211 protein-coding genes, 3 tRNA genes, 3 rRNA genes, 3 pseudogenes and 2 riboswitches (2 of these 222 cut by a window edge) are annotated in these 230,686 nt (G+C 46.9%); of the genes and pseudogenes, 145 read left to right on the plus strand and 75 right to left on the minus strand.

The window, feature by feature from the left end:
• From BLV33_RS17300 to BLV33_RS17350, 10 genes are all read right to left on the minus strand, one after another.
• Positions 1-503, minus strand: partial view of a carbohydrate ABC transporter permease gene (locus tag BLV33_RS17300; protein WP_366414822.1) — the 5' portion only. The gene continues 196 nt to the left of window position 1, outside the view; 503 of the gene's 699 nt are visible here — the first part of the coding sequence; its start codon is at positions 501-503; its stop codon lies off the left edge, out of view.
• Positions 504-619: 116 nt separating this feature from the next.
• Complete coding sequence (locus BLV33_RS17305; protein WP_090794395.1) at positions 620-1,537, minus strand: carbohydrate ABC transporter permease; 918 nt, start codon at positions 1,535-1,537, stop codon at positions 620-622.
• Positions 1,530-2,681, minus strand: coding sequence for an ABC transporter ATP-binding protein (locus BLV33_RS17310; protein ID WP_090794397.1), 1,152 nt, complete (start codon positions 2,679-2,681; stop codon positions 1,530-1,532). The genes BLV33_RS17305 and BLV33_RS17310 overlap by 8 nt, the downstream gene beginning before the upstream one ends.
• A gap of 796 nt (positions 2,682-3,477) precedes the next feature.
• Entirely contained in the window at positions 3,478-3,834 is a 357-nt protein-coding gene (locus BLV33_RS17320) for a hypothetical protein (RefSeq protein WP_090794403.1), read from the minus strand.
• Entirely contained in the window at positions 3,831-4,763 is a 933-nt protein-coding gene (locus tag BLV33_RS17325) for an ATP-binding domain-containing protein (protein ID WP_366414823.1), read from the minus strand. The genes BLV33_RS17320 and BLV33_RS17325 overlap by 4 nt, the downstream gene beginning before the upstream one ends.
• A 286-nt stretch (positions 4,764-5,049) precedes the next feature.
• Positions 5,050-6,021 carry an alpha-L-fucosidase gene (locus BLV33_RS17330; protein WP_090794406.1) on the minus strand — a complete coding sequence of 324 codons (972 nt, stop codon included), beginning with the start codon at positions 6,019-6,021 and terminating at the stop codon, positions 5,050-5,052.
• Positions 6,022-6,183: 162 nt separating this feature from the next.
• Positions 6,184-7,839: an ABC transporter substrate-binding protein gene (locus tag BLV33_RS17335; protein WP_090799013.1), complete on the minus strand. Its 1,656-nt coding sequence runs from the start codon at positions 7,837-7,839 to the stop codon at positions 6,184-6,186.
• Between the two features lie 45 nt (positions 7,840-7,884).
• Complete coding sequence (locus BLV33_RS17340) at positions 7,885-8,781, minus strand: carbohydrate ABC transporter permease (RefSeq protein ID WP_090794409.1); 897 nt, start codon at positions 8,779-8,781, stop codon at positions 7,885-7,887.
• A gap of 19 nt (positions 8,782-8,800) precedes the next feature.
• Complete coding sequence (locus tag BLV33_RS17345) at positions 8,801-9,763, minus strand: ABC transporter permease (protein WP_090794412.1); 963 nt, start codon at positions 9,761-9,763, stop codon at positions 8,801-8,803.
• Positions 9,764-9,915: 152 nt separating this feature from the next.
• Positions 9,916-12,231, minus strand: a complete 2,316-nt coding sequence (locus tag BLV33_RS17350) for a helix-turn-helix domain-containing protein (protein WP_090794414.1) — start codon at positions 12,229-12,231, stop codon at positions 9,916-9,918.
• Positions 12,232-12,398: 167 nt separating this feature from the next.
• Here BLV33_RS17350 and BLV33_RS17355 point away from each other — a divergent pair.
• A pseudogene (locus tag BLV33_RS17355) lies at positions 12,399-12,764 on the plus strand (transposase).
• Positions 12,765-12,806: 42 nt separating this feature from the next.
• Here BLV33_RS17355 and rlmH read toward each other — a convergent pair.
• The 3 genes from rlmH to BLV33_RS17370 all read right to left on the minus strand — a co-directional run bounded on the left by rlmH (position 12,807) and on the right by BLV33_RS17370 (position 15,189).
• Positions 12,807-13,286 (minus strand): 23S rRNA (pseudouridine(1915)-N(3))-methyltransferase RlmH, encoded by a 480-nt coding sequence (rlmH, locus tag BLV33_RS17360; RefSeq protein WP_090794416.1) that lies wholly within the window; start codon positions 13,284-13,286, stop codon positions 12,807-12,809.
• A gap of 434 nt (positions 13,287-13,720) precedes the next feature.
• Positions 13,721-13,888 (minus strand): CxxH/CxxC protein, encoded by a 168-nt coding sequence (locus BLV33_RS17365; protein WP_090794420.1) that lies wholly within the window; start codon positions 13,886-13,888, stop codon positions 13,721-13,723.
• Positions 13,889-13,992: 104 nt separating this feature from the next.
• Positions 13,993-15,189: a S1C family serine protease gene (locus tag BLV33_RS17370; RefSeq protein ID WP_090794422.1), complete on the minus strand. Its 1,197-nt coding sequence runs from the start codon at positions 15,187-15,189 to the stop codon at positions 13,993-13,995.
• Positions 15,190-15,327: 138 nt separating this feature from the next.
• On the opposite strand from BLV33_RS17370, the gene BLV33_RS17375 reads away from it, so the two are divergent.
• Positions 15,328-15,537, plus strand: coding sequence for a hypothetical protein (locus tag BLV33_RS17375; protein WP_090794425.1), 210 nt, complete (start codon positions 15,328-15,330; stop codon positions 15,535-15,537).
• On the opposite strand, the gene BLV33_RS17380 is transcribed toward BLV33_RS17375, so the two are convergent.
• The 23 genes from BLV33_RS17380 to rpsF form a co-directional block, all read right to left on the minus strand.
• Positions 15,506-16,312, minus strand: a complete 807-nt coding sequence (locus tag BLV33_RS17380) for an MBL fold metallo-hydrolase (RefSeq protein WP_090794428.1) — start codon at positions 16,310-16,312, stop codon at positions 15,506-15,508. The genes BLV33_RS17375 and BLV33_RS17380 overlap by 32 nt on opposite strands.
• Before the next feature lie 23 nt (positions 16,313-16,335).
• Complete coding sequence (gene yycI, locus BLV33_RS17385; protein ID WP_090794431.1) at positions 16,336-17,121, minus strand: two-component system regulatory protein YycI; 786 nt, start codon at positions 17,119-17,121, stop codon at positions 16,336-16,338.
• 13 nt (positions 17,122-17,134) lie between these two features.
• Positions 17,135-18,412, minus strand: coding sequence for a YycH family regulatory protein (yycH, locus tag BLV33_RS17390; protein WP_090794433.1), 1,278 nt, complete (start codon positions 18,410-18,412; stop codon positions 17,135-17,137).
• Entirely contained in the window at positions 18,409-20,253 is a 1,845-nt protein-coding gene (gene walK, locus BLV33_RS17395) for a cell wall metabolism sensor histidine kinase WalK (protein ID WP_090794436.1), read from the minus strand. Before walK ends, yycH begins: the two co-directional genes overlap by 4 nt.
• Positions 20,254-20,973: a response regulator YycF gene (gene yycF / locus BLV33_RS17400; protein WP_090794438.1), complete on the minus strand. Its 720-nt coding sequence runs from the start codon at positions 20,971-20,973 to the stop codon at positions 20,254-20,256.
• Between the two features lie 120 nt (positions 20,974-21,093).
• Positions 21,094-22,587: a peptidoglycan DD-metalloendopeptidase family protein gene (locus BLV33_RS17405; protein WP_171909191.1), complete on the minus strand. Its 1,494-nt coding sequence runs from the start codon at positions 22,585-22,587 to the stop codon at positions 21,094-21,096.
• Between the two features lie 150 nt (positions 22,588-22,737).
• The gene (locus BLV33_RS17410; RefSeq protein WP_090794444.1) at positions 22,738-23,391 is read right to left on the minus strand and encodes a hypothetical protein; all 654 of its coding nucleotides are present in this window, start codon (positions 23,389-23,391) and stop codon (positions 22,738-22,740) included.
• A gap of 231 nt (positions 23,392-23,622) precedes the next feature.
• Positions 23,623-24,909: an adenylosuccinate synthase gene (locus tag BLV33_RS17415; protein WP_090794447.1), complete on the minus strand. Its 1,287-nt coding sequence runs from the start codon at positions 24,907-24,909 to the stop codon at positions 23,623-23,625.
• A gap of 142 nt (positions 24,910-25,051) precedes the next feature.
• Entirely contained in the window at positions 25,052-26,413 is a 1,362-nt protein-coding gene (dnaB, locus tag BLV33_RS17420; protein WP_090794451.1) for a replicative DNA helicase, read from the minus strand.
• 420 nt (positions 26,414-26,833) lie between these two features.
• Positions 26,834-27,280, minus strand: coding sequence for a 50S ribosomal protein L9 (gene rplI / locus BLV33_RS17430; protein ID WP_090794456.1), 447 nt, complete (start codon positions 27,278-27,280; stop codon positions 26,834-26,836).
• On the minus strand, positions 27,277-29,238 hold the full coding sequence (locus BLV33_RS17435) for a DHH family phosphoesterase (protein WP_090794458.1): 1,962 nt from the start codon (positions 29,236-29,238) through the stop codon (positions 27,277-27,279). The genes rplI and BLV33_RS17435 overlap by 4 nt, the downstream gene beginning before the upstream one ends.
• An 18-nt stretch (positions 29,239-29,256) precedes the next feature.
• A complete protein-coding gene (locus tag BLV33_RS17440; protein ID WP_253187096.1) occupies positions 29,257-30,171 on the minus strand; it encodes a DUF2232 domain-containing protein in 915 nt (304 codons plus the stop codon).
• Positions 30,172-30,279: 108 nt separating this feature from the next.
• Positions 30,280-30,630: a cupin domain-containing protein gene (locus BLV33_RS17445; protein WP_090794461.1), complete on the minus strand. Its 351-nt coding sequence runs from the start codon at positions 30,628-30,630 to the stop codon at positions 30,280-30,282.
• A 103-nt stretch (positions 30,631-30,733) separates the two neighbouring features.
• Positions 30,734-30,997, minus strand: a complete 264-nt coding sequence (locus BLV33_RS17450) for an HPr family phosphocarrier protein (RefSeq protein WP_090794464.1) — start codon at positions 30,995-30,997, stop codon at positions 30,734-30,736.
• Positions 30,998-31,003: 6 nt separating this feature from the next.
• The gene (gene ptsP, locus BLV33_RS17455; RefSeq protein ID WP_090794467.1) at positions 31,004-32,722 is read right to left on the minus strand and encodes a phosphoenolpyruvate--protein phosphotransferase; all 1,719 of its coding nucleotides are present in this window, start codon (positions 32,720-32,722) and stop codon (positions 31,004-31,006) included.
• A gap of 17 nt (positions 32,723-32,739) precedes the next feature.
• On the minus strand, positions 32,740-33,897 hold the full coding sequence (locus tag BLV33_RS17460) for a mannitol-1-phosphate 5-dehydrogenase (RefSeq protein WP_090794469.1): 1,158 nt from the start codon (positions 33,895-33,897) through the stop codon (positions 32,740-32,742).
• Entirely contained in the window at positions 33,894-34,331 is a 438-nt protein-coding gene (locus BLV33_RS17465; RefSeq protein ID WP_090794472.1) for a PTS mannitol transporter subunit IIA, read from the minus strand. The genes BLV33_RS17460 and BLV33_RS17465 overlap by 4 nt, the downstream gene beginning before the upstream one ends.
• A complete protein-coding gene (locus BLV33_RS17470) occupies positions 34,328-36,418 on the minus strand; it encodes a BglG family transcription antiterminator (protein ID WP_090794475.1) in 2,091 nt (696 codons plus the stop codon). Before BLV33_RS17470 ends, BLV33_RS17465 begins: the two co-directional genes overlap by 4 nt.
• A 90-nt stretch (positions 36,419-36,508) precedes the next feature.
• Positions 36,509-37,936 (minus strand): PTS mannitol transporter subunit IIBC, encoded by a 1,428-nt coding sequence (locus tag BLV33_RS17475; RefSeq protein ID WP_090794477.1) that lies wholly within the window; start codon positions 37,934-37,936, stop codon positions 36,509-36,511.
• Positions 37,937-38,131: 195 nt separating this feature from the next.
• Complete coding sequence (locus BLV33_RS17480) at positions 38,132-41,422, minus strand: S8 family serine peptidase (RefSeq protein ID WP_090794480.1); 3,291 nt, start codon at positions 41,420-41,422, stop codon at positions 38,132-38,134.
• A gap of 145 nt (positions 41,423-41,567) precedes the next feature.
• On the minus strand, positions 41,568-41,849 hold the full coding sequence (rpsR, locus tag BLV33_RS17485; RefSeq protein WP_090794485.1) for a 30S ribosomal protein S18: 282 nt from the start codon (positions 41,847-41,849) through the stop codon (positions 41,568-41,570).
• Between the two features lie 21 nt (positions 41,850-41,870).
• Complete coding sequence (gene ssb, locus BLV33_RS17490; RefSeq protein WP_090794488.1) at positions 41,871-42,338, minus strand: single-stranded DNA-binding protein; 468 nt, start codon at positions 42,336-42,338, stop codon at positions 41,871-41,873.
• Between the two features lie 36 nt (positions 42,339-42,374).
• On the minus strand, positions 42,375-42,662 hold the full coding sequence (rpsF, locus tag BLV33_RS17495) for a 30S ribosomal protein S6 (protein WP_090794491.1): 288 nt from the start codon (positions 42,660-42,662) through the stop codon (positions 42,375-42,377).
• A 251-nt stretch (positions 42,663-42,913) separates the two neighbouring features.
• On the opposite strand from rpsF, the gene BLV33_RS17500 reads away from it, so the two are divergent.
• Together BLV33_RS17500 and BLV33_RS17505 are read left to right on the plus strand one after the other, a co-directional pair.
• A complete protein-coding gene (locus tag BLV33_RS17500; RefSeq protein WP_090794493.1) occupies positions 42,914-43,102 on the plus strand; it encodes a YjzC family protein in 189 nt (62 codons plus the stop codon).
• Between the two features lie 45 nt (positions 43,103-43,147).
• Positions 43,148-43,414 (plus strand): hypothetical protein, encoded by a 267-nt coding sequence (locus BLV33_RS17505; protein WP_090794496.1) that lies wholly within the window; start codon positions 43,148-43,150, stop codon positions 43,412-43,414.
• Between the two features lie 58 nt (positions 43,415-43,472).
• Here BLV33_RS17505 and BLV33_RS17510 read toward each other — a convergent pair whose 3' ends face one another.
• The 5 genes from BLV33_RS17510 to BLV33_RS17530 all read right to left on the minus strand — a co-directional run bounded on the left by BLV33_RS17510 (position 43,473) and on the right by BLV33_RS17530 (position 45,612).
• Positions 43,473-43,916 carry a hypothetical protein gene (locus BLV33_RS17510; protein ID WP_090794498.1) on the minus strand — a complete coding sequence of 148 codons (444 nt, stop codon included), beginning with the start codon at positions 43,914-43,916 and terminating at the stop codon, positions 43,473-43,475.
• Between the two features lie 150 nt (positions 43,917-44,066).
• Positions 44,067-44,157 (minus strand) — tRNA-Ser (locus BLV33_RS17515).
• A gap of 106 nt (positions 44,158-44,263) precedes the next feature.
• Positions 44,264-44,497, minus strand: coding sequence for a DUF951 domain-containing protein (locus tag BLV33_RS17520; RefSeq protein WP_090794501.1), 234 nt, complete (start codon positions 44,495-44,497; stop codon positions 44,264-44,266).
• Between the two features lies 1 nt (position 44,498).
• Positions 44,499-45,359, minus strand: coding sequence for a mechanosensitive ion channel family protein (locus BLV33_RS17525; RefSeq protein WP_253187097.1), 861 nt, complete (start codon positions 45,357-45,359; stop codon positions 44,499-44,501).
• A gap of 16 nt (positions 45,360-45,375) precedes the next feature.
• Positions 45,376-45,612 (minus strand): putative Se/S carrier protein, encoded by a 237-nt coding sequence (locus BLV33_RS17530; protein ID WP_090799019.1) that lies wholly within the window; start codon positions 45,610-45,612, stop codon positions 45,376-45,378.
• A 103-nt stretch (positions 45,613-45,715) separates the two neighbouring features.
• Here BLV33_RS17530 and yyaC point away from each other — a divergent pair, with 103 nt between their 5' ends.
• The gene (gene yyaC / locus BLV33_RS17535; RefSeq protein ID WP_090794503.1) at positions 45,716-46,345 is read left to right on the plus strand and encodes a spore protease YyaC; all 630 of its coding nucleotides are present in this window, start codon (positions 45,716-45,718) and stop codon (positions 46,343-46,345) included.
• Here the strand turns inward: yyaC and BLV33_RS17540 are convergent.
• The 12 genes from BLV33_RS17540 to rpmH form a co-directional block, all read right to left on the minus strand.
• Positions 46,320-46,808 (minus strand): DUF4446 family protein, encoded by a 489-nt coding sequence (locus BLV33_RS17540; protein WP_090794506.1) that lies wholly within the window; start codon positions 46,806-46,808, stop codon positions 46,320-46,322. The genes yyaC and BLV33_RS17540 overlap by 26 nt on opposite strands.
• 17 nt (positions 46,809-46,825) lie before the next feature.
• The gene (locus tag BLV33_RS17545; RefSeq protein WP_090794509.1) at positions 46,826-47,980 is read right to left on the minus strand and encodes an aminotransferase class V-fold PLP-dependent enzyme; all 1,155 of its coding nucleotides are present in this window, start codon (positions 47,978-47,980) and stop codon (positions 46,826-46,828) included.
• Positions 47,981-48,066: 86 nt separating this feature from the next.
• Positions 48,067-48,927: a ParB/RepB/Spo0J family partition protein gene (locus BLV33_RS17550; RefSeq protein WP_090794511.1), complete on the minus strand. Its 861-nt coding sequence runs from the start codon at positions 48,925-48,927 to the stop codon at positions 48,067-48,069.
• On the minus strand, positions 48,924-49,682 hold the full coding sequence (locus BLV33_RS17555) for a ParA family protein (RefSeq protein ID WP_090794514.1): 759 nt from the start codon (positions 49,680-49,682) through the stop codon (positions 48,924-48,926). The genes BLV33_RS17550 and BLV33_RS17555 overlap by 4 nt, the downstream gene beginning before the upstream one ends.
• 145 nt (positions 49,683-49,827) lie before the next feature.
• Positions 49,828-50,643 (minus strand): nucleoid occlusion protein, encoded by an 816-nt coding sequence (noc, locus tag BLV33_RS17560; protein WP_090794516.1) that lies wholly within the window; start codon positions 50,641-50,643, stop codon positions 49,828-49,830.
• Positions 50,644-50,795: 152 nt separating this feature from the next.
• On the minus strand, positions 50,796-51,527 hold the full coding sequence (rsmG, locus tag BLV33_RS17565; protein ID WP_090794519.1) for a 16S rRNA (guanine(527)-N(7))-methyltransferase RsmG: 732 nt from the start codon (positions 51,525-51,527) through the stop codon (positions 50,796-50,798).
• A 3-nt stretch (positions 51,528-51,530) separates the two neighbouring features.
• Positions 51,531-53,420: a tRNA uridine-5-carboxymethylaminomethyl(34) synthesis enzyme MnmG gene (gene mnmG / locus BLV33_RS17570; protein WP_090794522.1), complete on the minus strand. Its 1,890-nt coding sequence runs from the start codon at positions 53,418-53,420 to the stop codon at positions 51,531-51,533.
• A gap of 33 nt (positions 53,421-53,453) precedes the next feature.
• Positions 53,454-54,830: a tRNA uridine-5-carboxymethylaminomethyl(34) synthesis GTPase MnmE gene (gene mnmE, locus BLV33_RS17575; RefSeq protein ID WP_090794526.1), complete on the minus strand. Its 1,377-nt coding sequence runs from the start codon at positions 54,828-54,830 to the stop codon at positions 53,454-53,456.
• 62 nt (positions 54,831-54,892) lie between these two features.
• Positions 54,893-55,510 (minus strand): RNA-binding cell elongation regulator Jag/EloR, encoded by a 618-nt coding sequence (jag, locus tag BLV33_RS17580; RefSeq protein ID WP_090794529.1) that lies wholly within the window; start codon positions 55,508-55,510, stop codon positions 54,893-54,895.
• Entirely contained in the window at positions 55,507-56,247 is a 741-nt protein-coding gene (yidC, locus tag BLV33_RS17585; RefSeq protein WP_090794531.1) for a membrane protein insertase YidC, read from the minus strand. Before yidC ends, jag begins: the two co-directional genes overlap by 4 nt.
• A gap of 71 nt (positions 56,248-56,318) precedes the next feature.
• Positions 56,319-56,678 (minus strand): ribonuclease P protein component, encoded by a 360-nt coding sequence (rnpA, locus tag BLV33_RS17590; protein ID WP_090794534.1) that lies wholly within the window; start codon positions 56,676-56,678, stop codon positions 56,319-56,321.
• 92 nt (positions 56,679-56,770) lie between these two features.
• Positions 56,771-56,905 carry a 50S ribosomal protein L34 gene (rpmH, locus tag BLV33_RS17595; protein ID WP_090794538.1) on the minus strand — a complete coding sequence of 45 codons (135 nt, stop codon included), beginning with the start codon at positions 56,903-56,905 and terminating at the stop codon, positions 56,771-56,773.
• A gap of 477 nt (positions 56,906-57,382) precedes the next feature.
• Between rpmH and dnaA the strand changes: the two genes are divergently transcribed.
• The 23 genes from dnaA (at position 57,383) to BLV33_RS17705 (ending at position 82,461) form a co-directional block, all read left to right on the plus strand.
• Positions 57,383-58,747, plus strand: a complete 1,365-nt coding sequence (dnaA, locus tag BLV33_RS17600; protein ID WP_090794539.1) for a chromosomal replication initiator protein DnaA — start codon at positions 57,383-57,385, stop codon at positions 58,745-58,747.
• A 169-nt stretch (positions 58,748-58,916) separates the two neighbouring features.
• Positions 58,917-60,059, plus strand: a complete 1,143-nt coding sequence (dnaN, locus tag BLV33_RS17605) for a DNA polymerase III subunit beta (RefSeq protein WP_090794542.1) — start codon at positions 58,917-58,919, stop codon at positions 60,057-60,059.
• A gap of 12 nt (positions 60,060-60,071) precedes the next feature.
• The gene (yaaA, locus tag BLV33_RS17610) at positions 60,072-60,287 is read left to right on the plus strand and encodes a S4 domain-containing protein YaaA (protein WP_090794545.1); all 216 of its coding nucleotides are present in this window, start codon (positions 60,072-60,074) and stop codon (positions 60,285-60,287) included.
• Between the two features lie 28 nt (positions 60,288-60,315).
• Positions 60,316-61,434, plus strand: coding sequence for a DNA replication/repair protein RecF (gene recF, locus BLV33_RS17615; RefSeq protein WP_090794548.1), 1,119 nt, complete (start codon positions 60,316-60,318; stop codon positions 61,432-61,434).
• Positions 61,435-61,439: 5 nt separating this feature from the next.
• On the plus strand, positions 61,440-61,688 hold the full coding sequence (remB, locus tag BLV33_RS17620) for an extracellular matrix regulator RemB (protein ID WP_090794551.1): 249 nt from the start codon (positions 61,440-61,442) through the stop codon (positions 61,686-61,688).
• 36 nt (positions 61,689-61,724) lie between these two features.
• Positions 61,725-63,635, plus strand: coding sequence for a DNA topoisomerase (ATP-hydrolyzing) subunit B (gene gyrB / locus BLV33_RS17625; RefSeq protein WP_090794553.1), 1,911 nt, complete (start codon positions 61,725-61,727; stop codon positions 63,633-63,635).
• A 43-nt stretch (positions 63,636-63,678) separates the two neighbouring features.
• Positions 63,679-66,153, plus strand: a complete 2,475-nt coding sequence (gyrA, locus tag BLV33_RS17630; protein WP_090794555.1) for a DNA gyrase subunit A — start codon at positions 63,679-63,681, stop codon at positions 66,151-66,153.
• An 86-nt stretch (positions 66,154-66,239) separates the two neighbouring features.
• Positions 66,240-67,310 carry an HD-GYP domain-containing protein gene (locus BLV33_RS17635; protein WP_090794558.1) on the plus strand — a complete coding sequence of 357 codons (1,071 nt, stop codon included), beginning with the start codon at positions 66,240-66,242 and terminating at the stop codon, positions 67,308-67,310.
• A 425-nt stretch (positions 67,311-67,735) separates the two neighbouring features.
• Positions 67,736-69,282: ribosomal RNA gene (locus BLV33_RS17640) — 16S ribosomal RNA — on the plus strand.
• A 248-nt stretch (positions 69,283-69,530) separates the two neighbouring features.
• A 23S ribosomal RNA gene (locus BLV33_RS17645) occupies positions 69,531-72,456 on the plus strand.
• 136 nt (positions 72,457-72,592) lie between these two features.
• Positions 72,593-72,709 (plus strand): 5S ribosomal RNA (gene rrf, locus BLV33_RS17650).
• The 16S, 23S and 5S rRNA genes sit together here, the layout of an rRNA operon.
• A gap of 99 nt (positions 72,710-72,808) precedes the next feature.
• Positions 72,809-74,005, plus strand: coding sequence for a putative glycoside hydrolase (locus BLV33_RS17655; protein ID WP_253187098.1), 1,197 nt, complete (start codon positions 72,809-72,811; stop codon positions 74,003-74,005).
• A 121-nt stretch (positions 74,006-74,126) separates the two neighbouring features.
• The gene (guaB, locus tag BLV33_RS17660; protein ID WP_090794560.1) at positions 74,127-75,584 is read left to right on the plus strand and encodes an IMP dehydrogenase; all 1,458 of its coding nucleotides are present in this window, start codon (positions 74,127-74,129) and stop codon (positions 75,582-75,584) included.
• A 117-nt stretch (positions 75,585-75,701) separates the two neighbouring features.
• Entirely contained in the window at positions 75,702-77,084 is a 1,383-nt protein-coding gene (locus BLV33_RS17665; protein WP_090794563.1) for a D-alanyl-D-alanine carboxypeptidase family protein, read from the plus strand.
• Positions 77,085-77,183: 99 nt separating this feature from the next.
• Entirely contained in the window at positions 77,184-78,065 is an 882-nt protein-coding gene (pdxS, locus tag BLV33_RS17670; protein WP_090794565.1) for a pyridoxal 5'-phosphate synthase lyase subunit PdxS, read from the plus strand.
• Positions 78,065-78,643, plus strand: coding sequence for a pyridoxal 5'-phosphate synthase glutaminase subunit PdxT (pdxT, locus tag BLV33_RS17675; RefSeq protein ID WP_090794568.1), 579 nt, complete (start codon positions 78,065-78,067; stop codon positions 78,641-78,643). The genes pdxS and pdxT overlap by 1 nt, the downstream gene beginning before the upstream one ends.
• Positions 78,644-78,738: 95 nt before the next feature.
• Positions 78,739-80,025, plus strand: a complete 1,287-nt coding sequence (serS, locus tag BLV33_RS17680) for a serine--tRNA ligase (RefSeq protein WP_090794570.1) — start codon at positions 78,739-78,741, stop codon at positions 80,023-80,025.
• Between the two features lie 81 nt (positions 80,026-80,106).
• Positions 80,107-80,191 (plus strand) — tRNA-Ser (locus BLV33_RS17685).
• 287 nt (positions 80,192-80,478) lie between these two features.
• Positions 80,479-81,081, plus strand: a complete 603-nt coding sequence (locus BLV33_RS17690) for an S-layer homology domain-containing protein (RefSeq protein ID WP_090794573.1) — start codon at positions 80,479-80,481, stop codon at positions 81,079-81,081.
• 194 nt (positions 81,082-81,275) lie between these two features.
• Entirely contained in the window at positions 81,276-81,644 is a 369-nt protein-coding gene (locus BLV33_RS17695) for an S-layer homology domain-containing protein (protein ID WP_090794576.1), read from the plus strand.
• A 112-nt stretch (positions 81,645-81,756) separates the two neighbouring features.
• Positions 81,757-82,104, plus strand: coding sequence for a hypothetical protein (locus BLV33_RS17700; protein ID WP_253187099.1), 348 nt, complete (start codon positions 81,757-81,759; stop codon positions 82,102-82,104).
• A 17-nt stretch (positions 82,105-82,121) separates the two neighbouring features.
• Complete coding sequence (locus tag BLV33_RS29390) at positions 82,122-82,271, plus strand: hypothetical protein (RefSeq protein WP_171909192.1); 150 nt, start codon at positions 82,122-82,124, stop codon at positions 82,269-82,271.
• Positions 82,272-82,308: 37 nt separating this feature from the next.
• Entirely contained in the window at positions 82,309-82,461 is a 153-nt protein-coding gene (locus BLV33_RS17705; protein ID WP_090794581.1) for a small acid-soluble spore protein P, read from the plus strand.
• Positions 82,462-82,682: 221 nt separating this feature from the next.
• On the opposite strand, the gene BLV33_RS17710 is transcribed toward BLV33_RS17705, so the two are convergent.
• Together BLV33_RS17710 and BLV33_RS17715 are read right to left on the minus strand one after the other, a co-directional pair.
• The gene (locus tag BLV33_RS17710) at positions 82,683-83,900 is read right to left on the minus strand and encodes an MFS transporter (protein ID WP_171909193.1); all 1,218 of its coding nucleotides are present in this window, start codon (positions 83,898-83,900) and stop codon (positions 82,683-82,685) included.
• Positions 83,901-84,024: 124 nt separating this feature from the next.
• The gene (locus tag BLV33_RS17715; RefSeq protein WP_090794585.1) at positions 84,025-84,600 is read right to left on the minus strand and encodes a biotin transporter BioY; all 576 of its coding nucleotides are present in this window, start codon (positions 84,598-84,600) and stop codon (positions 84,025-84,027) included.
• A gap of 106 nt (positions 84,601-84,706) precedes the next feature.
• Here BLV33_RS17715 and BLV33_RS17720 point away from each other — a divergent pair, with 106 nt between their 5' ends.
• The 3 genes from BLV33_RS17720 (at position 84,707) to BLV33_RS17730 (ending at position 87,476) form a co-directional block, all read left to right on the plus strand.
• Positions 84,707-85,513 carry an ATP-binding cassette domain-containing protein gene (locus BLV33_RS17720; protein ID WP_090794586.1) on the plus strand — a complete coding sequence of 269 codons (807 nt, stop codon included), beginning with the start codon at positions 84,707-84,709 and terminating at the stop codon, positions 85,511-85,513.
• The gene (locus BLV33_RS17725) at positions 85,503-87,200 is read left to right on the plus strand and encodes an ATP-binding cassette domain-containing protein (protein ID WP_171909194.1); all 1,698 of its coding nucleotides are present in this window, start codon (positions 85,503-85,505) and stop codon (positions 87,198-87,200) included. The genes BLV33_RS17720 and BLV33_RS17725 overlap by 11 nt, the downstream gene beginning before the upstream one ends.
• Positions 87,201-87,284: 84 nt before the next feature.
• Complete coding sequence (locus BLV33_RS17730; protein WP_090794588.1) at positions 87,285-87,476, plus strand: hypothetical protein; 192 nt, start codon at positions 87,285-87,287, stop codon at positions 87,474-87,476.
• A 74-nt stretch (positions 87,477-87,550) separates the two neighbouring features.
• Here the strand turns inward: BLV33_RS17730 and BLV33_RS17735 are convergent.
• Positions 87,551-87,626, minus strand: a tRNA-Arg gene (locus BLV33_RS17735).
• A 244-nt stretch (positions 87,627-87,870) separates the two neighbouring features.
• Here BLV33_RS17735 and BLV33_RS29395 point away from each other — a divergent pair.
• Entirely contained in the window at positions 87,871-88,014 is a 144-nt protein-coding gene (locus BLV33_RS29395; RefSeq protein WP_171909195.1) for a hypothetical protein, read from the plus strand.
• A 1-nt stretch (position 88,015) separates the two neighbouring features.
• On the opposite strand, the gene tadA is transcribed toward BLV33_RS29395, so the two are convergent.
• Positions 88,016-88,477 carry a tRNA adenosine(34) deaminase TadA gene (gene tadA, locus BLV33_RS17740; protein ID WP_090794589.1) on the minus strand — a complete coding sequence of 154 codons (462 nt, stop codon included), beginning with the start codon at positions 88,475-88,477 and terminating at the stop codon, positions 88,016-88,018.
• Between the two features lie 409 nt (positions 88,478-88,886).
• Here tadA and tnpA point away from each other — a divergent pair.
• The 3 genes and pseudogenes from tnpA (at position 88,887) to BLV33_RS17755 (ending at position 91,414) form a co-directional block, all read left to right on the plus strand.
• Positions 88,887-89,290: pseudogene (gene tnpA, locus BLV33_RS17745) on the plus strand (IS200/IS605 family transposase).
• 2 nt (positions 89,291-89,292) lie between these two features.
• Positions 89,293-90,378, plus strand: a complete 1,086-nt coding sequence (locus BLV33_RS17750) for an RNA-guided endonuclease InsQ/TnpB family protein (RefSeq protein WP_090794590.1) — start codon at positions 89,293-89,295, stop codon at positions 90,376-90,378.
• A gap of 118 nt (positions 90,379-90,496) precedes the next feature.
• Positions 90,497-90,585: riboswitch (cyclic di-GMP riboswitch) on the plus strand.
• A gap of 91 nt (positions 90,586-90,676) precedes the next feature.
• Positions 90,677-91,414 carry a PilZ domain-containing protein gene (locus BLV33_RS17755; protein ID WP_090794591.1) on the plus strand — a complete coding sequence of 246 codons (738 nt, stop codon included), beginning with the start codon at positions 90,677-90,679 and terminating at the stop codon, positions 91,412-91,414.
• A gap of 7 nt (positions 91,415-91,421) precedes the next feature.
• On the opposite strand, the gene BLV33_RS17760 is transcribed toward BLV33_RS17755, so the two are convergent.
• On the minus strand, positions 91,422-91,814 hold the full coding sequence (locus tag BLV33_RS17760) for a type II toxin-antitoxin system death-on-curing family toxin (RefSeq protein WP_090794592.1): 393 nt from the start codon (positions 91,812-91,814) through the stop codon (positions 91,422-91,424).
• Positions 91,814-92,059: an AbrB/MazE/SpoVT family DNA-binding domain-containing protein gene (locus BLV33_RS17765; RefSeq protein WP_090794593.1), complete on the minus strand. Its 246-nt coding sequence runs from the start codon at positions 92,057-92,059 to the stop codon at positions 91,814-91,816. The genes BLV33_RS17760 and BLV33_RS17765 overlap by 1 nt, the downstream gene beginning before the upstream one ends.
• A 261-nt stretch (positions 92,060-92,320) precedes the next feature.
• On the opposite strand from BLV33_RS17765, the gene ychF reads away from it, so the two are divergent.
• From ychF to csaB, 48 genes are all read left to right on the plus strand, one after another.
• Positions 92,321-93,421 carry a redox-regulated ATPase YchF gene (ychF, locus tag BLV33_RS17770; protein ID WP_090794594.1) on the plus strand — a complete coding sequence of 367 codons (1,101 nt, stop codon included), beginning with the start codon at positions 92,321-92,323 and terminating at the stop codon, positions 93,419-93,421.
• Positions 93,422-93,466: 45 nt separating this feature from the next.
• The gene (prfA, locus tag BLV33_RS17775; RefSeq protein ID WP_090794595.1) at positions 93,467-94,543 is read left to right on the plus strand and encodes a peptide chain release factor 1; all 1,077 of its coding nucleotides are present in this window, start codon (positions 93,467-93,469) and stop codon (positions 94,541-94,543) included.
• Entirely contained in the window at positions 94,540-95,421 is an 882-nt protein-coding gene (prmC, locus tag BLV33_RS17780) for a peptide chain release factor N(5)-glutamine methyltransferase (protein ID WP_090794596.1), read from the plus strand. Before prfA ends, prmC begins: the two co-directional genes overlap by 4 nt.
• Positions 95,422-95,489: 68 nt before the next feature.
• Positions 95,490-96,245 (plus strand): stage II sporulation protein R, encoded by a 756-nt coding sequence (gene spoIIR, locus BLV33_RS17785; RefSeq protein WP_090794597.1) that lies wholly within the window; start codon positions 95,490-95,492, stop codon positions 96,243-96,245.
• Between the two features lie 27 nt (positions 96,246-96,272).
• Positions 96,273-97,370: an L-threonylcarbamoyladenylate synthase gene (locus BLV33_RS17790; protein WP_366414824.1), complete on the plus strand. Its 1,098-nt coding sequence runs from the start codon at positions 96,273-96,275 to the stop codon at positions 97,368-97,370.
• Positions 97,371-97,435: 65 nt separating this feature from the next.
• Complete coding sequence (locus tag BLV33_RS17795; RefSeq protein ID WP_090799025.1) at positions 97,436-97,996, plus strand: manganese efflux pump MntP; 561 nt, start codon at positions 97,436-97,438, stop codon at positions 97,994-97,996.
• A 53-nt stretch (positions 97,997-98,049) separates the two neighbouring features.
• Positions 98,050-98,649 (plus strand): low molecular weight protein arginine phosphatase, encoded by a 600-nt coding sequence (locus BLV33_RS17800; RefSeq protein WP_090794598.1) that lies wholly within the window; start codon positions 98,050-98,052, stop codon positions 98,647-98,649.
• Between the two features lie 58 nt (positions 98,650-98,707).
• A riboswitch (ZMP/ZTP riboswitch) is annotated at positions 98,708-98,788 on the plus strand.
• Positions 98,789-98,885: 97 nt separating this feature from the next.
• The gene (gene rpiB / locus BLV33_RS17805) at positions 98,886-99,344 is read left to right on the plus strand and encodes a ribose 5-phosphate isomerase B (protein ID WP_090794599.1); all 459 of its coding nucleotides are present in this window, start codon (positions 98,886-98,888) and stop codon (positions 99,342-99,344) included.
• A 15-nt stretch (positions 99,345-99,359) separates the two neighbouring features.
• Positions 99,360-99,974, plus strand: coding sequence for a TIGR01440 family protein (locus BLV33_RS17810; RefSeq protein WP_090794600.1), 615 nt, complete (start codon positions 99,360-99,362; stop codon positions 99,972-99,974).
• Positions 99,975-100,018: 44 nt separating this feature from the next.
• Positions 100,019-101,269, plus strand: coding sequence for a serine hydroxymethyltransferase (gene glyA, locus BLV33_RS17815; protein ID WP_090794601.1), 1,251 nt, complete (start codon positions 100,019-100,021; stop codon positions 101,267-101,269).
• Between the two features lie 205 nt (positions 101,270-101,474).
• Entirely contained in the window at positions 101,475-102,104 is a 630-nt protein-coding gene (upp, locus tag BLV33_RS17820) for a uracil phosphoribosyltransferase (RefSeq protein WP_090794602.1), read from the plus strand.
• 20 nt (positions 102,105-102,124) lie between these two features.
• Positions 102,125-103,267, plus strand: coding sequence for a non-hydrolyzing UDP-N-acetylglucosamine 2-epimerase (gene wecB / locus BLV33_RS17825; protein ID WP_090794603.1), 1,143 nt, complete (start codon positions 102,125-102,127; stop codon positions 103,265-103,267).
• 173 nt (positions 103,268-103,440) lie between these two features.
• Complete coding sequence (locus tag BLV33_RS17830) at positions 103,441-103,662, plus strand: AtpZ/AtpI family protein (protein WP_139305767.1); 222 nt, start codon at positions 103,441-103,443, stop codon at positions 103,660-103,662.
• Positions 103,662-104,042, plus strand: coding sequence for an ATP synthase subunit I (locus tag BLV33_RS17835; protein WP_090794605.1), 381 nt, complete (start codon positions 103,662-103,664; stop codon positions 104,040-104,042). The genes BLV33_RS17830 and BLV33_RS17835 overlap by 1 nt, the downstream gene beginning before the upstream one ends.
• A 33-nt stretch (positions 104,043-104,075) precedes the next feature.
• On the plus strand, positions 104,076-104,864 hold the full coding sequence (atpB, locus tag BLV33_RS17840; protein ID WP_090799027.1) for a F0F1 ATP synthase subunit A: 789 nt from the start codon (positions 104,076-104,078) through the stop codon (positions 104,862-104,864).
• 75 nt (positions 104,865-104,939) lie between these two features.
• A complete protein-coding gene (atpE, locus tag BLV33_RS17845) occupies positions 104,940-105,164 on the plus strand; it encodes a F0F1 ATP synthase subunit C (RefSeq protein ID WP_090794606.1) in 225 nt (74 codons plus the stop codon).
• Positions 105,165-105,242: 78 nt separating this feature from the next.
• Entirely contained in the window at positions 105,243-105,728 is a 486-nt protein-coding gene (gene atpF / locus BLV33_RS17850) for a F0F1 ATP synthase subunit B (RefSeq protein WP_090794607.1), read from the plus strand.
• Entirely contained in the window at positions 105,725-106,273 is a 549-nt protein-coding gene (locus tag BLV33_RS17855; protein WP_090794608.1) for a F0F1 ATP synthase subunit delta, read from the plus strand. Before atpF ends, BLV33_RS17855 begins: the two co-directional genes overlap by 4 nt.
• An 18-nt stretch (positions 106,274-106,291) precedes the next feature.
• Entirely contained in the window at positions 106,292-107,806 is a 1,515-nt protein-coding gene (gene atpA / locus BLV33_RS17860; protein WP_090794609.1) for a F0F1 ATP synthase subunit alpha, read from the plus strand.
• A gap of 40 nt (positions 107,807-107,846) precedes the next feature.
• On the plus strand, positions 107,847-108,704 hold the full coding sequence (atpG, locus tag BLV33_RS17865) for an ATP synthase F1 subunit gamma (RefSeq protein WP_090794610.1): 858 nt from the start codon (positions 107,847-107,849) through the stop codon (positions 108,702-108,704).
• Between the two features lie 33 nt (positions 108,705-108,737).
• Entirely contained in the window at positions 108,738-110,144 is a 1,407-nt protein-coding gene (gene atpD / locus BLV33_RS17870) for a F0F1 ATP synthase subunit beta (RefSeq protein ID WP_090794611.1), read from the plus strand.
• A gap of 144 nt (positions 110,145-110,288) precedes the next feature.
• Positions 110,289-110,702 (plus strand): F0F1 ATP synthase subunit epsilon, encoded by a 414-nt coding sequence (locus BLV33_RS17875; RefSeq protein ID WP_090794612.1) that lies wholly within the window; start codon positions 110,289-110,291, stop codon positions 110,700-110,702.
• Between the two features lie 244 nt (positions 110,703-110,946).
• A complete protein-coding gene (locus BLV33_RS17880) occupies positions 110,947-111,312 on the plus strand; it encodes an NADH-quinone oxidoreductase subunit A (protein ID WP_090799029.1) in 366 nt (121 codons plus the stop codon).
• Positions 111,297-111,815, plus strand: a complete 519-nt coding sequence (locus BLV33_RS17885) for a NuoB/complex I 20 kDa subunit family protein (protein WP_090794613.1) — start codon at positions 111,297-111,299, stop codon at positions 111,813-111,815. The genes BLV33_RS17880 and BLV33_RS17885 overlap by 16 nt, the downstream gene beginning before the upstream one ends.
• Entirely contained in the window at positions 111,812-112,603 is a 792-nt protein-coding gene (locus BLV33_RS30480; protein ID WP_090794614.1) for an NADH-quinone oxidoreductase subunit C, read from the plus strand. The genes BLV33_RS17885 and BLV33_RS30480 overlap by 4 nt, the downstream gene beginning before the upstream one ends.
• 3 nt (positions 112,604-112,606) lie before the next feature.
• Positions 112,607-113,707 carry an NADH-quinone oxidoreductase subunit D gene (locus BLV33_RS17895; RefSeq protein WP_090794615.1) on the plus strand — a complete coding sequence of 367 codons (1,101 nt, stop codon included), beginning with the start codon at positions 112,607-112,609 and terminating at the stop codon, positions 113,705-113,707.
• Entirely contained in the window at positions 113,707-114,714 is a 1,008-nt protein-coding gene (nuoH, locus tag BLV33_RS17900) for an NADH-quinone oxidoreductase subunit NuoH (RefSeq protein WP_090794616.1), read from the plus strand. The genes BLV33_RS17895 and nuoH overlap by 1 nt, the downstream gene beginning before the upstream one ends.
• Before the next feature lie 19 nt (positions 114,715-114,733).
• Entirely contained in the window at positions 114,734-115,186 is a 453-nt protein-coding gene (nuoI, locus tag BLV33_RS17905) for an NADH-quinone oxidoreductase subunit NuoI (protein ID WP_090794617.1), read from the plus strand.
• A complete protein-coding gene (locus BLV33_RS17910; RefSeq protein WP_090794618.1) occupies positions 115,179-115,706 on the plus strand; it encodes an NADH-quinone oxidoreductase subunit J in 528 nt (175 codons plus the stop codon). The genes nuoI and BLV33_RS17910 overlap by 8 nt, the downstream gene beginning before the upstream one ends.
• A 2-nt stretch (positions 115,707-115,708) precedes the next feature.
• Positions 115,709-116,017 (plus strand): NADH-quinone oxidoreductase subunit NuoK, encoded by a 309-nt coding sequence (gene nuoK / locus BLV33_RS17915; RefSeq protein WP_090794619.1) that lies wholly within the window; start codon positions 115,709-115,711, stop codon positions 116,015-116,017.
• A 16-nt stretch (positions 116,018-116,033) separates the two neighbouring features.
• Positions 116,034-117,911 (plus strand): NADH-quinone oxidoreductase subunit L, encoded by a 1,878-nt coding sequence (gene nuoL / locus BLV33_RS17920; protein ID WP_090794620.1) that lies wholly within the window; start codon positions 116,034-116,036, stop codon positions 117,909-117,911.
• Positions 117,901-119,526 (plus strand): complex I subunit 4 family protein, encoded by a 1,626-nt coding sequence (locus BLV33_RS17925; RefSeq protein WP_090794621.1) that lies wholly within the window; start codon positions 117,901-117,903, stop codon positions 119,524-119,526. The genes nuoL and BLV33_RS17925 overlap by 11 nt, the downstream gene beginning before the upstream one ends.
• Positions 119,527-119,532: 6 nt before the next feature.
• Entirely contained in the window at positions 119,533-121,044 is a 1,512-nt protein-coding gene (locus BLV33_RS17930) for an NADH-quinone oxidoreductase subunit N (RefSeq protein WP_090794622.1), read from the plus strand.
• 486 nt (positions 121,045-121,530) lie between these two features.
• Complete coding sequence (locus tag BLV33_RS17935; RefSeq protein WP_090794623.1) at positions 121,531-124,059, plus strand: S8 family peptidase; 2,529 nt, start codon at positions 121,531-121,533, stop codon at positions 124,057-124,059.
• Between the two features lie 18 nt (positions 124,060-124,077).
• Entirely contained in the window at positions 124,078-124,329 is a 252-nt protein-coding gene (locus BLV33_RS17940) for a DUF1146 family protein (RefSeq protein WP_090794624.1), read from the plus strand.
• 197 nt (positions 124,330-124,526) lie between these two features.
• Positions 124,527-125,846, plus strand: coding sequence for a UDP-N-acetylglucosamine 1-carboxyvinyltransferase (gene murA / locus BLV33_RS17945; RefSeq protein ID WP_090794625.1), 1,320 nt, complete (start codon positions 124,527-124,529; stop codon positions 125,844-125,846).
• 115 nt (positions 125,847-125,961) lie between these two features.
• The gene (gene spoIID / locus BLV33_RS17950; RefSeq protein ID WP_090794626.1) at positions 125,962-127,008 is read left to right on the plus strand and encodes a stage II sporulation protein D; all 1,047 of its coding nucleotides are present in this window, start codon (positions 125,962-125,964) and stop codon (positions 127,006-127,008) included.
• Between the two features lie 63 nt (positions 127,009-127,071).
• A complete protein-coding gene (locus BLV33_RS17955; protein ID WP_090794627.1) occupies positions 127,072-127,800 on the plus strand; it encodes a M23 family metallopeptidase in 729 nt (242 codons plus the stop codon).
• A 164-nt stretch (positions 127,801-127,964) separates the two neighbouring features.
• Positions 127,965-128,255, plus strand: coding sequence for a sporulation transcriptional regulator SpoIIID (gene spoIIID / locus BLV33_RS17960; protein ID WP_090794628.1), 291 nt, complete (start codon positions 127,965-127,967; stop codon positions 128,253-128,255).
• Positions 128,256-128,391: 136 nt separating this feature from the next.
• Complete coding sequence (locus BLV33_RS17965) at positions 128,392-129,393, plus strand: rod shape-determining protein (RefSeq protein ID WP_090794629.1); 1,002 nt, start codon at positions 128,392-128,394, stop codon at positions 129,391-129,393.
• Between the two features lie 10 nt (positions 129,394-129,403).
• Positions 129,404-130,303, plus strand: coding sequence for a flagellar hook-basal body protein (locus BLV33_RS17970; RefSeq protein WP_090794630.1), 900 nt, complete (start codon positions 129,404-129,406; stop codon positions 130,301-130,303).
• A 13-nt stretch (positions 130,304-130,316) separates the two neighbouring features.
• Complete coding sequence (locus tag BLV33_RS17975) at positions 130,317-131,180, plus strand: flagellar hook-basal body protein (protein ID WP_090794631.1); 864 nt, start codon at positions 130,317-130,319, stop codon at positions 131,178-131,180.
• Between the two features lie 25 nt (positions 131,181-131,205).
• Positions 131,206-131,448: a DNA-directed RNA polymerase subunit beta gene (locus tag BLV33_RS17980; RefSeq protein ID WP_090794632.1), complete on the plus strand. Its 243-nt coding sequence runs from the start codon at positions 131,206-131,208 to the stop codon at positions 131,446-131,448.
• A 162-nt stretch (positions 131,449-131,610) separates the two neighbouring features.
• The gene (locus BLV33_RS17985) at positions 131,611-132,135 is read left to right on the plus strand and encodes a CDP-alcohol phosphatidyltransferase family protein (RefSeq protein WP_090794633.1); all 525 of its coding nucleotides are present in this window, start codon (positions 131,611-131,613) and stop codon (positions 132,133-132,135) included.
• 143 nt (positions 132,136-132,278) lie between these two features.
• The gene (gene fabZ, locus BLV33_RS17990) at positions 132,279-132,710 is read left to right on the plus strand and encodes a 3-hydroxyacyl-ACP dehydratase FabZ (RefSeq protein ID WP_090794634.1); all 432 of its coding nucleotides are present in this window, start codon (positions 132,279-132,281) and stop codon (positions 132,708-132,710) included.
• Between the two features lie 16 nt (positions 132,711-132,726).
• The gene (locus tag BLV33_RS17995) at positions 132,727-134,427 is read left to right on the plus strand and encodes a phospho-sugar mutase (protein WP_090794635.1); all 1,701 of its coding nucleotides are present in this window, start codon (positions 132,727-132,729) and stop codon (positions 134,425-134,427) included.
• Between the two features lie 85 nt (positions 134,428-134,512).
• Positions 134,513-136,564 carry a DUF5693 family protein gene (locus BLV33_RS18000; RefSeq protein ID WP_090794637.1) on the plus strand — a complete coding sequence of 684 codons (2,052 nt, stop codon included), beginning with the start codon at positions 134,513-134,515 and terminating at the stop codon, positions 136,562-136,564.
• Complete coding sequence (gene csaB, locus BLV33_RS18005) at positions 136,540-137,655, plus strand: polysaccharide pyruvyl transferase CsaB (RefSeq protein WP_090794640.1); 1,116 nt, start codon at positions 136,540-136,542, stop codon at positions 137,653-137,655. The genes BLV33_RS18000 and csaB overlap by 25 nt, the downstream gene beginning before the upstream one ends.
• Here the strand turns inward: csaB and BLV33_RS18010 are convergent.
• Positions 137,641-137,904 carry a hypothetical protein gene (locus BLV33_RS18010; RefSeq protein WP_090794644.1) on the minus strand — a complete coding sequence of 88 codons (264 nt, stop codon included), beginning with the start codon at positions 137,902-137,904 and terminating at the stop codon, positions 137,641-137,643. The two genes, csaB and BLV33_RS18010, sit on opposite strands and share 15 nt — an antisense overlap.
• A gap of 431 nt (positions 137,905-138,335) precedes the next feature.
• Between BLV33_RS18010 and BLV33_RS18015 the strand changes: the two genes are divergently transcribed.
• The 4 genes from BLV33_RS18015 to BLV33_RS18030 all read left to right on the plus strand — a co-directional run bounded on the left by BLV33_RS18015 (position 138,336) and on the right by BLV33_RS18030 (position 147,976).
• Entirely contained in the window at positions 138,336-139,124 is a 789-nt protein-coding gene (locus BLV33_RS18015) for a WecB/TagA/CpsF family glycosyltransferase (RefSeq protein ID WP_253187100.1), read from the plus strand.
• A 133-nt stretch (positions 139,125-139,257) separates the two neighbouring features.
• Positions 139,258-140,364, plus strand: a complete 1,107-nt coding sequence (locus BLV33_RS18020) for an MraY family glycosyltransferase (protein WP_090799032.1) — start codon at positions 139,258-139,260, stop codon at positions 140,362-140,364.
• 160 nt (positions 140,365-140,524) lie between these two features.
• Positions 140,525-144,469, plus strand: a complete 3,945-nt coding sequence (locus BLV33_RS18025) for an S-layer homology domain-containing protein (RefSeq protein WP_090794655.1) — start codon at positions 140,525-140,527, stop codon at positions 144,467-144,469.
• A gap of 423 nt (positions 144,470-144,892) precedes the next feature.
• Complete coding sequence (locus BLV33_RS18030) at positions 144,893-147,976, plus strand: S-layer homology domain-containing protein (protein WP_090794656.1); 3,084 nt, start codon at positions 144,893-144,895, stop codon at positions 147,974-147,976.
• A 385-nt stretch (positions 147,977-148,361) separates the two neighbouring features.
• Here BLV33_RS18030 and BLV33_RS18035 read toward each other — a convergent pair whose 3' ends face one another.
• Complete coding sequence (locus BLV33_RS18035; RefSeq protein WP_090794658.1) at positions 148,362-149,090, minus strand: stalk domain-containing protein; 729 nt, start codon at positions 149,088-149,090, stop codon at positions 148,362-148,364.
• Positions 149,091-149,223: 133 nt separating this feature from the next.
• Here BLV33_RS18035 and BLV33_RS18040 point away from each other — a divergent pair, with 133 nt between their 5' ends.
• The 38 genes and pseudogenes from BLV33_RS18040 to argH all read left to right on the plus strand — a co-directional run bounded on the left by BLV33_RS18040 (position 149,224) and on the right by argH (position 187,461).
• Positions 149,224-149,721 carry a hypothetical protein gene (locus BLV33_RS18040; RefSeq protein ID WP_090794659.1) on the plus strand — a complete coding sequence of 166 codons (498 nt, stop codon included), beginning with the start codon at positions 149,224-149,226 and terminating at the stop codon, positions 149,719-149,721.
• An 87-nt stretch (positions 149,722-149,808) separates the two neighbouring features.
• Entirely contained in the window at positions 149,809-150,084 is a 276-nt protein-coding gene (locus BLV33_RS18045; RefSeq protein ID WP_090794660.1) for an alpha/beta-type small acid-soluble spore protein, read from the plus strand.
• Between the two features lie 171 nt (positions 150,085-150,255).
• On the plus strand, positions 150,256-151,461 hold the full coding sequence (gene metK, locus BLV33_RS18050) for a methionine adenosyltransferase (protein WP_090794661.1): 1,206 nt from the start codon (positions 150,256-150,258) through the stop codon (positions 151,459-151,461).
• Positions 151,462-151,650: 189 nt separating this feature from the next.
• A complete protein-coding gene (locus tag BLV33_RS18055) occupies positions 151,651-154,275 on the plus strand; it encodes a stalk domain-containing protein (RefSeq protein ID WP_090794662.1) in 2,625 nt (874 codons plus the stop codon).
• A gap of 64 nt (positions 154,276-154,339) precedes the next feature.
• Complete coding sequence (locus BLV33_RS18060) at positions 154,340-155,497, plus strand: sensor histidine kinase (protein ID WP_090794663.1); 1,158 nt, start codon at positions 154,340-154,342, stop codon at positions 155,495-155,497.
• 5 nt (positions 155,498-155,502) lie between these two features.
• On the plus strand, positions 155,503-156,228 hold the full coding sequence (locus BLV33_RS18065; protein ID WP_090794664.1) for a response regulator: 726 nt from the start codon (positions 155,503-155,505) through the stop codon (positions 156,226-156,228).
• 51 nt (positions 156,229-156,279) lie between these two features.
• Positions 156,280-156,681 (plus strand): hypothetical protein, encoded by a 402-nt coding sequence (locus BLV33_RS18070; RefSeq protein ID WP_090794665.1) that lies wholly within the window; start codon positions 156,280-156,282, stop codon positions 156,679-156,681.
• 33 nt (positions 156,682-156,714) lie between these two features.
• The gene (locus BLV33_RS28870) at positions 156,715-157,224 is read left to right on the plus strand and encodes a hypothetical protein (protein WP_139305768.1); all 510 of its coding nucleotides are present in this window, start codon (positions 156,715-156,717) and stop codon (positions 157,222-157,224) included.
• Between the two features lie 100 nt (positions 157,225-157,324).
• Positions 157,325-157,938, plus strand: a pseudogene (locus tag BLV33_RS18075) (helicase-related protein); the annotation flags it as partial.
• Positions 157,865-158,164 carry a ComF family protein gene (locus tag BLV33_RS18080; protein WP_171908950.1) on the plus strand — a complete coding sequence of 100 codons (300 nt, stop codon included), beginning with the start codon at positions 157,865-157,867 and terminating at the stop codon, positions 158,162-158,164. The pseudogene BLV33_RS18075 and the gene BLV33_RS18080, both read left to right, overlap by 74 nt.
• A gap of 108 nt (positions 158,165-158,272) precedes the next feature.
• Positions 158,273-158,695 carry a TIGR03826 family flagellar region protein gene (locus BLV33_RS18085; protein ID WP_090794673.1) on the plus strand — a complete coding sequence of 141 codons (423 nt, stop codon included), beginning with the start codon at positions 158,273-158,275 and terminating at the stop codon, positions 158,693-158,695.
• Positions 158,696-158,795: 100 nt separating this feature from the next.
• Complete coding sequence (gene flgM / locus BLV33_RS18090; RefSeq protein ID WP_090794679.1) at positions 158,796-159,068, plus strand: flagellar biosynthesis anti-sigma factor FlgM; 273 nt, start codon at positions 158,796-158,798, stop codon at positions 159,066-159,068.
• Between the two features lie 38 nt (positions 159,069-159,106).
• Positions 159,107-159,607, plus strand: coding sequence for a flagellar protein FlgN (locus BLV33_RS18095; RefSeq protein WP_253187101.1), 501 nt, complete (start codon positions 159,107-159,109; stop codon positions 159,605-159,607).
• A 38-nt stretch (positions 159,608-159,645) separates the two neighbouring features.
• Entirely contained in the window at positions 159,646-161,082 is a 1,437-nt protein-coding gene (gene flgK / locus BLV33_RS18100) for a flagellar hook-associated protein FlgK (protein WP_090794680.1), read from the plus strand.
• A 28-nt stretch (positions 161,083-161,110) separates the two neighbouring features.
• Positions 161,111-162,010, plus strand: coding sequence for a flagellar hook-associated protein FlgL (gene flgL / locus BLV33_RS18105; protein ID WP_090794699.1), 900 nt, complete (start codon positions 161,111-161,113; stop codon positions 162,008-162,010).
• 23 nt (positions 162,011-162,033) lie between these two features.
• A complete protein-coding gene (locus BLV33_RS18110; RefSeq protein ID WP_290439057.1) occupies positions 162,034-162,609 on the plus strand; it encodes a DUF6470 family protein in 576 nt (191 codons plus the stop codon).
• A 77-nt stretch (positions 162,610-162,686) separates the two neighbouring features.
• Entirely contained in the window at positions 162,687-163,136 is a 450-nt protein-coding gene (gene fliW / locus BLV33_RS18115; RefSeq protein ID WP_171909196.1) for a flagellar assembly protein FliW, read from the plus strand.
• Between the two features lie 5 nt (positions 163,137-163,141).
• Positions 163,142-163,372 (plus strand): carbon storage regulator CsrA, encoded by a 231-nt coding sequence (gene csrA, locus BLV33_RS18120; RefSeq protein WP_090794701.1) that lies wholly within the window; start codon positions 163,142-163,144, stop codon positions 163,370-163,372.
• A 139-nt stretch (positions 163,373-163,511) separates the two neighbouring features.
• A complete protein-coding gene (locus BLV33_RS18125; RefSeq protein ID WP_090794702.1) occupies positions 163,512-164,876 on the plus strand; it encodes an IS1182 family transposase in 1,365 nt (454 codons plus the stop codon).
• Between the two features lie 263 nt (positions 164,877-165,139).
• A complete protein-coding gene (locus tag BLV33_RS30485) occupies positions 165,140-167,551 on the plus strand; it encodes a flagellin N-terminal helical domain-containing protein (RefSeq protein ID WP_090794705.1) in 2,412 nt (803 codons plus the stop codon).
• A gap of 70 nt (positions 167,552-167,621) precedes the next feature.
• The gene (locus BLV33_RS18135) at positions 167,622-167,993 is read left to right on the plus strand and encodes a DUF8042 domain-containing protein (RefSeq protein WP_090794708.1); all 372 of its coding nucleotides are present in this window, start codon (positions 167,622-167,624) and stop codon (positions 167,991-167,993) included.
• Between the two features lie 50 nt (positions 167,994-168,043).
• Complete coding sequence (fliB, locus tag BLV33_RS18140; RefSeq protein ID WP_090794710.1) at positions 168,044-169,285, plus strand: flagellin lysine-N-methylase; 1,242 nt, start codon at positions 168,044-168,046, stop codon at positions 169,283-169,285.
• Between the two features lie 278 nt (positions 169,286-169,563).
• Entirely contained in the window at positions 169,564-169,935 is a 372-nt protein-coding gene (locus BLV33_RS18145; protein WP_090794711.1) for a hypothetical protein, read from the plus strand.
• A 672-nt stretch (positions 169,936-170,607) separates the two neighbouring features.
• On the plus strand, positions 170,608-172,110 hold the full coding sequence (gene fliD, locus BLV33_RS18160; protein WP_171909197.1) for a flagellar filament capping protein FliD: 1,503 nt from the start codon (positions 170,608-170,610) through the stop codon (positions 172,108-172,110).
• A 249-nt stretch (positions 172,111-172,359) separates the two neighbouring features.
• The gene (locus BLV33_RS18165) at positions 172,360-172,767 is read left to right on the plus strand and encodes a flagellar protein FlaG (protein WP_090794723.1); all 408 of its coding nucleotides are present in this window, start codon (positions 172,360-172,362) and stop codon (positions 172,765-172,767) included.
• Positions 172,768-172,809: 42 nt separating this feature from the next.
• A complete protein-coding gene (fliS, locus tag BLV33_RS18170) occupies positions 172,810-173,214 on the plus strand; it encodes a flagellar export chaperone FliS (RefSeq protein WP_090794724.1) in 405 nt (134 codons plus the stop codon).
• Positions 173,207-173,542: a hypothetical protein gene (locus tag BLV33_RS18175; protein ID WP_090794725.1), complete on the plus strand. Its 336-nt coding sequence runs from the start codon at positions 173,207-173,209 to the stop codon at positions 173,540-173,542. The genes fliS and BLV33_RS18175 overlap by 8 nt, the downstream gene beginning before the upstream one ends.
• A 347-nt stretch (positions 173,543-173,889) precedes the next feature.
• Positions 173,890-174,087, plus strand: coding sequence for a cold shock domain-containing protein (locus BLV33_RS18180; RefSeq protein WP_089201641.1), 198 nt, complete (start codon positions 173,890-173,892; stop codon positions 174,085-174,087).
• A 160-nt stretch (positions 174,088-174,247) separates the two neighbouring features.
• A complete protein-coding gene (gene raiA, locus BLV33_RS18185) occupies positions 174,248-174,799 on the plus strand; it encodes a ribosome hibernation-promoting factor, HPF/YfiA family (protein WP_090794726.1) in 552 nt (183 codons plus the stop codon).
• A gap of 230 nt (positions 174,800-175,029) precedes the next feature.
• On the plus strand, positions 175,030-177,537 hold the full coding sequence (gene secA / locus BLV33_RS18190; protein ID WP_090794727.1) for a preprotein translocase subunit SecA: 2,508 nt from the start codon (positions 175,030-175,032) through the stop codon (positions 177,535-177,537).
• A 66-nt stretch (positions 177,538-177,603) separates the two neighbouring features.
• Positions 177,604-178,732 (plus strand): peptide chain release factor 2 gene (gene prfB / locus BLV33_RS18195; protein ID WP_139305770.1). Its coding sequence is split into 2 segments (ribosomal slippage): positions 177,604-177,675 and positions 177,677-178,732, totalling 1,128 coding nucleotides; the frame shifts between segments, so codons are not numbered across the junction.
• 216 nt (positions 178,733-178,948) lie between these two features.
• Positions 178,949-179,998, plus strand: a complete 1,050-nt coding sequence (argC, locus tag BLV33_RS18200) for an N-acetyl-gamma-glutamyl-phosphate reductase (RefSeq protein ID WP_090794732.1) — start codon at positions 178,949-178,951, stop codon at positions 179,996-179,998.
• An 84-nt stretch (positions 179,999-180,082) separates the two neighbouring features.
• The gene (gene argJ, locus BLV33_RS18205; protein WP_090794733.1) at positions 180,083-181,309 is read left to right on the plus strand and encodes a bifunctional glutamate N-acetyltransferase/amino-acid acetyltransferase ArgJ; all 1,227 of its coding nucleotides are present in this window, start codon (positions 180,083-180,085) and stop codon (positions 181,307-181,309) included.
• A gap of 109 nt (positions 181,310-181,418) precedes the next feature.
• Positions 181,419-182,210, plus strand: a complete 792-nt coding sequence (gene argB, locus BLV33_RS18210; protein ID WP_090794734.1) for an acetylglutamate kinase — start codon at positions 181,419-181,421, stop codon at positions 182,208-182,210.
• A 79-nt stretch (positions 182,211-182,289) separates the two neighbouring features.
• A complete protein-coding gene (locus BLV33_RS18215) occupies positions 182,290-183,480 on the plus strand; it encodes an acetylornithine transaminase (RefSeq protein ID WP_090794735.1) in 1,191 nt (396 codons plus the stop codon).
• Between the two features lie 57 nt (positions 183,481-183,537).
• Positions 183,538-184,494 (plus strand): ornithine carbamoyltransferase, encoded by a 957-nt coding sequence (argF, locus tag BLV33_RS18220; protein ID WP_090794736.1) that lies wholly within the window; start codon positions 183,538-183,540, stop codon positions 184,492-184,494.
• 23 nt (positions 184,495-184,517) lie between these two features.
• Entirely contained in the window at positions 184,518-185,786 is a 1,269-nt protein-coding gene (locus tag BLV33_RS18225) for an argininosuccinate synthase (protein ID WP_090794738.1), read from the plus strand.
• Positions 185,787-186,045: 259 nt separating this feature from the next.
• Positions 186,046-187,461: an argininosuccinate lyase gene (gene argH, locus BLV33_RS18230; protein ID WP_090794740.1), complete on the plus strand. Its 1,416-nt coding sequence runs from the start codon at positions 186,046-186,048 to the stop codon at positions 187,459-187,461.
• A 72-nt stretch (positions 187,462-187,533) separates the two neighbouring features.
• On the opposite strand, the gene BLV33_RS18235 is transcribed toward argH, so the two are convergent.
• The 3 genes from BLV33_RS18235 to BLV33_RS18245 form a co-directional block, all read right to left on the minus strand.
• The gene (locus BLV33_RS18235) at positions 187,534-188,415 is read right to left on the minus strand and encodes a DUF4097 family beta strand repeat-containing protein (protein ID WP_090794742.1); all 882 of its coding nucleotides are present in this window, start codon (positions 188,413-188,415) and stop codon (positions 187,534-187,536) included.
• 2 nt (positions 188,416-188,417) lie between these two features.
• A complete protein-coding gene (locus BLV33_RS18240; protein ID WP_090794744.1) occupies positions 188,418-189,020 on the minus strand; it encodes an HAAS signaling domain-containing protein in 603 nt (200 codons plus the stop codon).
• Between the two features lie 119 nt (positions 189,021-189,139).
• Positions 189,140-190,582, minus strand: a complete 1,443-nt coding sequence (locus tag BLV33_RS18245; RefSeq protein WP_171909198.1) for a VanW family protein — start codon at positions 190,580-190,582, stop codon at positions 189,140-189,142.
• 276 nt (positions 190,583-190,858) lie between these two features.
• Between BLV33_RS18245 and ftsE the strand changes: the two genes are divergently transcribed.
• The 5 genes from ftsE (at position 190,859) to BLV33_RS18270 (ending at position 196,664) form a co-directional block, all read left to right on the plus strand.
• Positions 190,859-191,545, plus strand: coding sequence for a cell division ATP-binding protein FtsE (gene ftsE, locus BLV33_RS18250; RefSeq protein ID WP_090794746.1), 687 nt, complete (start codon positions 190,859-190,861; stop codon positions 191,543-191,545).
• Positions 191,535-192,452: a permease-like cell division protein FtsX gene (gene ftsX / locus BLV33_RS18255; protein WP_090794753.1), complete on the plus strand. Its 918-nt coding sequence runs from the start codon at positions 191,535-191,537 to the stop codon at positions 192,450-192,452. Before ftsE ends, ftsX begins: the two co-directional genes overlap by 11 nt.
• Positions 192,453-192,516: 64 nt before the next feature.
• Positions 192,517-193,716, plus strand: a complete 1,200-nt coding sequence (locus BLV33_RS18260; RefSeq protein ID WP_090794754.1) for a murein hydrolase activator EnvC family protein — start codon at positions 192,517-192,519, stop codon at positions 193,714-193,716.
• An 88-nt stretch (positions 193,717-193,804) separates the two neighbouring features.
• The gene (locus tag BLV33_RS18265) at positions 193,805-195,265 is read left to right on the plus strand and encodes a S41 family peptidase (RefSeq protein WP_090794755.1); all 1,461 of its coding nucleotides are present in this window, start codon (positions 193,805-193,807) and stop codon (positions 195,263-195,265) included.
• 115 nt (positions 195,266-195,380) lie between these two features.
• Complete coding sequence (locus BLV33_RS18270; protein ID WP_090794756.1) at positions 195,381-196,664, plus strand: PDZ domain-containing protein; 1,284 nt, start codon at positions 195,381-195,383, stop codon at positions 196,662-196,664.
• A gap of 27 nt (positions 196,665-196,691) precedes the next feature.
• Here BLV33_RS18270 and BLV33_RS18275 read toward each other — a convergent pair whose 3' ends face one another.
• Together BLV33_RS18275 and BLV33_RS18280 are read right to left on the minus strand one after the other, a co-directional pair.
• A complete protein-coding gene (locus BLV33_RS18275) occupies positions 196,692-197,519 on the minus strand; it encodes an OmpA/MotB family protein (protein WP_090794757.1) in 828 nt (275 codons plus the stop codon).
• Positions 197,497-198,291, minus strand: a complete 795-nt coding sequence (locus BLV33_RS18280; protein WP_090794758.1) for a flagellar motor protein — start codon at positions 198,289-198,291, stop codon at positions 197,497-197,499. The genes BLV33_RS18275 and BLV33_RS18280 overlap by 23 nt, the downstream gene beginning before the upstream one ends.
• Before the next feature lie 253 nt (positions 198,292-198,544).
• Here BLV33_RS18280 and uvrB point away from each other — a divergent pair, with 253 nt between their 5' ends.
• The 3 genes from uvrB (at position 198,545) to BLV33_RS18295 (ending at position 205,648) form a co-directional block, all read left to right on the plus strand.
• The gene (uvrB, locus tag BLV33_RS18285) at positions 198,545-200,542 is read left to right on the plus strand and encodes an excinuclease ABC subunit UvrB (RefSeq protein WP_090794759.1); all 1,998 of its coding nucleotides are present in this window, start codon (positions 198,545-198,547) and stop codon (positions 200,540-200,542) included.
• A 48-nt stretch (positions 200,543-200,590) separates the two neighbouring features.
• Positions 200,591-203,473: an excinuclease ABC subunit UvrA gene (gene uvrA / locus BLV33_RS18290; protein ID WP_090794760.1), complete on the plus strand. Its 2,883-nt coding sequence runs from the start codon at positions 200,591-200,593 to the stop codon at positions 203,471-203,473.
• 273 nt (positions 203,474-203,746) lie between these two features.
• Complete coding sequence (locus tag BLV33_RS18295; RefSeq protein WP_090794761.1) at positions 203,747-205,648, plus strand: alpha/beta hydrolase family protein; 1,902 nt, start codon at positions 203,747-203,749, stop codon at positions 205,646-205,648.
• 94 nt (positions 205,649-205,742) lie between these two features.
• On the opposite strand, the gene BLV33_RS18300 is transcribed toward BLV33_RS18295, so the two are convergent.
• Positions 205,743-206,111, minus strand: coding sequence for a VOC family protein (locus BLV33_RS18300; protein WP_090794762.1), 369 nt, complete (start codon positions 206,109-206,111; stop codon positions 205,743-205,745).
• Between the two features lie 199 nt (positions 206,112-206,310).
• On the opposite strand from BLV33_RS18300, the gene BLV33_RS18305 reads away from it, so the two are divergent.
• Positions 206,311-206,514 carry a DUF2759 family protein gene (locus BLV33_RS18305; protein WP_090794763.1) on the plus strand — a complete coding sequence of 68 codons (204 nt, stop codon included), beginning with the start codon at positions 206,311-206,313 and terminating at the stop codon, positions 206,512-206,514.
• A 155-nt stretch (positions 206,515-206,669) separates the two neighbouring features.
• Here BLV33_RS18305 and BLV33_RS18310 read toward each other — a convergent pair whose 3' ends face one another.
• From BLV33_RS18310 to BLV33_RS18340, 7 genes are all read right to left on the minus strand, one after another.
• Positions 206,670-207,638 carry a sugar phosphate isomerase/epimerase family protein gene (locus BLV33_RS18310; RefSeq protein ID WP_090794764.1) on the minus strand — a complete coding sequence of 323 codons (969 nt, stop codon included), beginning with the start codon at positions 207,636-207,638 and terminating at the stop codon, positions 206,670-206,672.
• 90 nt (positions 207,639-207,728) lie between these two features.
• Positions 207,729-208,886, minus strand: a complete 1,158-nt coding sequence (locus tag BLV33_RS18315; RefSeq protein WP_090794765.1) for an MBOAT family O-acyltransferase — start codon at positions 208,884-208,886, stop codon at positions 207,729-207,731.
• A gap of 94 nt (positions 208,887-208,980) precedes the next feature.
• Positions 208,981-209,877: a hypothetical protein gene (locus tag BLV33_RS18320; protein WP_090794766.1), complete on the minus strand. Its 897-nt coding sequence runs from the start codon at positions 209,875-209,877 to the stop codon at positions 208,981-208,983.
• A 23-nt stretch (positions 209,878-209,900) separates the two neighbouring features.
• Positions 209,901-211,097, minus strand: coding sequence for an aminoacyl--tRNA ligase-related protein (locus BLV33_RS18325; RefSeq protein ID WP_090794767.1), 1,197 nt, complete (start codon positions 211,095-211,097; stop codon positions 209,901-209,903).
• A gap of 6 nt (positions 211,098-211,103) precedes the next feature.
• A complete protein-coding gene (locus tag BLV33_RS18330) occupies positions 211,104-211,361 on the minus strand; it encodes an acyl carrier protein (RefSeq protein WP_090794768.1) in 258 nt (85 codons plus the stop codon).
• 33 nt (positions 211,362-211,394) lie between these two features.
• A complete protein-coding gene (locus BLV33_RS18335; RefSeq protein ID WP_090799037.1) occupies positions 211,395-214,583 on the minus strand; it encodes an FG-GAP repeat domain-containing protein in 3,189 nt (1,062 codons plus the stop codon).
• A gap of 98 nt (positions 214,584-214,681) precedes the next feature.
• Complete coding sequence (locus BLV33_RS18340) at positions 214,682-217,906, minus strand: DEAD/DEAH box helicase (protein WP_090799039.1); 3,225 nt, start codon at positions 217,904-217,906, stop codon at positions 214,682-214,684.
• 185 nt (positions 217,907-218,091) lie between these two features.
• Here BLV33_RS18340 and BLV33_RS18345 point away from each other — a divergent pair, with 185 nt between their 5' ends.
• Positions 218,092-220,629 (plus strand): U32 family peptidase, encoded by a 2,538-nt coding sequence (locus tag BLV33_RS18345; protein WP_090794777.1) that lies wholly within the window; start codon positions 218,092-218,094, stop codon positions 220,627-220,629.
• Positions 220,630-220,954: 325 nt separating this feature from the next.
• On the opposite strand, the gene BLV33_RS18350 is transcribed toward BLV33_RS18345, so the two are convergent.
• Entirely contained in the window at positions 220,955-221,347 is a 393-nt protein-coding gene (locus BLV33_RS18350; protein WP_253187103.1) for an SRPBCC family protein, read from the minus strand.
• Positions 221,348-222,152: 805 nt separating this feature from the next.
• Here BLV33_RS18350 and BLV33_RS18355 point away from each other — a divergent pair.
• The 10 genes from BLV33_RS18355 to BLV33_RS18390 all read left to right on the plus strand — a co-directional run.
• Positions 222,153-222,935 (plus strand): COG4705 family protein, encoded by a 783-nt coding sequence (locus BLV33_RS18355; RefSeq protein ID WP_253187104.1) that lies wholly within the window; start codon positions 222,153-222,155, stop codon positions 222,933-222,935.
• 193 nt (positions 222,936-223,128) lie between these two features.
• Positions 223,129-224,457: an ABC transporter substrate-binding protein gene (locus tag BLV33_RS18360; protein WP_090794779.1), complete on the plus strand. Its 1,329-nt coding sequence runs from the start codon at positions 223,129-223,131 to the stop codon at positions 224,455-224,457.
• An 11-nt stretch (positions 224,458-224,468) separates the two neighbouring features.
• Positions 224,469-225,356, plus strand: coding sequence for a carbohydrate ABC transporter permease (locus BLV33_RS18365; RefSeq protein WP_216234793.1), 888 nt, complete (start codon positions 224,469-224,471; stop codon positions 225,354-225,356).
• A gap of 6 nt (positions 225,357-225,362) precedes the next feature.
• Positions 225,363-225,845, plus strand: coding sequence for an ABC transporter permease family protein (locus tag BLV33_RS29695; RefSeq protein WP_216234794.1), 483 nt, complete (start codon positions 225,363-225,365; stop codon positions 225,843-225,845).
• A complete protein-coding gene (locus BLV33_RS30835) occupies positions 225,839-226,048 on the plus strand; it encodes an ABC transporter permease subunit (protein WP_216234795.1) in 210 nt (69 codons plus the stop codon). The genes BLV33_RS29695 and BLV33_RS30835 overlap by 7 nt, the downstream gene beginning before the upstream one ends.
• On the plus strand, positions 225,991-226,200 hold the full coding sequence (locus BLV33_RS29705; protein WP_216234870.1) for an ABC transporter permease family protein: 210 nt from the start codon (positions 225,991-225,993) through the stop codon (positions 226,198-226,200). Before BLV33_RS30835 ends, BLV33_RS29705 begins: the two co-directional genes overlap by 58 nt.
• 63 nt (positions 226,201-226,263) lie before the next feature.
• Positions 226,264-227,493: an aminopeptidase gene (locus tag BLV33_RS18375; protein ID WP_090794781.1), complete on the plus strand. Its 1,230-nt coding sequence runs from the start codon at positions 226,264-226,266 to the stop codon at positions 227,491-227,493.
• Between the two features lie 513 nt (positions 227,494-228,006).
• Positions 228,007-229,065 carry an ABC transporter ATP-binding protein gene (locus tag BLV33_RS18380; protein ID WP_090794782.1) on the plus strand — a complete coding sequence of 353 codons (1,059 nt, stop codon included), beginning with the start codon at positions 228,007-228,009 and terminating at the stop codon, positions 229,063-229,065.
• Entirely contained in the window at positions 229,058-229,774 is a 717-nt protein-coding gene (locus tag BLV33_RS18385) for an ABC transporter permease subunit (RefSeq protein ID WP_090794783.1), read from the plus strand. The genes BLV33_RS18380 and BLV33_RS18385 overlap by 8 nt, the downstream gene beginning before the upstream one ends.
• 4 nt (positions 229,775-229,778) lie before the next feature.
• Positions 229,779-230,686, plus strand: partial view of a GldG family protein gene (locus tag BLV33_RS18390; RefSeq protein WP_090794793.1) — the 5' portion only. It continues 484 nt past the right edge of the window; only the first 908 of its 1,392 coding nucleotides appear in the window; it begins with the start codon at positions 229,779-229,781; its stop codon lies beyond the right edge, outside the window.

Consider the following 230,686-nt stretch of genomic DNA (forward strand, 5'->3'; position numbering starts at 1 on the left):
CACATATAAGCATTCCAACTGACCAGAAAGTTATAAATTGCCAAAGTTACGATACTGTTTTTGGACATGGGAACAGCTACTTTTCGAAAAAAACGAAAATCTCCTATTCCTGCGAGATGACTGGCTTCCTTTAACTCATAAGGGATCTGCTTGAAGTTTTGCCTCAGCAAAAAGATACCAAAGGTAGAGGCGAGACCTGGAAGAATCAGGCCTGAATAAGTATTAAGCATGTTCCATAATCGCAGAGTCTGAAAGTTTGAAATGACCAAAGCCTCTGATGGTATCATCATGGTTGCCATAAAAAAGAGAAAGATTATATTTTTTCCTTTGAAGTTAATGAAGACAAAGGCATAAGCTGCTAGTAGAGCCAAGACAATCTGCAACACGGTCATTATGATAGAAACAACTACCGAGTTGATTATATAGTGCATCAACGGCTGGGCTTTAAATGCGTTCTCGTAATTTCCAAAGGACAACCGGCCAGGAATATATAATCCGTTCATAATATCCGTATTGTTCGAAAAGCTCAATAATATGGCAAAAATGACAGGAAAGAAAACCGTAAACGCACAAATCGACAAGATGGCATACAAAATAATTTTTTTTGATAGCGGCATTGTCATTGATAGGTTACCCATCTTTCTGTCAGTTTGATCTGTAAACGGGAAACAATGAATATCATTATAAACAAAACGACGCCCTGTGCCGTTGCACTTCCATACTGGAAGTTGACAAATGCTTCGGTATATATGCTATAAACAAGCAAATTGGTACTATTGACAGGTCCTCCCCTGGTTAACATATCAATGACTCCAAAAGATTGGAAGGCATAGATGATCGATATAGTCAACACAAAAAACAAAGTTGGTGATAACAGGGGAATGGTGATTTTTCTTAACTTGAACCAGAAACCTCCGCCGACAATATCGGCGCTCTGATAGTAGGAACTGTCTATGTTTTTTAATCCCCCTATTAACACTAAGTAAGAGAACCCTATGTTCATCCAGACGGAAACAAGCGACACGGAGAGCATGGCATATGAAGGGCTTGTCAACCATCCAATTGGAGCTCCGCCAAAAAAGGCTATCAACTTATTGAGGATGCCAACCGTCGGATGGAACAAAAAACTCCAAAACACGGATCCAGCCGCAACCGATACCCCCATCGTAGAAGAGAATATCGTTTGAAAAATTCCCATCCCTTTTAATTTTTCAATGGAAATAACCGCCAGAAACAATGAAATTACGATAGTCAAGGGAACTGTGATCAGGGTATACAAGAAAGTAGCTTTGATGCTCGTAAGGTACACCGGATCATTAAATAGTTCTGTGTAATTTTGAAATGCAACAAATTTTGTCAAGAATCCGCGGTTGTCGGACAAAAATAAGCTTTGGATTATCGTTTGTATGAATGGATAAATAACGAAAATAAGGAACAGGATTAGAGAGGGGAGTATATACAGCATCCCTTTCCAGAAATTCGTTCTTTCCTGCTTCCTTTTTTTGAGCAAGAGTTCCTGCTCGAATCCTTCACCCATAATATTCCCCCCTCAGTGCGGCGCTGCGAACTTTATCCGCATGAGCATCCATATCCTTTTGAAGGGAGGCACGGATTAACTTCTCGCTATTTACGTCAAAAAAATGATAAAAATCAGGATGAAAATCTACATGTATTGTTGACCCAATCTCGATATTCCATTGGCCCGGCCATTTTGCGATAAAGATTTCCCGACCGACCTCAAATACAATTTGCGTTTCATTTCCCAGAAGTTCCACATTCATAATCGTTACAGGATAAGAGGTTTTTGTTTTACCAGAAGCATATGAAATGTTTTCTGGACGAATCCCAACGATAAATTCCTCGCCTGCCGGAAGATGATGCCTGTTGCTGGATTCAATATTTACTTGGATAGAATCATTTAATACGATGCTATCCCCCATTAGCACGGTATGTGCCATATTCATTTGCGGAGTGCCGATAAAGCCTGCAACGAATTTATTGGCCGGATTATTATATAAAGTAAGCGGAGCACCTACTTGCTGAATATGCCCTCCATTCAAGACCATGATTCGATCTCCCATTGTCATTGCTTCAACTTGATCATGGGTTACGTAGATCATGGTCAAGCCCAATTGTTTTTGAATGCGCCGAATTTCCGTACGCATTTGCGCCCTTAATTGTGCATCAAGATTAGACAACGGTTCATCCATTAAACAAATCGGAGAGTGGCTGCAAATGCTTCTGGCAAGTGCAACCCTTTGCCGTTGCCCACCTGATAACTGACCCGGCTTGCGATTGAGCAATTCAGTTAGACCCATCATTTCTGCGGTCTCCTTCAATCGCTTATGCTGATCTTCTTTCGAGACTTTTTTCACGTCCAGTCCAAAAAGGATATTTTCTCTTACAGACATATGTGGAAACAACGCATAGTTTTGGAATACCATCGAGATATTCCGATCTTTTGGCAATGCATGGTTAGATACTTTTCCATTAATTTTTAACAGGCCGTCTGTAATATCTTCTAAGCCTGCAATCATGCGTAAAAGCGTACTTTTTCCACAGCCGGAAGGACCAACCAATACGAAAAACTCACCTTGTTTAATTTCTACGTTTATGTTTTCAATAACATTTGTATTACCATCGTATGATTTGGATAAATCAATTAACTCGATTTGATTCATTGAAAGTTTGTCTCCTTCATTATTCAAACTTGCTTTTTGGGATATAGACCATAAAAATGCATGACATTTAAATCCTCGGGCAAATCAGAACCATGTGTTCCGTGACCTTCGTCATTTGTATGAATGCCATGGTCGTCATATGGTGAAATATAGTAATCTATCTGTCTTTCACCAAATATAATAGACATGCTTGAATTTGCTACGGCTCAATGGCAACTTTTTTGTTTCCTCGCACTAGCGCATCAAATAATGAACCAGTTTGGATCACATGTTTTTGGTATTGTTGTATGCCGTGTACCACTGGCAAAGTGCCGGTATACATGGAGCCAAAGCAAATCGGTGTAACGGAATCTTGGAATCTCATATTTTTGAATGAAGGTTTTTACTGATGAAATGGATACTTCTTCCAATTTGGACGATTCTACTCCAATACTCTCTGCTATTGTGGCTGCGAATTGCGTCATTAAAAATGAATTGTACTTAGCTTCCATCTCCTCTTGCCTCTATTAAGCAGACGAAGCCAATCTCCCCGTCATGATTCAGCCTACACGTATCAAGCCCGTAGGTATTTCGTTCTCTATCTAAACATATTTATGTAAAGCCTATATTATCTCTATGATAAGATTTTGTATATTTTTGTCGAAATTTGTTTAGTTTAATTTACGCTTTAGTGCTTTAATAAAGTCAAACTTTCTTTACTCATCAAAAAGGCCCGCATTAACTCTAAAATAAGCTTATCGGGTCTATTCTTTTCCATCCCTCAAATTTCACCTCACTTGTGATACGGTTCTGCATATCATCTTGGAGGCGAAACAAATGGGGTCAGCTTCATGTTTCTCAACAGGCTAACCCCATTTGTTTCATTTATTTTATATTCTGCTGCTCTTCGTCGGAAATAAAATACGCGTGAATATCGCGGAACTTCAAACCCCGAATGTCCATGAGGCTGGAACTCCACATCCAATTGGACTACAGCGGGGGACGGGACTCCCTTCATACCACCCAGGTTGACATGGTTAACTCCTTTTACAAAATCATCCTGGGCAATCATATATTCGAGGAACACGAGCTTCCCTATCATATATTCAATAGATCGGCCCGACCGGGAGGTCGGAACCGGGCAAACGGTTAGCAGCTCGGCATCCCGGGTCAACACCCGAACCCCTCATACAAAGACATATCCATTGCCTGAATGAAGAGCGTCCATTCTCCTGTCGTATAAAGCAGAAGCCGATGCATCGCACGCGTACATGCTGTATAAAAGAGCTTGCGTTCGCTTTCCCGGTTGTATGCTTGAGAAGAAGCATCGTAGATCAGAACCGCGTCGAACTCAACACCCTTAGCGAGATATGCGGGAATAACCAACGTTCCCTTTTCAAAGGTGAGCGTCTCCTTCGTAATGAGCCGCAGAGACTCGCAACCCTGCGTCGTCAATGCTTCATAGGCCTCACGGCTTTCGGCTGCGGTCTTCGTAATGACGGCGATGGAGTCGAAGCCTTCAGCCTTAAGCGCCGCGAGGTCCTCTATTATTTGCGCCGTCCGCTTTTCCCCGCTGCCAGCCTTCGAGAGGTACGGCTTCCTGCCGCTCCTCTCGAAAGGCACGATCTCTCCACTTGGTAGCAGCGACTTCGTAAACTCCACAATCTCACGGGTTGAACGATAACTTCGGACAAGGCGGATCAGGCTCGTTTCGCCTTCACCGTAAAGCCGGATCAATGGCGAATCCGCCTCGTGCAGATTCGTTGCTTGAGGGAAGATCGCTTGGCCGAAATCGCCGAGCACCGACATTTTGGCGCGAGGAAACAGCTGTTTGAGAAACACGAATTGGAATGGCGAATAATCCTGACCTTCGTCGACAAATATATGCCGTACCTCCGTGTTCGTCCGAGCGCTCTCGACAAGTTCTTTTAAACACAGGAACGGGGCCGCATCCTCATAAAACAGCTCGAGCCGACTCAGCTTCTCCTTCGTTTGCTTGCAGATTTCCGGCCAATGTTCGGGCATTTCGGTCTCGTTCGTCTTTTCCCGAAAAGCGTCATCATCACTGAACAACTGATCATACAGCCCGATCGCATCGCTCATGCTTTAGCCGTTGCTCCACTTCATACAATTGTTCTTCTACCGGTTTCATCTTGCATCACCCGTCCAATAGTTGATCTTAACCTATTCGACGAGTATTACTTGAAATTCCTTCCAAGTCACTTTAGTTCATCTTATATAGCAAAGAAATGAAGTACAAAAGTGCCTCAAATCAGATTAATAAGAAAGAAAAGTAGGCAGGACTCGCTCCCTGCCTACTTTGTCAACAAGCCCAAGACTTTGTCGACAGTCTGAGGCCGCGAATACATAGCGGCCATGTTGCAGTTGGTTATTTTCGAAACAGCCAGTTTGGTGGGACTGCCTTGAGATCTGCCGGCTGCCGGTATCGTTCCCCGATTTCTTTAAAGCGCTCCACAACGTTTGCGTCCAACAAACCTTGCTGATTCGGTGCTCCGTTTAATAAGAATGAGACGTTATGTTTATACATTTCATGGAGTTTATCCAGTACCCAGTCGGCCGTCTTAAGCTCCATCGTCGTATCCGGTTTTCTCCAGAACCAGGTTTTCGTCAATATATTGCAGCTCGCGCCCGGACCCTCGAACGTGTCGTCCACTTCTTGCCCGGCAGCATTTTCATAAAAAACGACATCCGTATGGTCCAAATTCGATTCACAGCTGATATTCATCAGTAAACAGTCAGGCTGAAAACGTTTTACCCAGTCATCGATTTCCTCAAAGGGGAGATCTTCATAATTAGGCCCGCCCCAATGTGCATTCCAACCGTCAATGATGAGGAAAGGGATATCGCCGTAGCTCGTAAGCAGCTCTCTTAGCTGGTTTTTGATAAATTCTTTGTCCTCCAGTGTACATTTTTTTCGGCCGATCTGATGATGCAGGTCCAGCATGGAAAAATAGAGCCCCGCTTCAATTCCTTCCGCCCGGAAAGCATCAAGATATTCGCGTACGACATCTTTCTGATTCGAAGCATTTCTGATGCAATGCTCCGTGTACTGGCTTGGCCATAAACCGAATCCTTCATGATGCTTCGCCGTTAAAGCGGAAAACCTCATTCCGGCGGATTTTGCGGCTTGAGCCCATTGTGTACAATCGAGATGTGCAGGGTTCCAGTCATGCGGGTCAAATGGGTATTGACGAGGCTCATTATGATTCTCGTGTCCGTATTCCCAATCTTCCATTTTGGTATCCGCAAACTGAAAGGTGGCGCTGTTGAAGTGAATGAACATTCCAAACCTTTGATTGACAAACCACAGTTGTTTCTCTGCCAGATCTTGTTTATTCATAGTGTAACTCCCTATTTTTTATATTTACTATCGTATAATTGTTGATATATGGATAAGCAGTGATCCAATTTCATCCCGGTAACATTCTCCGACGTAAGAAAATCCAAAACAGGCCGGGCGAAGACGGATCGGTTGGAATGATTTCATTTGTCGGTCACCTGCCTATTTCTTATACTTTTTGTCATAAGCTTCTTGATAAATTTGGAGGTAGCGCTCCAGATTCATTTTTTTCAGGTTGCTCAAGTAGGAGCTCCATTCTTTGTCCAAATCCGCATCGCCCGTAACGAAACGCGCCATCATTTCGTTGACGTAATCGTTGATCGTTTTTGCTAGATCGGATAGTTCGCCCGCCTGTTCGTTGCTGAAGAATAATGGAGGAAGTACTTGGCTGATATCGGGTTTGTATGGATCGTATTTTTGCTTGGCCTCGTTGTACATAACCACCTCAAGCGGTTTCTCCGGATTGGCAACTTCGCCCAACCGCAGATCGTTGGAGCGGTAGGATATTCCGGTTTGGCCCCAGTTGAAGTTTTGCACCTGTCCCCAGTTGGCGATCTGTTTCCATTTGGCCGGTTTACCGTTGATTCCGATTTCGCCCGGCTGCGCTTTTACCCATTCTTGATCGGGACGCCCGACCGTAGAACGGAGCGTGCTCTCTTCATTATAGATAAAATCGGCCAGACGGAACGCCGCTTCCGGATTTTTGGCTGCCTTTGTGATCAGGAATTCCCCGCCGCCCACCGAGTGATAACCTTCCAGCGTCGCGACCTGCAGCCCCTTCGGACCTTTTAAGGGAGGAACCGTCTTGTATTCCAGCCATCGATTGCTTTTTCCGTAAAATTCCGTGAAAACGCCCATGTGCATAGCCGATACGGCGCCCAAAACCGCCGTATTTGGATTTTCGCCAAGCTGCTTTAATTGGTTGCCGTCCTGCGTCAAAGACTGGTGGTCCAGCAATCCTTCGCTGTAGAGCTTATGCAGATACAATAATCCATCCTTCCATTCCGGCTTATCGAAGGGGACGACGACTTTCTTTTTATCAAGATAAATCCGGTCGCCGCCGGGGTTGTATATGAATGCGTCCATCAAGAAGGAATCAATGCTGGTATAGAAGCCGGTCGGCGAGCCGGATAGCGGAATCTCATCGGCTTTCCCGTTGCCGTTTGGATCTTTCGTTTTAAACGCTTTCAGCACTTCATAAAATTCATCGGTGGTAGTCGGCATTTTCAGTCCGAGTTTATCCAGCCAAGGCTGATAAATCCACATTCTTCGGGGAAGATCACAGTGGAAGCACTCATTCGTCTGGGGCAGTGCGTAAATATTTCCATCCGGCGCGGTGATGCTCTCTTTGACGACGGGCAGTTCCTGGAACATTTTCTTCGTCTCAACGCCGTACTTGTCGATCATTTTATTCATGGGCAAAAAGATTCCCTGGCTTCCGTAGATCATTTGCTGGGTGTTGGACACGCCGAAGCCCATGATCACATCAGGGTAGTCCCCTCCGGAAAGAACGAGGTTCAGCTTTTCCGAGGCTGATTTCGAAGGGATGATTTCCCAATCGATGTGTATGTTAGTTTTTTCCTCCAAATATTTGGTAAACTCGTTGGTCGAGAAATCTTTGACAACCGAGTTTTCCGGCACCATGACTTTGAGAGTCGTTTTATCGTTGGTGATCGGGAATTGGCCAGCAGGATTCACGGAGGACGTACTATTGCCGGGAGCGTTGCTGTTTTGCGAGCTATCTGCCGATTTATTGTCCTGACAGCCTGACAGAAACACGGCTCCGAAGAGAATGATCAAGCAGGCGATAATCGTCATCTTTTTCAAGTTGGATTCCTCCTAATGTAACATGTAATGAAACGGTCAACCTTTTAATGATCCAATCATAACGCCTTTGACAAAATGCCTCTGCACAAAAGGATAAACGATCAGCAATGGGAAAGTGGAGACCACGATCAACGAATATTTCAACAAGGTTCGGAGCGCTTCTTTTTGGGCTTCTTCTTTAACATCCGACAACATAAGCGCATTGGCATCGTTTTGAATAAGAATTTCCCTTAATATTAACTGTAGCGGATACAAGCTTTGTTTCTTCAAATAGATGAGCGAGCTGAAAAACTGGTTCCAGTGTCCTACCGCATAAAATAAAGTAATGACTGCAATAATGGGTCCGGACAGGGGAATAACGATTTTCCAAACGAACTTAAAATCGTTACAGCCGTCCAATTGCGCCGCTTCCAGCATCTCTTCGGGAATGGTGGTCTGGAAATAAGTCCTCGTAATAATTACATTCCAAATGGACATAGCCCCGGGAATCAGCATAGCCCAGACCGTATTCAACATGCCAAGGTCTTTCACCAGTAGGTAGCTTGGAATCAACCCACCGGAAAATAACGTTGTAAAGACAAACAGCATCATCACGGCATTGCGGCCGTAGCAGTCTTTCCTGGACAGAGGATAAGCGGCCAGAAGAGTCATGATCACGTTGATGATGGTGCCAAATACGGTGTAAAATATCGTATTCCGGAAGCTGGACCAGATCAACTTATGTTTAAATACGGCCTCGTATCCCGCCAGGGTCGGATGGATAGGCCACAATCTGACCTTGCCGGCGATAACAGCAGATGGATCACTGAATGAAGCGCTTACAATGTAAATGAGCGGGTACAAAATCGTCAGTAGAAACAGCAGCAAAATCGCGTAATTGACAATCGAAAAGATTCGGTCACTGCTTGATTCTTTGATGTGGGAATATTCCATCGTCTTGCCCGCCTTTCCTCTACCACAAACTGGCTTGATTTGTTTTCTGGGCGATTTTGTTGACCAAATACAGAAGAAGCAGTCCGATCACGGATTTGAACAGGCCGATGGCGGCAGAATACGAATAATTCATGGCCTGGGAAACAAGGCCCACTTTGTACACATACGTATCGATGATTTCCGAAGTGCGCAAGTTCAGCGGATTTTGCATCAGGATCACTTTTTCAAAACCGATATCGAGGATATAACCGGTATTGAGTATCAGCAAAATCATGGTAACCGGCATGATTCCGGGGAGATCGATATGCCATATTCTCCGCATTTTACTGGCGCCGTCCATGACAGCCGCTTCGTGAAGAGACGGATCGATGCTTGAAAGCGCCGCCAAAAAGATGATACAGTTGAACCCGACGCTTTGCCAAATTCCGGACCATACAAAAATAGACTTGAAAAATTCGGGTCTCCCCATGAAATTAATTGGAGTCATTCCTATCGATTTCATCAAGATGTTGACGATTCCGTGCCGGGTATCGAGCATCTCCAGAATGATACCGACCATGACGACCACCGATATGAAATGGGGGGCATACGTGATCATCTGCACCGATTTTTTGAACCATTGCTTTTGCACGGAATTCAAGCTCAAAGCCAGTAGAATCGGAAACGGGAATCCTGCGACGATACTGTAAAAACTCAAAAGCAAGGTGTTTCCCATCAATCTTCCGAATTCGTAAGAATGAAAGAAACGGTTGAAATGTTTGAAGCCTACCCATTGGCTGCCCCAGATTCCTTTGGTCACGATGTAGTCCCTGAAGGCGATTTGCCCCCCATACATCGGTACATATTTGAACACGATGATATAAATCACCGGCAGGGCAAGCAGGACGTACAACTGCCAGGCTTTGCGCATTTTGAACCACGAGGTGGCCAGGTTCGCTTTGAGGGGGGCCGGTTGCCGGGTCTGTTGTGTAGCCGCTTCCATATTCGCACCTCCTTTCGGTTTTATTGGTTGCCTATACCGAAAGTAGCATCAGCGCTTGGGGAAGTAAAGAGGATAAGAAAACCGGAAGGTGCAATCGTTAAGATGCCGGATGTGCATTTGTTTAGTGGGAGTGCATTTGTTAAGAATACGGATTATTCAAGCTGAAAGGAACTCCGGTACTCGGTTGCACTGATCCCATGGATACGTCGGAAGGCCCTTCCGAACGTATTGGAGGAGTAATAACCGGTAAGGTCGACAATTTCTTTGATGGGCAGATCCGTCGTGCGAAGAAGCTCCTTCGCACGATCCATCCTCAGTCCTTCCAAATAATCGGAGAAATTCACACCGGATTGTTCCTTGAAAAATTGGGACAGATACACTTTGGAAACGTTAAGCTTTTCCGCCAGCAGCTCCAAGCTCAAATCCGCCAGCATATAAGACGAATGGACACAATGGAGGGCTTCCTCGATCAAATGTACGTTTTGACTTTTTTTACGTTCGTTTACATAATCGCAAATTTTGCCGTACTCGTCGGTGAAGGATTGAAGCAGTTGATGGGAGTCCTCTTCGGAATGGATACGGAGGGTCCACTTTTTTACATCGGCTTCGTCTTCCAATCCCAGTTGTTCTTTCACTTTCACCAAGGTGCCCAGCATTTCGAACAGGAACAGATTCAGCATGGAAGGGGACAAGTTCCGGTCTTTCAAATTTTCGAGCTGCAGCTCCTGAAGCAATTTGTTCGTTCCGGTCCGGTCGCCCGCCTTGGAATAATTCATCAGCCGGCTTTCCACCTCCCCGGGGTAATAGTAACCTTGTCTTAGCTTGGGCAGATCAGTGAACCAGACGATCCCAGGAGCGTATCCCCAAATGCTTAGGTTCATGGCTTGTCTGGCTTCTTCATAAGATCGGGATACGTTGAGCAGAGAATAATAGATGCCGCCCACGGAGACGGATAAAGGATTTTCCAATTGGGTGCGGAAATTAATCAAAACCTCGTGGAGGATTTGCTCCACATGGGGGCGAAATTTCAGCTGGTCGTTTGTCCGATTGAGGAAAAGCAGAGCGAGTGAATCCTCGGACACATCATGGGAATAAGCATCGTTTCCTGCGGTATTTCGCAATATTTCTTTCACGAGGACCCGGTTGACATCCAATTCATAAAGAACGTCCGAACTAAGGTCATTTTTCTTGTACCGAAAATGCAGTATCGCGACCATGTACGAGCTGCCCGCCAAATCCATCTTTTGATACTTCAGGAGCGCCTCAATGTCTTTGACGCCTTTGCCGATCATAAAGTCGCCTTTCAGCAGACCGTCAAAAATTGTAGCTTTCAGGAAAGGGGCCTGCCTCTCGATTTTTTCTCCCAGTTCGTAATTATTATCAATCAACCTGGTTAAAGTACTCTGTACGAAGCCGTATGGATCTTCGCTCCCCGTACTGTCCCCGCTGAATCTTTCCTTGATCGTGTTTAGGATGCGCGTCCAGGGCTTACTGTTTCGATAAGCGAACAAATAGGCCAACAGGACGCCCAGTCCCAAGAAGAGGAATACCACCGTGAATGTAATTTTTTTGATGTAAATGACTTTCTGGAGCACGATATGGGGAGGCTGCGCCACGATATAAGTCCAACCGTTATAGGATGATTTGGTGTAAGTAATCAGCATTTGCTTTGTATCGCGGGAAGGCCCGATGATGCCCTTGCTTTGATTCATAAGCGTCGCGTCGGGGACAAGCTCCTTGTTTCCGAAAGAGCTTAGTACTTGACCCTTCTCGTCAAGAATGCAAGCCCAACCGCCATCGGAGGTATCAATGCTATCCCACGGCTTCAACATGTCCTTGTTATCAATGAGAATGACGAGCGCTCCGGTGGGATACCAAGGGTATCCCAAAGTCTTAACATAAGTCAACATGGAAGACGATTTGCCTCTCAGAGTTACATTATGGACCGGGAAAAATTGCCTGTTATGGAAAATGCCCACGAAATACTCATACCATGTCCGGTAATCCATATTGTCATACATCAAAACTCGCTGGTAAAAACTGGGAATTTCATGGGTGGAATTCGAGGATACGGCCAAATTGCTTTTTTTGAACAACAGAAAGTAATCGATTACAAAATTATTCGAGGCACTATAATTATGCAGTCCCTTTTGCATATCTATCACTCGGTAGGTGTTGGGCCCGTCGAACGGATTCTCGACTTGTTGGAAGCTCATAACACGGGGCTCGTTCGTGATTTGCCTTGCGATGGTATCGATTTCAGAAAGCCTGCGATCCAGCATATCCTTCACTTGCTCCAGCAGCAGCAAATTGCTCCGGGTTGCTTCATTTTCCAGCAGGTTGAAGGTTCTGTAATACAGCAGCCAGCCTAACAGCAAGGCAAGGATCATAAAAAAGATGTAGGGCATCAACAGGCGAACAAATAAATGGTGTTTCCCCATGACGGCATAAAGCGGCCTTACCCTCATCTTCAACAGCCCCTTCTCTGACTTTCCGGCAGATTCCTACGTTTTGATTAATGGTATAATATAATAAATTTGCAGTCAATTGCTTTCAATGCCACCCTTCACATTCTGTAGGTGCCTCAAAGAACTATCTGGGTGCCATGTAGCACGAAAAGGTAGGAAAAGAGCATCTGGAAGACGTTGAGCGATTAGATTCTATACCTGGAATTGCCACTCGAATGACTGAACAAATCCTAGCTGAAGTAGGGACAAATATTAAAAACCAATTTCCAAGTGCGGCTCACTTTTGTTCCTGGGCAGTACTCGTACCTTGACATAATGAGAGCGCAGGTAAAAGGAAGTCTTCTAAAGGAAAAAAAGGAAACAAATATTTGAAATCTGCATTAACAGAAGCCGCACATTCTGTAGGTGCCTCAAAGAACTATCTGGGTGCCATGTATACATTTAAGTATGGTTTTGTTGGACACGGGTTCAAAAAATTGAATCGTGGCTGTGCAAAACCACAATTCGCCAACCGAGAGGTAATGAGGTTCTAAGTAAGATTGCTGCAAGGTAGCCGTATCACACGTAAGGCGAAATCACTTGTGGTAGTTTTCCCCCCGATTGATCTTGCACGCTCGATAAATCTGCTCCACCAGCACCAGCCGCATCAGCTGGTGCGGCAGCGTCATGCGGCCAAAGGACAGCCGCATGTCCGCCCGGGCCAACACCTCGCTCGAGAGCCCGAGCGAGCCGCCAATGACAAAGGCCACCTGGCTCCGCCCATAGATGGCCAGCTGGTCGAGCTGCTGCGCAAGCTGCTCGCTGCTGAGCGCCTGTCCGTCGAGGGCTAACGCCACGACGAAGGTATCGCTCCGCAGCTGCGCGAGCAGACGCTCGCCCTCTTTCCCCTTGACCTGCTGTTCCTCAGCAGGGCTCATCGTTTCCGGTGCCCGCTCATCAGGCACCTCCACCATCTGCAGCTTGGCATAGGGCCCAAGGCGCTTTATGTATTCCGCGATCCCATCCGTCAGATAGCGTTCCTTCAACTTTCCCACCGCCAAAAGCTGAATATGCAATCAGCTCACCCCGCTTCACATTATCACAGGCTCATCCCGAATAAGGATACCCCTTGCCATACTAGCACTATAACCAGATGTAAAACCTACATCTTAATTCGTAATCGGCCTGATTTTGTAGGTACAAGATGCAAAACCTACATCTAAATCAGCCAAAATCTCTCAATTCCCTCATAAACCTGAAATCCAAATGCAGGTTTTACATCTCAGCACCGAAGTATTCCCAACTTATAAGATTTAGATGTGCTTTTTGCATCTCGATCCCCAATTTGAACGGATCAATGTCACTTTTGTCTTATCTACTCACTTATCCCTTTTATCTACTCTCATGTCCCTCTTAACTCGACCTAACTTGTAACATTAGTCCCTTTTCCAACGCCTTTCCACATCCTCCCCGCCCCAAAACCAACAAAAAAGAAGGGCATTCGCCCCTCTCACACAACCAGAAACTGAGCCGCCTCCTTACAATGTTCACAGTGCTTGGGAGGCTCCCACTGGGCAAAATGGACCTTTTGCAGATCAACAATGTCCGGCGCTTCCTCATATTCATCAACAAATTGATCAATAGCTATCTCAAGATGTTCCTTGCATACCACGTACATGTAAGCTACCTCTTTCGTCCACTTTATCTCTAATCTCTTATCTTCACATTATCTCTAATTTCAGTGAGCCATACACTCGTATTCCAGTAACTCTCTCGCTACAATCACTTATCCCCCGCCTCAGTCAACGTGAGGGTTGTATTCATTTTCTTCCCGCCGCGATAAAAGGTCACGTTCACTTGATCGCCGATCTTCTTCTCGTAGTATAAATACTTGCGCAGCGCTATGGTCGTGGCTATTTTACGGCTGTCAAGCTGAACGATTACGTCCTGCGACTGAATGCCCGCATCCTTCGCCGGTCCCGAGACTTCGAACACGATTACTCCCGTTTTCACTTCGGCTGGGAGTTTTAAAACTTCCGTACCTTTAAAGGACTGCAGCTCCTGAGTAGACACGCCCATCAACGGCCGTTTGACCTTATGATTCGAGATCAGGCTGTCAATTATCGGCTTGGCCGAATTGATCGGGATGGCAAATCCAAGTCCCTCTACACCGGTATCGGATATTTTCAAACTGTTGATGCCAATCACTTGGCCTTCGATATTGACCAGCGGACCCCCGCTGTTGCCCTGATTGATGGCTGCATCCGTCTGAATCACATCCATCTCCCAATCGTATTCCCCTCCTTGCGTGAGGGAAACAGGAATCGTCCGTTTGGGAATAGAGATGATGCCGAGTGTAACGGTTGGCGAGTAACCAAGTCCCAGTGGATTGCCGACCGCAATGGCAAATTCTCCGGCCTTGAGATTGTCCGAATTCCCGAATTCCGCAATCGCCTTCACCCCGTCAGCCGAAGCCTCTAGGACAGCCAAATCCGAGATGCGATCCTTCCCAACCAAAGACGCTTTCTTATGCTCGCCAAGAGCGGTCACGATCTCAAACTGAGTCGCGCCCTCAACGACATGATTGTTCGTCAGGATATAGACACTGCCCCCATTCTTTTGGAAAATCACACCCGAACCGACCCCAACACCGCTTCCCTGATCATCCTTCTTGGTACTGATCACGCTGACCACAACCGGCTTGACTTTATCAGCCACCACCACGAATGGATCGCCGCTAAGTGAGCGGGTATCAACTGAAGCCAAAGCCGGGGCCGCCGTTGGAACCACTCTTGAACCGCCGAATATCCAAAACAGCAGGATCATTATAAAAGCTCCGCCCAATGCGGCCAAGAGAATGGTTTTCCATGGGCTGTTCATCAAGCTTCTTCCAGAGAAGCCTCGCCGTGGACTCCACCCATAATGACGCTGCTTTTTTGAAGATTTCGTCGAATAAAAATCGTCATCGAACAAACTCATCCTGATCCCTCCCTTCGCTGTCCGGTGATCCAGCACCGTTATTAAATCAATAGGAATGTTTTTCCTCTGTCCTGCCTACACTAGTAATATAGCAACTCTTGTATTTAAAATATGTATCTCAAAAAAGGAGAATCGTTCATGAACCCCTTTCCCTCTTCCCTCGATGAAGTGAATCTGGTCGGCAAGCTAGCTGATCTCAAAGAAAGCCACTACCTGCAATCTCTCTTAATCTCGGCGCTCATCGACACCTTAATGGATAAAGGCATTATCACAGCCGAGGAATTGGCCCTTAGAGCCCATCAGTTAGATCTAGCCGCTACTCCTCACCCGTTGAATCCCATCTCGTAGAGCGATCATGGTAAGTATCCTTGAGCTTAAGCTTACTTGACTCCAGAGATATTCCCCGGTCCTCTAATAAGTTATTCAAAGTCAGCCTGGCCAAATCCAACATATTATGATCTCGGCTAAGATGAGCCATGTAGACGGATTTGGTTTTGCCGGTCAGAACATCGCCAAGGGCCTCTCCGGCGGCATCATTGGATAAATGCCCTGAATCCCCAAGGATGCGGCGTTTGATGTTCCAAGGATAATTACCCATTCTGAGCATTTCGATATCATGATTCGTTTCCAGAATGAGGGCGTCGGAATCGGTGATTTTCTCCTTCACCTTGGAGCTCATATAGCCCAAATCCGTAGCCAGACTCAGCTTCTGCTCCCCTTCATAAAAGCAATACCCCACGGGCTCGGCCGCATCATGGGAAATGCCGAAGGATTCCACCTTGAGCGTGCCAAAATCCTGCATCGTGCCGGTCTCCATCACACGCTTATTGGATTCCGCGATCTCCCCGATCTGTCGGTCCAGCTCCTCCCAGGTCTTCTCATTGGCATAGACGGGAAGATCATATTTACGGGCTAGAGCGCCCAACCCTTTAATATGATCCGAATGCTCATGGGTCACAAGAATCGCATCCAGCTCGCTGGCTGCAACATCCCTTTCCTGCATGAGCGCCTCCATCTTCTTGGCGCTAAAGCCCACGTCGATGAGGAGCTTCACCTCACCGTTTTGCACGACCAGACCGTTGCCTGTGGATCCGCTGGATAAAACCGTAAACCTGACTGCCATATGCTTGCTCCTTCGCTGCTGCTTTACTTTTTGACCGCTGCTCCTGGTGTTGCGGTTCCGTCTGAGATGCCTTCAACGCCTTTTTGCGGAATTTCTACCGCACCGTTAAAAGCTTGAACATAGTAAATATCGCCATTCCCCACGGCAACGCGCCATGAGGGAACCATATACTGTGTTTGCGAGTTGTACAGCTGACCGTGAAAGCCCAACCGAATGTCCGTAATTACGGATCCATCCAATATATAATTTTCCACCAAACTGCGAACCGCAAGCTGAGCAGGAATCACCTTTTGCTCTTTTTGGTCCCCGCCTGATAATACTTCAACATAAGCTTGCCGATAACTGGTTATTTTACCCTCAGTCTCATACAGTTCCAATTTAACCTCGAACATAGGGAGCATGTCAAACATTTGATTCAGCATGTATACCCCACCCTGACTTGTGATCGCATCAAACTGATACATCTCCACAAACGGAATCTCCAGCCTGCCCTGATTGTCCTTACCCGCTCCTTTTGCAAGAATGCTGGCCATTGTCGTCGAATTTTTCAAAGGAATTTTCTCGGCAGCCTTGACGTTCTCATCAAATTTGACCGTAATCTCTTTAAGCTTCGGTACATCCTTGGGAACATCATGGGCAATACGGATATTTTTGCTCCGCAGCACCTGGTTCAGCTCCTCCATGAGAACGGACGTATCCGAAGTCAATTCGGTTGACTTCGATTTTCCGTTCCACAGCTGATAGCCGAGAATCATATTCAGAAACAAAAAGGAAAGAATCAGAATCGTTTTGGCCCGGCCCCAGTCCATGGTTTCACCTTCTCTATTGTATAAAATCTACAGTTCCATCGCGGAACTCGAGTGCCCAAACAGGAGCAAGAACAACCGTATCCTCTTTAATAAAAGGTCGATAGGCAGGAAATATCGAAATGATGCTTGAGGCTTTCTGGTAATTTTTAAGTCGGTCCGCAAGCTCTGATGCGCTCGGAAGCGTTACATCTATATGGGTAACCGATTTAGGATCCGGAATAATCATCGATCTTTCATATGCGGAAACAATCCCTTTTTGCACAATCAGCTTGATCGTACCAAATCCTTCATCTATAATCGGGTAATTCTCATAATACTGCCTGAAAATAAACGTTTGATTGGAAAAGGTCTGTCTAAGCGGTGTGCGCGAAAGGGAATAAATACCGTCCCAGCCCCCATGCTGATTGACAAACTGGACACCGGACTGAAGATTTTCCCTGACATCAATATTGCTCTCCACCGACGCCACAGGATCTGAATAATTAAACCACAATTGATCTTTACTGATCTGCAGCCCGCGTTTGGCATCCGTATAGATTTCCGAGCCGTCGCGTTCCTTCAGGTTTCTCGTAATGCCCGGATCGACAAACAGGCTGCGTTTGAGCTGCTCGGCGGTAAACCGTTTATACTTGAATGTATATACCATCGTGCGAATAGGCTTGACCGGCAAGTAATAGTCTCCATTCCCGGGCAGGTACAAATCATACACATTGCCGTAATTGGAAACGAATTTTTCCACATCTTTGCTGGTAAAATCCGCTTTAACCACCTCATAGATGGTGCTGGGCGAATCTGTAAAAAGAAAGGTGCGGATATCCTCGGTTTCGCCGTTCTTGAAGATCCAGATACGTGTAATGATATCATTTTCAACGGGTAAATCGCCTTTAACCTGCAACAGCTTTTGCAGCACATTGATCGGAACTCCGTCCCGGAAGCGAAACTCCACGCCTTGATATTTGTTCTTCACATCTTCCCAGTTAATCGTGCCGAGGAATTGAGATGTTTTACGAAAGCCTTCGATGCTCCGCTGTTTAATATTATCGACCAGGGATCTGTAGCTATAGTTGCCAGGGTATAAAACGGTATGCTGATTATTTCCCATATGCACAATAATATGATCCGGGAAAAGCATGTCCTCCAGCTTCTTCTGTGCTCCCAGGGTTTCGGTTTGCACATAATCACTCTGTAAGACGGGATCCAGATTTGGAGAGCTGTAAGCAAGCATATAGCTTTGAAACAGGCTGCCCCCAATGAGAAGCACCAGCGCAAAAGTCTTAAGTTTTTCAATCATATGGCTTCACTCTCCTCCGATTGGATAGGCAGGGTAAAGGATACTCGAGTTCCCTGTCCATACTCAGAATCGAGTGTGATGGTCCCGCCATGGGCTTTTATTATTTCCCGGGCAATAGAAAGCCCGAGACCAGTGCCTCCCATATTGCGCGAACGAGCCTTATCCACCCGATAGAATCTTTCGAAAATTCGATCCAAATCCTTCTTTGGAATGCCAACACCCGTATCCTGCACCGATATTTCCAGAAAATCTCGATTCAAGGGCCGCGCCACAATCTGAATAGAGCCTTCATCGGCCGTATATTTGATCGCGTTCGATACCAGATTATCCAGCACCTGATCAATCTTGTCACGATCGAGCATAATCCGGCTGAGCCCAGGTTCAATGCGGATCACAATCCGAATCCCCCGCTGCTGCAGCTGAAATGAAAAGCGGTCCGCCACTTCCTCCAGCATGTCCGCGATTCTCGTGGATTCCTTGGTGATCATGGCTTGATTGGAATCGAGCCGGGACAAATGCAGCAGATCCGTAACCAGCCGGATCATGCGCTCCGTCTCGCTTCTCGTCACACCGAGAAAGCGGCCCGCCAGCTGCGGGTCCTCGATCGCACCGTCATCGAGTGCTTCCAGATAGCTCTTGATCGTCGTCAGCGGAGTTCGGAGCTCATGGGATACGTTTGCTACAAATTCGCGCCTTGCTTGTTCAAGCTTCTCTTGCTCCGTCACGTCCTGAAGCACGGCAATCGTGCCGCTGACGCCCTCGCCTCTGCGATGAATGGGAGTAAACGTCACCCTGACCGAAAGCTGCTCCTCCGCATCAGGAAGCTGAATCTCCAGCAGCGTCATATGCTTCACGCTGCTCACATATTCACCGCTCATTTCCCGGGGAATACCAAGGATTTGCGAAATGTCCTTGCCGAGGGTCGACTCCTCCTCGATTTGCAGAATTTGCTTGGCTCGGCGGTTCAGGACAATCACCCGACCCAGCTCATCAGTCGCAATCACACCATCGTTCATATTCGTCAAGATCGAAGCCAACTTTTCCTTTTCCTCTTCATTCAAGGACAGGGCTTCCTTCAATCGATTCATCATAAAATTGAACGTATGCCCCAGCTGTCCGATCTCATCCTTGCCCTGCACCTTGACCTGCTGGTCATAGTTTCCTTCCGCTACAGCGGTAACCTGCTTGGTTATTTCCTTAATCGGCCTTGTTATCGTATTGGACAACATAACGCCCAGAACAGCAGTTAGACCGAGTGCAATCAGCGTACCGGTTATGAGGATTCGAAAAATACTGCCGAGCGTATTGTAGAGATCCTCCATATTCGCGATCAAATAGACCGCTCCGACCACTTTAACACCGCTGCCCACCGGTCTGGCAATGACCACCTTGCGATAGCCGTCCGTATCCTTAAAGATACGCTGGTTATCCTTGATCCCCTGCAGCGCACGGGTGACCTCGGTCTGCGTATTCTTCTGCCCGACGATTGATTGATGGGCAGGCACCGAGGTGCTGATGACCAACCCGTTGGCGTTGATGATTTGAATTTCTGCGTTGCCGATGGCAAACAAGCTGTTCGTAATCTCGCTGAGATCAGTGCCTGTTTTTTTGTCGGCTGTCAAGTTATCCTGATTTCCCTGACTGGTCGATAGGGACGTCTCAATGAATTTAGCAAGCAGCGTCACCTGCTTATTGCGCGAATCCAGGAAGTCATTCTTGAAATAGCTCTCCAGTGTCCGGTAAAAATAAACCCCGATCAGCTGCATCGCAATGAGAATAAGCAGGATATAAATAATAATCAGCTTCGCCTGAATCGATTGAAAAAAGCGAATTACTTTCATTTAAAATCCTCCGGCTTTCGGGCTGCGCATCATATAGCCCAGACCTCTCCGAGTCACAATATAATCAGGACGGCTCGGATCGGCCTCCAGCTTCTCGCGCAGCCGTCTGATGGTTACATCCACGGTCCGCACATCGCCAAAATATTCAAAACCCCATACGGCTTGAAGCAAATGCTCTCGGGTCATCACTTTCCCGGAGTGCTTGGCCATATACTGGATCAGTTCAAACTCCCGATGCGTCAGATCGAGCGGCTCGCCGTCACGATACACCATATACATATCCGTATCGATAAAAAGTCCATGAATCCTGAAGCCCTGACGCTGCTGCTCGTCAAGCTCCTGCGGAGTCTGCACCTTGGTCTGTCTTCGCAAGTGCGCCTTCACCCGAGCCAGCAGCTCCCGTGTGCCAAAAGGCTTGGTCACATAATCGTCCGCGCCCATTTCCAGCCCAAGCACCTTATCGATCTCGGTATCCTTGGCGGTAAGCATAATAATCGGGGTATTCAGCTTCGATCGAACCTCACGGCATACATCCATGCCATCCTTCACCGGAAGCATGAGGTCAAGCAGGATCAAATCCGGCTGCTCGGAGAACGCAAGCTCCACAGCTCGGCCGCCGTCATAAGCGCAAATGACATGATAGCCTTCTTTTTCCAGGTTAAATTTCAAAATATCTGCAATTGGTTGTTCGTCATCCACGACAAGAATTTTGCCAAACAAACTGACCACCGCCTAGTTGATTATCCATATCCGGACCTTCCATCTATTTTAACATAACTTCATGCAAAAAGAGACATTGTCCCCCTTTCCGGATAGGACCATGCCTCAACTCTCTTAAATCTATCTGTTCAAATATTTCAGCGGATTGTCCACCGTGCCGTTTTTCTGAATTTCAAAATGCAGATGGACGCCGGTTGAATCGCCGGTACTGCCCATAATTCCGATTTTTTCGCCTTTTTCGACGATCGCGCCATTTTGTATGGTGATTTTGCTTAAGTGCCCATATAAGGTTCGGTACCCGTTCATATGATTAATAATAATATAATTGCCGTAATCATCTTTATAGCCGGTTTCTACCACTTTACCGTTATCCGCTGACAAAATGCTCTTGTTTCCCGTGATGTCGACGCCCTTGTGGAGCTTGCCCCACCGGTAGCCGAATGTACTGGTTATGCTTGGGGATACGACCGGCCAGGCAAATTTGCCTGATCCTTCGCCCAATACGACCTTCGTACCCTTCTTCACCTTGGCGGCTACAGCCTTATCAATCACTTCCTCATTAAGCAGCTGTTCACTTACGAGAACTCCATTTACTTTGGTTAATTGAATGGTAACCTTCTTGAGTCCATTCTTACCTGGGGAAATCGGTTGATTTTCACCGGCTCGCATCGATTCGTCCATCACATACTCGGTGTCGTACTGAATCTCCTGATTTTGGGTAACTCGCTCAACGGTCTTCACAGACACGGCCGGCTGCAGAACCGTAAGATCCAGCACTTGTCCAATTTTCAAATGATCGCCCAGGGTTGAAGGGTTCTTATCATATATCAATTGCTTGGTGATATTTAATTTCTTCGCGATGCAGGAGACGCAATCGCCTTCCACAACGGTATACTTGGTTGGCTGTACATTGCCTGTTTGGAGCAGCTTCACGACATCATCCGGATTATCCGGCATCTGGGTCTGAAGCGGAATTTCTGCCGTCTGCACATCCTGCACAAAATCAATCTGATCAAGCTCCGAAGGGGCTGTGCTGATATCCATGGCAATCGGATCTGCAGTAAGAGCTGTTACTTGGCCGGATTCCTTCGCTACACCTCTAAATGGTGCTTTAAGCTTATCCAGAACTTCGTTTGCCGTGGTTTTATCTCTCAAGACAGCCACGACCTTGCCATCCACTTTCAATTGAACGCCGACCGCTTGAGGCACCAGCAGTTTGTTTAGAGCCGCAATGACTTCTTGATCATTCGTTGGGGTATGAAAAGCTGTTTCTGCTTCCGTTGTGATGCTCTCTGAATGTATAACCATTTGTACTTTGGGATTTTGCTGTTGTACTTCTATCGGTCTAGCTGCTTTATAGTCATCTATAATTCGTTTATTGCTTACGATCCCTATCTCCTTTTGATCTACCTTCACATGATAAACCTCTACCATATTCGCTGCCACATATTGGTTGCCGGCGATTACGATCGATCCTGCCAAGGTAAGTGCGCTTGCCCCTATCAAAAGGGTCCATCTATGTTTCTTCCAACCTTGTGTTTCATGTACTTCTCGCTTGGCCTGGAAACTCTTCAATAGATTCTGGACCCAGCGTTTTATACGAAAAGCTGTCATGAATCTTCTCCCTTTATCCGGTTTTGCATCGAAAGATACATAAAAAACCATTTAATTACCCCAAAAACAACGGATTGAAACAAAATGCTTTTGTTAAATTTACCACACTTTGAGACTTCATTTCAACCTTGTGCCATTTTCAGTCGGATATTAGTATTTTCCCAGTATTTTCTGCAGCTGCTGGTACTCCTCTTTCGTCAATTTATTTTGTAAAATATTATCGATCTCCTTCAGATCATCCGCAGTAATCCCATTCTCTAAAAGGGTGGAAAACCGCTGAATTTCCTCTTGGGAAAGCTTCGTCACCACCAGCGAAAAAATACTCATCTTGTCTTCACTGGAGAGCAAATCTTTCTTTTTCGCAAACTCCTCTTTCGACATGACAAGGTCCTTATGTATGCCCGTTTTACTGCTGTCACTCTGTTGCTTAACCTGACCCGATACCGCAATCGAATCCGGCTTGGCTGAGTCGGGAGTGGCTTCCGCAGGATTTGCAGGATTCACCTTCGGTGTTTGAGAGGGAGACGGGCCGGGAGAAGCGCTTGATTCCTGAATGGCATCAAGACCCTTGACTGTGGCAGACGAAGCAGTATGATTATTTTTGGACTTATTATTATTCAGCTCATCCGACAATCTTGCCGCAATATCCGATAATTGAATCTTTTTGCTTAGTCCGGGAAGCTGGTATTGTCGAATAACCTCCTCCACGTACAAATTCACCACATACCAGGCGGTTAGCACCGATAAAGTCGAAATAAGGACTGTGCTGATGAGCAGCTTGCTGAGCCAACCGAATAATTTCATGATCTTTCTTCACCTCGGGAACTGGATTTCTTGCTTATCTTTTCCAGTATGGACGAAAATCTCGCCATTAAATCCCTATCGGCCAAAAACGCAAGGATAAACGGCTGCGCCGTCCTAAATAACGAGCGCGTTTGTCAAGGTTGATGCGAAGCAAGATAAGTTCAGAATAACTTATTTCTAATCAACACAAAAAGAATCCTCCGCACGGCTTCTCGGAGGATTCTTGGTCTGTTAAGCGTAGATGGGTCTAACCAAATTCGTTTGCTCTCGGTTACGTCCGACCGAGAAGATCGCAATCGGAATCCCGGTTAGCTGTGAAACACGTTCAATGTAATGTCTGGCATTCTCGGGAAGATCGCTGAGCGTCTTGGCTCCAGTTACGTCTTCAGACCAGCCGGGAAGCTCTTCATAGACAGCCTCACACTCGGAGAGGGTCTTCAGGCTTGCCGGGTAGTGCTCCATCAACTCACCGCGATAGTTGTAGCTGGTACAGATCTTGACCGTTTCCAGACCGGACAGCACGTCAATCGAGTTCAAGGAAAGCCCGGTGATACCGCTGACTCTTCTGGCATGGCGCACTACCACGCTGTCAAACCAGCCTACACGGCGAGGACGACCGGTCACCGTGCCGTATTCAAAGCCTCTCTCCCTAATCCAGTCGCCGATTTCGTTCTTCAGTTCGGTAGGGAAGGGACCATCTCCGACACGAGTCGTATAAGACTTCGCTACTCCGATGATCGTACTGATTTTCGATGGTCCTACTCCGGAACCGATACAAACACCACCAGCGGACGGATTCGATGAGGTCACGAATGGATAAGTGCCTTGATCGATATCCAGCATTACGCCTTGGGCACCTTCGAATAACACTCTGCGCCCTTCATCGATATTCTCATTCAGAACAACGGAAGTATCTGTCACATAGGGCCGAAGGATCGCCGCATAGCCCAGGTATTCTTGCAGAATCGATTCCACTTCTACTCCTTGTGAACCATAAACCTTCTCGATCACTACATTTTTCTCGGCAATCACCGCTCTGAGTCTAAGCTCAAATTCTTCCGCATCCATCAGGTCGGAGATACGAATGCCATTCCGGGCGGCTTTGTCCATATAGCAAGGACCGATCCCTTTGCGGGTGGTTCCAATCTTGTTATCTCCCTTGCGGTCTTCTTCCAGACCATCCAGCAGCAGATGGTACGGCATGATCACATGCGCGCGATCACTGATTTTCAAGTTTGTTGTGGTGAATCCATGATCATGAATGTAGTTAATTTCCTCGATGAGCGCAGCAGGGTTAATGACCATGCCGTTGCCGATGATGTTGATTTTGTCCTTATAAAAAATTCCGGATGGAATCATGGTGAGCTTGTATTTCTTGCCTTCAATCAGAATCGTATGGCCGGCATTGTTGCCTCCTTGATAGCGGGCTACAACCTCTGCCGTCTCCGCCAAATAATCCGTGATCTTGCCTTTCCCCTCATCTCCCCATTGCGTTCCGACAACAACAACCGTTGACATTGGCATTACCTCCGCGGGGTGACTATGCACCCTGATTTTTTACCGTCTTTAGTGTAGCAGTCCGTCAAAGTAAAGTCAATAAAAAACGAACAATTATACAGCAGCCTGTATAATTGTTCGGAAATTGAACAAGTTTATGCAGTTAGTACTGTCCCGCTGCCACCTCTTGGTGCGAACGATCCATATTGACGAATTTGTTGTAGTTTTTCAGAAAAGCCAGCTCCACCGTTCCCACCGGGCCATTCCGCTGTTTGGCGACGATGATCTCGATGATATTTTTCTTCTCGGATTCCTTATCATAGTAATCGTCCCGATACAGGAAGGCCACAATGTCGGCATCCTGCTCAATCGAGCCCGATTCCCTTAGATCCGACATCATCGGACGCTTATCCTGCCGCTGCTCGACACCCCGGCTCAGCTGGGAGAGCGCGATCACGGGCACATTGAGCTCCCGCGCGATTTGCTTCAGGGTTCGCGAAATCTCGGAAACCTCCTGCTGCCGGTTGTCGCCCTTGCCGCGGCCGTGAATCAGCTGGAGGTAGTCGATGAGGATCATGCCGAGCCCCTTCTCCTGCTTGAGCCTGCGGCATTTGGCACGGATGTCGGCTACCGTTAAGGAAGGCGAGTCATCGATGTAGATACTCGCCTCGGACAAAGCCCCAATCGCCATCGTCAGCTTCTCCCAGTCATCTCCTTCGAGATAACCGGTCCGCATCCGCGTGGCGTCCACATTCGCTTCAGCGCAGATCATCCGCTGAACCAGCTGCGAGGCGCCCATCTCCAGCGAGAAGATGGCGACCGTTTCCTTCGCCCGCACCCCCACGTTCTGCGCGATGTTCAGCGCGAACGCGGTTTTCCCTACCGAAGGGCGGGCGGCGACAATGATCAGGTCCGAGCGCTGGAAGCCGGACGTCATTTTATCCAGGTCCACGAAGCCCGAAGGGATTCCCGTGGCCCCGCCTTTGTGCGAGTAGAGGAACTCGACTCGCTCGAATACCTCCATGAGCACATCGCGAATGGAGATGAAGCCGCTCGAAGAGCGACGCTGCGAGATCTCGAAGATGCGCTGCTCGGCTTCGCTGAGCAGGTCCCCGACATCGTCCGAGCTGGCGTAGCCGTTCGAGACGATCTGCGTGGCGGCGCGAATCAGGCGGCGCAACATCGATTTTTCTTCGACGATGGCTGCGTAGTAGTCGACGTTCGCAGCTGTCGGCACGACATTCGCCAGCTCCGAGAGGTACATGACGCCGCCGATGTCATCGAGCTGCTGCTTATCCTGCAGCTTCGCGGTCAGCGTGATGAGGTCGACCGGCTCATTCTCTTCCGTCAGCTCGATCATCATCTCAAAGATGCGTTGATGGGTCGAGCGGTAGAAGTCATCGCTGGTCAGCCGCTCCATCGCGGTGATCAGCGCATCGCTGTGCAGCAATATCGCGCCGAGCACCGCTTGCTCGGCCTCGATATTTTGTGGGGGTACGCGATCCAGGAACAATTCCCCGCTCATGAGCAGCACTTCTCCTTTTATCGTAAATCTATCACCGTTAAGCTTCATCGAAACGAATTATAGTCATCTTTTAGCAGCTTCAATCGGGGTCATTTCATCTTTTGCCGTTTCGGCTGTCACCAGTTCTGAACAACGAGATGCATTTCATACATTTCAAAACATCAAATACCCTAATTTCAAGAAAACCAAATGTAAAACCTACATCTCATAGAGCCAGTTTTCGTGAATTTCAGCATAATTCGAGTAACGAGATGTAAGTTTTACATCTCACCAAGTTTAAATCAGCCTATCAAACTCAATTACATGTACTTTTTACATTTGGACTGTCTCGCTATCCCAACTATTCAGCTCTTACTAAGCAATCTAGCTGATTCCTACTGTACTGCTCTTACCAACATTCTCGCTAAATCCTATCCCAACCTACTTCTCTTCCAACACTTGAACATTCAAGCTGGCTGTCACTTGCGGGTGAAGCTTCACCGGGATTTGGGTGACGCCCAGGGTGCGAATCGGATCTTCGAGGACGAGCTTGCGCTTGTCGATTTTGATGCTTATCTTTTCGAGCGCCTCGGCGATTTGCTTGTTCGTGATCGCTCCGAAGAGGCGGCCGCCTTCGCCGGCTTTGGCTTTGATTTGAATCGTCAGTTCGCCCAGCTTGGCACCGAGCGCCTCAGCGTCCGCTTTTTCCTGGTCTTTCTTTCGCTGCTCTGCTTTTTTCTGGTTATCGAGCTGAGTGACCGTGCCTTTGGTGGCCGGTGAGGCCAAGCCCTTGGCAATCAAAAAATTGTGCGCATATCCTTCAGAGACCTCTTTGATCTCACCTTTTTTACCTTGGCCCTTCACGTCTTGCAAGAATACGACTTTCATTCGAAAAGTCCCTCCTCCTGATTAATTTGCTCCAACACCTGCGTCAGCCTATGAGTCGCTTCCTCGATCGAGCCTTCCAGCTGAGTCGCCGCATTGGTTAAATGCCCGCCGCCTCCGAGGCGTTCCATCACGACCTGCACATTGATTTGACCCAGCGACCTCGCGCTGATCCCAATCACTCCATCGCTCCGTTCACTAATGACGAAGGATGCCATAATATCGGTCATATTCAACAATGTATCAGCAACCTGGGCAATCATCAACTGTGGATATTTATGACCCGGTTCCGCAACGGCAAGCGCGATATGGTCATACAAGATTTCCGTGAGTTTGATGATCTCGGCCTTCTCGATGAAGGAATCGAGATCTTCCTTCATCAGCTGCTGAATCAGCGTAGAGTCCGCGCCATTTCGCCGCAGGAAGGAGGCCGCCTCAAAGGTCCGAGCGCCTGTCCGCAGGCTGAAGCTTTTGGTATCGACGACGATTCCAGCGAGGAGCACCGTCGCCTCAAGCACTTCCATCGTCAGCTTGTCGTTGATATACTGCAGCAGCTCCGTTACGAGCTCGCACGTGGATGAAGCATAGGGCTCCATGTAGACCAGGGTTGCATCCTGAATGAAATCCTCACTCCGGCGATGATGGTCCACGATGACGATCCGGTGGGTTTGCTGCAGCAACTTCGGCTCAGTCACCATCGATGCTTTATGCGTATCTACCACAACCGCCAAGGTGCGCGGAGTCACAATCTGCATGCCCTGCTCCGGTGTCAGGAACCAGCGATGCAGCTTTTCATCCATGGCGATCGTTTCCATCAGTTTTTCGATCGAGGGATTGATTCCCTCCAGGACGATATATCCTTCTTTGCCCACCACCTGCACAGCCTTCAGCACACCAATCGCCGCTCCGATGGAATCCATATCCGGAAAACGGTGGCCCATGATAATCACTTTATCGCTTTCTCTCATTAAATCCCTTAGAGCATGAGAGATCACTCGAGCTCTTACACGCGTGCGCTTCTCTACAGCATTCGTACGGCCTCCATAAAAGGAAAGCCGCTGTCCAACCTTCACCGTGACCTGATCCCCGCCGCGGCCCAGCGACATATCCAAACTCATTTGCGCCATTTGGCCCAGCTCGATAAGCTTCTCGGTACCCGATGCAATTCCCACGCTCAGGGTCATCGGAAGCTTGTTCTCGATCGTCATATCGCGAATATCATCCAGAATCTCAAATCGCGTCTGTTCCAGCTCCTTCAAGGCTTTTTGGTCCATAATGATCAAAAAGCGGTCCGCCGCGGTCCGCCGCAAATAAAGCTGATGCTTTTGTGCCCATTCCGTTATCTCCCCGGTCACTTTGGCCAGCATAATGCTTCGTGTCTGGTCATCCATGCCTTGGGTGGCTTCATCCAGGTTATCCATCATGACAATACCGATCGTAATCTTCTCTTCTTCATAGCGTTTAGCCAGGTTGGCATATTCCGTGATATCGCGAATATACATCAGCCGCTCTTCTTGCCGCAGCGAGATCATGTAGGTCATCTTGCCGATGACGACCTCGAACCTCTCGTCCTTTTCCTTCTTGCCCTTTAGCTCCGGAATCAGCTCCAAAATCGAATCCCCAATCACGGAATCCTGCCCCAGCATCTTGGCAACGAAGGGATTGTGCCATTCCACCTTTTTATCCTCATTATATAAAATGATGCCGATCGGAATGCTGCTGGTCACCTCGCCCCCCGCTTTTTTAACACGGTAAGAGATTGTACCGACATAAGCATTCAAATCACGGCGGAAAGCCGTCTCGGCCTTAATCGTGTAATAGGCCAGCACTCCGCTCAGCAGCAGAGCCACTATACCCAGGATCCATTGATAAGCAAAGAGTGCAATCGTAAGTCCCAGCAGCAGAATAAAGGTCCAGACCATATGTAGTCCATGCCATCGCTTCAAAAGGAATTTCGGCATTGGTTGTAGCTCCTAATCCTATAATTTTTTCTTGAATCGTTCACGGATTGGAAAGGCGACATCGAATACCCCTAGTAAGCTGAACGCGAAGAAAAACGGCGACAATATAATTAGCAAAATGATAGCTATAATCGGCAGAACCCGATTCCATTTGTTTGTATGAGTGATGAAAAATAAAAAGCCTATGGCTTGAATCGCGAAAAGGGGAACAAGCAGCGACAGCAGGTTTAACAGCAGCATGGCTGTCAGCGTATTCGAATTCGGATTAATCAAAAGATCTGCGGCAAATGCAATCAAGTAAAACCAAACAAAGGACTTGGGCAGCATCCATTCTCGCACGGGTCTCAGCCCAGGGATGGATTCCCCGCTTTTATTCAGCAGCCAGCGGCTGAGCCCATGTGTCACGATCACATAAAACAAAGCGAATGCGATCAGCACCACAGGGATAATTTGAGTCATCATATTAATGTACAATTCTTGATCTTTGGGCAGCAAGGCACGCAGCTCCGGAGCTGCAGAACTTAAGTTATTGATCATAAATTGCTTAAACTTGGCAATGGGATTCATCCCCACCAAATAACCGATCACGAGACTGAGCAAGGATTCTGCCAACAGGGTTAGACTTGCCGTGGTGACTACCGCTCGAGCAGGGGCTTTGCGTTTATACAGATATCCCATGACGAGAACCGGCGGCAGGAAAAAAAACGAAACCGCGAGCAATACCGAACCTACCCAGGCGGACAGCAAATAGACAAACAACAGGCTTCCGACATAGTAGATGACAAACTGCCTGGTGCTTGACCTCACATAAAGAATAACGAGCGGAATCATCAGAAAACTAATCGTAAAAATAATAAAAGGAGTCATGAACGATAAAAGGATCATCGCGGAAACGAAGCTCCATAATAGCCTTTGCCAACTTGCTCTCCCCAAAAGGGCTCACCTCTTACATTTCGTTTTGCTCTAGATGTTTGCCAGCGCAGACTCTGTACTCGATTATACCACAAAACAGCTCCAGGGAATAAAGTCCTATCTTTACCCCTAGAGAGCAGCATCCGATGCAAAACGATCCCCGTGGGTGGACGGAGAGGAAATGACCAGAAATTCAATGGCCTCATTGGACTCATTCCTGATATGGTGGTGAAAACCGGCTTCAATCGTGACTCCTTCTTGCGGGTGAAGTGTAACCAGCTTACCCTCAATCTCCATAGTCGCAATTCCGCCAAGAATAAAGAAGAACTGTTTGGCCAATCGATGGAAGTGTCTGGCTTCAGCCGTTCCCGGCGGCATCCTTTCATGAATGACTGTACGTTTCGGGGAATTTTCCAGAAACCAGCCGTCACACATGGCTCCCCAATGATAATGAGGTGCTGTAGCTTTGCTTATTTTCACCGTTGAACTCTCCTTTGATTACTATCTTAGGACTGATAAGCAAAAAGCACTCAATGTTTGCTCGAGAGTGCTTCGTCGTCATTCCTATTATACAAGGTAAGGACTATTCTTCAAAGATATGTACCAGCAATTGTCCCAATTGTTCCATAGCTTCCTTCTCTTGCTCGCCATCGATTTCCAAAGTAATCGAGTCGCCATTCTCGATACCCAGAGTCAGCATGCTTAGCGAGCTTTTCCCATTTACGGTTTTATCGTTTTTGCTGACATTGATTTTGCAAGGAAATGTGCTGGCCTTTTGTACGAATGTTTTCGTAGGGCGGGCATGGAATCCGGAAGGATTCAGCACGGTAAAGGTTTCAGTAATCATGTTCAATCACTCCTTCATTAACTTCTCTACAAAGGTTTTTATTTCGTTCTGGCTTCCGAGTGTCAAAGCTTTATTCGCATGAACAGTCCATTCGGTTCGAGAAAGCCGCCCAATCAAGGCTCTGGCAGGCAAAATGGAGCTGGCACTCATACTGTACTCATGCAGTCCAAGCCCAAGCAAAAGCGGAATCGCCGTCTCATCGCCGGCCATTTCTCCGCACATTCCTACCCACTTACCCTCTTTCCCCGCTGCGTATATAACCATCCGGATAAGTTTAAGTATAGAAGGATGGCAGGGTTGATACAAGTAAGACACCGTTTCATTCATCCGGTCTGCCGCCATGGTATATTGGATCAAGTCATTGGTCCCGATGCTGAAGAAATCAACTTCCTTGGCTAATACATCCGCGGCTAACGCTGCTGCCGGAATCTCGATCATGATCCCTATCTCGAAGGTAGCTGAAACGGGCAAGCCCTCCTGGATTAACTTATCTTTTTCTTCCTGGAGCAAACGCTTGGCTTCCAGAAGCTCATCCATGACCGCGATCATCGGGAACATGATTTTCAGTTGGCCGTATGAGCTGGCGCGAAGCAGCGCACGAAGCTGCGTGCGGAACAAGTCCTGCCGCTCAAGGCACAGGCGAATGGCGCGGAGACCGAGGAACGGGTTGCTCTCTGCTGGCAGCTTCAAATACGGCAGCTCCTTGTCGCCGCCGATATCCAGCGTGCGGATGACGACCGGCTTATCTGCCATTTTCTCCAGCACATGCTTATAGACGCTGAACTGTTCTTCCTCCGTGGGGAAGTTATTGCGTCCCATGTAAAGAAACTCCGTGCGGAACAAGCCGATGCCTTCCGCTCCATTGTCGAGCACCTTCTGCAGGTCCTCCACACTGCCGATATTGGCCGCAAGCTCTACACGATGTCCATCGCTGGATACAGTGGCCTGATCCTTCAGTGTGGCGAGCTCAAGCCTGTGCCTGTCATACTGCTCTTTCTTCTGCTTGTAAGCCAGCAGCTCTTCGGTACCAGGATTCACGATGATACGGCCTTCGACAGCGTCCAAAATAACGGTATCGTCTGCACGAATTCCGCCGGCTGCAGCACCTGCACCGACAATCGCAGGAATGCCGAGCGAACGCGCCATAATGGCGGAATGGGATGTGCGGCTGCCGATTTCAGTGATGAAGCCCCTGACATAATCCAGATTCAGCTGAGCGGTATCGGATGGTGAAAGGTCCTCGGCGACGAGAATTATTTCCTCGGAAATATTCGATACCGTCGTATAGGGAATTCCTCGCAGATGGCTCATCACCCTGCCGGATACGTCGCGCACATCGGCGGCACGTTCCCTCAGCAGCTCGTTATCCATGCCCATGAGCATCTCAATAAACGATTGGGCGACCTCATGGAGCGCATATTCCGCATTAATATTTTTCTGAGCGATGCGCTCAACAATGACGTCAATGAAATCAGGGTCTTCAAGCAAAAGCGCATGAGCTTCGAAAATCTCGGCCTTTTGGGCACCCAAGCGAGCCTCTGTAAGCTGGCGAAGAGCTTCTAGCTCCTCCGCGGCCCGTTCAACTGCGTGACGAAAACGCAGCACCTCCTTCTTCGGATCCGGAACGATGGTGCGAACCGGCTCATAGGCGGAGACTTCAAGCCGATATACCTTGGCAATCGCGATGCCAGGGGAAGCAGCTATACCTGTTAAAGTTTGTGACATGGTTACCACCCCTTTGATTACAATTGAATCCGCTGATGCATGTGATCGTATTGCTCTATGATTAACGCATGTATCGGATGCCCCGCGGCAATGCCCGTATACTTGGTTACGGTCTCGCTTACCCCACGGGTGCGTATGGACTCTTGCAGCTCCAATGCTTCCGGGTCCTCCTGAGCATCGAAACGCAGCGCGGCTGCCATGGCCATCGCCAGATTCTGCGGCTCGATCCCCCGCTCAAAGGCTTGAAGCGCTGGGCGAACAAGCCGATCGTTCGGGGACAGCTTTCGTACAGGTGAGCGGCCGACCCGTACGACTTCGTCCGTCAAATAAGGATTGCGGAACCGATCGAGGATTGTATCCCTATAATGCTTATGTTCCACTGGATCAAATCCATACTTGTTCACAAGCAGAGCGCCTGTCTCTTCCAGCACCTTCTCCACCTTAGAGGTTATGAGTGAATCTTTCATAGTCTGTTGAATCGTCGAATACCCCTTTAAATAGCCAAGATACGCCGCACAGCAATGGCCGGTATTCACAGTAAACAGCTTGCGCTCGATGTAAGGCTCTAATTCATCCACATAATGAACGCCTTCGATTTCCTTAAAACCCTTAATCATCGCCGAACGATCGACGACCCACTCGTAAAAGGGCTCTACAGTAACGTGTAAGGGGTCCTCATGATGCTGAATCGGCACGATTCGATCCACCGCTGCATCCGGAAAAGCCACTTGCTCATCCGCCTTCCGGCGATTTATTTCACTTAAATGCGCATACACATGCTCTTTCAATTGCGTGCTGCCTCCTATGGCATTCTCACAAGCAATCACATGCAAGGGTGCATGGTTTTGCATGATACGCATTTCAATGCCTTGGGCTATACCTTCAGCAATATGCTTAAGGACGTTAACTCCTACAGCCGTTGTGACCAAGTCAGCTCTGACTATCGCTTCTGCTACTTGCGCCATATTCTTTCCGCTGATTGCCGTAACACCGGTAACGCGGGTGGTTGCTTGCGATTCGTTCGCCAAGGAAACCGAGTACTCTCCTCTTTGCTGCAAAAGCGATACTACCGTTTCATTCACATCTACGAAGATAACCTCATATCCAGATCGGGACAGAAGCAGTCCTATAAATCCTCTGCCGATATTGCCTGCTCCAAAATGGACCGCTCTCATGACTCCATCCCGCTTTCGAAGATTTCGATCATTTCGGCTTCGCTGGACGCCTTGCGAATGCGTTCCAGATTCTCATCATCGGAGCAAACCATCGCTACATTGGTCAAAATTTCAAGGTGCTCATCTCCCGCAGCCGCAATGCCCACTATCAAAAAAGCGGATTCGCCCTCTCCGAAATCGACGCCATCCGGAATTTGCACAATCGACATCCCCGTGGATTTGATCAGTTCCTTGGAATCCTTCGTGCCGTGCGGAATCGCCAGCCCGCCGCCCATGTACGTCGATAATGTGTCCTCTCTTTCCAGCATTTTATCAATATATCCTGAATCCACATGGCCAGCATCGACAAGCAATTGGCCCGCTATGCGTATCGCTTCATATTTGTTCCCAACCTTGACGCCCAGCTTTACTTTATCTGCAGATAGAATACTCATTTGCGGTTCCTCCCCGTCTCCATTTTATTTGCGAAAAATCCTGCCAGCTCACTTGAAATAAATTGTTTAATTTCCGCCTTTGTGCCTTGCTCAAACAGCCGTATCATTTCCGGAATCAGGAGCAGGGCGCTAATCTCGCTCAAAACCTCCAGGCTTTCTTTGGAAAGCTCACGCGGCCCCAGCATAATGAGCAGCTGCCTGACTTCTGCAGGATACCCTTCATCCAGAATCAAAGGCTGATCTAACTTAAATAAGGCGATCATTGGCATTGGGATCTGTTCACTTCTTGTATGAAAGAGAGCCAGGTGTGTATCCGGGATTACCTGACTCCCGTGCTGTTCCCGCTCAAGTAACTGTTCAACAACCGGTGAGATTTGCTTTATGAATCCGGCCTTGCCTAAGATCTCACAAACTTGCTGCAGCGTCTTCTGTAAATCGAATCCACCCGATGTTGATTCTATATAATTGACTTCGAAACGGTCCAATAAGAACAGAGTGATGTCCAAAAAACCTTTAAGGCTGCGCAGCCGCTCCAAGGAATGGTCCCCATACGATGCTTCCGGACGGGCGGTTGATGAACGCTTCAAGGTGATGTCCTGAACAAAATGGCGAAGCTTTTCCGTCTCTTCCTTGGTCATCAGTGGGCTCATCTTAATATATTGACCTGCGTCCAAGGGGAGATCCACGGTCGAAATAATGAGATCATACTCATCCTCGGGAATTCTTGCCGCTTCATACCATGATGCAAAATCGATGATCTTGATTTGCGGCAGCTCTTTGCCCAGCCGAATCGCCAACAGCTTGGAAGAGCCTATTCCGCTCGTACATACGACGATAGCTCGGACGACGCGAGGGAACTGTTTCATCCTTTCCAGGGAAGCGCCGAAATGCATGACCAGATAACCGATTTCCTCATCGGGAACGGACAAATGGCTTATGATCACATCTACCCCTTGACGGACCAAATCAAACAGCAACTCGTAATCCTTCCTGATCTGATGGAGCAGCGGGTTGCGGATTTGGGCACCTTCGGCCAGCCGCTGCAAGGCAGGCTTGATATGATGGAACAGCCCTTCCCTCAAAGAGCGATCCTCGCTGATCGTGATGCCAATGCGAGCCTCCACATAGTGGATGATCTGCCCCACGATCTCCATAAGGCCCAAATCATCATGAGGAAGCAGATCATTAACATCCGATTCATTATTCCCTTCAAGCAGCTCAGCGATATAAGCCGCTTCAGTTGGAGGAAGCTCAAGCCCAAGAGATTTTGATATTTGCTGAACCATGGTGTTCATTCTGATGGCTTGCTCTGAACTGGTAGCCGCTTCTCCAAAGAAATCGATATGACGATGATCCTCAATCCATTTACCTTGACGAATACGCGTAATCGCTACGGATAAACGAATTAAAAGATCATTATAATCGCTCTCGGACAATTCAATCAGCCACTGCTCCCCCAACTGCCACAACACCTGCTCCACTTGCATCCAATTGACTTTGCCCACCATGGCCAGGAGATGGACGGTTACCTGTTGATACGGCTGATCGCCGACATTTCCAAATAAATCGGATTCATCCACATGCATCTGGACTAATTGGAAGATCATTTTTCGCTTATTCGCTTCGCTGCCACTTAGCCGCACACCGAAGCCTCTGCGGCGAATAAGCTGAAGGCTGCTCTTCGCGATCCATGCCTCCAGCTCATCCAAATCATGGCTGACTGTAGGCACTGTGATGTGCAGATCATGAGCCAGCGTAAAAAGTTTCAACGGCTCATCCGCTTCCAGCAGAAAGCAAAGCAGCAGGATTTTGCGTTCATCGGAAGTATAAACCATCGTTTGATTGTGAAGAAGATTTAGCTTAAGGTCTTCCAACTGCTGCGGACTGGCCTGCATTTGCATACCCGTTCCTGACTTTTTCCGCAGTATGACACCATACGTCGCCAGAATGTTTTCCAACTCCGACAGCTCTCTATGGACCGTTCTCGTGCTGACTTTGATCTCGGCTGCCATCTCTCCAGCCGTGATTTCATCCTTGCGGTTGATCAGCAGCTCCAACAGTTGACGCTGTCTATTGGAAATGTTCATGACGGACATCTTCCTTATTAACAAAATGGAGATAACGCCGGCACAAGGCCAGCGTTACGTTCAGTTTTACCTGTTTGCATCTATTTAATTTTAGCTGAGACGTTCGACCAAGTCATCATATTCCGGACTTTTCATGAAGTTATCGATGGAGATGTGCTCCGCCTTTGGCGCCTGTCTTCGGGCTCGATCCGTCAGAGCTTTATGGGTCACCACGATATCTGCATCCTGGGGTATCTCGCTGATCGCGGTGTTGACAACCGTTACATCAACGCCTGCATCTTTCATTTTCTTCCTAAGAATGGAGGCTCCCATAGCGCTCGAGCCCATGCCGGCATCACAGGAAAAGACGATTTTATGCACATCCGTCTTAGTTTTCAATCCTGCCGCTGCAGCGGATACCGGGATGTCGGTTCGGCCCGCATTTTTCATTTCCCTCATTTTAGCCGAAGCCTGCTCCAAATCCTCTTCTTGATCCTCTTTCCGGCTCGTTCTGAGCAATAAGGAAGAGATCAGGAAGGAGACGACTGTGGCTGTGATGACACCGCTAAAGACCCCAAGTAAGCCGCCTTTAGGCGCCATCGCAATGTAAGCAAATATACTGCCCGGTGAAGGAACCGCCACCAGACCCGCGTTGAACAATGAAAAGGTGAATGTTCCTGTGACACCGCCTGCGATTGCAGCAATGATCAAACGTGGATTCATGAGAATATAAGGAAAATAGATTTCATGAATTCCACCGAAGAAATGAATAATAGCGGCACCCGGCGCCGATTGTTTAGCCATCCCCCGCCCTGCCAGCCAGTAGGCCAGCAGGATACCCAGGCCTGGGCCCGGATTGGACTCCAGCATGAAAATAATCGATTTCCCTGTTTTGGCTGCTTGATCCAAAGCAATTGGACTAAGTACGCCATGATTAATCGCATTGTTCAAGAAAAGCACTTTCCCCGGCTCGATCAAGATATTCGCCAGAGGCAGCAAGCCTGCATGGACCAGTACTTCCACTCCGGCTGCCAATGCTTTACTGATCAATTCAACCACGGGGCCAATCCCTGTATACGCTGCCAGGGCAAGCGCGGCTCCAATGATCCCCGAGGAGAAATTGTTCACCAGCATTTCAAAGCCGGATTTAATCTTGCCTTCGATCGATCTATCGAAGCTTCTGAGCACCCAAGCTGCCAATGGACCTACGATCATTGCTCCCAGGAACATGGGGATCGTGGACCCAATAACAACCCCCATCGTCGTTACCGCAGCGATTACACCGCCTCGAGTTCCGTGTATCATTTGTCCCCCCGTGTAACCGATAAGGAGGGGAAGCAGATAAGTAATCATCGGACCTACGAGCTTAGCCAAATATTCATTTGGAATCCAGCCAGTTGGAATGAATAACGCAGTGATTAAGCCCCATGCAATAAAAGCTCCGATGTTCGGCATGACCATACCGCTGAGAAAACGCCCGAAACGCTGCACGGCTACTCGAGCTCCACCCGTCTGCTTTTGTGCTGCCATGGTATTCATAAGAATGCCCCCTTAATTGTTGGATAACGCTTCCAATAAGTCTTTCATGTTGATATGCCTTCATCATAAGGGATGCCGCGGGCTTCTTCAACAAAAGGAAAAGCATGTATCGTCATCAACATTGTTGACAACATTTTAATTTACTCTTGGATATATTGTACTTATCAATTTCAGGTTATTCATATAAACCGTTCATCATGCGTTCAACCACAACGATAGCTTCAGCTCGGACCGCTCGCTCCAATGGGGAAATGTTCCATCCGGAAAGCCTTCCAGAAGACCCAATTTGCTGGCCAATTTCACATTGTCCTGTGCCCATGGACTTACAGACGCATGATCCTTGAATGTATATAACTCGCTGCTTAGGGAGTTTGATTGTTGGCTTTTATTAGCAACTGCTTTAGTCAGCATAATGGCCATCTGCTCTCGCGTAATAGGGTCATTGGGCCGAAAGCTCGTATCTGTCATGCCGCTGACAATGTTGGCAGCAAAAACTTGATACACGGCCTCATAATACCAGGCATTGGAAGGAACATCCGTGAACGGCCGGTTAGCTCCCGCTTCTTTTAACTGAAGCGTGCGAGCCAGTAGTGCTGCAAACTGTGCTCGTGTGAGCGTCCCTTGCGGGTCGAATTGGACGTCCGTTACACCGTTTGTAATCCCGCGTCCGGCCATCCTTTCGATGCTCGCTTTAGCCCAATGTCCGGCCAGATCGGCAAAAGCCGATGAGCGTTCCATCACGGCATACTGTGAGAAATGACGCGCATGAAAGGCAACCGTCCCATCCGGTTGAACCTGCCCGCCGGCATATTCCCAGCTCCGAGCGGAAGGATTCCACCCATAGACGCCTACATTGGTCGAGTCATGAATTTGACTCGGTTCTACAGCGAATGTAACTCGAATCGGGTCTGGGAAACTCGCTACCGCTTTGTTTGTATCCGAAATCTCAAACTGGTAGCTTCCCAGCACGGTATTTATTCCTTGGCTGGAACTCAGGGGGAATGCAGGCGCTGCTGCAACTGCAATGGAAAGCTTCCAATCGCCTGCACCACTAGTGCCTTTCAATGCAGCACGCGGAACCTCCAGGCGCACCCGGTCCGAACGGATGATGAGTGTCCTATCGGCCTTATTCAGTGCCTCTCGTGTGGACGCACCTAAGATCACATCGACATTCTCGTTTCCGTTGGCTGTCGATGCGTCAATCGTGATCGGGCCACTCGTAACTGCCAATTCATGGTCAATCCGCTCTTTTGAGACTTCCACAATGGTCTTGATTTCACCCGAGGGTGCCGTCTCGACCATTTTCTGATCAGTTAAAGGAATTACTGTTGGCAGCGGCGGTGCCAGTATAGGTCCGCCTCCAAATCCTCCACCAGGTGCAACGGGTGTCGGACTAACCGAAGGCGCAGGGGACGTCAATGGCGATGCTGAAGACGTTACCATGTATTGAACCTCGCGCAGTTGGCTCTCCGTGTCATTAGATACAGCAACAGCTTTTAATTGAACTGCTCCAGGATGATCCAAAACAATGGCTCCCCCATAAAGACGTGAAGACGGGGTCGGAGCTGTGCCATCTAAAGTGTAATAAATGGATGCTCCCGAAACAGCGGAACTCAATTTGATTTCCGTACCTACAGGGAGACTGCTCGAGGCATGATCTGCTTCCGGCGCATCTGGCAGTTTTTCATAAGTGATCGTATTGGAGCGAATAAATTCCTGCTCCAAACCGTCATCCGCCACAATCTTATAGCGTCCGTAGGCGGACGGCAGCGTAAGAATACCCTTTCCATGGTACATAGGTACGGATTGAACAGCATCCTGAGTCCATAAGCCACTTGTAAAATGAAGCTTGCTTATACTGAGCCCAGCCGAGAGTCCATAAGTCATTTCTGTCACTGTTCCATGCTTATCTGTAGCGGTAAGGACTACTCCAGCATTTTGAGCTTCCGCGCTAGCTGCAGAGTTAGAGATGTTTGCGCTTGGCGCTACAGGAGCAAATTGCACCTGCAGACGAGGAAGATTTAACGCTCTTCTTCCATTGATCAATCCGCTGCCGTAATCGTCCTTCACACTCGGACGATAGCCGTTATTGTAGGTACCGACACCTGGATCGGGAAGATGAACGGCGCTATCCGTCAATATCGTCTGCAGCTCATCCTTGCTCAGCGCCGGATTGGCCGCTTTGATTAAGGCTGCAAGTCCGGTTACGAAAGGTGCGGCCATAGAGGTACCCGAATTATATTTATAACCTCCCGGAACCGTGCTCCAAATGTCCACGCCCGGAGCTGCGACCGAAACAAAGCCAATATTCGAAAAATCAGCCAATTTTATATCATTTTCCAATTTGCCTGTTCGTGCAATATAATCAACGGCTCCCACACTGACAACACCATCTATAGCTGCCGGAAAACCGGTAAAAGCGTAGTAACGCTCTGTATCGCCAGTTGGATTATCCAAATTGAACATATCTTTCCCTATCCAATGATTGCTGTCATTGCCTGAAGCCGCTACAACCAAAACCTGATGGTCTATTGCATATTGAATGGCCTCAGACTCTATCTTATCCGATGCGATCACAGGCTTACCGCGAGCAACAATCACAATGTGTCCTGCCGCATCCTTTTGAAATCGTTCTCGGGTCATGCTCAGGTTTATCACGGAAGCGCCATGATCGACAGCCCATTTGATACCGCTGGCTATGGTCAAGGTGTCGCCGGCTCCGTTCTGATTCGCTACCTTGACCGGAATGATTTTGGCGCCTCCAGCCATGCCTGCGATGCCTTGCCCATTGTCTGCAATGGCTGCAGCGATCCCTGAAACGTGGGTGCCGTGCCCATTATCATCATTCGGATCGGCATCGTTGTTAATAAAATCATATCCATTGACTTGACCGTTCACACGGTCTATGGAGTCTGCCAGATCGAGATGATTTATATTGACGCCTGTATCCACGATGGCAATTTTAACGCGGCTCCGTTCCTCTACGGTTACCTCTTTCCATGCATAGGTCGCTTCGGTCACCGAAAGACCCCACTGCAAAGAGCTCGCTGGATCATTGGACATTGCCACGGCAGAAGTCGATAGTGTACTGGCCCCAGGTTGAACTGGAGCAGGAACAGGAGTTTGAGCAGCCAAGGGAGCCTCATTGAGACGATACACATATACCGGCTGTGCGAACTCTACGTTTGGATCCTTATTTAATTCCTCCACCTTGCTCCATACATTTTGTTCTACGGGCAGATCAATCGTCTTCACGTTTCGATCCTCGGAAACTAGCGGAGAAACCGAACGAATACGAGAGTTATAGCGAATAGGCTGTTTATATTTAACGATGACCTTCCCCGGTACAAGCTCCGGGTTCGTCACGGTTTGCGCCTTGGTTGCTATTTCGGAAAAGGCAGGATAACCGCCTATCCAAAGCTGTGATGCCAGTATTGAAAATAACGCGACAGTTCCCGCAAATCGCATCATTCGTTTCCCTATCATATTTAACCATGTCCCTTCCGTTCAACAAAGCTGTAAAATCATGTAAGTCTCTTTAAACATATTAGATTTATTTTGAATCTCTTCTGAAAATTATGACGCAAAAAAGCACTCCAAGGTTGCCCAAGGAGTGCTTAAATTACATTTTTTATTCCGTTGTGTATGGCAATAATGCGATTTGGCGGGAACGCTTGATCGCGATCGTCAGGGCACGTTGATATTTCGCGGAAGTACCGGTTACACGTCTAGGAAGGATCTTCCCGCGCTCACTGATGAACTTCTTCAGCGTTTCAATATCTTTATAATCAATGTGTTTGATTTTATTTACAGTGAAGTAACAAACCTTACGGCGCTTGCCGCCTTTGCCGCCTTTACGGGGAGCAAACTTGCGATCGCCACGGTCGTCACCGTCGTTTCTTTTGAAACCCATTTGTCTTCAGTCCTCTCTACTTTAGAATGGCAAATCATCATCTGATATATCGATTGGTTTTCCGTCATCGATGAAAGGATCCTGCTGCTCGCGCGATCCGCGGTTGCCGCCGCCATTTCCTGAGCCTGTGCTGATTGCACCTGTTCCCTCTTCACGATTGCCGGCTCCGCTGGATTCCAGAAAGCGCACATTATCGGCAACAACCTCAGTAACATAGACCTTGCGGCCCTCGTTGTTGTCATAATTACGAATCTGAAGGCGGCCTTCAACAGCTGTTAATCTGCCTTTACGCAAATAGTTCGCGCACGTCTCGGCCAATTGCCTCCACGTAACAATATTGATAAAGTCGGCTTCCCGCTCTCTTGTTTGCGAACTTGTGAAAGGACGATCTACAGCAAGTGTAAATTGAGTAACAGCTACTCCTGCCGGAGTATACCGAAGCTCTGGATCTTTGGTCAACCTGCCGATAAGAATGACACGATTCAACATGGCTAATCCCTCCTGACGATAAGTACTAGCATGAAATTAAGCTACGTCTTTAACGATTAGATGACGAATAATTTCGTCAGTAATCTTCAGTACGCGATCAAGCTCCGTTACAACTGCAGGTTCTGCGTTGAAGTGTACAAGCACATAATGCCCGTCACGGAACTTATTGATCTCATACGCAAGACGGCGTTTACCCATTAGATCATGCTTGGTAATTTCGCCATTACCGTTCGTGATGATGTTTTGAAACTTTTCTACAGTAGCTTGAACTTGTTCTTGTTCAATATCTGTACGAATTACGTACATCACTTCGTATTTGCGCATGTGTTTCACCTCCTTTTGGTCTAAGCGGCCCCTGTTTTCAAGCTGTATAAGCTTGGAGGAGCAAGGAGCGAGGATTTCTTTCAAAACTCGCACCTGAATACTATATCAAATCCGGTACCATTTTACAAGTAAAATCCCAATCACCATGGGGCTTGTTCGATGGAACAGAAAACTTGTAATGGTAACCCGTTATTTGCATGCCCTCCCCACTTTTGGGCAAGTCTAAGAACAACAAGGCGGAGGTGAGACGAATGGGCGAACGCACACAGTTTAATCCGGGTGATCATGCACCTAATGATGGACAATATATGGAAATCGGTGAAGCGGCCTTTCACATGGGCGTCAACAATCCCAAAATTGTGAACCTGAAAAAGGGAGATCCGTTTCCTGAAACCAGCAACCATAATCGCAAATGGAAGCGCAAGGATATGAAGCTTTAACTGTACCGTCATGTTTCCCAAAACTTTGAAAGGGGGTAGTTTCATATGGGAAGACCCTTTACTTTTTTCTTTACATTAATAGGGCTGCTTTTGTGTCTGGCACATTATTTTTATCATGGCTATGAACCCGTATATTTGCTTTTTTACGCCTTGAGTGTGCCTGCATGGTTTGTGTCGCTGACCCCAAGTGTTTATTATACCAGTTTAGGGACCATTATCGTAGTTTACCTTCTTACCATCGTTACCTGGGCACTGGTCGGCTATGTCATTGATCGCTTCTCCGAAACTTATCGCCGTCGAAGACGAGCCTAGTTACAAAAGAAAAAAACCTTCTGTGCGTAATAAGCACGGAAGGTTTTTATTTGGGTATTTACTTCAGAAATACTTGACTCTCCGCGAATTTTCCATCGCTAAAAAAGGTAATGTCCATATATCTATTCGTTTCATTGGCAATTTTTACTTCATAAGTCTTTTTACCGCCCGCTTCTTTAAACGGCTTCGGATTTTTGCCCACTATCTTCTCAAAGTCCGCATAGGTGCTGTTCATGTCCAGCTTTTTAAGCTGCTCATTCGTTATGGTTGCAATTGGTTCCGGTGCCTTCGTAGCCGTTCCCGTATTCCCTGCTCCACCCCCTGGACCAGCACTTGGAGAACCAGAAGCACCCGGCGAACTCATGGCTGTACCTGCAGGTGTTGAACTTGCCGATTGGCTTGCACTTGGACTTGCACCAGTGCCATTTTTCTTGGAACAACCTGCCAACAATACAGCCGCGGCCATGGCCACCGCAATCATAATCACCCAAAATTTTCGCATCCTCTTGACCTCCAATTCTATATTCCTTATCTGTGGAAGCTTTCTCCATCCATGTTATTTTTACCCCATTTTCGCATCTGCTAATCTAAAAGCATAATGAAGCAGCAAAAAAGCAGTTCCTCAAAGGAACTGCTTGATGTGTTAGGTTGGTGGCGGAAAGAGTGGGATTCGAACCCACGCACGCCTCGCGACGCCTAGCTGATTTCGAGTCAGCCCCCTTGGGCCTCTTGGGTACCTTTCCACAAAAACGAGAACAAATCTGATTGTATCAAAAAAGCCAAGCTCCCGCAAGTTAAAATTACTCTTGCAACCTCCAAGAACCCTAATGAGATATATGGTTATGCCGCTTAGACTTCTGGTACATCCTTTTCGCTTAACGAATTCCCGCTCGATGTGGAACGCAGCACCTTCTTTAGCTTACTTTCAAACTTCAATCGAGGCACCATCACACTGTGCTTGCAGCCTAGACACTTAATACGGATATCCATTCCCATACGAATGATTTCCATTTCATTGGTACCGCAAGGATGTGGTTTTTTCATCTGCACGATGTCCCCAAGCTGGAATTGTTTCTTTTCCATGTTATTCCGCCGCCCTCTCCGCTCTTAAATAAGTCACCGTTTTCGGATATGGGATTTCTATGCCTTGAGCATCGAATCGTTTCTTGATCTCCGCATTCATGACACGCGCTACATCGCCTTGCATATTGGGCTTGCATTCCGCTATGATTCTTAGCTTGATTTCCGAATTGCCGATCATCTGTACGCCAAGAACCTCTGGCGCCTTAACGATTAGCTCCGAATTGGCATGTATGTTCGCTGCGGTTTCCTTTAACAGCTCGATCGCTTTATCTAAATCTGCTTCATAGGCTATCGAGACATCCAGCACCGCTAGCGAATTATATACTGAAAAATTCGTCACCTGCCTTATGTTGCCGTTTGGAATAATATGAACCTCTCCTGTCCAGCTCTTCACACGGGTCACTCGAATCCCGATTTCCTCGACGGTTCCTTTGAACAGATCGATCTGTATCACATCACCGACACCGAACTGATCTTCAAAAATAATGAAGAACCCTGTTATTACGTCTTTAACCAGGCTCTGCGCCCCAAAGCCGATGGCTAGCCCCAACACCCCGGCTCCAGCGAGAAGCGGCCCCAGATTGACACCCAGCTCTCCCAAAATCAACAACATACTAATGAAGTTCACTGTGTAGGAAATCAGGTTGTGAACGAGCTTTCCAATCGTATTCGCACGGCGCGGATCAAACTTGATAGGTCCCCTGTATTTGGCGGTGAGCATGTGATCTATCATTTTATCGGTAATTCGTATAATCAAGCGTGCTGCTATAAAAATGATAATAATTTTAATAGTGTTCCCGAACACAACTTTCATGTTTATGTTCATATTGATCCAATTGGTGACATTAGTCCAGTATGACACGACGCTTCCCCCTAAATCACTTCATGGTTACATACTTACCTTCTTTTTTGATAAAAATTCCTCTGATCTCCACCTGTTGGGTATCGATGATCGACTGCACCTGTTCAAGTTCTTCTGCAGGAAACTCAATCGAAAGTGCACAGCCAGCCGTTATTTCCTTGGGAGTCGGACAAATATCAATCTCGATATCCGCATATTCCAGGAGCATTTCTGCTCTAAGCGCTTGCTGGGTAGAATCAAAAGCAATCAGCATAGGCACAACGTCCAACGGAATCTCTCCTTCTACGTATAAAATATGCTTTCCCTCCGTATACTAGTAAACATATCAATAAACACACTCTTTTGGGAGGGTTATTATGAAAATCCATCTAAGCCATGATGCCAATAAGGACAAGGAGCTTGCCCCGCTGAAGGTTCCTCATACTGATGCAGAAACGCCTGGGATTCTCTCTAGGTATTTATCCACTATTTTTAATAGGCTGCCATCCTATCAACGTATCGTAATCGTCTGTGTGGGCACTGATAGATCAACAGGCGATTCATTAGGCCCCTTAGTGGGAACTCATTTGGATAAAATCGGGCCAGCCGGCTATCATCTCTTCGGAACCCTGCATGACCCGGTACATGCTATGAACTTATCGGATACCGTACATAACATTCATCAACAATTCCATGATCCCTTCATCCTCGCTATTGATGCTTGCTTAGGCCAAGCTTCCAGTGTCGGCTCGATCCAGATCGCAAACGGTCCATTGAAGCCTGGTGCAGGCGTTAACAAGGAGCTGCCTCCTGTCGGCCATATGCACATGACTGGTATCGTGAATGTAGGCGGCTTTATGGAATATTTTGTACTGCAAAATACACGGCTTAGCCTCGTTATGAAAATGTCGGAGGTTATCGCCGATGCGATTCACTCATCGCTTGCACAGAGGTTTTCATTGTCATCCAAAACAACTGCGGCTACCGCTGCTTCAAGGTCAGATTGATGGCCTCTTTTTCTTCCGGGCTTAATGTATACTGCGATTGTCCGTTTTGGACCGGTTTAGCATAGATATAGGATTGTTCCCGGTTATGAATACCTGTTAGTATAACACCGTCTTGAAGCTCATCCAGAATAGCTACGGAAAAGCTTAAATCGCTTCCGGTCTCACTAAAAGCATTGTAACGATGTATCCCCACTTTGGATTTCATTCTTTTGAGAGCTTCTTTGAACGTTTCGACCTTGCTCGTCAATGCTGACGTTTGTTCGATTTGCTGGGTTTGCTTTTGTTGGATTTTCAAGAGCAATTCTTCCACATTTACTGGATTTGTGCCGTTTAGCAGCCTCTTGTAGTTTTTTCTCATGGCAGAAAGCTTGAACAATAAAATGATGCTGATAACAAATAAAATAATGATTAATGCAAGTATAACAGATATGATTAGCTCAAGACTTAATCCAAATGGTTCCATGAAAATCCTTCTTTCTGTCAGGCATACTGGCTGTTTATTTCTTTAATTGCTTCAATGAAAGCTGTTATTTCTTCATCCTTTGTAAAATAACCCACACTCGCTCGCACAGCCCCCGTGCTCAGTGTTCCTGCCGAGCCATGTGCAAGCGGGGTGCAATGATGTCCTGCGCGAACGGCAATTTGGAAGGATTGATCGAGTATAAATGCGACTTCGGAAGAATCAGCGCCTCTCAGATTAAATGCTACAATCCCCGTCCTGTTTTGGCCCAATTGCGGACCCAGCAGGCTGATTCCTTCTATCTCATGCAGGCCAACCATAAGTCTTTGCGTTAAACGCCATTCCTTTTCGTGAATTTTTTCAACCGTCTCTTGCATCACGAATTTGATGCCTTCATTAAGACCGGCTATCCCGACCGCGTTTTGCGTTCCTGCTTCATAACGATCCGGCCGCACTTTGGGTTGATCCGCTTCCTCGGACTGACTGCCCGTCCCTCCATACAGGATAGGATCCAGCTCCAAGTCGGGATGCAAGTATAGCCCTCCCGTTCCTTGCGGTCCCATAAGCCCCTTGTGCCCTGGAAAGGCAAGCATATCTATGAACATGCTCTCAACTTGAATGGGGAGCACACCGGCTGTCTGGGCCGCGTCTACAAGCAGCTTTACTCCCTTCCTCCTGCACATCTCACCTATCTCAGCTACAGGCATAATTGTACCGAGTAAATTAGAGCTATGATTCACTATAACTAATGTAGTTTTATCCTCAATAGCCTGCTCAATGTCATTCAATTTGATTTCGCCGGGCTCATTATTGGCTACATAAGACACTTGAACATTTCGGGTACGCTTCAAATACTCAAGCGGCCTTCTCACCGAATTATGTTCAATACTTGTACTAACAACATGGTCTCCTTCTTTTAAAAACCCCATTATGGCTTGATTTAAGGCATGGGTAGTGTTCAGAGCAAACGAAATGTCATTTGGATTATGTATTCCAAACAATCGAGCGGCATTTTTTCTCGTTTCAAACATTACACGACTCGCTTTGACCGCCATTTGGTGTGCGCCTCTTCCTGGGTTGGCCAATTCCAGCATACTTCTCTGCATGGCCTCCATTACAGCTGGCGGCTTTGGCCAAGTCGTAGCAGCATTATCTAAATAAATCACTCCACTCATGAATCGCCGCCTCCCTTTCATAAATAAAGCATACCTTAGTTTGTTCCTTCTCACGAAAGAAAACCAACGGTATGCTATCAAATTGGTTAGGAAATTTTTCCTTGCAGAAGCTCTAGCAATCGATTCAAATCATCCTTGGAATAATAAACGAGCTCTATTTTACCGCGGTTATTTTGCTGCTTGATTTTTACCGTGGTACGATATAACTCTCTTAATTGTTCCTCCGCCTGATTGATATGGGGATCACGGTTTTTTTCTTTCTTTTTACCTTGCTCCTTCTCTTTCCCTGGAAGCTCTTCCAGCTTCTTAATTTCTTCCTCCAGGTCTCGCACACTCCACTGCTTGCTGATCGCTGTTTCAGCCAATTCCTTTTTCAGCTTATCATCCTTAACTCCAACAATCGCTCTTGCATGGCCCATCGACAATGTTCCACGTGAAACATATTGTTTGATCGCTTCAGGAAGCATCAAAAGTCTTAAGAAATTGGCTATATGCGAACGGCTTTTACCGACCTTCGCTGAGAGCTCTTCTTGTGTCAAAGAGAATTGATCAATGATTGCTTGATAGGATACGGCAATCTCCATCGCATTCAAATCTTCACGCTGTACATTTTCAATCAGTGCTATTTCCATAACCTGTTGATCCGAAAAGCTTCTTTCCACCGCAGGGATGGTTGCCATCCCACTAACTTGAGAAGCGCGGTATCTTCTTTCACCCGCAATGATTTCAAATCCCTTTAGTACTTTTCTCACGATAATCGGCTGAATCACACCATGCTCTTTAATCGATTCAGCTAATTCCTTGATGCTGTCTTCATTAAAATGCTTTCTTGGTTGATAAGGATTAGCACGAAGCTGAGACAGCGGTATTTGAATGATCTTATCACTTTCATCTATATGAAGAGAGGTTATCAATGCATCTAAGCCTTTCCCCAGCCTCTTGCTCATGCAGAAATCACTTCCTTCGCTAATTCCAGATACACTTCTGCGCCCTTTGAACGAGGATCATAAGTAACAATGGATTGTCCATGACTTGGTGCTTCACTCAACCGAACATTACGCGGAATGATGGTTTGATATACTTTTTGTTGAAAGTACTTCTTAACTTCTTCAATCACCTGAATTCCTAAATTCGTCCTCGCATCAAACATCGTAAGTAAAACACCTTCAATTTGAAGTGTTGTATTTAAATGCTTTTGCACTAAACGAACCGTATTAAGCAATTGGCTTAAACCTTCCAAGGCGTAATATTCGCATTGGATCGGAATGATGACTGAGTCTGAAGCTGTCAATGAATTCACTGTCAAGATACCTAAAGAAGGCGGGCAATCTATTAATATGTAATCATATAGATGTTTGACCTGATGCAAAGATTTCTTCAATCTAACTTCTCTTGAAATGGTTGGAACTAGTTCAATCTCAGCTCCAGCCAATTGTATGGTAGCGGGGATAATTTTAAGATTAGGAATATTCGTATCCATCGTAGCATCGTTAGGATGTACATCATTAATAATGACATCGTAAATGCAGTTGGTCACATCCGCTTTATTGATCCCAATTCCACTAGTGGTATTTCCCTGAGGGTCTATATCAACCAGCAAAACTTTCTTTCCTAAAGAAGCTAATGAAGCACCAAGGTTAACAGAAGTCGTTGTCTTACCGACCCCACCCTTCTGATTCGTAATTGCTATAATTTTTGACAAACCCTTCACCTCTATCGCAAAGCATTAGAAAGAATACTTCTATAGTACCATATCTGGAATCCTCTTACCTTATCAATATTTAGGAAGAGTGCATTAGATTAAAAAAACGGCTTGCGCCGTTAAAATAGCAGCATTACTTACCTCGTTATCTTTTGGGAATCTGAATAATGATTTCGTAATGATCGCCAAGATCCTTTTCCACGGTGTGAATATTAAGCCCTGAACTGTTTACCATCTCTACCGATTGGCGAATTGTGTTTAAAGCAAGTCTAACATCCTTGGAAAATGAAACACGCTTTGTTTTTTTAATCTGAGCATTTTCTTTAATAAATGTGATTCTCGCTTCGGTCTGCTTTACATTCAGTTCCTTTTGAATAATTTCATCAAGAATTTTTACTTGATCTTCTTCTTGATCCAAAGCTAGTAAAGCACGAGCATGTCGTTCCGTAATCTTGCGCTCCATTAATGCTGTTTTTACAGCCTCACCAACATGAAGCAAACGAATTTTATTGGCAATTGTAGATTGACTTTTTCCTAACCGCTGTGCAAGACTCTCTTGTGTAAGGTCATGGAGCTCTATTAACTGCTGATAGGCCGCTGCCTCTTCAATCGCAGTTAATCCTTCGCGCTGTAAATTCTCAATCAAAGCAATCGAGGCTGCCTGAGAATCATTAAAATCTCGGATGATGGCAGGGATCGTATCTATACCAAGCTTCTTTACCGCTCTTAGTCGACGCTCCCCTGCGATCAGCTCAAAAGAATTGTTTCTCACTCGAACAACGATAGGCTGAATGATACCATGTGTGCGAATGGTTTGGCTAAGCTCGTCTATACGCTCATCATCAAAAACCGTTCTGGGCTGATACGGGCTTGGCATGATATTTTGAACAGGTATATTTTTTACCTCATCAATCGTAGAGCGCTCTGTTAATCCAAATAGTTTCGAGATTTGTTCTTTCATATGAGATCGTACCACCAACACTTTCCCGAATTTCTATCCGAGTACAACTAGATTCTAACTATATATTATTCTCCAAAAATTAGCTATTTCCTGCACCAAGAATTGTGAACGTTTCATTAATAATGTTTCACGTGGAACAAATATTAAGAGCGTTAATGAATTTTAGCCAAGGGATTCTTTAATGGAAGACCTGCTTTTCGCGGATACTTACCAGGTGTCGGTCCTATTTTTTCAATCCGAATCAAATGGCGAACCGATTGTTCAATTGGAAGTTCCATTCGATGACTATCAATAATTCGACCATTGAGTTCCTTCAAGCTGTAAGCAGCCTCTTTAGATTCATCGCTCACATCAGAGCCTTTCATCGCAACAAAGAAACCTCCCTTTTTGACAAAAGGCAAGCAAAATTCATTGAGTACACTTAGCTTGGCGACAGCCCTAGCTGTTACAAGATCAAATTGATCACGAAAGGACGGCATTCTTGAGACATCCTCCGCTCGACCGTGAACACATGTAAGTTGATTTAAATTTAGCTTCTCAGTTAACTGATTGAGAAATAGTATTCTTTTATTCAACGAATCGACAATTGTGACTTGAAGGTGAGGAAACATGATTTTAAGTGGAATGCTTGGAAAACCCGCCCCAGAGCCAATATCAGCTAATGTACGAACCTGAGTGAGATCTACAAAAAAAGCTAGAGAAAGAGAGTCATAAAAATGCTTAATATAGACTTGTTCTTTCTCTGTAATTGCTGTTAGATTAATCTTTTCGTTCCACACTATGAGCTCTTGATAATAAATATCAAACAGACCAGCTTGTTCGTCGGAAAGCTCAAGCCCCTGCTCTTTTAATAAATTCTTAAAATTTAGCTGTATGGCATCCATCTTTTATCCTCTGGCCGCGACAACTCTATTGTAGTGCTCTAAATAGACAAGAAGAATAGAAATATCAGCCGGGGATACTCCAGAAATCCTGGATGCCTGGCCAATTGAAATCGGGCGAATCTTTGTTAGTTTTTGTCTCGCTTCCGTTGCGATCCCATGGACCTGGTCATAAACAATATCATCCGGAATTTTCTTTTTCTCCATTTTACGCAAACGCTCTACCTGAATTAACTGCTTTTCAATATAACCCGCATATTTAATTTGAATCTCCACTTGCTCCTTCATTTCATCGGTAAGCTCAAAAGGAGAAGGCGACATTCTTTCAATGTGGCTGTACTGCAGCTCGGGCCTGCGTAAAAGTGTTAATAAATCAAAGGCATTGGTTAAAACAACACTATCCGCTTCCGCCAGGATCGCTTGAACTTCAGCATCCGGACGAGCCTTAGTATGACTTAAGCGATCGATCTCTTGCTCAACCAAAGATTTCTTGGCCAGGAAATTTTGATAACGTTCATCAGAAATAAGGCCAATTTCATGGCCAATGGGTGTCAGACGTAAATCCGCATTATCATGACGAAGCAGCAGACGGTATTCTGCACGTGATGTTAAGAGACGATAAGGCTCTGATGTACCCTTGGTCACCAAGTCATCGATGAGGACACCGATATAACCTTCCGAACGGTCAAGCACGACTGGCTCTTTCCCCTGTACCTTACGAGCAGCATTAATGCCGGCCATAATTCCTTGACCTGCAGCTTCTTCATACCCGGAGGTACCATTAATTTGACCAGCTGTAAACAAACCATCTACCAGCTTCGTCTCCAATGACGGTTTGAGTTGGGTTGGCACCACTGCGTCATATTCAATGGCATAACCAGTTCGCATCATTTCAACTTTTTCCAGACCTGGAATGGATCTAAGAATACTTAGCTGTACATCCTCCGGCATGCTGGTGGAAAGGCCCTGGACATAGTACTCCGCAGTATTACGACCTTCCGGTTCCAGAAATATTTGATGCTTCGGCTTATCGGCAAAGCGAACAATCTTATCCTCAATGGATGGACAGTATCTCGGTCCTGTTCCCTCAATGGCTCCCGAAAACATCGGCGCTCTGTGGAGATTCGAACTGATGATCTCATGTGTATCTTCGGACGTGTAAGTCAGCCAACATGGAATTTGTTCACGGTCGTCACTTTTAGTTTCAAAAGAGAAAAACTTCGGATCCTCATCCCCTGGCTGAATAACCGTTTTGTCAAAATCAATCGAATCCTTGTGCACGCGCGGGGGTGTTCCTGTCTTAAAGCGAACCAATTCAAAACCAAGCTTACGAAGCGATTCCGATAGCTTCACCGAAGGCTGTTGATTATTCGGTCCACTCTCGTACATCAGCTCCCCCATGATCACTTTGCCGCGCAAATAAGTTCCTGTTGTCACAACAACCGCTTTACCGTAATATTCCGCCCCGGTCTTTGTGACTACACCTTTACAGACGCCATCTTCAACGATTAGATCCTCCACCATTCCCTGACGCAGCGACATATTAGGTGTTTTTTCAATCGTTTCTTTCATCGTATGCTGGTACAAGAACTTGTCAGCCTGCGCGCGAAGCGCATGTACGGCAGGCCCCTTGCCCGTATTTAACATTCTCATTTGAATATAAGTTCTATCGATATTGCGGCCCATTTCTCCGCCAAGCGCATCAATCTCACGCACAACATGGCCTTTCGCCGGTCCGCCAATGGACGGATTGCAGGGCATAAAAGCGACCATATCCAAATTAATGGTCAGCAGCAGGGTATTGCAGCCCATCCGAGCGGCTGCCAAAGCAGATTCACATCCGGCATGACCAGCACCTATAACAATAACGTCATACTCTCCAGCTTTATAACCCATTGTTTTCTCCTCCTTTGATCATAATCATTTAATTTACTTCCCTAAACAAAATTGTGTAAATATTTGGTCAATCAGGGATTCTCCGGCAGAATCACCAATAATTTCACCTAATTGCTCCCATGCTGTGCGTATGTCAATCTGAATGATATCGATAGGTATTAAATGTTCATTACCGGCAAGACCGTCAAGCAGTGAGGCCTTAGCTTGTTTAAGCAGATGAATATGTCGAATGTTGCTGACATAAGTAAGGTCACCAGCTTCAAGCTTACCTTCAAAGAAAATAAATGAAATAGCTTTCTCGAGATCCTCGATCCCTCTGTTTTCAAGCAAAGATAACTCCACTAGTCGCTCTTTTGGGAAAAAAGCTTCTATTTGTGCCAGATCAAGCTTCCGGGGCAAATCCATCTTATTAATGATTACAATAGTAGGTTTATCAGCCAGTTGTTCGATCATAGCTGCTTCATCCTGCTGCAGTTCAATGCTGCCATCCAAAACCCAAAGAATTAGGTCCGCTTCCGCTAATGCGGTTCTGGAACGCTCCACTCCCATCTGTTCAACAATGTCCATGGTCTCACGGAGCCCTGCGGTATCCAGAAGCTTAAGGGGTATCCCATTTACATTGACGAACTGCTCGATAACATCTCTTGTTGTGCCTGGAATATCCGTTACGATCGCTCTATTTTCCTGTGCCAGCTCATTTAGCAAGGATGATTTCCCTACGTTGGGCCGGCCAATGATTGCCGTTTCAATGCCTTCTCTAAGAATTTTTCCCTGCTCGGCTGTATGCAGCAGTTGATCTATATGGGCAAGCGCAGTCTCACACTTGTCCTTGATATAAGCATTCGTCATTTCTTCGACATCATGCTCTGGATAGTCAATGTTAACTTCTATATGAGCCATCAGCTCGACCAATTGATGCCTAAGCTGCTTAATTTGCTTGGAGAGATTGCCTTCCACCTGCTTTAAAGCAATCTTATAGGCTCTATCTGATTTAGCCCTGATGAGATCAATAACAGCCTCGGCCTGTGTTAAGTCTATACGCCCATTGAGGAATGCTCGCTTCGTGAACTCTCCAGGCTCTGCCAGACGGATGCCTTGAAGCAGCAACAGATCCAGCACCTTTTTAACCGAAACGATTCCGCCATGGCAGTTAACCTCCACCACATCTTCCATCGTAAACGATCGGGGCGCTTTCAACAGGGTCACCAGCACTTCTTCAATTCTCTCTTTCGTCTCAGTCTCCACGATATGGCCATAATGGACTGTATGGGTGTCAGCTGCTGACAGCTTTACCTTAGATCGAAAAACACGTTCTACAAGAGGTACAGCTTCTCCCCCGCTTACCCGAATGACCGATATCCCCCCTTCCCCCAACGGAGTTGAAATCGCGGCAATCGTATCCATATTCATGACATCACACCTTTGCTAAAGAAAAAACAATGACTGCATGCATCCAGTCATTGCGTGAACGTTTATTTTAAAGCGATAACAACCCTTCGATTCGGTTCTTCGCCTTTACTGTAAGTTTTGACTACCGGATGATCCTGAAGCTCTGTATGAATAATTTTCCGTTCCAACGCATTCATCGGTTCAAGAATAACTTCCTTCTTCGTCTTAATGACCCGACTGGCTAATCTGGAAGCAAGCTCTTCCAATGTATTCTTGCGCCTCTCGCGAAAATTCTCTGCATCAAGAATAATTCGCAGATGTGAGGATGAGAACCGATTAGCTACAATATTAACCAAATATTGCAATGCGTCTAAAGTCTGTCCTCTTTTGCCGATTAGTATACCCAGCTCAGGCCCGGTCATATTAAGAATGGCGCCTTCTTTATCCTTCTGCAGGTCTGTGGTGATGGTAAGGTTCATTGTCTTGAAAATATCCTGTAAAAAGTGAACGGCTTCTTCGAGTGCATCCGGTATCCATTCGAGCTCAACCTTGGCCTCTTTGATACCGAACAGTCCGAGAAACCCTTTGGAAGGTTGCTCCAAAACTTTAATTTTTACACGGTCTTCCGAGACTTCCCATTGATGCAATCCGGCTTTCACCGCATCTTCAATGGTTTTACCCGTCACCACAATTTTTTTCATTTGGTCAGGCCACCCTTAAGTTTTTGAGGATTTCCGTAAATGAAGTAAGACTGTACAATGGTGAAGATATTGCTATATACCCAATAAAGCGGCAAAGCGGATGCAAAATTCATGGACATAACAAAGATTAATACAGGAAAGATGAACATCAAGCTTTGCATTTGAGCATTCATTTGAGTCGACATAAATTTCTGTTGAATAAATGTAGTGAGCGCCGCGATCGCAGGTAAAATATAGAAGTGATCGGGTTGTCCAAGGTTCAGCCAAAGAAAGGTATGCTGATGAATCTGCTGATTCCGCATAATCGATTGGTATAAAGCAATCAGGATTGGCATCTGCACCAGAATCGGAAAGCAGCCTGCCAGAGGATTAACGCCATTCGATTGAAAGAGCTTCATCGTTTCTTCCTGCTGCTTCTTGGCATCATCTTTATATTTTTCCTTCAGCTTCTTCATCTCAGGCTGCAGATCCTGCATACGCTTGGAACTGCGATACTGTTTTAATGTCAGCGGAAGAATGATAAAACGAATGATGATGGTTACAGCCAAAATGGATAAACCATATTGTCCCCAGAGATGAGATGCAAACCAGTCCAGCGTTTCCGATAACGGATATACAAAATATTTACTAAAAAAATCGGCTTTTGCCGGATCTATAGGCCCTGTGGGTGTGCTGCAGCCTGACAAAACCAAGATCATGGTGAAAAACAAAGCAGGCAAGTAAATTCGACGAGTCAAAATGTAATCCTCCTAATAAATCTTTTCCACAATAAACTATACCACAAATTTTATCCACAAGAAAGAAAACTCTAGTTTTTGAGTCCATCGTCTTTTTTAGTTAAGGAAGCCTTGCGAAGCACATGCAGAATACTTTTCTCCATGGACTGATAATCCATCTCGGCGCATGGCTTGCGCGCGATGAGAATATAATCAAACTGCGACACCAGCAGTTCTTTTTTTAAACGAATAATTTCCTTCATCATTCGTCTTAACCGATTGCGGACAACGGCATTCCCGATTTTTTTGCTCACTGAAACTCCCAGGCGAAAGTGCTCAAGCCTGGGCTGCGGCAAATAATACAGCACGAATTGGTGATTGGCTGCGGATTTGCCGTACCGATAAACTTTATTGAAATCTTCCCTCTTGGCCAAACGGTACTTTTTCTCCATGAACCCTGACACTCCAAACAAGCTTGCTGAGATAACTTTAATAAAACTTATACTTTCACATCAACAAAAAAAGCCCCTTTCGGAGCCTCTCTTTACGCGCTGATGACTTTTCTTCCCTTTTGACGACGAGCGCTCAGCACTTTACGGCCGTTCTTTGTGCTCATTCTTTTACGGAAACCATGATTTTTCTTGCGCTTTCTGTTATTCGGGTTAAACGTCGGACCCATCTATAGCACCTCCCTGAGGATATCCATCCCACTAAAATTCTCTAATAATTAAAGCATTTTAAGAAACAAAAGTCAACATTCCCGTGTGTTTAGTTTTCCGTTCCTAACCAACTGTGAATAAACTTATTTATGGCTAACGGGAATTGTGTCGAAAGCTAACAGTTTATCCACAATATCTTGTGTTGTTGACAAAACTCATACACAAGTTATTGAAAATGTGGATAATTGTAAACATTTCATTGATAAACTCGTTCGCATTTGATACTATAATAATGTTTCTGTTGTGGATATTCTCCAACAAACCTCCGTTTTATCAACAATCTGTGGATAACTTTGTTAACAAACTACCCTCTACAAGAATAAATCACTTCTAATATCCTTAATTATGTGGATAAGTGACATATGAATCTGCTTTTCTTAATGCCCTCTTAACAATGGCCCTCATGCACATGTTTTTATTTCAAAGGAGTGACTGCTGTGGAAGGCCTTACTAACGATCTTTGGCAACAGATATTATCTGTCATACAAACCAAGCTCAGCAAACCGAGCTTTGATACATGGCTTAAATCTACCAAAGCTAGTGTATTTACGGATTCATCCATCGTCATATGCGCACCGAATAATTTTGCAAGAGAATGGTTGGAGAGCCGTTATACCAAGCTTATTTCGAGCACCATCTTCGATTTTATAGGTAAACAGGTGGAAGTCAAATTCATTATTGAAGCAGAAGAGCTTAAGAATCATGCCGCTTCGACGCCTGCAGCGCTTCCTCCCAGGGGTCCGGCCATCCTGTCACAAGAAGAAACCTTCACCAATATGATGAATGCCAGATATACCTTCGACACGTTCGTTATCGGATCAGGGAATCGCTTCGCTCATGCTGCCTCGCTGGCAGTTGCAGAAGCACCCGCCAAAGCATACAATCCGCTGTTTTTATATGGCGGTGTCGGCTTAGGCAAAACTCATTTAATGCATGCGATTGGCCATTATGTCCTGGAGCATAATCCCGAAGCCAGGGTTCTGTACATTTCATCCGAGAAATTTACCAATGAATTCATCAATGCCGTGCGAGACAATCGCGGTGAAGGCTTCCGCAACAAATATAGAACCATCGATGTGCTGCTGATAGATGATATCCAGTTTCTAGCCGGTAAAGAAGGAACACAGGAAGAATTCTTCCATACCTTCAATTCCCTACATGAAGAAGGCAAGCAAATCATTATTTCCAGTGACCGGCCGCCCAAAGAGATTCCAACTCTGGAAGACCGGCTTCGCTCGAGATTCGAATGGGGACTCATTACCGATATACAGCCTCCGGATCTCGAAACAAGAATTGCGATTCTGCGCAAAAAAGCCAAGGCTGAGAATTTGGAAATTCCCAACGAAGCCATGATCTACATAGCCAATCAAATAGACACGAATATTCGCGAGCTCGAAGGCGCATTGATCCGAGTAGTAGCCTATTCTTCCCTGATCAATCAAGATATAACGGTCCATCTCGCTGCCGAGGCCTTGAAGGATATCATTCCTTCCAGCAGGCCGAAGGTGATCACGATCAACGACATTCAGCAGAGAGTCGGAGAATTTTACGGCATGAAGCTGGACGATTTTAAAGCCAGAAAACGTACGAAAGCCGTAGCATTCCCTCGTCAAGTAGCCATGTACTTAGCCAGGGAGCTTACAGATTTCTCTCTTCCGAAAATCGGCGAGAACTTTGGCGGCCGTGATCATACCACCGTCATCCATGCCCATGATAAAATCAGTGAGGCGATCAAAACGGATTCCGAGCTTCACAAAGTTATTAATAATTTAACTGATAAAATCAAAAATCCATCCACCTAATTATTAGAGAGCCTATACACAATCTATTCACATGTGGATAGGCTTTTAAATTGCAGTATTCACCCACATATCCACATATTCACGCCCTCTACTACTATTACTAATAAAAAAAAGGTATTATAAAAGTATATGATTTCGGAAATGAAAATAGAACTGCAGGAGTGAAACCATGAAATTCATCATTCTTAAAGACCACTTAAATGAATCTATCAATCATGTCTCCAAAGCAATTTCAACCCGCACCACCATTCCCATATTAACCGGGATCAAAATAGATGCACATGCTAACGGAGTTACTTTAACAGCAAGCGATACCGACATATCGGTTCAAAGCTTCACACCATTGGAAACCGGCGATGTGGATATCATTCAAATCATCCAACCGGGAAGCGTTGTGCTGCCTGCTAGATTTTTTATAGAGATAGTTCGCAAGCTCCCATCCCAGTCCATTGAGATTGAAGTTAAGGATCGTTTTCAAACTACGATTCGTTCGGGATCTTCCGAAGTTCAAATCATGGGTTTGGATCCGGAAGAATATCCGCTCTTGCCGCAAATAGAAGAGAGCAAAATGATCCAAATTCCCAGCGATATCTTGAAAACGATGATTAAACAAACATCTTTTGCTGTATCCACTAACGAATCCACACCTATACTAACTGGTGTTTTGTGGAGCATTAACGGGAGTGAGCTGAAATTTATTGCTTGTGACCGCCACCGTCTCGCAACCAGAGAAATCACAAATGATAATTCTACATTACAGAATTTTCATAATATAGTTATTTCAGGGAGAACCTTAAACGAATTAAATAAAATATTACCGGATCAAAGTTCCCTTATAGATATTGTTATTTCGGACAATCAGGTTTTATTCAAAATTCATTCGATATTATTTTATACCCGAATTTTGGATGGAACATATCCTGATACATCGAAGCTCATTCCCCAATCTTTTCAAACCCAGATGGTTGTACCGACCAAGGAGCTTGCGGATGCGATAGATCGCGCCTACCTGCTTTCCAGAGAGGACAAAACGAATATCGTCAAAATGGTGATGAATGAGGATCAAACAATTGAAATTTCCTCGAGTTCTTCCGAGCTGGGCAAAGTTACAGAGCAAATCAACCTGCGGCAAATATCCGGAGATCTGCTGCGAATCTCGTTCAACTCAAAGTATATGCTGGACGCACTCAAGATCATGGACAGCGAATACATCCATATGGGTTTCACGGGGGCTATGCAGCCGATCATTATCAAGCCTGAAGACGAGACCAGCATATTGCAGCTGATCCTCCCCTATCGAACTACGAATTAAGGAGCAGCCTGTATGAAGCAAATCCAGATTCACACGGACTATATAACATTGGGACAGTTTCTAAAGCTCTCGGACTGCATTTCAACAGGCGGTCAAGCCAAGATGTTCCTCCAGGAAACTCAAATTCATGTTAATGGAGAGCCTGAAAATCGCCGAGGGAAGAAGCTTGTTCCCCATGATGTAGTGAAAGTCGAGGGCTTCGGCCAATTTGAAGTTATAGGCTCCTGATTGAAAGACCGGCCGGGAGGAAACGAAAGTGTTCTTAACCAAGCTTAGAATGAGTCATTACCGCAACTATGATGAAATTGAAATAAAGACGAACAGCAATGTAAATATTTTCGTAGGACCTAATGCACAGGGTAAAACCAACCTGCTTGAAGCTATCTATGTTTTGGCTTTAACCAAATCGCACCGCACTCATCAGGACAAAGAACTCATAAGCTGGAATGCTGAGCAAACTTACCTGCACGCGGAGCTGAATAAAAAGTACGGGGATTGCAAGCTGGATCTGATGATTACGCCTAAAGGGAAAAAAGCAAAAATTAACGGTCTCGAACAAAGGAAGCTAAGTAATTTTATCGGTGCCATGAATGTCGTCATGTTCGCCCCGGAAGACCTTGAAATCGTCAAAGGCGCTCCCGGGGTCAGGCGGCGTTTTCTCGATATGGAGATCGGCCAGGTACAGCCCTATTATTTGTACGATCTGTCCCAGTATCAAAAAATTTTGCTGCAGCGAAACAATTTTCTCAAGCAGCCCTCATCGTCCGGTCCTTCCGCAGAGGCCATGCTTTCCGTCTGGAATGAACAATTAGCGCAGTACGGTGTTAAAATTATGAAAAAACGTCAAAGCTTTATAAAGAAACTTCAACACTGGGCCGAGACTATTCATCAGGGCATCACTAATGCCATGGAAACCTTATTGATTCGTTATGCGCCATCTTTTGAAATTCAAGATATTGAAGATGAATCTGTTTTATTCAACCAATTTATGATAAAGTTATCACAGGTTAAAGAACAGGAAATGAGAAGAGGCATCACGCTCATAGGTCCGCACAGGGATGATCTTCTTTTTTTTATCAACGAGAAGGAAGCTCAGACATTCGGCTCTCAAGGACAACAGCGAACAACGGCACTCTCGCTCAAATTAGCGGAAATCGAGTTAATTCATGAAGAAGTCGGCGAATATCCGCTGCTGCTCCTCGATGATGTACTCTCCGAGCTCGATGAATACAGGCAGACTCAGTTGATTCGGACCTTTCAGCAAAAGGTGCAAACATTCATTACGACGACCGGACTGGAAAGCGTGCATTTGGACCAGCTTGATCAAGCATCGGTATTCCAAGTGCAGCAAGGAAAAGTAAGTCATGGGGGCTGAGAAGGATGTTTATACATTTAGGCAGCGATAAAATTATCAGGGCTTCAGAGCTGATTGCTATCTTTGATCTTTCGATTGAGAAATCCTCGAAGATTTCCAAGCAATTTATTCAACAGGCCAATAAGGATAAACGGATTGAGGTCATTGGGGAGGAAGAATGCAAATCCCTGGTTGTGACGCTTAATAAAGTATATTATTCTCCTATTTCTTCCACGACGCTCAAAAAAAGAGCGCATCAATTATTAACGTACTAACCGGTTACAACTATAAAGAAGCAGGTGAAGGATATCATGTCTTTGAATCAAAATACGTATGATGAGAGTCAGATTCAAGTTCTGGAAGGATTAGAGGCTGTGCGTAAGCGGCCGGGTATGTATATCGGTTCAACCAGCAGCCGGGGACTTCATCATCTCGTTTGGGAGGTTGTCGATAATAGTATCGACGAAGCTTTAGCCGGACATTGCACCAAAATTGATGTCATTATTCACAAGAACAACAGTGTAACTGTGATCGATAATGGCCGCGGAATTCCGGTTGGAGAGAATGTCAAATTGAAAAAGTCCACGCTGGAGGTTGTTTTAACCGTCCTTCATGCCGGCGGAAAGTTTGGCGGCGAGGGCTATAAGGTATCCGGCGGTTTACACGGAGTAGGTGTTTCAGTTGTGAACGCTTTATCCGAGAAACTGGTCGCCCAGGTAAAGAGAGAAGGCAAAATTTATCAACAGGAATATCACCGCGGGGCTCCGCAGTATGATATCAAGGTGATTGGAGAAACCGAGGAAACCGGCACTCAGATTACGTTTACGCCGGATCACGAGATTTTTACGGAAACTACGGAATTTGATTATGATGTGTTGCAGGCACGTATCCGAGAGCTCGCTTTTTTAAATAAAGGACTGGAAATCAATCTTCTTGACGAGCGAACCGACGCTGCCCATACCTTCATGTACGAAGGCGGGATTGTATCCTTTGTCGAGTTTTTGAATCGGAATCGGGAACCTGTCAATCAGGATCCGATCTATGTAGAGGGCACCAAGGACAATATCAATATCGAAATCGCGCTTCAGTACAATGACAGCTATACGGAAAATATTTATTCATTTGCCAACAACATCAACACGCACGAAGGCGGAACGCATGAATCTGGCTTCAAAAGCGCCTTGACGCGGATTTTAAATGATTATGCCCGTAAATCGAACACGATCAAGGATAATGATTCCAACCTCTCCGGAGAAGACGTCCGTGAAGGGCTTGCTGCGATTATTTCGGTTAAAATTCCAGAACCGCAATTCGAAGGCCAGACGAAGACGAAGCTTGGCAACAGTGAAGTCCGCGGTATCGTTGAATCGCTATTTGCTGAAAAATTGCAGGAATTTTTAAATGAAAATCCAGCTGTAGCCAAGAAGATCATGGAAAAAGGCGTTCAAGCTGCCAGAGCGAGAGAAGCTGCGCGTAAAGCGCGGGAATTAACACGGCGCAAGAGCGCATTGGAAGTAAGCTCTCTTCCTGGTAAGCTGGCCGACTGTTCTTCCAAAGATGCTTCAATCAGCGAAGTTTACATCGTGGAAGGAGACTCAGCAGGCGGCTCAGCCAAGCAAGGGCGCGATCGTCATTTTCAAGCGATTCTTCCGCTGCGCGGTAAGATTCTGAACGTTGAGAAAGCGCGTTTGGATAAAATTTTATCCAATACGGAAATTCGTGCGATCATTACAGCTCTGGGCACCGGCATCAGCGATGATTTCGATATTGCCAAGGCAAGATATCACAAAATCGTCATTATGACCGATGCCGATGTCGATGGCGCTCATATCAGGACCCTGTTGCTTACATTCTTTTACAGATACATGAGGAAGCTGATTGAAGTCGGCTATGTATATATTGCACAGCCTCCGCTCTATAAACTCGAAAGAAATAAAATCGTTCGTTACGCCTATAATGATAAGCAAAAAGATGCCATCATGCAGGAATTTGGCGAGGGCAGCAAAGTGAGTACTCAACGTTATAAAGGTTTGGGAGAAATGAATCCGACACAGCTATGGGAAACGACCATGGATCCGGACAGCCGTACATTCCTGCAGGTAACGATTGAAGATGCTATTGATGCCGATACGATCTTCGATGCCCTGATGGGAGACAATGTGGAGCCTCGCAGAGATTTTATTCAAGAGCATGCGAAGTATGTAAAAAATCTAGATATTTAACTTTTGACTATGCTTACGAAGTCAGTTTCAGGAGGATCAAAGAATGTCCGAAGAAATACGTTCACAAGTGAAAGAAATCGACATCGGATCGGAAATGCGCACCTCTTTTATGGACTATGCGATGAGCATTATTGTAAGTCGTGCCCTTCCTGATGTCAGAGATGGCCTAAAGCCGGTTCACCGCCGAATTTTATTCGCAATGTCAGAGCTTGGCATGTCTCCGGACAAACCTTATAAAAAATCGGCGAGAATCGTCGGAGAGGTCATCGGTAAATATCATCCGCACGGTGACAGCGCTGTATACGAAACCATGGTTCGTATGGCCCAGGATTTCTCACTGCGCTATATGCTGGTCGACGGCCACGGTAACTTTGGTTCCATTGATGGCGACATGGCTGCAGCTATGCGTTATACGGAAGCCCGCCTTTCCAAGATTGCTATGGAATTGATTCGTGATATCAATAAGGAAACGATAGATTATAAACCCAACTATGACGGCGAAGAGAATGAGCCTGTAGTATTTCCTTCGCGGTTTCCCAATTTATTAGTAAACGGTAGCTCAGGTATTGCAGTTGGGATGGCGACCAATATTCCTCCGCACAATCTGGGGGAAGTCATTGAAGCATTGCAGCTGTTAATTAAGAATCCACAGATTGGACCCATGGATCTCATGCAATCCATTAAAGGCCCTGACTTCCCTACCGGTGGATTTATTCTCGGCCGCGAAGGCATTAAACAAGCTTATGCAACAGGTAGAGGCTCAGTGACCATGCGGGCCAAAGCAGTTATTGAAGAAGTGAATAACAAAGCAAAAATTCTTGTGCACGAGCTTCCTTATCAAGTGAATAAAGCTAGATTAATTGAGAAAATAGCCGAGCTTGTTCGTGAGAAGAAAATAGACGGCATCACCGATCTTCGTGATGAATCCGACCGTAATGGAATGCGGATTGTGATTGAACTTCGCAGAGATGTGACGCCAAGTGTTGTGCTCAATAACTTGTACAAACAAACGGCCATGCAGTCCAATTTTGGTATTAATATGCTGGCTCTGGTGAACGGGGAACCCAAGGTTCTCAATTTGCGCGATATGTTATTCCATTATTTGAAGCATCAGCAGGAAGTTATCCGCCGCCGGACCGAATATGATCTGAAGAAAGCGGAAGCCCGCGCTCATATTCTGGAAGGCTTGCGTATTGCTTTGGATCATCTGGATCAAGTCATTGCGCTCATTCGTGCTTCACAGACAACCGATGAAGCCAGAGAAGGGCTCATCAGCACATTCAGCCTAAGTGTAGATCAAGCCCAAGCGATTCTCGACATGCGTCTGCAGCGCTTAACCGGCTTGGAGCGGGAGAAGATTGAAAGCGAATATGCCGAGCTGCAGAAAAAAATTGCCGAATACAAGGCGATACTCTCCGATGAGCAGCTGATTCTCCAGATCATCAGTGAAGAGCTGAATGAAATTAAAGAAAAGTTCGGCGATGATCGACGTTCCGAAATTACGATCGGCCTGGAAAGCATCGAAGACGAAGACCTGATCCCTCGTGAGGATGTCGTCATCACGATTACGCATACCGGTTATATCAAACGCCTGCCGGTTACGACCTACCGCAACCAGAAGCGCGGCGGCCGCGGAGTTGTAGGGATGGATACGAAGGATAATGACTTTGTTGAGCATCTTTTTGTAACCAATACCCATCATTATTTGATGTTCTTTACGAACAAAGGTAAGGTCTATCGGTTAAAGGCTTATGAGATTCCGGATTTAAGCCGCACAGCCAGAGGGACACCGATCATCAACCTGATCCAAATTGAACAGGGTGAAATCGTCAATGCCGTAATTCCTGTGGAGAGCTTTGAATCCGAACAATATCTCTTCTTCGCGACTACGCAAGGAATTGTGAAGAAAACGCCGATAAACGATTATTCGAATATCCGTAAGGGCGGGTTAATTGCCATTCACTTGCGAGAAGACGATGATCTAATCGGAGTCAAGCTCACAGACGGAAATAAAGCCATCATCATGGGCACCAAGCTTGGCATGTCGATTCACTTCCCTGAACAGGATGTACGGTCGATGGGAAGATCAGCCACCGGCGTAAAAGGCATTTCCTTGGTGGAAGATGATGCGGTAATCGATATGGACGTCGTGGCAGAACACAACAGTGTGTTGATCGTCACCTCGAAGGGCTTCGGTAAACGTACGCTTGTTTCGGAATACCGGATTCAATCCCGCGGGGGTAAAGGGATTAAGACGCTAAATGTAACTGCCAAGAACGGTCCCGTAGTCGGCCTTAAGATTGTTGATGATGAAGAAGATTTGATGATTATTACTGCTCTGGGTACCGTCATTCGTACAAGTATGTCCGGCATATCCATGATGGGCCGAAACACGCAAGGAGTTCGATTGATCAACATCAGAGACGATGATGAAGTAGCAACCTTGGCTCGTGTTCAAAAAAGTGACGATCCCAATGACCTTTTGGATGAAACAGACGAAATGGATGATCAAGAATAGTAAAAAATTTCAAGGATGGGACTTACAAACCCATCCTTTTTGTTTTACAATAATAGTACAAGAAGAAGTAAGGTGTGTGAGTATTTGTGCCTATGATGGCTGTAGCTCAATTGAAGTATGGTGAAAGACTTAGTGAAAATGTGCTTACGAAGCTCGGAAACATCCTTTTTTATAAAGGTAAGGTGGTTTCGGAAAGAGATATCGAAATTCTCAAGGCATTTCTCATTCAATCGGTCCCTATCGAATCCAAAAATGGTGCAGATAATGAAGAGCTTGTAGAGGAGTCAAAAACAAAAGAAGATGCGATCGTGATCCATCCTTTTTATTTGGAATACCACAACATGCTGAACTTGTTAAGGCATGTATATAATCTTGCCAATGGCGGTCAAAGTCTTCCTATCTTAGATATCCGAACAAGATTGGAAGCTCTACTTCTACATATTGAACAATATAAGGTACTTACCTTTTCACCGAGAAATGCCAATATAGGCGATTATATTTATCATAAAAGCATCATGGTGAGCCTCTCCTCTTATACGTTAGCCAAATGGATTGGAGTCCCGCAAAAGGATTTGCTGCAAGTTGCGCTTGGCGGTTTGCTTCATGATATAGGTAATGTGAAAGTAGATCAACTCATTTTGGCCAAAAAGAAAGCTTTGACCCATTCTGAAATGGATGAAGTGAAGAAGCATACAATTGCCGGTTATGCCATTCTGAAGAATGTCCCCGCTCTCACGGAAGGTGCCAAATTGTGCGCCCTGCAGCATCATGAACGGGAAGACGGCTCCGGGTATCCGCTGGGTGTAAAAAGTGATAAGATCCATTCCTTCGCTAAAATAGTTGCTATTTCGGATATTTATCATGCTATGACCAATGATCGGGTTTATAAGTCAAGTATGTCGCCTTACTTGGTCTTGGAGCAATTGTTTACCGAATCTTTCGGGAAATTGGATCCTTCCATGGTTCAAGTATTTATTAATAGAACCACTCAGTTCGGCCATGGCACGCTTGTTAAGCTAAGCGACAATCGTGTTGGAGAGATTGTTTTCTCCGATCGATCGAATCCTACCCGCCCTTGGGTCAATGTGAATGGATCCATTGTCAACTTAGCTACGGAAAGAACCTTGTTTATCAAAGATGTCATAGGTCTTATTTAATAGCGATATATTTGCTTGTCCATCGTTCACGTACATAAAAAGTCCCTCTGCGCGGGGGGATTTTTTTGTTATTGCAATGACATAGGCATCCGTGCTAATATATAAAAGTTGCCGCTAAAAAAGAAACATGAACAATTGCAGCGTTGGAACAGAATACGATCTGGAAAAACATACAAGTTGCTATTGAGCTGGCGCCATGATATATTAGTCATCCGGCTTTCGAAAGAGAGTCGCTGAAGAGAGAGTTATTGTTCTTTGAAAACTGAACAACGAGTGAAGAAGCGATCGGCCTTAGGCCGATCAAAAACGAGGGAAATCTCAGCTATGAGATCAACTCAAAACGAGAGAAATCTCGCCAGTTTTTAAATTTTGAGCTGTTTAAGCTTGAGAATAAAAGCCGTTGTTACTTCGGTAATGATGCAACTTTATTGGAGAGTTTGATCCTGGCTCAGGACGAACGCTGGCGGCGTGCCTAATACATGCAAGTCGAGCGGATTTATTCCTTCGGGGATGAGTCAGCGGCGGACGGGTGAGTAACACGTAGGCAACCTGCCTGAAGGATCGGGATAACTATCGGAAACGATAGCTAAGACCGAATAATTGGCGCTTTCGCATGAAGGTGCCATGAAACACGGAGCAATCTGTGGCCTTTGGATGGGCCTGCGGCGCATTAGCTAGTAGGTGAGGTAACGGCTCACCTAGGCGACGATGCGTAGCCGACCTGAGAGGGTGAACGGCCACACTGGGACTGAGACACGGCCCAGACTCCTACGGGAGGCAGCAGTAGGGAATCTTCCGCAATGGACGCAAGTCTGACGGAGCAACGCCGCGTGAGTGATGAAGGTTTTCGGATCGTAAAGCTCTGTTGCCCTAGACGAACGAGTCAGAGAGTAACTGCTCTGGCTGTGACGGTATAGGAGAAGAAAGCCCCGGCTAACTACGTGCCAGCAGCCGCGGTAATACGTAGGGGGCAAGCGTTGTCCGGAATTATTGGGCGTAAAGCGCGCGCAGGCGGTTCAGTAAGTTGGATGTTTAAAGCCGGGGCTCAACCCCGGTGCGCATCCAAAACTGGTGGACTTGAGTGTAGGAGAGGAAAGTGGAATTCCACGTGTAGCGGTGAAATGCGTAGAGATGTGGAGGAACACCAGTGGCGAAGGCGACTTTCTGGCCTATAACTGACGCTGAGGCGCGAAAGCGTGGGGAGCAAACAGGATTAGATACCCTGGTAGTCCACGCCGTAAACGATGAGTGCTAGGTGTTAGGGGCTTCGATGCCCTTGGTGCCGAAGTTAACACAGTAAGCACTCCGCCTGGGGAGTACGCTCGCAAGAGTGAAACTCAAAGGAATTGACGGGGACCCGCACAAGCAGTGGAGTATGTGGTTTAATTCGAAGCAACGCGAAGAACCTTACCAGGTCTTGACATCCCCCTGAATAGTTTAGAGATAAGCTAGGCCTTCGGGACAGGGGAGACAGGTGGTGCATGGTTGTCGTCAGCTCGTGTCGTGAGATGTTGGGTTAAGTCCCGCAACGAGCGCAACCCTTGATGTTAGTTGCCAGCGAGTAAGGTCGGGCACTCTAACGTGACTGCCGGTGACAAACCGGAGGAAGGTGGGGATGACGTCAAATCATCATGCCCCTTATGACCTGGGCTACACACGTACTACAATGGCCGGTACAACGGGAAGCGAAGGAGCGATCTGGAGCGAATCCTTAGAAGCCGGTCTCAGTTCGGATTGCAGGCTGCAACTCGCCTGCATGAAGTCGGAATTGCTAGTAATCGCGGATCAGCATGCCGCGGTGAATACGTTCCCGGGTCTTGTACACACCGCCCGTCACACCACGAGAGTTTACAACACCCGAAGTCGGTGGGGTAACCCGCAAGGGAGCCAGCCGCCGAAGGTGGGGTAGATGATTGGGGTGAAGTCGTAACAAGGTAGCCGTATCGGAAGGTGCGGCTGGATCACCTCCTTTCTATGGAGACTTGAGCGCTGCGATGCGCTCAGTCAAGAAGGCTTAGCCTTCACAAACTTCTTCTTCACTCGTTGTCAGTTTTGAGAGGGTAATGCCTTTCAACCTTTGTTCCTTGAAAACTAGATAGCGAAACGAACAAAAAGCGTGAAACTTAGAGCGTGACAACCTAACGGTTGCACGTAAATCCTTTAAGCATCATTTGTGTCACAACAAATGAATGTTTCTAGAAACCGCTGAGCAATCAGCATGGTTAAGCTAGAAAGAGCACACGGAGGATGCCTAGGCACTAGGAGCCGAAGAAGGACGTGGCGAACGACGAAATGCCTCGGGGAGCCGTAAGCAGGCTTTGATCCGGGGATGTCCGAATGGGGGAACCCGGCTGCGGTAATGCGCAGTCACCACTATCTGAATTTATAGGATAGTTGGAGGCATACCCAGGGAACTGAAACATCTAAGTACCTGGAGGAAAAGAAAACAAAAGTGATTCCGTCAGTAGCGGCGAGCGAACGCGGAGAAGCCCAAACCAGGGAGCTTGCTCCCTGGGGTTGTAGGACGTCAACATGGGGTTAGCTTGGTAGGTGAAGAGGTCTGGAAAGGCCCGGCAAAGAAGGTAAAAGCCCTGTAGCCCAAACCAAGCGAAACCCCTAGACGGATCCTGAGTACGGCGGGACACGTGAAACCCCGTCGGAATCCGGCAGGACCATCTGCCAAGGCTAAATACTCCCTAGTGACCGATAGTGAAGCAGTACCGTGAGGGAAAGGTGAAAAGCACCGCGGAAGCGGAGTGAAAAAGAACCTGAAACCGTGTGCTTACAAAAAGTCAGAGCACTTTCTATGTGTGATGGCGTGCCTTTTGTAGAATGAACCGGCGAGTTACGTTTGCATGCGAGGTTAAGTTGAAAAGACGGAGCCGCAGCGAAAGCGAGTCTGAATAGGGCGCATGAGTATGCAGGCGTAGACCCGAAACCGTGTGATCTACCCCTGTCCAGGGTGAAGGTGAGGTAACACTCACTGGAGGCCCGAACCCACGAATGTTGAAAAATTCGGGGATGAGGTGGGGGTAGCGGAGAAATTCCAATCGAACTCGGAGATAGCTGGTTCTCCCCGAAATAGCTTTAGGGCTAGCCTCGGATAATGAGTTGTGGAGGTAAAGCACTGATTGGGTGCGGGGCCCGCCAAGGGTTACCAAGTCCAGTCAAACTCTGAATGCCACAAACTTAGATCCGGGAGTCAGACAGTGAGTGCTAAGATCCATTGTCAAGAGGGAAACAGCCCAGACCATCAGCTAAGGTCCCCAAGTGCGTGTTAAGTGGGAAAGGATGTGGAGTTGCCCAGACAACCAGGATGTTGGCTTAGAAGCAGCCACCATTGAAAGAGTGCGTAATAGCTCACTGGTCGAGTGACTCTGCGCCGAAAATGTAACGGGGCTAAACACGCCACCGAAGCTATGGCTCGTGCAAACAAGATTTGCACTTGGGTAGGGGAGCGTTGTATGTACGTTGAATTCTGACCGTGAGGACAGGTGGAGCGCATACAAGTGAGAATGCCGGTATAAGTAACGAAAAGATCAGTGAGAATCTGATCCGCCGAAAGCCTAAGGTTTCCTGAGGAAGGCTCGTCCACTCAGGGTAAGTCGGGACCTAAGGCGAGGCCGAAAGGCGTAGTCGATGGACAACAGGTGGAAATTCCTGTACCACCGCAGCCGTTATGAGTGATGGAGTGACGCAGAAGGGGAAAGACGCGAGCGGATGGAAGAGCTCGTCCAAGCAGTGAGGCTGGTGTGCAGGTAAATCCGCACATCGATAAGGCTGGGCTGTGATGGGGAGGGAAAATTACAGTACCGAAGGTCATGTACTCAAGCTGCCAAGAAAAGCTTCTAGCCAGGCGAAGGTGCCCGTACCGCAAACCGACACAGGTGGGCGAGAAGAGAATTCTAAGGCGCGCGGAAGAACTCTCGTTAAGGAACTCGGCAAAATGACCCCGTAACTTCGGGAGAAGGGGTGCCTCGGTAGGGTGAATAGCCCGAGGGGGCCGCAGTGAAAAGGCCCAAGCGACTGTTTAGCAAAAACACAGGTCTGTGCGAAGCCGCAAGGCGAAGTATACGGGCTGACGCCTGCCCGGTGCTGGAAGGTTAAGAGGAGTGGTCAGCCGCAAGGTGAAGCTATGAATTGAAGCCCCAGTAAACGGCGGCCGTAACTATAACGGTCCTAAGGTAGCGAAATTCCTTGTCAGGTAAATTCTGACCCGCACGAATGGCGTAACGACTTGGGCGCTGTCTCAACGAGAGATCCGGTGAAATTTTAATACCTGTGAAGATGCAGGTTACCCGCGACAAGACGGAAAGACCCCATGGAGCTTTACTGCAGCTTGATATTGGACTTGGGTACGATCTGTACAGGATAGGTGGGAGCCGTAGAAGCCTGAGCGCCAGCTTAGGTGGAGGCGCCGTTGGGATACCACCCTGATCGTACCTAGGTTCTAACCTGGTACCGTGATCCGGTATGGGGACAGTGTCAGGTGGGCAGTTTGACTGGGGCGGTCGCCTCCTAAAATGTAACGGAGGCGTTTAAAGGTTCCCTCAGAATGGTTGGAAATCATTCGCAGAGTGCAAAGGCATAAGGGAGCTTGACTGCGAGACAAACAGGTCGAGCAGGGACGAAAGTCGGACTTAGTGATCCGGTGGTACCGAATGGAAGGGCCATCGCTCAACGGATAAAAGCTACCCTGGGGATAACAGGCTTATCTCCCCCAAGAGTCCACATCGACGGGGAGGTTTGGCACCTCGATGTCGGCTCATCGCATCCTGGGGCTGAAGTAGGTCCCAAGGGTTGGGCTGTTCGCCCATTAAAGCGGTACGCGAGCTGGGTTCAGAACGTCGTGAGACAGTTCGGTCCCTATCTGTCGCGGGCGCAGGAAATTTGAGAGGAGCTGTCCTTAGTACGAGAGGACCGGGATGGACGTACCGCTGGTGTACCAGTTGTCTCGCCAGAGGCATAGCTGGGTAGCTATGTACGGAGGGGATAAGCGCTGAAAGCATCTAAGCGCGAAGCCCCCCTCAAGATGAGATTTCCCAATCAGTAAGACCCCTTGTAGACGACGAGGTAGATAGGTTCGAGGTGGAAGTGGGGCAACCCATGCAGCTGACGAATACTAATCGGTCGAGGGCTTAACCTAAGAGCTTTCCGGAGGAAAGCTGGCTTCGGAAGCAAAATCTAAGTCAACACACACGCTAATGTTCGTTTCGCTGCTAGTTTTCAGGGAGCAAGCCTGCCTGAAAAAGTTATTGATGTTTCTTGGCAGAAACATTCCGTTTGGTGACGATGGCGGAGGGGAACCACACGTTCCCATCTCGAACACGACCGTTAAGCCCTCCAGCGTCGATGGTACTTGAACCGCAGGGTTCTGGAAGAGTAGAACGTTGCCAAGCAAAAAAGAGTTTTTCTGGTAATTTTTCCAGAAAGACTCTTTTTTTGTTATGCTACGTTGCGCCTATTTAACTCATACTACCCTATAAAGGAGGGGTTTTATGAGACTCAAGCCAAACAATACCGCCAAGCACTGGGTTCGGTCATCGACGAATAGGGAAGCTGCTTTTTTAACCATGCTGGTTTTTGCAATATTAAGCCTGGTCTTGTCGGGTTGTACTGCGCAAAATAAGGCTGATTACAAGCCGCCATTGCCATCTTCGATGGACCTTCCCAATCGCCCAGCTTCAACCTTAACGAAAGCTACGCCTGCTCAAATACTTGTCAAGGGCATTTACGTATCGGCACATTCCTTACATAGCGAGAAATTTAATCAACTGCTTCACTTAGTGGATACAACCGATTTAAACGCCATGGTGATTGATCTCAAAACGGATTCGGGTCAAGTGACTTATCCCTCAATTGTTCCTTTGGTGAAGGAGATCGGAGCGAACAGCAACCTCCTGATTCCAGATCTCAAGGAGAAGTTAAAGCTGCTTAAGAGCAAGCAGATCTATACAATAGCGCGGGTTGTTGTTTTTAAGGACCCCTATTTAAGTAACCGTAAAAACAATTTTGCGATCAGAAGCAAGTCCGGTGCTGTTTGGAGAGACAACAAAGGCGTCTCCTGGGTGGATCCCTATAAAGAAAAGGTTTGGGATTATAATATTGACATTGCCCAAGAGGCGGCTGAGATGGGTTTTGATGAAATCCAATTCGATTATGTGCGTTTCCCGGAAAATGGCCGTAAGATGGATGAAGAAGTTCATTTTGAACAGACTCATGGCTGGTCCAAGGCTCAAGTGATTGAAGCTTTTCTCAAGAGGGCGAAATCCCAAATAGGTACCAAAGCGATAGTGTCCGTTGATGTTTTCGGCTTAACGACATCGTCGCAGCAGGATATGGGTATTGGACAGGAGTGGTCGCTGATCAGTAAAGAGGTGGATGTGATCTCCCCGATGCTGTATCCCTCGCATTACTCCAAAGGAATATATGGCATTGCAAATCCGGATTTGCAACCTTATTTGGTGATTAACAGGGCGGTTGCGGATGCCAGGAAGAAAAATGAGCAATTGCTTCAATCCAAACAAAGCGCTGCGAGGATCAGGCCCTGGTTTCAGGATTTTACAGCAACCTGGGTGTACCCTCATAAAAACTATGGTCTTCTGGATGTCAAAGAACAAATTAAAGCGGCCCACGAACAAGGGATTGATGAGTTTCTTTTATGGAATTCCCATTGCACCTACTCCTATCGCTAATCGCAAAGCAACCACCGAAGTAGAAGGAAAAAATCGACATAGAGCTTTCCCTTGACATTAAAAATAAGCTTTTGTTACTATTGCATATAATATATAGGCGAAAGAGGAGGTATTTATCGTAGTGAGGGAGGACAAGTTTGGCAAGGAAGGGTTAACGTTTGACGATGTGTTGCTGGTGCCAAGGAAATCGGACGTGTTCGGTAAGGAAATCGATGTAACGACGGTGTTGTCCCCTAATGTGAAATTAAACATACCTTTTATCAGCTCTGCCATGGACACAGTGACGGAAGCTGCTCTTGCCATCGCCATAGCTCGTGAAGGCGGTATTGGTATTATTCATAAGAACATGTCTATTGAACAGCAAGCGGAAGAAGTGGATCGTGTGAAGAGATCGGAGAGCGGAGTTATCACGAACCCATTTTCTTTAACACCGGACCATCATGTTTACGATGCTGAAGCTTTAATGGCCAAATACCGGATCTCGGGTGTACCGATTGTGAATGAGGAACATAAACTCGTGGGTATTTTGACGAATCGGGATTTGCGCTTTGTTCATGACTATTCGATCAAAATTAAAGAAGTGATGACTCATGATGAATTAGTCACGGCTCCAGTTGGGACAACGCTTCAACAAGCAGAGGGCATTTTGCAAAAGCATAAAATTGAAAAACTGCCTCTAGTCGATGAGAATAACGAGTTAAAAGGGCTAATAACGATTAAAGATATTGAAAAAGCGATCCAGTTCCCTAACGCGGCGAAAGACCCTCAGGGGCGTTTATTAGTGGGTGCAGCGGTTGGGGTATCCAAAGATGTCATGGAGCGCTCAGCCGCTCTGGTGAAGGCAGGAATCGATGTTATTGTCGTAGATTCCGCTCATGGCCATCATATTAACATTGCTGACACTGTAAGAAAACTCAGAAATCAATATCCGGAGCTGCCTATCATAGCAGGAAACGTAGCAACAGGAGACGGTACCCGTGATCTGATTGAAGCAGGCGCGTCCATGGTTAAAGTCGGTATTGGACCGGGTTCAATATGTACGACTAGGGTCATTGCCGGTATCGGTGTACCTCAAATTACGGCGATTTATGACTGTGCGGAAGTAGGAAGAGCCTATAATGTACCCATTATTGCGGACGGCGGGATCAAATATTCGGGTGATGTCGTAAAAGCTATTGCTGCTGGAGCGAGCGCTGTGATGATCGGCAGCCTTTTTGCAGGAACGGAAGAGAGCCCGGGTGAACAAGAGATTTTCCAAGGCCGCAGATTCAAGGTATATCGGGGCATGGGTTCGCTAGGTGCGATGAAAGACGGCAGTAAAGATCGTTATTTTCAAGAGAATGAAAGCAAGCTTGTTCCGGAAGGCATTGAAGGACGAGTCCCGTATAAAGGAGCTTTAGCTGATACGATCTACCAGCTGGTTGGTGGGTTGAGATCAGGCATGGGCTATTGCGGAGCTAGAACCGTTCAGGAACTTATACATGATACACAGTTTGTGCGCATCACGGGTGCCGGCCTTAGAGAGAGCCATCCGCATGACGTGCAAATCACCAAAGAATCCCCTAACTATTCATTATAAAATAAAGCAGTTCGAAATGAAGGCAGAGGAATGAACCTTTGTCTTCTTTTTTTTGTCTACTAGGGTGTGTTACAATGTTACGTGAAATAAAACAATTGGGAGAGTGAAGAAGTGAGAATGTCCGGTTTTTGCAAGAATAAAGTCGCTTTGGTGCTAGGAGTCAGTTTGTTGGTGCAAACTTCTCTTTTTCATATACAACCCTCTACGGTTCAGGCAGCAACGGGTGGAACAAAGGCTAATACGACGAGCGGGGCCAAGGCTACCCCGGTGCCATCACCGGCTGCAACCGCACCGGCTCCAACGACGGCTACGGATTTAAAGCTTGATGTAAAATCAGCTATTTTGATGGAAGCTACCACCGGACAAATACTCTATGAATATCAAGCGGATGTTCCTCTGCCCCCTGCCAGTATGACCAAAATGATGACAGAATATCTAGTATTGGAAAATATAGCTAATGGAAAAATAAAATGGGATGATATCGTAACGGCCAGTAAAAATGCAGCTGATGTTATCGGCTCTGGCCAGCTCATAGCAGAAGGTGAGAAACTAACGGTCAAGCAAATGTTCTCAGCCATGTCCATCTACTCGGCGAATGATGCTTCTGTTGCATTAGCTGAGCGAATTGGGGGCACTGAGGAAGGTTTTGCGAATATGATGAATGATAAGGCCAAGCAGTTGGGTATGTCCGACAAAGCTCATTTTATAAGTTCTACAGGGTTGTCGCGAGCGGATCTTGGTAAGAACGTCCCTGCGAATATTCAGGGCGAGACCTTGATGAGCGCCAAAGATTCGGCCATTCTGGCCTATAATCTGTTGAAAGACCACAAGGAAGTGCTAGATTTTACCAAGATTCCTGCGCAAAAATTAAGAGAGTCGGATAAAACCCCGATGATCAACTGGAACTGGATGCTGGATGGCAATCAGAGCAATATCAACTATAAAAAATATGCGTATCAGGGACTGGATGGACTTAAGACTGGAAGCACGGATGATGCCGGATATTGCTTCACTGGAACCGTGGAGCGTAACGGGATGCGGTTGATCAGTGTCGTCATGGGTACGACCAAGGAATCGAAGCGTTTTGATGAAACGAGAAAGCTGCTGGATTTCGGGTTCACTAATTTTGAAATAAAACCTTTTCTCAATGCCAAGCAGGAAATAGACGCATTAAAAATGGTCAGCATCAAAAAAGGCGTAAAAACGGAAGTTCCGGTTGTAACGAAAACAGGGATGACGTTTGTAGCAAAAAAAGGCGCGAAGCCTGAAGATTTTAAAATAACGGCCGCTCCAATAGAAGATGCCAAATTGGTTGCACCTATCGCCAAAGGCGACAAGCTGGGGACAGCGACGGTAACGTATGAGGGAAAACAGCTGACCGTGGATTTGATCGCGAATGAGGATGTGGGTAAAGGCAGCTTTTTCCGCTTGCTGTTCAGGTCGATCAATACCTTCTTCGCGGATATGTTCAAAGGTGTCAAAGGGATGTTTAAAGCGTAACTTCATGGGTTGTATAATGTATCTTCATCATGTAATATATTTCATTAGAAGCTGAAGAAGCCTATTTTTTCGTTTGAATATCAGGGAGGTATAAATAAGATGGAAACTGGAACATCAGTTGTAAAAAGAGGCATGGCTGAAATGCAAAAAGGCGGAGTCATCATGGACGTGATGAATGCCGAGCAAGCCAAGATTGCAGAGGCTGCCGGCGCATCGGCTATTATGGCTTTGGAACGAGTACCTGCTGATATTCGCGCTGCTGGCGGGGTAGCCCGTATGGCGGATCCTTCCATGGTCGAGGAAATCATGAAGGTTGTTACCGTTCCGGTTATGGCCAAAGCGAGAATCGGACACTTCGTTGAAGCCAAAATGCTCGAGTCCATGGGCGTTGATTATATTGACGAGAGTGAAGTTTTGACGCCTGCAGATGAAGTATTTCATATTAACAAAAGAGAGTTCACCGTCCCCTTCGTTTGTGGAGCCAGAGATTTAGGTGAAGCCCTTCGCAGAATCGGGGAAGGCGCCTCTATGCTTCGTACCAAGGGTGAGCCGGGAACCGGCAATATTGTAGAAGCGGTTCGTCACATGCGTATGATCGTAGGGCAAATTCGCAAGGTTCAAGCATTATCGCTGGATGAATTATTTGCGGAAGCCAAAAACCTGGGAGCTCCTTATGAGCTGCTGCTGCATGTTCATGAAACAGGCAAGCTGCCTGTTGTAAACTTTGCAGCCGGCGGTGTCTCCACTCCGGCCGATGCTGCTCTGATGATGCATTTAGGCGCTGACGGCGTGTTTGTGGGATCTGGTATCTTCAAATCAGACAATCCTGAGAAATTTGCAAAAGCTATCGTTGAAGCTGTTACACATTACACGGATTACAAATTGATCACTGAAGTTTCCAAGAATCTTGGCACCCCCATGAAGGGAATTGAGATTTCCAAGCTGGATGCTTCTCAGCGGATGCAGGAGCGCGGCTGGTAATGGTCAAGATTGGTGTTCTTGCTCTTCAAGGCGCGGTAGCTGAGCACATTCGGGGAATTGAACAAGCCGGCGGCGAAGGTGTAGTGGTTAAGCGAACCGAGCAGCTGGATGATGTTCAAGGTATGATTATACCTGGCGGAGAGAGCACCACTATCGGCAAGCTGATGCGCACATACGGTTTTATAGAGGCGATGAAGCAATTTTCCGATAAAGGAAAACCGATTTTTGGGACCTGCGCGGGCTTGATCATCATTGCAAAAGAGATTTCAGGGCAGGATGATGCTCATCTGAAGCTGATGGACATGACGGTGGCTCGCAACGCATTTGGACGTCAGCGAGAGAGCTTTGAGACGGATCTGCCGGTCAAAGGGATCGATGAACGTGTTCGGGCCGTATTCATTCGGGCTCCGCTCATAGAGAAGGTCGGAGATAGCGTTGAAGTGCTGTCCACGTATCAAGGACAGATAGTAGCCGCGAGGCAGGACCATCTGCTGGCTGCTTCCTTCCATCCAGAGCTTACGGATGATTATCGGATGCATGCTTATTTTTTGGATATGGTCAAAGAAAGACAGGCATAAGGAAAACTTTAAGCACCTCAGACTTACCGTTCCTACGCGGTCTGGGTGCTTTCTTCCTTATAAACCACTATATTAGGCTATCGGAGGAACATTCCTTGTTTGATATTAAACTGCTACGTACGGATATGGCGGCCGTAGAGACCGCGATGAATAACCGCGGCAAGCGGATCGAAGAGCTAAAAGGATTTACTGAACTGGATATCAAGCGCAGAGAGCTGCTGCAGGAAACGGAGCAGTTGAAAAACAGCCGCAATACCGTTTCGCAGGAAGTTGCAGTACGTAAACGTTCAGGCGAAAATGCCGATAATCTCATAGAGGAAATGAAGCATGTCGGTGACCGAATCAAGGCGCTGGATGATGAGATACGTTTATTGGACGAGCAGCTGCAGCAGGTTGTGCTGTCCATCTACAACATGCCGCATGCCAGCGTGCCGGTTGGTCATTCTGAGGATGATAACGTGGAAATCAGGCGTGTTGGCGAGGCGCCGAAACTTGGCTTTGAAGCAAAACCGCATTGGGAGCTGGCTCAGGAGCTGGGCATTCTTGATTTTGAGGCTGCCGCGAAGGTGACCGGCTCGAGGTTTGTTTTTTATAAAGGGCTTGGTGCACGTTTGGAGCGGGCATTACTGAACTTTATGATGGATCTGCACAGTGATGAGCATGGCTATGTAGAGATGCTTCCTCCCTACATTGTAAACCGCGACAGCTTAACGGGGACCGGACAGCTGCCGAAGTTCGAAGAAGATGTGTTCAAACTGGAGAATTCGGAATATTTTCTCATTCCTACGGCTGAGGTTCCTGTAACCAACTATCATCGGGATGATATCTTGTCCAGCGAACAGCTTCCTGCCAATTATGTCGCCTTTAGTGCTTGTTTTCGCTCTGAAGCTGGGTCTGCCGGGCGGGATACGCGCGGATTGATCCGTCAGCATCAATTCAACAAAATTGAGCTGGTTAAGCTCGTTAAGCCGGAGGATTCATACGAAGAGCTGGAGAAGCTCACTCAACATGCGGAAAAGGTGCTTCAATTGTTGAAGCTGCCTTACCGTGTTTTAACCTTATGCACAGGGGACCTTGGCTTCTCCTCAGCGAAAACCTACGATCTGGAGGTCTGGCTGCCCAGCAGCGGCACGTACAGGGAAATTTCGTCCTGCAGCAACTTCGAGGACTTTCAAGCCCGTAGAGCGAATATCCGCTTCCGTAGAGATCCTAAGGCAAAGCCGGAATTCGTCCATACGCTGAATGGTTCGGGTCTCGCAATAGGCAGAACGGTGGCAGCCATCCTGGAGAACTATCAGCAAGCAGATGGATCCATCAAGATTCCGGATGTCCTCGTTCCCTACATGAATAAGGTTCAGGTCATTAGCCATCCTAGAAATTAGAACTTGATTAGGCTTCCTGATCTGTGCTACAATGCTTTTTGTCACTGTGTGTGGATGTTCTCACCCCGAGAACACCTTCATGGAGAGGTGGTCGAGTGGTTTAAGGCAGCGGTCTTGAAAACCGCCGAGGTGCAAGCCTCCGTGGGTTCGAATCCCACCCTCTCCGTACCTACATACCTGCACATCAAAAACGTTGATATAACGGCGTATATGTGACTTAAGACTTTAAACGCAGTTACCGTTCATTAGGCGGTCTAGCTGCGTTTTTTCGTTTTACCGCTTAAAAAACGCCTGTGCGGTGTTTATAAACCCCTGGCATGTTAACCCAAGCCGGCTAAAACTGGATTATTGACCCACATATACCATCATTCATCTAATGATCAAATGCTAGTAAAGTAGTAATCTTATATATCGTAGATTAGAAAAATTTAGAGAGTGGAGGAAGAATTTTAAATGAACAAAACTATAAAGGGGTTTCTAATAGGTGTTGTAACCACTGCAGTTTTTACTACTTCGGGACTTGCAATGGCTTCTAACGGTTATTTCCAAGATAATGGTTGGTGGACACCCGCGGCTGAGTGGGCAAAAGATCAAGGGTTAATGACCGGTCTGGGGAATGGATATTTTGGTGGTGAGCAAACAGTAACACGAGGACAATTAGCACAGGTTCTTAAAAACCTTGCAGATACTGGTGTAATCACAGTAAATAAGTCGCAACAGCCAGTGACCACAACACCAACACCAACACCAACACCAACACCAACACCAACACCAACATCAACATCAGCACCAACACCAGCACCAACAGCCAATGAAATAACGCTTGGAACTGGCACATTCTACGTTGGTAAAGACATTAACGCAGGAAGATATGTCGTATCAACAACTAATAATGGCGGTAACTTCTTTGTAACTGATCCAAGCGGAATTTCAAGCGTAAATGAAATTCTTGGTACAGATCCAAGTTATGTCAATAACATCACAATAGATTTGGTTAACGGTCAAAATATTAAAATTAGTGGTTTGCAATCTGTGAAATTTACACCGAAAGCATAGTTTATGTAAAAACGCCCTTGGGATAAACCCTTGGGCGTTTTTATTTTGACTAACGTTCCCTTTAGCTGAAGATGGTGTAGACCGCCTCGATTTGAAAAGTTTGACTTCCTTTCCATACATTCGTTCGATCTGGTTTGTTTGTTTCCACTCACTCCTGTAAATCATAAGTATAAACAAATAAAGGAGTGAAAGAGATGAACAAAATAAGCCTTGCTTTAACTTCGGTTTTGCTTTCTTCAACTTTATTGGCAGGATGTACTGCAAATGGCATCAAAACCAAGTCGCTGAATGATAATCGCGGGTATAGGCCTTTCGCAACCACTGCACCAGGGATGCCAACTCAATTTACTGATGTTCCATATGATTGGTACACGGATAAAGTTCAATGGGGAGCAAATTTAGGCATTATTGATGGGTATCCAGACCTTACTTTTCACCCTAATTCACCTATAACCAGGGCTGAAGTCATTAAAATTATTAAATCATTATCTGATAAAGGATACATCACTGTGCCTGCTACACCGACACCCACAACCAGTCCTGCACCTTCACCATCACTATAAATATTCATGAGAGGACATGGTGGAATTTCCGTGTCCTTTCTTTTAGGTGTTTTTTGTGCAGTCGTATAAAAAGCCCAGGGCTTTCGCACTTTATACATGTGGAGGTGGTATGATGAGCAAGCTGGATAGGCCTGTTATTGACCAAGCCCGATTGGTGGAGGAGTGGAAATCGGCGTTGCCGAATACATTGGAACAAGAGGATCAGGCCCGCATTTGGGCAGATGAAAGTAACCCGCAAGCGCTGCGTGTCCATATTACAACAGCCGGGCATAGCGGGTATACATTTGATTTTAAAGTTACTTATGTAGATTCGCGGGAAGTGAAGGTGGAGCTGGTCGATGTCGAGCAAGGTCAGACTCATATGGATGAACGGACGGAAATCGTGCAATCGCTGATCAATGATTATGTCAGGCATATTCATGAGTGCACTCAAGCTCTTAAGGAAGTTACCCATGCCTAAAAGAGGAGAAGAAAGCGATGACGGAGCAAAAAAGCAGAGACAAGAATTTGCAAAATGTGGTCAAAGATTTCAATAAAACGGTTGTGACGGATCAACAAGCTCAGCAAGTACAGCAGCAAACAAATGATCACAGGCACCAAGATGCTCTAAACCATGATGAGGAATAAGGATGATGTACCATTTTGATTGAAAGGAGATTTATCCATGTCCAAGCCCAAAGCACAACCTGTGAGTTTAGGTAAGCCGAATAATAATGGGCAGGGAGAGCACAACGACAAACCCGTGGAACCTCTCTCCGGATCCAAGAAAGTTAAAAACCGTCAGCATTCTCGTCAAAATCACGGTGAAGGCTTTTAATAATAAATCTATAATCAGGTTATACTATGTTTTGTCGATGAACGAAAGAGGTGTGGTTCCGTTGGAAAAGCTCCGCGAAACAACCGCTAAGATGAATTCTTTCTAACTTGTTAATCAGGCTGGAGGAGATGTGCCAAAGACACTTTATGTGTATTAGAAGCAGATTTACCGAAAGTAAGAACGTACACTTAAAACATGTACACTAACAAGATAAGTAAGTATCATACGTCATCGGCAAAAAAGAATCCTTCGGGGTTCTTTTTTATTTTATTTTCCGATTTTATAAGCCACTGGGAAAGGACAGCAGTCAGGCAGCCTAGTATACCGAGGACCAAAAAGCCCTGACTCAGTTGAAACCAATCACCGACGACCCCCATCAGCACAGGACCAATGAACATTCCCAGACCATAGATAGCTTGAAAAAAGCCCATCGCTGTCGCTCGCTTTTCCGCAGTCATATATTTGATGCTCAGACCCATAAGGACGGGGAAAGATAATCCTCTTCCGAATCCGGCGATGGCTTGAGTCAGCATAAGCACCCATAAAGTATGGGTAAAAGGTATGGTGATCGTAAACACGCCCATCAGCACAAAGCCAAACACAGCGACACGTTTCTCACCGAACCTGGCTGACCATAGACCGCTGCCAAACAGTGAAGCCAGAGCTACCGGCAGGCTTGAGATGAAGGTGAGGAGGGCCATGTCGAGCTTACTTGCACCGAGCTGCTCGGCATAAACAGGGGTGAAACCAAAAACGGTGGCAAACACAATCACCTGCGAAAGGATCGCCAGCAAGGATACCATGAGCAGCATCCGATTCCCCGCTACCTCCACGACGCCGCGCAAGGTGATTTTGGGAGCATTCATCTCCACTTTTTCAACAAGAAACAAAGAGCCTAACAGCCCTACAACGCCTATCCCCGCTCCCAGCAAAAAGGAGGCTTCCCAGCCCCTCGAATCGGCTATCCAACCCGCCATCATGATGCCGAACATCTGTCCAATCGAATTATAAAAGCTGATCATGCCGATGGCTTTGGTTGATTCCTCATGCTTAAAGTAGCTCGTGAATAAAACGGTAAAATCCACCCACGTAGCCGCAGCCGCACCAGCGAGTGCACGCAAAATTAATATCCACGTGAAATCATTCGTGTACCAAAGTCCTAAGCCGCATAGACCTGTAAAAAATAAGCCGAATGTAATGAAAAGCTTTCTTTTATGAAAACGATCTGACATGATACCGACCGGAATTCTTAAAAGCATTTGTGAAATGCCGTACATCCCTACGATCCAACCGGCAAGCTGATGAGAACCTCCCAAAGACTCGACATAGGGAGCCATAATGGGAACGCTGGTGTACATAGACATCCAGAAAAGCAGGGTAACCGCACAAAACAGCGGAATTCGAAAGTTGACAGGTTTGGCCAAACTATCTACATGCATGATGGGAATACCTCCAGGCCTGACATAACAATTAAACTTCGACAAGAATATGTGAAAAACCTTCCTCTTCCGAATATGAAAAAACTCCCACGCATTGAAGTGAGAGTTTATCATGTAAGTTGGTTTATCGGGCAAGCCGTGAATGTGCTAACTTCGGGACAAATTGACGCAAACTGAGGACGACACCGGCCGCAGCTATAGCTTTAACCATGTCTGGCAGCAAAAATGGATATCCACCCAGCATCCAAGCTTTGGAAATAGAGAAGCCAGCTGCATGGGCTAGCCAAGGAACGCCAGTGACATATAACAGCAGAGATCCGAATAGCTCCATAGTTACGAAGAGCAGTATGTAGGAGACAGGCCCTTTACCCTTGATCCGATCCGACATCCAGCCGATAGCGAATGCCGCAACGGGGAACATCCAGATGAAGCCGCCAGATTTGCCCAAGATGAGAGACAGCCCACCTTGCCCATGCAATAGCGGTAACCCGAGAGCAGTTAGTGCAACCACGACGAAAATGCTGTAAAATCCATAACGGGCGCCAAGCAGGCCCCCTGTAAGCATCAAAGCGAAGCTTTGGAGAGTAAATGGAACAGGGAATAAGCCGGGTGTAATTGTGATCAAGCTGAATAAAATAAAGAGTGCGGCGAATAAAGCGCTAAATACGAGACCTCGAACATTCCAGGATGATGTTTGCATTGATTCTGCCCCTTTCATTTGTTAACCTTAAATTATGATTATTGGTTAACAATATGAATATTAGCATAGATGGTCTATCTTTTGGAAGAGGTATGGGTGAAATAGTATGATCAACCAGCAAGATCTTATATGTAAAGATGTTTATGTATATGCTTCTAACAGCGATGAACATGTGGCTCTGCTGAAAGGAATTAACCTGCGCATTACTCAAGGTGAATGGGTGAGCATCATCGGCCGAAATGGCAGTGGGAAGTCCACATTGGCTCAAGTGCTGACTGGCATTTTACCTGTAAACGAAGGGGAAGTGGAGCACGGTTTTGCAGGGTTGGATCCAATTCCCTACGTTATGCAGCAGGAAGGCCAACTGTTTGGAGAGACGCCTTGGGAAGACATCGTGTTTCTGCTGGAGGTTCGCGGCTTCGATCCAGACCAGATAGCTGCCACTTCTGTTCATGCCTTGGCACGGGTTGGGTTATCGGCAGAAAGGCATAGGCCCATTTCCGAATTATCGGGGGGACAAAAGCAGCTTGCTGCAATGGCAGGATGTTTGGCGGCTAATGCTCCATTGCTGCTGTTCGATGAAGCAGCCTCGATGCTTGATTCCACATCTCGTCATCTCGTGCTGGAAGCGGCCAAAAATTTACACAACAAGGGCGCGACGGTGATTTGGATGACGCATCATATGGAAGAGCTGTCGGCAGGTGAGCGGGTTGTTGCTCTTGATCAGGGACAGATTGTTTTTGATGGCTCCCTGACTTCGTTTTTCTATGGCTCACTTTGTGAAAAATTGGGATTCGAGCTGCCTTTCCCGGTCCTGATCGCCAAGGAGCTAATCCAATCGGGCATCACGCTTTCCTCCCTGCCGATTACAGCCATTGAATTGGCAGAGGCGGTACGCGGTCGTGCAGGATAATTTGAACGTAATCGGGTTGACTGTAGCCGTGGAGGGGATACCGATTTTGATCGACCTCAACCACAAGTTCCAAGCAGGTACCGTAACACTTGTAGTAGGCCGCAGCGGAACAGGCAAGACGTTGCTGCTGGAGACCTTGTCGGGGGTTCGTGAGCCTGCCGCCGGCACTATCGAGGTGGGGAGCGAACCGCTTTGGTTGAAGTCCAGTTCGAGGAAGAGAACCTTGAACCGGCGCGCTTTGCTGCTTCTGGGGACCGCTTTCCAGCATCCCGAGCATCAATTGTTCGCGCGTACTGTTAGAGAAGAATTGTTATATACGCTGGAGCCGTATAAGCTGACCTCAGGAGAACGCGCAGCCAGGATGGAGAGCTTGCAGCCAATGTCCAGTGAAGATATGAAATCCTGGCAGGCACGTGATCCTTACACCTTGAGCGGAGGCGAGAAACGCCGCCTTCTTCTCTCTCTCCTGCAAGCAGCGCAGCCGGCATGGCTGCTGCTTGATGAGCCGACGGCTGGAGTGGATCACGAAGGGATCTCACTGTTGTGCAGCCGGCTTAAGGAGTGGAAGCAAAGCGGCAAGGGAGCCATCGTGGTGACCCACGATTTTGAGAGCTTGCTGCCCGCCGCCGATCGCGTGCTCATCTTGCACGAGGGCCGCATCGCCTGGAACGGCACGCCAGCGGAAATGGCTATGTATCCTCGTGTGCTTGAGGATGCAGGCCTAGCCCTTTCGGAGCGGCTCGAGACGCTCCGTATGCTCCGGCAGTCGGGCTTTCCGGTGCCCGATGGTTGGGTAGATGCCCGCGAAGCAGCAGCAGCAATAGCTCGCGGGCTGAGTACGGGTCCGATCGGGATTGTTAATAGAGAGGAGACATTACTAGAAGCAGTAGATTCATCGGCAGCGGAACCATCGGAGGAAATCGCGTTAACCAAGTGTGTTCCCCGCTTTATAAAGAGGGATCCGCTAGCTGTTTGGCTTTCCTATATAGGGGTTTCTACAGGTATCCTGCTTCAATCCCATTGGATCGGCTGGTTAGCCGGAGTTATTGTTACCCTGGGAGTGATTGGTTACAGCCATGTACCATACCGCATTTGGTCCAAGCCGGCTTCAGCATTTTTTGTATTTACTATGATTGCTGCTATCATTTCAGGGATTACTTACGATAGCTCGGTTGGACTTGGTTTTTCCTTTGATCCGGCTTTGGCAACCTTCTTCCGATTCGGCCTATTGATCATGGTGATGTTGATCGGATTTGTCCTTCTGTCCGGAATCGGCCACCTTCGGCTAAAACGGGCGCTGGAGCAGCGCCTGCATGGGCTGCAGCGTCTACGATTTCCGGTCCATCAATTCGCTCTCGTAGCCTCGCTGATGGTCCGCTTTTTGCCGACGGTGGTGGATGAGTGGCACCGATTCGCCCGGATCTCCGCAGCCCGCGGCAAATACCCGGTGCGCCCGGGACGAGTCCCCATTCGCCGAATATATCGGACGGCTATGCCCTTCCTTATATCGCTGCTTCGCCTGGGTGAGTTGTGGTCCATCATATTAATGTCCAGGGGAGTCGGTCGCGAGGGTTGGAATCCGACTCAAGCTCTCAAAATGAAATTAAATCGACAGGATGGTTACATGATTGCAACAGCTTCGGGAGTCCTGCTGATGCTGTTATTTATCCGTCTTTATTGGAGTTAAACCGCGCTTAAATTTAGGAGCACAATTTGTATACTCCAAGAGATGTGCTATAATACCAGAGCACCTTCAAAGGAGGATGGCCATATGGAAAATGAAACTCTGTTAAAAGAAGACTTTGAGATTGAATATGCCAAGAACAAAGGCACAATCGTTGAGGCCAGGCAGCGCGGATTAAAAATCTTTGCGGGTAAAATCACGGGATTCTCCAATGATCACGTTGCGATTGAAGGTAAAAAATTGTTAAGAGATGCAAATGAGTTTTATGGAATCGAATAAAGAATCATGAAAAAAGCCAGAGCGGATGTAAATCCAGCACTGGCTTTATTACTTTTATGGAGTAAGATGGAAAATGGCGGCCTCGAGATGACTCGAACATCCGACCTAACGTTTAGGAAACGTTTGCTCTATCCACTGAGCTACGAGGCCAGCAATAAATATTATAACACAGTAAAAAAAATATTACACCCAAGTGCAGGGGTTTCTGTGATCAGCAGCGTCTAATAGGTGGGAAAGGGGGAGAGAAGCATACAAGACGAAGCGGTAATAAAACAAATTTTGGCCGGACACACCGATGATTTCCGCGTCATCATTGATCGCTACTATTCCCATCTGTACCGGATAGTCTACGCTGTGCTGCACCATCTTATTTGACCGGATGCTGCTGAGGCTTTTGGAAGAAGCTTACCCGGACCTGCGTATATCTTACTGGCTTAACAGCTATCTGCAAATCTTTATCGTTACCACGCTGTTCATTGGCGGCGGACTTCGATTATTATGGGGCCGCAGCCACCCAGTAAAGGAGAATCCTGAATAGCTTATGATTTATTGCGCAGATTGCGGAAAAAATCGGTTAATAAAGCGGCACATTCCTCCTGGAGGACATTGGCAATAACGGCAGCACGATGATTGAAGCGCTCTTCCTGCAATAGATTCATTAAAGTTCCAGCGCAGCCAGCCTTCGGATCCGAAGTGCCATAGATCACTTGGGCAATTCGGGCTTGAACAATAGCACCAGCGCACATGGGGCATGGCTCCAAGGTTACATACAGCTGGCAATCCAACAACCGCCATGCCTGTAAATGTTCGCTGGCTTGCCGAATCGCAATCATTTCCGCGTGTGCGGTGGGATCAAGAGAAGTTTCACGCAAATTATAGCCGCGGCCAATGATTTGTCCATACTGAACCACGACGGCCCCGATAGGCACCTCTGTCAAAGCCTCTGCTTTATGGGCTTCTTCAATAGCGGCCTTCATCCAGCGGGTATGTTCATCCACAATCGATCACCGTGCTCCTTTTTCATAGTTATCAACAAGGCTCCACTCGAACATGTATTCGTTGTTAACAAGTTGTTGACAACCCTGTGGATAACTAATTATTATGGGGATATATGTTAACCATTGTAGGGTATCTATATGTGGGAAAGCAAGAATTCTCGCCTAACTCTCCCGAATCCAATGATAAATTCGTTGATATTCACAGGATAAGTAAGTATACTAAGAATACTGTGGAGAATTTGCCTCATTTATCAAATTCGCCGTAAAACCCCTTGCTTTAGCCATGGGGATATAAGGCACTTTGCTCTGTATACCTTTAGGGATGTTAAGAGCAAAATTCTTAAATTCTCTTTAAAACATGTTAGATAAACTACATTAAACTAACTATTTGTGGTACAATTTACTGTAGGTGATGACATTGAATAGAAAAGCAGAAAGTAATCATAATATCGTTTTTGAATGTAAATATCATGTTGTTTTTTGTCCTAAGTATCGAAAAAAGGTACTCAAATGATACAAGGCTAAAAAGGTTTGTTTTTAGAGAAGTCTAAAGCGTTAAACACAGAAATCGTTGAAATGGAAATTATGCCCGATCATGTTCATTTGGTCATCAAATGCGATCCACAGTTTGGAATCCACAAAGTAGTGAAACATTTGAAAGGGTACACGTCAAGAGTGCTAAGACTAGAGTTTAGCCATCTAAAAAGTAGACTCCCTTCCCTATGGACAAACTCGTATTTTGTTGCAACCGTAGGTACAGTTCAACTGGATGTAATCAAAAAATATATTGAAAGCCAAAAAGTACGAGGTGAATAGTATTGCTTGTTGCCTACAAATACCGAATATACCCAACAAAAGAGCAAAAACAGAAGATACAATTTACTCTTGAACGCTGCCGTTTGTTGTATAACCGGTTACTAGAGGAACGTATTCTTGGCTACAAACAAGAAGGGAAAACACCGAACTACTACGATCAAGCAAACACGTTCAACGAGCGTAAACAACACATTCCGGCATTAAAGCAAGTGCATTCGCAAGTGTTACAGGATGTTGCGAAACGATTGGATAAGGCGTATCAAGCATTTTTTAGACGAGTGAAGCAAGCCAAGACTCCAGGGTTCCCACGTTTCAAACCACAATCGAGGTACGATTCGTTTACCTATCCGCAAGGCGGGTACACAATCCATGGCAATAAAATAAAGCTATCCAAGATCGGTGAAGTGAAAATAAAACTACATCGAGAACTGCAAGGCAAGATGAAAACCTGTTCCATCCTTGTCAAAAACGGAAAATACTATGCTTGTTTTTCGTGTGAAGTTGAAGCCAAACCTTTGCCTATAAGAAACATGAAGGTTGGTATAGACTTAGGACTCAAACACCTTGCAATACCATCTGAAGGAGAACTAATAGAATCACCCAAATATCTTCGTCTAAGTGAACAACGATTGAAACATCTACAACGTGCCGTATCCAAAAAGAAAAAAGGTTCGAAACGTAGAAGCAAAGCTGTACATCAATTGGCGAAATTGCATGAGCATGTAGCCAATCAGCGAAAAGATCATGCGCACAAGGTTTCTCGTAAACTCGTAAACCAGTACCAATTGATTGCTTTTGAAGATTTAAACATATTAGGGTTGGTTAAGAACCATCATCTTGCAAAAAGCATTGTCGATGCAGGATGGCAGCAACTCGTACAATTCGTGATGTACAAGGCTGAAAGTGCCGGTCGTCAAGTAGTGCAAGTGAATCCATACAACACATCTCAACAATGCTCCAACTGTGGTGAAATCGTCAAAAAAACACTATCCGAACGAACGCATCAATGTTCTTGCGGATACGTTGCAGATCGGGACGTAAATGCGGCGACTAACATACTAAACCTAGCTTTGAAAAACGTATCGTAACCTAAAAAAGACTAGGCTTGGATAGAGCCTCCAAGGAGGGGAAAGGTTACGATCCCCGATGATCTGAGAAGCCCCTGCCTTTAGGCATGGGAGCATGTCACCCACATTTAATTTCATATTTCGACAAAGGCAAACTTATCGAAAGATAAGGACGCAAAACTGAGGGTCTACAGTTCCATACGGAGCTACGGCAGCCTGGTTACCGAAAATCTGATTTTCTTGATCAAGGTACAAGGCTGCTCCCATTGGAGTGGTCTTTTTTGATTTATCGATAAGTGATTGAGAGGAAGTGGATATAATGTCTGGAGGAAAAGAGTACACGAAAGAAGCATCTACATTTTACGGCAGCAAGGAAGGAAATGATACTGGAATTCTTATTAACTGTGAGACCGTTGTCGAAAAAGAAGATTTTGTTTCTACCGGTGTGCTGACTTACGTGTTCGGCGACATTATTGAAATTGAAATTCCTCAATTCGATGTGTTCAAGCTTGGAGATAAAGCCAAAGTTACCGTGTATTCAAAATCCGGCCTTTTTGTATTTGAAACGACCGTGGTAGCCAAAGAGTTTGGTTCGCTGATTGTCATCAATCCTCCGGAGAATCGCAAAAGATTTAGCGAAAAGCGGGAATTTCCTCGGATATCCGTGAAAAGCAAAGGTGTGCTTCGTGCTTTGTCCGACCCTAAACGGAACCAAAAGCAAAGCTTTGACGAACCGATTGATTTCGCACTCGAAAACATCAGCATGAATGGCTTGGGCTTTTCTCTTACTCTGGATGTAGACATTCATTCGGAATCTCATTTAGAAGTGGAGTTGGATCTGGGCTTTCCCCTGTCGGTCGTTACACAAATTGTGCGTAAAGAAAAACTGGATTCAATTACTTATTACGGAGCCGAATATATAGAAGTGCCGAAAGAAAAAACAAACGCACTCCGAGCCTTTATTTTAAAAAACCAGGTGGAAATGTATTTCGTGAAAAAGCGCGAGGATAAGCATAAAAAGGCAGTTCAGGAAAAAAAGTTTGTGGCTAACGAATAGCCTGGACTTATTTTTTTTCATTCAATTGATGAGAGTGTGAATTAATTATTTCTGCTATCTCGGCCAAATTGAATTTATGCTCAACCATGTCAACCGCAAGATCCTCGGCTCGTTTTTGCTCCATTTTAAAACTAAACCCATTATACTTTAGAAAAATAACAAGCGCAGTAAACGCAGTACGCTTATTGGCATTATGGAATGCATGATTTTGCCCTAAGGATACAAATAGAGCCGCAGCTTTTTCGAATAGGGATGGATAAGCGTCTTGCGGACGAAACACCGCTGACTCTAACAGGCTTTGAGACTTGACCCCAATTTGTTCTCCTGGACTGTATCTTTGAATTACGGCTACGTTGATGGCTATGACCTCAGATATAGAGAGAAAGCGGATTAAATTCATTATCTATCCTTTAATCCCTTCAATGTTTCATCGTACTCACTCATAACTTCCGCGAGAGTATCCAAAAAATCAGCACTGATTCCCGCAGGCAAAGCTACTTTTTGAATCTTTTTTATGACAATTTCCCCTTCACTTTCACGCACATCAATTCGAACGGTATCACCTAAGTCTAGACCGACTTGTTTTAAGGCCTCGGTCATAGTTAGCCCAAGGCTGTTTCCGAATTTTGATACTTTACGTTCCATCTATATCCCCATCCTCGTTTTATTCTCACTCCATGTAATAATGTTCAACTATTATAACAATTATACATTATTACCGAAAAGAATAAAATACCTGATTTTCAGAGCTCAGGCTGGTCCCCGTGGAAAAATGTTGATATCATGTAATCCTCCATTTTATTGTATAATATAGTTTCAAGGGCCAACTCAAGTGACAACAACTAGAGTCTAATATATAATGTTATAAGTATTTGATAAATGCATATTAAGGGGATGTAACAATAAATGGCTTTAAAAGCAGGAATAGTCGGATTGCCTAATGTTGGGAAATCGACTTTATTTAATGCAATCACACAGGCAGGCGCGGAATCCGCGAATTATCCGTTCTGTACGATCGATCCGAATGTAGGGGTAGTGGAAGTGCCGGACGAAAGAATGCATAAGCTCGTAGAAATGATTGTGCCCAAAAGTGTTGTGCCTACTGCTTTCGAATTCGTCGATATTGCCGGTCTGGTGAAGGGTGCGAGCCAGGGAGAAGGGCTGGGCAATAAATTTTTGGCTCATATTCGCGAGGTGGATGCCATTGTTCATGTCGTGCGCTGCTTTGTAGATGATAATATTACTCACGTATCCGGCAAGGTCGATCCGATTGGGGATATCGAGACGATCAACCTGGAGTTGATTTTGGCCGATCTCGATTCCGTCGAGAAAAAGATAGACCGTTCCCGCAAAAACCTCAAAGGCGGCGACAAGAAATTTGTCGCGGAAGTCGAATGCCTGGAGCGCGTCAAAGAGGCGCTTTATGCCGACAAACCGGCTCGCAGTCTGGAGCTTAGTGAGGATGAGAAGCTGATTCTTCGCGATTTGCATCTGCTCACCATGAAGCCTGTGCTTTATGCAGCTAATGTAAGTGAAGATGAAGTGGCCTCGGCCGACGACAATTCCTATGTGCAGAAGGTCAAAGAATTCGCAGCTCTCGAAGGAGCCGAAGTCGTGCCGATCAGCGCCAAGGTGGAATCGGAAATTGCCGAGTTGGAAGATGAAGAAAAAGAGATGTTCCTGCAAGAACTGGGGCTTCAAGAGTCCGGTTTGAATAGATTAATTAAGGCCGCATACAAGCTGCTTGGACTTTACACCTATTTCACCGCCGGCGTGCAAGAAGTGAGAGCCTGGACAGTCCGCAGAGGGACAAAGGCGCCGCAAGCGGCCGGAGTCATTCACACCGATTTTGAACGCGGATTTATTCGTGCGGAGGTTGTTTCTTATCAGGATCTGGTGACATCAGGCTCGATGAATGCCGCCAAGGAAAAAGGCCAGGTTCGTCTGGAAGGCAAGGATTATGTAGTCAAAGACGGCGACGTAATGCATTTCCGTTTTAATGTGTAAATAATAAGTGTAGACCCAAAGAAAACTCTAAAGGGGTGAAATACCATGTTAGATCGACTTCAATCCGTAGCAGACCGCTACGATAAACTTAGCGAGCTGCTTTGTGATCCGGGAATAACCAGTGATCCCAAGAAGCTCCGGGAATATTCGAAAGAGCAATCCGACTTACAGGATGCTTATGACGCTTATATGCAGTTCAAAAGCATCAGTGAGCAGCTGAATTCCGCAAAAGCCATGCAAAATGAAAAGCTGGACGACGACATGCGCGAGCTCGTCAAGATGGAAATCGAGGAGCTGTCCCAGCAATACGCCGCTTTGGAAGAAAAGCTGAAGGTCCTGATGATGCCGAAGGATCCCAACGATGACAAGAACGTCATTGTGGAAATTCGCGGCGCAGCCGGGGGAGATGAGGCGGCTTTATTCGCCTCTGATCTGTATCGGATGTATACGCGATATGCGGATGCGCAAGGGTGGAAAACGGAAATTCTCGATGCCAGCCTGAATGATTTGGGCGGGTTCAAGGAAATCATCTTCATGATTACCGGCAAAGGCGCCTACAGCAAGCTGAAATACGAGAGTGGAGCCCATCGTGTGCAGCGGATTCCGGTTACTGAATCAGGCGGTCGTATTCATACCTCGACTTCGACCGTTGTGGTCATGCCGGAAGCCGAAGAAGTGGAAATCGAAATTCATGATGCTGATATTCGCGTGGATACGTTTTGCTCCAGTGGAGCGGGCGGCCAATCGGTCAATACGACCAAGTCGGCCGTACGCGTCACCCACGTACCTACAGGGATTGTAGCCACTTGCCAAGACGGCAAATCACAAAACTCCAACAAGGAGCAGGCGCTGAGGGTGCTTCGGGCTCGAATCTCCGACAAGATGCGCGAGGAAGAGGAAGCCAAGTACTCTGGAGAACGCAAAAGCAAGGTGGGAACGGGCGACCGCAGCGAGCGGATTCGCACGTACAATTTCCCGCAAAGCCGGATTACGGACCATCGCATCGGACTTACCTTGCACCGTCTCGAGACCGTGCTGAATGGAGACATGGAAGAGGTTGTGTCGGCCCTTACGATTGCGTCGCAATCCGACCTTCTCGACAAAGGAGAGGCAGTAATGTGAAGCCGCCATTAACGATTCGAGAAGCCTATACAGAGGCTTCTTCTTTTTTAGCAGCGCAGGGCGTGGCAGACAGCGCTGCCTGCACCGATCTGCTGCTCCAGCACCTGCTCGGCTGGAGCCGGACCGAATTGCTCCTGCGCTGGCAGGAGCCGTGGCCGCTCGAGCTGGCGGACCGCTGGCGCCAGCTGATCGAAAGGAAGGCCGCGGGCGAGCCGGTGCAGTACATCACCGGCGAGCAGGAGTTCTTCGGCCTTCCTTTCGCCGTGAATAGCGCGGTCCTCATCCCGCGCCCGGAAACCGAGCTTCTCGTGGAGGCCATTCTCCACGAGGGCTCGCGGCTCTTCCCGCAAGGCGCGCCGCTGCTTGCGGACGTCGGCACCGGGAGCGGCGCCATCCCGGTCACGATCGCCCGCGCGCGCCCGCAGTGGCGCGTGTACAGCAGCGACATCTCCGCGGCCGCGCTGGAGATGGCCCGCTCGAACGCGCAGCGCAACGCGGTTGCCGCGCGGGTGACCTGGCTCGAGGGCGACCTCCTCGAGCCGTATATCGAGCGCCGGCTGCCGGTCGACATCCTCGTGTCGAACCCGCCGTACATTCCGGCGGGCGACGTGCCGGCGCTGCAGCCCGAAGTGCGGCTGTATGAGCCGCACACGGCCCTGATCGGCGGTCCGGACGGGCTGGACCTGTACCGCCGTATGATCGCGCAACTGCCGCTGCTGCCGGAAATGCCCGCCCTGGTGGGCTTCGAGGTCGGCATCCGGCAGGCGGAGGACGTGGCGGCGATGCTTCGCGGCATCGCTGAGTGGACGGAGATCCGCTTCGTGCCGGATCTAGCAGGAATTGATAGACACGTGCTGGCGATACTGAAAAAAAGATAGATTCATAGGTTTAGCCCTCTCGACTTCCGACCATACTGGGTAGTACAAAAGTCGAGAGGGGCTCTACCATGAAGGCACATCATTCTTTTAAACCTTATATATACATAGCATTTGCCATTATGATTCTTATAACCGTTTGGGAGTCCAATCGCATGGAAGCGGCCGTAATCACACCCGCCATTCCGCAGGAATCGATTCGAATCCGGATATTGGCCAATTCCGATTCTGTGCAAGATCAAGCGCTGAAGGGCGTCATCAGGGATGCCGTCGTAGCGAGCATGCAGGGCTGGGTGAACGGTCCCCAGACGATTGAACAAGCAAGATCGGTTGTGACCGAGCACTTGCCTGAACTGGATCTTCTGGTAGGTGACATAATTCGCGACAGAGGATACAGCTACAGCCACGAAGTGAAGCTGGGTGTAGTTCCGTTTCCGGCCAAAATGTTCGGTAATGAAATGTATCCTGCAGGCGAATATGAAGCACTTCGCATTACCATCGGTTCGGGTGAAGGGCAAAACTGGTGGTGTGTGCTGTTCCCGCCGCTATGCTTCGTCGACACCTTCACAGGTGAGTCCGCAGCAGCCAAAAGTACAAGTGCACCATCAAAACCAGGAGATAAAAGCGCACTTGGCGCAACAGCACCAGGAACGCAAAAGAAGGTCATCGTGAGCCTTGCCCAACCCGTCAAACCATCGGGTGCAGCGAATCTATCAACTACTGGTCAGCTCGCTGCGGATGCCTCTGCTGCAGAGAAGCCAGCCGATATTGAAGTGAGGTTCTTTCTCTGGGATCTTTTCGCCAAGGTCGTCTCCTGGTTTAAATAAAAGCTGGAAAGTTAGGATGGAGCGAACGTGACAAACTACTGGAAACTACATGCCCCATCCGTTGATGGGCGGGCAGCCTCCAATCAGATGAAGTCCGACAATGAAGAGATGATCGCAGCTGCGGCATCTCTTCTTCGCCATGGACAAACCGTAGCGTTTCCTACAGAAACGGTGTATGGGTTAGGAGCGGATGCAACGAATTCAGCCGCGGTCAACCTGATTTTCACAGCCAAAGGCCGTCCCTCGGATAATCCGCTAATTGTCCATATCGCTGAGCCGTCCCAATTGGAGGGACTCGTCTCGACAGCGGCCGTAACCCCAATGGTTCAGCGGTTGATGGATACTTTTTGGCCAGGCCCGCTAACCATCGTATTGCCTGCTGTCGCAGAACGCCTTTCACCGCTTGTGACCGCTGGTCTGTCTACCGTGGGCATCCGGATTCCAGACCATCCCGTAGCCTTACAGCTCTTGAGGGCAGCGAAATGCCCGGTGGCCGCGCCTAGCGCCAACAGCTCGGGAAAACCGAGTCCGACTCTGGCTTCCCATGTTCGTGAAGATCTGGATGGCCGTATTGGCGGTCTGTTGGATGGCGGACAGACAGGTGTCGGCTTGGAATCCACAGTCATAGAATGTAAAAATGGTGATATCTATATCCTTCGGCCGGGCGGCGTCACTGGAGAACAACTGGAGGAGGCATTGCCTCAAGCTCGAATTCACGCACCTCAGCATGAGATGATCTCGCAAGCGGATAGGCCAAGATCGCCTGGAATCAAATATACCCATTATGCACCGCAAGGCCGAATGCAGCTCATAGAAGGAAACTCTCATGAACAAATAGCTTTGTGGATTCAGCAGGACTTGAATGCAGCCAAAGCCAGAGGAGAAACGACAGGTATCCTCACTTTTGATGAATATGAGCCGTTGTATCAGGCCGATTTGGTCATTTCCTGCGGGAAGCTGGCTTATCCGCAAAGCATCGCTCACGGCTTGTATGCCGCATTGCGCCGGTTTGATGAAGCTTCCATCAGCTATATTTTGGCCGAGACCTGTCCCGAGGAAGGAATAGGCCATGCGATTATGAATAGACTGCGCAAGGCGGCAGGTAACCAGCTCGTTCGTATCTAATCATGTTTCTGAAGCTGTCCGCATATCTTGAGAGAGAAACCGTGGACAAGGGGGGCATGTACGACATGCACGCGTCATCGTGGGTAATGGGTCAATTTCTAACGATCTTAATTATGGCCATCGCTTTGGGGATGGATGCTTTTTCCCTTGGGATCGGGATCGGGATGAAAGGGATTCGTCTGCTCGACATCCTGAAAATCAGCTTCGTCATTGGAATATTTCATGTCATCATGCCTTTGATGGGCATGTTCACGGGTCAATACGTCGGATCTCTGCTGGGCGATGTAGCTACAGCCATGGGCGGCCTGCTTCTGGTTCTTCTGGGTGCTCATATGGTATACAGCTCTCTGCGCGGAGGCTCTTTCCCCTCCATTGACCACCGAACGCTTTGGGGTTTGTTTGTGTTTTCGCTCAGTGTGAGCATTGATTCCTTCTCCGTGGGTGTTTCGCTGGGGATGTTTTCCACGGATATTGTCGCCACTGTCCTTCTTTTTGGCGCTTTTGGAGCCATGCTTTCCATTGCAGGGCTCTTACTCGGCAGGCATATGGGCGGGTTTGCAGGAGAATATGGAGAAGCGCTGGGCGGGGTTATTTTGCTGGCATTTGGGTTAAAATTTCTCCTGTGATAAAATAGAGATGTACGCAAAACACGCTATTATGCGGGCAGGAGGAGTCTGGAATGGTACGCATTCTTTTTGTATGTACAGGAAACACATGCCGCAGTCCGCTGGCGGAAGGTATGCTGCGACACATGCTGCAAGGAGAGAAGCTCGAAGCGGAAGTTCGTTCCGCCGGTGTTTCGGCCGCAAACGGCTCGTCGATATCCCGTAATAGCGAAGCTGTATTACAGGAAAAGGGGATCGGAGACAAGCTGACCTCCAGTGCATTAAACGAACCCGATGTGGAATGGGCGGACGTTATTTTGACCATGACCATGGCGCATAAAGGAATTGTTATTCAAAGACATCCGCAGGCGCTCGAGAAAACTTTTACACTCAAGGAATTTGTCGAAGACGATCCAGCGATTCTGGAGGCAATAGACACACGGACAACGCTGACGGCTGAGCTGCAATTGAAGCAAGCCTTGTCACAGCCCATTTCCAATGATGAAAGAAGCCAGCTCTCCAAACTGAATAAGCACATTTCCAGCTTTGATATTTCAGATCCGTTCGGGGGCTCTTTGGATGCATATCGGTTAACGGCTCAGGAGATTGAACTCCATTTAAAAAAGCTGGTCATCAAGCTTCAGGGCTTCAGCAGTGACTTGCGCGACCGATAACCAGGCCTTTTCATCTTTACAGACGGCGCAGATTGCGCTAAAATAAAGCTATTCAAGCAGGACTCGATGTAACTGGCGACAAGTGGGAGAAACCACAATGGAGCATCGAGCTATACGGCCGGTCGCCTGGGCAAAAGAGCAACGCGTACTTGTACGTGTCCTGCTCTTTTTTCGTTTTTCCATGCAGTTTGCGTTATAATAAGGATGCAAAAGTGGGTAAAAGGAGCGGATGGACTATGAAGGTTGCGATTGGAGCGGATCACGGCGGTTACCGGTTAAAAGAAGCTGTTATCCCCTCGATTGAAGCGCTTGGCCATGAAGTTGTGGATCTGGGCTGTGATTGTGAAGACTCCGTTGACTATCCGGATTATGCGCTTCCGGTTTGCGAGAAGGTGGCTTCCGGCGAAGCTGATCGTGGGATCTTGATCTGCGGTACCGGGATTGGCATGACGATTGCTGCGAACAAAATCCCGGGAATCCGCTGCGCCTTGGTTCATGACCTTTTCTCTGCCAAAGTTACACGGGAACATAACGATTCCAATGTGCTTGCCATGGGTGAACGCGTGGTTGGACCCGGAATTGCGCTGGAAATTGTGAAAACCTGGCTCGAAACAGATTTCTCCGAAGGCGCTCGCCATCAAAACCGCATCAGGAAAATGAAAGAGCTGGAAGATCGTTACACGCTGCATCCATAAGGAGAAGTGAGATCGATGACAGATTCAGGCATGCAAACGGTTGGACAGGACGTAGGGACCAACCTGCGGGAATTGGTTCGGGTCGGCGGGCTTAAGGCTGGACAGGTACTGGTCATCGGCACAAGCACCAGTGAAGTGCTTGGGCATCGGATCGGAACTTCCGGTACGCTCCAGGCAGCTGAACCGATTTATCAAGCTGCCCTCAAGATCGCCGACGAGTTCGGATTATTTCTTGCTTTTCAATGCTGCGAGCACTTGAACCGGGCTCTGGTCGTGGAGGAGAACATCCTCTCGCGCTATCCATTAGAGACGGTTTCTGCCATACCGATACCCAAGGCTGGAGGCTCAATGGCCTCGTATGCGTTTCGCCATTTCAAGCGGCCTGTGCTAGTGGAAGCTATTCAGGCGCATGCAGGGATCGATATTGGAGACACGCTGATTGGCATGCATCTTCGCCGAGTCGCTGTTCCAGTCAGGCCGCCGATTCGTACCATAGGCCATGCTCATGTGACCATGGCTATCACTCGGTCGAAGCTGATCGGGGGAGCAAGGGCTGTTTATACGGAGGAAGACGCGGGTTTGCAAGTTAAAGATTCATCTCAAACCGACGATTGCAGCAACTTAGGATGACCTTTTTTAAAATATAGAGGATACGCCACTAGGAGGAAATAAAAATGACAGCACATTTAAGCAAGCAAGACCCAGAAATTGTGAAAGCTATGAATTTGGAAATTGGCCGCCAACGCGACAAAATTGAGTTGATTGCTTCTGAGAACTTTGTAAGCCAAGCGGTGCTTGAAGCTATGGGTACGGTTTTAACTAACAAATATGCGGAAGGCTATCCGGGCAAAAGATATTATGGCGGCTGTGAATACGTCGATATTGTGGAAAACATCGCACGTGACCGTGCAACGGAGCTGTTCGGTGCCGAGCATGCGAATGTTCAGCCTCATTCCGGTGCGCAGGCCAATATGGCTGTTTACCTTGCGGCACTCAGTCATGGCGATACTGTTCTTGGTATGAATCTGGCACATGGCGGTCATCTAACGCATGGCAGTCCTGTCAATGCTTCCGGTATTTTCTATAACTTCGTTCCTTACGGCGTAAGCGAAAAAGATTTCCGCATTGATTACGATGAAGTTCGTAAATTGGCGTTCAAGCATAAGCCGCGCATGCTTGTAGCCGGTGCCAGCGCTTATCCGCGAACGATCGATTTCGAAGCGCTTGCTCGAATTGCTAATGATGTAGGCGCCTTTTTCTTCGTTGACATGGCACATATCGCGGGTCTTGTGGCTGCCGGCCTGCATCCGAATCCGGTCCCGCACGCTCACTTCGTTACGACGACTACACATAAAACGCTTCGCGGTCCTCGCGGCGGGATGATCCTTACCCGCAAATCGTGGGCAGCAGCGATTGATAAAGCCGTCTTTCCTGGCTCGCAAGGCGGACCTCTGATGCACACCATTGCTGCTAAAGCTGTTTCATTTGGTGAAGCCTTGAAGCCGGAATTTAAAACTTACTCGCAAAATGTGATCAAAAACGCACAGACCCTTGCCGATGCTTTACAGGCAGAAGGCCTCCATATTGTTTCTGGCGGTACGGATAATCACTTGCTGCTCGTTGACCTGCGCAGCCAAAATATCAGCGGTAAGGATGCCGAGCATATTCTGGACGAGGTGGGTGTGACCGTGAACAAGAATGCAATTCCTTTCGATCCAACCAGCCCGTTCATCACCAGCGGTATCCGCATCGGAACACCGGCCGCCACCTCCAGAGGCATGGATCAGGCCGCTATGAAAACAATCGCGCAAATCATCGCGCTGACTATTAAAAATCCTTCTGATGAAGCAGCATTAAACAAAGCGAGAGGCATGGTCAAGGACCTTACAGCCCAGTTCCCGCTTTATCCGGGATTGTCTTACTAACTCATTTCTTTATGATCCAAGGTCGGCTTCATAGCCGGCCTGTTTCATTGTATAAGGATATTTCCCGGGAAATATACAGGCAATTTCCGAGGTCAACTGTCCGATTGGATACTCAGAATTGCCACTTGTTGTATGTAGAAGATAAGTCGGATAACATATGATATAATAAACAAGGTTTGCCGACGAAAACTCTAGGAGGACGGGTATGGGGAAAGTATTTATTTGTGATCATCCGCTCATACAGCATAAGCTGACGTACATAAGAGACGAGAACACAAAAACGAAAGATTTTCGCGAGCTGGTAGACGAAGTTGCCACTTTAATGGCTTACGAAATAACCAGAGACATCTCGCTTGAAGATGTGCAGGTAAAAACACCTATAACCACGGCCAATTGTCGTATTATATCCGGTAGAATGCTTGGGCTGATTCCGATTTTGCGAGCCGGTCTCGGCATGGTGGACGGCATTTTGAAGCTGCTTCCTGCAGCAAAGGTGGGACATATCGGTCTTTATCGCGATCCGGATACACTTCAACCGGTAGAATATTATGTGAAATTGCCTACTGACGTTCAAGAACGTGAAATCATTGTGATAGATCCCATGCTGGCAACGGGAGGATCGGCCAATGCGGCGATTGAAGTTCTCGCCAGCAGAGGCTGTACCCAGATTAAATTGATGTGCTTGATCGCTGCGCCTGAGGGCATCAAAGCTGTCCAAAACGCACACCCGAATGTAGATATTTACGTAGCCGCGGTGGACGATTACTTGAATGACCACGGCTATATTGTTCCGGGTCTCGGCGATGCGGGAGACCGTTTATTCGGCACAAAGTAGACAAAGAAAAGGTGAACACGATGAAACGATTGAAAATCATTACCATTTTTGGGACAAGGCCTGAAGCCGTTAAAATGGCGCCACTTATCCTGGAATTGCAAAAGCATCCGGAGCATATAGAGCCTCTGGTCTGTGTAACCGCGCAGCATCGTCAAATGCTGGACCAGGTGCTGGACATTTTCCGGATACAGCCGGATTTCGATTTGAATGTGATGAAGGACAGGCAGACGCTCAATGAAATTACGATTCGTGTGCTGCAGGGATTGGAGCCTGTGTTCCAGGAGGCCAGACCGGATCTCATTCTGGTTCACGGCGATACCTTGACTACGTTCCTGGCAAGCTATGCGGCATTCATGCAGCAGATTCAGGTAGGTCACGTGGAAGCGGGGCTTCGTACCTGGAATAAGCAAGCGCCATTTCCTGAAGAAATGAACCGTCAATTGACAGGGGTGCTGGCTGATTTGCATTTTGCCCCGACTCAGTGGTCGGCTAATAATCTGCGCAAGGAGAATAAACCGGATTCGAGTATTTATGTGACGGGCAATACAGTAACCGATGTATTCCAATACACGGTGCAAAAGGAGTTTGATCATCCTGTGCTTGAATGGGCAAGTGGCCGCAGGTTGATCCTGATGACCGCTCATCGCCGTGAAGCTCAAGGAGAGCCGCATCGTCAGATTTTCCGGGCGGTCCGCCGTATTGCCGATGAATTCGAGGATATTGCCATTGTGTATCCGGTACATCCCAGCCCCGCTGTTAGGGAAACGGCTTATGAGATTCTTGGAGATCACCCTAGAATCAGGCTAATCGATCCGCTGGACGTATTCGAATTTCATAACTTCTACCCGCACGCTTACATGATCCTCACGGATTCCGGCGGTTTGCAGGAAGAAGCGCCATCCTTCGGGGTTCCGGTTCTTGTGTTGCGAGAGACTACGGAGCGTCCGGAAGGAATAGAAGCAGGTACTCTGGAGCTTGTTGGAACCGATGAAGAAAAGGTTTACACTAGAGCTCGAGCTCTTCTGACGGACTCCGAGCTTTACACGCAGATGAGCCAAGCTGCCAATCCTTATGGTGACGGAAAAGCGTCGCAAAGAATCGTTCAGGGGATTCTTCATCACTTCGGCCATGCCCAGCAGTGCCCCGAGTCTTTTCATCCGTGACAAAATCATGACAAACTCCATAGCGTACAGTTATACTGTTTGGTTTGAGGAACCGCTAAGCCTTGATTTGCAAGGGTTTTGTTGCGTGCACGCCGCTCTCGCTGATAGGTGAGCTTAATTGACAAAACTCGCTTAGCTTCGTTACAATGAATAAGGATTCTCAGGAGGGTGCTATGAAACCATCAGATCCGAAGGATAATCCGTGGCGAGCTGCTGCATTGACAAGTGCCATCGGGATCGATTTTGCCGTTTGCCTTTTGGCCGGTTATTGGTTAGGCGATTGGTTAAGCCGCGTCTTCGGCGGGCAGCTCTGGGTACTCGGCGGTTTCCTGCTCGGACTTGCATCTGCGGTGTTCAGCATCTACTTCTTGATTAAACGTTACGGAGGGCTATAATGGATGATTTTTCGGCCCATCTGAAAACGGTTCAAAATGTGTTTCTTTTCTTTCTATCCTTTTGTTTAGCCGCTTGGGCATTGCTTGTAGAATACAGGCCCTATTCAGCCGGCTTGATGCTCGGATCCGTTGCCAGCATGATCAATGCGAGGTACCTGGCCTGGAAAATTCATAAGTTCACGGAGGCCGCGTTAGAAAAAAAGGGTCGCAAGGTGAACCTGGGGTTTCTGACAAGGGCTGCAATTGCGGCTCTGGCGGGACTGGTTGCCGTTCGGTATCCGCAGCATGTGGCACTCACCACAACCATTGCCGGATACTTTTTCGCTCAATTGGCAACACTCGTGGTGGGTATTCTTTCTATTGGAAGGTCCAGGAAGTAATTCCATTCGATGAAAGGGGTGAAAATGGAAAAAATGGAACATCACGTACCGATAATTGAACTTTTTGGATTCAAGTTCGATCTATCAGCCATTCTTATGATCCTCGTTACAAGTCTTGCTGTTTTGATCCTTGCGGTATCAGCATCAAGAAAAGCCTCAATGACGAATCCATCCAAGCTGCAAAACTTTATGGAATGGGCTGTCGAGTTTGTTGAAAACATTATTGGAAGCACGATTGGCTCTAAGTATGGTAAACCTTTTATCACGTTAGGCCTTACGCTCATTATGTTTATCTTCATCGGAAACATGCTTGGGCTTCCTTTCTCGTTTATTACCGAGCATAAAGATGTCGCGTCGGCAACGATTGCAGGGCATCCCTTCCTCACCAGCGCAGATTTTGCAGATGCGGCTGCAAAAGGCCAGCATGAAATTGGCGTTTCCTGGTGGAAATCTCCAACTGCCGACATTGCGGTTACGGGCGCATTAACGGCTATCGTTATTTTGCTCAGTCACTTCCTGGGCTTAACCCGGAATACGAAGCATTATATCGCTCATTACTTTGAGTATAAAGGCACGATGCTTATTCTTCATCTGATTGAAGTCGTATCTAAGCCGCTCACGCTTGCTTTTCGTTTATACGGCAACATTTATGCCGGTGAAATTATGATTAGTGTCATCGTCGGGGCAGGCTATTTTGGAATATTGCCTTTGATTGCATGGCAGGGCTTCAGTGTGTTTGTCGGCGCGATTCAGGCATTCGTTTTCACGATGCTGACGATGGTCTACATTTCACAAACGTTGGTGCACGAAGAACAACATTAACAGTAAGACTTACCTCGGGAAGTCTCGAGTCAACAATTACAACTATACTTTTTAATTTAAGGGAGGATTTTCTCAATGGGAGCTTTAGCATTAGTAGCAGCAGGAATCGTATTTGGTTTAGGGGCATTGGGTGCAGGTATTGGTAACGGTTTAATCGTAGGTCGCGCGTTGGAAGGTATTTCTCGTCAACCGGAACTTCGCGGTACACTTCAAACAACCATGTTCATCGGGGTTGGTCTGGTAGAGGCAATGCCGGTCGTAGCTTTGGTTCTTGCGTTCCTCTTTATGGGTCGCGCCTAAGAATTCGTTTGGCGGGGAAGGTCGCAAAAGCCTCCGCGCCTTCGTTTTGCCCATGTTATCAGAAGGGAGTGACGTTACTTGACTATTAATTGGTCCACATTTTTCATACAAATCGCAGCATTCCTTATTTTGTATCTCCTGCTTTCCAAGTATGCTTTTGGCCCTTTATTTGGGATGATGGAAAAGCGCAGACAAATGATCAAGGATCAAATTCAAACGGCCGAGAACAGCCGTAAACAATCCGAGCAGCTGCTTGAGGAGCAAAAGCAAGCTCTGCAGCAAGCAAGGAAAGAAGCCTATGATATTATTGAACAAGCCAAACAAACCAGCACGAAACAAGCTGATGAAATCATTCATGCAGCTCGTGCCGAAACGAACCGTCTGAAAGACGAAGCTTTACAAGATATTGAGAGTGAAAAGAACAAAGCGGTTGCAGCTTTGCGCAGTCAAGTGAGCGCGATGTCCGTTATGATCGCCTCGAAAATTATTGAAAAGCAAATCGACGAGAAGTCCCAGGAACAATTGGTTGAGCATTACCTCAAAGAGGTAGGAGGCGACCTATGAGTGACATCGTCGTAGCAAAACGCTATGCCAAGGCTCTATTCGAAGTGGCGAAGCAGCAAAGCATAATCTCCCAAGTGGAGGAAGAGCTGAAATCTGTAGCGGATGCAATTATCGGCAATGTGGATCTGCAGAAGTTTTTGAATCATCCCGGCGTCGATAACAAGGTCAAGAAAGACCTGCTGAAGCAGATCTTTGATGGTAAGATATCAGAGCCGGTATGGAATATGCTGCAGGTTTTGATTGATAAAGGCAGAGAAGACATTGTGCCTGCGTTGGTTCATGATTATGTGAAGATTGCTAATGAAGCTCAAGGCTTAGCCAATGCCACTGTGTATTCGGCCTTTGCCTTAAGCAAGAATCAAATTGCGGACATAGCGGCACATTTTAAGAAAATAACCGGCAAGACCCTTCGAGTTGAAACGGCCATCGATCCGAAGCTGCTCGGAGGCATTCAAGTCCGAATTGGCGACCGTTTGTATGACGGAAGTATTTCAGGCAAGCTCAGCCGCCTGGCCAAGTCGTTACAACAAACTCAAGTATTGTAGGAATAGGGGTGAATTTCGTTGAGTATCAGACCTGAAGAAATCAGCACATTGATTAAACAACAGATTGAAAACTATAAATCCGATTTGCAAGTTGTTGATGTAGGTACGGTCATTCAAGTTGGTGACGGTATTGCCCGTGCGCATGGTTTGGAAAGCGTAATGGCAGGTGAGCTGCTTGAGTTTTCAAACGGAGTCTTGGGTTATGCGATGAACCTGGAAGAGAGCAACGTAGGTATCGTTATTCTCGGACCTTACACAGAAATTCGTGAAGGTGACCAAGTGAAACGCACCGGCCGCATCATGGAGGTTCCAGTAGGTGAAGAGCTGCTTGGCCGTGTTGTGAATCCTCTAGGACAACCTGTTGATGGCAAAGGTCCTGTCAATACAACTTCTTCCCGTCCTATTGAATCCCCGGCTCCTGGCGTTATGGCTCGTAAATCGGTTCATGAGCCTATGCAAACGGGAATTAAAGCGATCGACGCGATGATTCCAATCGGACGCGGACAGCGTGAGCTGATCATCGGTGACCGTCAAATCGGTAAAACCGCCATTGCAATCGATGCTATCATCAACCAAAAAGGTAACGGTGTTAAATGTATTTACGTTGCCATAGGACAAAAACAATCAACAGTTGTAGGTGTTGTTGAAACACTTCGTCGCGCAGGCGCGCTGGAATATACAATTGTCGTAACGGCTTCCGCTTCCGAGCCATCACCTATGCTGTGGCTGGCTCCTTATGCCGGTTGCGCTATGGGTGAGTACTTCATGTACAAAGGCGAGCACGTGCTGATTGTTTATGATGACTTGTCCAAGCAAGCGGCTGCTTATCGTGAGCTCTCCTTGCTGCTTCGCCGTCCACCAGGTCGGGAAGCTTATCCAGGTGACGTATTCTACTTGCACTCCCGTTTGCTGGAGCGTGCAGCCAAGTTGAATGACGAGCTGGGCGGGGGATCATTAACAGCGCTTCCTTTCATTGAAACCCAAGCGGGTGACATCTCAGCCTATATTCCTACGAACGTAATTTCGATTACAGACGGACAAATCTTCCTGGAATCCGATTTGTTCTACTCAGGTCAACGTCCAGCGGTTAACATTGGTAACTCTGTTTCCCGGGTAGGAGGTTCCGCTCAAACTAAAGCCATGAAAAAGGTTGCCGGTACCCTTCGCGTTGACTTGGCTCAATACCGTGAGCTCGCAGCGTTCGCAGCGTTCGGATCCGATTTGGATAAAGCCACTCAATCTCGACTAAACCGCGGTGTACGTACACTTGAAATTTTGAAGCAGGGCGTTCACCAACCGCTTTCCCTCGAGAAACAGGTAACATCCCTGTATACCGTTGTAAAAGGACACCTGGATGATCTTCCTGTGCAGGATGTTCGCCGTTTTGAGGCTGAATTCCTGGGCTTCCTGGAATCCAACCGTCCGGAAATTCTTCAAAGCATTCGCGATACGAAGGACATCACTTCAGATAATGATAAAGCATTGACAGATGCGATTGGCCAGTTCAAAAAAGGCTTCGCTGCTTCTGAATAACAGAGGGTTCCAGAAAGTCTCGAAAGAGAGGTGAGCAGATATGGCAAAAGGGATGCGTGAAATTAAGCGCCAGATCAAGTCCACACAAAATACCAAACAAATCACCAAAGCGATGGAAATGGTCTATGCTGCGAAATTGAAAAAAGCTCAGCGAGCAGCGGAAGCCGCACGGCCTTACTCCGACAAGCTGAAAGAAGTGGTTGGAAGTATAGCAGCAGGTACCAAGGGTGTGAAACACCCCATGCTGCAAACTCGTGAAGTCAAGAAAACGGGATACTTGGTCATTACTTCCGACAAAGGGTTAGCGGGAGGCTATAACGCTAACGTATTAAGGAAGGTTATGGCGGAGATTAGCGAAAGACATAAGTCAGCCGCTGAGTATTCCGTATTAGTCATCGGCCGCAAAGGAAGTAACTTCTTCCGCAAGCGGAACATTCCGGTTTTGCAAGATGTAATAGGAGTTCCTGATAACGTGGCATTTGCGGATGTTAAATCGGTTGCTGCTGCAGCTGTAGCTAATTTTGAGAACGGGACTTATGACCAGTTATTCCTGGTATATAACCAGTTTAAGAATGCAATCACCCAAATCCCGACAGTGAAAAGGCTTCTGCCAATGGATGACGTACCGGCAGCTGCAACTGCGAGCTACGAATACGAGCCTTCTCCTGAAGGAGTTTTGGAAGTGCTGCTGCCAAAATATGCGGAAACGCTCATTTTCAGCGCTGTTTTGGAAGGCAAAGCGAGTGAATTCGGAGCGAGGATGACTGCAATGAACAGCGCAACGAAGAATGCAACCGAGATGATCAGCAGCTATACGCTCGCATACAACCGGGCACGTCAGGCTTCGATTACGCAAGAAATTTCGGAGATTGTTGCAGGAGCCAATGCGCAAGCTTAAGGATACAATGACGAAAGTTTAGGAGGGAAAACATTGAACAAAGGGCGCGTAGTGAATATTACAGGGCCGGTCGTGGACATTGAGTTTGAACGCGGCCAGCTCCCTGAGATTCTTAATGCAATCAAGATTGTAAGGAAAGCGGCTACCGCTGGCGCACAAGATACCAGCACGACCGTTGAAGCGGCTGTTCACCTTGGTGATAATCTTGTTCGCTGTGTAGCCATGTCCACGACAGACGGGCTGGTTCGTGGAGCTGAAGCTATTGATACAGGAGCTGCCATTTCCGTGCCTGTCGGACCAGCAACACTTGGACGCGTATTTAACGTATTGGGTGATGCCATTGACGGTGCCGGTCCGGAAGATCGCACATTAACGAGCCCTATCCATAAACCGGCTCCCCCATTCGACGAATTATCGACCAAAGCTGAGGTTTTGGAGACAGGGATTAAAGTAATTGACTTGATGGCCCCTTATGCAAAAGGTGGTAAAGTTGGTTTATTCGGCGGAGCGGGTGTGGGTAAAACCGTAACGATGCAAGAGCTGATTCACAACATCGCCCAAGAGCACGGTGGTATTTCCGTATTCGCAGGTGTTGGTGAAAGAACGCGTGAAGGAAATGACCTCTATCATGAAATGAGCGATTCAGGCGTAATTTCCAAAACAGCGATGGTATTCGGTCAAATGAACGAGCCTCCGGGTGCACGTCTTCGTGTGGCGCTCTCCGGTCTTACCATGGCTGAGTATTTCCGTGATGAAGAAGGAAGAGATGTGCTGCTCTTTATCGACAACATTTTCCGCTTCACCCAAGCTGGCTCCGAGGTTTCCGCTTTGCTGGGCCGTATGCCTTCCGCGGTTGGTTACCAACCTACATTGGCAACTGAAATGGGTCAATTGCAAGAGCGTATTACATCGACGAAAAAAGGTTCTGTAACTTCGATTCAAGCGATTTACGTTCCTGCCGATGACTATACGGATCCAGCTCCAGCCACAGCATTTGCTCACTTGGATTCCACAACAAACCTGGAGCGCAGTATCGCAGCAGCGGGTATTTTCCCTGCGGTTGATCCGCTTGCTTCTTCCTCTCGAATTCTGACTCCAGAAGTTCTGGGTGAAGAGCATTACCAGGTAGCACAAGGTGTAAAACAAATTCTTCAACGTTATAAAGAGCTTTTGGATATTATCGCGATCTTGGGTATGGACGAACTTTCGGATGAAGACAAGCTGATCGTGCAACGGGCACGCCGCCTTCGTTTGTTCCTGTCCCAGCCGCTGCACGTAGCCGAGCCGTTTAACGGTTTCCCTGGTCTATACGTGCCGCTTAAAGAAACCGTTCGCAGCTTCAAAGAAATTCTTGAAGGCAAGCACGATGACCTTCCGGAAACAGCGTTCCACAATGTGGGCACGATCGAAGATGCTATCGCGAAAGCCAAAACTTTGTAATAAAGTTTAGTCACGCTTACGAAGAAAGTTTTCCTGACGGAAAACTCAGCTCATGCTTACGAAGAAAGTTTTCCTGACGGAAAACTCAGCTCATGCTTACGAAGAAAGTTTTCCTGACGGAAAACTCTAAGGAGGGGAATCCAAGTGAGTACATTCCTGTTGGAAATAGTAACCCCCGAGCGCAAAGCTTATGCCGAACAGGCAAGCATGATTGTGGTTAAGGGCGTTGCCGGGGAGCTTGGAATTCTGCCGAATCACATTCCACTTGTGACTCCTTTGAAAATTGCTCCGATTACCGTGAAACGGCAGGGTCAAAGCGACCAGGTCATCGCAGTGAACGGCGGCTTCATGGAAGTGCGCAAGGACAAGGTGGTTATATTGGCGGAAAGCGCCGAGCTGCCGGAACAAATCGATCTGGATCGGGCAAGATCCGCGAAGGAACGTGCGGAGAAACGTCTAGCTGAGGCAAAGGCCAAAGATCATGACATGAATGTCAAACGTGCCGAGCTTGCCTTGATGAGAGCGGTCAACCGGATCGATGTTGCGGAGAGAAAATAGAACGATCGAACAAAGGCGAGGGAGTCCATCTCTTCGCCTTTCTTCTTTGTTTGTGAAGCAAACGGAGCAATCCTTGGGACGGTATATTTTGAGAAAATATTGGAAAAGGTAGTCAGCAAATGCAGATACAATTAAGCATCGACGCGAATAATCCTATTTGATATAATTGTTAAGGTGCTTATTACCCAATTGAATGAATTTAATCAAGAAGTCAATTAACCTTGGAGGCGGTTACATACTGATGATGTACACAAATAACTATGTCATCGTGGCAATCTTTGTTGCATTGGGGATTCTGCTTCCCGTTGTTGCGCTGACGGCAGGAAAACTGTTAAGGCCGCACAAGCCGGTGGATGAGAAGTACACCACCTACGAGAGCGGGAATGAGCCGGTAGGGGAAGGTCAAATTCGTTTTAACATTCGCTATTATTTGTTTGCTTTGATGTTTGTGATTTTTGATGTGGAAACGGTGTTTTTATACCCGTGGGCAGTTGCCTATAAGCAATTAGGCTTGTTTGCCTTTGTGGAAATGTGTATTTTTGTTGCCTTGCTAGCCATAGGTTTACTATACGCTTGGAAAAAGAAGGTGCTGCAATGGACTTCGATTTAAATTCCATTTCTCCGGAAGAAAGAGAAGAATTGAACCGCAATGTGTTTATGGGTACGTTAGAGCAGATCAAAGCATGGGCAAGAAGCAACTCGCTCTGGCCTTTAACATTTGGTTTGGCCTGCTGCGCTATTGAGATGATGGGCACAGGCGCTTCCCATTATGATTTGGACCGATTTGGAGTCATTTTTCGTACGTCCCCGCGGCAATCGGATGTCATGATTGTTTCCGGAACGGTCACGAAGAAAATGGCTCCTTTGCTGCGCCGTCTTTATGACCAAATGCCTGAACCCAAATGGGTAATCGCGATGGGCTCTTGCGCAACTGCAGGCGGTCCCTATGTGAGGTCTTATTCCGTGGTCAAAGGCGTTGATCAAATAGTGCCTGTGGATGTATATATTCCAGGCTGTCCGCCGAACCCGGCAGCGCTGATCTACGGGATCAACAAGCTTCAGGAAAAGATTCGCTATGAGGCGAAAACCGGGAAGCGGGTGACCAATCAATGAGCGAGGACAAGAAGCCGGACGCCGAAGAAAGCGTGACTCCTTCCAAGGAAGAGAGTCAAGAGCTTGCAACGAAGGCGGCCTCCGAGGCCGACCCCACCGTAGCGGCGGCGCCTAACACGGCTGACGCGGCAGCTGCAGCGAAGCCTGCAGACGAGCCCGCGGTAGCTCAGGCTGCAGAGGCGCAGGAGCCGAGCGACGCCGAGAAGGAAGCCAAGGCGAAGGCTGCCGCGGAAGCGAGAGCGGCTAGGGCAAGTGCGCGCGCCGGCAAGCCGGCGGAAGAGGCCGCAGATGCTGCACCGAAGGAGCCGTCGCCGAACCAGCCGATGCTGGACAGGTTGGTGCAGATCATCAAAGAGAACGTTGGCGAAGAAGCCGTAGAGCAAGCTTTTATCAATGAAAAAGACAATCATTTGCCCTTGGTCGTCATCAAAAACGATCTGTGGGGAGAAACCGCTCTGCTTTTTAAAATACATGATGAACTGCAATGCAATTATTTGCGAAATGTATCCGGGGTTGATCAGGAAACGCACCTGGAAGTGGTGTATCATCTGCTTTCGCTTTCAAGCAAGAAGGATTACTGCGTGAAGGTCAAAGCCGACCGGGAACAGCCATCCATTCCTTCCGTTACCGCCATTTGGCCAACCGCGAACTGGAATGAAAGAGAAGTATACGATTTGTTCGGGATTCATTTTTCCGATCATCCGGATTTAAGAAGAATTATGATGCCTGACGATTGGGTCGGACACCCATTGCGCAAAGATTATGAACCGCTGGACCCGGAGGTGTAGCTTTTGTTACGGACTGAAGAACTGCTTCTAAATGTCGGACCCCAGCATCCCAGTACACACGGGGTATTCCGCATTATCGTCAAAATCGATGGAGAAATCATACGCGAAGCCATACCGGTCATGGGCTACCTGCACAGAGGCACGGAAAAGCTGGCGGAAGACCTCTCCTATACTCAAATCATTCCTTATACCGATCGCATGGATTATGTCTCGGCCATGACCAACAATTACGTGCTGGTTCACGCCGTGGAAACGATGATGCAGCTGGAGATTCCGGAACGCGCCGAGTTTTTGCGACTTATCGTTATGGAGCTGCAGCGCATTGCAAGCCATATGGTGTGGTGGGGAACCTATTTGCTGGACATTGGGGCAATGAGTCCTTTCTTGTATGCCTTTCGGGATCGTGAAATTATTATCAATCTGTTTAATGAATTGTGCGGTGCGCGCTTAACTTACAATTACATGCGTGTAGGCGGCGTAAAATGGGATGCTCCCGAAGGCTGGATCCAGAAGGTTAGAGAATTTATCCCCTATATGCGCGGCAAGCTTGTAGAATATAACAATCTGGTAAGCGGCAATGAGATCTTCCTCGGCCGTATCAAAGGGATCGGGAAATACGATGCAAAGACTGCAATCGCTTATGGACTTAGCGGTGCGAATCTTCGCAGTACCGGAGTTAAATGGGACTTACGCAAGGATCAGCCATACAGCTTGTATAACCGCTTCGAGTTTGACGTACCTGTACGCGACAGCGGTGATTGCTATGCTCGCTATTTGATTCGTCTGGAAGAAATCACGCAGTCTTTACGCATCCTGGAGCAAGCCGTGGAACAAATTCCGGCTGAAGGGGAAATCATGGGGAAGGTCCCCAGGGTGATCCGCCCTGCCGAGGGTGAAGTCTATTCGCGGATTGAATCGCCACGCGGAGAAATCGGCTGCTACATCATTTCCCGCGGCAAGCAGGAGCCTTTCCGGATCAAGTTCCGCAGGCCTTCCTTTGTGAACCTGCAGATTCTGCCGAAGCTTCTTGTCGGTGAAACGATGACCAACCTCATTACGATCCTGGGTGGAATTGATATTGTTGTCGGGGAGGTTGATGCCTAATGATGACCCTGCTGGAGCAAAACCTGAGCTGGACGAACTTTGCGATTTTTCTCTTCTGGGGCATTGTGATGCTGCTGCTTATTCTGGGCTTCGTGACCTACGCGATTTATTTTGAGCGTAAAGTCATTGGCTGGATGCAGCTTCGGGTCGGACCTAACCGAACAGGGCCGTTTGGCCTTTTGCAGAGCGTTGCGGATGTGTTTAAGCTGCTGATCAAAGAGGACACCATTCCTCGAAAAGCTGAGCGCACCTTATTCATTCTCGCTCCGGTCATCACATTTATCCCAGCTTTTGCGGTGATTGCCACCATTCCTTTTACGGATAAATTGTTTAATGCGGACCTGAACGTGGGGCTGCTCTATTATGTGGCCTTATCCGGTATTTCTACCATTGGTATTATTCTGGGCGGCTGGGCGTCGAATAACAAGTACGCGCTTCTAGGCGGAATGCGTTCCGCGGCACAAATGATCAGCTATGAGATTCCACTTGTCATTTCCGTGATCGGTGTCATCATGATGAGCAGCAGCTTGAATCTTAGAGTGATCGTGGAAAATCAAGCCGGAGGCTTCTGGCATTGGCATTTCCTGCCGCAAATCATCGGGTTTATCGTTTTCTTCATCGCCGGCATTTCCGAGCTGAACCGTACGCCGTTCGACCTTCCGGAAGCGGAATCCGAGCTGGTGGCGGGCTATCATGTGGAATACAGCGGCTTCCGCTTTGCTTTTTTCATGCTTGCCGAGTATGTTTATGTTTTTGCCGTAGCTTCCCTGATTACTGTGCTTTTCCTGGGCGGCTGGCATGCACCGTTTGTTTTCCTGGACTTCGTGCCGGGCATCATTTGGTTTCTGCTCAAATTCTGCTTTATCGTATTCACGATGTTTTGGCTGCGGGCTACCATGCCGCGTGTGCGCATCGATCAATTGATGGGGCTGGGCTGGAAGGTACTGCTGCCTCTCGCCCTGCTGAATATTTTCGTAACTGCGATTTACATGCAACTCATATCTTAAAGACCATGGGGTGATAAAAGTGAAGGGCATAATGAAAGGCTTAGGCGTAACCCTCAAAGGCATGACTCAAAAAAAGGTGACCTATGCATATCCTGACGTCCCGATCGAAATGCCGGATCGCTTCCGTGGGATTCAATATTTTGATCCGGAAAAATGTATCGTTTGCAATTTGTGCGCCAAGGTTTGCCCGACGGAGTGCATTACTCTCGTAGGCAAGCCTAATCCCGACCCTGAGAAGAAGGGGAAGGTCATCGACACGTATGACATCAACTTCGAAATTTGCATTCTGTGCGATCTCTGCACCGAAGTATGTCCAACAGAAGCGGTGGTCATGACGAACAACTTCGAGCTAGCCTCCTACAGCCGGGATGATTTATTCAAGAATATGGAGTGGCTGAGCGAAAACACGCAAAATATTCGCAAAGAGAACAATTCAGCCATGCCGAAAGGGGGAGCCAAAAAGGATGTTTAGCGGGTTCAGCGAGTTTGTTACGCACGGTTCGAACTGGGCTTTCTTCGTTTTTGCTCTAATGGCCATCGGTGGAGCGATATTCACGATCAGCTTCACCAAAGTGGTACACATGGTGACCGCCATGGCTCTGACATTTATCAGTTTAGCAGGCTTGTACGTGATTTTGGAGGCTGAATTTGTAGCTTTTGTGCAGGTTTTGATTTATGCAGGGGCCATGTCGATCCTCATGATATTTGGGATCATGATGACCAGGCACCGTGCAGGTGAAGAAGATGAGCCGAAACGCCCTTGGCATACAGGACTTGCATTTGTAGGCGCGCTTGCCCTGTTCGGTATCCTCTTTTATGCGATTCAGAACACCACTTTCACTCCAGGAGACTACAAAGCTGCAGCAGACAACACCATGGAAATCGGGAAGCTGCTCTATAACGTGCATGTCATACCTTTTGAAATCATGTCCGTCCTGCTGACGCTAGCATTTATCGGCGCGATTGTGGTCGCCAAGAGAGAGGAGGACTAACCTTGATCATCATCACTCCTTACTTGACTCTGGCTGCCATCTTGTTTTGCATCGGGCTCTACGGGGCTTTGTCCAAAAAGAACGGCGTTATCGTGCTTTTATCAATCGAGCTGATGCTCAATGCCGTGAACCTGAATTTAATCGCATTTTCGCGAATGGGCGATCATCCCAATTTGACCGGACAAATTTTTTCACTCTTTAACATAACGATAGCGGCTGCTGAAGCTGCGGTCGGCATAGCGATTCTGATCACGCTGTACCGCAACAAAGGGACTACGGATGTTAATGAAATGGATTCTATGAAGCGCTAGGAGGCTGAAAAAGGACATGGTATCGGACTATTCGCAATACGCATGGCTCATTCCGTTGTTTCCGCTGCTGGCTTTTCTGGCGCTTACGGCAATGGGAAGGCAAATGAAAGATCTCGGCACCAACATCAGTATTGTGGCTATGTTCGCTTCTTTTGTAGTGGCCATGCTGATCTTCCTGGAAAGACTGGGCGGCAGGATCGAGGATTACACCTGGGATAAGATGGGTTGGCTCAAGCTCGGCGATATCACGCTGTCGATGGGCTTTGAAGTGACGAATTTGAACTCGCTGATGCTGGTCATCGTCACCTTGGTGAGTTTGCTCGTAAACATTTATTCCAAGGGTTATATGAAAGAAGATCCGCGAATTAACGTATTTTTCGCATATATTGCTTTATTTTCGTTCTCCATGCTGGGTCTTGTTATTTCTGAAAATATGCTGGAGCTGTATATCTTCTGGGAGCTGGTGGGTGTATGCTCTTTCCTGCTCGTGGGGTTCTGGTATCACAAGCCGGAAGCAAGAGCGGCCGCCAAGAAGGCTTTCATCGTTACCCGTATAGGGGATGTCGGTTTGTTCCTCGGCATTCTGCTGTTATTTTGGTACATGCCGGGTCATGCTTTGGACTTTAGCTCCATACATAATGCCTTTACAACGGGTAAAATTGACCCATCTATCGTCACCTGGATTGCTATTCTTATTTTCGTAGGGGCCATCGGTAAATCCGGACAATTCCCGCTGCACACTTGGCTGCCAGACGCTATGGAAGGTCCAACGCCAATCAGTGCGTTGATTCATGCCGCGACCATGGTTGCCGCAGGGGTATACCTGGTTGCCCGGACATTTGATATTTTTCAAGCTTCGCCGGATGCCCTGCTTGTAGTGGCTTATGTAGGCGGCTTTACGGCCATCTTTGCAGCGACCATCGGGATTGCGCAGAATGATATCAAGCGAATTTTGGCCTATTCGACAGTCAGTCAGCTTGGCTATATGATGATGGCGCTGGGGATCGGCGTTTCGTATTCCTCCGGCATCTTCCACCTGTTCACTCATGCGTTCTTCAAGGCGCTATTGTTCCTTGGCGCAGGCAGTGTCATTCATGCGGTACATACGCAGGATATTAACGAAATGGGCGGCTTGTCCCGCAAAATGAAAATCACCACCTGGACCTTCGGCATCGGGGCCCTGGCTTTGTCGGGTATCCCTCCTTTCTCCGGCTTTTGGTCCAAGGATGCGATTTTGGCTGAAGCCTTTGACCACCATCCTTTATTGTTCTGGGTAGGTGTGATTGCGGCTTTCTTCACTGCCTTTTATATGTCCAGATTGTTCTTCCTGGTGTTTATGGGCAGCCAGAAATCCGAGCATGAACCGCATGAGTCTCCGGCTTCCATGACCTTGCCTTTGATCGTGCTGGCTGTGCTTGCGGTAGTGGCCGGTTTTGTAAATACACCGTTTAACTCTTGGCTCGGAACATGGTTAACTGGGCATGAGCATCATGAAGCGGCCAATTGGACCGTGATGATCATTTCCACACTGGTTGGCCTTCTCGGCATTGGTCTTGGCTACTTGATCTATTTGAAACGTTCCATTCCCAGAGACGTGGTTTCGGCCAAAGCTCCATGGTTGTACACGCTTCTTAACCGCAAATATTATATCGATGAAATCTACGAGTTGATTCTCATAAAGCCTTTAAGAGGCCTTGGACTCATTCTTGATTTCATAGATCTTTATGTGGTTGACGGCCTTGTGCGTTTGACGACTCAAGCTGTAGTAGGCTTAGGCCGTGTCGGATCGCGACTGCAAAATGGGCAAGTACAAACCTACGGCTTGATCACCCTGCTTGGTCTCTTGATTCTGGTGTTGGCTTTAGCGGGAAGGAGGTTCATCCATGTTAGCTAGTATACCGATCTTAAGTCTCATCACCTTCTCACCTCTGCTGGGCGTGCTCGTACTGCTGTTTATTCGCAAGGACAAGGGAAGCTTGATCAAAACCATTGGAATTGCTGCGACTTTGATTCCCTTGCTGCTGGCGTCCTGGCTTTATGTGGCCTATCAAGTGTCAGCTGATCCGCTGCAGTACAAGGAACAGCTCGACTGGATCAAAATCCCGTTGAACCATGAGGGACTCCAACAGCAGCTGACTTCCTTCTTTTTCGAGTTTAAATATACGATGGCCGTGGACGGCTTGTCCCTCCCTCTCGTTTTCTTGACGGCTCTAATTTCGACCATGGCTGCACTCGCATCCGTCTACATCAAAAAGCGCTGGAAGCTCTATTTCATCCTGTTCCTGCTGCTTGAAGCGGGCATGTTCGGTGTGTTTATGGCTCAGGATTTATTCCTGTTCTTCCTTTTCTTTGAGATTACACTCGTGCCTATGTTCTTCTTGATTGGCATATGGGGGTACATGAACAAAGAAAGAGCGGCCAACCGTTTCCTCATTTACAACGGGCTCGGTTCCGCTATTATGCTGATTGCTTTCCTGATTATCGTCAGTACCGCGGGATTCTCACAGCTGGTCGAAGGTCAAACAGTTTCGATATTTTACAGCGGCGATATTCAGACAATCATGCATAACCTGTTTCAGGATCCCAATGCCTATGTGAACCAAAATGCCCCCAACAATCCGTTCTATCTGGGAGGCGGCCTGAAATGGACCGTATTTATCATGCTGCTCATCGCATTCGGGATTAAATTGCCAATCTTCCCGTTCCATACCTGGATGCTGAAGGTGCACACGGAGGCTCCGCCTTCTGTGGTCATGATTCACTCTGGCATTTTGCTGAAAATGGGCGCTTACGGCCTCATTCGTTTCGGCATTCTCTTATTTCCGGAGGAAGCCAGACAGTGGGCTTGGGTCCTTGCCCTGCTGGGTGTCATCAACATCCTTTATGGAGCCATACTGGCATTTGTGCAAAAAGATTTCAAGCTGGTCCTGGCCTATTCCAGTATCAGCCACATGGGCATTGTGCTGCTCGGTATTGCTGCGTTCAACGTTACCGGCATGCAGGGCGCCATCTTCCAATTGATATCGCACGGACTGATATCCGCGCTCATGTTCCTGCTGGTGGGCATTATATATGAGCGGACAGAAACGACGGAGCTGGATAAGCTCGGCGGCCTGTCGGCCTCAGTTCCCTTTATTAGTGGAATTTTGCTCGTTGCGGGCATGGCTTCGTTGGGACTTCCGGGGCTTTCAGGTTTCGTGGGAGAATTCCTCGCGTTCCTGGGGTTGTTCAGTACGTTAAAAGTGTTAACGGTCATAGGAACCTTAGGCATCATTCTTACTGCGGTCTACGTGCTCAGAGGGGTTCTCAGCATCACCTTTGGACCTGCTTCAGAGCACATGCTGGGCTTGAAGGATGCCCGCTTAATCGAGGCGATTCCAATGATCACGTTGGTGGCATTTATTCTGCTCCTGGGCATATATCCCAATGTGCTCAGCCAACCGTTACAGCAAACGATAGGCAGCTTTGATCAAGTGATCCAAAGCGTAGCCGGGAAGATAGGGGGTTAAAAACCGATGGAACAGCTTCGACTCCATGCCGCAGATATGCTGCATCTGCTTCCCGAGATTACCCTCATAATCACGGCAATCATTCTTTCGCTGCTTGATCTGCTGCTGCCTGACAAAATAAGCCGAACCTTCATAGGCTGGCTGTCCCTGCTTGGCGTTCTAGTCTCGATGGTCTTTGTGTTTATGCAGATGAATCCCGCGGAGCCGATTCAGCTCTTGAATCAAAGCTACCGGGTGGATGATTTCGGGAATCTCTTGAAGATCATCTTTCTCACGGGTACGGGACTTGTGATCTTTATGAGCTTGGGTGCCATTAAACCAAAGGACATTCCGCACATCGGGGAATACTATTATTTCTATCTTCCCGCCACACTTGGCGCGATGATTATGGCTTCATCCGGAGATCTCATTACGCTCTATGTGGGTCTCGAGCTGCTGAGCATAACCTCTTATTTATTGGTAGCCATGCGCAAGATGGATGATCAATCCAATGAAGGAGCGTTCAAATATATCGTAATGGGCGGAATCTCATCCGCTATTATCTTGTATGGAATGTCCTTCTTCTATGGAATCGCAGGCTCCACCAATTTGATGGACATCGCTGGATCCATAGGTCCTTCGCTGGCCCATTACGAGTCGCTGATCTATGTCGCTTTCTTCCTGCTGCTGGCAGGCTTCGGCTTTAAGATCGCAGCAGCTCCGTTCCACAGCTGGGCGCCGGATGTCTATCAAGGAGCTCCGACACCGGTTGCCGCTTTTCTGGCCGTTGTCTCCAAAGCTGCCGGTTTCGCGATTTTATTCCGCATCATGTACGTTCTGTTCGCCTTTAACAGCTACCCGGACAGTCATATTCAGGAAGATGTCTTCCTGGCGATTTCCGTGCTAGCCGCTATTGCTATGGTAGCGGGAAATTTTATCGCTCTGAAACAATCGAATATGAAAAGGCTGCTGGCTTATTCCGGTATCGCCAATGCTGGCTACCTGCTGGTTCCGATAGGCAGCTACTTTTCGCTCGTTCATTACAGCAACTTCTCAGAGTTCATTTATTACATGATCGCCTACTTGTTTATGAACATTGGAGCGTTCGCCGTACTAATGATCGTTCAGCCATCCACCGGGAATGATGAAATCAAAGGCTTCGCCGGGCTGTATTATCGGGCGCCTTACACCGCCGCCGCGATGGTTCTGATCATTCTTTCTCTAGCCGGTATTCCGGTAACTGGCGGATTCTTCGGGAAGCTTTACATCATCCTCGGCACGATGCAAACCCATAAATATTGGCTGGGTGCGCTGATGATCATCACGAGTGTTGTCTCATTCTATTATTACTTCGGGATAATCCGTCAAATGTTCATGCGCAGCAATATTGAAGCAAGTGAAGTGAAGAACTCCGATACTCTCTCGATTACAGCTTGGCTGTGTGCGCTGGCTGGTGTCGCGATGGGATTCTTCCCGCAAGTGCTGCTGAATTATATTGAGCAAATATTCAGCTTGGCCAAGGATTTTATTGTACAGTAATCTATTCGATAAAGGCCTCTTTCCCGCTCACGGGGAAAGGGGCTTTTTTTTGGATATATGAGGGTTTGAGGTGTTGTCACTCAAAAACAATGCATTTCATAAACTGTAATTGGTGAGTGTCCTCGAACTTTGTCATGTTAATGAGTTGTATCTCATTTTCTACTGTACGAAAATGCAATGTTCACTCCATCGGACAGCCCTGATACTACTATCACACCCCATTTTCAACGAAACTAGCCACAGCATACACTCCAAAATGGGATCGCACGTTTCTCATCATTAAGGGTCGATGGGTCGAAGTTTCCTCACTTGAGCTGAAGGGCTGCCGATTTCTAACACCGAAGTTGTTTTAAACAGCTGCTAAAATGTGTATATGATACCGAGAATAAGTTTTTCAATTTTTTGAACGGATCAGGAAGGTATCAACGTCTATAATAGAGAATGATTAGGATAGACCTACATATTCAAACAGAAGGACCTGAGCTTATGAATCGCTTTTATCAACTGATACTGCTAATTTGCATCATACTTGCTGTGGAAGGTGCAGGAATCACGGTTCAGGTGCAAGCAGCCCCTTCGCTTTCGACTGATCCCATGAGGGTCAAACAAACTTACCTCGACCTGATTCACATCGATGCAGCTTGGGCTGCGGCAGGTGTAAACTCATCCTCCGTGATTGTAGCGGTTGTGGACACCGGCGTCGATCTCACGCATCCCGACCTGGAAGGCAAATTAGTCGACGGTATCAACCTCATAAATCCGGGTACTAAGCCCTTAGACGATAACGGACATGGAACAAATGTGGCGGGAATCATCGCAGCATCGCTCAATAACGATAAAGGTATAGCTGGCATAGCGCCTAATGCGAAGATCATGCCCATCAAAGCATTGGAGTCTGACGGCACGGGCGGAGAACTGAAGCTCGGCCAAGGCGTCCGCTATGCAGTGGACCATGGTGCCCAAATTGTGGTGCTCTCTTTGGGACTGAACAAGTCCTCAAACGAATTGTCGGCAGCGATTCAGTATGCCGAGGATCATCATGTGCTGCTCGTAGCCGCATCCGGCAACGAGGGCACGAGCATCAAGTATCCCGCGGCCTATCCGACGGTCCTTGCCGTGGGCGGTGTGACCGCCGACAAGCATGCGGATTACCGATCCAACTTCGGGCCTGAGCTGGACCTTGTTGCGCCCTGGGACGTATTCACCACCAAGCTCGGCGGTGGGTATGAATACAAAGACGGGACTTCAATGTCTGCACCGCAGGTTGCTGGGGTCGCAGCCCTTTTGCTGGGCAAATATCCGCAAATGACCCCTTTGCAAGTAAGGGAACAATTGCTGCAGTCCGCTGAAGACCTGGAGACGCCAGGTTGGGATGCTACAACAGGGTATGGGCTGCTCCGCGCGGATTTGGCGCTGACCAAGCCGTTTAATCCCGATCGGTTTGAGCCGAATAACAGCAAGCAGCAGGCCTCCTCCATACCGGTTCAAGCTATTATCCATTCCTCCTTAAGCTCAGGTCAGGATCAGGATTGGTTTGTGATGGACTGCCCCTACGACGGAACGGTGAAGGTGACAATTCGTTCCGCGGATGGCACTGTGATCCTGCTGCGTGCGGAGTCCGCATTGACCGGCAGTGGGATAACCTACTCTGCTGGAACAGCACCGACGAGCATTGAGGTGAAAAAAGGCCGCACCTATCTTCAGCTTCAGACCGCGGACCGACAGAGGCTCACCTCTCTTAATTATTCCCTTCAGACCGAATTCCAAATCTACCGTGATCAATTCGAGAATAACGATAAGCAGTATCAAGCGTTTACTTTGCCGGCTAGAACACAGACGATTCGCGGCACCTTTCATCAGAAAGGGGACGTCGATTGGTTTATGCTCCCGCTCGCAACCTCGGGTACGCTGCGGATCCGATGCTCCGTAGACACTGGACGGATCGATCCCGTGATTCTTTTTCAGAAAAAAGGCGAAAAATCAATGACGATCGACCAAGCCGGCGACGGGGCCACAGAAATAACCCCTGAAATGGAGCTATTGCCAGGTGACTATTACATCCGTATCAGCAATGCAAAGGATTTTTCGGAACCTATTACCGGAGAATATACACTTTCGATTGAGTATACACCCAAGCTTTTGGATCCGAATGAGCCTAATGATAAACCCTATCAGGCTACTTTTGCCGGATTGTTTACGGATTATCCGGGCTTGTTTCATTCGAATCAAGATGAGGACTGGTTTGAGGTTCGGCTCTCTAACGAAGGCTTGACTCAGCTTAGTGTTACCAATATTCCGTTGGACCGAACCCTCTATGGCACACTCTATGACAACAGCTTAAACGAGAAATTTTCGTTCCAGAATCTGACAGGGAATTCCTCGCTTTTCGTCGAACAAAAGCTCCCAGCCGGGACTTATTATATAAAACTTCGAGCCAATGAATCGTTCCTGGATCAAATGTATCACTTTAAGGCAGGTGTCTATTTGCTAAATAGTGGGTATATAGATATTAGCGGACATTGGGCTGCAGATCCAATATCCAATTTAACCCGCAAAGAGCTGATCAGCGGCTATGGCAATTACCGATTCGCACCGGACCGTCCCATTACAAGAGCAGAGGCATCTGCCATGCTGGTCAAAGCCTTTCAATTGACCAAGCTGCGGGACATCCAGTATACCGACCTGAACCCTGAGCATTGGGCCTATTCGTATATCGCCAAAACGGAGCAAGCCGGTTTGGTGGAAGGGTATCCAGACCAATCTTTCCAGCCAGACCGTACTTTAACCCGTATGGAAATGACGCAAATGCTGGCGAAAAGGTTAAACATGGCAGGCAAACGGCGGGGCGATTCTCCTTTTACAGATGTAAGCAATGAGTACTGGGGCGTTGGAATTTTGAAGCAAATGTGGGCGGATGGATGGATCAGCGGCTACCCTGATGTAACCTTTCGTCCCGAAGAGCAAGCCACACGGGCGGAATTTGCCATGCTGCTTGACCGAATTTTGAATCGATAAGAGAAAGAGGAAGAGAAGATGACCTCTCAAGTACCAGGCTTGACCGGAGCCGCAACTACGGCAATACTCTACATTGGGGTTTATTTATTATGCATAGCTCTCTCGTGGTGGGCGCTGCAGGAATTTCGTTTCGACCTGTTTCTAAAAAAGCCCAGGAGTGCTGCGGCCAAGCTGCTTCAAATTCTTTTATCGATCGCGCTCGGACATCTGGTTGCCAGTTTTTTCGTGCAGTATTTGAATCTGTCGATAGGCTTAAAACTTATGTTTTAGGGGATATTATCGAATATTGCGCAGATTACTTGTCTAAAATGGAGGATACGCCTCCAAATTGCAGATTGCATTCGAAGGTTATGAATGGCAACTGTCTTGGGCCAAATGGCAAGCATCCGGACAGGTGTGATTCATTCAATTATAAAATGTTTAATCCATGTTTATAAAACAAAAATTAGTTCGCGGGGGGATCTAAGATGAGCAAAATTATCGTCCGCGGTGGCCGAAAGTTAGCTGGAAAGGTCAAAATAAACGGTGCCAAAAATGCGGTTCTTCCGATTATTGCAGCCTCGATTCTGGCGTCTGATGGAGAAAGCATCATTATGGATGTGCCTCCCCTTGAAGATGTATCAGTCATCAATCAAGTGATAGAGAGCTTGGGCATAGCGATTGAGTACAAGCAAGAAGTGGTTCGGATTCGCGCCAAAAACATCACGACCTTTGAAGCGTCATATGAGCTTGTACGTAAAATGAGAGCTTCTTTCCTGGTTATGGGTCCTCTGCTGGCGAGAGTGGGTAAAGCCAGAATTTCCTTGCCAGGAGGCTGTGCGATAGGAACAAGACCGATTGACCAGCATCTCAAGGGCTTCGAAGCCATGGGAGCGGAAATTGTTTTGGGACAGGGCTATATTGAAGCCAGAGTGAAGGACAAACTCCAAGGCGCCAAGATTTATCTAGACATTCCCAGCGTGGGCGCTACACAGAACATCATGATGGCGGCCACCTTGGCCAAAGGAACAACCACAATCGAGAATGCAGCGAAAGAACCCGAAATTGTAGATTTGGCTAATTATTTAAATGCCATGGGTGCTACGGTACGCGGAGCAGGAACGGGTGTCATTCGGATTAAAGGGGTAGAGAAATTACGCGGGGCCACACATACAGTCATACCAGATCGAATTGAAGCGGGTACATATATGATTGCAGCAGCTATCACTGGAAGCAATATATATGTTGAGAATGCTATCGGAGACCACCTTCGACCCGTAATTTCCAAGCTGCAGGAAATGGGAGTGATTGTCGAGGAGGATGAGAACGGGATTCGCGTTATCGCGGACAAACCTCTTCAAGCCGTCGACGTCAAAACCTTACCTTATCCTGGCTTCCCCACCGATATGCAATCCCAGATGATGGCCTTGCAAATGATTGCAGACGGAACCAGCTTGATGACGGAGACGGTTTTTGAAAATCGTTTTATGCATGTGGATGAATTCTCACATATGAATGCTCAGATCCGAGTTGAAGGCAGAACAGCTGTCGTTTCCGGCAATACCCAATTGAAAGGCGCCAAGGTTTGCGCAACGGATCTAAGAGCTGGTGCAGCACTGCTTCTAGCCGCTTTAGTTGCGGAAGGTGAAACAGAAATAACCGGATTGCACCATATTGACCGTGGTTATGTGGATATTGCAGGCGTGCTTCGCGGGCTGGGTGCAGATGTGTTTAGAGTCACCACACAGGAATCCGAGCAATATGAACCGGAACAGACCTATTTTGCCGTACAACCTTCTCTAGCCTAATAGGGGTTCAATCAGAGCTGATCTCTCAGGGGATCGGCTTTTATTTTTTGTACTTTTCTATCATTGCCATTCATATAATGTTCCAGTAGTGAACAGAAGATGGAGGCACTAGGAGATGCGCAAAAAGAAAAAAAAACCTGCGCCAAGGGTCATCCTATGGGTGGCTTTTTGGTTGTCGCTGCTGCTTATGGTCACTATGATCATTCCAGGATTGCTAGTTAAGAAGATTCCGAGTCACTCGGCCTATACTCAGCCAAGCAAGGAAACTCGAGGTAAAGATGCTCAAACAGCGGAAGCCAAGCCGCCTTTAATGATTCCCGTTTATCTTACGAAGAAAGCCTCGATTGAATCCGTCTCTTTGGAGGCTTATGTAAAAGGAGTCATAGCTGCTGAAATGCCGGTTGAGTTCGAACTGGAGGCCTTAAAAGCACAGGCATTGGCAGCTAGAACTTACATCGTGAGGCGCATAGCGGAACAAGATTTCAGCGAAGTGCCCAGCCGCGATGCCTGGGTTACGGATACAACGACGCACCAAGCCTATATCAGCCAGCAAGATTTATCCCATAAATGGGAGAACAGCCCATCGGCCGCCAATCTGGATAAGATTAATAGAGCCGTGGAAGAAACGAAGGATATGATCCTCGTCTATGACCATAAACCGATCAATGCTACCTTTTTTTCAACCAGCAATGGATATACCGAGAATGCCGATGAGTATTGGAATGTAAAGGTACCTTATCTGGTAAGCGTCCCCAGCCCTTGGGACATCTCTCTATCGCCGCGCTATCAAGAAAAAGTGGCCATCCCCTATAAAACGGTTCAGCAAAAGCTTGGGGTGGCCAGTATATCATCTTCAAGCAGCAAAAAAACAGGAATGAAGATACTGGAAACATCAACGGGACACCGTGTCAAATCCATAAGCATAGGGGGCAAAATCTTTTCAGGCCGCGAAGTGAGAGAAAAACTGGGACTGGCCTCCTCGCAGTTTGATTGGAAATGGAGAGGCGAACAGATAGAGTTCACCACCTATGGCTTCGGGCACGGCGTCGGGTTAAGCCAATGGGGTGCACAGGGAATGGCCCTTGCAGGAAAAACCGCTGAAGATATTGTTAAATACTATTATAAAGGGATTTCAATAGCTAGAGCTTCTGATATTCTATAAAAATATGTTCTTTCAAGTATAAAACTTTTGAAAGTGTCAAGAATGGTTATTGAGGTGATAACCATGAATGATCAAAAACAAGGTTTACAGACGAAGGAAGAAGCTCCTAAAACTGTTCAAGGAGCACCAATCGTCACATCCCCATGGAAGAGATTGCTTGCGAAGAAGTGGGTATTTCCAGCAGCGTATATGGCAGCAGCGGCAATTATCTTAACCTTCATGTGGGTCTATCAAGACGTCGGCAAGAAAGCGGCTACTAAGGATCTTGGGCTTAAAGTGACGAATGAATCAACGGTCGACAAATCCAAAACCCCTGATGCTTTAGCCGTATCGACAAAAGCGGAATCCATGCAATGGCCCGTAAAGGACATGAAAGAATTGACCACTTCGCTCCCTTTTTATGACACTAAGGCGAGCAATGAGGTAAGACAAGCTGCTATGATTGTGTACGGCGACACTCTTACTCCACACGTAGGTGTCGATCTTCAGAAGCCGGATGGCGGAACCTTTGATGTATTCGCCGCTTTGAGCGGTAAAGTCACAGCCGTGGAACAAAATCCAGTCGTCGGCAATTTGGTAGAGATTACACACAGCAACGGACTCGTTACCGTGTATCAGAGCTTGGGTGAAGTATCCGTCGCTAAAAATGCGGATGTGAAAAAAGGCGATGTGATCGCCAAAGCCGGCCGCAATGAATTGGAAAAAGAAGAAGGCATCCATCTTCATTTCGAAGTGCGCCAAGGCGCGGGTGGACCAGCTCTCAATCCGGAAACATTGATAAGCGCTAATTAAAAAAAAGGTTGTCCCCCTGCAGATTTCATCTGCGGCAGGGACGGCCTTTTTTGCTTTTTACAAATAAATGTACGAATTCAGCTTGTCAGGCTTGGCTACGTAGAATATATAGTCCTGCCCCTCATATAATGTACCAAACTATCTCGAGTAGGGAGGCGAGGGGATTGCACGATTACATCAAAGAGCGGACCATTAAGATCGGTACCTGCATTGTCGAGACCAAGCACACCGTTCGTACCATTGCCAAGGAATTCGGCGTATCCAAGAGCACGGTGCATAAGGATCTGACGGAAAGATTGCCGGAGATTAATCCGGACCTGGCCAATCAGGTGAAGCACATATTGGAGTATCACAAATCCATCCGGCATCTCAGAGGAGGCGAAGCTACAAAAATCAAATATCGCAAAACCAAGCATCCCAGACCAGCCGAAGCTCTAATCGCGTTAAAGTCTTGAGAATTTTGTCGAATAAACACCCTAAAAAGAGGAATTCAAGCATTCATAGCGAATTTAGCATATAATTAGGACCAACATACATGGAACGCCGATTCTACTCTTCATGAACGGTTGATTTAGGGAGGATTATTTAGAAATGTTGAGCAAGGACATTGGAATAGATCTCGGCACCGCAAACGTGCTTATTCACGTAAAAGGACGCGGTGTTGTGCTCAATGAGCCATCCGTGGTTGCCATTGAGAGCGATACGAAGCGTGTACTGGCCGTTGGCGATGAAGCCTACCGCATGGTGGGCCGTACCCCTGGGAATATCGTCGCCATTCGGCCGTTACGAGACGGAGTCATCGCCGACTTTGAAATTACGGAAATGATGCTGAGGTACTTTATTACCAAAGTGGGCGGCAAGCGCTGGTTTTCTCACCCGAGAATCCTGATATGCGCGCCGACCAATATTACCTCCGTCGAGCAAAAGGCGATTCGTGAAGCGGCAGAGCGCAGCGGTGCCCGAGAAGTATTCCTGGAAGAAGAACCCAAAGCGGCTGCTATTGGGGCCGGCATGGATATATATCAGCCGAGCGGCAACATGGTTGTAGATATTGGTGGAGGCACCACGGATGTAGCCGTGCTATCCATGGGCGACATCGTGACCTCCTCTTCCATTAAAGTTGCCGGCGATACCTTCGATGCGGCGATCACGAAATATATCAAGAACAAATACAAGCTACTCATCGGGGAACGGACCAGTGAAGACATCAAGGTGAAAATCGGAACGGTATATCCGCATGGGCGTTATGAAGAGATGGATATCCGCGGAAGAGATATGGTGACGGGACTGCCGCTTACCATCACCATTCATTCCAATGAAATTCAGGAAGCCTTGTGGGATCCCGTATCATCCATCGTCACCGCAGCCAAGAGCGTGCTGGAACAAACGCCACCGGAGCTGTCGGCCGACATTATTGATAGAGGCGTCATCCTTACAGGCGGTGGAGCGCTTTTGCACGGACTCGATCAGCTGCTTTCCGATGAGCTTAAAGTTCCAGTATTAATCGCGGAAGACCCTATGCATTGTGTAGTTAAAGGCACGGGCATCATGCTCGATAATTTGGATAGAGTAAGCAAACGGAAGCTGGTCTAGGGGTGAAGGTATGTTAAGAGGCTTATATACGGCAGCGTCAGGCATGATTTCCGAGCAGCGTCGGCATGACACCATCACAAATAATATCGCCAATATCAACTCACCTGGCTTTAAGCAGGGGAATTCGCTCTCCCGTTCGTTTCCGGAGATGCTGATTTCACGCATCCGGGGTGGACAAGACATTCCTGCCAATGCTCAGATCGGCAGATTGAACACCGGCGTTTTTGCTGAAGAGAATATTGCGATACATACCCAAGGTGATCTGCAGGAAACACAAAATCCTTACGATTTTGCCGTTGTGTCCAATCTTCAAGTTCCGAATGTGCAGTTCGATGCCACCGGCAAGTTCATTGATGCTAACGGCAATTGGATACAGCAGCCGCAAGCGCTCTTTACGGTGCAGAATCAAGCGGGCGAACGCCGATACTCCCTTAACGGTAAATTCACCGTAGATTCCACAGGACGTTTGGCAAACTCCGAAGGCCATACTGTACTCGGCCGAGATGGACAACCTCTAATTTTGATCAATCCCGCTACAAACCTGCCGATTCGCAACATTAAAGTAACCAATAAAGGCGAGTTTTTGGATGAGGCCGGTCAACCGATCCTGAATGCGGCTGGACAACCTGTAGGCTTGCTGATCTCCAGAGCGGAAAACCCGAACCTGATGCTCCGCGAAGGGAATGGATTATACCGGATCAATCCGGGTGATGAAGCTACCGTTACAGCCGTGGCCCAAGGAGACCAAGTCGAGATCAAACAAGGGTACATCGAGCGTTCCAACGTAGATGCCGCGCAGTCCATGGTTGATTTGATGTCAGCCCTTCGTGCCTATGAAGCCAATCAAAAGGTCATACAGTTTTACGACAAAAGCATGGAGAAGACAGTCAACGATGTAGGCCGAGTGTAAGGAGGATGCGAAAATGAACAATTCGATGATCAACTCGTCAGTTTCGATGAATGGCTTGCAGCAGAAGCTCGATATCCTGGCGAATAATATTGCTAATTCGAATACCGTTGGTTTTAAAAAGAAGGAAGCTTCCTTTGAAGACGTTCTAACCAACATCAATAATCAGCCGGAAGGCTTTCGGCGGCAGGGAAGACTGTCTCCTCTCGGTTTTAACCAAGGGTGGGGCTCGAGGCTTGTCCAGGTTCAAACGAACATGGCGCAAGGTCCGATCCAACCCACCGGTAATGTGACGGATTTGGCGATTCAAGGGGACGGCTTGTTCGAGGTGGCCGTTTCCGCAATTGACCCTGCTACGGGCAATCAGGTGTTCCAACCGGCTTGGACTCGCAACGGCGCTTTTAGCTTAAGCCCGGATAATCAAGGCACCATGACGATGGCGATGGCTGACGGGCATTTTCTTGTTGATACAACAGGGAACCCGATTCGTATTCCAATAGGCTTCCGCCCCTCAATTGACCAGAGCGGAAATGTACTCGCTTATAATGAAATAGATCATACAGCACCGCCGATCAATGTAGGCCAAATTAAGCTTGTTCGCGTTGTTCGACCGCAGCTTTTACGCGAAGTCGGGGATAATATCTTTTCGTTGCCGGCTGGAATTGCAAATACTCAAGACATTTTGCAAAATCTGAATGGAAATGCTGGGAACGTCGCAGACCGGGTGGAAGTTATGCAGGGCTATCTGGAGCAGTCCAATGTAAATATGTCTGATGAAATGACTGAACTTGTGATGGTACAGAAAGCCTTTCAATTAAACTCCCGTGCGATTACTTCCTCTGACACCATGATGAATATGGCCAATAACTTACGTGGCTGAGAAGGAAAGTGGGGAAAGTAACCCTATGTCTGACAAGCTTGAAACGACAGAAGCTTCATTGAAACCCCAAAAAACAAAAAAAATCAAGCCTATATGGGCGATTATCATCTTAACTATCCTTAAATTTCTTAGAGTTCCCTTCCTCTGCATAGTGGCATTGGCCGTCGGTCTCTATGTGGGTTATGCCAAGATTGGAAAACAACCCGCAGCTGAAATGCTCCATATGAACACCTGGAAGCATTTGTACGATCTGGTGTTTACTCGCTGACCCGAACACATCAAACAACCCGAACAACTCCCGCTAAGGGAGTTTTATTTTTGCAACTAGCAAGTTATAATGGATAAAGGTTCTTAAGGATTACCAAAGCAAAACTCAGTAACGCTTTCGAAGCCAGTTTAGCTAAAGCTAAACTCTAAGGAGTGAAACCGCTTGAATGTCCCCAATTTATTGACGTTAAGCCGATTTATTCTCATTCCTGTGTATTTGATCGTTTTTTTTGAGGGATATCCGAAGACGGCGTTCATTATATTGGTTGTGGCCGGACTAACGGATATTGTGGACGGCTACTGGGCGCGTTCCAGAGGCTTGGTCACACAGATTGGAGTCATGCTGGATCCACTCGCCGATAAAACCATGATGCTGGCGGTGATCATTTCGCTGCTCTTGTCAGGTATGATCCCGTGGGAAGCGGCTTTGGCGATTTTGATCAGAGACCTCGGCATGATTATCGGTTCAGCCTTTATTCACTTTCGCGGCAAACAGACTCTGCCCGCCAATATTTGGGGGAAGCTGACGACCGTGCTCTATTATTCGGCTATTTTATTCATTGTGTTTGAAACCCGTTTTGCCATCGTTTACTTATGGTTCGTGATTGCGATTTCCTTTTTAACTTCTCTTATTTATATCATTCAGTTCGCTGTGTTGAATACAAATAAGATGAAAGTCAAATCATGAAGTAAAAAGAGCATATATCTAGGTTTATACTTTCACCCATACATATGCTCCCTTATATCAACCCTCACTGCTGCAGCATATGAAGGGACACCTTAGTTTCAGTTGTTACCTTCATTTTTATGCAAATTTCGGAAGGAGTTCCTATGCTGGATATTAATCAAATACAAGAGATCATTCCCCACCGACCGCCTTTTTTGCTCATTGACCGCATTCTTGAAGTCGAGGATGGAGTCAGAGCGGTAGGAATCAAGAATGTAACCATGAATGAACCGTTCTTTGCTGGACATTTTCCGGGTTATCCGGTTATGCCGGGCGTATTGATCATTGAGGCGCTGGCACAGGTAGGTGCGGTTGCGATTCTTAAATCTGAAGCCAATCGAGGCAAGCTTGCCTTATTTGCGGGTATTGACAATGTACGTATTCGCGGACAAGTTGTACCCGGCGACACCTTGACGCTTGAAATGCAAATTACAAGGGTCAAAGGAATGATTGGCAAAGGGCTAGCTGTTGCCAAAGTAGGAGATCGCATCGTATGTGAAGGTGAATTGATGTTCGCTTTAACCGATCCTAAATGAGGAGGAGCTGTGCATAATGACGACTGACCGTGTGCAAGCAGGCTATCAATTGTGGCTGGAGGACCCTTCCATAGACCTTACAACCAAGGAGGAGCTCAGATCGATCCAGGCGGATGACAAAGAAATCGAGGATCGGTTTTACAAGGATTTGGAGTTTGGAACCGGCGGTCTTCGCGGTATCATTGGTGCGGGTACAAATCGGATCAATATTTATACAGTGGGACGTGCCAGTCAAGGTCTCGCAGAATATGCGCTGCAAACCACTCCTGCGAATCCATCCATTGTGATCGCTTATGATTCCCGGAACATGTCGCCAGAGTTTGCACTGGAGTCAGCCTTAGTATTTGCCGGCAACGGCGTTAAGGCCTATGTGTTCGAATCGCTGCGGCCAACGCCCGAGCTTTCCTTTGCGGTTCGCCAATTAGGAGCCTCCGCGGGCGTTGTTGTGACGGCAAGCCATAATCCGCCTGAATATAATGGCTACAAAGCCTATGGCGCTGACGGAGGCCAGCTTACGCCGGGTGCGGCCGAGCAAGTCATTTCGTTGGTACAAGGCGTGGACTCCTTCAAAAAAGTAAAGAAGCTGAGTCGTTCAGAAGCGGAAGCTCAGGGCTTATTGGAGTGGATCGGCGAGGATATGGATCGCGATTATCTGGCTGCTGTTACTGCAGTCAGCCAAAATCCGCAAATGGTCAAACAAATGAGCCCGGACTTTCGCATCATCTATACGCCGCTTCATGGAGCAGGCAATCGGCCGGTTCGGCAAGCGCTTCAAGCCATCGGCTTTGAACAGGTTCAAGTGGTGGCCAAGCAGGAACAGCCCGATCCCCAATTCTCTACTGTGAAATCGCCCAATCCGGAAGAAAAGGAAGCCTTTACTCTGGCCATTGAGCAGGCGAAAGCATGGAACGCCGACATCATCATCGGAACAGATCCGGATTGTGACCGGATGGGAGCGGTGGTGAAGGATTCAAGCGGCGAGTATTTCGTGTTAACCGGCAACCAGTCCGGCGCGATTATGGTCCATTATTTACTGCAGAGCAAGAAAGATCGCGGAACCCTTCCTGATAACGGCATCGTGATCAAAACGATAGTGACCAGTGAAATGGGAGCTGTGATTGCCAAATCTTACGGTATTCCAACGCTGAATACCCTGACCGGCTTCAAATATATTGGTGAAAAAATGACGGAATACGATCAAACCGGGGAGCACGAATTCTTATTCGGATACGAGGAGAGCTATGGTTATCTCGCCGGAAAATATGCCAGGGATAAGGACGCTGTGGTCGCATCCATGCTCATTTGCGAAGCGGCCGCTTATTACAAAAAGCAAGGAAAGACACTTTACGAGGTATTGCAGGAGTTATACAAGTCCTATGGGTATTTCCTGGAAAAGCTGGAGTCCAAAACACTCAAAGGCAAAGACGGTGTAGAGCAGATAGGACGTATCATGGAAGCTTGGAGAACAGATCCGCCTGTCGATATTCAGGGTACACATGTCGAGGTGATGGAGGATTACTCCAAAGGCATTCATGGTCTCCCCAAAGAAAACGTGCTAAAATTCAAGCTGGAGGATGGCTCCTGGTTTTGCCTCCGCCCATCGGGTACCGAGCCCAAAATTAAATTTTATTTTGCCGTTCAAGGCTCGTCTGAGCAGCAAGCAGCCGAACAAATGAACAAGCTTATGACATATGTGCACAGCCGTATAGACGGATAACCGGAAAAAGACAGGAGGCCGATTGCCTCCTTTTTTCAAGAGACTGTACCCATGTAGCGACAGCATTAGAACAGGAGTGAACATTTTGATTCAAAAGTATACTGCATGGAACATCTTACTGCGTAAAGTGCTTTGGTGGCTCGTAATCATTGGACTCCTGACCGCTTTGCCCCTTGCCTACGTAAGACATCAGACAGAAAACTCAGCCAATCAGGTGGAGTTCGTTTTCGATTATCGCGATTTGCTGGATATTTCCACTACTAAAACCAATCCCCCCGAATTCGTAAAAGCCCAACTGAAAAGGATGAAAGAGTCGGGAGTAGGGTCTTTAGCTGTGTACGAAGCCACCCTTTCGGAGCTGCAGGAGAGCCGTCGGATCGACTTGTTTGATTCTCATGAAGCCATGGCCTTAACGCAAACCCCGAGCTTGCCTAATGAAAATTTCACTTACATTCTGTTTGCTGACCCAGGGACACAGCAGAAGCTGCAGCCGATAATTGAAAAGGCGTTTGCCGATTTGAATGTGAAAACAAGACCTTGGAGCTATAAAAACAAGCAAGGCATGATCATTGAGCAAAGCAAAGATGAAGCTTCCATGAGACCTATGGATCCTGATCCGCTCACGTTAAACGCGCTGAAAGAGCAAGGCTTTCAAATCGTGGTTCGACTATCGAATCACAGGCCGTTTGTCGCCAAAGACATGGATAGTCTGCTGCAGCAGCTTCAAGGCTATGGGGTAAAACGGATTATTGTGGACGGGGAAGCCGTACCCGGCTATACCGAAGATAAAGCCCAAGCGAACTTGAAACAAATGGCTCAACTGATGAATAAATATCGCATCGGTCTGGCAGCCATTGAACTGCTGAAGGAACCGCAAAGAGGCTTTAGCACGTTAGCCAAGGATATTCAGTTCAATGTGGTGCGGCTGCATTCCTTTACGGAGAAGGATTCAGACAAGCTGACGGATAACGTTTTGAAAAAAGATCTGGATCAGCTGGTACAAGCCACGGCCGACCGCTTTGTTCTTGCTGTAAAAGACCGAAACATCCGGATGGTTTTCCTTAATGCGAGACCAACGAAGAGTGTAGATAGAGCTGTTGTGCTGGATCCACTTGAACCGATCTATGCGAGTTTGCATGGGCAAGATGGTGCCGTACAGCGCATTGAAAAAGTGGGCTTTACTGATGGTCCTGCCCAAGCTTTTAAAGTAGAATCCACCAGCTGGCAAAAAATTGCAAGGGTCTTCGTTTTGCTGGGAGGCGTAAGTTTAATTACATTGCTAGTTGCTTATTTTTACCCCCAAGCAGCCTTATTTGTTTTCGTCATTGGCTTGGTAGGAGCAGCTGGACTGCATACACTTTCTTCCAATATATACGGACAAACGCTGGCGCTTGGAGTTGCTATAAGTTCACCCAGTATTGCTCTTATGCTTGCAATTCGTTCCGTTCGATCCGGGCAGGCGGCCAAGTGGCGATCCGGCCTTGCTTATGCCTTGTGGCAGCTGGTGAAAACAACGGCTATTTCGTTGATCGGCGTCGTTTATCTCATAGCGCTGCTGAATCAGATTACGTATTTCCTGGTGATCGATCAATTTAGAGGAGTCAGCCTCCTGCATACAGTCCCTATTGGAATCGTCTTGCTTTATCTGCTTTTCTTCAGTGAGAATCTGACGTACGAGATGAAGCGGAAAAGGCTGAAAAACATGCTGTCTTCCAACATTCGGGTGCTCTGGTTAGTTCTGTCGGTCGTAGCCCTCGCTGCCGGTTATTACTATCTATCCCGCACAGGAAATGCCGGACAAGCCTCCGCCTTTGAAAAAATATTTAGGTCTTTCCTGGAAAATACACTCGGTATTCGACCGAGAACGAAGGAATTTCTGCTGGCGCATCCACTCTTTCTGTTAGGAGCCTATTTATCCGTTCGCCATAAAAATGCAGTGTATTTGCTGCTCTTTGGCGTTGTTGGACAGCTGTCTATCGTCGATACCTTCGCCCATCTGCATACACCGATCTTTGTTTCCGGAATACGGATTGTCTATGGTCTCCTATTTGGAACATTGTTCGGACTGATATTTATCGCCATATGGGAAATTCTAACGAGGAGTTGGAAACGATGGGTTCCCCCGTTCAAAGGATAGTTCTGTCCGGCTATTACGGATATGGCAACAGTGGGGATGAGGCAGTTCTTCAATCGATTCTCTTCGCATTAGAGGAACAAGGCGCCAAACTCGGCATCCGGATTGAGCCCATTGTGCTCTCGGGAAACCCTGAACAAACGGTTCAAATGTACGGCGTGAGGGTATATCATCGTATGCAGCCCCTGCAAGTGCTTCAAGCCTTGCGGGAAAGCGACGGGCTCATCAGCGGCGGGGGCAGCTTGCTCCAGGATGCAACAAGCGCTAAGTCCATTCCCTATTATTTGGGTATATTAAAGTTAGCCCAATGGATGGGCAAGCCGACGTTTGTTTATTCACAGGGCATCGGCCCGGTGAACCGCCGGATGTTCAACGGCTGGATCCGCTCCGTGTTCCAGCGGTGCCGGTACATCTCGGTCCGCGACACGGAGTCCGCGGACCTTCTGGCTTCGATGCGCCTCCCCCGGGAGCGCATCGAGGTCGTGCCCGACCCGGTCATGGGCCTGCCGCTGGGCAGCGAAGCTGCTGCGGCCAGCCCCTTGCCCGGGGCGGGCTTGCGGACGGTCGGCGTGTCCGTCCGCTTTTGGAACCGGGACCGCTCGGAGCTGGAAGCTCTTTCGCGGTCCCTGGCATCGCTGCTCGCAGCCCGCAACGTGCGGCTGCGGTTCCTGCCCTTCCACCTCCCGGAGGACGAGGTGGCCTCGAGCTACGTGATCGACCGCTTGGGCGGGGATCACGGGGAGCGGGTGGAGATGGTGCGAGGCCTCGCCCATCCCCAGGAGATGCTCCATCAGGTCGCGAGCTGTGACCTGATGATCGGGATGCGGCTGCATGCGCTGATTTATGCAGCCTCGCAGTACGTGCCTATGGTCGGAATTTCGTACGATCCGAAGATCGACCAATTCCTCCATAGGCTGGGTATGACGGCAGCGGCATCTACAGCGAGCTTCGATGCTGCTGCCGTAACGGCGGAGGCCATCCGCTTGCTGGATGGCCGGGAGGCTTGGGCGGCTGACAAGCAAGCCGCCATCGCGCAGCTCAAGGCCGATGCGCAGCGCCCTGCGGCCCAGATCTTGTCTTTACTCTTGAAGTAAGCGAGCCTTGCGGCGCATGCATGTGCCCTTTGCTCTTGAAGTAAGCGAGCCTTGCTGCGCATGCTTTTGCCCTTTCTCTTGAAGTAAGCGAGCCTTGCCCGCGCATACATGTGCCCTTGCTCTCGAAGTAAGCGAGCCACGTCGCGCATGCTTTTGCCCTTGCTCTTGATGTGCGCATCCTTTTGCCTTGCCCTTGCTCTTGATGTGCGCATGCTTTTGAAACATCTGCCGCACACCTTGTGAAAGCATCACTGCCACCCAACTACCTGCAAAAAGTACAGTTCATTTTTCAGGAATCAATCTTTTTAGATAACTAAATGTAAAATGTACAGTTACTTTCTCCACTATTTGATCATTTGGGGTTTTTGCCCCGAATTAGCTGCAGGTTTTACACTTGGATCACCTAAAATCACAATTTCAAACGAAAATACATGTACATTTTACATTTAGTCCGGAGTAGGTCGCCTGAATTTGCCTTTGATTTTCAATGTTAGATTTCAATGTCAAATTTCATAAACCGGTTACTTTTGAAGCTTTATTGGATTATAAGCTCGTTATTTAGAGGAAATCAGCAAGCTCGCTGCGAATATTCAACGTTAAGCACTCGAAAATACTTTTCTTTTCATTGAATATACGCAACTAAATTCTTGATCATAGCGTCAAAAAGGATGAGGGTATTCATGAGCCTAGAGGCCGTATCGTCAGAAATGGGGGCCGCGCCAATTAAGAACTTTCCCAAAGTGAACATCTTCGGTGTTCCCATATCCAAAATGAACATGAAACAAACCGTGTCCTACTTGACGGATGCGATTGAAAACAGGCTTCCGCAGCATGTGATTACAGCCAATCCCATTATGGTCATGTCCGCCGTTGAGGATCGCAATTATTTGGCCATGATGAAGCAGGCCGAATTGATTGTTCCCGACGGTACCGGCGTTGTGTGGGCTGCTGGTTACGTCGGTGAGCCTGTGGCGGAGCGTGTGACAGGCTTTGATTTGGTCCATGAGCTGATGAGGATCGGCGATCGGCTGAATTGGAAGGTGTACATGCTCGGCACTTCGACGGAAATGATTGAAGCCGCAGCAAGTAAGCTGAAGGATATGTATCCAGGCATACAAATAGTTGGGTGTCGAAATGGTTATTTTAAGGAAGAGCAAGATGCTGAAGTGATTCAGGATATTGTACATGCTGCTCCTGATCTATTATTGGTAGGCAGATCGTCTGCGACACAAGAGCCTTGGATCGCAAAATATAAGCATCAGCTCCAGGTTCCTGTTATGATGGGCGTCGGCGGAAGCTTTGACGTGCTGGCGGGTAAACTGAAACGTGCACCGGTACTTTTTCAAAAACTGCGGTTAGAATGGTTTTACCGTCTGCTGCAGGAGCCTTGGCGATATAAAAGGATGCTCACGCTTCCGAAATTTGCAGTGAAAGTGATTCGCGAAAAAGAGAAAGTCACAAAACCATGAAAATAACTTTGAAAATGACCTGAAAACGGTCAATTTGCGTGAATACCGTATTGGTGTTTCAAATATAAGTGGAGTATAATTCTCGGCGGCGGGTCAAACTGCCCAGAGAGTAGAGGGGCTGGAGAAAATGTACTTGTACGGATTATATGCGATCGGGTTTGTTGCATCATGCTTAATGGCACTGCTGTTAACGCCTTTGGTCAAAAAATTTGCCTTTTGGGTAGGAGCCGTAGACGCGCCGAACCATCGGAAGGTACATACCAGAATCATGCCGCGCCTTGGAGGGTTGGCCATCTTTTTGGCTTTCGTCGGTGCGTACTTTGTCATTTCACCTGCACTCGAAGCTTTTTATTCGGATGCCGGCCTTGGAATTCTTGCAGGCGGGTTCGTTATTGTTCTTACAGGAGCACTCGACGACCGTTTTCAGTTATCCCCCAAGTGGAAGCTGCTGGGCCAAATCATTGCCGCATTCATCGTCGTTTCCTTCGGGCTCAAAATTGACCTGGTCAACATTCCGTTCGGTGAAACGAATTTAGATATAGGCTGGTTAAGTATCCCCATCACGATTTTATGGATCGTCGGCGTGTCCAACGCCATTAATCTGATCGACGGATTGGACGGCCTCTCGGCGGGTGTATCCGGTATTGCTACCATAACCATTCTTATTCTTGCTCTTATGATGCCAAATGTGACCGTTGTGCTGCTCAGCGTCATTTTACTTGGAAGCATTGTCGGGTTTATGTTTTACAATTTCCATCCGGCCAAAATCTTTATGGGCGATTCCGGGGCCTTATTTCTTGGCTTTGCGCTCGCTACATTATCGATCATGGGCTTTAAGCAAGCTGCCGTTGTTTCCTTGTTAATTCCTATTATGATCCTTGGCGTCCCCTTGTCGGATACCTTCTTCGCCATCATGCGTCGTTATGTCAATAAAATGCCTATCTCGGCGCCGGATAAGAGCCATCTTCACCACTGCTTGCTGCAGCTCGGCTTTAGCCATCGTACCACCGTCCTTATCATCTATGGGATAGCCTTGGTTTTTGGAGGCTGCGCAGTCGTTTGCTCCGTTCTTTTGTCACAGGAAATGACCTGGGTCGTTACACTCGTTATGGTGGCGTTGCTCCTGGTTATACTGCTTGGTGCAGAGGCCCTCGGAATTATCAGCAAAAGCCGCAAACCAATCTTGGGCTTCCTTCAAAGGCTTGCCGGTAAAAGAGTTCAAAATCGCATGGGCAAGTAATAAAATGCCCCGATAATCCATAAAGTCCTTTCCTGAAAGTCGGAAGGGGCTTTTTGTTTGCGATTTTTAGGTTATTCATCCTATAAACATTCGCGCCAATGGAACCGATATAACACGTATACCAAATTCATGTTTTGTACAAAAGGAGAGGTTTTCAACCATGAAGCAAAAGCGAACACTAGTCTGGGTTATTCTCGCGGCGATGCTCGTATCGCTCTTTCCCTTTGCTCCAGCCGGAGTTGTCCAAGCGGCGCCAGCCTATTTTGTTCCTGACGATAGCGGCATATCTGCATCCAATTCCCTTACTTTGAGCACCTTGCAGCGCTCTGCACTCAGCGGTGGTGCCATTGTTTCTAATGGTAAAGTTACCATTCCGGGTACCCTCAGCTTTGTAGACAAAGATGGCATAACCGTAACCGTCGACCAACTGGTGAATGACCCGACCACTTCAACACCAGGAAATTTGGTGCTTAAGCCAGATCCTGCCCATACATACAATAAAGCCGTATCTGCGACAACAACACGCTTCTCGGCAGATAATCTGGACATGTATCCAGGCTTCAACCGAATCACGTTCACAGGAACTCAAGGCGGAATTCCTAGAACGGCTGTCTTTTATATTTTATATGATGCTGTTCCTTTCATGTCCAACCTTACTGTATCGGCAGGAGGCAGCCCGGCCCAAAATCTTAGCTCGGGCGCCGCCAGTGTAGTTGTATCAGCGGCTCAAATTCTGCTTCAAGGAACCGCACAAAATACCACTCAGCTTACAGTAGATATTAATGGAAACGCGAACTCCAAAGCCTCAGTTACGGTTCCGGCTACAGGTAACTTTAATGTTCCGCCTTTAAGCTTTACGGCGGGACTTAATACCGTAAACATGACTTTGTCTAATGGTGCAAATACAATAAGTTTAACTCGTTCCTTGTATTACTATGATCTAAACAATCCTATTATTGATATGAGCATTACACACACGGGTGACCCAACGGATCCTCCTAATCAACCGATTATGAATCAAACTGTAAAACCAGTGTTAACGGGTACCACCGGGGCAAAAGGCGATTTAAAAGTAAAAATGTTGATTCCTTTTATGTCACCGACATTTAATACGGCGAATGCAACCTTTACTTTGAATGGGATCAATGTTACTTCCAAAGTAACCCCAGCGCCGGTGGAAACCGTTATACCAAGTTCACCTTCCTATAAATTAATCGATTTTACAATCTCGGCCTATGATTTTAATACGACTTCAACTGTACCAGATATTGATCAAACGGTGAGCCTTGATGTGTATTATAACGGCTTTCACTTTGTAACCAAGCCGCCTCTTCCCTCATTTAATTATTATCCGGGAAGCAATCAAATACAGAATGTATGGCAAATAACGGGATACCCATCAACGATTACGACTTACGATGTTGATCCAACCATTAGTGTTAAGCCATTAAATAACAGTGAAGTTACTTCGCCCAATTTTTACATTTTAGTAAAAGCTCAAAAAACTTTAACAGATACTAAAGGAACCCCAGCAACTACACCTTCTTATAATTCAGCACTTAATTTAAAGGCATTTTTACAGCCAATTGGAACTAACGTTATCCTTGAGTCTGTAGGATACTATTATAATAGCTCAGGAACCAGAGATGATACCTATCAAGTATATAAAGTGTCCGGAATCCCATCAGGAACACAGCAGATCAGATTTCAGGTGGTAGGTAGCGCTGCCAGTCCAACTTTTGATACGACAGTTACTTATGTCAATAAAAACTATATTAATATAGATACGTTAATTGATGGTCAGACTATTAAGTATGACTCCAAGATAAGTGTTGCTCCAACAGTAAATGTCCAAGGGTCTTTTACTGGCAGTGACCCCATACTTAGCGGTACATTGGATGTAAATGGGACTACCCGTACACTATATTCGTCCTCATCATCTTCACCTTCATTTAATCTTAATTTGGCCATACCGAGTGAACTGCATGTAGGAAAGAATACACTTACGTTCACAGGGAAATTTTCGCAATCAGGTTCGGTAGTTCTTACAGTAACTAAAGTAATAACCTTATATGTAGTGGATACCTATGTTCCGGTGATTACTCAGATACAGCCGACTATAATTCCAGCAACACGAATAGGTCTTCCTCCTATGAGCAGTTCTACTTTAACAGCTATTCTATCTACAATCTTTGTGAGTCAACCTGATATTCTATTTCAAAATAACCATTATGTCACAAGCCTTAATTCTCATGACTTTACCTTTAGAGCTACTGGAGCTACACGCGCAATCTTGAAGCAAGGTTCTACAGTGATCATGGATGCAGCAATTCCTACTTCTGCGATAAACACACAAATACCGGCTGCTTCACCATTGTATGCTTATGACATTACTGGATCGGAAACTGACTTTGTTATCAGGGTCAAGGATCTGCAGTCTACGGCTCCAGGTACTCAAACCTATGTATTGCAATTATATAATGCTGCTGGAGCAAGCATTAGCCAGACCCTGCAGGTGGAGCGGATATATTCGGATTCCAGAGTTATCTCACCGCAGCCTAATTCCGGCAATCAAATTGTGGTCACCAAGAACTTTGTCCATTTTGATGTTGAAGCCGAAGGTGCTACTGAGGTTCAAGTTGACGGCAAACCGGCTGTAGCCCGAACAGATATTAGTAATCGTTTCATCCTTGATTATATTGGATTAAAACCGGACAAAGAAACCCCAATCAAAATCACAATTAAAAGAGGAGCCTTAACAACAACGAAGACGGTGAGTGTATTTTATACCAGCACCGTAAATGTAGATTCTGAATTTATGGAAAAGCTGTCAGCTAAGCATACAGTTTTTAATAAAGACCTCGAGCTTTCCTTTCCAAGAGGAACAGTTTTAAAAAGAGTAATCAGCGCACAATATCCAACGACAAAAATTTATAATCAGACGAACCTGCTCTTTGGCATCGCCGATCCAACTGACGGTGTGGTAGGCCGCGTTAATGATTATGGAAATATTCTTAACTCTTCCAACGACGGACGCTCCTTCCAGGGGAGATTTCCAGTCTTGGTATCACCTGTTCTGAAATCTCGCTTTACAGATCCTACGGATCGCCTTAATTTCTCAAGAGTTTCTCAAATGTATTGGATTTCTGGCGGCTATGCTGAGGATTCCACTTATGGTCCTACAGGCGGCTTAGAGCCTTATACAGTTAACGCTGGAGGAGATCCCGCTAATGCGAGCATGACCTACTCTGTTGATCCAACTGTAAGGATTAATAGAACGCTAGTCCCATCCAATCGGGGCACATTAAAAATAAGCTTTAATGATAATGTCGTAGAGGCTGTTGCTTCGAACTTGACCGTGTTTTATTTTAATGATTTAGGAAGATGGGTAAACCTCGGCGGTGAAGTTGACTCGAAAAATCATACCATCTCGGTCCCTTTTGATAATTTCGGCTATTATATGGTAGGAAAATTAAACAACAGTTATCCGGATGTAGAAAAACATGATTGGGCCAAGAATGTGCTAGAGGCTCTTTATGCCAAAGGGTATATGAACAATCTATATGCAGGTAATTTCGGAGCTTACGATAAGACGAGCAGAGGCGAGTTTGCTACCCTATTGGTTAAATCTCTGAATATTCCACTAAATTATGATAATAATAATTCTTTTATTGATGTTTTCCCGGGCTCCTTAGCCCAAACCTGGGATTATAGGTACATCGAAACTGCGGCGAGAGCTGGTATTATTAACGGCAAAGATGGACGCTATTTTGGGGTTGTCGAGAATCTGACTCGCGAGCAGGCTGCTACGATGATTGCAAGAGCCCTGGATCTGAAAATGTCCATTAACGATGCCAAACTGAAAACAGCATTATCCAAGGTCTATGGCGATGTAGACAGTATTTACTTCTATGCGTTACCTGCAATAGATGCCGTTACCAAAGCAGGAATAATGGTAGGAAGAACTACAGCACCCGCGCCAAACCAGAAAAAAAGCACAGTCTTCTTTGATCCCAAAGAAGAATTAACTCGCGACCAAGCAGGACAAATCGCCATCCGATTACTGCAGAAGAGTTCCAATGTTTTTCCAAAAACACTAAATTAATAAAAGGCTGCAAACCATCAATATGGATGGGCTTGCAGCCTTTTTTTCCTTCGCGCAACTATGGTAAATACTTCAACGTGACTTGGAAGGTTTGAAAGTAGTATACTAATTCTCGCAGAGGTATACATAGAAATTTTAGCAAGAGAAGAAAATTCTTTTAAAAAAAATGAAAATTTTTTCTTCATTTCGCAACTTTTTCTGGACTCCTGCGTTTAATACTTTGAAAACAAACCACAAAAGGATTATGAAATTGGAATGATTTCACAAAATAATTCTTTACGATACTATACCGTCATTGTATAATGTCATAGTGGTATGCCTTTATTTACCTATTTTTGTTTACTAGTTTCTTCTGCGGCTATAGACCGCGAATGAAAACTTGTTATAATTACGCTCAACTCTGGAAAGGGGGTGAATCGACCAATGAGTAAACCGGGCTTGAATAATTCAACAAACACTCAAAATATGAAAGATATTCAAGGAGGAGAAAAAAAGGTTATGAAAAAAAGTTTAACAGTAATTCTTTCTTCAGCTATGGCATTATCCATGTTTTCTTCCGTAGCCTTCGGTAAAACATCTGCAGACTTTACGGATTTGAAAAATCTTCCAGCAGATCAAAAAGCAATTTTTGACGCAATGATCAGCGCAGGTATTTTTGATGGAGTAACTGACACGAATTTCGGTCTTAACGACGACATGAACCGTGCACAATTCGCAAAAATCGCAGCTAAGATCTTGGGTCTTGATGCTTCGGGTACTGTATCTTCTTTCACAGATGTTAAAGCATCTGATCCAGCTAACGGTTATGCTGTTGGTGCGATCGAAGCTCTTAAAGCAGCTAAAGTAACTGATGGTGTAACTGACACAACTTTCGATCCAGCTGGTAAAGTAACGAAAGAACAACTTGCTGCATTCTTGATTCGCGCTCTTGGTAAAGATGCAGAAGCTAAATTGACTCCAGCAGTTAATGACGCCACAGTATCCACTTGGGCAAAAAGTTATGTTGCCTTTGGACTTCAAGCTAAGCTTGTAACTAACGGAGCTGACGGCACATTCGGTGGTACAACTAACGCACCTCGTTCGATGCTTGTTATTTCTTCAGCCGCAGCTAAAGCAGCAGTTGACGCAACGAAAAAAGCTTCTGTAACTGAAGCTAAAGCTACTGGCGTTAAAACAGTTACTGTAACTTTAAACAAAGCAGTTGATGACACTAAAGCAATGATTGCCTTGACTAAAGGAGCAACTGCTGTTGCAACTACAACTGTTTGGTCCGCTGATAAGAAAACTGCGACTCTTACACTTACAGATGTAAAAGTTAGCGAAGGTAAATACACTGCAACTCTTTCCGGCTTAGATGCAGCAGCTATTGATAAGGCAACTGCTGAGTTTACAGCTGAAAATGAGAAAGTTTCCAAATTGAGCTTCGTTAACGCTAGCGACAAAATTGCTAAGTCAACTGCTGTAACTGTTAAGATTAAAGCCGAAAACCAATATGGTGAGAACGCTGCTCTTACAGCTGGTAACTACACAGCATATGTTGCAGGAACAACTAAATCTCTGAAGAGAAATGATGACACTGGTTTATTGGAGCTTACTTTAGATACCAAAATTAAAACCCCGGCTTCTGGATCAACTCCAGCTGTTGAATACCAATCAGAAATCGATGTTATTCCAATTAACATTTTCTTAACTAACACATCTATCTCTGTTCAAAAGACATTCAAAATTGGTACTGAACCTTTCGTTAGCAAAATTGAACTTGGAGCAGTTAAATATCCTGCTACAAAGACAGCTTTGACTGCAAAGGATGACAATGCTGAGTTGGCTATCACTAGATATGACCAATATGGTGATGTTGTTGCAGAAGGTTCTGTTGCTGCAGACCGTACAAATTATGATGCTGTAATCACTCCATTCTCATTTGATGCACTTGAAATTATCAAGCCTGCTGCAGGCGGCGCATACGATAAAGTTAAAGTTCATTTGAAAGACAATGTTGAAAAATCAGGTGATTATACTGTTAACGTTTATGTTGGGGCAGCTTCCGCAACTGGAACTGTAAAAGTACAATCCACTAAAGTTGCTAACAAAGTTGAGATCGGTAGCTTCACTGGAACATTTGCAGAAAAGGATACAAAGTTCCAATACATCCCAATCGTAGCTTATGATGCAGACGGCAATAAATTATCTGCTGATGACATTGCAACAAATGCTACTAACAAAAGATTTACTGTATCGATTTCCGGTGCAGCTTATGCAGCAGGAAATAACGGTAATGATGCTATTGAAAAATCAGGTGAGAACAAAGGTAAAATTAAAGTTGGTGCAGTGAGTGGTACTGCTAGAGGTGTAGTATATGTTAATGTAGGAATTTACACAGCCAACATTCAACAAAATACGCAAGCAAGTTACACCATTCAAGATGTTCGTAAGCCAGAAACTTTAGTCATGGACGGAAGCAAACCGGCTCAAAAGGCTATTGCTGGTGCAACAACTACTATTAAGTGGTTTGTAAAAGACCAATATGGCGATCAGCTTGATGCAGTAACTGATGCTACATTGAACACAAAGTATGGTGTTAAGTTAACTGTAACAGGTGCAACTTATGCAACTCTTAGCGGTATAACTGCTCATACAACTGATGCTGGAGCAACTTATAATTTTGACGCAAATGATTTTGCAGCAATCAATAAAGTAGGCCTTGTATTCACACCTGTTACAAGTGGTGGAACAGCTAAAGTCGTTGCTGAACTTATTGATAAGTCAGGATCAACTCCTAGTACTATTAAGTCAGTTGACAACTCTATGACAGTACTTGCAACTACAGAAAAATTAACTTACAGTGTAACTGCACTTAAAGATCTGTATGCTGCACTTGATAGTTCTTTAACACCGGCAGCAGACAAAATACTATCTGTGAGTGATGCTGTCTATGGAAACTGGGCATTCAACAGCAAACTAGGTCGAGTAATTGAAGTAAAAGCAAAAGATAAAGTTGGAGACGATGTTGCAATTCCAGGCAGCCGTGTTGTAAGTTCATTCTCCAATAACCAAACTATCGCTAAAACAATTCAAAGCGGTAATGATGTTCAAGTAATTGGTAACAAAGCAGGTACAGCACAAATCTTAGTAGTTTATAAACTTGTGGATGGTACTACTGCTGATGCTACTCTTGATGTAAATGTTAAAGCAGATCAAGTTGTTGCAAACACAGTAACTGTTGATGCAACTAACAAAACTTTGACAATTGCAAATGGTCAAAATGGATATGACTTAGCAAAAAACATTAAAATTGTTGATAACTACGGCGTAGAGTACACAGGAGCAAATACTGCTAAATATGCTAGCTTCCTTGGACTTCAATACGTAGTAAGCGGAGTTAATACTGGTGGATCTGTAACTGTTAACAGCAATGGAACTATTGATGTAGCCTCAGGTACAACTGAGTTTACACTTAAAGTAATTGCTGGTAGCAAATCCGCTTCAATTCTTGTAACAACACCATAATACAAATACTCTTATAAATAAAGGAGACCCGTAAGGGTCTCTTTTTTTATTTTTGGTGTTAGGAGAAATTATGTGCAGACAGACTAATTGAACTTACTAACTCTACTCACAGCCAAAGCTCTAGCTCCAGGTTCTGCCAATGAGCCTGTTATCAAAGAAGGTACCTCGATTTGAGACTAGAAGAGTTGTTCAACTCATTTGAGCAGACAAATTGGGATGAACAGAGAGATGATGATTGGACTGCAATGATCATAAATCTGGAAATCAATTGATGGTTCACTTTTGTCAATTTTGCAATAGTTTGCTTCTCTTTATAGTTGTAGAAAGAATGACCGACCATTATAAATCTAGTCAGTCATCATTGTTATGTTTTTTCATTAACCATTTAATTGGATGTCAAATTAATTTCGGTTTCTTTCAAAATCATTTGATGTATAATTTGCTTTGTATTAGAAATGTTTTGTTGTGCTACTTGTAAGGAATTAAGAATGCTTAATTTTAGGTTAGAAGCAAAATCAGATTTGTTACTAGTGCTAATCCATGCTTTAAGCAAGTTTTTAGTTTGATTTATTTGATCCATTGTTTTACTTTCGTTAAAGATAATATCATTAATGCTCGTAGCAGATGAGACAAGTTTATTTGTTTTTAGAGCAAAATCCATAGAATTGTTATGAAGATTTAAAAGACTCTGATAATCTGTGTCAATAACAGTTAAATAATGTTCAGGGTTATCTAAATTTGTGTATTGCTGAAGTTTTACAGAAAACATCCACATAGCATTATCTGTGTCACTCAGCCATTGATATGTATCTTTAAGAAGTATTTGTTCCTTTTCGTTAGAGTCTATTTTTTTAACGTTATTCGTTAATTTAACATCTACACTGTAGGTTTCAGGATCCCAATTAACTGTAGCTCCTAATTGTTTCAATAAATAAATGGGGACTAAAGTCCGATCTTTATAATTTATTGCGGGGATATCTTCCACTTTAAGATCTTGACCATTTGACTTTAAAGTAACAATTGGATTTCCTTCAAACTCACCATGAATACTAGAAGCATTGACAATACTTGACGTTGAGAATAAAAGCATAGTAACGATAAGCCATTTTTTCATTAGATCACTCCGTTTGTAAATAGATTTAATATGACTTATCTCTATTCTACAAAACGAAAGAAGTTCCCTTTATTTGTAATAATAATCGATTACTTGTTATAATTAATTAACTAAACAAGAAAGGTGGCTATTTATGAACTTGAAATTAAAGTCTCTCTTAATCTCAGCAGGAATTATGCTTATCATACCCATATATTCAATATCTCAAGCCGACGCCCCAGCACCAGGATCGGCCACTGATCCGGTCATCACCAAAAGCTACTTCGATCAAAACACTTTAACCCAAGATCAAGTGAAACAACTTATCGCGCAAAGCGGTGGATCGGGCGGCTCTGCCCTCATGGTTGTCCAACTCCAATCCGGACAAACCCTATACGCTAGCTCTGGCTCTGAATTCATCGTCCGCACAGGCAAAACCGTAGCGGTAAGCAAGGACGAAGACGGTATTCCTGACGTTACTGCTGGCAAAGATATTCGCGCGGGAGCAGCAATTGAAAATAATCATCATCTGATTTTCCCTAGGGATACTCGTGGTATTAAACCTGCGACGAACAATACAGCCGAAATTTTCGTCATGGTTCGCGGCAATTATTCACTTTTTAATGCTGATGGCAGTAAAGTTACTCCATAATTTTACCCTTATTGACAAGATTTTATACGGCTTGAACCTTGCTGTGAAGCCATACTAATGCTGAATCCAAATAAGGAGGGCATTATTATGGCTAGAAATTCAAACGTCAAAGTGGTTCCCGAGTCGAAGAAGGCTTTGGACATTCTCAAATATGAGATTGCTGCAGAGCTGGGCTTGCCTGTAGGTAAAAATTCGAACTTCAATGCTAATGCAGAGTTCGCATCCGAATTAGGTTCACTCCCAGCCTCTTCGGTAAAAGAAGATTACTGGGGATTCATCGCATCCAGGGATGCAGGAGCCGTGGGTGGGCATATTACCCGACGGTTGATCCAAAGCGCGGAAGAAGTACTTTTTACCCTTTAAATCGGCTATTCCTTCATCTATCTTTGTTTGACAGCACCCGACAAATGAAGTATCATTTCATATTGAAGGTTAACCCCTCAAGAAACCTTTTCCCACCGGAGAAGGTTCCTTTTTCTTTGTGTAGATTCGTACTTTTATTTACATACTATGTTTATTGGAGGTTGATTCAAAATGGCGATTGTACGCGGAAAGCGTTTGTTTACGTCCGAGTCGGTTACAGAGGGCCATCCGGATAAAATCTGTGATCAGATTTCTGATGCCGTGCTGGATGCTTTTCTTCAAAATGACCCCAATGCCCGTGTTGCATGCGAGGTTTCCGTTGCTACCGGTTTGGTGCTGGTGATTGGTGAGATTTCATCTCAATCTGAATATGTAGATATTCAATCCATTGTCAGACAAACGATTAAGGAGATTGGCTATACTCGCGCGAAATACGGCTTTGATTACCAAACCTGCGCAGTTCTGGTTTCCCTGAATGAACAATCTGCGGATATTGCGCAAGGCGTTAATCAGGCACTTGAATCCAGAGAAGGACGTATGTCCGATGATGAGATTGAAGCTATTGGTGCAGGTGATCAAGGCATGATGTTTGGTTTCGCTGTGAATGAGACTCCTGAACTTATGCCACTGCCTATTTCTATTTCCCATCAGTTATCCCGTCGATTGGCGGAAGTTCGTAAAAACGGTACTTTGACTTACTTACGTCCCGATGGAAAAACCCAGGTTACAGTTGAGTATGATGGAGATAAACCAGTTCGTGTAGACACGATTGTTATTTCGACTCAACACAGTGAAGAGATCACTTTGGAGCAGATCCAACGGGATGTCAAAGAGCACGTCATTGGACCCGTGGTTCCAGCTTCGTTGATCGATGCCGATACGAAGTATTTTATCAATCCGACAGGCCGCTTTGTGATCGGAGGTCCTCAGGGCGATGCCGGCTTAACGGGTCGTAAAATCATCGTTGATACATACGGCGGTTACGCTCGTCATGGCGGGGGCGCGTTCTCCGGTAAGGATCCGACCAAGGTTGACCGTTCTGGCGCTTATGCAGCCAGATATGTAGCCAAGAATATCGTCGCGGCCGGCCTGGCTGAGAAATGCGAAGTGCAATTGGCCTATGCCATCGGTGTTGCGAGACCTGTGTCGATTAGTGTAGACACTTTCGATACCGGTAAGGTCAGTGAAGAGGTTCTTGTCGAATTGATCCGCAAGCATTTTGACCTTCGTCCAGCGGGCATTATTAAGCAGCTCGATCTGCGTCGTCCTATATATAGACAAACTGCGGCATATGGCCACTTTGGTCGAACAGATGTGGATCTGCCTTGGGAGCGTACCGACAAAGCAGAGCTTTTAAAAACAGATGCGCTGAAATAATCTTCTTTTTTGATTTTTAAAAGGGCTGCCCTATCAATGGGTTGGCCCTTTTTTGCTGTGTGTCTGCAATAAAATTGTAATATATCATTTTCGTAACTTTTTCCATAGTAATAGAGTCTATAATAAAGAACATTCTAGTAGTTTGTTGATATTAAAGTAAAAGATTGGAAGAATGAGAGGAGAAACAGCATGACTTTACAAAAAAAACTGGGATTAGGCGCGTTGGCATGCGCATTGTCCTTGCAATTTCTTGCATCAATACCCAGCGTTACTCTGGCTGCCGACCCTAGTTTAGCGCTCGGTTCGCAGGAGATTATTACATCAGGGGCCGTTCTCAAAAAATATGTATGGAGTACTACAAGAAACGACAAAGTGGTTACAGCCAATGCTAGTGTCATAGAAGTAGATTTAAGTAATCCCAATGTAAAATTGGATCCCATTTCAGGAGCTCCCGCGGATCTGTTGAACAAAAAGCAAAGTGTTTCACAGATGGTAGCAGGCAAAGGCGCGGTAGCAGGCATCAATGCCGACTTTTATAATACGCAAGGTGAAGGTGCTCCGTTAGGCCCGCAGATTACCTCAGGTCAGCTCATTTCCACCACATCGACTCTATTGAACGGCATGTATGCTTTCGCAATAACGAAAGAAAATGTCCCTATTGTGGATCAGTTTACGTTTACCGGTTCATTGACTGCCCTGGATGGGATTAGTTTTCCCTTAGGAGGAGTAAATAAGACAGCCTACTGGGGGGATGATAATACATTTAGCCACCAAGATGCCATTTACATGTATACCAGCGCATGGGGACAGATTAATCGCTCCAATGACGGGACAACTACGCCTACTGAAGTGTTGGTGCAAAATGGCAAGGTCATGCAAATCGCAGTTAACGGTGTGGTCAATTTGCTGCCTCCAACAGACGGTTACATACTGAGAGCTTCAGGCACAGGTACCGATTATGTAGTTAAACACCTTAAAGTAGGAGATACAATTACATCTAAATATGAGATGGTGCCCAAGGACGCATGGAACCATTATGATGTGAAAACTTTCAAAATGATGGTAGGCGGCGGCTCGCTGCTTGTTTTTGAGGGGAAGCCCAGTTATTTTACTCGTGATATTAATAGTATTGACGGGTATCGTTACCGTGCGAGATCGGCTATTGGTTTTTCGCAGGATTTAAAAACAGCTTATCTGGTCGCAGTGGATGCGAGCGGCAGCGGCAGCGGAATCAGCTTGCCTGAATTGCAGCAGTTCATGATTCAAGCAGGCGTGTATAAGGGTATGGCGCTGGACGGCGGCGGTTCTACTCAAATGGTAGCTCGTCCGCTAGGTGAATTTGATTCCCAGCAGGTCATCAAGACGGAAAATGGCAATGAACGTAAGGTTGTCAATGGAGTGGGTGTTTTCTCGACAGCGCCTAAGGGTGAAGTGAAGGGGATTACACTCAAAGGGCAGAATGTATTGTTTTTGAATGAATCCAGCACTTATTCGATGAAAGCTTATGATGAGTATTATAATCCGGTTGCAGTAAATTCCATGACTACACAGTGGTCTAGCACCGCGCCTCTTGGCACTTTCAGCGGCAATACGTTTACGGCCACCAGTGCGGGGCAAACCAAGCTTTCGGCCCAATCGGGCAAAGGGCTTGCGACTATTGATGTCGAGGTCATAGGCCGTGCTCAGATTACAACGATGAAAATCAATGCGGGCGACATCTCCTTGTCTGAGGGACAGAACTTTAAGCTTCCAGTACTGGTTACGACTCAAAGCGGCAAAACTCGAGAAGTACCTGCAAACTTGGTTCAATGGGAAGTTAAAGGCATTGATGCCAATGTCAATACAGATGGAGTCCTGCATGTAACGAATCTGTCTGGCAAGCAAAGCGCGCAGTTGATCGCCAGATATGACGGATACAGCACCATGCTGACGCTTCCTATCGGGATTGAGAAGCTTTGGTATGATCTAGATACAACCGGCGTTATGACCAGTGCTGGGAAATATCCGGCTGAGGTGGGTTCCAGTGTTACGATCAACTCATCTACCGGCAATAAAAATATAGAGATCGCCTATGACTTTACCAAGGGTAAGGGAACGAAGGCCGCTTACGCTTTATTCAATGACAAATGGGGAGCACCTATCGAAGGTGAGCCGCAATATATGAAAATGAAGGTGTTTGGCGATGGGAGCATGAACTGGCTACGTGCTGAATTCAATGATGCCGACGGCAAATCCTACAAAGTGGAGTTAACCCGCAACATGAACTGGAAGGGTTGGAATTTGGTCACCGCCAATCTGACGGACTACAACATGAAATATCCGATTGTGATCAAGAGCATCTATATTGCCAACCCGGAGCAAGGACAAGATGAGAGAGCGCTGCAAGGCAAAATCAACTTTGATGATATTCTCTTCGTTTATAAAGGGCAGCTGCCCGCCTTGCCACAAAACAAGGTTAAGCTTACCGTGAACAAAAGCACCGCTTCTTTAAATAACAAAACGATGACTTTAGAGCAAGCTCCAATAATCATGAGCGGGAATACGATGGTCCCGGTTCGCTTTGTGACCGAAGCGCTTGGCGGTACGGTTTCGTGGAGCGATTCGGAACGAAAGGTCACCATTACGCGGGGAGATAAGCTGATCGAGCTGTGGATCAACAATCCGAATCTGCTTGTAAACGGGGATACGGTGACCGCTGAAGTAGCTCCATTAATCGTCAACAATCTGACGTTGGTACCGCTGCGTATTATTTCCGAGAAGTTAGGCTGGAAAGTCGGATGGGATCCGAAGGGCCAAATCATTACACTGGAATAAAACTTATGATAGAATAAGGAATAGACCCATATTTGGTATTCGTGAAAAGGAGTCTGTGCCTATCTTGCAACCTGATTCTATAGATCGCGTAATTAAGAACGCTATAAACGTTGTTGAGAGCAGCAAGTATCAAATCTTTGAGATTGCTGAAGCATCAAGGGGGGAGAGGGAATCTCTGACCCGTGAGTTGGCGGATGTCAAAGAGGAGACAAGCCTCACGATCGATGAAGTGGATAAGCTGGAAAAGGAATACAAGCGATCGCGCATTCGATTGACGGAGGTTAGCCGGGATTTCAATCGTTTCCGTGAAGAGGATATCAAGGTCGCTTATGAGGCTGCGATCGCTTTTCAGCTTCAACTCACCATTGCCAGGGAGAAAGAAAACAACCTGCGGACTCGACGCGATGATCTGCAAAAGCGGATCAAGAATGTAGAGAAGCAAGTGGAACGCGCCGAAACGATCGTTTCCCAAATGAATGTTGTGCTTGAGTATTTATCAGGCGATTTGAACCAATTAACCCGGATCCTCGAATCCGCTAAAAATAGACAGCTTCTCGGTTTAAAGATTATTCTGGCTCAAGAGGAAGAAAGAAAACGTATTGCCCGGGAAATTCATGATGGTATGGCACAGACGCTAGCCAATGTCGTGCTTCGCACGGAAATAGCGGAGCGGATGCTGACCAAGCAGGATTTTAAGGCTGTGAAAGAGGAATTGGTAGATTTGAAAGGGCAGGTTCGGAACGGGCTTGAGGAGGTTCGCAAGATTATCTTCAATCTCCGTCCGATGGCTCTGGATGATCTCGGTATCGTTCCTACTCTACGTAAATACGTGCAGGACTTTGAGGACAAAACCAAAATTCATACTATATTCACCCTGGTCGGCCGAGAGAATCGTTTTCCATCAGGACTGGAAATTGCGATTTTTCGCTTGGTGCAGGAGGCGTTCTCTAATGTTGTAAAGCACTCGAATGCGTCTTTTGTCTCACTCGAGCTTACCCTTGAGAATGAACACGTGAAAATCTATATCGTGGACAACGGTATCGGGTTTGATGTTGAGAAGACACAGCAAATCATCACGAAGGGCAACAACTTCGGCCTGCTCGGCATGAGAGAGCGTGTGGAACTGCTGGAAGGCAATATGGAGATCGTCTCAGAAAAGAATTCAGGCGCCAAAATAACGATGGTTATCCCTATCGGGAGTCCAGATCATAAGGAGGAATAAAACAGATGGACAATACGGTTACACTGAAACGAAACGTAAGAATCATCATAGCGGACGATCACCAGTTATTTCGCGAGGGTGTAAAGCGGATAATTAATATGGAAGAGGATATGGAAGTTATAGCCGAATGCGGAGACGGTATTCAAGTGGTTGAGCTTTGCAATCAGAATACTCCGGATGTCGTGCTAATGGACATTAATATGCCGCTGGAAAATGGAGTTGTCGCCACAGAACGTCTAAGGTTGATCTTTCCTGAGGTAAAAGTCATTATTTTATCCATTCATGATGATGAGAGCTACGTATTTGAGACCTTGCGAAAAGGTGCTTCCGGTTATTTATTGAAGGATATGGAAGCCGAGTCTCTGATTAATGCCATTCGTTCGGTAGTTTCAGGCTATGCATATATCCATCCTAAGGTAACCGGCAAGCTGATCAATCAATTAAGAAGAATGACTTATCTCGATGATGTTGGCGTTGTGGCTCCCAGTCAAGCAATTAAAGAAACAGGCATGAAATATATACATAATGACAACAGCCCTTTAACCAAGCGGGAAGCGGAAGTGCTGCGGCTTATGGCAGAGGGCAAAAGTAACAAATTGATAGGAGAATCCCTCTTTATCAGCGAAAAAACGGTCAAAAATCACGTCAGCAGCATTCTTCAAAAGCTGGAAGTGGACGATCGTACCCAAGCGGTTATCGCAGCTATCAAGAATGGCTGGGTGACATTGTAGGAACCTCCCCTCCTCCCTCGGCATAATATAGAGGTAAAGGAGGGAGCCGCAATGTGGATTGGGTTGCTCTGGATCGTAGGCTGTTACGGAATCAGCATAGCTTTGCTTCATCTTTGCTTCGGCAAGCGGCAAGAATTAAGGGGAAAAGCCGTCAAGGTTCTTCTAATTACCAAAAACAATCAATCCCAAATAGAATGGTATATTCGCTCTTTGTTCTTTGTTTCACGGCTGCGGGGAAGAGAAATAACCGCTACAATCCTGGATGAAGGCTCCACGGATGAGACCCTGAAGATCATAGAGCGGCTATCCCGTACGCATCGTATGGATTTGGATTGGTGCGGCCCGGATCAAACACTGGATGATCTGCTTGTTGCATATGAAAGCGACCCGGTCATCCTTGTGAATTTAGGCGGCAAAGAGGAATTATCGAAAATTCCGTTATTCGATCACTAGAACGCTTACATTAAAAAGAGAGCAAGGTGAAGGATGAAGGCCCGTTTATATGCAGTATTCTTACGTTCCAAATGGCACTGGCACCTAACACTGGACATCCACACGGATATGCATTATTGGTTCGGCCAACATGGCCCCGACACAGGCATGCTTATTCTGGATACTCCTCTTTCGCTTGGACAAGCCCAGCGGATTCGGGATCAAATGAGTTTAGACCCCTTGCAGAAAGACCACCAACTGAAAGACCACCAACTGAAAGACCACCCCTATGCTTTAAACCGAGAGTTTCACTCCTCTAAGATTACCGCTTCAACGAAAGCATCGTTGACAGCACTAGCCCGGAAAATCAAACTTACTGCAGCTCGCTGCGGAATGCGCAGTTCAATCGTGGAGGCCATTCGGCTTACTCCTCTTTCTTATGAAAGTTGGAGGGGAGATCGCGAGTTTACTGATCTTCAAATGGATCAATCCGCTTATGATCAAATCGTTCGAAGCCCTTTCAGGCAGGTCATTGCTTGTCGAAGAGATCGCGCAGCTGCTTGAGTGAAGAAGATAACGAGACTCACGAGACATGACCTATCGAGCAAGGAATTCACAAGCCATCACCTCTCGAGTAAGGAATTCACGAGCCCCTACCCGCCGCGCTGCGAAGTTTTTGATCTGGGCGGTTACGGGAGTGGGGAAGACGGAGATGATCTTCCCTTTTATCCAGCACATAGTCGCTAATGGCGGCAAGATGCTGGTTGCAACCCCGCGCAAGGACGTTGTGCTTGAGCTGCAGCCTCGCGTGATGAAAGCTTTCGCGGGTCGATCTGTAGTTACGCTGTATGGAGGCTGTTTAGGCAGGAGATCTCCATCCTGCCTGGAGATCGAAGCGGCACGGACGAGGTGTCGCCGATTGAGGGGACCTCGTCAAAGAATTCGCTTCGCACCGAGAAAGTACAGCTTTTTCGAGACAGAGTGATTCGAATTCTGGTCACGACTACCATTCTGGAACGAGTAGTGACAATTCCTAAATCGGATGTCTTCATCTTAGATTCGGACTCACCGCTTTTTGATGAGGCGGCGTTGGTCCAGATGTCCGGACAAGCAATCCGCTCGAAGGAAGACCCGGTGGGCAAAGTTTATTTTGCAGCCAAAGAAAAAACCAAATCACAAATCGGGCGATCCAGCAGATCAGCAGATGGCTATAGAGTTTGGAAAAGCTGTGAATCTCCCGGTGATTCCGCTGCTGCAGCGAAAGAGACACACGGATAAGCAGAGCTTTAAAAGCAGAAATCAAAGGATCGAAGATCTGGAGCACGTATTTGAGCTGAATGAGGCGGATTTGCAGCAAGTATTGGATTTGTCACAAAAGAATGAAATGATGCAGATTTACATAGTTGATGATGTTTATACGACCGGAAGTACATTAAACCAATGCTCAATGGTGCTGAAAAAAAGCTTGAATTGTGAGGTTTTTGGTCTCATCTGGGCGAGATAAAGGTAACTTTTAACATATTTTTTAAAAGGGATTATACAAAGTAACATGGTTGAGGTAAACTGGAATTAATGTTTTGGGATATGGTACTATTTGTAGGAGGGGTCGTACGTGAGTTTGAATGTGGCCAATTGCCCGCGGTGTGGACGAGTTTTTGTGAAAGGCATACAAGAGGTATGTCCTAATTGCTTAAAGGAAATTGAACTGCAGTTTGATATATGCTCGAAATATTTAAGGGAAAACATTGGCACTGGTCTTAGAGATCTAAGCGAAGCGACCGAGGTTCCCGTTCGACAAATCACCAAATTCATCCGTGAGGGCCGAATCTCGATCAAAAACCACCCTAACATGGGCTATCCATGTGAATCGTGCGGCAATGACATTCGTGAAGGTCAGATCTGCGATTCCTGTCGAAGCAAGCTGGTCAAAGGTATGTCCAACTCTTTAGAGGATGAAGCCCGCAGACAAGAGAGGCTACGAGAAGATAGTAAATCGAGCTTTTACATAAAGGATCGTCTAAAAAACAGATATTGACATTCAATTGATATAAAGTTTCATATGCATCATGCCGATAATAAAAGTAATGATTATCGGTCTTTTTATTTTATCCACAAATGTATAGGGGTGGAAAACCATGAAAATTAATGACAGTCAGCGCATAGGAAATGTGAATCCGTATAAAAAAACCAATGAAGTTACAGCTGCTAATGCTGCAGGCAAGAAAGATAAGCCTAAGGATCAAGTGCAAATCTCACCTGAGGCCAAGGAATTATTGAGTGCTCAGGGAGCTGGAATGAGTGAGGAGCAAATACAGCGCCTGAATGATTTAAGGGAATCCGTATCTTCCGGTAGTTATCAAGTTGATGCCAAAAAAGTCGCAGAGAAACTGTTGCCTTACATAAAATAAGATAGTCACTATCCAACTATAGAAACAGGTGAACGATTGTGTCTACGATACGAGATCTTCTTGATTCGATGAATAAGCTGCGAGACATTCATGAAGCTCTTCTTGAGCTTGCCAAGGACAAGACACCGGCACTTGTTCACAACGAAGTGGATGCGCTGAATCAGGTCGTCAATAAGGAAAGCAAGTTGATGCGTCTTATTGGTGAAGCCGAGCAGCAGCGGATTCAAATCATTAACGAGTATTTGCTGTCCAGGGGATACAATCCAAATCCCCAGATTACGATCAGTGATTTGATCAAAATCATTTTTAAGGCGGAAGAAAAGCACGCACTCTCCGAAGCGCAGTTCAGTTTACTTCATGTTCTTCATGAGCTCAAGGAGCGAAATGCCATCAATCAGCAATTGATAGAACAATCACTAGCTTTTATCGATTACTCCCTCGACCTTGTGATGGGATCTTCGGAAGATGAAGCGGTATACCATAATCCTAACCAGCAGAAGAGCGGAAACCGACTGGGTGTTTTCGATACGAAAGCCTGATATAGATTGCCATTTGCTTCGCAAGGGAGAGAACCATAATGAGATCCAGCTTTGGCGGCATTGAGATTTCCAAACGCGCTATATTCACGCAACAAGCAGCCCTGACAACTGCCGGACATAACATAGCAAATGCCAATACTCGCGGGTATTCCAGACAAACCGTGAATATGGTTGCAGCTTCCCCAATGGAGGCTATAGGCTTAATGAGGTCCACGGTTGCAGGACAAATGGGACAAGGCGTCACCTTTGACCAAGTGACCCGAATCCGGGAAGGCTTTCTCGACAAGCAATTCACGAATGAAAATAAAAGCTTGGGAGAATGGACCGTCCGTCAAGATACATTGCAAAAGCTCGAAGCTATTATCAATGAGCCGTCCAATTCCGGTATTAGAAAGGTCATGGACGATTTTTGGAATTCCTGGCAGGATCTCAGTAAGCAACCGGATAACCTCGAAACTCGAGCAGTAGTCAAAGAGAGAGCACTTGCTGTTACGGATGCTTTTAATCATGCTGCCAAGCAGGTCAACGACCTGGCTTCTGACCTTAATGGAAACGTTAGTGTTAAAGTAACACAGGTAAATTCAACCCTTAAACAAATTGCAACTCTGAACAACGAGATTTTCAGAGTTGAAGGTTTGGGGAATAATGCCAACGATTTGCGCGATCAGCGGGATGTCTTGATTGACGATTTGTCTAAAGTAATCAACCTCACAGTTCAAGATGAGAGCGGTGGTTACCACGTAAAGATGGGAAATGTAGATCTGGTGCAAGGTCAAACAGCTACAACGTTTACAGAAAATCTTGCGCGTACTTCCTACCCGACTGATCTGAACAGCGGAGAGTTAAGCGGACTGTTGCTCTCGACTGACCGATATATAACCGGATACAAGAATCAATTAAATTCTATGGTTTCTACCATGGTTACAGCTGTCAATGATACTCACAAGCAGGGGTATACACTCCAAACCCCGGTAATGCTAGGCGGCGATTTCTTTGTTCCCATTACTGATTTCAGTACAGCAGCAGCCAAAATGACAGTTAGCACAAATATAACGGATCATTTGGAGAACATTGCGGCTTCTATGAAAACATTCGTCGATCCAAAGGATGGCATAGTCAAAGTTGTGAAGGGCAATAACGAATTAGCCTTAAAACTGGCTGATATCAAAAATCAAAAGTACAATTTTGATGGCTCCGGTATAGGGAACGGTGGAACCATTAATGAGTTTCTTCGCGCAGTAGTTTCTGAAATCGGCGTTCAAACACAGGAAGCGCAGCGTCAAGCTGCAAACCAGAAGATATTAGTTGATCAGGTTGATTCCAGAAGACAAGCTGTAAGCGGTGTTTCGATGGATGAGGAAATGGCTAATATGGTTAAGTTTCAGCATGCTTACAATGCTGCCGCACGCTCCATGACTACCTTTGACCAAATGCTCGATAAAGTGATTAATTCAATGGGTCTTGTAGGTAGATAATTGATTGTAAAATAATGAGGTGAAAGCTATGCCAAGTCGTATTACGCAAACGATGTTAAACAGCCAATTGCTTCGTAATTTGAATAATAATATGGATCGAATGGATAAGCTTCAGAATCAGCTGTCAACAGGGCGAAAGATTAATAAACCGTCCGATGATCCAGTCGGAATCAGCTTTTCATTGCGTTACCGCAGTGAACTGGAGGCTAATGACCAATATCAGAAAAACGTCGATGCTTCAGTTTCCTATCTGGATTTCACGGATAGCACGCTTAATCAAATGGGCAATGTTATGCAGCGTGCTCGTGAGCTGGCTGTTCAAGGTGCGAATGGAACTAACACCAAAGAATCGTTAAACTCTATTAAAACAGAAATTGACCAGTTGTATTCACAATTGACCAATCTCGGAAATAGTCAATTTAACGGTAAGTATGTTTTTAACGGGCAAGTTACGGATCAACCCCCTTTTCCAGATCCCAATAATCCTGAGAATGCTGTAACGAACAAAGATGAAATTCAGTTTGAGATTGGTGCTGGCGTGAAGATGGCCATCAATAAGACAGCGGAGCAGATTTTTGGTGCATCAGGTACACAGAACAATGCTTTCCAAATTCTAAAGAGCTTGTCTGCTTCACTCGGAAGTCAAAATCAACCCGGTATCCAGAATTCTATTGCACTCATTGATCAGAGAATGGATGGTTTATTGGGTGTTAGAGCAGATGTAGGGGCCAAAATGAATCGCATCCAACTTGCTGAAAGTAGAATAAAAGATATAGGCATTAACATTACTAGTCTGCAATCTAAGACTGAAGATGCTGACATGGCAGAGGTCATTACAAAGCTTAAAATGGATGAGAGCGTCTACCAGGCTTCTTTATCGGCAGGAAGTAAACTTATTCAACCTACACTTCTGGATTTTTTACATTAAGATCAATTACGACTCAATAGGGGGTGGTTGATATACAGTTTCCACAAATACAGATTCGGCAGCAGCCGGCCATTATGATTATTAATTCGGAACCAGGGACTCAAGACATAAAGCAGCCTGGGCCTACAATGGAGATGCAGATTGAACGACCCAAGCAAGAGATCCGGCAGCCCATGGGTGATCTTGAAATAGACCAAACTCGTGCATGGGACGCTTTAGGACAAGGACCGATTCTAGAAGCTATGACAAGGATTTATTCTCAAGCCAAGAATGAAGCGTTACGTGGTGTCGCCAGAATTGTAGAAAATGGAAATCTGATGGGAGATCTGCGTTATAAAGGAAATCCGATTGCAGATATTGCGCTACAGTCAACTCTTGAGCATTCTGAAATTAATTATTACGGTGAAGCGTCCTATGATAATGTTGATATTAGGTATACAATGCATAAACCTGAGATCAGCGTTGAAGATGGTAAGGTAAATATTTATACTCGTGTGAATCCACCAGAGATTCATTATAATAGAGGCAAGCTTGATATTTACATGAAACAGTATCCTAAAGTTGAGATTATTCCTCCACAAATTGATTTGCAATTGTAAAACGATATAATCAAGCTATAGATAATGTTCTATAGCTTTTTGTTATTTTAATTTTAAATGCTAAGGGAGATCTGATGATGAATATTAGCACATTGTTTTTTGGAGAACTAGAAGTAGAAGAGAAGGATACAATAACCTTTATACAGGGAGTGCCTGGTTTTGAAGATTTAACTCGTTACACGAGGATTCAACCTGAAGGAAATATTCCTTTTTTATATTTACAATCACTGGAAAAAGGTGAACTATCTTTCTTGGTCACGAATCCTTTTTTGTTTTTTAAAGAATATGATTTCCAACTGCCAGAACTTGCTCAGGATGAGTTGCAAATTGAACAGCCTGGAGATGTCGAGGTTTGGAGTATTGTTACAGTTAATGAGGATTACACGAAAGCAACAGTGAACTTGCTTGCTCCTATTATTGTAAACAGCAAGAATCAGACTGCTAAGCAAGTTATATTGAACGATACAGAGTATAAAGTGAAACATGATCTTGTTCTCAATGACGAGACAAATCAGACAGAGGGGTGACGAGGATGCTTGTTTTAGCTCGAAAAAAAGGTGAATCGGTCATGATTGGCGATCAAATAGAGGTTGTCATTCTCAGCACTGAAGGAGATACAGTTCGCATTGGTATAAAAGCTCCAAAGCAAATTGAGGTTTATCGCAAGGAAATTTACGAGAATATTCAAGAGTCGAATAAGGAAGCTACTATTAGACCGGTGAGTCCGATGCATTTGGGGAGATTGATGAAAAAAGAACAATAGAAAAAAGTCGACATAGAGTCGACACAGACTGTCGAGAAAGTCTCGACAGTCTTTCTTTTTGCTCAAATAATTTATCACGACACCGCGTTAATATGATATAATATAGATAGTTAATTTACTAGAAAGAGCGGTGTTATCCATGTTGTATTCTCATCAACCAGACCCTCAATTGGACTTTGAACTTGTCTGCATTGAGCATATGGTCCCGCAAGATCATTTGCTGCGCCATATTTCTAAATACATGGACTTTTCATTTATCACAGAAAAAGTTCGTCCTTATTATAGCGAATCATATGGACGCCCATCCATTGACCCTATCATGCTCTTCAAAATGCTGTTCATCGGATACTTGTACGGAATCCGTTCGGAGCGTCAACTCGAACAAGAGATCAACATGAATTTTGGCTACCGCTGGTTTTTGGGCATTGGCTTGTCCAATAAGGCACCTGACCACTCCACCATCAGTTGGAACCGAAAGAAGCGCTTCAAAGATACGACGGTATTCCAAGACATCTTTGATGAAGTTGTCCGATTGGCAATCGAAAATCGGATGGTAGCCGGTCGTGTACTCATCACTGACTCTACCCACCTAAAAGCAAATGCGAATAAGCGAAAGCACAACGTTCAGGTGGTAGAACGTTCGCCACAAGAATACATAGAAGAACTGGAGAAAGCAGTTGAGGAAGATCGCAGGAGCCTTGGAAAAAAGCCGTTGAAGGCTCGGGAGGAGGTGGCGGAAACTAAGGAAATCAAGGTAAGCACCACAGACCCGGAAAGCGGCTACATGGTTCGTGACGGCAAGCCGGAGGGATTCTTCTATTTGGATCACCGTACTGTCGATCACAAATTTAACATCATTACTGACGTTCACGTTACAGCAGGTAATGTCCACGACTCCGTTCCCTATGTTGAGCGGCTTAAATACCAAATAAAGAAGTTTGGATTTGACAAATCACTTGAGGCAGTTGCAGTTGATGCTGGTTATCTAACAGCCCACATATGCAAAGAATTGCATGAAATGAAGGTGTTCGCGGTCATCGGCGGCCGTGCATTCACACCCGTAAAAGGGCTTATGAAAAAGTGGCAATTCAAGTTCGACGTTGAAAAGAACGTATATGTCTGCCCCGCTAAACACGAATTGAAATATTCTACGACGAACCGTGAAGGCTATCGGGAATATAAGTCGAACCCGAAGCACTGCAAAGATTGCCCGCTTCTAGAGAAGTGCACACGAGGCAAGAATAAGCAGAAAGTGATTACCCGGCATGTATGGGAAGACAGCAAGGAATGGGTTAGGCTGAATCGACTAAGTAAGTCCGGCAAATATTTGTATCGACTGCGATACCAAACTATTGAGCGAAGCTTCGCGGATGCTAAAGAGCTCCATGGACTTCGCTATTGCCGTTTGCGCGGCAGGGATAACGTCCAGGAGCAAGCGTTGATGACCGCAACCGTTCAGAATATAAAAAAGATCGCCCTCCACCTTGCCAAGAAGGCAAAGTAGAGGGCGATTGTTGTTTTAGGAGATAAGGCGTGAGCAAAAACAAGCCCTATTCATGTTTCCTTTGTATCGAAAAGTAAAATAACCGCTTTTCTCGACAGTCTGAGTCGACATAGAGTCGACATTTTTTGTATTTACTCTTCACTTTTCCAAATGATATTACGATATATATAGTAATGGCGTTAGAATAGGGCGGCCGACCTATATCGAAGCCTACTAACATCCACATGGACGTGGATGAAACGAACCTTCAGGAGGAAGAAAAAATGAGAATTAATCACAACATCGCAGCATTAAACACGCATCGTCAGTTAACAGCATCTCAAGAAGAACAAGGTAAGGCAATGGAAAAGCTATCTTCCGGTCTTCGTATCAACCGTGCGGGAGACGACGCAGCAGGTCTTGCTATCTCCGAAAAAATGCGTGGACAAATTCGTGGATTGGACATGGCTTCTAAAAATGCACAAGATGGTATCTCCATGATTCAAACTGCTGAAGGCGCAATGAATGAAACTCACTCCATTCTTCAGCGTATGCGTGAGTTGGCAGTTCAAGCTTCCAATGACACATCTACAGATGCTGACCGTTCACAAATCCAAAAAGAAGTTGGCCAATTAAAATCAGAAATTGATCGTATTTCGGCATCAACAGAGTTCAACTCCAAAAAATTGTTGAATGGTTCTTTAGGTGGAGCTTCTGCCTCCCAAGGGACTGTAGAAAATTCAAATCAGTTTAAATCTGCTATTATTGCAGCAACTTCAGGTTCAGTAATTGCCGGGGCAAATCTTTTAACTCGGGATGCGGTAACCGCTGTTGCAGGCACAGCAGCTTCAACAACTGGTAGTACAGCTGTAGGAACAACTACCGTTATTACTGCAACTAATCAAAATTTCAAAGTAACTGTCAATGGATTTGCTCAATCTGCTGATCTTCCTATTGCAACAGGGACGTATGACAGAGCTGGGTTCCTAACAGCTGTCAATAATGCATTAACTGGCTATAATACTGGTAAAAACTTATCTGAACAGGTAGCAGCTTCTTATACTGCTGATTTTAAGTTGGTATTTACCTCTAAAGTTACAGGGGCGGGTACAAGTGTTGCGGTAGCCTCAGGTAGCACCAATGATGCATTTGCAACGATGGGCATGACTGGGGCAACAACAACGAACGGCACGGATACAGTGAAAGCTGTTACCGCTGGTGTGACCAAGATTGTTTCTAGTGTTAATGATCAGTTTCAGCTCACAGTTGATGGAGGCACTGCTCAAACTTTAACCCTTTCAGCGAAGGATTATGCTAAACCACAAGATTTGTTAGCTGAAGTAAATGCTCAAATCCAGAATAACAACGCGTTGAATGGAAAAGTAGCAGCTTCCCTCGATGCCAATAACAAAATTATCTTTACTTCCGCATCAACAGGTTCAACATCAAGTGTTGCCGTTACTGATCCAACTGCTGCAAGTCAATCTGCCTTGGCTGCTCTAGGATATAAAGGTAAAGCTAGCACGATTGATTCCGTTTTAATTGATAACTCAGCAGGTACAGTATTTGATTTGAACACCGTAGGAACTGATGCAAAATTTGATTTAACTATTGGTAATAAAACGGTAACAATTGATTTAACTGGGCAAGCAGGCATTGACAAAAATGCAACCCGTGATTCTATTCTTACTGCATTACAATCTAAAATCGATGGTTCTTTTTTTGGTGCTGGAGCAGTTACAGTAAAAACAGATGGCACAAAAATTACATTAGTTAATAATACAGCTAGTGATACGTTTAAGATTGTAAATGGTGCCAATACTGGAGCAGCTAAAATATTTGGTAATGCTACAACTACTGCTGTTGTGGGAGCATATAATAATGGTGCCACAGTAACGGGTTCTGATGCAACTGGCGGTACTTTATCAAATGCAACAATGCTAACTGGATTAACGGATAAAGATGGTAATAATCTCAATTTAACTGCTGGTAATGTGATTACTATTGCTGGAACACAGAATGGTAGTGCATTCTCCACTAATCTTACAGTAGCCAGTGGTTCTACAGTTAATGACTTGATTAATCAGTTGAAGACTGTTCCAGCGCTCGCTAAAGCAAGTATATCTTTGGATTCAACTACTGGCCAAATCAACATCATTGGTGAAAATGGAGCCGCTAAAGATATTAGCAATCTTAAGTTTAGTGCTACGAAGTCTGCTACTGATACTACTGCTGTAGCTAATTTTAATAAATTATTTACTAGCTTTAAGGTTACACAGGACGCAAAGGATGCGAAAACAGATTCTTCCGTAGCCATGCAGATTGGTGCAAATCAAGGGCAGAATGTGAACATTGACATCAATGAAATGAGTACGCAAGCTCTTCGTATCAACTCTGTCGATGTTTCTACCCAACAAGGTGCTCAAACTGCTATTAGTGTCATCAGTAACGCAGCGGATAGTGTATCTACTGAACGTGCTAAGTTGGGTGCTTTCCAAAACCGCTTAGAACATACCATTGCGAATCTGCTAACTTCTTCCGAGAACTTAACTGCAGCTGAGTCCCGTATCCGTGACGTAGACATGGCGAAAGAAATGATGAACCAGACAAAGAACTCGATTCTTGCTCAAGCTGCTCAAGCTATGTTGGCTCAAGCTAACCAACAACCACAAGGTGTTCTTCAACTTCTTCGTTAATATTCACTTAAGTAAAGGAGACCTTAGCGTGTCTAAGGTCTCTTTTTTTTAAACGAAATGAGGAAAGGCAATGATTGATCGATACATTCAAGTGATTCAAAGGACGATGAGTCTGACTAGTTCCTCTTTGGAGTGTATTCAATACATGGTATATCAACTAGAAGCAGGTAATCTTCAACAGACCATTCAACACTTGCATGACCTGGTGAATGCCTTTAGTCATATGGAACGATCCCTCCTCCTTTATCTTGTTGAACTTCCGCCGAATGAAATCGAGTCCTTAACCGATGATTTACGAGACGCCATTGATTCTTTAGTAGCTGCTTACGAGAAACAAGATGCAGGAAAGGCTTTTCATTGTATACAGGAATTATTACTTCCTGCATATCTATCCTGGAAGCATGAATTAGAGAGATCCATGCTTCGCTATACCTTGTCATGAAACTCTAAAACCAGTCCTGTCTGTAGTACATAGGAAAAGGGGAAACCATCATGAGTAGCAAAAAACGTCCATTGCTAGTACCGCAATATATGAATCAATTTTCATGTATTGGATCGGCCTGTGAAGATAGCTGTTGTGTAGGATGGCGTGTAAGTATAGATGATTCTTCTTATAAGAAATATAACAGAGTGCAGGATAAAGAGATGAAGTCTTTACTAGATAAAAATGTTACCCGAGTGAGATCCAATTCAAGCTCGGAGAATTATGCCAAGATTAAAATGGATGACAAAGGCTGTTGCGCTTTTCTCACAGAGGATAAGCTTTGCACCATTCAATCAAAGTTAGGGGAGGAATATCTCTCTAACGTATGCAGTACCTATCCAAGGGTGAGCAACCGGGTGAACGGGATGTTAGAGAAGTCGGCAACGATGTCTTGCCCCGAGGCCGCCCGCCTTGCTTTGTTAGATCCAGATGGGATTAAATTTGATGAAATTGAAGAATCCTCGGAAATTCGCAATATGATTGGAAAAACTATGGATACCCATGATAAGCGAATGATGAATAAACCTCAGCGGTATTTTTGGGAGTTGCGTATTTTTACCATTCAAGTAATACAAAATCGAGAGTATATGCTATCTGAACGGCTTATCATTTTGGGGATGTTCTACAACAAGTTGCAAGACCACATTTCAAATCATGAAATTCATGAAATCCCTCAACTTATTGCTTCGTACACCAATATGATGTCGGGTGGGGCATTACGAGATCTACTTACTGATATTCCTGCGCAAAAGGTTATCCAAATGGAAATTCTCAAAGAGCTTGCAGATGAACGGATCATTCGGGGTATAACGAGTAATCGCTATCTGGAATGCTTTATCGAGTTTTTACACGGTATTCAATACACAGAAGAAGCATCCGTAGATGAAATTGCTGAACGCTACCAAGAGGCGTATGATCAATACTATCAGCCATTCATGAAAGAACATGAGTATATTCTAGAGAACTATCTAGTCAACCAAGTATATAAAAACATGTTTCCCTTTGGAGATTATCCGACCGTTTTTGATGAATATATCATGCTGGTTATCCATCACGCCTTGATTAAAATGCACCTTATTGGTTTGGCTGGATTCCATAAAGGGATGGATATAGAACTGGCAATTAAGCTGATTCAGTCCTTTGCTAAGACTGTAGAGCACAATAAATTGTACCTAAAGCAAGTCTATGACTTACTTCATAAAAATGGATACACAAGTCTTCCGTATATGACTATTTTTATAAAGAATTAATCAGCCTGTCCGTGATGAAGATGGCATGGATACCGCGAAAACGAATGCGTCCAGAATGACGGAAATGCTGAGCCAAACCAGTGCCATGGAGCAGTCCGTTCAGTCATATCTGGGGGCCATATATACATTAGGGTGTAGGGCATTTTCGAACCGTAGCGCATGTAATCGAATCAAATGTAATGGAAAACATATATCATATAATAGAACAAGCGTTTGGGACTTCTCTTCGGAGAAGTCCTTTTTGCTGTCCGAAAGCAACTGTTGGGGAGGGATGGAAAATGATTGTTGTCAAGACATACACCGATGTGCAGGCATTGAATGAAGCCGGGGCTTTTCCAGAATCGTTCCGCGGCTACGTCGAGAGGGACTGGATCGATCTGTACGAGGCTTATTCGGACGAGGAGGACATTTCAGAGTTTAGCCTAGAGCCGCATGTCCGTCAGGTCTGCCTGGAGCCCGGGGATAAGGTTCCGGTTGGTATCGACTGGCCGGAATACGTGGAGCGGTTTTGCCTGGACGATTTCGAGATCAATCGGATGTACGTGCCGGAGACGGAGGAGTTCGGCGTTCTCTACTACTCGATCGTGGGGACTCTGGACAACCATTCCGAAGACTTTCTTAGAGAGAACGTGGAAATGGGCGAAAGATGACAAACAGCAAGCCGATTTTGTATCGATGGCACCAGTTTGAGTAAGAACTGAATATTGACAGAAGACTCAATCTCCGTTGAAGGGGATTGGGGCTATTTTTGTTTTCCTGAACGAAAAGCTCAAATAAGGAGAGAAAAAGGAATGTTTAGGACAACCAAATTGATCAAAATGCACTTAATAGGAATGGCGGGCTTCTATAAGGAAAACATTAATACTGATCATGTCATTAAGTTAATCCAGTCTTTTGCTAAGACTATTGAACATAATGCCCTATATTTACGTAATGTGATGGCACTTCTTAAGAATAATGAAGTAACGACTATGGCTTATATGGCTATATTCATTAAAAACTAGCATGTACAAGGAGAGACGTAGGATTGTTATAGTCTTTTCTTATGCCCACCCCTTTTCCTGTTCGACTATGGTAGGCTGTCTGTAAGGTTTTTTGTTCTTCATGATACTGAATACATTTTTCACCAGTCTTCTGGCTACTTGGACCATTGCTTGCTTTTACTACCGCCCTTAGCACCTTGTTGGGCTTGCTTGCGGCTTGATAGGTCATACATAAAAGGCGATATTAACCAAATAATGTCCGCCCCTATTCAAAATAAGAAAGAGGAAGCCGATATAAGTAGAAGGACTCACTCACTTAAAAGACTAGGGGTGGTAATTATGGTACAGCGTATTACTGGTTTAGCTAGTGGTATGGACATTGATACTATGGTTCAAAAGATGATGGCGGCTAGACGTATTCCGGTTGATAAAATGAATCAGAATAAGCAGACTCTACAATGGCAAACTGATGCTTATCGTGATATTAACCTTAAACTAAATGACTTTCGTAATAATAAACTATCTAACTACCGTTTGGAAGGAGCATATTCAGCTAAAACGGTTGCTGTTACCGGGGATTCGGTTATTGCAAAAGCAACTTCTAATGCTACACCTGGAACTATGGACATAAGCGTTACTCGTGTTGCTATCGCGGCTAATACTGTTTCCGGTGATATTAGATCAACTGTAATCGGAGCACCTGCACTTGACCAAACTAAAGATCTTTCTACTCAATCAACGGCATTGGCTAATCCGGCAAGTGCAACAGATACGTTGACTATTAATGGGAAAGTTATAATGTTTGATTCTACAAGAACAGTAAATGGAAGTGATTCCTTAAATATCATTATCGATGCTATTAATAAGTCGGACGCTGGAGTATCAGCCTTCTACGATTCTTTAAGTGGCAAGTTAGGTGTTACCGCTAAAAATACTGGTTTAGTTAACGGAACATCTGCTAATAGTGATACTATTTCGTTCTCTGGTAACCTCGCTACCACACTTAAGTTGAATACTACTAATGGAGCGGTTAATAAACTAGCTAACAACGCTGACTATACTCTAAACGGGGTAAATATTACAAATAGCACTAGTAATAATGTAAACCAACTTAATGTTAATATTACACTTGTTAAATCGGGAGTCTCTACGATTACCGTAAAGAGTGATGCCGACGCTATTGTAAATCAAGTAAAGAGTTTCGTTACCGACTATAACGATATTATTAAGACTTTTAACGATAAAATCAATGAACCAACTTACCTCGATTTTAAACCTCTCACTGATAATCAACGTAAGAATATGAAAGATGTTGATATCACAAATTGGGAAACCAAAGCAAAAAGCGGTTTATTAAAAGGCGATAACGGAATTCAGAAAGTTCTTAGTGATATGCGTTTCGACGTAATGACTCCCGTTAATATTAACGGTAAAGACACTACGTTAGCTTCTATAGGTATTACAAGTGGAACTTGGCAAGAGAAGGGTAAGTTGTATATCGATGAAACGAAGCTGCGAAAGGCAATTGAAGATAATCCAGATGTTGTTAGTAAATTGCTTGCTGGAAAAGGTTCAGATTACGCACATACCGGAGTAGCGGTACGAATGTATGATGACACTAAGAAAGAGTTAGATACGATAACAGCAAAAGTAGGTACGGCGTATTCCTCGTTTAATAGTGTCATTGGTAAGCAACTAACCCAACTTAATACTGAAATCAATAAGCAAAATATAAAGATGACGTCTCTCGAAACTATGTATTATAATAAGTTCTCTGCTATGGAGAAGGCTATCAGTAAATTTAATTCTCAATCAGCGCAACTGGCAAGTGCATTTAAGTAATAGTTAAATAACGAAACCTAGCAAGGTGGTCATCCCCCTTTTAAGTAGACATTCTGAAAAAGACAGTCGTTAAGCGGCGAGCGCTTCCCGGAAGGCAACCAGCGATCGGTCGCCTAGTTTATTCTGAATACTCCAGTCTATACCCAGCCGTACTATGAGAAATAACGATATTTTTTAATATTTTATCTAATAACTCATGCCGCTCTATCCGATATATAATCTATATATAATCGGATGGAGGTTTGTGCTATGAGCTTCAGTGCATCGATTGGCGGAATAGGGAATTCGGGAGCAGATAGACCAGTGGAACAAATAAGTAGGCCTAAAGAGGCTAGCTCGGAAACAACCGATATTGGTTTACCACTACCAACTAGTATTAACAACTTTCAAGAATTGAAACTAGCTGAGTTAAAAGGAGAGAACGTCTCGATCAGTGACGCACAACTAGTCAGAGCTATCGAAAATGCCATTAAGGCTGTTCAAGGGAAATCAACTTCACTGGAATTTTCCATTCATCAAAGAACAAAGCTTATTTCTGTGAAAGTTCTTGACAAGGATACAGGAGAAGTTATACGGGAAATTCCACCTGAAAAGTCTCTCGATTTTGTAGCCAAGCTCTGGGAAATGGCCGGTATTCTCGTGGATGAACGCAGATAAATCGGTGGTTTGAGGTAAACGAATAAATTAGGAGGAACACCCATGATTCAAACACAACGGAATAAATATCTGGAATCGACAGTACAGACGGCAACTCCTGCACAATTATTAATTATGCTAAGTGATGGTGCTATTCGTTTTTGTCGATTGGGTATTGAAGCGTTGAAATCGGATAACTTTCAAGAGGCCAATAACAACCTTGGTAAGGCTCAAGATATAATCAGCGAATTTGTGATCACTTTAGATCGAACGTCTCCAATAGCAGAGCATTTACTACGCTTATATGAGTATTTTGGTTATCGCTTGATTGAAGCTAATACTCAAAAATCATTGGTACCAGTCGAAGAAGTGCTTGCTTACTTAATCGAGTTGAAAGAAACTTGGATACAAGCTGCTAAGCTATCCCAAATACCTGCAGCAGTTAATTCGGGATCTCTAAATGGATAAGCTGATTGAAGAATTGGAAAATCTTACTCTGCTAGGTTTGGCAGAATTGCCTGGCATGTTGGAGGAACAATTAACAAAATTTATGGAACAACGCACAAAGATTATAGACATATTACTTCAACATACTCCGAGTCAAAATGAAAAAATGCAATATATAGAACGACTGGAAGCCATACTGTCTCATGACACTGCTTTTATTGCAAAAATGAATTTCTTTAAGGAAGAAGCCCAAGATCAACTAAATAAGATAGAGGCAAGTCGTAAACAACGAAACGTATACGATTCTGGGTATAATGGAGAAAGCTTCTTTTTTGATAAAAAGAAATAGACCAGGGGAACAAAGCCACCGGGTTGAATTCATACCTGTCGTTCAGATCCCTTTCTGTACGGCTTTTTTCAGTATGTTTTAAGATTTATTTTCCAAATCTCGATCAATCCTGTGTATAACTTTGTTGACAGAATAGCCTCTAACCTGTGGATAATGTGTACAACTTTGTGCATAAGTAATGAAAACAAGCTTTCAAAGGTCGAATTCGACCCAAGAAATTGTGAATACCCAAATTTTCTAAACATTCCGTCTCCATCGTGCTGGAAAATTGACAGGTCAAGCCTGGGAATGTTATATTCAAAAAGTAAGGGCTTACATTCATTTTGGAGACGAAGGGAAGTTGTCAAATGCAAGGTAAAGTAAAATGGTTTAATGCAGAAAAAGGCTATGGATTCATTGAGCGTGAAGACGGTGGGGACGTATTTGTTCATTTCTCCGCCATTCAAACGGAGGGCTTTAAGACCCTGGACGAAGGTCAATCCGTTGAGTTCGACATCGTTGAAGGCGCACGCGGTCCACAAGCTGCCAACGTAACCAAATTATAATCATCCGGCAGCGGGCCGTTTGAATAGATGAATCTGAACGTTTTTTACAGCACCCTGAACTAGGTTTCGGGGTGTTTTTTTGCGCTAATAGAAATGTTAACAAATTTTGAAGGTCCAAGTTGATTGTAGTATACTGAAGTTCAGAAGGGAGGCGTTATCAATGAAATTTGGTATTCGCGGTGAACATCTAGAAGTGACGGAAGCTCTCAGGGATTATGTGGAAAAGAAACTTAGCCGATTGGAAAGGTATTTTGACGCTCCACTGTCATCGGAAGTGCACGTAACTCTAAGCGTGGTCAAAGGTTTACAGACCGTTGAGGTCACCATCCCCCTAGCAGGCGCTATTCTTAGAGCCGAAGACAAGAACAATGACATGTATGCTTCAATCGATCTGGTAGTTGACAAGCTGGAAAGACAGATTCGTAAGCTGAAAACCAAAGCAAACCGTAAAATTCGACAGGAAGGCGGAAAACGTGATCTTTTTAGAGCGGATCCCTTATTCAACGCAGATTATCCGGTTGAGGAAGATGATTTTGAATTGGTGAGAACGAAGCAGTTTACTTTGAAGCCGATGGATGTAGAGGAAGCTATTCTGCAAATGAACATGGTAGGACATAATTTCTTTGTATTTTCCAATATGGATACTGCCCAAGTGAATGTCGTTTATATACGCAATGACGGCAAATATGGCCTTATTGAACCTGCTTTATAAGAGTACTTATAACCATTGAAAATGTTAGGAAAAGCTTGATCCGCTTCTTGGGTCAAGCTTTTTTGAATGTGTCTTATGCTTAATATTTTGCAACATAGGACAATTTTATACGTATTAAGGTAAATATGGATGAAGGTAGCAGGAACGCAAAACCATGGGTTTTGTTGCGGCATGACCTTCAAACTGATACAATTTAAGGATACGAAATGATTGGGGAAAGGGGTTCACCGATGCTAGGACTTGTTAAAAAGATTTTTGGTGATTCCAATGAACGAGAAATCAAGCGCATGTGGAAAACTGTCGATCAGATTAATAGCCTCGAGCCATCCATGGAGGCTTTATCAGACGAGGAACTCAAAGCCAAAACCACTGAATTCAAAGAGCGTTTGGCATCAGAGGAAGAGGATTTGGACGACATTCTTCCGGAGGCTTTTGCAGTAGTTAGGGAAGCATCCAAGCGCACATTGGGTAAGCGCCATTATGATGTACAGCTAGTAGGCGGTATGGTGCTTCACGAGGGCCGTATAGCGGAGATGAGAACCGGGGAAGGTAAAACCCTCGTCGGAACATTGCCGGTTTATTTGAACGCTTTGCTTGGGCAAGGGGTGCATGTTGTTACCGTCAATGATTATTTGGCTCAGCGTGACAGTGCGGAGATGGGCCAGATTTATGATTTCCTGGGCTTGACTGTAGGTGTGAACCTGCATGATTTATCTCATGAAGAAAAACAAGAGGCTTATGCCTGCGACATCACATACGGAACGAACAATGAATATGGCTTCGACTATTTGCGCGATAACATGGTGCTGTATAAAGAGCAGATGGTGCAGCGGCCGCTTTATTTTGCCGTAATTGATGAAGTGGATTCGATTTTGGTCGATGAGGCCAGAACGCCGTTGATTATTTCGGGACAAGCAGCAAAGTCTACAGATATGTACTATGCGGCCGATCGTTTTATAACCAGGCTGACTCCCGATGAGGATTATACGGTGGACATCAAGGTCAAATCCGTCGTTTTAACTGAAGCGGGTGTGACCAAAGCTGAGCGGGCTTTTGGCATCGACAACTTGTTCGACCATAACAACGTGACCATCAACCATCACATCACTCAAGCTTTAAAAGCACACGTCATCATGAAAAATGAAGTGGATTATGTGGTGCAAGAGGGCGAAGTGATCATCGTCGATGAATTCACCGGACGCATGATGACAGGCCGCCGTTACAGCGATGGATTGCATCAAGCGATTGAAGCCAAGGAGCAGCTGGAAGTGCAGAATGAAAGCATGACGCTGGCTACCATTACCTTCCAGAACTATTTCCGGATGTACCGCAAGCTTGCGGGGATGACCGGTACGGCGAAGACGGAAGAAGAAGAATTCAAGAAAATTTACGGCCTGGAAGTCATCATCGTTCCAACCAACCGCCCGATGATCCGCACGGATCTGCCGGATGTGGTCTACAAGTCCGAAAATGGCAAGTTCAGTGCCGTCGTCGACGAAATTGTAAAACGGCATCAAAAAAACCAGCCGGTCCTTGTCGGTACAATTTCGATCGAGAACTCCGAGCGTTTGTCTCAAATGCTGAAGAAAAAAGGTGTGCAGCATAAAGTCCTCAACGCCAAATATCACGCCGAAGAAGCAGAAATCGTTGCTCGCGCAGGTGAACCTGGGGCGGTTACGATTGCAACGAACATGGCGGGACGCGGTACCGATATTGTGCTCGGTGTAAATGTACCTGATGTAGGGGGACTGCATATCATAGGTACGGAGCGCCATGAGAGTAGAAGGATCGATAATCAGCTGCGCGGCCGCGCAGGACGCCAAGGCGATCCCGGGTCCTCCCAGTTCTACCTCTCATTAGAGGATGAACTGATGAAGCGTTTTGGCGCCGATAACATTATGGCGATGATGGAACGTCTGGGCATGGAAGAAGACCAGCCGATCGAGAGCAAGCTGATCAGCCGGGCTGTTGAATCCGCTCAGAAGCGTGTCGAAGGCAATAACTTCGATGTGCGTAAAATCGTCCTCCAATACGATGATGTCATGAACCAGCAGCGCGGGATTATTTACAAGCAGCGCAAAGAAGTGCTGGAATCGGACAACATCCGTAAAATTGCGGAGGATATGATTGCTTCGGTGATCGATCGTGTGGTCAAGGCGCACTGTCCGGTCGAACAGATTCCGGAAGAGTGGGAGCTGCAGGAAGTTGCAGATTTCGTTAACAATACTTTCCTGCAAGAGGGACAGCTTACAGACAAAGACATCTGGGGCAAAGAGCAGGAAGAGATTATAGCGTATATTCAAGATTTGGTCAGCAAGCGCTATGACGAGCGCGAAGAGGAAATCGGCCAAGAATTCATGCGTGAATTCGAGAAGGTTGTCGTGCTTCGGGCTGTTGACAGCAAATGGATGGATCACATCGATGCGATGGACCAGCTGCGTCAAGGGATTCATCTGAGAGCTTACGGCGGCACGGATCCGCTTCGCGAGTATCAATTCGAAGGCTTCGAGATGTTCCAGGAGATGATCGGGAACATTCAAGAAGAAGTGGCGACCTACATCATGAAGGCGCATGTGGAAAGCAACCTGGAACGGCAAGCTGTGGCGGAAGGCCAAGCGGTCGATACCAAGAATGAAGCAGGCGGCAAGAAGCCTGTCGTGCGTGACGACCGTATCGGGCGCAACGATCCATGCCCTTGCGGAAGCGGCAAGAAATTCAAACAGTGCCACGGGAAGTAAAAGACCTGCCTGCGGGTGTTGTAAGGTGAACGTAATTTGCGAGATGACATAGATGAGGTGTAAGGCATGCTGGAACCAGAAGTGAAACACGATTTAAGGGAAACGGCAAAGCGACTATCCGAATTACGGGGGTCTCTTTGACTTGGATCACAAGCTCGAAGCGATTGGTGATTTTGAAGAAAAGATGGCGGCTCCGGACTTTTGGGACGACAATGAAAAGGCCCAAAAGACGATTGGTGAGCTGAATGCGATCAAGAGCGTGGTCGAGGAATTTCAGAAGATGTCAGGGGAGTATGAAGACCTGGAGGTCATGGCTCAGCTCGTCGATGAGGAAGCCGATGACAGCTTGATCGGCGAGATCACAACGGGTATCGCGGCTTTGGTCAAGAAGCTCGAGGGCTTCGAGCTGGGACTGCTGCTTAGTCAGCCTTACGACAGGCTGAATGCTATCCTGGAGCTCCATCCGGGAGCAGGCGGCACCGAATCCCAGGACTGGGCGGAGATGCTGCTGCGCATGTACCGCCGCTGGGCGGAAAAGCGCGGCTACATCGTCGAGGTGCTCGACTACCTGCCGGGCGATGAAGCCGGCGTAAAGAGCGTCACGCTGTTAATCAAAGGCTTCAATGCCTACGGATATCTGAAGGCAGAGAAGGGCGTGCACCGACTCGTGCGCATTTCGCCTTTTGACGCGTCGGGGCGGCGTCATACCTCGTTCGTCTCATGCGATGTGATGCCGGAGATCGAGGACGATACAGAAGTTGAGATCCGTACCGAGGATCTCAAGATCGATACGTATCGCGCTACCGGAGCGGGCGGTCAGCATATCAACACAACCGATTCGGCGGTGCGTATCACGCACATCCCTTCAGGTGTGGTGGTGAGCTGTCAGCAAGAGCGGTCCCAAATCAAGAACCGCGAGAAGGCCATGAAGATGCTGCGTTCTCGGCTCTATGAGAAAAAAATCGAGGAGCAGGAAAAGCATCTGGCCGAGATTCGCGGCGAGCAGTCGGTTATTGCTTGGGGCAGCCAGATCCGTTCCTATGTCTTCCATCCATACAGTATGATCAAGGACCATCGGACTTCCGAGGAAACCGGCAATGTTGGCGCCGTGATGGACGGTGATCTGGATCCTTTCATCGATGCATATTTAAGATTTCAAATTAATCTGAACAAAGATGCGGATCGGCCAAGTTAACAAACAAAAATCCTACACTGGAAGCGGTGTAGGATTTTTATTAAAGGAAGCTTGAGCATGTCATTCAATCATTTTATGCATGTTTGGATGCATAGAGTGCATAAACATATTTAAGAAGGACTTATAAATCAAAAGATATATGAAATACCAATTGTATTATTATACTATCGAATGTATAATAATACATATCTTTAACCGACATTGGAGGAAGTATACATGAGTAATGAATTAAGAGCGGCTATTGTCGGAGCAACCGGCTACGGCGGCGCAGAGCTGATTCGGCTATTGCAGGCTCACCCCTTCGTGCGCCTCACGTCGGTCATCTCCACCTCTAGCGCCGGAGATCCGATTGTAGATGGCTTTCCGCATTTACATAATATTGTATTGAATACTCTTGATGAGCTGGAGGTTGAATTGATTGCCGGCAAGGCGGATCTCGTCTTTCTTGCCACACCGGCGGGAGTAAGCATCGGCTTGTCCCCCAAGCTTCTCGCCGCGGGACTTAAAGTCATTGATCTCTCCGGCGATTTCAGGCTCAAATCACCGGACGTGTATGAGAAATGGTACAAACGCAAAGCAGCGGACGAAGCTGACTTGGCCAAAGCGGTATACGGTCTTTGTGAAGCCTTCGGAGATGAGGCCCAAGGGGCGGACTTCATTTCCAATCCGGGCTGTTATGCAACCTCAACCTTATTAGGGCTGATTCCGGCTGTGAAAGCAGGATGGATCGATCCGTCCTCGATCATCATTGACGCAAAATCCGGTGTTTCCGGAGCGGGTCGCGGTGTGAACCTGGGTGTGCATTTTGCCGAGGTGAACGAGAATTTCTCCGCTTATAAGCTAAATAAGCATCAACATGTACCCGAGATTGAGCAAGCCTTGGGACGTATTGCCGGGCATGAGGTGGTGACTACCTTCACGACTCACTTGGTTCCCATGACGCGCGGCATTATGTCGACGATGTATGCAACGATCAAAGGCGAGCGATCCGATGAGGATTTTATCCAGCTGTATCGGGAGTATTATGAAGGTCGCCGTTTTGTGAGAATCCGTCCGCAGGGCAAATGGCCGTCTACCAAGGAAGTGTGCGGTTCGAATTACTGCGATATTGGTTTTGCGGTTGATGAGCGAACAGGTAGGGTGACGATTATCTCGGTCGAAGACAATATGGTCAAAGGCGCCGCCGGGCAGGCCATCCAGAATTTGAATTTGATGATGGGCTGGGATGAAACTACAGGGCTGCTCTTTGCACCGATGTATCCATAATTCAATTATTCATAAAAAAATCGAAACAGATCATTCATCAAAATAAAACAGATCATTCAAAAGGTTAGGTTAGGTGGAGCAATGATGACGGTTCAGGGGAAATTTACCATACTGCCGGAGGGCACGGTCACCACGCCCAAAGGATTTACTGCAGGAGGCCTGCACTGCGGCCTCAAAAAAACGGAGCGCCATGACCTCGGCGCCATTGTTTGTGAAGTGCCTGCGTCAGCGGCGGGCGTCTACACGCTGAACGCGTTTCAAGCGGCGCCGCTGCGAGTGACGCAAGAAAGCATCGCTGCAGGCGGCAAACTGCAGGCGATGATCGTCAACAGCGGCAACGCCAACGCGTGCACCGGCCAGCAGGGCGAAGCCGATGCGCGGGCCATGCGGGCCGCTGCCGCCGAGGCGCTGGGCGTCGCCGAACACCACGTGGGCGTCACGTCCACGGGGGTGATCGGCGAGCTGCTGCCGATGGCGAAGGTCTTAGGCGGCATTGCGAAGCTGCCGCAAAGGGTCAAGGCGGACGGAGGCGACGACTTCTGCCAGGCGATCCTGACCACGGATCTCGTGCAGAAGATGACGTGCGTCCGCTTGAGCGTGAACGGCAAAGCGGTGCATATTGCCGGAGCCGCCAAGGGTTCGGGGATGATTCACCCGAACATGGCCACCATGCTCGGCTTCATCACCACCGATGCCGAGATCGAAAGCGAATACCTGCAGCTGCTGCTGAGCAGGGTTACGGACAATACGTTCAACATGATCACTGTTGACGGCGATACGAGCACCAACGACATGGTCGTGGTGATGGCCAGCGGCCTGGCGAACAACGAAGCGCTGCATCCAGAGCATCCGGATTGGGAGGCGTTCGCCGCCGGTTTTCAATACGTGGGCGAATACCTCGCCAAAGCGATTGCCCGTGACGGCGAAGGCGCCACGAAGCTGATCGAAGTCAGCGTCAAGGGCGCTGAGACCGACAATGCGGCGCGGGCGATTGCCAAGACCGTGATCGGCTCCAGCCTTGTGAAATCCGCATGCTTTGGCGCGGATGCGAACTGGGGGCGGATCATAGCGGCGGTCGGCCGTTCCGGACAGCGGGTGAACCCGGACACTGTGGATATTCGACTGGGCGACATCGCTGTGCTGGAGCAGTCGCGTCCTGTGAAGTTTGACGAGGAAAAAGCGGCCGAATATTTGAAAGGCGACACGGTGAACATTCACATCGATTTACACATGTCCGCAGGGCAAGCAACAGGCTGGGGCTGCGATTTGACCTATGATTACGTGAGGATCAATGCCGCTTACCGGACTTAGGATCATCAGGCATTTATTTCTTTAATATACTCGGATTTCTCTCAATAGCAGTTCGAAAGTCTATGATTCCGTATAGGTTTCAACTCTTTAAGAAAGGAGCATGCAAGTCATGAGTCATAGTTGTTTTGTCATGAAATGCGGCGGGAGTACACTCGCAGCCCTGCCGGACAGCTTTTTTGCCGATATGAAGCAGCTGCAGGATGAAGGCTTGGTGACAGTAGTCGTGCATGGCGGCGGTCCGGCTATCTCGGATACGCTGTCCAAGCTGGGCATCGAAACGGAGTTTGTCGGCGGTTTGCGCAAAACGAATGAAGCTGTGCTGGATGTGGTGGAGATGGTGCTGTCCGGGCAGATCAATAAGGAGATTGTGCGACGAATTCAGCTGGCCGGCGCCAAAGCGCTTGGATTGTCCGGCGTCGACGGGCAGTTGATTCAGGCGAAGCCGGTCAGAAACAGTGATGAAGTAGGCCTGGTTGGCGAAGTGACGCATGTGAACGCAGAGCTCATCTTCGGTATCGTAGACATGGGCTACATTCCTGTCATTGCACCGGTCGGACTTGGCTCCGATGGAGGTCAGCGATACAATATCAATGCCGATACGGCAGCGGGAGCCGTAGCTTCCCATTTGGGCGCGGAGCGGATGATTGTCGTGACCGATGTGCCTGGCATTTTGAAAACTGTGGACGGAGAGAAGCAGGTGCTTACTTCTGTAACAGTAGCCGAAATAGAACAAATGATTGCGGACGGTGACATTTATGGCGGCATGATTCCCAAGGTTCGCGCTGCCATTGCCTGTATTCAAGGACAAGTGCAAGAGGTCGTGATCGTCAACGGTTCGGAACCGGGCGTGCTGAGCAAGGCGTTAAAAGGAAACCGCATCGGAACGAGAATCGTTAAGTAAGTATTGGTCTTATCTTTCAGTTTGCTTTTATCTTGTAAGTCCTTATCCTATTTTTCATCAAAAAGGAGTGAATATGTTTATGAATGATGTTCAAAGCTCGTTATTTCCCACTTATGCCAGATACCCGATTGCTTTTGTAAAAGGCGAGGGAAGCCGCCTCTGGGACGACAAGGGCAAGGAATATATCGATTTGATGAGCGGAATTTCCGTCACCAATCTGGGTCATGCCCCCAAGCAGGTCAAGGAAAAGCTGATAGCCCAGCTGGATCAGCTGTGGCATACGAGCAACCTGTTTCACATACCGAATCAGGAGAAGCTCGCCAAGCTGTTGACGGATAACAGCTGTGCGGATGCCGTGTTTTTCTGTTCTACCGGTGCGGAAGCCAACGAAGCCGCAATCAAGCTGGCCCGCCGTTATTCGCAAAAGGTCAAGAAGACGGAGCGGTATGAGATCATTACGTTTCAGATGTCCTTTCATGGACGGACTTTGGCTACATTGACCGCTACAGGACAGGACAAAGTAAAGGAAGGCTTTCATCCACTTCCGGACGGCTTCGTTTATGCCGATTTCAATGATATCGAATCCGTAAAAAGTCTGCTTTCGGATAAAACGTGCGCCATCATGCTGGAGCTGGTACAGGGAGAGAGTGGCGTGCATCCTGTTGAGCCTGCTTTTATCAAGCAGGTAGCGGAGCTTTGCAAACAGCAGGATCTGCTGCTCATTTTGGATGAGATCCAGACGGGTATGGGACGTACGGGCAAGCTTTTTGCCTATGAGCATTACGGGATTGAGCCGGATATTTTCACCCTCGCCAAAGGGTTGGGCAGCGGATTCCCGATCGGGGCCATGCTGGGTAAAGCCAAGCTGCGGGAAGCTTTCAATGCCGGCAGTCACGGCTCTACTTTCGGAGGAACGCCGATCGCTACGGCTGCAGGAATTGCCACTTTGGAGACGATTTTGGGCGAAAATTTGGTTGAGCGCGCTGCAGAACTCGGCCAATTCGCACTGGAGTCTCTGCAATCCCAGCTGGCTGGAAATCCACTGGTACAAGAGGTTCGAGGTCAAGGCATGCTGATCGGCATTGCCTGCACCCAGCCCGTATCGGAAGTGATTAGCGAGATTCATGAGCAAGGTGTGATGGTCATTACGGCAGGGCCGAATGTGATTCGTTTGGCGCCAAGCCTGGCGATCCCCAAAGAAGATTTGGAAAAAGGGCTTGCTCTCATTTGCTCCGTTTTGGCCAACAAGGCTTTAACGAAGGTTCAGTAGATTTTCGGTAGAGCTCGCATACGAATGAGAGATTTATAGACAGAAAGGCGGATGCAAATGGATACGAGCGTGAAGGAGCAATTGGCCGATCAGCTGAAGGGAAGAGATTTCCTGGCATTGGTAGACTATACAACGGAAGAAATTGAATATTTGCTGCAGCTTGCGCTTGATTTGAAACACAGGCAAAAGGCGGGCGTGCCGCATGCCTTTTTAGAGGGCAAAACCTTGGGTATGATTTTCGAAAAATCATCAACTCGCACCCGGGTTTCTTTTGAGGTGGGCATTTACCAGCTTGGCGGCCGTGCTTTATTTTTAAGCAAAAATGATATACAGCTTGGTCGTGGAGAAACGGTATGGGATACAGCGCAAACGTTGTCCCGTTATCTGGACGGCATCATGATTCGCACTTTCGGCCACAGCAGGGTCATTGAACTGGCAAGAGGGGCTACCGTGCCGGTGATTAATGGATTATCGGATTCCTCCCATCCTTGTCAGGCGCTGGCGGATTATCAAACCGTGTTGGAGAAAAAGGGTACCTTGTGTGGTCTGAAGGTCGCTTACATTGGGGACGGCAACAACATGGCGCATTCCTTGATGATGGGCGCATGCAAGCTGGGAATGGACTTTGCCATTGCGACTCCCGAGGGGTACGCTCCGGATCGGGAGATGGTCCAATCTTCACAGGAAAACGCCAATCAGTCCGGCTCCAAGCTGCTGGTTTGCACGGATCCGCGTGAGGCCGTTGAAAATGCTGATGTGGTCTATACGGATGTGTGGGCGAGCATGGGCTTTGAAGAAGAGCAAAAAGAACGCGAAATTGCTTTCAAGTCTTTTCAAGTGAACGAAGCCTTGACGGCCTACGCGAAAAAGGATTATTTATTCATGCATTGCCTGCCTGCGCACCGCGGGGAAGAAGTGAGTGAAGGCGTTATGGATGGCGCGCATTCGATTGTTTTTGACCAGGCGGAGAACCGTCTGCATGCACAAAAGGCCATTATGGCCGCGATTATGTAAGGAAGAATGGAGAGAACTCATACATGGCTAAGGAAAAAATAGTGCTGGCCTACTCGGGCGGCTTGGATACATCGGTTATCCTGAAATGGCTGAAAGAAACATACGATGCGGACATTATAGCTTTTACAGCGGATATCGGGCAAAAGGATGAGCTTGACGGGTTGGAAGCCAAAGCGCTGAAAACTGGAGCCTCCAAGGTGTACATCGACGACCTGCGAGAAGAGTTTGCCAAGGATTTCATTTACCCGATGTTCCAGTCGGGCGCCCTCTATGAAGGGCAATACCTGCTGGGAACCAGTATTGCGCGTCCGCTGATTGCGAAGCGGATGGTGGAGATTGCCCGCGCTGAGGGCGCAATAGGCATTGCTCATGGAGCAACGGGCAAAGGCAATGATCAGGTGCGTTTTGAGCTGACCGCGGCTGCGCTTGCCCCGGAGCTTGGGGTTATCGCGCCGTGGCGCCTGGATGAATTCCGTGAGGAATTCCCCGGCCGTGCGGAGATGATTGCCTATGCCGAGAAGCACGGCATTCCTGTCACCGCTTCAGCGGCCAAGCCGTATTCGACGGATCGCAACCTGCTGCATATCAGTTTTGAGAGCGGCATGCTGGAAGATCCATGGTTTGATCCTAGCGCTGACAGCAACAAGGATATGTTCGTACTCACCGTTGCTCCTGAGGATGCACCGGATCAAGGGGAGTATGTGGAGCTGGATTTTGAGCAGGGGAATTGTGTGGGATTGAACGGAGTCCCCATGACGCCTTTGCAGGTCATGGACGAATTGAATGACCTGGGCGGCAAGCACGGTGTGGGTCGGGTGGACATGGTCGAGAACCGTTTTGTCGGCATGAAGAGCCGCGGTGTATATGAGACTCCGGGCGGAACGATCCTGTTCACGGCTCACCGCAAGATGGAATCGCTGACGATGGACCGCGAAGTGATGCACTTGCGTGACTCCTTGCTCACCAAGTACAGCACGCTTGTTTACAATGGTTTCTGGTTTGCGCCGGAACGTCTGGCGATTCAAGCGCTGGTCACGGAAAGTCAAAAGAACGTAACCGGCACTGTGCGCGTCAAGCTATATAAAGGCAACGTCATCGGAGCCGGCGTCAAGAGCCCGGTCAGCTTGTACAATCCTGACATCGCTACGATGGAAGCAGATCCGACCAAAGCCTATAACCAAGGTGATGCCACTGGTTTTATTCGCTTGAACGCGCTGCGTTTGAAAGTAGCCTCCGGCGTGGAGCAAAACGCAAAGCGAGAGTTGACCGCGGTAGAAGCTGGCCGCCGCTAAATGCAATGACCGCGATCGCGCTAGAGGTTTGACCGCCGCAGCCACAACGCGCGCTGGGAGCTGCGCGCGTTACGAGCTGTCAATGCGCGATGCGCTGGGAAGTTGCGGAGCTTTCGGGCGAGCGGGCTTGCACTGCAAGGATGAAAAACATGCTTCCAGCGTGACAAAGTTCCTCGCCGCACTCTGGAAGAATGAAATACAATCTTCCAGCATTAGGGTAGTCGATATAGGGTAGTCGATAATTGAAGGAGAGATCCATGTGTCCAAGCTATGGGGCGGACGATTTACGAAACAAACCGACAAATTGGTCGAAGAATATACAGCTTCCATCAGCTTCGATAAGGAGCTGGCGGAAGAGGATATAGAGGGCAGCATAGCCCATGTCACGATGCTGGGTAAATGCGGCATCCTGCCATTGGAAGATGTGGACAAAATCAGAGACGGCCTCCTGGCCGTTCAAGGCATGATACGCCGCGGAGAGCTTGAATACAATGTGCAAAATGAAGATATTCACATGAATATCGAAAAAGCGCTGATTGATCTGATCGGCCCAGTCGGCGGCAAGCTGCACACAGGCCGCAGCCGCAACGATCAGGTGGCGACGGACATGCACCTGTACCTGCGCAAGCGGGTGGTGGAACTTGTAGGCTTGCTGATCAAGCTGCAGGAAGCGCTGCTGGAGCAAGCCAAACAAAACCTGGATACCATCGTGCCCGGGTATACGCACCTTCAGCGGGCGCAGCCCATCCTGTTCGCCCATCATATGATGGCATATGTGTCGATGTTCCAGCGCGATGTTGAGCGCCTGCAGGACAGCTACAAGCGGATCAATGTGCTTCCGCTGGGTGCAGGGGCACTCGCGGGGACGACGTTCCCGATCGACCGCCATTTTGTCGCGGAGCAGCTCGGCTTCGACCGCGTGTACGAGAACAGCCTCGATGCGGTCAGCGATCGCGACTTTATTGTGGAATTTCTCTCCCATGCGTCGCTCATCATGATGCATCTTTCCCGCATGTGCGAGGAAATGGTCATGTGGTCGAGCACCGAGTTTGCCTTCATCGAGCTCGATGATGCCTTTTGCACGGGCAGCTCGATTATGCCGCAGAAGAAGAACCCGGACGTTGCCGAGCTCGTTCGTGGCAAAACCGGCCGCGTCTACGGGAACTTGTTCGGTCTGATGACCGTTCTTAAAGCGCTGCCGCTCGCTTACAACAAGGACATGCAGGAAGATAAAGAAGGCATGCTGGATACGGTTAACACCTTGCAGGGAGCTCTGCAGCTTTTTGCTCCCATGGTGTCCACCATGAAGGTAAACAAAGAACGCATGCGCCAAGCTGTGAATCAGGACTTTTCCAATGCTACGGATATTGCCGATTATTTGGTGAACAAGGGTCTGCCCTTCCGTCAAGCTCATGAGGTTATCGGCAAGGCGGTACTGTATTGCATCCAAAATCATAAATACCTGCTCGATCTCAGCATGGATGAATTCACAGAGTTTTCCACATTATTCGGCGATGACATCTATGAAGTCCTTCAACCGGAGCATGTAGTAAACGCCCGTAACGTCTACGGCGGAACGGCTTCCAATCAAGTTGCAGACGCAGTCAGCCGTGCCGAAGCAATAGTCCGTGAGTCGAGCGACTGGTTTAGCCTCTATTTGGAAAAAAGCAAATAACGCATCAAACACATAAAAAAGGCGCTTATTCCTGTTTTCAATCACAGGAGCTAGCGCCTTTTTCCGCAGCTCTTATCTGACTTGAATGCTGCCAGTAGCTGTTTGAACACGAACCGAGCTGCCGCCGCCATTTCCGATGCTTGCAGTAACTGCATGCTTTTCATTTTGCTTATATTTCGCATTAGGCAAGGTGAAATCAATGTGTCCTGTATCATTGCTGATTTCAAAATTAGCAGAGCTGGGAAGATTTAAGAAGCGAAGATTCACACCTCCTGTATCCGTTTGGATGTTTACTGTATCCCCCGCGCTTCGGAGAGCGGCTTCAATGCTGCCGGTACTCGTCTTCAAGTGTACATTTCCTTCGCCTTCTCTCATTGTGATTCTTCCTGTATCTGTTCCAAGGTTGATGTCTTTCCCTTGAAAGCGTCCGATGGAGATAGAGCCAGTATCGGCGTGTGCAGTAATTCTATCAGCTTGGATATCCCCCAAATCAATGGCTCCGGTATTCGTAGTTACTTGGATCTCATTATAAGCTTTTTGCGGCAGTTCAACCTCTACACGGAATCTTTTCTCTTTTTCAATCAAAAAGAGGCTTTTGATATCCGTAATATGAAATCCGAAATTGAAACCAGATTTCGTTTTTACTTTCACTTTCCAGGTTTCCTTTCCACTTAGAGAAGCATCGATTGTGGTATTTTTCAACTGGTCTTCACTAACCAAGCCGGTCAAATGTGCACAGATCTCATCAGTTTGGCTGGGAATAAAAACCACCCCCGTAATATCGGTATCCACACTCAAATTTTTAATCTCTGCGGCCGACACCTTTTTTTCCAAATCGACGTTGGCCAGTCCTGTTTCCATATTTGTTGTTTTTAAAATCATGGCTGCGCCCATTACACCGACGATCAGGCAAATAAAACCGGCGAGCAGGATCATTTTGATGGTAAGTTTCATGATTATGCTCCTTTAATAATTTTCATGTTGAATCGAATGTAAAGCCCTGCCAGCTTGAAGAATAGCCTGGAAAACCACAGGGTAAAGACTGTGAGCAGAATACCTAAGCCGAAGACGGCCAGCGCGGTGAAAAATACGAACTGCGTATCCGTCCAGGAACCCGCCAAGCTTTCTCCAATAATCAACGCTACAGGTGAAATGAGGCACGCCGCACTCGCCACATACAAAGCAAAGATGAACCCGCATATGGAGATAAAAGGGCCGAGAACAAACACCAGATTGAAAAATCCAAGTGCAATGCTGGCGATGATGGCCTTAAAGCCAGTTTCCTGTTTTACGGTGTAATGTTCGGGAAAAGGCTGTTGATAGCCCTGGTAGGGGTTCGTATTCGCATAGAGATTCGCCATAGGCTGCTGTTCTCTGGAACCATCCCATTGCGGAATTCTCGGATAACCGAGTGATTGTGCGATTTCTTCTTCGTGCTTGCCGTTTTGGGCAGCTTTTTGAAAAAGCTCTTCGTATACGGATAATATATTTTGACGTTCTCTCTCAGGGAGCCCGCGAAGTCGATATGTTAATTCTCTGAAATAATCTACCTTGCTCATGTGCTGCCTCCTTCAAATCGATTCTGCAGTTCTTATATCCTAAGAATATACAAAAAAAGTCATAGTGACCTAGTATCTAGAGTCATATGACCTGTCATAACTATTATGGAGTTTTTTTGTTAAAAAATGGGGCCGGCTATGCCGTCTTCGATGACCGTCGGTGCGGGAGGATTTGTTGGCTGCGGTTTTTTGGGAGTAGAACTGTTATTGACAGCGATTAGGGTGGGTTCAGGTGAGTAGGTATCCGTTGAAATGAGCTCCTTTTGAACCAAATTTCCATTCTCTCTCTTATAGCGATAGGTTTCAACTTTATATCCGGGCTTCCCATTCATAAGCTTGACCGTGGATCCTCGAGCTAATGCAGGATTATGCACGTATTGGATCGGAGGAGTGATGGTCTCGACGATTGAAGATTGTACATCATAGGAAATGGAATCAGGGATATCGCCAAAAAGCTTAACCGTCATCTGCGTATCCGTTGCTAATGTTCTAATTAGAAGGGATTGCTGGGTATTATTGCGAAATATAAAATTAATGTAGCCGCTGGCATAGGTTGCATCTTGACCAAGAGGCACATAACGAATGGGTAGAGAATGATTGCGGCGCTCCACGACCTCGAGACCTGATCTAAGAACGGCATTATATAATGTAGTGGAAACTTGGCATATGCCTCCGCCGATACCGGGAACCAGCTTGCCGCCAACAATGACGGGGGCTTCTTTGTATCCATAGTCAGCAGTCGTTTTTTGAATAACCTTGCCGAAATCGAAAATTTCACCAGGCTTCAGCAGCATGTCCTGAATAGAAGCTGCGGTCGAGCGGATATTGTAAATCCGGCCCTCCCCGGATGCAGCGATTTCAGTTGTAAATTCGACGATTTTGCGCTTGATGCCCTGCTCTTTCAAAGACTGGAGCGTAACGGGAGGAGGTTGTTCATAGATAGGGAGTTCCATGAGGATAGATTCTCCCGATTCCGAAAGTGATCCAATCGGCGGAACATGGGCTGCTAATCCGGCGTTTAGCTTCTCTATGTCGATACGCAGGGCGCTGCGCTCTGCTTGATATTGAATCTCATCATTGGCGAGAATGATGCGTTTGGCCGAAATCGGCTTTTTCGCATAAAGCTGCTGCCAATTTTGCTGGACAGCCTTGGCAAGCTGATCGTTATCAAAAGTGATGCTGAGCTCCAAACGGGCATTTCGCATGTTCCATCTATATTTCAATCGCTCCATGATGGACCCTTGAAATAAAGGCTCCAAGGCAGCATTCAGCTCTTTGTCGTGGATCACCATGCCCAGCTTGCCGAAGGTTAGCTGCCTGCTTTCCACTTCTTTCACGGATGAGCGCAGCTTCACCTGCTGCAGATTGAGCCTCTGCAGCTTCTCTTGAAGCTGCTTTTGGAACTGAGAATAGGCCATGCCGCTGACATTCCAGCCGGATATCGTAACTCCAGCAGGCAGCTTCTGCTGTGTCCCATACGCATACAACGCCCAGACCGCAGACCCTAGGATCAAAGGGATCAGGAACAATGCCATTCCATAGTACCGAAATTGCGTGAGCATAGCCGAAAGCTCCTTCATTTCATTAGCGTTTCGATAGACGCCTGTACTATCATATGTATCCCCGCATATCTTGAATTATGACTTTGAGCGATGAAGGCGGGTCCATATTTTCTGCGATCTTGTTGAGTGTTTGGTCTTGAGGCTGCTTCAAACGTAAATTTTACTGAAAAAAAACGTAACATGTGAAAAGCTGTTGAACTTTGCGCACATTGTAAAGGAATTTCAACTATAGTGTCGAAGTCATAGGAGTTATATATAAACTTAGGATGTGATAGTGTGATTGAAATGCAGGACGTATGGAAGACCTATTCCAACGGCACGCATGCCTTACGCGGGATTAGCGTGAAAGTGGATCGCAATGAATTCGTATACGTCGTCGGACCCTCCGGCGCAGGTAAATCGACTTTTATGAAGTTGATGTATAGAGAGGAAAGGCCTACCCAGGGCCACATTTTTGTCAACGGATTTAACCTGGAGAAGCTCAAAAATCGCAAAATCCCCTATGTTCGCCGTAATATCGGTGTCATTTTTCAGGATTTTCGACTGCTTCCCAAGCTGACTATATTCGAAAATGTCGCTTTTGCCATGGAAGTCATTGAAGCTCCAAAAAAACATATCAAAAAGCGCACCATGGAAGTGCTCGAGCTGGTTCGATTGAAGGATAAGGCGGGTTCGTTCCCTAATCAGTTATCCGGAGGCGAGCAGCAGCGAGTAGCTATTGCCAGGGCAATAGTCAACAGCCCAACGGTCATTATCGCCGACGAGCCCACCGGTAACCTTGATCCTGAAACTTCATGGGGCATCATGAAATTGATGGAAGAAATTAACTTTCGCGGCACAACTATCCTTATGGCAACCCACAACAAGGAAATCGTTAACACGATGCGCAGGCGAGTCATTGCGATTGAACACGGCCTCATTGCCCGTGATGAAGCACGGGGGGAATACGGCTATGAAGATTAGCACTGCCCTTCGCCATGTGCGCGAAGGCTCGAAAAATGTAATCCGTAATGGATGGATGTCCTTTGCTTCAATTAGCTCCATGGCCATCTCCCTGTTTATTTTGGGTGTCTTTCTTTTATTAACCTTGAACGTGAATTATATAACCGCACAAATTGAAAAACAGGTCGAAATTCGTGTCTATTTGGAAGTCAATACACCTCGCGATCAGGTCACTGCTCTGGAGCAGGATATGAAGGCAATCCCGGAAGTGAAGACGGTCAAGTTCGTATCCAAGGAAGAAGGCCTGGTCTATCTGAGGGATAAGCTGGGTGCAAGCAACAAGGAGCTGCTGGACGGCTTTGACGGAGAAAATAATCCGCTGAACGATGCATTTACCATAGAGGTCGACGATCCTCGCAATGTGGGAACGGTCGCTGACAAAATTACCGCACTGAATCTGGGTAAAGATCCGATGCCCATTTATAAAGTCAATTACGGCAGGGGCACCGTAGAAACGATGTTTAAAGTCACGGAAATCATTCGTTACATCGGGTTGGGTATTGTTATTTTGCTGTCTATCACGGCCGTATTCCTGATTGCCAACACGATAAAAGTGACTATTTTGGCAAGACGCAGGGAAATCGCGATCATGAAGCTGGTCGGAGCGACGAATTCATTCATCCGCTGGCCCTTTTTTATCGAAGGAGCGCTTCTGGGCTTTTTTGGTTCCATGATCCCGATTATTTTAATCCTTGTTGGCTATTGGAATCTTATGAATTTGAACGGATTGAATTTAAATTTAATGATGATCAAATTAAAGCCATTTAACGAAATAAGCTTGACATTAACCTTTCTTCTATTGGGAATTGGGATGGTCATCGGAATATGGGGAAGCTTGCTGTCGGTTCGCAAGTTTTTGAGAGTTTAACTTATATTTTGCTGAGAAGATGTATCCATACTTTGTTGGATGGATGTAAAGGGAGGCAGCTTACTTGAATAAACAGATATTACCCTTCATAATAACTTTAACCATGGCAGGCATGCTGATGGTTCCTTATGCCGGTTTTGCGGCTACGAGCACAGCCAAGATCGATCAAGAGCTCAATCAGTTGAAACAAAAGCAAGCAGACGCCAAGCAAAAAGCGGCGGATACATCCAAGCAGATTAACCAGGTGCAAACGGAGAAAGTGCAAACGGCTCAGGATATGAACACACTGCTGGGACAATTGAATGATGCCGGCAAAAAGCTATCCGACCTGAATGGTCAGATCGATACCGTAACCGAGAATCTGCAGGTAAACGGAAAGCTGCTGGATGAGGCCGTAGACCGTGTGGCGAAGCGCGACCAAATGTTGAAATCGCGTTTGCGATTGATGTACATGAACGGTTTTGTGTCCTATATGGATGTGCTGCTGAGCGCAACCAGCTTTTCCGATTTTTTGAGTCGATTGGACGCTTTGAAATCTATCGTTAATCAAGATAAAGAGATTCTGGCATCCAACAAGAAAGATAGAGATACCGTGGCTCTGAAAAAAGATCAAACCGAAAAGCAGCTTGCCGAGGTCAAACAGCTTTATGAGCAGGCGGACCAAGTTCGAAATGAACTGCAAGTAAAAGAAAAAGAGAAGGAAGTCAAAATCGCGTCCCTTAGCAAAATGGAAAAGAATCTCGAGCAAATTTCCGAAGAAAATGAAAAGCTGCTGATCCAATTTGCCGCACAGGAAGCTGCGCTTCAAGCTAAGAAACGGGCAGCGGCCAAGGCTGACACCAGTAATCTATTTACTTACAGCGGCGGCAAGTTTGGCTTCCCGCTAGTGATTAAGGCACCTCTAACCTCTGATTTCGGCTATCGCGTCAACCCGGTCACCGGGAAAAAAGATGAATTCCATAAAGGGATTGATTTTGGTGCTCCCAATGGGACAAGCATTGTGGCTGCTGAAAACGGAGTCGTGATCGTGGCTTCATGGTGGAGCGGTTACGGCAATACGGTCATCATCGATCATGGCAATGGAGTTTGGACGCTTTATGGGCATATCCGCAATGATGGCACCGTAGTCAAGAAGGGCGATATCGTAAAACGCGGACAAAAAATCGCCGAGGTCGGCTCAACCGGACAGTCTACCGGAAACCATCTGCATTTTGAAGTGAGAAAAAATGAACAGCCTATCGATCCCAAGCCTTTTCTGAGATAATAGGAATAGATTACTAAAAAAGGAATCTCTGTCATATACTAAAAGGACGAGCTTGCTCGGTTGAAGGTTAAAAGGTGGTGTAACCGCAGTGCAATTTAAAGGACGTACCGTATTGGCATTTATCATTATGGCGATGTTTGCCAGCAGTATTTTAACACTGACCATCACGGATTCAACCTCTTGGGGATTTGTGAGCAAGTCTGCGGGAAGCGCCTCGAAAGCTCCTGCTGCTTCATCGGGTTTAACCGACAAGGATATGAGTAAGCTTGCGACGACTTACCAGCTGATCGAAAGCAAGTTTCTGAGCACGGTCGATCACGACAAGCTGGTTAACGGTGCGATTAACGGCATGCTGAATACACTCGACGATCCTTTTACCGTGTATATGGATCAGAAGGAAGCCAAGCAGTTTGACGAAAGCATCAGCTCTTCCTTTCAGGGAATTGGCGCGGAGGTTTCTGTAGAAGAAGGCAAGGTTGTCATCGTGACCCCGATTAAAGGCTCTCCCGCCGAGAAGGCAGGGATTCAGTCTCACGATGTGATCCTGTCGGTCAACGGTGAGAAGCTGGATGGGCTGACACTCAATCAAGCGGTCGCCAAAATTCGCGGACCCAAGGGAACGCAGGCCAAGCTGGAGCTGCTCCGGCAGGGTAGCGGAGATGCCATTCAGGTCATCGTCGTCCGCGACGATATTGATGTCGAAACCGTATTCAGTGAAATGCTGCCGGACCAAATAGGTAAAATCGAGATTCGACAATTTTCCTCCAATACGGCTAAGCGCTTTGAGGAAGAGCTGAAGAACCTGGAGTCCAAAGGGATGAAAGGTTTAGTCATCGATGTGCGCAACGATCCCGGAGGCTTATTGAATGTGGTCATTGACATCGTAAATCCTTTTGTGAAAAGCGGGAAGGCCATCGTGCAGGTGGAAAATCGGCAAGGCAAGCGCGAGCCTACGCCATCGACAGGCAAAGGCAAAAATTATCCGGTCACCGTGCTTGTCAATAAAGGCAGCGCAAGCGCCTCCGAGATTCTTGCCGGAGCTTTTCAGGAAGCGGTGGGCAGTAAGCTTGTAGGGGAAACCACCTACGGGAAGGGAACCGTGCAGGTAACCTTTGAGAAGGAAATGGGTGACGGCAGCAATATCAAGATGACCGTCTACAAATGGCTGACGCCTAACGGCAACTGGATCCATAAGAAGGGAATCACTCCGGATATTCCGGTGCAGCAGCCGGCTTATTTTAAAGCCGCACCGTTAACCAAGAAAACCACGCTAAAAGCGGATACCAACAGCGACGATGTCAAGAATATGCAATTGATGCTGGCTGGCGTCGGCTTCGAGCCTGATCGAACGGATGGCTATTTCAGTGAGAAGACTGTTCTCGCGGTAAAAGCGTTCCAACGCATCAATAACTTGCCGATGACGGGAGAAGTGGATACAGATACAGCCAATAAGCTGGAAAAAGCGATTTTGACGCAAATCCGGGATCCCAAAAACGATTTGCAGTTGAAGAAAGCGATTCAAGTCATCAGCGATCAGATCAAGAAATAATGGGCATTACCAAGAAAAGGTTAAAGGCAGGAATAACGATCTAGAGGTCGAATGTTTATTAGGGGGGTTGCTGAAGCAGCCTTCCTATTTTCTTTTGGTGAGGAGCAGTAAAAAAATGGATCTATTCTTTCAACTGTTAAATAATCTTGGACATGCAGGGTTGCAGCTGTTAATTAACCCTTTTTATTATATTGCTATTTTGTATATTGTCTTGCAATATCGCAAACAGATCCAGTTTGAGCGCAAGCTGTTTCACACCCGGCTGCATTCGCTTTTGAATGAAACGTGGCGTACACTGCTTTGGGGTTTGGTCGGTGGCTTGGCGATTTCATTCGTGATGCTCTTTCTCGGGATTACCCTTGCGCGGGAAGTTATCGACTTGATCTGGCTGGTTACGCTCGTCATGATTTTGGCGCGAGTCCGCTTCCTGTGTTTGGCCTACTCGGCAGGTGTAATCGGCATAGCCCATGTTATTGCGGACAGGATACCTTATACCTCCAACCTTCCCGGCTTAAGCTGGCTTCTGAAGCAAATTGCAAATGCAGATATACCGTCATTGCTTATGATTGTTGCTATTCTTCACCTATTGGAAGGCATATTGATAGGCTGGCAGGGAGCGAGAATGGCAACTCCGCTGTTCCTGGAGGGGAAGCGAGGCAAAATTATCGGCGGCTTTCAGCTGCAGAATTTCTGGCCGGTTCCTATGTTTGTGCTGGTGCCGCTTCAAGGAGCAAGTACGGGGGCGATCCCGTGGGGTACGCTGCTTGGCGCGGATTTCACTTCAGGCTGGAGTCTGCTTGCTTTTCCAGCGATGATTGGCTTCATGGAGCTGACGACCTCCAAACTGCCCGATGATCAAGCACGCTCAAGCTCAAGGCGTTTAATCCTGTATGGGGTCCTTATGCTGGTGTTAGCCGCTGCTGCTCATTATTGGTCTCCGCTGATTCTGGTTGCAGCCCTTCTTAGTATTGCGCTTCATGAAGCGTTGATTTGGTACAGCCGCTGGTATGAATCGAAGCAAAAACCGCTATACGTCCATTCCCTGCGCGGCCTTACTGTACTGTCAGTCATTCCTGGAAGTCCTGCCGCCGAGATAGGGATACATACCGGAGAGATCCTTCATAAAGTGAATGGACTAAAAATCAAGAATAGGGCCGATCTTCATGCAGCCATGCAGCTGAATGCTGCTTTCTGCAAGCTGGAGGTCGTGAATTTACAGGGTGAAATCAAGTTTCTGCAGCGCGCCCTTTACTCAGGCGAGCATCACCAGCTGGGGATTATTCTTGCTCCGGATCAAGAGGCGATGTACGTTATGGAAGGCAAACCGGTGCATTTATTGACTTACCTGCGTAATAAGCTGGGCGGCTTCCGCTCTAATGAATCGGGCAAGCCGATGTAGCCGCAGAAGAAAGAAGACTCTGTACCTCTATTTCTGAGGGACAGGGTCTTTTGCTGGAGTGACAATTGGATCATTACGCAGCACGATAATTTCCACTCTGCGGTTTTTGGCGCGATTTTCTGCGGTGTCGTTTGTAACCTTCGGTTTGGTATCACCATATCCGGTTGAGATGAATTTTCGATCATCCAGCCCGGCTTTATTTTTAAAATAACGCAGTACCGACAAGGAACGGGCGCCGGATAAGCCCCAGTTGTCTATTAAGGGAGACCCCGTATTCAGCGGAAGGTTATCTGTGTGCCCTTCGATGCTGATCGTAGAATTCAGCGTTGGGAACAGGGTAGCCAGCTTTTGTAAAATCGGGAAGGACGCCGGTTTAAGATCCGCTTTACCTAAATCGAACAGGAACAAATCGTTCAAGGTAATGGCTATGCCTCTGTCCGTATTGACAGCCGACAATTGAGTTTGCAAATTTTGTTCCACGATATAAGTATTGATTTTTTGCAAAAGGTCCTGGAGTTCCTTCTCTTTCTTGTCCTTGTCTTGCTTTTCCTTGTCTATACTGACATTGTTTAAATTGCTCAGATCTTGATTGCTGGTGCCATGTCCTTCCGTCTTGCCATCACCATTGGTGGGGGTGATCTGTCCGCTAATGCCATTGCCCTTGGGAATGATGGAGTCACCTTTGGTAAATTGCAAATTTAAAGATTGGGCTAAAATGGTGTATTTCTCAGTGTCAATTTTACTCATGGCATACATGATAATGAAAAAAACGAGGAGCAAAGTAATCAAGTCGGCATAGGTAATCAACCAGCGCTCGTGGTTGATGTGTTCTTCATGCTTCTTTTTCCGCGCCATTATCGAATCCTGCCTCTCCTTTGGCTTTCTTGTCATGGATGAAGGAGGCCAGCTTTTTCTTGATCAGCTGAGGATTTTCACCGGCCTGCAAAGCGAGAATTCCTTCAAGCATCAGCTCCATCTCGGCAACCTGCTCTTTTCCGCGAATTTTCATCTTATTGGCAAGTGGAAGATAGATCACGTTCGCACTCATGACACCATATAGGGTAGCTGTAAAAGCAACTGCGATGGCAGGTCCAAGAGTGCTTGGATTGTCTAAATTGCCCAATACGTGAATCAGCCCCATAACCGTTCCGATGATCCCCATCGTAGGGGCATAGCCGCCGGCGGCTTCAAATATCTTGGCCATGCCTTCCACTTCATGCTCGATAGCATCCATTTCCAGCTCGAGAATCTGACGCGTCAAATCCGGATCTGTACCGTCTACCACCATCATTAAACCGTCTTTAAGAAACGGATTCGAATGCTCTTGAGCGCGCCGCTCCAAGGCCAAAACGCCTTCTCTTCTGGCAATGGAAGCCATATCGACGACTTCATCGATTGTTGAGCCGGGATCACGCTTGGTTTGCTTGAAGGCAATACCGAGAGCTCTGGGGATTTTGGCCAAGGTTGACATTGGAAAGCTGATGGCTACAGCTCCGAACGTTCCGCCGAATACAATGACCATGGCGCTGGGAACGAGCAATGAGTTCAGATGGCCGCCATCCATCATATAGCCGCCAATCAAGCCCGCTAATCCCAAAACCAATCCCAAAATTGTTGTCAAATCCACTTGAAAACCACCCCTAGATTAGCATAAAAGAAGAATAGGCAGCTTTATATCAAGAAGCCCTTATTCGCATTAAAAAATCCGTGTGCAGATGAGGATTGATGTTTGCATCAACGGATCAAAAAAGGTATAATGAAACGGGAACAAACATTCCTATTCATCTCTTTTTTTACAGAATACCTAATTTAATATCGGATTTAAACGATAAAAAGTTTAGAGATAAGTTTCTACTTCTACTATACGGGTGATGATAATGATGAGAGATCTTGAAGTGAGTCACAAAAAATTTGAGCTCGTATCGGATTTTTCCCCACAAGGGGATCAGCCTCGAGCGATTGAAGAGATTCTGCGGAGCATTAAGGCCGGCAACAAGCACCAGACGCTGCTCGGCGCGACAGGAACCGGGAAAACCTTTACGGCTGCTCAGGTTATCGCACAATTGAACAGGCCGACCTTGGTCGTCGCGCACAACAAAACACTCGCCGCCCAATTGTGCAGCGAGTTTAAAGAGTTTTTCCCGAACAATGCGGTAGAATATTTCGTCAGCTATTACGACTATTTTCAACCTGAAGCCTACATAGCTTCATCGGATACTTTTATTGAAAAGGACTCGAGCATCAATGAAGAAATCGACAAGCTTCGCCACTCTGCGACAAGCGCTTTGTTCGAACGGCGCGACGTCATTATTGTAGCCAGTGTGTCATGTATATACGGTTTGGGTTCGCCGATGGAATACGGTTCATTGCTGATGTCCCTTCGGGTGGGAATGGAAAAATCACGCAATGAGATTCTGCACCGGCTTGTGGATATTCAGTACCAGCGTAATGATATGAACTTCGTGCGGGGCACCTTCAGGGTGCGCGGAGATGTGATTGAAATTTTCCCCGCCTCTCATAGCGAGCAAGCGGTTCGTGTTGAACTGTTCGGTGACGAGATAGAGCGCATCACGGAAATTAACGTGCTTACGGGTGAGATTATTGGAGAACGCGACCATATTGCCATATTCCCGGCCTCTCACTTCGTAATGCACGAGGACTCCATGAAGCGGGCGATTGTCAATATCGAACGTGAGCTGGAAGAGCGTTTGGCGGAGATGCAGGGCCAAGGCAAGCTTTTGGAAGCCCAGCGGTTGGAGCAGCGTACGCGGTACGATTTGGAAATGATGCAGGAGATGGGCTTTTGCTCCGGGATTGAGAATTATTCGGGGCCGTTAACCTTCCGTGAGCGGGGGGCTACCCCTTATACGCTGCTGGATTATTTCCCGGAGGATATGCTTTTTATCATTGACGAATCACACCAGACGCTTCCGCAGATTCGTGCTATGTATAACGGCGATAGAGCCCGTAAGGAAGTGCTCGTGGAACACGGCTTCCGGCTGCCTTCTGCACTCGACAACCGTCCGCTGAGATTCGAGGAATTCGAAAAGAAAATTACCCAGATGCTCTTTGTGTCAGCGACACCGGGACCTTATGAAAAGGAGCACTGTCCGAAAATGATCGAACAAATCATCAGACCAACGGGTCTGCTGGATCCCATCATAGAAGTAAGGCCGACAAAAGGCCAGATTGATGATTTGATCCATGAGATCCATGAACGGATCAACCGGGATGAGCGTGTGCTGGTCACAACCTTGACCAAGAAAATGTCCGAGGATCTGACGGATTATTTGAAGGAAATCGGCATTAAGGTCCGCTATTTGCATTCGGATATCAAGACGTTTGAACGGATGCAGATTTTACGCGATTTGCGGCTGGGTACCTTTCATGTTTTGGTTGGAATCAATCTCTTGCGGGAAGGGCTCGATCTGCCTGAGGTTTCACTTGTGGCCATATTGGATGCGGATAAGGAAGGCTTCCTGCGTTCGGAGAGCTCTCTCATTCAAACGGTCGGGCGGGCTGCCAGAAACTCGGAAGGACGCGTCATTATGTATGGCGATAAAATCACCAATTCCATGAGTAATGCGATTTTTGAAACGACCAGGCGCCGGGCAACTCAGGAAGCATATAACACTCAGCACGGTATTACACCGCTTACCATTGCCAAGAAAATCCGCGATGTGATTGAAGCAACCAAGGTAGCCGAGCAAAAGGCAGACTACTTATCCGATATCAAAGGTTCGAAGCTGTCCAAGAAGGATCGCACTTCCTTGATTGAACGCCTCGAAAATGAGATGAAGCAAGCTGCGAAGAATCTGCAATTTGAAAGAGCGGCTGAACTGCGCGATGCGGTTATGGAATTAAAAGCGGAGGCATAAGCGGCCAGAATACTATAGATATAAAGCCCGGAGAGGATGAGTTTCACTGTGGTCAGAGATAACATCGTCATTAAAGGAGCGAGAGTTCATAATTTGAAAAATATTGACGTTACCATCCCCCGGGATCGTTTCGTTGTGCTGACCGGTCTAAGCGGATCGGGCAAATCATCGCTCGCTTTTGATACCATATACGCGGAAGGGCAGCGCAGGTATGTGGAGTCTTTATCGGCGTATGCGCGGCAGTTTCTCGGCCAGATGGATAAACCGGATGTGGATTCCATTGAAGGACTGTCTCCTGCGATTTCTATTGATCAGAAAACAACAAGCCGCAATCCTCGTTCCACAGTCGGAACCGTTACGGAAATTTATGATTACCTTCGGCTTCTATTTGCCCGAGTAGGCCGCCCTCATTGCCCTACACACGGCATTGAGATCACTGCCCAGACCGTTGAGCAAATGGTCGACCGCATCATGGAATATCCCGAGCGCACGAAGCTGCAAATCCTGGCTCCGCTGATTTCAGGCCGTAAAGGGGAGCACACCAAGCTCCTAGCCGATATCCAGAAGCAAGGGTTTGTCAGGGTGCGTGTCAATGGGGAAATCATGGACCTTTCCGAGAAAATCGAGCTGGAAAAAAATAAAAAGCACAACATCGAGGTTGTGGTTGACCGGATTGTTGTCAAAGACGATGTTCACACCCGGCTTGCCGATTCCTTGGAAACTGCTCTGAAGCTTGCCGAAGGAAGAGTCCTCGTCGATGTCATGGAGCAGGAAGAGCTGCTCTTCAGCCAAAATCTGGCATGTCCGGAATGCGGATTTAGCATCGAGGAGCTGGCTCCACGGATGTTCTCCTTCAATAGCCCTTTCGGGGCTTGTCCGGAATGTGACGGGCTTGGCAGCCAGATGATCGTGGACCCTGAAATGCTCGCTCCGAATAAGAAGCTTTCCATCGAACAAGGCGCATTTGAGGCGTGGGCCGGAAGCACCTCCAATTACTACCCTCAATTTTTGGCTGCAGTTTGCCAGCATTACGGTATCCCGCGTGATGTTCCGATATTCGAACTTACGAATGAACAGATGAAGATCATTCTCTATGGGACAGGCGGAGAGAAGATTCGCTTTCGCTATCAGAACGATTTTGGCTCGACCAAAGAGGCTTTGGTCCCTTTTGAAGGGATCATTCGCAATCTGGAGCGCCGCTATAAAGAAACATTCTCCGACGGCATACGCGAGCATATCGAAGCCTATATGAGCTCCAAGCCTTGTCCGAAATGCAAAGGGGAACGGCTTAAGCCGGAGACACTGGCCGTCACAATCAATGGCAGAAATATCGCCCATTCTACAGCTTTGTCCATTGGCGAAGCCCAGTTGTGGTTTGAAGGACTTAAGCTTACAGAGCGGGAGACGGCCATTGCCCACTTGATTCTCAAGGAAATTAATGCAAGGCTCGGCTTTTTGGTCAACGTTGGACTGGACTATCTAACCCTGCATCGGGCGGCCGGAACTCTATCCGGTGGCGAAGCGCAGCGGATTCGTCTTGCCACACAGATCGGGTCAAGCTTGATGGGCGTGCTCTACATATTGGATGAGCCCAGCATCGGACTCCATCAACGGGATAACGCCCGCCTGATCAAGACACTCGAGCATATGCGTGATCTGGGCAACACGCTAATCGTTGTGGAACATGACGAAGATACGATGATGGCGGCGGATTATATCATTGATATTGGCCCGGGAGCTGGGATTCACGGAGGCCAAGTGATTGCCCAAGGAACGCCGCAGGAGCTCATGGATGATGATAACTCGTTGACAGGCCAATATCTGAGCGGCAAGAGATTCATTGCGATCCCTCCAAAGCGCCGTAAGCCGAATGGCAAATGGCTGGAGGTCAAGGGCGCCAAGGAGAATAATCTGAAAGGCGTGTCGGCCAAGGTGCCGCTCGGCGTATTCACCTGCGTAACCGGAGTTTCCGGTTCCGGAAAGAGTACCTTGATCAACGAGATCCTCTATAAGACATTGGCCAAAGAGCTCAATGGCGCGAAGGTGCGACCCGGGGATCACAAAGAAATAACGGGCTTGGAGCATGTCGATAAAGTGATTGATATCGATCAGTCTCCGATTGGCCGAACACCTCGTTCCAATCCGGCGACCTATACCGGCGTGTTCGATGATATCCGCGATTTATTCTCGGCGACCACCGAGGCCAAAATTCGCGGCTATAAGAAAGGACGCTTCAGCTTCAATGTGAAGGGCGGACGCTGCGAAGCCTGCAGGGGCGACGGGATCATCAAGATTGAAATGCACTTCCTGCCGGATGTCTATGTGCCTTGCGAGATCTGCAAGGGCAAGAGATACAACCGTGAAACACTGGAAGTGAAATATAAAGGCAAAAATATTTCCGATGTGCTGGGATTGACCATCGAGGATGCTTGCGATTTCTTTGTGAACATTCCGCGCATTCACCGCAAAATGCAAACCTTGCTTGATGTCGGGCTGGGCTACATGAATCTCGGCCAGCCTGCAACTACGCTCTCCGGCGGAGAAGCGCAACGCGTGAAGCTCGCGGCGGAGCTGTACCGCCGCAGTACAGGCAAGACGATCTACATCCTCGATGAGCCTACGACAGGGCTCCACATCGATGATATCGATCGTCTGCTGAAGGTGCTTCACCGCTTGGTCGACAGCGGTGAAACCGTGCTGGTCATCGAGCACAACCTCGATGTCATCAAGACCGCCGACTACCTCATCGATCTGGGACCGGATGGAGGAAGCCGCGGCGGCGAAATCATCGCCGTCGGCGCACCGGAGGACGTTGTGAAGGTCAAGGGCTCATACACAGGCCAGTACCTGAAGCCTGTGCTCGAACGGGACCGCAAACGGTCGGAGGACTATGCGAAGCGTGCTAAGGTGATGGAAGAATCGGTAGGGTAACGAGCGAGAATGGAATAGAATGTGTTCTATAAAAAGCTGTTCTAAACTAACAGGGCTTAGGGCCATGTTAGTTTGGAACAAGCTCCATTTTTTTATGAGCAGTCGCTATTGACAACGCTTTCATTCATTGCTAAGATATGAATAAGTTAATCGCGTGTTGGAGAACAGGAGATGCACATCGGTTATTTACCCATTTTGGGCGAATAATTTGTTGTGTTTTTTTATGCCTGAATATGCTTTAAAAATCGATTTGATGGAGGTCAAACTGTTCTTATGAAAAACTTTTTTTCCAGATGGGTGTCGATTGTGGTTTCACTGCTCATTATTTTGGTTAGCTGCTTGGTGGCGAGCAATGTTCAAACGGATGGCGGCAAAGTAGCCATTTCCGATGTAAGGTTTGTCGGTGACTACGGGAATATGCTGAGTGCACTGCTGTACAAACCGGCGAACATGGATCCGGCTAAGCCATTGCCTGCGGTTCTGACCATGCATGGATATATCAACTCCAGAGAAGTGCAGGATGCCTTCGATATTGAATTCGCCAGACGCGGATATGTTGTGCTCTCCATGGATATGGAAGGCCATGGGTATTCAGAGCAATCCCCCAAAGACCCAACCATGCGAGGAGCATTGGCCGGTCTTAGCTACTTGAGAAATCTGGGATTTGTGGATAAAACCAAGGTTGCATTGGAAGGCCATTCCATGGGGGGCTGGTCCACCATCACCGCTGCTGCTGCCAAACCGGAATGGGTGCATACCGTCATTCAGGAAGGATCATCTCCGGAAACCTTTAGTTCAGGTAAAGTGTTGGCCGACACGCCGTTTAACTATGCCATTGTTTTCAGTAAATATGATGAATTTGCACCTCTGATGTGGGGAGTACCGATAGCTTCACAAATCGTAAACACGGATAAACTGAAAAAGGCGTTTGGCACAACCGAAACAGTAGTTCCGGGTAAACTGTATGGCTCATTTGAGGCCAAATCCGCTCGCATGCTTTACATTCCAAGTGTGATTCACCCCGCAGATCATTGGTCGAAAGAAGCTGTGGGCTATGCTGTAGAGTTCCTGCAAAAAGCCATGCCTGCTCCTGCTCCCATCGATGCCGCAGATCAAACTTGGCGTACAAAGGAGTATGCGACTTTTGTGGCAATGATTGGCGCATTCCTCTTCCTGTTTGCACTGGCAGGCAATTTGCTGCGTACGAACTTCTTCCGCAGCAGCGTGCGACCGCTTCCTGCTAATAAAGGCATCAAAGGCGGAGCCGGATGGGTCATTGGAGCGATAATCGGAACGGCTATCCCGGCGTTAACCTTTTTCAAATTCCAGACATGGGGCAGCACCTGGTTTCCGGTAAACAGCTTCTGGCCGCAGTCTCTAACGAATGGATTTGTGATCTGGGTCGTATTCAATGCTTTAATCTCTTTGATTTTATTCGCTTTGTGGCATATGTTTGCAAACAAAGGAGCCAGTATGCATGATTATGGAATTTCCCACTCGAGAAAAGGGTACGGCATTGAATTGTCGACGCTGGGAAAATCCGCTTTATTAGCTCTATATTCGATAGGCGGAGTTTACTTCTTAACCGTGCTGATCGATGCGTGGTTCCATCTTGATTTCCGCATATGGATTCTCGGACTTAAAGTGATGAACTGGGCTCAATTCCTCCTCATGCTCAAATATGCGCTGCCTTTCTTGTTGTTCTTCTTGGTCAACGGACTTATCCTGCATGGGCAATTTCGTTTAAAAGAAAGCAGTTCTGAAGCCAAAACAGCTTGGAAGTGGTTTCTCGCGAACGCCGGAATCAATACACTCGGTATTTTGGTCTTGATTCTGATTCAATACATCACGATGTTTTCAACTCAAGAGTTGTTTTGGAAATCCCAATCTTTACTTGGCATTGTCGCCTTTCAGTTCGTCCCTGTAAATATTGTCATCTCCCTAATCTCCACCTATTTCTTTAGAAAAACAGGCAATATTTACGCTGGAGCCTTTGCCAATACGCTTATTCTGACCTGGTACATCGTTGCAGGCCAAGCGGTTCAATACGCAGGCCAGCCAGTATCCAATACAAAGGCCATCGTTACCTTCTTGATCATTCTTATCGTGCTGGCAGCAGTCTTCTTTATGAAAAGAAGCAAATCAGACCCAGCTTCCACAAGCTATTCAGCTTAAGCATATGCAATAAAAAAAGAAGATGGCTTACGCGGATCATTAAAGATCAAGCGGAGCGGTCTTCTTTGTTCATGCGAATTAAGGGCGTATTCTTTCAAAGCCATTCAAGAAACTCCAAACGATTCCCGAAGGGATCATTCAGATAAAAGCGGTTAGCCCCGGGCAAGTCTCCATCTTCGATGACGGGTAAACCCTTGGCAAGCAGTTGATCTCTTAGCGAAAGCAGATTCTCAACGTGAAAAGCAGGATGGGCTTTAGTTGCCGCCACGAAGTCGGCTTGCACACCAATATGCAGCTGATGGTTCCCGGCTTGAAACCATACGCCTCCTCGTTTGGCCAGAGCTTGCGGCTTTTGAACCTCAGTCATGCCCAGAAGCTCCCCATAAAAATGTCTGGCTTGTTTTTCGCAGCCTGGGGGCGCGGCAATCTGGACGTGGTCCAATCCGGTATAAGTGAAGCTCATAATGACTCATCCTTTCAAGATTATGTAATAAACAAACAGCTTCTTGGAGATTTTAATAATGAGCAAAGCGGTTACAGATTTACTTGAAAAGGTGACAAACTTGTTACACATCGCGCCAATCACTTGCAAACACAAGCCAATCAAGCTAACATATAAGTAAAATGAACAGTGGTACGAGATACGAAGAGGAGGTCTCTCAATGTTATACGCAGCAGAGGCGGCAGCAAAAACAAGTACATTCACAGCTTTTGACCCTTTTGTTATCATTTTCACCATAGTTATTGCAATTGGATTCCTTCGATTGTTAAGCGCCAAGAAGAAAAATATGTTCGCTATCGGATTTAGCTTTGTTGCATTAGCTGTCTTTGCTATCATGAGTGTTGTTGCAGTTTCCGGCTGGTAATTGCGGCCTGACACAAATAGCCCCCGGATCACTTCAGATCCGAGGGCTATTTTTAGTTGATCAGAAAGTATAAGTTTTTCTAAACTTATCTTGCTTCGCATCAACCTTGACAAACGCGCTCGTCTTTTAAGACGGCTTAGCCGTTTATCCTTGGTTTAAACCCACCACATATCGCCAAGCGGCTCTTTGATCAGAACCTGCTGAAGGTTTTGAACAGCCTTTGTGAAACCTTCATTCACTGACATAAAGCCGTCTTCATGCTCTATGCTCACAGTATGGTCATAGCCGACCAAACGCAGAGCACTGATGATATCAGCCCATACTTTCATGTCATGTCCATATCCAACTGTGCGGAACTGCCATGCACGGTCCATCATGTAGGTATAGGACTGCATATCCGTGATGCCATAACGATTCACATTGATCGGATCGATGGAGGTGTCTTTGGCATGGAAATGATGGATCGCGCCGGCACGTCCGAGAATGTTGACAGCTTGCACAGGATCAATGCCCTGCCACCACATGTGGCTTGGATCCAGATTAGCCCCGATGACATCACCTGCAGCCTCACGTAAGCGCAGCAGCGTTGCCGGAGTATGTACCGAGAATCCGCCATGGAGCTCAAGACCAATTTTGATGCCGCGATCCGATGCGAATTTGCCGGTCTCCGTCCAATAGGGGATCACTTTGTTTTCCCACTGCCAGGCAAGCACATCCTGGAAATCATTTGGCCAAGGAGCAACCGGCCAGTTCGGATATTTGGCATCCTCGTGATCACCAGGACATCCCGAGAAACCGACTACAATGGGCACTTCCAAGCGCTGGGCCAGTTCAATCGTTTGGATAAAATCATCATGAAAGCTTTTTGCAATTTCTTTCTGCGGATGCAGGGGATTACCGTGGCAGCTTAATGCGCTGATGGTAAGCCCTCTTGAAACGATTGCTTGCTTGAAAGCCTTGAGCTTACCCCCATCAGCCAACAGCTCAGCAGGCTTGCAGTGAGCATTGCCGGGATAGCCTCCTGTACCGATTTCGACTGCATCAAGCCCTTTGGCTGCAATGTAGTCGAGGGCTTCCTCGAAGGGCTGGCTGCCGAAAAGAACCATAAAAACGCCTAAATTCATTAAATGACACCTCCAATAATAGTTCCATCCAGCAAAAGTTGCGCAGAAAAAAGAACGCGCGATCATCTCAGATTATAACATTGTTTTCCACTAAAATGAAGGGAAGTTCAGAAGCCCGCGATAAATCCGCAAAACGGCCTGATGATCAGGGCTGTATATAATGACAGCCAGGGTAACAAGCACTTGCGTCACCAGGCAACGAGTATAAAAATAAGCCTTGGAAACCTTCTTTTTGTTGACGATAGACAATTGAAACAGATTTTCCATGGCGAGCAGAATGCCGTGATACAAGCCCCATACCAGATACAGCCAAGTAAAGCCGTGCCACAATCCAATGAGCACCATGATCAGTACCGATAGACAGGCGGCCGTGAGACGGGAAGGTGTTTTACGTGAGAAGAACATAAAGATATGATCGCGGAAAAAATCCCCAAGCGTAGCATGCCAATTGCGCCAATACTGCGTTAAAGTTGGGGAGAGAAACGGCCGCTTGAAGTTTTCAGGCATCGTATAGCCCATGAGCCGTCCGAAGCCGATAGCAATATCCGAATAACCGGAGAAATCGAAGTAAATCAAAGCATAGAACCAAACCATCAGGAAAAGCGATTGGTGAGTATATAAATCATGCCCGAGGACTTGATTAAAAATGCCTGTCATCCAGGTGACCAGCACGATTTTCTTAAATAGACCGAGAATAATCCGTTTGATGCTGTCCGCAAACAAGGCTGAATCCACCTGATAGGGCTTCTTGCTGTCAGCCATAAAATCTCGAAACTTGAGAATCGGACCCGAGGTAAAAGTGGGAATAAACAAAATATAGTTGCTGTAATCGAGCAAGGGAACAAGGCCTTCTTTTTCGAAAAAATAGGCAAAGTAGTAGGCATCAATCACTTTCAGCACATTGTAGATAAGTCCCAGATAGATAATCGCGTCAAACAACGGGTTATGAAAAATGCCCATGATAAAGAAACGCACCCCGAAGAATACGGCGGCTATGTTAGCTCCAATCGCAAACAGAAAAGCAGCTTTACGCCAGAGCTTCGTCCGGCACAGATATACAAATCCGAGGTAGTTAAGCAGCGTATAGACCGCATAAAATAAGAGCAGCTTCTTGCTGAATAACAGCAGGAAAAAGAGGCTGAACAGCAGGGTAAGCACTCTTTTGTTGTTGGGCCACCAGCGAGTCAGCATTAGAACGACAACCATCCCTGTGATGGCCATGATTGCGTTCATGTTCAAATAAAACATAACGTCAGTAACTCCCTTGCTTAGAATCCCTCGTAAATGAACAAGCCTTTTCCCGTAAAATAGATAAGCACCAGGTAAAGCATAATCAGGTAGACTATGATTTCGACGATTTTTTTAGTGATTCGAGCCATGCGTCTACCTCCTTCGTAAACAGCGGTGCGCCATCGATGCGGTTTAAGTGAACCAGATCCGAGAAATACTTCGGTTCATATTTATCCATCAGGTCCAGCGTAGGAATCCGGGAAGCCTGGAGTCTGCGGTTTACATCTTCCTTAAGAGAAGCGGTATAGGGCGGATGTGGGTATCCGCTGTGATACGGCATCCAGATCACGCGAAGCGGCAGATGGTGCTCAGTCGCATAATTGATGACCCACTGCAGGGCATCGATACTTGCTTGCATATCCTTCAGCTGCATCCATCCAAAGCGTTTATCGTAATCCTCCCATTTCGCTTTCAACCACGCCGGATCCTTATGTTCAAAATAAAGCTCTTTATCGATCCAGCGAGGCTGGTAAGCGAGACTGCCCTTGCTCAAATTACGGGTAAATTCCTCACCGGAGTCGCGAAAATAATCTCGGTACGTGTAGACATAGGGCTGATACCAGGGCTTGAGCCATTGGTAAGTGGGATCGGTGTCGAGCTTGTCAAGCATGGTCTGCACATCGATGCCAATGACGAGCTCGTCATTTACCTGATAGAGATTACGTTGAAGTATCTCTTTTAAATCAGTGGGCTTTCCATAAGAAAGTCCCATTTCTACCAAATGCGAAGAGGATTTCTCCTCGATGTACGCACCGGTGACGGAAGAATTACCGAAGAAAACCGGCCCCGACCGGGACCAGTTGTGATGGTAAAGCGTTTTGGTAAAATCATTTTTATAGAAGCGCAGGGAGCTTTCCATGGGATTCCACCAACTGATCCATGCATTGGTTAGCCCTACTGCTATCATTAATCCTAGTACGAAACCGTTTTTTTTGAGAAAAGACAGCATCTTCAAATCTCCTTAAGCCAAGCTCACAGTGATTTGGCTTGCCAATCGGCGTACTGCTCACGGAAAGCTGCAGGCCATTGTTGGTCATCCAGGCCGTATTGAGCCAGGAAAGCGAAGGCCCAGCGTTCGATGCCGAAGCCTACACAGCCGGTTACGGCGTTGCGTTTGCCCATTTTGATATTGAAGGCATTGCCGAAGGTGTTGCTGTGGAAATTGACCGAGCTGCAAGCGATCGATTTATTTTGATAAGGGACGGTCAGGCGAAGCTCGTATTTCATTTCCTGATTCCGTTGGAAGGAAGCCTTGGTTTGGAAATCGTTGGTAAAGAAAGGATCGTTGGCGATTTCCATGAAGCTGTCGACTTTCCATTCCATGGCGAGTTCCTTGAGATATTCAATCGATTTCAGGCGATTTTCTTTGACAAAGTCCGGCTTGCCGACGAAAATGATCTCGCGCATCGAGAAGTCCAGCAGGCGGCCGAAGTCGCTGTGGTTTTTGGATTCGAAGCGGTGGCATTTGGAAATAGCGGTAACGACAATGCCTTCGCCTTCCAGAGTTTCATCCTGAAGTCCCTCATAGCAGTGATAGCAAGTAGAAGGATTCATGGTAAAGTTCGGCTTAGGCATATGGCGGTCCAGATCCAGGGGCTGATCTTGCTTCCAGCCTCCGGCATCGCGAATCGATTGCGAGAAGCCCTCGATCACATCAAGATCCTCACGCAGGTGAGTAAGAAAATGAATATGCTCCGGAAACGAAGTAAAATGGTTCGTCTTGTTCAAGGTTTCAGTGTGAATGACAGCGGGATACGATTCTTCCTGCAGACCCTCGAAACGCTGGGCGATTTTGTTCACGAAGGAATAATCCAGAAAACGCATCAGGGTAGAGAACGGCTCGCGGAAAATAAAAAGACCGGGCTCAAGCACCTTGATGTTTTTGCGCGTAACCAGCTCGGTGATAATATCTCCTTGGTAAGGAGTCGAAACTCTATGCTCAAACAGGATGTTTTCTTTGAAGCCGAAGTCACCCTTGGAGAAACGGTCCACCAATCGGTTCACACGCTCGGCAATGACCTCATTACCTGCAGGAGAATCGTGTTCAATCCGAATATGGCCGTCTTCAATGCGAATATCGCGAATATGCTCGTCGACAAAGGCGGAGGCATACTTCAATTGTCCATGCTGGCTCTCGGCTAAACGCTCGAGGGAGATTACACATTCCATGATCGGTTACCTCGCAGTCTTTTTGTCAATAAAATCGGCTATTTCCCGTACAGTATTCATCGAATAAAGCATCAAATCCTGATTGGTCACTTGAATGCCATACTTTTTCTCAATGTGAGCTATCAGCGCCGTAGCGCCTATAGAATCAATATAACCATAATCGAACAGATGAACATCCACGTTAAAATCATCATCGTCCGCTTCAATTTCATAACGCTCTCTGATATGCTGCTCCAACTGCTGCAAGTAATCTTCATTTGACATCGGTGAAGGCCTCCTGTTTGGATATAGTAGCTATTAAGTGCCTGCTGGACTGATGGTTATACTGGTTTTATCTCCATAATGGGTAACCGTGTAGGTGTGATTGTCCGGCTGGGCTTCGATTTTGAGGTCGCTGCCTTCAATCCGGATGGCTTCAGGGCTAAAAATCTTGACCTGCTGCATACCCGCTGCCTGTAAATCAATGCGCTGCATGTTATTTTCCTGATGAATCTGAAAAGGCACATTGACCCGAACCACATGCAGGCGGTTGCCGCTTGGTCCGATATGGACATGGACGGGCTTCGACAAACCTAGATAAAAGCTGCCTTCACGCTGTAAATATACATCGGAGTTGGTGCTTAGGGAGTAGTCGTAATACTTGATCCCTTTTTCAATGACCACGCCTAGTGTGCCGGCATACTCCTCCGCTTGCTTCGGGATATGGCTTAAATTCGGCGTGATGTCCACACTCCAATGGGGGTTGCCGCGAACGAGCCGGTTTTTCAGCTTGTCCCATAAATAAGAACCCCAGGAATGGCTTACTGTGACTTCACCTTTGATCGCTGTAAGAAAGGATTGGGCCATTTGGTCTTCCGTCACGAAGTTGTAGTCCTGCTCGTTTCTCAGCTTATCGAAATAGGAGGCAAATTCGGTCAAATCGGCAATCTTCGCCGGAATCGGGAAATGGTACTCAATATGTTCAAAATAATCGATAGGCATATCCAGCTTGGCCATGCCATCAAAAATATCCGTTGAAGGAAAGGTATTCACATTCAGCACAGGTGTCGGAGTATGCAATAGCATGAGTGATCCTGGCTTGCTGTCCTTATTCTGCAGGATAAAAGGAAGCGACCAAATCGACACCGGCCGGGAAACTACAGGAGAATGCGCCGGGAAAAAGCCAAAGTTGAACCAGATGCCTTGCTCGCTCTCGTCACGCAAAGTTTGCATGCGGTCCGGATAATTGACGCGCCAGGTGTGTTGATTGGTGCCTGGATTGTTCCACGGAATGCCTAATGTATCAAAAGCCTTCTTATGAAGGGCGATTTCTTCGCGTTCCTGTGCATCGCTTTTGAAATTATGCACGAACAGGTGCGGGTCCAGCTTTAAAAAGTGGTCATGCGCGTAGGTGATGAACTCTTTAAGCTCGGTTTTATAGGGAAACTTCGGATCATCAATCGCAACCGGAGAGCCGAATTCAACAGCGCCCACGATCAAATCGTCTTTGCCATCATGATTGATATCATACCATAAAGGCACCGAGTTATGACCCGCTACCAGCGCTTTATTTCCAACTTGATTCAGCGTTGCTCCCTCCAGGGGACCTTGATTCTTCCAGGAGCCGTCGGCTTCCTGAAGATACAGAAGCAGGTCCCCCTCATTACTGCCGACCACCAGGTCCGGTCGGCCGTCGCCGTTCATGTCGCGCACCGCAGGCGCTGCATGCTTGCGCGAGTCGGGCAGCTGAAACAGCAGCTGCCCCGGTTCAAAGTCGCCGCTCCCGCGGATGCCGGCGAACAAGATCACGCGCCCGTCGCCGTCCCCGACGACGAGATCGCGCACCCCGTCGCCGTTCACATCGGCGACATCCACGGCTGCAGGGCCTTGCACCTGCAGCGGCTTTCCGCCCGCGCTAAGCGCAGCAGGCGGCCCGAACTTGCCGCCGCCGCGGCCCGGCAGCAGGCGCACCACGCCGGACTCGTCGGCGACGACGAGGTCCGGCAGGCCGTCGCCATTCACGTCCGCTGCGTGAATGGCGGCGTAAGGCTGCAGCTTGAGGGGAGTCCCCGACTCCAGCTGCAGCTTGCGAGCCTCGCCGAAGGTGTCCGGCGGGGCTGCGCCCTGGGGAAGCGGCTCGCTGGCCGAGTAAGCCGCCGGGTTCGGGCCCAGATTCGTGTAGGCATACACGAATCCGTCGGCGCTGCCGGCGAGCAGATCAAGGCGGCCGTCGCCGTCCAGATCCGCGAGCGCCGGGTAGGCGCGGTAGGGCAGCTCGATCGCGCTGGCGAGATCGCGGTACTGCGGGAACAGCGCGAGCCGCAGCGGGCTGCCGCCGCTCAGCAGGTGCAGGCCGCCGCTGTAGCCGGAGCCCGGCAGCTCGCCGACGAACTGCGGCTGCGCGTTCGTGCCGACGTTCAGCTGGGTCGTCAGGCTTTCGCGCCATTGCCCCCAGTTGAAGGAGGATCGGATCAGCGTGAACGAGGGGATCTCATTGTATTTTTTGAGCAGCTCCGCCCACTGGATGCCGTCTTTTTGGCCAATGGCCGGCATCGCCTCAAAATGGTTTTGATACGCCATCGCGGGCCGCCCATTTGGACCCAGCACCTTTTTGATGCTGTAGCCAAGCTTTTGCTTGGAGACGAATCCGATATAGGCATTGCGGAATTCGGTATTAGCCGCAGCGAATCCAAAATCAAAATAAGGCTCAAGCGGCAGCGCTCTTTTATTGAAATAAGCAGTCCCCGGAATATTTGGGCTGGTTTGATTATACTTTTCAGCAAACTTGGGAAAGCCTTGAGCCGGGTCCATACCGCTTTGCAAATCATAGCCGGTAACGAAATATCGGTTGGGCATAAAAGTGCTGCCAAGCACGACCGTCCCGCTGCCTATCTGATTGAGCGAGATAAGGGAAAGCTGGTTGATGCCGACAAGGGTTTTGGCTGTAGAAGGAACTAATCCGTAGCCCCAATCGAAGCCGGGAAGCTCTTCCATAGCCGTTCGCTTAAAAAAGCTCTCCGTGAAAAGACGAAAAACCTGCTGCATTCCGCCCATGTTGACATCCGCATCCGGAAAGGTAAACGCAGGTACCCCGCGGGTCACCGCTGGAATTTTCACGACTTGCTGAGCTCCAAGGAACTCGGCTTTAAAGTCAGGGGCAAAGCCATTTTCCAGAAATAAATGTCCGCCATGCCGCACGAAGCTTTCCAGCTTGGGAATATCCTCTTTGAAAGTCGCGCTCTGCTTCAGCTCAGGATCCAGATAGATAGAATCGTAGGCCTCAAGCTCGCGCTTGCTAAGGGTATGCAGATTTTTTCGTTCCAGCCGCAGATTGGCTTGCAGCGACTGCTCAAAGTCGCCAAAGGCAGAGGAATCGTAAGCTTCTCCCCCTGTGGCATAGAGCAGCTTGACGGTATCTTCCTTCTGAATAACAAATAATAAGGAAAGGGCCGCAATGAGGAGAATCAACGCAGCTATTCCTGCGTTTCGCAGTTTAAATTTCGACAAAGACAAAGGAATCCCTCGATTGCTAAGTTGGTAACTACCCTCGCCATTATAGCATTTATGGCCTTATTTGTTAACTTTGTCGAATGAGCTTTTACTGCTTAACCTATCATCAGAATTTCCCGGATTTCCTGCTCCGTCAGGCTGGACAATGCCTCCTGGCCAGGCTGGACCACCTCATCGATCAGATTCTTTTTTCTCAGCTGAAGCTCGTACATCTTGTCTTCCACGGTGCCCTGTGTGACTAGACGGATCACCTGCACAACGTTTTTCTGCCCGATACGATGTGCCCGGTCGGCTGCCTGCTGCTCGACGGCGGGGTTCCACCATAGGTCATAGAGGATAACCGTATCGGCCCCTGTCAGGTTCAATCCGGTGCCGCCGGCTTTCAGCGAGATGAGAAATAGGTCCCGTTCTCCATCGTTAAATCGGTTGCAAAGCTCTACACGTTCGGATGCTGGAGTTTGGCCGTCCAGGTAAAAATGCGGGATGCCCTGATCACCAAGCTCTCGCCCGATCAGACCCAGCATCTCGGTAAATTGGGAGAAAACCAGCATCCTTTTCCCCGAGCTCCGGCATTCCTCGATAATTTCCATCAGCTGCTCAAATTTGGCCGAACCTCCGTCATAGCCTTCGACGAACAAGGCGGGGTGGCAGCAAAGCTGGCGAAGCCGGGTTAAGCCCGCCAGGATTTTGATCCGGTTTTTCTGAAAATCATCCTTGCTCAGATGCTTCAATGTTTCCTTTTGCAGTTTGGCCAAATAGGCCACATACAGCTTCTTCTGCTCAGGCAGCAGCTCGGAGGCTTGCAGCGACTCGATTTTATCCGGCAATTCCTTGAGAACGTCCGTTTTCAAACGACGCAGCAGAAACGGACGGACCCGTTTAGCCACAGCTTCCCGGGTTAGTTCATTAAATGCCCTTCTACCCGTAAATAACTCGGGAAACACAACGTCGAAGATTGACCATAATTCCTCAATTCTGTTTTCCACAGGTGTTCCGGTGAGGGCGAAACGGTAACGCGCCTTAATGGCCTTCACGGACTGGGCTGTCTGGGTTGTGTGGTTCTTGAAGGTTTGAGCCTCATCCAGGATTAGCGTATGGAACTTTTGCTCTTCATAGAGATCCATGTCCTTTCGCAGCAGCGGATAGGAGGTAATGATGACATCTACTTCAGAAACATCCTTAAGAATACTGCCGCGCTCCATTCTGCTGCCGTCGGCAATAACAGCTTGAATCTCCGGTGCGAAACGCTTCAGTTCATTGCGCCAGTTATAGAGGAGAGAAGCTGGACAGACAATAAAAGCCGGCAGCTTCTGTTCTCTGATCTCGGGCAGCACCGAGACGATAAAAGCGATGCTTTGCAGGGTTTTGCCAAGGCCCATATCGTCTGCCAAAATGCCGCCAAAACGGTAGTTGGCCAATGTTTTCATCCATTGGAACCCATACTTCTGGTAATCCCGCAGAACAGGAGCCAAACGGTCTGGTACCGGAAAATCCAGATTGTCCGGGTTTCTCATGTTGTCCAAGAGCTGACGGAAAGGATTACCCAGCTTGACGGCATGGCCTTTCTCCGGGGAATCCAGCAAATGGAGTCCGCGGACTACCGGAAGATGGATTGTCGTCCCTTTCACATCCATATTACGGATGCCGGTCTCGTTCATAAATCGGATGATTTCCTGAAATTCCGCACTTTCCAGAGGTAATAACGCTCCATTCGGCAGCCGGTAGTATTTGCGCTTCTCCTCGAGGGACTTCAGCACCTTGCGAATCTCCGATTCGGGGATTCCCTCCATTTCGAAGCGGAATTCCAGCCAATCGGTTCGTTCATCCAGATTCACCTTTACCTTTGGGACGGTTTGTCCAGTGTGAAGTCTTGCTTTCACGGCGGTGGTGGCGAAAATTTCTACAAGCTTGTCCAGCTGTGGAACGATGTGAACTAGAAAATCATATTCCGCATCTTCACCATCCATAAAAAATCCGCTTTCGGTTTTGACGAAGGCACCTTGCTCCATAAGCTCGAGAATTCGCTCTTCCTGATCCCGGTCTCGCATCAGAATGCGCTCGGAGCCTCGATTCCTGGTGATTGCATCCAGCGGATTGATGATGATATCCCCATATTGAAACTCCAGTCCGGCCAGCAGTCGATCCTTCACGCGATCCAAGTACAGCCTAGCCTTCAAGCCGGGCTGAACGATGCGATCGGAAACGGCTTGTCCTATAGTCACACGACCCAGCTTCATCAGACCGGGTATGACCTGTTCCATAAAAGATTCCAGCTGTTCTGTCGGAATCCGGATTTGGTGCCTATGGGATGATTCGAGCATCTGCTGCAGCTCGGAGAGGCGTTTACACAGATGGGCATGCAGCTTCAGCAGCGTACCTTCGTGAAGCACAAGCCCGTAAGCTTCCATGACGGTAATTCCGTCCAAACCTTGGACGTCCAACTGAAAGCTCTCGGACTGTGCTTGGTCGAGCTCAAAGTGGAGTGGGATCGGCTCATCGGATAAACGGAATCCATTATATATAAGGCTCCCTTGCTCAAGTTTTACCAATGGAGCTTCTCCAAGCAATTGAAGAAGGTTTTCCCATGATAAAGGGGGAATCAGGAGCATCCGGTCACCGTTATAAGAGTGAGTTTGAAAGGAATAACGGCTTGAACTTTCGCGGTATATCTTTTCGTTGCGATAAATTTGGATGAGCTGCCGAATGATTGCCTCATTTTCTTTTTCAAAACGGTGGAGCTTTGGATCATAGGTGAAATGCCTGGATAAACCATAGGCCTCTCTTCGGTCAATATGGTCAAGCAATTCTCTTATTTTCTGCACGACATACAGTCGTTTCTGACCGATTTTGATCTCAATGCCGAACATCCATTTTCGATTACCGTAAGTGAAGGGCCTGCAGATGATCTCCAAATCAAGCGGTATCCTTGAATCAAAACGAGTATGGGTATTGCTGGCAAGCAGCGCCTTGTCGCCGAATAACTCAAACATCCTGCTCGTCAGCCCCAATTCGACCGCCGAATTCTCTGAGGGTTGAGTTTCATGGATATTCAGAAGCACGGCCGCGATATGTTTGCAGAATTGATCATCGGGATGGAATTCGGGACAGGAGCAATGAGCATCAACTTTCCCTTCTCGATTTATTTTGATCTTAACCCATTGGGGACTTCTGGTTTCTTTGACAATGGCATCGTAGTTGGAAGATCCTTGCTCATGATGGATGATCTTCACTTTTCCATCCCGATTAAAGACTTCTCCTTCTTCATAGGCGAATCGACCGCATAATAATTTAATGGCTTGCTCAGTCAATTGAATGCTCATGTCTTGATCCTTTCTTGGAATATGCAAATTGGATGCCTGAATTGCTATATAAGCTATGATAACAGAATTCATGGGAAACAGAACAACAGCGTTTTGCCATATTTTCCTGATCGCAATAGATTCCCACCCTCCAATTCTGTTACACTAGATAGGTATGCAGATTGCCTTGAAGAGAGGAATACCCGATGAATCCAATACGCAGAGAAGATATAGAATTATTAGCCCCCGCAGGGGACTGGGATTGTTTAAGAGCCGCCGTGGCAAATGGCGCGGATGCCGTGTTTTTTGGAGTGGAAAAATTCAATGCCCGAGCGAGAGCGCACAACTTTGTCATGGATGAGCTGCCGGATATTATGTCGTTCCTTCATCTATATGGTGTAAAGGGCTTCTTGACCTTTAACATCCTTGTGTTTGAAGAGGAATTGAGCGAGGCTAAGCTTTTGATTGACGCCTGTGTCCAAGCTGGAGTGGATGCGGCCATTGTGCAGGACCTCGGTCTTGTGAAAATGATTCGTGAAATCTCCCCTGATTTCCCGATCCATGGATCGACGCAGATGACGATCACTTCCCCTGAAGCTGTCGAGTTCACGAAGCCGTTCGACATTGAACGGGTGGTTTTGGGGCGCGAGAATAATCTCAAGCAGATCAAGCAAATCGGCGATCAGGCGAAGCTGCCGATGGAGGTTTTTGTCCATGGCGCGCTGTGCGTCTCCTACTCGGGTCAATGCTTGACCTCCGAGATGTGGGGCGGACGCTCCGCGAACCGCGGGGAATGCGCGCAGGCTTGCCGCCTGCCGTATGACTTGATGGTCGACGGCGTGCACAAGCCGATGGGCGACATCACTTACCTGCTGTCCCCGAAGGACTTGGCAGCGCTGGAAATCGTGCCGGAGCTGATCGAAGCCGGCGTGAGGTCTTTCAAAATCGAGGGCAGGCTCAAGTCCCCCGAATATGTCGCCAATGTCGTGAGCAAATACCGCAAGGCGATCGACCGCTTTTTTGACTGCGATGATGCCCGCCCATCGAAGAAAGAGCTGCGCGAGCTGGAGCAAAGCTTCTCGCGAGGCTTTACGTTCGGCTTCCTGAAAGGGACGAACAATAAGCAGTTGGTCGAGGGGACGTACCCGAAGAGCCGCGGGGTTTTTGTCGGGCGCGTGAAACAGATTCTGCGCGACGGCGTGGTTTGTGAGCTGGAGGCTCCGCTCAAGCGCGGAGACGGTATTGTATTCGACGCCGGAGATCCGACGAAGAAGGAAGAGGGCGGCCGGATCTATGATCTTCGCCGCAAAGGCGTGAAGATCGAGGGCGAGGCCGAAGGCGGGCTGATCGAGATCGTTCCGGGTCGCAGCGATGTGGAGCTGGGCCGACTGCATGTGGGCGACCGCATTTGGAAGACCAACGACCCGCATCTGGATAAGCGATTGAGGCAAACGTTTGAGACCGACAAGCCTTACCGTACTTTTCCGGTGAGTGTGAAGATCACCGGTGGGGAAGGGCAGCCGCTCAAAACATGGTGGACGGACATTAAGGCGGGGAATACCGTATTCGTAGAGTCCGAGCTGCTTTTGGTGCAAGCCGAGAAGCGTCCCATGGATGAGGCGTTATTTCAAGAACAATTCGGCCGTTTGGGCGGAACTATATATGAGCTGAGCCAAATGGAGCTGCAGCTGGATGGAGAGTTGATCGTTCCGATGCGCGAATTGAACAGCATCCGCCGTAAGGCTGTGGAGCTGCTGGAAGAAGAGCGCCAAAGACCGCGTATCTATCAACATCGCGATATAGAGGTTTACGGCGATGTTCCGGAAGCTGCAGGAACAGCTGGAACACCTGGAACAATCGGAACATCCGGCTCCAATGCTGCACAAGCCAATCTCACTGCACTTTGCCGCAATTTGGATCAAGTTCTCGCCGTGCTGGACACAGATATAGAACTCATTTATGCCGATTTCGAATTCATCAAGCAGTTCCCTGCAGCCGTTCAAGCGGTCCATTCTGCAGGCAAGAAGATTGCTCTGGCTACACCGCGCATTCATATGCCGGGAGAAACGGGCTATTTTCGCAACATCCTGAAGCTTAAGCCTGATGCGGTGCTTGTGCGCAATACGGGTGCCTTATATTTCTTCATGAAATACAAATGGGAGCATCCAGGTGAGCATCAGCCAGAGCTGATCGGGGATTTCTCGCTCAATCTGGCTAACCACAAAACGGTGTCCCTGTTTCTGGAAGCAGGACTGTCGAAGGTAACTCCTTCCTACGATCTGAATATCCAGCAGATGGTCGACTTGCTGCGGCGTACGGATACCTCCAGGCTGGAGGTCGTGATTCATCAGCATATGCCGATGTTCCATACGGAGCATTGTGTGTACTGCACCTTTTTGAGTGAAGGCACAGACTATACCAACTGCGGCCGCCCTTGTGAAGAGAAGCGGGTTTCGCTTCAGGATCGAATCGGAATGTCTCATCCCGTTCGTGTGGATGAAGGCTGCCGCAACACGGTCTACAACGCGGTAGATCAGTCAGGCGCGGAGTATTTGAGCCATTTCATGGACCTAGGCGTACGTTCTTATCGGGTTGAATTTTTGGAGGAATCTCCGGAAAAAGTGCAGGAGGTACTTAACTTGTACCGACGTGCGTTGGATGGGAAAATCAGCGGAACGCAGGTTTGGAAATCACTGAAAGCAACAAATCAACTCGGTGTTACCCGGGGGCAGTTGGTTAAATAGAATTGAAGCTGGATTAAAGAAGAAGCACCTGCGAATTGTACCCTGACCGGACGCTGGAACGATGAAAAACATCCTTCCAGCACCGGCTTTTTTTTTCTAGATTGCTTGAAGAATGAAAAACATTCTTCCAGAGGTAAAAAGAGGGCCATCAGGCCTAGAACTGCCCCTGGAACGATAAAAAACATCCTTCCAGCGCAGGTTTTCTTTTTCTAGCGTTCTGAAAGAATGAAAAACAACCTTACATTGTCTAATTGATCGGGCTATGACCAAGAAGGGCCATCTTTACGTTGCAAACGTTTCCCGTTCATCCGACCGAAAAACTAATTCAACTTGCCTCAACTATACTCTTGAGTGCAGACAAAACCGACTGACCATCGTCGCCATTAGATTCCTGAACGCCAGCCTCAGGTCTGTTATCATTCTGTTCGATAGTTAATAAGGTATTATTCCCTTCTTCGTTCAGTACATAGCTCATGACGAAGTAATTTTCGGGCTTGTCCTCCAATCCTGGGCGAGGTGCAAATAGAGTATACTTGATCCGATTATACTGTACCATTTCCAGTACCTTTCCCCATTGTTCGTAAACTGTACCCTCCCACTCACTGTGGAAACGAATGTCACTGCCGACTTGCCAATCCGTTAGAAGATCGCTGCCGTATTGCCACTGCTTAACCAGTTCGGGTTTCGTAAGTGCACCAGACCTTGTTCGCAGGTGCATGGATCATAATTCGGGAAATGTGCGTAGACATAATATTCCTCCTCATCGATACACAAAATCACTTTCTTCGTTGGTAACAGACGGGTTTCCATCTAACAAGATTTAGCTATCTTGTCTTTTAAATGAGCCAATTTTTTAAACCTTCTGTCATAACTTTGTCGTGTGAGCAGATGATCTAACCAATAAAGGGCTTTTTCCGTCTCCATGGCTTTTATGAAGGTCACAATCACTTTTTCGTAATTATTGTTGTATTTAAATTGTTCATCTGACATCAATTCAAGAGCTTGATGGTAATAATCCGACGCTGTATGCCACTCCTTGATTTTTGAATATAAATTTCCTAAATAAGCTAACGCGCTAGCTCTTTCCCTTTTTTCGAACGATTATTGAAGTGCAAGATGAATGACGTCAATTGCTTTTCGTCTAAAGAAAATGAACTCATAAGTACTTGCTCTGAAAGCATAATCCTCGTACCTTTTTAAAGGTTTAAAAAATGATCTATATATTACTACAAGTGCAATTGCCAGTGTAATTATGCCCATATTTAACGCACCCACCTTTCTCAAGGAGTAAGAACGATAATTATATAGTCTTGCCATAAACTAAATAAAAAGAAATGCCGTCGAGATTTTCACGGCAGTTTGAGCACCTGCGAGGTGTTTTTTCTTTCAATAAGGGCTACGTTAAAGAAAATGGCAGTTTTAATATGTAATTTATGTAATTTTAATTAATTATTCATATGAAGCGTTTACAGTTAGTTAGCAATGAACAAGGGACAACAATTGAAAATAAGGAGGATTCACAAATGGAATATTCACGAGACCGGCAGATGTTAAACAAGGTTCCAGAAATTATGATCTTCTTCTGGATCATCAAGATCCTGGCAACGACGGTGGGCGAGACAGCCGCAGATTTCCTGAACACCAACCTGAACCTGGGCTTGACTAACACGACATTTGTCATGAGCGGCCTCTTGCTCATCACACTGTTCTTCCAATTCAGATCGAGAAAGTATGTGCCAGGGATCTACTGGCTCGCGGTCGTACTGATCAGCGTTGTCGGCACGCTAGTCACGGACAACCTCGTAAACAACTTCGGGGTTTCTCTGGAGTTGACAACCATCATCTTTACCCTCGCGCTGTTGGTGACCTTTGCGGCTTGGTACGCGAGTGAGAAGACACTGTCCATTCATTCCATCTTCACCGCAAAGCGTGAGGCCTTCTACTGGTTGGCCATCTTGTTCACTTTCGCCTTGGGTACTGCGGCCGGTGACCTAGTAGCAGAAGGTCTTAACTTAGGCTATTGGAAGTCAGCTGTCTTGTTCGCAGTACTGATTGGGGTTGTGGCCATAGCCTACTATCGCTTCAAGCTTAATGCAGTGCTTGCCTTCTGGATCGCCTACATATTGACGCGTCCTTTGGGCGCTTCCATCGGTGACTACCTGTCACAAGACGCTGAAGCGGGTGGACTTGAACTGGGAACGGTGGGGACCAGCGTGATCTTCCTTGTAATTATCTTGAGCTTGGTTGTCTATCTGACCATGACAAGAAAAGACGAGATCCAGCTCCCGAATACGATCCAGAAGTAGTCATTGGTTTGGTAAAAGCAATGTCAACGTTCAAGCACCCTCTGAGGTGCTTTTTTCTTTTACATACCGCTTTTTCCACGTGTAAAAGGGACCCCCCCATGTTTTGGTTCCACCAAATCGAGTTAATAAGTAATAGTGGACTTTTTCCGACAATCGATTCCGACAGAATTTTACTCGAGGGGGGAGCAAGTACATGCTAAAAAGAACTTTTACCGTATTAACGGTTATCTCTATGCTATTCGCGTCTGCGGGCTGCGGTCCCAAGGATCCTGGAGCGTCATCCAGTTCAAGCGGAGCGAAATCCACAGGTGCAAGTGCAAGCTCAAATGCAAGCGCAAGCAAGCTGGTCATCTGGGACAAAGCCGAATTCAACAAAGATTATAACGATATGGTCAAAGTCCGCATCGAGCAGTTCGGCAAGGATAATAACGTACCCGTAGAGTACGTGGTCATTGCACCAAATGATCTGAAAGCCAAGCTTCTGGCTGCTATCGAAGGGAAAAACCCGCCGGATCTGGTCGTTACGGATGATTTCTCAGCCAAGCAGTTTGCAGGTATGGACCAGCTTGTGGACGTCTCGGACATTGCGGGCAAAATCGAATTCACGGACGCTGCCAAAAAGATGAGCATGGTCAAAAAAGGAAACTTCTTTCTTCCGCAGGCTTTCCTGGCACCAGGAATGTATGTAAGAAAGGATAAGTGGGAAGCCAAAGGCGCGAAAATACCGGACACCTGGCAGGAAGTTAAGGATACCGCCAAGCTGGTGAATGATCCTAAAAACGGCTTTTACGCGTTGGGCTTTCCGATGGGGGCTTCCGGCGGAGGGGATGCAGAGGGTATGATGCGTTCACTCATCCTTGGTTACGGCGGTGTGCCTGTCGATAAAAACAACAAAATCACGATCAATTCCAAAGAAACATTAGAGGCCTTGAAAATGGCTGCTTCCTTTTATAAGGAGAGCTTAACCCCGCCTGCTGCCGTCACTTGGGATGACTCGGGTAATAACAATGCTTATTTGGCAGGAACAGCAGGGCTGATTATGAACTCGGGAAGCGTCATGACCGCTATGAAAAAAGATAAGCCGGACTTGATGAACAATACAGTGGTCGTTCCATTTCCCGCCGGTCCCAAGGGAAGATTTATTCCCGGAGGAGGTAACGTCTTCGCCATTTTTAAAAACGGGAAAAACACGGAATCCGCCAAGAAATTTGTCGCAGCTTTCTATGATAAAGCTTTCTACCAATCCTTGATTGAAAAAATGAACGGGATGTGGCAGCCGACCGTAAAAGGGTTTGAGGACACGGAGTTCTGGAAAAAGCCGGAAAACAAAGGCTGGCTGGAATCAAGTAAAAATATTATTCCGAACACGTATCCCGCCGAATCGGATGATCTGTCTAATAAAGCGTTCAGTGAACAATTGATTGTAAAAGCGGTTCAGAAAATCGTCGTCAATAATGTGGACCCCCAAAAAGCATTGGATGAATTGGAAGCTGATTTCAAGAAAGTCTACGGACAAAAATGAGGGTGAACTCTTTGCAAACCAGGCAGAGGATGTATGACCGGACATTGGGCTACCTGCTTATTGCACCCGCGGCTGTTGTCATCTTCGGTGTAGTCGGGTTCCCCTTTGTCAATGCTTTGTTCTTAAGCTTCACGCATAAGGTTGTCGGATCACAGGCTCAATTTACGGGACTTAGCAACTATTTTAAAATTTTTTCAGATCCCGAATATTGGAAAGTGCTGAAAAATACGTTGATTTTCACGGTGACGACGGTCGTGTTCAAGCTTGTTTTCGGCTTGATCCTGGCTGTCGTGTTGAATGAATCATTTTTCGGCCGATCCGTGATACGGATGCTCCTGTTAATTCCATGGGCGCTCTCCGGGATGGTGGCCGCGATGACCTGGAAATGGATGTTTGACGATACGTATGGAATCATCAACTCACTGCTGCTGGGGTGGGGCATTGTGCCGGCTCCGGTTCCCTGGCTGAGCGGAGTCAATATGGCTCTCTTCTCCGTCATTATCGTCAATATTTGGCGAGGGATTCCGTTCTTCATGTTCTCTCTGCTTGGCGGGTTGCAGACTATTGATAAAGGGATGTACGAGGCAGCTCGCATGGACGGGGCAGGCGCCATCAGGCAATTCTTTTTCATTACAGTGCCGTCCATTATGCCAGTTATCCTGATCAGTACCTTGCTGTCCACGATCTGGACCTTCAATGATTTTGAGAACATTTATTTAATTACTGGCGGTGGTCCGCTTCATGCATCTGCAGTCATCTCTACCTATACTTATGAAATGGCATTCATGCAGAACGATTTCGGCAAGGCTACCGCTGTAGCGGCTTCCATCATTCCGCTTCTCATTCTGCTCATTTTCTTTTCCACCCGTAAAATGGACAGAGATCATGAAGGAAGGTGAAGAAGGTTGAACAAAAAAACGGTTAACCGGATCTGGAAAAACGTGCTTATTTACGGCATCGTGATCGTGGCTTTGTTTTGGACGCTGTTCCCTTTTTACTGGATGATCAAATCTTCGATCACTCCGAACGAGCTTATGTATACCGCAAAGCCCACACTCGTACCGGAAAAGGTAACATTGGCACACTACAGTGAGCTTTTTCAGAAAACCACATTTATGCGCTATTTGTACAACAGCTTATATGTCGCGTTTATGGTGACGATTATCTCCTTAATCATAGCTATTCTTGCCTCATTCAGCTTAACTCGGCTGCAGTACCGGGGCAGGACGTTTATGGGCAAAAGCATCATCTACACCTACCTGCTTCCCACAGCCATTCTGTTTATTCCCATGTATGTCCTGGTCAGCAACCTGGGCCTCGTGGATAATAAAAACGCGCTGCTGCTGGTCTATCCGACCATCTCGTACCCTATTGCTGTTATATGCTGATCTCATATTTTAGAGCGATTCCGGAATCCTTGGAAGAAGCAGCCTTGATCGACGGCTGCACCAGTTTGCAATCGCTGTACAAAATTATTCTTCCTATCGCTGCACCCGGTATAGCGGTTGTGGCTACATTTGCCTTTACCATGGCATGGAATGTTATCTGTACGCACTCGTCATTACAACCAGCCCGACAGAGCAAACCGTGACGATCGGGATTGCCAGCTTCAAGCTTTCCGATCAGCATATTTGGGGCTTATTGATGAGCTCCTCGGTAATAGCCTCCATCCCAACAGCCATTCTTTACCTGGGTGCACAGCGCTTCTTAATATCCGGGTTGGCGGAGGGCGGCGTGAAGTAGGCTGGAAGAAGCTGGATTTATGACGACATCCTTGATAAGATGGAGAGCAAAAGGAGGCTTTCCATGACATTCGAATCCAATCTCGAAAAATACGCTGAGCTTGCTGTTAAAACAGCGCTGAATATACAGCCCGGGCAAACGCTATGGATATCCGCACCTATTCATATCCCTCAGTTTGTCCGGTTAATCGTAAAAAACGCTTATGAAGCTGGAGCGAAAAATGTACATATAGAGTGGATTGATGAAATTTGTACACGATTAAAATATACCCTTGCACCAGATGATTCCTTTGACAAATATCCTTTATGGAGAGCTAATGCACTTGAAGAGCTCGCTAAGGAAAATGGGGCTTACCTGCATATTGAATCCAGTGATCCGGAGCTTTTAAAAGGTGTAGATACAAAGCGAATTTCTGCTTATTCCATAGCAGCAGGAACTGCACTAGTAAAGTGGCGAGAATATACGAGCACTTACAAAATGACTTGGTCGATTATAGCAGCGCCTTCCGCCGGATGGGCAAAGAAAGTCTTTCCAGCCATGGATGAGGAGAACGCAGTGAACGCTCTTTGGGATGCTATTTTCAAAGCTACTCGGGCGGATCAGGAAAACCCTGTCCAAGCATGGACGGAGCATAACGCCACTTTTCGTGACAAAAGGGATTATTTAAACCAAAAGCAATATAAGAGGCTTCATTATCGTGCTCCCGGTACGGAGCTGACGGTTGAACTTCCAAACGACCATTTATGGAGAGGCGGAGATGCCAGTAACGCACAAGGAATCTCTTTTAACCCCAATGTGCCAACTGAAGAAGTGTTTACCTCTCCCAAAAAAGATGGCACTCATGGGTTCGTCAGCAGTACTAAACCTTTAGCCTATCAAGGTAATCTTATCGAGAATTTCACCCTGAAGTTTGAGAACGGGCGAATTGTGGACTATCAGGCTGAAAAAGGTTACGAAGGGCTGCAGTCCATGATTGAAATGGATGAAGGATCCCATTATTTAGGGGAAATTGCCCTGGTGCCTCACCATTCGCCGATTTCAAGCTCGAATTTGATTTTCTTTAATACCTTGTTTGATGAGAATGCCTCTAATCATTTGGCTGTGGGAATGGGATTTCCTACTTGTATCCAGAATGGAACCTCCATGTCTAAAACGGAGTTGGAAAATGCGGGAATCAATGACAGCATCATTCATGTCGATTTCATGATCGGCTCCTCCCATATGGAAATTGACGGTGAAACGGCTGATGGCCAGTTGGAGTCCATCTTTCGAAACGGGAATTGGGCATTTTAAATTCGGTAAGTTAAGCCCAAATGAGCACAGCTGAGGTGCAAATATGCACAAAAATCAAGGGGTAGCAGCAGGATTGAGGGAATATGGTGCAGGAATGCACCTTGATTCAGTTATTTTCAAAGATTGAACGAAATTAGGTGCATTACACGTCTTATTTTAAAAGAAAATTCTTAAATCACAGCTGTAAGACGTAAAATACGTCTTATCACAGACAAGCTACCGTTACCCATACTAGAGTCACCCACTGTTCATCCACAACTGACCCTCACTTTTCAAACATACATTTACTGTCACCCTTTTCCACGCTCATACCCTTACTTTTATCCATTTACATTCTCATATCAATTCCTTCACATTTATCCCTATACTTTCTCACTACCCACACCTTACCTTATTCACAATTTAGACACATTTTTTTAATCTAAAATTCAGATTTGTTTAAGGTAGGCTTATTCTTTCTTGGATATATTGAGTTTGGTTAAAGTACTCGTATAAGAATCGGGGGGTCATATCGTGCTTGAAGTCAAGCAGGTTAGTAAGCTTTACGAAAATCAGCGTGGTGTGCAGCATATTGATTTTTCCATGCAGCGCGGGGAAATTGTCGGCTTCCTCGGACCGAACGGGGCGGGTAAAACGACAACGATGCGGATGATCACCGGCTATTTGAATCCGACGCACGGCAGGATTGAGGTCGACGGCTTGTCCATGGCTGACCATCCCAAGAAAGCGCGCAGAAAGATCGGCTATTTGCCGGAAACGCCGCCGCTTTATCCGGAAATGACCGTGCACGCTTATTTAAAATTCATCGCTGACCTGCGGGATATCCCGTCGCGGGAGCAAAAGAAACGGATCGGCGAGGTCATCGCCAAGCTCGGCCTTGAAGGCCGAGAGAGGCAGGTGATCCGCGGCCTCTCCAAGGGCTACAGACAACGCCTGGGACTGGCCCAGGCGATCCTGCACGAGCCGGATCTGCTTATCCTCGACGAGCCCACGTCCGGGCTCGATCCCAAGCAGATCATCGAAATCCGCCAGCTCATTCGCGAGCTGGGCGAGAAACATACTGTGCTGCTCAGCACGCACATTCTGCCCGAGATCAACTCGCTGTGCAACCGCGTGTTGATCATCAACCAGGGGCGCGTCGTGCTCGACGAGCGCCCGGACAATCTGGGCCGCACGATGGGTGAAACCTTCGAGGTCTCCCTCGAAGTGAAAGGCCCGCGTGAGCAGATTCTGGAGCAGCTGCAGGGCATCGACGCCATTGCGTCGATAAAGGACCTGCAGCCGGGTTCATCCAGCGCGAGCGAGCAATCCGAAGCCGTGAAGCTGTTGGTCACAGCTGCCAGGGGCACAGATATCCGCGAAGCGCTGTTCTTTCGCATGGCCGGAGCGGGCTATCCGATCCTGGAAATGAAACGCGAGAGCCTGAGTCTCGAGGATATCTTCCTCAAGCTGACGACGGACGAGCCAGCGGCCCAAGCAGACAGCTCCAATAGCTCTAATCCTGCAACCTCGGACACCCCGGAAGTTGCGTCTCCAATATCCGACAAATCGGAGGTGGATCGCGATGCGTAGAATGTGGGCGATTTGCTCAAAAGAGCTGCAAATGTATTTCTATTCGCCAGTGGCTTATGTGGCGTTTGCCTTTTATGTGCTGCTTTCAAGTTTCTTTTTCTACGTGAACTTTGTAGCCGCCCAACCGGCGATTGTGGATGTGCGCTACGTGGTAGGCAATACGACCTTTATTTTCCTGTTCATCATTCCATTGCTGACGATGAGGCTGGTGGCGGATGAGTTTCGCCAAGGTACGGACGAGCTGCTGCTCACCTCGCCTGCCGGGATCGGAGAAATTATTTTAGGCAAATACCTGGCTGCTTTGGCCGTCCAGCTTTTGCTTGTAGTCATCAGCTTGATCTATCCATGGATCATGTCGGGCTTCGGAAAGCTGGATCAACCGATTCTATGGCTTTCTTATTTAAGTATGTTTTTGCTCGGAGCCTCGATGATGGCTATTGGCTTATTCGCTTCAAGCTTAACGAGCAATCAAATGGTCGCGGGTATTGCCGGATTTGTCATCCTGCTGATTCTTTGGCTGGTCGATTGGCTTGGCGGCACCTTGGGAGGAAAGCTCAAGGATTGGGTAAGTCTGCTTTCTATAAATAGCCACACGGCTAATTTGCAAAAGGGCATACTGCACGGCGGCGATATTCTTTTCTACATAACGCTCGCTGCCGTATTTATTGTGCTTAGTATTCAAGTCCTAGAAAGAAAGCGGTGGAGGTGAGACCATGAATAAATGGCTACGTGGAACTAATGCGGTCGTTCTTTCTGCCGCCGTCATCGGCATCTTTCTTATTCTGACGATCTTCCTCAATTCGGTAAAAGGCTTCCAGGTGGATTTAACGAAGAACAAAAGCTTCACTTTATCGGATCAAACCATCAGCACGCTAAAAAATCTGAATAAAGACATCCATGTTATTGCCTTTACCAACTCTGGCCAAAATACGTTTGCAACGCGCCAAGTGACGGATATGATCCAGGAATATAAGAAATACACCAATAAGATTACTTATGACGAGTACGATATGTTGAAGCAGCCGTCTATGGCCAAGCAGTATGGCGTGGATGCCAGCGGTACGCTGGTTTTTGAGAGTGGAGCACAAAAGCAGCTTGTTAATTTCTATGATGTTTTTATTCCCGGACAGCAGAATGACGGTTCCTATCAGTTCAGCGGGGAAGAGAAGTTCACTCAAGCGATCACCAGCCTGAGCTCAACAGAAAAGTATCCAGTTTACGTCTTATCGGGCCATCAAGAAATTCCTTTGACTCAGATGAATGTGCTCAAAACGAGCCTGGAGGGAGCAAATTACACAGTCAATGACCTCAACCTCCTGCGCGATGGCAAAATTCCGGCTGATGCGCAAATGCTGCTTTTATTAGGACCGCAAAACGATCTGAGTGATAAAGAAACAGAGCTGATTAACGCTTATCTCAAGGACAAGGGTAAAATCTATATTGCGCTCAGCTTCAATAAAGATATGGCGACCAAATGGAAAAATATTGACTCGATTATGAACACGTATGGGGTCAAAGATGAGCATGCGGTTGCAATAGAACCCAAGCAAACCACTCTGTACGATCCGTTAACCATTATTCCGCAGTATGGATCCCATGTGATTACGCAGAAGCTTTCCGA

The organism is Paenibacillus sp. GP183 (genome assembly GCF_900104695.1).
In the GTDB taxonomy this organism is placed as follows: domain Bacteria; phylum Bacillota; class Bacilli; order Paenibacillales; family NBRC-103111; genus Paenibacillus_AI.

Coding starts and splice junctions, on each gene's coding strand:
- BLV33_RS17305 (WP_090794395.1), bottom strand. CDS start 1,537: ATGGGTGAAGGATTCGAGCAGGAACTCTTGCTCAAAAAAAGGAAGCAG.
- BLV33_RS17310 (WP_090794397.1), bottom strand. CDS start 2,681: ATGAATCAAATCGAGTTAATTGATTTATCCAAATCATACGATGGTAAT.
- BLV33_RS17325 (WP_366414823.1), bottom strand. CDS start 4,763: ATGAGCGATGCGATCGGGCTGTATGATCAGTTGTTCAGTGATGATGAC.
- BLV33_RS17330 (WP_090794406.1), bottom strand. CDS start 6,021: ATGAATAAACAAGATCTGGCAGAGAAACAACTGTGGTTTGTCAATCAA.
- BLV33_RS17335 (WP_090799013.1), bottom strand. CDS start 7,839: ATGACGATTATCGCCTGCTTGATCATTCTCTTCGGAGCCGTGTTTCTG.
- BLV33_RS17340 (WP_090794409.1), bottom strand. CDS start 8,781: ATGGAATATTCCCACATCAAAGAATCAAGCAGTGACCGAATCTTTTCG.
- BLV33_RS17345 (WP_090794412.1), bottom strand. CDS start 9,763: ATGGAAGCGGCTACACAACAGACCCGGCAACCGGCCCCCCTCAAAGCG.
- BLV33_RS17350 (WP_090794414.1), bottom strand. CDS start 12,231: ATGAGGGTAAGGCCGCTTTATGCCGTCATGGGGAAACACCATTTATTT.
- BLV33_RS17365 (WP_090794420.1), bottom strand. CDS start 13,888: ATGTACGTGGTATGCAAGGAACATCTTGAGATAGCTATTGATCAATTT.
- BLV33_RS17370 (WP_090794422.1), bottom strand. CDS start 15,189: ATGAGTTTGTTCGATGACGATTTTTATTCGACGAAATCTTCAAAAAAG.
- BLV33_RS17375 (WP_090794425.1), top strand. CDS start 15,328: ATGAACCCCTTTCCCTCTTCCCTCGATGAAGTGAATCTGGTCGGCAAG.
- BLV33_RS17380 (WP_090794428.1), bottom strand. CDS start 16,312: ATGGCAGTCAGGTTTACGGTTTTATCCAGCGGATCCACAGGCAACGGT.
- yycI (WP_090794431.1), bottom strand. CDS start 17,121: ATGGACTGGGGCCGGGCCAAAACGATTCTGATTCTTTCCTTTTTGTTT.
- yycH (WP_090794433.1), bottom strand. CDS start 18,412: ATGATTGAAAAACTTAAGACTTTTGCGCTGGTGCTTCTCATTGGGGGC.
- walK (WP_090794436.1), bottom strand. CDS start 20,253: ATGAAAGTAATTCGCTTTTTTCAATCGATTCAGGCGAAGCTGATTATT.
- BLV33_RS17405 (WP_171909191.1), bottom strand. CDS start 22,587: ATGACAGCTTTTCGTATAAAACGCTGGGTCCAGAATCTATTGAAGAGT.
- BLV33_RS17410 (WP_090794444.1), bottom strand. CDS start 23,391: ATGAAATTATTCGGTTGGCTCAGCAAGCTGCTCATCAGCACAGTCCTT.
- BLV33_RS17415 (WP_090794447.1), bottom strand. CDS start 24,909: ATGTCAACGGTTGTTGTTGTCGGAACGCAATGGGGAGATGAGGGGAAA.
- dnaB (WP_090794451.1), bottom strand. CDS start 26,413: ATGAGCGGGGAATTGTTCCTGGATCGCGTACCCCCACAAAATATCGAG.
- rplI (WP_090794456.1), bottom strand. CDS start 27,280: ATGAAAGTCGTATTCTTGCAAGACGTGAAGGGCCAAGGTAAAAAAGGT.
- BLV33_RS17435 (WP_090794458.1), bottom strand. CDS start 29,238: ATGCCGAAATTCCTTTTGAAGCGATGGCATGGACTACATATGGTCTGG.
- BLV33_RS17450 (WP_090794464.1), bottom strand. CDS start 30,997: ATGATTACTGAAACCTTTACCGTGCTGAATCCTTCCGGATTCCATGCC.
- ptsP (WP_090794467.1), bottom strand. CDS start 32,722: ATGTCACAAACTTTAACAGGTATAGCTGCTTCCCCTGGCATCGCGATT.
- BLV33_RS17460 (WP_090794469.1), bottom strand. CDS start 33,897: ATGAGAGCGGTCCATTTTGGAGCAGGCAATATCGGCAGAGGATTTATA.
- BLV33_RS17465 (WP_090794472.1), bottom strand. CDS start 34,331: ATGAGTATTCTATCTGCAGATAAAGTAAAGCTGGGCGTCAAGGTTGGG.
- BLV33_RS17470 (WP_090794475.1), bottom strand. CDS start 36,418: ATGAACATTTCCAATAGACAGCGTCAACTGTTGGAGCTGCTGATCAAC.
- BLV33_RS17475 (WP_090794477.1), bottom strand. CDS start 37,936: ATGAATACCATGGCAGCACAAAAGCAGACGGGTGGAGCTCGAGTAGCC.
- BLV33_RS17480 (WP_090794480.1), bottom strand. CDS start 41,422: ATGATAGGGAAACGAATGATGCGATTTGCGGGAACTGTCGCGTTATTT.
- rpsR (WP_090794485.1), bottom strand. CDS start 41,849: ATGGGTTTCAAAAGAAACGACGGTGACGACCGTGGCGATCGCAAGTTT.
- ssb (WP_090794488.1), bottom strand. CDS start 42,338: ATGTTGAATCGTGTCATTCTTATCGGCAGGTTGACCAAAGATCCAGAG.
- rpsF (WP_090794491.1), bottom strand. CDS start 42,662: ATGCGCAAATACGAAGTGATGTACGTAATTCGTACAGATATTGAACAA.
- BLV33_RS17500 (WP_090794493.1), top strand. CDS start 42,914: ATGGGCGAACGCACACAGTTTAATCCGGGTGATCATGCACCTAATGAT.
- BLV33_RS17505 (WP_090794496.1), top strand. CDS start 43,148: ATGGGAAGACCCTTTACTTTTTTCTTTACATTAATAGGGCTGCTTTTG.
- BLV33_RS17510 (WP_090794498.1), bottom strand. CDS start 43,916: ATGCGAAAATTTTGGGTGATTATGATTGCGGTGGCCATGGCCGCGGCT.
- BLV33_RS17520 (WP_090794501.1), bottom strand. CDS start 44,497: ATGGAAAAGAAACAATTCCAGCTTGGGGACATCGTGCAGATGAAAAAA.
- BLV33_RS17530 (WP_090799019.1), bottom strand. CDS start 45,612: ATGCTGATTGCTTTTGATTCTACCCAGCAAGCGCTTAGAGCAGAAATG.
- yyaC (WP_090794503.1), top strand. CDS start 45,716: ATGAAAATCCATCTAAGCCATGATGCCAATAAGGACAAGGAGCTTGCC.
- BLV33_RS17540 (WP_090794506.1), bottom strand. CDS start 46,808: ATGGAACCATTTGGATTAAGTCTTGAGCTAATCATATCTGTTATACTT.
- BLV33_RS17545 (WP_090794509.1), bottom strand. CDS start 47,980: ATGAGTGGAGTGATTTATTTAGATAATGCTGCTACGACTTGGCCAAAG.
- BLV33_RS17550 (WP_090794511.1), bottom strand. CDS start 48,927: ATGAGCAAGAGGCTGGGGAAAGGCTTAGATGCATTGATAACCTCTCTT.
- noc (WP_090794516.1), bottom strand. CDS start 50,643: ATGAAAGAACAAATCTCGAAACTATTTGGATTAACAGAGCGCTCTACG.
- rsmG (WP_090794519.1), bottom strand. CDS start 51,527: ATGGATGCCATACAGCTAAATTTTAAGAATTTATTAAAAGAGCAGGGG.
- mnmG (WP_090794522.1), bottom strand. CDS start 53,420: ATGGGTTATAAAGCTGGAGAGTATGACGTTATTGTTATAGGTGCTGGT.
- mnmE (WP_090794526.1), bottom strand. CDS start 54,830: ATGAATATGGATACGATTGCCGCGATTTCAACTCCGTTGGGGGAAGGG.
- jag (WP_090794529.1), bottom strand. CDS start 55,510: ATGAAAAAAATTGTGGTGACGGGTAAAACCATTGAAGATGCGGTGAAA.
- rnpA (WP_090794534.1), bottom strand. CDS start 56,678: ATGGAGAAAAAGTACCGTTTGGCCAAGAGGGAAGATTTCAATAAAGTT.
- rpmH (WP_090794538.1), bottom strand. CDS start 56,905: ATGGGTCCGACGTTTAACCCGAATAACAGAAAGCGCAAGAAAAATCAT.
- dnaN (WP_090794542.1), top strand. CDS start 58,917: ATGAAATTCATCATTCTTAAAGACCACTTAAATGAATCTATCAATCAT.
- yaaA (WP_090794545.1), top strand. CDS start 60,072: ATGAAGCAAATCCAGATTCACACGGACTATATAACATTGGGACAGTTT.
- remB (WP_090794551.1), top strand. CDS start 61,440: ATGTTTATACATTTAGGCAGCGATAAAATTATCAGGGCTTCAGAGCTG.
- gyrB (WP_090794553.1), top strand. CDS start 61,725: ATGTCTTTGAATCAAAATACGTATGATGAGAGTCAGATTCAAGTTCTG.
- gyrA (WP_090794555.1), top strand. CDS start 63,679: ATGTCCGAAGAAATACGTTCACAAGTGAAAGAAATCGACATCGGATCG.
- BLV33_RS17655 (WP_253187098.1), top strand. CDS start 72,809: ATGAGACTCAAGCCAAACAATACCGCCAAGCACTGGGTTCGGTCATCG.
- BLV33_RS17665 (WP_090794563.1), top strand. CDS start 75,702: ATGTCCGGTTTTTGCAAGAATAAAGTCGCTTTGGTGCTAGGAGTCAGT.
- pdxS (WP_090794565.1), top strand. CDS start 77,184: ATGGAAACTGGAACATCAGTTGTAAAAAGAGGCATGGCTGAAATGCAA.
- pdxT (WP_090794568.1), top strand. CDS start 78,065: ATGGTCAAGATTGGTGTTCTTGCTCTTCAAGGCGCGGTAGCTGAGCAC.
- BLV33_RS17690 (WP_090794573.1), top strand. CDS start 80,479: ATGAACAAAACTATAAAGGGGTTTCTAATAGGTGTTGTAACCACTGCA.
- BLV33_RS17695 (WP_090794576.1), top strand. CDS start 81,276: ATGAACAAAATAAGCCTTGCTTTAACTTCGGTTTTGCTTTCTTCAACT.
- BLV33_RS17700 (WP_253187099.1), top strand. CDS start 81,757: ATGAGCAAGCTGGATAGGCCTGTTATTGACCAAGCCCGATTGGTGGAG.
- BLV33_RS29390 (WP_171909192.1), top strand. CDS start 82,122: ATGACGGAGCAAAAAAGCAGAGACAAGAATTTGCAAAATGTGGTCAAA.
- BLV33_RS17705 (WP_090794581.1), top strand. CDS start 82,309: ATGTCCAAGCCCAAAGCACAACCTGTGAGTTTAGGTAAGCCGAATAAT.
- BLV33_RS17710 (WP_171909193.1), bottom strand. CDS start 83,900: ATGCATGTAGATAGTTTGGCCAAACCTGTCAACTTTCGAATTCCGCTG.
- BLV33_RS17715 (WP_090794585.1), bottom strand. CDS start 84,600: ATGCAAACATCATCCTGGAATGTTCGAGGTCTCGTATTTAGCGCTTTA.
- BLV33_RS17720 (WP_090794586.1), top strand. CDS start 84,707: ATGATCAACCAGCAAGATCTTATATGTAAAGATGTTTATGTATATGCT.
- BLV33_RS17730 (WP_090794588.1), top strand. CDS start 87,285: ATGGAAAATGAAACTCTGTTAAAAGAAGACTTTGAGATTGAATATGCC.
- BLV33_RS17755 (WP_090794591.1), top strand. CDS start 90,677: ATGTCTGGAGGAAAAGAGTACACGAAAGAAGCATCTACATTTTACGGC.
- BLV33_RS17760 (WP_090794592.1), bottom strand. CDS start 91,814: ATGAATTTAATCCGCTTTCTCTCTATATCTGAGGTCATAGCCATCAAC.
- BLV33_RS17765 (WP_090794593.1), bottom strand. CDS start 92,059: ATGGAACGTAAAGTATCAAAATTCGGAAACAGCCTTGGGCTAACTATG.
- ychF (WP_090794594.1), top strand. CDS start 92,321: ATGGCTTTAAAAGCAGGAATAGTCGGATTGCCTAATGTTGGGAAATCG.
- prfA (WP_090794595.1), top strand. CDS start 93,467: ATGTTAGATCGACTTCAATCCGTAGCAGACCGCTACGATAAACTTAGC.
- spoIIR (WP_090794597.1), top strand. CDS start 95,490: ATGAAGGCACATCATTCTTTTAAACCTTATATATACATAGCATTTGCC.
- BLV33_RS17795 (WP_090799025.1), top strand. CDS start 97,436: ATGCACGCGTCATCGTGGGTAATGGGTCAATTTCTAACGATCTTAATT.
- BLV33_RS17800 (WP_090794598.1), top strand. CDS start 98,050: ATGGTACGCATTCTTTTTGTATGTACAGGAAACACATGCCGCAGTCCG.
- rpiB (WP_090794599.1), top strand. CDS start 98,886: ATGAAGGTTGCGATTGGAGCGGATCACGGCGGTTACCGGTTAAAAGAA.
- BLV33_RS17810 (WP_090794600.1), top strand. CDS start 99,360: ATGACAGATTCAGGCATGCAAACGGTTGGACAGGACGTAGGGACCAAC.
- glyA (WP_090794601.1), top strand. CDS start 100,019: ATGACAGCACATTTAAGCAAGCAAGACCCAGAAATTGTGAAAGCTATG.
- upp (WP_090794602.1), top strand. CDS start 101,475: ATGGGGAAAGTATTTATTTGTGATCATCCGCTCATACAGCATAAGCTG.
- wecB (WP_090794603.1), top strand. CDS start 102,125: ATGAAACGATTGAAAATCATTACCATTTTTGGGACAAGGCCTGAAGCC.
- BLV33_RS17830 (WP_139305767.1), top strand. CDS start 103,441: ATGAAACCATCAGATCCGAAGGATAATCCGTGGCGAGCTGCTGCATTG.
- BLV33_RS17835 (WP_090794605.1), top strand. CDS start 103,662: ATGGATGATTTTTCGGCCCATCTGAAAACGGTTCAAAATGTGTTTCTT.
- atpB (WP_090799027.1), top strand. CDS start 104,076: ATGGAACATCACGTACCGATAATTGAACTTTTTGGATTCAAGTTCGAT.
- atpE (WP_090794606.1), top strand. CDS start 104,940: ATGGGAGCTTTAGCATTAGTAGCAGCAGGAATCGTATTTGGTTTAGGG.
- BLV33_RS17855 (WP_090794608.1), top strand. CDS start 105,725: ATGAGTGACATCGTCGTAGCAAAACGCTATGCCAAGGCTCTATTCGAA.
- atpG (WP_090794610.1), top strand. CDS start 107,847: ATGGCAAAAGGGATGCGTGAAATTAAGCGCCAGATCAAGTCCACACAA.
- BLV33_RS17880 (WP_090799029.1), top strand. CDS start 110,947: ATGTACACAAATAACTATGTCATCGTGGCAATCTTTGTTGCATTGGGG.
- BLV33_RS17885 (WP_090794613.1), top strand. CDS start 111,297: ATGGACTTCGATTTAAATTCCATTTCTCCGGAAGAAAGAGAAGAATTG.
- BLV33_RS30480 (WP_090794614.1), top strand. CDS start 111,812: ATGAGCGAGGACAAGAAGCCGGACGCCGAAGAAAGCGTGACTCCTTCC.
- nuoH (WP_090794616.1), top strand. CDS start 113,707: ATGATGACCCTGCTGGAGCAAAACCTGAGCTGGACGAACTTTGCGATT.
- BLV33_RS17910 (WP_090794618.1), top strand. CDS start 115,179: ATGTTTAGCGGGTTCAGCGAGTTTGTTACGCACGGTTCGAACTGGGCT.
- nuoL (WP_090794620.1), top strand. CDS start 116,034: ATGGTATCGGACTATTCGCAATACGCATGGCTCATTCCGTTGTTTCCG.
- BLV33_RS17925 (WP_090794621.1), top strand. CDS start 117,901: ATGTTAGCTAGTATACCGATCTTAAGTCTCATCACCTTCTCACCTCTG.
- BLV33_RS17930 (WP_090794622.1), top strand. CDS start 119,533: ATGGAACAGCTTCGACTCCATGCCGCAGATATGCTGCATCTGCTTCCC.
- BLV33_RS17935 (WP_090794623.1), top strand. CDS start 121,531: ATGAATCGCTTTTATCAACTGATACTGCTAATTTGCATCATACTTGCT.
- BLV33_RS17940 (WP_090794624.1), top strand. CDS start 124,078: ATGACCTCTCAAGTACCAGGCTTGACCGGAGCCGCAACTACGGCAATA.
- murA (WP_090794625.1), top strand. CDS start 124,527: ATGAGCAAAATTATCGTCCGCGGTGGCCGAAAGTTAGCTGGAAAGGTC.
- spoIID (WP_090794626.1), top strand. CDS start 125,962: ATGCGCAAAAAGAAAAAAAAACCTGCGCCAAGGGTCATCCTATGGGTG.
- BLV33_RS17955 (WP_090794627.1), top strand. CDS start 127,072: ATGAATGATCAAAAACAAGGTTTACAGACGAAGGAAGAAGCTCCTAAA.
- BLV33_RS17965 (WP_090794629.1), top strand. CDS start 128,392: ATGTTGAGCAAGGACATTGGAATAGATCTCGGCACCGCAAACGTGCTT.
- BLV33_RS17970 (WP_090794630.1), top strand. CDS start 129,404: ATGTTAAGAGGCTTATATACGGCAGCGTCAGGCATGATTTCCGAGCAG.
- BLV33_RS17975 (WP_090794631.1), top strand. CDS start 130,317: ATGAACAATTCGATGATCAACTCGTCAGTTTCGATGAATGGCTTGCAG.
- BLV33_RS17980 (WP_090794632.1), top strand. CDS start 131,206: ATGTCTGACAAGCTTGAAACGACAGAAGCTTCATTGAAACCCCAAAAA.
- fabZ (WP_090794634.1), top strand. CDS start 132,279: ATGCTGGATATTAATCAAATACAAGAGATCATTCCCCACCGACCGCCT.
- BLV33_RS17995 (WP_090794635.1), top strand. CDS start 132,727: ATGACGACTGACCGTGTGCAAGCAGGCTATCAATTGTGGCTGGAGGAC.
- csaB (WP_090794640.1), top strand. CDS start 136,540: ATGGGTTCCCCCGTTCAAAGGATAGTTCTGTCCGGCTATTACGGATAT.
- BLV33_RS18010 (WP_090794644.1), bottom strand. CDS start 137,904: ATGCTTTCACAAGGTGTGCGGCAGATGTTTCAAAAGCATGCGCACATC.
- BLV33_RS18015 (WP_253187100.1), top strand. CDS start 138,336: ATGAGCCTAGAGGCCGTATCGTCAGAAATGGGGGCCGCGCCAATTAAG.
- BLV33_RS18025 (WP_090794655.1), top strand. CDS start 140,525: ATGAAGCAAAAGCGAACACTAGTCTGGGTTATTCTCGCGGCGATGCTC.
- BLV33_RS18030 (WP_090794656.1), top strand. CDS start 144,893: ATGAGTAAACCGGGCTTGAATAATTCAACAAACACTCAAAATATGAAA.
- BLV33_RS18035 (WP_090794658.1), bottom strand. CDS start 149,090: ATGAAAAAATGGCTTATCGTTACTATGCTTTTATTCTCAACGTCAAGT.
- BLV33_RS18040 (WP_090794659.1), top strand. CDS start 149,224: ATGAACTTGAAATTAAAGTCTCTCTTAATCTCAGCAGGAATTATGCTT.
- BLV33_RS18045 (WP_090794660.1), top strand. CDS start 149,809: ATGGCTAGAAATTCAAACGTCAAAGTGGTTCCCGAGTCGAAGAAGGCT.
- metK (WP_090794661.1), top strand. CDS start 150,256: ATGGCGATTGTACGCGGAAAGCGTTTGTTTACGTCCGAGTCGGTTACA.
- BLV33_RS18055 (WP_090794662.1), top strand. CDS start 151,651: ATGACTTTACAAAAAAAACTGGGATTAGGCGCGTTGGCATGCGCATTG.
- BLV33_RS18065 (WP_090794664.1), top strand. CDS start 155,503: ATGGACAATACGGTTACACTGAAACGAAACGTAAGAATCATCATAGCG.
- BLV33_RS18070 (WP_090794665.1), top strand. CDS start 156,280: ATGTGGATTGGGTTGCTCTGGATCGTAGGCTGTTACGGAATCAGCATA.
- BLV33_RS28870 (WP_139305768.1), top strand. CDS start 156,715: ATGAAGGCCCGTTTATATGCAGTATTCTTACGTTCCAAATGGCACTGG.
- BLV33_RS18080 (WP_171908950.1), top strand. CDS start 157,865: ATGGCTATAGAGTTTGGAAAAGCTGTGAATCTCCCGGTGATTCCGCTG.
- flgM (WP_090794679.1), top strand. CDS start 158,796: ATGAAAATTAATGACAGTCAGCGCATAGGAAATGTGAATCCGTATAAA.
- flgK (WP_090794680.1), top strand. CDS start 159,646: ATGAGATCCAGCTTTGGCGGCATTGAGATTTCCAAACGCGCTATATTC.
- flgL (WP_090794699.1), top strand. CDS start 161,111: ATGCCAAGTCGTATTACGCAAACGATGTTAAACAGCCAATTGCTTCGT.
- fliW (WP_171909196.1), top strand. CDS start 162,687: ATGAATATTAGCACATTGTTTTTTGGAGAACTAGAAGTAGAAGAGAAG.
- csrA (WP_090794701.1), top strand. CDS start 163,142: ATGCTTGTTTTAGCTCGAAAAAAAGGTGAATCGGTCATGATTGGCGAT.
- BLV33_RS18125 (WP_090794702.1), top strand. CDS start 163,512: ATGTTGTATTCTCATCAACCAGACCCTCAATTGGACTTTGAACTTGTC.
- BLV33_RS30485 (WP_090794705.1), top strand. CDS start 165,140: ATGAGAATTAATCACAACATCGCAGCATTAAACACGCATCGTCAGTTA.
- BLV33_RS18135 (WP_090794708.1), top strand. CDS start 167,622: ATGATTGATCGATACATTCAAGTGATTCAAAGGACGATGAGTCTGACT.
- fliB (WP_090794710.1), top strand. CDS start 168,044: ATGAGTAGCAAAAAACGTCCATTGCTAGTACCGCAATATATGAATCAA.
- BLV33_RS18145 (WP_090794711.1), top strand. CDS start 169,564: ATGATTGTTGTCAAGACATACACCGATGTGCAGGCATTGAATGAAGCC.
- fliD (WP_171909197.1), top strand. CDS start 170,608: ATGGTACAGCGTATTACTGGTTTAGCTAGTGGTATGGACATTGATACT.
- BLV33_RS18165 (WP_090794723.1), top strand. CDS start 172,360: ATGAGCTTCAGTGCATCGATTGGCGGAATAGGGAATTCGGGAGCAGAT.
- fliS (WP_090794724.1), top strand. CDS start 172,810: ATGATTCAAACACAACGGAATAAATATCTGGAATCGACAGTACAGACG.
- BLV33_RS18175 (WP_090794725.1), top strand. CDS start 173,207: ATGGATAAGCTGATTGAAGAATTGGAAAATCTTACTCTGCTAGGTTTG.
- BLV33_RS18180 (WP_089201641.1), top strand. CDS start 173,890: ATGCAAGGTAAAGTAAAATGGTTTAATGCAGAAAAAGGCTATGGATTC.
- raiA (WP_090794726.1), top strand. CDS start 174,248: ATGAAATTTGGTATTCGCGGTGAACATCTAGAAGTGACGGAAGCTCTC.
- secA (WP_090794727.1), top strand. CDS start 175,030: ATGCTAGGACTTGTTAAAAAGATTTTTGGTGATTCCAATGAACGAGAA.
- argC (WP_090794732.1), top strand. CDS start 178,949: ATGAGTAATGAATTAAGAGCGGCTATTGTCGGAGCAACCGGCTACGGC.
- argJ (WP_090794733.1), top strand. CDS start 180,083: ATGACGGTTCAGGGGAAATTTACCATACTGCCGGAGGGCACGGTCACC.
- argB (WP_090794734.1), top strand. CDS start 181,419: ATGAGTCATAGTTGTTTTGTCATGAAATGCGGCGGGAGTACACTCGCA.
- BLV33_RS18215 (WP_090794735.1), top strand. CDS start 182,290: ATGAATGATGTTCAAAGCTCGTTATTTCCCACTTATGCCAGATACCCG.
- argF (WP_090794736.1), top strand. CDS start 183,538: ATGGATACGAGCGTGAAGGAGCAATTGGCCGATCAGCTGAAGGGAAGA.
- BLV33_RS18225 (WP_090794738.1), top strand. CDS start 184,518: ATGGCTAAGGAAAAAATAGTGCTGGCCTACTCGGGCGGCTTGGATACA.
- BLV33_RS18235 (WP_090794742.1), bottom strand. CDS start 188,415: ATGAAACTTACCATCAAAATGATCCTGCTCGCCGGTTTTATTTGCCTG.
- BLV33_RS18240 (WP_090794744.1), bottom strand. CDS start 189,020: ATGAGCAAGGTAGATTATTTCAGAGAATTAACATATCGACTTCGCGGG.
- BLV33_RS18245 (WP_171909198.1), bottom strand. CDS start 190,582: ATGCTCACGCAATTTCGGTACTATGGAATGGCATTGTTCCTGATCCCT.
- ftsX (WP_090794753.1), top strand. CDS start 191,535: ATGAAGATTAGCACTGCCCTTCGCCATGTGCGCGAAGGCTCGAAAAAT.
- BLV33_RS18270 (WP_090794756.1), top strand. CDS start 195,381: ATGGATCTATTCTTTCAACTGTTAAATAATCTTGGACATGCAGGGTTG.
- BLV33_RS18275 (WP_090794757.1), bottom strand. CDS start 197,519: ATGGCGCGGAAAAAGAAGCATGAAGAACACATCAACCACGAGCGCTGG.
- uvrB (WP_090794759.1), top strand. CDS start 198,545: ATGAGAGATCTTGAAGTGAGTCACAAAAAATTTGAGCTCGTATCGGAT.
- BLV33_RS18295 (WP_090794761.1), top strand. CDS start 203,747: ATGAAAAACTTTTTTTCCAGATGGGTGTCGATTGTGGTTTCACTGCTC.
- BLV33_RS18300 (WP_090794762.1), bottom strand. CDS start 206,111: ATGAGCTTCACTTATACCGGATTGGACCACGTCCAGATTGCCGCGCCC.
- BLV33_RS18305 (WP_090794763.1), top strand. CDS start 206,311: ATGTTATACGCAGCAGAGGCGGCAGCAAAAACAAGTACATTCACAGCT.
- BLV33_RS18310 (WP_090794764.1), bottom strand. CDS start 207,638: ATGAATTTAGGCGTTTTTATGGTTCTTTTCGGCAGCCAGCCCTTCGAG.
- BLV33_RS18315 (WP_090794765.1), bottom strand. CDS start 208,886: ATGTTTTATTTGAACATGAACGCAATCATGGCCATCACAGGGATGGTT.
- BLV33_RS18320 (WP_090794766.1), bottom strand. CDS start 209,877: ATGCTGTCTTTTCTCAAAAAAAACGGTTTCGTACTAGGATTAATGATA.
- BLV33_RS18325 (WP_090794767.1), bottom strand. CDS start 211,097: ATGGAATGTGTAATCTCCCTCGAGCGTTTAGCCGAGAGCCAGCATGGA.
- BLV33_RS18330 (WP_090794768.1), bottom strand. CDS start 211,361: ATGTCAAATGAAGATTACTTGCAGCAGTTGGAGCAGCATATCAGAGAG.
- BLV33_RS18340 (WP_090799039.1), bottom strand. CDS start 217,906: ATGAGCATTCAATTGACTGAGCAAGCCATTAAATTATTATGCGGTCGA.
- BLV33_RS18345 (WP_090794777.1), top strand. CDS start 218,092: ATGAATCCAATACGCAGAGAAGATATAGAATTATTAGCCCCCGCAGGG.
- BLV33_RS18350 (WP_253187103.1), bottom strand. CDS start 221,347: ATGCACCTGCGAACAAGGTCTGGTGCACTTACGAAACCCGAACTGGTT.
- BLV33_RS18355 (WP_253187104.1), top strand. CDS start 222,153: ATGGAATATTCACGAGACCGGCAGATGTTAAACAAGGTTCCAGAAATT.
- BLV33_RS18360 (WP_090794779.1), top strand. CDS start 223,129: ATGCTAAAAAGAACTTTTACCGTATTAACGGTTATCTCTATGCTATTC.
- BLV33_RS30835 (WP_216234795.1), top strand. CDS start 225,839: ATGCTGATCTCATATTTTAGAGCGATTCCGGAATCCTTGGAAGAAGCA.
- BLV33_RS29705 (WP_216234870.1), top strand. CDS start 225,991: ATGGAATGTTATCTGTACGCACTCGTCATTACAACCAGCCCGACAGAG.
- BLV33_RS18375 (WP_090794781.1), top strand. CDS start 226,264: ATGACATTCGAATCCAATCTCGAAAAATACGCTGAGCTTGCTGTTAAA.
- BLV33_RS18385 (WP_090794783.1), top strand. CDS start 229,058: ATGCGTAGAATGTGGGCGATTTGCTCAAAAGAGCTGCAAATGTATTTC.